Consider the following 229,781-nt stretch of genomic DNA (forward strand, 5'->3'; position numbering starts at 1 on the left):
TTCGTCCCCGGCGTTAACCGGATCTTCCGTGAGGCAACTGTTCCAGCCTAAGTGGCTTCTCCCGCAGAGTCAAGTCCGCGTGATCACCCTAGACATCTTACTTGTTTGGCCAGGCGCTCCCCGTACTACCTCGTTTCCCGGTCCTTCTAGTCAGCGTTTCCGCTGGCCTCTCGGCTCCGGGTCGGTGTCCGTGTCGCTCTGACCTGGAATAAGTTACGCGGCGGATAACGCTACGTCAAATCCGCTGCTCACGCTCGCGTTTCCGCAGGTCAGAGCGTCGCGGTCGGGCCGCCGGACGGCTTGAATCACACGGATGTGACTCAAGCCACGGCGATCTTCATGCGCCTGCCCGCAGAACGCCGGCGAGGTTCTTCTTGCCGCGGCGCAGCACCAGCCAGCGTCCGTGCAGGTAGTCGCTGTCCGCGGGGGTCCATTCGAGGTCCGAGATCCGCTCGTTGTTCACCGACGCGCCACCTTCGTTCACCGCGCGACGGGCCGCGCCCCGGCTTTCGCTCAGTCCGGTGGCGACGAGCAGGTCCACGATCGTGTCCGGCTCCCCCGCCTGCAATTCGGCGACGGCGGCTTCGCGCAGCGCCGCACCGAGGGTCGGCTCGTCCAAGTCCCGGAGTTCGCCGCGACCGAACAGCGCCTGGCTGGCCAGTTGCACAGCTCGGGTGTTCGCCTCGCCGTGCACCAGCGTGGTCATCTCGGCGGCCAGCCTGCGCTGCGCCTCCCGCGCGTGCGGACGTTCCGCCGTGGCCTGCTCCAGTTCGGCAAGTTCCTCCCGGGAGAGGAAGGTGAACCAGCGCAGGTTCCGGATGACATCGGCGTCGGCCGTGTTCACGAAGTACTGGTACCAGGCGTACGGGCTGGTCATTTCCGGGTCCAGCCACAGGCTGCCGCCACCGGTCGACTTGCCGAACTTCTTGCCGTCGGCCGAAGTGACCAGCGGAACGGTGAGCGCGTGCACCGAGGCGCCGTCCACCCGCCGGTTCAGCTCGACGCCCGCGATGATGTTGCCCCACTGGTCGGAGCCGCCGACCTGCAACGTGCAGTCGTAGTTGCGACGCAGTTGCAGGTAGTCGTTGGCCTGCAAGAGCATGTAGCTGAACTCGGTGTAGGAGATGCCCTCACCGTCGAGACGGCGCTTGATGGTGTCGCGCGCCAGCATGACGTTCACCGAGAAGTGCTTGCCGACATCCCGCAGGAAGTCGACCGCGGACAGCTGCCCGGTCCAGTCCATGTTGTTGACGACCACCGCGCCGGTCGACGAATCGTCCAGGTCGACGAACCGTTCCAGTTGCGAACGGATCCGATCGGACCAGTCCCGCACGGTGTCGTTGGAGTTCATGGTGCGCTCACCGACATCGCGCGGGTCACCGATGAGGCCGGTGGCGCCGCCGGCCAGCACGATCGGACGATTGCCCGCGCGTTGGAAGCGCTTCAGCGCCAGCAACGGAACGAGGTGCCCAGCGTGCAGGCTGGGCCCGGTGGGATCGAAGCCGGCATAGACGGTCAACCGGCCAGCGTCCAGGGAGGCGCGCAGCGCGTCGAGGTCGGTGGATTGCGCGATCAGTCCGCGCCAGGTCAGTTCGTCGATGATGTCGCCGCTCACGCTTGCCCATCTTTCCGCACGGGTTGTCGTGCCTCGAGTGGGCCTCAGTGTCTCGACATCGTCACCCGCAGGTCGAGCGAATTTCCGGGTATCGACAGGGCGCTGAAGAGCGTCCGGCGATCAGGACGCTGCGGCGCGCGGCGCGCGCGGACTGCGCCGATACGCGGACACCGCGGCAGACCCCGGCAGCCAGAACCGCCACGGCAGGTCCGCCGCGACGCTGACACCGACGCGCGGACCACTCGCGATGTCCTTCGCGGCCACCGGGTCGGCGAGCTCGAGCCGGATCGCCGAGGACGGCTCGAGCAGCGGAGTTCCATAGTCGCTCAGCGTGATGCCCAGCGCACTACCGAGATTGCCCGGCCCCCTTGCCAAGCCGGCATCGGTGCGCGCGGCCGGACGGCGTGCGCGGGCCTCATCGAAACCCGCGATCACCTCGCCCGACCGGATCAGCGCCGCGCTGGCGGTGCCGTCCGGCCCGCTGGTCACGTTGATGCACATGTGCATGCCGTAGCTGAGGTAGACGTACAGCACCCCCGCCGGGCCGAACATCACCGCGTTGCGCTTGGTGCGCCCGCGCCCGGAATGCGACGCCGGATCGTGCCACGGTCCGGCCGGATCACCGCCGTACGCCTCGACCTCGACGATCCGCACGCCGACCGGCCCGGACCACAGTGTCGAGCCCAACAGACGACGAGCGGCGGTGGGCGGTTCGACGGCAAGCTCATCGGCACACACACCCACCATTGTCCAAGACGCCTACTTGGGCAGATTCACCAGCCACTCGGCGACACCCTTGTGCCCCGAGCAAGTGCCGCTGCGGTGCTGGCTGAAGCTGTAGGTGCCGTCCTTGCACCGCGCGGTCGCGCCGTCCGGCGGGGTTGCCGCCTGCTGTGGCCGCGGCACGCAGCGGTTGTCCACGTTCTCGTATTGACCCGACGGGCACGCCGCGGACAGTAGCGGCGTAGCCGAGGCGGGCGCGGAGATCAGGGCGGCAAGACCGACGACGGCAGCGAACAAACCGAGCAGCGGTTTCGAAGGCATAGCGAAATTCCTTGCAACAGAGCGATATTCGGCGAAATGTCCAGCAAACTCGCTGGATCGCCACAACATATCGCGCGTCACCTGCGCCGCGGTATCGGTCGTGTGATCTACACGTACGAGCTGTGCTGCCCCGAGCGCAGGGTGATCAGGTCGTCCGCGATCACCGCCAGATAGCCGACGGCGACCAGCACCGCCAGCTGCGCCCAGGCCACCCACACCACACCGATCGGGATGGTCGCGGTGACCGCCGCCGCGGCGATCAAGCGCATCCACGGCCGGGGCAGCCGCAACGCCGTCCGGAAGAAGAACTGGGCGAGGAAATACAGCGCGACGCCGCCGGACAGTGCGGCCGCGGTGGCCACGCCGACGGATTCGTTCCCGTGCCCGATGCTCATCTGGATACCGGCCGCGGTGAGGATCACGCCGATGAGCAGTGGATACAGCGCGTAGCCGTAGGCGACCAACGCCGGACGGGAACGTTCCCGTTCGGGCACCGCGGCCAGCGCGTGTTCGCCGCGTTCGTCGTCGAAGCCGAAGAACGCCCACCACAGGACGTAGGCGAGACACAGCGCGAGCGAGACCGTGACAATCAGCTGCGGCGTGATCTTCTCCCCGGCCAGTCCGGCGCCGATCGCCACGATGGACTCGCCGATCGCCACGATGATGACGAGACCGTGCCGTTCGCAGAAGTGCGTCGCGCGGACCACGAAGTCACCGGTATCGATCAGGTAGGGACTGACGATCTGCACGGCGAACGCGAGACCCCAGCAGAGGTACTGCGCCCAGCCGTGGACGAAGCCGCCAGCCAGCACCAGGGCGGCGGCGAGCGCATTGAACGGTCCGATGTGTTTGATGGCGAGAGCAGCCGACGCCCCGCCCCCGGACGCGAACAGCGCGGTGTGCACGGCGGTCACCAGGACGTAGCCGACACCGAAGGCGATCCCGGTGCCGTGGAACGCGTCCGGGATGGCCAGCGAGAGCACGAAGAACGAGAACATGCCGATCAGCAGCCAGGTGCGCCGCGCCGAACTGTTCGGCGCCACCTCGTTGGTGAGCCAGACGTATCCGCTGTACATCCACCAGATCAACCCGAAGACCAGGGCCACCTGGCCCAGCGCCGGCCAGCCCGGGTGATGGGTGAAGACGTGCGTCAACTGCGTGATGGTGAAGACGAAGACGAGATCGAAGAACAGCTCCAGGGTCGAAGCCCGCACCTGTCCCCCGTCCGCGGACAGTTCTGTGCTCTGGTTGGTCACGGCAGGAGCCTAGAACGTCGGCCGCCCGCACCCCGTCATCCCAGTGGGTCGGGGTCCAGGTAGAGACCTTTCAACTTGGTCGGGTTCACCTGGAAACGCAGGTTCTGGATACGGCCGTCGACGATGTCGTAGGTGAACGCGCCGCCCGGATTTCCGTCCAGGCAGGCCAGCGCGCCGAGCTCGCCGTTGACGTAGGCGGATTCCAGTTCGATGCCCGCGGACACCGGTTTCGCCAGTACTCCCAGAATCCACCGGGCCACGTGATCCGGGCCGTGCAACGGACGGCGCGCCGCCGTCACGATGCCGCCGCCGTCGGACCACAGGGTCACGTCCGGCGCGAGCAGATCCATCAGCGCGTTGAGATCGCCGCCGGCACAGGCGGCCATGAATTGGGCGGTGATGTGGTCACGTTCGGCTCTGTCGGTGTCGACGCGCGGCCGCCGCGATTGCACGTGCCCGCGGGCGCGATGCGCGATCTGGCGGATGGTCGCCTCGGGACGGTCCAGGGTGTCCGCGATTTCGGCGTGCGTGTAACCGAACACCTCCCGCAGCACGAACACGGCGCGTTCCACCGGTGTCAGGGTTTCCAGGATCACGAGCATCGCGGTGGAGACGGTGTCGGCCAATTCGGTCTCCTCGGCGACATTCGGTGCGGTGAGCAGTGGTTCGGGCAGCCAGGGGCCCACGTAGTTCTCGCGGGTGGCCCGGGCGGAAGTGAGCCGGTTGAGCGACAGATTGGTGACGGTGCGCACCAGGTAGGCCTTCGGGTGGCGCACCGTCGCCTGATCCGTCTCGTGCCATTTGAGCCAGGTGTCCTGCAGGACGTCTTCCGCATCCGTGACGGTGCCCAGCATCCGGTACGCGGTGGCGAACAGCAGCCGCCGGTGTTCCAGGAAGGGATCTTGCTGAGGCACTACGTCGATCATGCGGTCATGCTCCCAAACGCACCTGACACATCTGGACGCCGCGTCACGCGGCCGGTGCGTCGGCGCGCCGGCCGGCCCGCAACTTGACCGGAACGTTCATCCGGCGGCTGAACCGGACGATCGGGACCGGGCTGGCGCTGACCGACTCCTTGTAGGCCACCGCGGCCCGGCCGGTCAGGTAGAACCGGCCCGGTGTGTCGTCCGACTTGGTGAACTGGATGATCGCGTCCCGGCGGCCCAGGCTGACCGGCTGGTGGAAGTAGCCGAACCGGAACGGCTTCGGCGCTTTCCCACGCAGCTCACGCGCGATGGCGTCGGCGGTGTACGCCGCCGTCGGTATGCCGCTCTGGCAGGTGCCGTGGATCTGCCCCCAGGGCATCCGGATCGCGGCCGCGTCACCCACGGCGTGAATGTTCGGATGCGACACCGAGCGCAGGGTCTCGTCGACCACGATCAACCCGCGCTCGTCGGTCGCGATGCCCGCCGCGGCGGCCAACGGCGCGACCCGCACACCGGTGGTCCACAGCGTGAGGTCAGCGGGAACCACAGTGCCCCCGGCCAATTCGACCGCATCCGGTAGCACCTTGGTGACCGCCCGGCCGATTTCGCGGACAACGCCGAGGCGATCGAACGCGCGGTTCAGGTAGGCACGCGCTTTGTCGCTCATCATGGCGCCGGGCTCACCGCTGCTGATCAGCGTGACCCGCAATCCCGGGTGGTTCTCGGCGATTTCGGCCGCCGCCTCGATGCCGGTCAGGCCGCCACCGCAGACCGCGACGGTACCGCCCTGCGCCGCAACCACATTCAAACGTTCCGCGAAGCGATGGGCGGCCCGGGGATCGTTGAGCGTCCACGCGTGGTCGGCCGCGCCGGGCACGATATCGGTGTCGGTGCTGCTGCCCAGCGCGTAGATCAGCTCGTCGTAGGGCAGCGTCCGGGTGCCATCGATCAGGACGTGCCCCGAGGCCGGGTCGAGGGAAGTGGCCCAGCCCTGGACGAATTCGACGCCGGTGCCGGCCAGGATGTCGGCGATGCGATGGTCGGCCAGCTCCTGGCCCGCGGCGATCTGATGCATCCGGAGCCGCTCGGTGAAGCGCGCCGACGGGTTCACGAGCGTGATCCGCACGTCCTGCTTGCGGGTGCGCCGAGCCAATCGCGCGGCCGCCACCATTCCGGTGTAGCCGCCGCCGAGGATGACGATGCGGTGTGCGGTGTCCATGGGGTTCTCCGATGCTCGGGTGCTTGCTGACGACCATGGGACAAACGACCCCGCGGTTACGTGACACCTCGACACTGTGACCTGCACCACATGCTGTAGCCGCAGTTCAGACGCTTTTCGGGCGTGCACCCCCGAGAAAACGGCACCTGGAATCAGGGCCGTCTCGGGGGCGCTCCCGGATGTGCGGCGGCCCCGTCGATTCCTACCGTCGGACAATGTCTTCGGTTTCCCGGCCGCGCAGGTGGCGGCGGTTCGTTCTGATTCTCGGCGCGCTGGTCGTGCTGTGCGCGCTCACCGTCGGCGGTGCGGTCACGTGGGTGTTCGTGCACGCCACCGTATCCACGGTGGGCCGCACGGAATTCCGCAACGAACTCGCCGTTCCGCCCCTGGCAACGGGCCACGTGCGCGCGGACGGCACCCGGGAGTTCCAGCTCGACATGCGTTCGGGGCGAACCGAATTCCGAGCCGGTCAGGCTACCGAGACATGGGGATTCAACGGCGCCCACCTGGGGCCGACGCTGCGGGCTCGGCGCGGCGAGCACGTCGCGGTGACCGTGCGCAATCACCTGCCCGAGGCGTCGACCGTGCACTGGCACGGCATGCACCTCCCGGCGGCCATGGACGGCGGGCCCCATCAGATGGTGCAAGCCGGCGCCACCTGGCAACCGCAGTGGCGGATCGACCAGCCCGCCGCGACGCTCTGGTACCACCCGCATCCGCACGGCGCGACCGAGGACCACGTGCGGCGCGGGCTGGCAGGCCTGTTCCTGCTCGACGACGAGATCTCCGAAAAACTGCCGCTACCAAAGAATTACGGCGTCGACGATCTGCCGGTCATCGTCCAGGACGTGAAGTTCCGTGGGAACGAACTGGATTCGTCCCATGCGATCTTCCGCGATGTCGGCTTCCTCGGCGATCAGGTCATGGTGAACGGCACCCTGGCGCCCCATCGCACCGTCGGCGACGAACTGGTCCGGCTGCGGCTGCTCAACGCATCGACCGCCCGCACCTACACCTTCGGCTTCACCGGCGAACGCGCCTTCGCCCTCGTCGCGACCGATGGCGGGCTGCTCGAACGGCCGCTCATGCTGGACCGCTTGCCGCTTTCGCCGGGCGAGCGAGCCGAGATCGTCGTGCGGATGCACGCGGGTGAACGAACCCTCTTGCGCAGCAACGAACTCGACGCCGGACTCGACTTCTGGACCCAGCGCTTCGCCGGCGGCGACGACACCTTCGACGTCCTGGAACTCCGCGCCGCCGACACATTGCGCCCGTCGCCCGAACTACCCGCGACACTGGCGCAACCGTCGACGCCGGATGGTTCCGATTCGGTCGGCGAACGTCGCTTCGAGTTGAATCTGTCCGGTATCAACGGGAAACCGATGGCGATGGACCGCATCGACTTCACCGTCACCCGCGGGACCGCCGAAACCTGGACCGTGCGCAACAACGACGGCATGCCGCACAACTTCCACATCCACGACGTGCAGTTCCGCGTGCTCCGCAGGAACGACGGACCACCACCCGCTCACCTCACCGGTCCGAAAGACACCGTCTTCCTACCGCCGAACACCACTGTGCAACTGGCCCTGCGGTTCGACGGCCCGGCCGACCCGACGACGCCGTACATGTATCACTGCCACCTGCTCTGGCACGAAGACCGCGGCATGATGGGCCAATTCGCGGTGGTCGATCCGGGTGGTTCCGCCGTGCCCCCGCCCCCGCACCACGGCCACTGACGCGCCGATTCGCCCTGGACGGTTGATCACCAGGTAATGGTGGCGGTGGGCTGTCGACCGATGCCGCCACCGTTACCTGGTGATCAGCTGTCCAGTCCCACACGAGCGCAACACGCCGACCGGGTCTTGCCTGGGCAGACACGTCGCGCTAAATTCATCACACAGTGAATTCAACACATGATGAATTGAGGCGGCCATGTCGCAAACCCTCCCTTCCGCGGCCGTGGATGTTCGGAACCTCTGCGTGCGGCGCGGCGGACGGCAAGTCCTGCACGATGTCTCGCTGACCATTCCGCGCGGCTCGATCACCGGGCTGCTCGGGCCGTCGGGGTGCGGGAAGACCACGTTGATGCGCAGCATCGTCGGTACCCAGATCGTCGAATCCGGCGAGATCTCGGCGCTCGGCCTGCCCGCGGGATCTGCGGCACTACGGCACCGCATCGGTTACGTCACGCAGGCGCCCAGCATCTACTCCGATATCAGCGTGCACGAGAACGTCGCCTACTTCGCGGCGCTGTACGGGCGCGAACGGGCGGCCGTCGACGCGGCGATCCAGGCGGTCGGCCTCGGCGAACACGCCAAGCAGCGTGGCGACGAACTCTCCGGCGGGCAGAAGACCCGCGCGTCACTGGCCTGCGCCCTGGTCGCCCAGCCGGAATTGCTCGTGCTGGACGAGCCGACCGTCGGCCTCGATCCGGTGCTGCGCGTAGATCTGTGGAAACAGTTCAAGGAGCTGGCCGCGGCCGGCACCACGCTGGTCGTGTCCAGCCATGTGATGGACGAGGCCGAACACTGCGACCGGCTGCTGCTCATGCGCGAAGGCCGGCTGCTCGCCCAGCTGAGCCCGGACGAATTGCGCACCGAAACCGGCGAACAGAACCTCGAACGTGCCTTCCTCGCACTGATCACGATGGGTCGGGCGGCATGAGCACCGACCATCCCCGCACCGGCACCGCCCCTTCGATTCGAGGCCGCATCATGACCCGCAATACCGCGTCCGCGACGCGACGGACTCCCACCCTCCGCCCCTATCTCGCGACGATCACCCGCATCCTGCGCCAGCTACGCAACGACCATCGCACCGTGGCCATGATCGTGGTGGTGCCCGCATTGCTGATGACGCTGCTCTACTTCATCTACAAAGACACCCCGCCCAGCCCGTTCAACCCGGTGTCGCTGTTCGATCGGGTCGGCATCAGCATGCTCGGCATCCTGCCGTTCATCGTGATGTTCCTGATCACGGCCATCGCCATGCAGCGCGAACGCACCTCGGGCACGTTGGAGCGGCTGCTCACCACGCCGCTGGCCAAGCTCGACCTGCTCGGCGGCTACGGCACCGCGTTCTCGTTGGCCGCGGCGGCCCAGGCCGGGGTGGCCTGCCTGGTGTCGTTCGGGCTGCTCGGGCTCGACTCCGCGGGCAACCCCGGCTGGGTGGTGCTGATCGCGGTGGTCGACGCCGTGTGCGGTGTCGCGCTCGGCCTGCTGGCAAGTGCGTTCGCGCGCACCGAATTTCAAGCGGTGCAGTTCATGCCGGTGGTAGTCGCGCCGCAGATCTTCCTGTGCGGCTTGCTCGTTCCGCGCGGGGAGCTGCCCGGCTGGCTGGAGGCGATCAGTAACGTATTGCCGATGAGCTATGCGGTCGATGCGCTGCAAGAGGTTTCGACACATCCGAACGCGACCGGCACGATGTGGCGTGATCTCGCGGTGGTCGCCGGGTTCTCGGTGGTCGCGTTGTGCCTCGGCGCCGCGACACTTCGGCGGCGCACTCAGTGAGCGGTTCCAGAGGTCGCCCCGCGCGCTCCGGACGCCGGCCAGGACAGTCCGGTGCGCGCGAGGCGATCCTGGACGCGGCCCGCGCCCGGTTCGCGGAGGCGGGTTTCGACAAGACCTCGATCCGTGCCGTCGCGTCCGACGCGGGCGTCGATCCGGCATTGGTGCACCACTACTTCGGCACCAAACAGGAACTGTTCGGCGCCGTCGTGCAACTGCCGGTGAATCCCGAACACACATTGACCGCCGTCGACGCGGCCCCGATCGATCGACTCGGCGAAACCATCCTGCGCGCGGTGCTCGCCGTCTGGGATTCACCGGCCGGCGCCGGTGTCGTCGCGATGGTGCGCAGCATCATCGCGGGCGGCGACACCTCGCTGGCCCGTTCCTTCATCCTCGAGGTCGTCCTGGAACGGGTCCGCCTGCGCATCGCCACGCCGGACGACGACGGACGCCTACGAGTCGCACTGGTAGGTTCCCAAATGATCGGCCTCCTGATGGCCCGCAAGATAGTCGGCATCGAACCCATGGCCTCCGCCCCCGCCGAAGACCTGATCACCGCCATCGCCCCCACCCTCCAGCGCTACCTGACCGGCGAAGTAACTACACCGTCCACGTGAACCCCGGCTGGCCGTAACCGAACACGTCCGGTGTCAGAGTTCTGGACGAAGCCGCTCGAAACACCTTCGAGCGCTGCTCGATACCGCGGGCCTCGACGAATCGACCCTAACGCTCGACTTCCAGTGTTGGTGCCAGCCAGCGTCGCAGACTATCGATCAAGTCTTCATGGCTGCCCGCACCCGATCCGGTTACCAGCTCTCGACCCGCCTCGATCGACGCCCGCCGCCACCGATACGCGGCCTGCAAATGCTCTGTACATATCGTCGTTGCTTCCGCTGGAAAGACAAGCGACGCTTCAAGGTTGCGCTCGAATGCGGTCGCCCACAGCTCTTCCCGAGAATCATCGATCGCTCGCGCTTCCTCTGGCGTCGCACCCTCGCGGACGGCCATCCGGGTCGAGTCGATGGCTCGATTGAGCGCAACCACGAACGCAGCGAGCCGCTCCCGTCGCGCGGCCCACAGCACGCGACCGAGCTCGGCCTCTTGTCTCCAGCGGTCTTGTCTCGCCGCCAAGCGCTGACCGAGGAAGACGCCGATCAATGCCGTGGCGGGCGGAACCGTCACAGAGAGAAGTGTCAACAAATTCATGCTGTGGAACCCCGCTTCTACCAACACTTCTCGATGCAACGATGACTAGTAACGATTGTGCCCATAAAACTCGAGCGCGCGAACTACTTCATGACGCTTGGCCCGCAGAGGTCCGAGAGGGCAGATCGCCACCGCGTCGAACGATGGGACGTAGTGCGCTCCTATCCCGGTCTCGCCGGCCGTCGGAAAGTTCTTCGCGTACCGACTCCATGCGACAATCGCAAGACTGCCGTCCACCCGTGCCACGTCGACGCGATCAATTCGATCCCACGGCATCCACGCGTTGTCCTTCGGGAAGAACGCCTGGATACCCGACGAGCCGACTTCCAGCCGGACCGGACGCATGGCGAGACGCCAGAACCCTACGATAAGAACAACTTCGACGACGACAACGCCCGCCCAGACGATTCGCCAGGCGCTGTGATCGCTGATCACAGCCACCGTCATGACGATCGCAGCGCAAAGCAGCAGCGCGACGCAGCCCCAATACATCCGTTGATGTCCTTCGAACGCAACGTATTGTCCCGCCGGATTGCCACGCCATGGCTGACGCGGATCCCAGGGCACTCTATGTCCGTCGCCGGACGCACCCAGTCTCGGCTCAGTTGAGAGCTTCCCTTCAGATTTTGCCCGCACGCCTTCATCAGCACCACTGTGCACGGCGGACATCGGCGTGTAGGGCCGTCCGGCGAATGAGGCTTCGTCTCGTAATTTGGAAAGGAGCTCCTGTGGACCGATGGCGCCAGAGAGCATCGCTTCGACGTGCTCGCGGTCGAGAAGAATCAACTCCAGTCGATCACCTTGGATAAGATCACCGAGCGCCTCGTCCGTGTAACCCGCCATCGCGACGAAAACACCATAGGTTCCACTGAGGCGTTGGCGAACTCGCTTCTGTAGCTTCGCGAGTTGTCCGGTATCGGATTTTGTCTTCGACCACTTGGCTTCAAGGATGTATCGCGTCTCGCCGATACTGAATACGACATCTATCTCACCGGCGGAACGCTGATTCTCCTTGGCGTTGATTCCATATGCGCGTAAAAGAGCAGCCAGCCAACTGTTGAACTGTTGGCCTCTAAGTTGCGGCGTGAGATTGGTGAGATGTCGCATGGCCACGTAGTCCGCCCGCAGTTTCTCCTGCGTCTCGGCCCGCAACATACGGGTGATGGTACCGATTGGACGTGGGCATCGTGGGCGACCTAGCCAACACAGAACCGAGTCGAACCCTCGGACTCGACCCGGCCTGTGGGTCGGCGAAAGGCTACTGAACGCCCTCGGTCCACGTGACCGGGAGTTCGTGGACGCCGTAGATGTTCATGTCGGTGCGCAGTTTCACGTCGGCGGCGGGGACGGCCAGTTCCAGGGTCGGGAAGCGGCGGAGGAGTCGTTCGAATCCGGCGCGCATCTCGATGCGGGCCAGCTGCTGGCCGAGGCACTGGTGGACGCCGTGGCCGAAGGACAGGTGGCCGCGGGCGGTGCGGTGCAGGTCGAGTTCGTCGGGGCGCTCGAAGCGCAGCGGGTCGCGGTTGGCGGCCAGCAGCGAGACGACCACCGTCGATCCCGCGCGGATGGTTTCACCGCCGAGTTCGATGTCCTCGGTCGCGTAGCGGTAGAAGATGTCGGCGACGGACAGATAGCGCATGAGTTCCTCGACGGCATCGGGCACCAGCTCGAGGTTCGCGCGCAATTCGGCCCATTGCTCGGGGTGTTCCAGGAGCGCGAAAGTGCCGAGGGCCAGCATGTTCGCGGTGGTCTCGTGCCCCGCGAGCAGCAGCAGGAACGCGATACCGGTCAGCTCCTCGATGGTCAGGTCCTCTTGCCGGGCCAGGTCGGACAGAATGTCTTCACCAGGTGCGGCCCGCTTCTGCGTGACCAGTCCGGTCAGGTAGCCCAGCATCGCGCCGAACGCGGCCATCTTCTCGTCGAGCGTCTGGTCCTTGACCAGGAACTTGGCGGAATTGACCTGGAACGTCTCTCGATCCGCGTAGGGCACGCCGAGCAGTTCGCAGATCACCAGCGAAGGCACCGGCAGCGCGAACGCCTTGACCAGGTCGACCGGTGGCGTGAGCCGCGCCATCTCGTCCAGCTGCCGCTCGGTGATCTCGATGATGTGTTCCTCGAGCATCTTCATCCGCCGGACGGTGAAGGCGCCGATCAGCTTGCGCCGGAACCGAGTGTGCTCCGGCGGGTCCATCGCGATGAACAGACCCGGCATCGGCGGGGACGGCTCGGTCGCGGCGGGCATACCGGGGGTCTCGTACGGGACGTGCACGATGCCGATGTCCTGCCGCGAGCTGAACCGGGTGTCTGCCATGAGCTGCCGGACGGCGTCATAGCCGGTGACGAGCCAGCCTTCGTGCCCGTCCGGGAAGATCAGGGGGCTGACCGGGCGAGCGGCGCGGAGCTGGGTGATCTCCTTGGGCGGGTCGAAGGGGCCGGCGTTGCGCTCCATGGGGAGGCCGTGCGGGACTGGAACGGTCGTATTCATCAGGTTTCCTTTTTCGTTCGGTTCAGTCGGCGACGAGGGCGATCGCGCCGGAGGGGCACATCTCGACCGCCTCGCGGACGGCCTGCTCCTGGTCGGGCGTCGGGGTGCGGCGCAGCGGCAGCACCCGTCCGTCCGCCTCGGCTTGGTCGAACATTTCCGGAGCGGTCAGCACGCACATGCCCGCGCCGATGCAGCGTTCCCGGTCCACCCTGAGTTCCATCAGTGACCCCGCTCGCCGGTGACCTGCACTGCGGGGAAGATCATGTCCCCGTACGCCTTTCGCGGCCCGGGAACTGCAATCGCTGAACTGTTCACGAGGAGAACTGTGGCCGGGCTCGCTGACACCGGCCTGATACCGGCCTGACACGGTGTCAGCCCGTCACATCCGCCATGGTCAGACGTTCCAAGGCCGACCGGTCGCCCGGGAACCATGCACGGCAGAATGGTCCGGTGCGGATCGGGATGCTTGGACCTTTGGAAATCCGATCAGACGACGGCGGATTGATCGAGGTACCAGGTGCTCGGTTGCGGGCGTTGCTGGTCGCGCTCGCGCTCGAACCCGGTCGCGTGGTGCCGAAAGCGACCCTGGTCGACTGGATTTGGGGCGAACAACCGCCCGCCGACGCGGCCAACTCGCTGCAGGCGCTCGTCTCCCGGCTGCGGCGGGTGCTGCCGAACGGATCGCTCGACGGGCAGCCGGGTGGATATCGGCTGACGGTGCAGCCCGACGCCGTCGACGCCGTGCGCTTCGAGCAGCTCCTCGATCAGGCGCGAGGCGGGGCCGACGTCGAGCGCGCCGCCCTGCTGCGCGAGGCCCTCGAGCTGTGGCGTGGAGCGGTGTTCCAGAACGTCGAGATCCAGGACAGCGAAGCCTTCGAGGCGATGATCACCCGGCTCGACGGGCTGCGTCTGGCCGCCATGGAGGACCGCTACGAGACAGAGGTCCGGCTCGGCCGGGGCCCAGACCTGGTGGCCGAACTGACCGATGTCGTGGCGCGAAACCCGGTGCGGGAAAGGCTCGTCGGCGCATTGATGCGGGCGCTGGCGGCCGCGGGGCGCAGCAGCGAGGCGCTGGTCGTTTTCCAGCGGGCCCGCGACGCGCTCGCCGACACCTTGGGTGTGGATCCCGCACCCGAACTGTCGGACCTGCACGTCGCACTGCTGCGGGGCGAAGTGGGCGCGCAGCAGGACGACCGGCGCACCAACCTGCGCGCCGAATTGACCGGCTTCGTCGGCAAATACGCCGATGTCGCCGTCGTGCGTGAACTCATCGCGCAACATCGGCTCACCACGTTGACCGGGCCCGGCGGCTCGGGCAAGACCCGGCTGGCGGTGGAGACCGCGCGAACATTGCTCGAGGACCTGCCCGACGGCGCCTGGCTGGTGGAGCTGGCGCCCCTCGGCGGGGGCGCCGACGTGGCCCAGTCGGCGCTCGCCGCACTCGGGCTCCGCGACGCATTGCTCGGCGGGCCGCCGGATGCCGAACCGATGGATCGGCTCATCGCGGCCCTACGCGAGCGCGAAACACTGCTGATCCTGGACAACTGCGAGCATGTGATCGAGTCCGCGGCGGCGTTCGCGCACCGCGTGCTCGGCGAATGCCGCAAGCTGCGGATCCTCGCGACGAGCCGCGAACCGCTCGGTATCACGGGCGAAGCGCTGTGGCAGGTGCTGCCACTCGCCCTGCCGGCCGACGACGCCGGGACCGACGACATCGAGGCTTCCCCCGCCGTTCAGTTGCTGCGGGACCGGGCCGGTGCCGTGCGCAAGGACCTCCCGGACGACGCCGCAGCCTTGGCGACCATGGCCCGCGTCTGCCGCGCGCTCGACGGGATACCGCTGGCCATCGAATTGGCCGCGGCCCGGTTGCGCACCATGTCCCTCGATCAGCTGGCCAACCGGCTCGACGATCGGTTCCGGCTGCTGACCGGCGGCAGCCGGACCGCGCGGCCGCAGCACCGGACCTTGCGATCGGTGGTCGACTGGAGCTGGGAATTGCTCAGCGATGCCGAACGGGTGCTGCTGCGCAGGCTCGCGGTCTTCGCCGACGGCGCGAGTTTGGCTGCGGCCGAACAGGTTTGCGCCGGCGGGGCGGTCGAGCAGTGGGAGGTGCTCGAACTGCTGACCGCACTGACCGAGAAGTCGCTGTTGCTCACGGCGAGCGACAGCGAGCCGCGCTACCGCATGCTCGAAACGATCAAGCAATACGCCGAAGATCGTCTCGTCGAAGCGGGAGAAGCAGATTCGACGCGGCGCGCACATCTCACGTACTTCACCGAACTCGCCGCCACCGCCGAACCCCGCCTGCGCCGCGCCGACCAACTGGAATGGCTCGCAACACTCGAGACCGAGCACGACAACATCGCCATCGCGATGCGTGGCGCGCTCGCCGCAGGCGATACGCCCGGCGCAATGCGGCTCGCGGCCGCCGCCGGTTGGTATTGGTGGCTCGGCGGGCACAAGGCCGAGGGTCTCGACCTGGTGACCGCGGCCGCCGAACTGCCCGGCGACGTGGACGACCCGACCCGGGCGACCGTATACGGGCTGGTGGTGCATTTTCTGAGCTCCGGGCGCAATGACGAACGCCAAGTGGCGGAATGGATCCGCAAGTCGTATCAGTTCAGCCGCAACGCCCGATCCGACCATCCGACACTGGCGTTCGCCACCGCCCTGGAACGCATCCTGCGCGGACCCGACGAATATTTGCCCGCCTTCGAGGCGTTGCTCACCGACGACGACCCGTGGGTGCGCGCCCTGGCCCGGCTGCAACTGGGCAAGATGCGCATCGTGCTCGGCCACGACGGGTCGGACGCACTGCTCGAACAGGCGCTCACCGAATTCCGCGCACTCGGCGAGCGCTGGGGAATCTCGTTCGCGCTGACCGAGCTGGCCGGCCGGCTCGCCACGCGCGGCGAATTCGCCGAGGCGTGTGCGCTTTTCGAGCAGGCGATCGCGGTGATCGTCGAAGTCGGCGCGATCGAAGACGTGGTCCGCATCCGTGCGCGCCAAGCCCAGCTGTACTGGCTGCTCGGCGACTCGGCGGCGAGTTCGAGGGCCCTTCGCGAAGCCGAGCGGTTCGCCGACCGGGCCGCCTGGCCGAACGCCGTTGCCGAACTGGCCTTGGCGAAAGCGGAACTGGCTCGCTGGCAAGGCGACGGCGAGCAGGCGTACCGCCAAATCGACATCGCGACAAGCGCATTGGGTAACGATGCGAACCAGTGGCATGTCGGCGCGGTGATCCACGACCTGCGCGGCTACCTCGCCGACGATCTCGACACCGCCCGAACCGAGCATGCCGCCGCGTTCCGGGCAGCCGCCGAAGCGGGCTACGCACCGCTCGTCGCCCAAATGCTGGTCGGGGTCGCGGATCTCGCGCTGCGCCGCGACCACGACGAGCTGGCCGCGCAGCTACTCGCCGCCCGCACCAGCGTGTGCGGACTCGCCGATCGCTCCCTGCCCGACGCGGGGCGAATCGAGGAGACGGTCCGTGCTCGCCTCGGCGAAGCGCGGTTCGCCGAGGCGACAAACGAAGGGACGCAAGCGAACTATGAGGAACTGGTCGCCGCCGCACTCGCCGGGTGAGCGCTGGAGGTTCCGAGACGCGGCGTACCTGCATACCTGCCGGGCAGCGGGCGCAGGCGCGCGTGCTCACCCGGCCGAATCCTCCTGGACGGCTGATCACCAGGTAATGGTGGCGGACCCCACTCGGCCGATGCCGCCACCATTACCTGGTGATCACTCGTCCAACTGTGGGCACAGGCGCACTTCCGGCGGCGAAGGAGAACTCCGCGCACACTAGGCGGCGACGGCGTGCCGAATGATCACGTTGCCGAAGGTATTCCGCGCATACACCTGCACGGTGTCCTCGTCCGCCGCCGGCCGATGCACCGCCCCCAGGTGGTTCTGCACAGTGCCCGACTTGGCGTCCACTTCCAGCCGCGCCGCACTACCCGGCCGGATACCGACCTCCAACTCCCCCATCGACGTCTCCAACCGCAGCACACCCCGCGCCGCATCACCAACGCGAACATCGCCTTTGGCGACCTTCGCCGTCACCGCACCTCCCGGCCGCTCGACGGTGATATCGCCCGCCGAAATCTCCAGATCGGACTGCCGCAGTTCCCCCACCACCAGCAACCGCCCTACTGCCGCACTGGCTTTCAGCAGCGAGCCAGTGGGCACCTCGACACGCACCACGATCGACGGATTCCCGCCGAACGGCGTATACGTCCGCCACTGCTTCGGCGTCCGCACCGTCAAAACCCCTTCGGCGAAAGCAACTTTGGTCTGCTCGGCAGCCAGCACATCCCCCTTCTTCGTCGCATCCGCAGGCCGAACCTCGACCACCGAATCCACCCGATCCGAGGCGATCACCGTCACATCTCCACTGAGCACCTCAACAGTGAGCGCAACCGGCTTCGGCGTAGTGAAAGTAGGCATAGCAGTACTCCTCCATCTGTGATTTCAGCTCCGGGTCCTGTCCCCGTCCTCGCTGACATGAACCACCCTCCCCACCCCACCTGACACGACCCTGACGCCGCCCTGACACGTCCTCTGAGACGGATCACTGATGCGAAATGTCGCTGCCATGCTCGATACGGTTGCTTGGCTCTGCGTGTGGACATGCAAGTTGATCAGCGACTAACCTGCGCCAAGCTCGTACTGCTCGACTCTTACCTGGCGGCATAAAACGAGCGCCAAGGGCTTTGGACAGCCGCTGCGACATGCATCGTCACCTGAGCGAGCTACAACTCACTGATCACTTCGGTTTCAATGGGCCGGTCGCTCAGTACCGAATCGGTTGTGAGTCGCTGATCGGAGACAACCGGTATCCACCTTCGTGCGATCGCACATAGCCGGCTGTCGGGTCCGGGAAATGTGTTCCGAGGAGCAAGGTTTCGGTATCGGCCAGCTCGCTGAGCAGGGCGCGACGGGTGGCCTCGGCTTGGCCGGGATCGATGTCGACACAGCTGGAGATTTCGGGATGGGACAGCTGGACGGGATGGTGCATGCAATCGCCGGTGATGACGGCTTCAGCTGAGCCGCTCCGCAATTCGACCGCGAGGTGCCCCGGCGTGTGTCCGGGCGTCGGGATCAGCCGGAGCGACGGCGTAATCGCGGAACCACTCGCCGGGACGTCGATGAGGTCGAGCAGCCCGGCGTCCTCGATCGGATGGACCGAGTCACGGAACATCTGGCTGCGCGCTTCGTCCATGTCATAGCTCGCCCAGAACTCACGTTCGGCACGCGCCGTGACGTAGCGCGCATTGGGGAAGGTGGGCACCCAATTTCCTTGTTCCGCAACGGTGTTCCAGCCGACATGATCGGCATGCAGGTGGGTCAGCAGCACCAGATCCACCGCTTCCGGCGCGAACCCGATGTCGGCGAGGCGGGCCAGGTAATCGGTGTTCAGGTCGTGCCAGGCGGGATTCGCCCGGGTCTTTCCGTTGCCGATCCCGGTGTCGATCAGCACGCGCAGTCCGTCGACGAGCACCGCGAAACTGTGGCTGGCGAAACGCAGGATTCCTTGGTCGTCCGCGAAAGCCGGTTGCAGCCAGGGCTGCCCGGCGATCAGGTCCGGCGTGGCCGATGGCAGCAGCCACGCACCCGTTTCCGCCGCCAGGGCGAGTTCGTCCACCCGGTGGATCGTGAGGTCGCCCACCGGCCAAGCGGTCGACACGCCGGCTGTCCCTGTCGTCTGCATACCGTCCTCCACAAAAGCAAAGTGTTTGCTTTAACGAACCGTATGCCCTAACGTCCATTAACGCAAACCCTTAGCTTTTGTAGCTGTGACCCGCTGGAAGGTGATCGATGACCGCCGAGCTCAGCAGAGCCCCCGGAACCGCTGAATGGGCGGCGCGAGTGGACTTTTCGTTGCCGGTCGACCGCCGCGCGGAGGTATCCGCGACGCTCGACCACATCCTGTCCGTGGTCGGACTGTTGCGAGAACTGGATTTCACGGACACCGTCCCCGCGACCGTCTTCCACGCAGGTGGCCGCGATGCAACCGTATGAGCTGACGCTTGCCGACGCGTCCGCCGCGATGCAGGCCGGCCAACTTTCACCGGTCGAACTCGTGGATTCGATACTGGACCGCATCGAGCACGTCGAGCCCTTGCTCGGTGCGTATGTGACGGTGACAACCGACCGTGCGCGCACGGCGGCACGGCAGGCCGAGCGGGAAATTGCGCAACGACGGACGCGTGGGGCATTGCACGGCATCCCGGTCGCGCTGAAAGACCTGATCGACGTCGCCGGGCTACCGACCACGGCGAGTTCGCGCGTCCGGGCAGGCCACCGAGCCGAGACCGACAGTGCCGTCACGACCCGCTTGGCCGCAGCGGGCACCGCCTTGCTCGGCAAAACCCACACGCACGAGTTCGCGTACGGCCTGACCACACCCCAGACGCGCAACGCTTGGAACCTCGAGCGGGTTGCCGGCGGATCGAGCGGCGGTTCCGCGGTCGCGGTCGCGGCGAGCGCGGCGACCTTCGCCCTCGGCACCGATACCGGCGGCTCCATCCGGGTGCCCGCCGCCCTCAACGGCGTGGTCGGGTTGAAGCCGACCTACGGCCTGGTCTCCCGACACGGCGTCACCGCGCTGTCCTGGTCACTGGATCACGTCGGACCGATCACCCGCACCGTCGCCGACGCGACGCTGGCCCTCACCGCCCTAGCCGGCCCAGACCCCCGCGACCCGGCCAGTCTGTCCCACACCGCCGACTATCGACTCGACACCGATATCGACCTGCGCGGTCTGCGCATCGGCGTGCCCGTGAACTACTACTTCGACCGCGTCGAGCCCGGCATCGAGACCGCCGTGCGGGCCGCTATCGACCACCTGTCCGGACTGGGTGCCGAGCTCGTCGAGATCGAGATCCCGATGACCCGCTACATCAAAGCGATCCAATGGGGACTGATGGTGCCGGAAGCCAGTGCCGTGCACGAAAATTCGTTGCGCAGCACACCTGACCGCTATGGTCCGGACGTCCGGAACCTGTTGGAGGCAGGCACATTTCTCCCGGCAGCCGACTACCTGCGCGCTCAGCGCGCCCGAACCCTCTTGCGAGAAGCCGTCATCCGCCTCTTCGACGACGTCGACTTGATCGCCGCACCGACCGTCCCCGCAACTGCCGCCCGCGCCGGACAGGACGAATTCCATTGGCCCGACGGCACAGTCGAGACCGTCGCCGACGGCTACGTGCGGCTCTCGGCACCGGCGAACATCACCGGAATCCCCGCCATGACCATCCCAGTCGGACACGACCCGGCCGGTCTGCCGATCGGCATGCAGCTCATGACCCGGCCCCTCGGTGAGCCGTTGCTGCTGCGAGCCGGGCACGCCTACGAGCGCACCACCGTTCGTCAGCCGCTACCGGTGCTGTGAACGTCCCGCACGAGCCCATTTAAGGTGGAGCAGTGAGCCGCAGATCGATAGTTCGACCCGGCGGGCGCAGCGCCAGGGTCCAGCAGTCGGTCCACACCGCCGTCCGTGAACTCGAGGCCGAGGTGGGCCGGGCCGCCCTCACCGTGCCGCGGATCGCCGCCCGCGCCGGCGTCACCCCCTCCACCATCTACCGCCGCTGGGGCGACCTGCAGGAACTCCTCTCCGACGTCGCCGTCGAACGCCTCCGCCCCGACAGCCCACCCGAAGACCACGGCGACCTCCGAGCCGACCTGCGCGCCTGGACCGAACAATTCATCGAAGAAATGGACTCCCCACCCGGCCGCGCCTACCTCCGTGACGCCCTCCTCGCCGACCCCGAAGGCGCCAACGCCGGCCAATGCTCCCAGTTCGCCGCCGACCAAATCGCCACCATCCTCGACCGAGCCACCCGCCGCGGCGAATGCCCACCCGCCCTGGAACCCGTCCTCGACCAACTGGTCGCCCCCATCATGTACCGAATCCTTTTGCGCCCCAGCGCTATCGATGCGGAATACGCGCGGGGGCTAGTGAGCAGGGTTGTCGATCAGTGCTGAGCGGCCCGGTCTAAACGTTCTCGGCAGCAACGATTCCGGGTAGCTCGGTGAGGTCGCGGATCCGCCAATCCGACAACCGCGCAACCTCTGGCTTGTCTCGATGGATCCATCCCCACGGGCCACGCTGGATATAGGCGGTGCGCATGCCCGCCGCCTTCGCGGGAGCGACATCGTTGTCGATACGGTCTCCGACGTAAACGATCTCCTCGCCAGTACACGGCGCGGCCTCCACGACTTCGGCGAAGAACTCCGGCGCAGGCTTCGCCACACCCCAATCATCCGAAGTCGCAATGAAATCGGCCGGCAGGCCCAAGCTGCGCAGGATGCGGCCTGATCGAACAGTTTGATTCCCGACGACCCCAACCCACACACCCAATTCGCGTAACTTCGACAAGGCCGGTCGGACGTCTGGATACAGGTCCGCCTCGCCGTAGGTCTCCGGCTTGCCCGCCTGAGCACGCGCCTCGCGCTCGCGTGCAAGGTCGAACCCCGGCTGGAACACCTGGAACGTCTCACGGTAATCGCGGCCCAGAGCTATCGTCGCGCCCAACACCGCCACGAACGTATGTCGCGGCACGCCAAGCCAATCCGCCCAAGTCCCGTACTCACGTGTCTCGTCGACGAGAGTTTCACCGACATCGAACACCACCGCCCCGATCATGGGATCACGGTACCTGGGGCGATTCCGGGCATGAGGTCAACGGCCCGGCCAGCGCGGTCTCACAGCGCCGCAGCGGCGTCCATCATCAATTCGCGGGAACGGTCCGGAGTTTCCGCCTGAACCGAGAGGCGGTCCATGACCCCGCGGTAGAGCCGAACATCCTCCTTACGATCCAGGTACAGCGCGGTGGTCAGCTGTTCCAAGTAGATGATGTCGGGCAGATCCTGTTCGGCGAAGCGCAGCATGGTGAACGAACTGCCCGCGGCCGCGCTGCCACCGGAGCGGTAGGACAGCACCTGGATCGTCACGTTGGGCTTGGCCGACATAGTGACGAGATGCTCGATCTGTTCCCGCTGGACCGCCGCACCGCCGACCGGCCGGTGCAGCACCGCCTCGTCGAGCACCGCCCACAAGAGCGGACCGCCAGGGGCATCCAGGATCCGTTGCCGGTCACTGCGCAACGCCACGCGCCGCGCGGCCTCGTCGGTCTTCTCCCCCATCCCGACAACGGCGGCAGCATAGTTCTCGGTCTGCAACAGACCCGGAACCAGTTGGCCCTCATAGGTTCTGATCACCCGTGCCGCGCCCTCGAGACCGACGTAGGTCTCGAACCATTGCGGCAACAGGTCGTTGTACCGATGCCACCAACCCGGCTCGTTCGCCTTGCGCGCCAGATCGACGAACATCTCCCGCTGTTCGGAATCCGGCACTCCGTACAGGTCCAGCAGATCCACGATGTCACGTTCTTTGAACCCGGTGCGGCCGAGCTCGAGCCTGCTGATCTTGGCGTAGGAACCGCGAATGTGGTCACCCGCCTCTTGCGGTGTGATGCCACGGTATTCACGCAGTTTGCGGAGTTGACCACCGACCGCGATCCGCAGCGCCGTCGGGCCTCGCTCTGCGACGCCAGGATCGACAACGATCTGGGCAGGTTCTGCGGTCACGAGTTCTCCGATGTTGGAAGTCCACCAGCAGCAGCGCCGCCGCACCCGCACCCTCACACGAGTCACACTGCGCCAGCGCAAATGATATCGCTTGGGTAACGCAACATCCAACGACCCGGCGGAAACCGGCGGAAGTTGGCCTACCCACGGGGCGTTTCATCGGTCATACGCTCGTGTGCCGGGGCGGTGACGATGCGTGCGCCCTTCAACGTGACCACTACGCCGCAGAACAGATCTGCAACATGCCGGCGTTCGTGTCGTCGCCTACTCTGCCCGTCACAGCACACCACCACCCGTCCCGCACGGTCCGTTCAGAGTTCCGCTGAAGCGAGGGAGGCGCGAGGCAACCGTGTGAGCTGTCCCTCGCCGACCGGTCCGCCACGACGGCGGCGGCCCCACATCGAAGTCGACCTTCAGCGAATGGTTTCGCGTATCTCGACGTAGGCGGTGGCAAAGTACCGCAGAACATCGGCAGCAGTGACGTGCGGGCGCCAGGAGCTGGTACGCAGGTACCCCCTGGCGTATAGAGCGTGATCAAGCGAGGTGAGGGAAACGGGACTTCCGGGTGCCGTGCGTACCGAATCCGACCATCCGCGCACCGAGGGCTCTCCGAGACCGGTTGTGCAATAAAAGATCTCATCACTGAAGAGGTCGGCGACGGCACACTCCGGACCCAGACGAGCTATCACATGCAACTCGAGTGTCCTACGTATCGTCGTTGCCCGGGCTTCTGCAGGAATCCCGGACAGATGGAACGCGCCCGTCACGTCGCACGCGCAGAGGTGAGATCGGCGCAAAGTACAACAGCCCGGTCCAAACCACCCGCCCGAAGCGCACGCCGGATATAGGGGGAAGGCACGATGCGAACCGGCCGAGGCGCCGCATTCCGGGTGGTGAGCACCAGTGCTGCGAGGCCGACGGCACCGCAGTGGTCCACGCGCGAAAGATCGACAATGACCAGCGGCCTTGGCATTTCGACAGCCCGGCGCAGGGCGGTCATCAGGCTCAGTGCGGAAGTCAGTCCGACGTCGCCTCGTCCGGTCACCACTACTGCATCGGTGTAGCAGTCGAGACTGATTTCAAAAGGCATACCTTCAATGTAGACACTGCCCACCATTGTGGTCAACGCCCACATTGTCGCGACCCCTCCGCAGCACGTAGCCAATGTGGACATTGACCATTATGTGGTCGTTGACTACATTGGAGACATGGCTGACCACAAGTGGACATCAACTGATCTCCCCTCGTTCGCGGGCCGCCGTGTCGTCGTGACCGGCGCGAACAGTGGACTCGGGCTGATCGTGACCCGAGAACTCGCCAGAGTGGGCGCCCACGTGGTGCTCGCGGTCCGCGATGTCGCGCGCGGCAACGAGGCGGCACGACAGATCGCGGGGTCGACCGAAGTGCGTGCGCTCGACCTGGCCGACCTGGCCTCGGTCCGGCGCTTCGCCAAGGAATGGACCGGTGACCTCGACGTTCTGGTGAACAATGCCGGCATCATGCTCGTGCCGGAGGGTCGCACGCACGACGGCTTCGAAAACCAGATCGGCACCAATCATCTGGGGCACTTCGCCTTGACGAACCTGCTGCTACCGCACGTGACCGACCGCGTGATTACCGTGTCCTCGCAAGCACACCGCCGCGGCACGGTCGATCTGAAAGACCTCAACTGGGAGACCCGGAAATACAGCGCATCCGGCGCGTACGCCCAATCCAAACTCGCGAACCTGCTGTTCACCCTCGAACTGCAGCGCCGACTGACCGCAGCCGGCTCTCGCCGTGCGTACAGCGCGCACCCTGGCATTGCGGCGACAAATCTGCAGCGACATTCGGGCAGTCTGCTCACCGGCGCTCTGATGCATCTGGGCAACCGGCTCCTGGCCCAGCCCGCGCACACCGGAGCACTCCCCATCCTTTACGCCATCAGCCAAGACCTGGCGCCCGGCAGTTATGTCGGACGCGACGGGCTGTTCGAGTACCGCGGCTCCCCGACTCTCGTCGGGCGCTCGGCGGAGGCTCGGGATGCCGAGAAGGCGCTCGAACTATGGGAGCTGTCCGAGCAGCTGACTCACGTGACATGCCCTCTTCCGCACTGAAATTCCCATCGTCTCGCATACCGAGGGCAATGCCCACATTCTGTTAGGCTCTGAGCACTATGTGCGCCGACCGTCCCTACCACCACGGCGACCTGCGGAATCGGCTGCTCGAACGCGCCGAGCTGGCGTTGCGCGAGCACGGCGTCGAGCAGCTTTCGCTACGTCAACTCGCGCGTGACGCGGGTGTCACACACAACGCTCCCAGCCGCCATTTCGCGGACAAGCAAGCACTCCTCGACGCGCTGGCCGTCACCGGATTTCAGCGACTCGGCGCCGCATTGGATGCCGTCGCCGGCGAAGCCGAGCCGCTTCCGTTCGAAGGGCGCTTCCGCGTGCTGGCACGTGCCTACCTCGACTTCGCCGTGGCGAATCCGGCACTGCTCAGTCTGATGTTCGCGCGAAAACACAGCCCGACGGGTGGCACCGAAATGGGCGCGGCCGTGATGACGGCGTTCACGTTGCCGGTGACCCTCACCGCCGACGCACAGTCCCGCGGCGAGATCGTCGATGGCGATCCACTGCGCATAGGCTGGACCGTCGCGATCACCTTGCAGGGGTTGGCCAGTTTCGTCACGGCTGGGCTGGTCGGGGACGACGGCGTCGATGCCCTACTGAACGAAACCGTGACGAACCTGATCCACGGCCTGCATCCCCGCCCGTAGCAGGGCTCCGGAGTCCGTGGCTTCGCCCGTCAGACAGGCAGGCCGAGGGCGGCGGCCAGGGTCTGGCCGAGAGCATCGACCGCAGTGGTGATCGCTCCGGGGTCGGCGAGTTGAGTGGGAACGTCGCGGTTGTGACAGCCTTCCGAAGGCGCTACCCCGTTGAGACGGTCGTCGAGCCAGAGCAGGGCGGCGGGGGCGCCGGAGAGTGCCGCGACGGCGTGTTCGCTCAACACGTTTCGGGTGTAGGACACGCGGGCGCCGGTTGCACAGTATGCGTCGTAGAGCCGATTCACCGAGTTCACGGGAATGATTTGATCCAGCGGTGATTCATAGATGTAGACCGGAGCGGTGGGTGTGCGCTTACCGAGCGCGAGGTCCTTGAGCACGGGTTGCAACTCCGGTGCGTCCAGCGGATCGCCGGGATAGTCGAACAGTCCCTTTATATTCACCAAGGGAAATGCCGCGACCTGCACACCGAAGCATTGGTTTTCGTGCACCACCCGCAAGCCCTTCCCCAACGGATTCATATACCTATCGATGAATTGATCGAGCACGGGATACTCGCGAGCCACACCGAAAAGCCCACCCAGCACGGCGCCGCCGAGCACCGATGTGCCGTTGTTGTAGTCGATGCCATCGCGAATATCGGTCATCAGGCCACCTGTCGCGGAACCGACCAGGTGCAACTCCGGGGCATAGTCGGGTTGCAGTTCCGCGGCGTGCCCCGTGGGGATGGCACCACCGGAGTAACCCCATACCGCAACTCTCGTGTCGGCACCGGGTAACTGGGCGGGATCGAATTGCTCGGCCGCGCGTATTCCGTCGAGGGTTATGCGGCCGCCGAGCGGACCGGCAGCGTAAGCGCCTCCGACACCTTGATGATCGGGTATGACGACAGCGTGCCCGAGTTGCAGCATGGCCTGCACCTCGACGAACTCGATCTGATGAATGGCATTGAGCGGATTGGGGAGCGCTCCCATCTGCAAGGCATAAGACGGTGCGCAGTTTATCGACAGCGAATCTTCGGCGATCTGAAACGACAGCAAGCTCCGCTGTCCACTCCGAGGTAGTCGATGCGGAACGACCACGGTCGCGACAGCCGGAATCGCTTCCCCACGCGTGTTGGCGCTTCGAAAGGACAGTTGCCAGGCGTCCGCATTGAGCGGCAGCAGCCAGGCATTCGCCAAGTGGACTTGCCGCGCGGCCAGAATCTCGCCCGGCCGTGCGGCGACGACCTTCGCCGGATCTGGTTGGTAGAACGCAGAATCCAGGTAGGGCGGCATGGGTGGTACGGGAAACGGCAGCGGCGGAGCAACGGGAATGGGGCTCGCTTCCGCATCAGGTGCCACACCCGGGCACACGGCGACGACAAGAGCAGCGGCGAGTGCTGCGACGGTGCATGCAAAGTACGAATGGAAGCCGTTTACGGCAGCCATGGCAACTCCTTGACTGATCCAGGGCATAACCCATGGAAAACGGAGAGCTTTCGCCCTTAACTGAACCTGCTCCGAGCATCCGGAGCCATTGCGAGCACCGGAAATCACGCGAGGCGAGAGCGCCTACACGATATGTGGACACTGCCCACTTTAGTGGTCAATGCCCACATTGACAAGGGGTGCGCAGCACTCGGGGGTGTGACCGTTCGAGCGGGCGAGACTGCGGGTGCCGCTCACCGCCCCCGCTACACCTCGCGCGGTCGCACACTCGAGCGGCGGCGTTCGAGCCAATAGCCGGCGGCGACCAAGACGAGCGCCAAGGGAACAAGGACGCGCAGATCGACCGGCACACCGTAGAGGTGCGGTACATCATCGGCGAACTGGGCGTCGCGATGAGACGCACCCGGAAACAGGAAGGCAACACCCGCGCCAACCCACCACACACCAGCGAAAAGAGCGCCGGCCAGAAGTCGTTCACGGTTATACCCGGGCCACCACAGATAAATCAACGCCAGTACACCCAGCGCGGTGGCCAAGGTTATCGTGATACCGTCATGAAATTTTGCGTGCGCAGTGAAATCGGGATTGAAGATATGCGTGCTGTTGTAGTCGTCGATCCACTGCAATGCCGCATTACCGATGGCGACAAATGACAGAATCCATCGTCCGATACCAAGGCGCATAATGGTCCTCTTCGCATCCGGCACTTGTCCCGAAAGGCTTCGGCAAACAGCTGATCATGCCTCGCACCACCAATGGCCGGGGGGGCGATCACACCGCCATCACCATAGTGGTCAATGCCCACATAGGCAAGGACCTCCCCGCGCACGGATCCGGGAAACTCGGAGTGACCGGATCCCGGCCGATGGCAGTGCCGAGCCACCAGCGGTCGCGCCGGCCGTCCGAGAGAGCAGATAGCTGGCCGGTACCCGTCAGCTTTGCGGCGCGTCGCGCTCGATCACGCCGTAGCGCACGCCTCGCCGTCGCGAACCCTTCAGGCGTTGAGCGTCTTTCCGATTGCGGCGGCCACCTCTTCGGGGTGTGCGACCGGGGACAGATGACTGGAGCGCAATTCGGTGAGGGTGGCGTTCGCGCGTTCGGCGAACCATCGTTGCAAGCCGGGGTCGAGGATCTGATCGTCCAGCGACAGCACGTAGGTGCACGGCAGGTCGCGCCACGCGCCTGGTCCCGAGGGTTGGGCGAAGCACGCGCCGTGCGTCGGCTGCTGTGTTGCGATCAATACCCGCCCCTTCGCGGCCGAGACATCGGCGGCGAGCACCTCGATGAACATGCCGGAATCGATGGTGGACCACCCATCCTCGGCGAACCGGATCGCCTCCCCGCCAGGCATTTTCACACCACGATCACTGAGCGACGCGACCGTCTCGCCTTGCTCCGGAGCGTAAGCCGCGACGAACACCAGCGCATCGACCTGCTCGTTGCGCTCGGCGGCCCCCGATATCACCATGCCACCATAGGAATGCCCGACCAGGGTCACCGGCCCGTCGAACGTCGAGATCTCCCGCCGAGTCCAGGCGATGTCATCGGTGAGCGAGGTCAGCGGCAACTGGACGGCCCGCCCCCGATGCCCTTGGTCGTCCAACGCCGCAATCACCTCCTGCCAGAGCGACCCGTCACTCCACGCTCCGTGCACCAGCAATACATTCGCCACGACCACCTCCACTGTTCCACTCGACGAACCAAGTCGTCGTCCTGATTTTCCTTGCAGCACAAGGCAACCAGGCGATCAGGAAGGCGCCGAACCAGCCGAGTCGTCCCGCAGCTTTCCGCCACCACCCCCGAACGTAACGACCGGAACCAACACCGGAGCCCATAGAACGCCCCGATTCCGCCGGTACAGGTAGCGCGTCCGGAGTCGGGTCCACGAAGATGCCGAACCTGCGCCAGCCCCAATCAACTGGGTCACATCCAAGACGGGCGCGAGCGATCCGCCCCCTCACAACTCGGTCACTGTGAGGACGACCACGCCCCGGAGGGGCGGGTTCCAACGTTGAGCGACTTTCGGGGTCTGGAGACGAACTCGGCCCCTGACCAGGTATACTAAAACGCTGGTCAGGGGCCGGATTCCGGCTCCCCCATCTGGACTCGAACCAGAAACCTGCCGTTGTTGGTTCGGGTGTTCGGGGGCTTCACACTGAATCACCTGCGGTCATATTCGACTACCCCACATGCGATTATATTCTGACGCCCCGCATGTGTGCTCACTGGAAATCACGCGCAATCACCCCGAAAATTTGGGGTAGATTTGGGATGGGTTGAATCGACGCACCTTCAGTATCTGATGGACTCCCATAGACCTGGACGCAAGCAGAGCCTCGCTGTCCGTACGGCTCGCCGGAAACGTCGCCACTAGCACGTTAGAGTTGGGTTCACGGTACAAAGGTGGGAACTATCGGCTGACGCGTGGATCGGCCTTCGCGAGGGGTGTAGCGTCCTAAGCGTTGGTGTCGACTCACGCCTTGCGATGACATTCCATTTAGCACCGTAATAAGCCGAGCGTGCTCCATTGCATCGCGGCCGGGAGCGATCGACACCATGGGAATCAACCTACCACGCTCGTCGTGTCTACGTCAGGTACTCCTATCTGGCTCGACAAGCCCAGCAACAACCCGTTGATCGGGTTACGTCCAGCCTTGATTGATTCGTCCGAAATAGGCGTCGTCGGCGGCTTGGATTTCTTCCTCGGTCATCGACTGTTTTGGCTCGTCGGCCGGGGTCTCCGCCGTGCCCAGCAGTTCCTGAACTTGCGTACGGAGGCGAGTATCGGCTGAACGAGTGACCTTTTCGGTTGCAACCTTGACCTCAGCTCGCGCCCGCTGGTGGCAATCGAGAAGAGCAGCCGTTAGTTGAGTGTTAGTCCAGCGCATGGCTGCTGGCGCGATTTGCAGGTTCGTGATGTCGCCTTGGGCATTGACCTCGATGGCGACACCGCGGACCTCCCCCCGCCCGACGAGCCTTGCGGCGGACTTCGCGAGCTTGTCTGCGCTGCGGCGAATCTCGGCGAGTTCTTGCCGCAGTTGCTGTTCCCATTTCTGCAGATCCGTCATGACCAACCCAGCTTCTTGCGTATCTGGTGCACGATCTCAGGTACCGGTCGACGTTGGTCGTTGCGAGGCTTCTCCTGCCCTGTATACACCCGGTAATAGCGCGCCAGCTTGGGCCCCAAAAGCTTGACGACGTCGGGATTGTCGTAGATGTTTTCGACGAACGACACCGCGATCAGGTCGGCAACCGGGTTCTGTCCGTCGCCCCACGCCTCCTCAAGGCGTGCGATAAACGGCGCCAAGCGTGATCGGGGATCCTCGCTGTCTCGCACGATCTGCTCCACCCATCGAGATACGTCGCCCATCAGCACGGTTGGGAGCATCTCGTCGTAGTAGCGGACGTGCTCAGCAATGAGGGGGCGAATTTCGGGTTCCAGGTCGGCTAGGCCTTCGATGAACCGTGCGGACTCGGGCACCAAACTCTTGGTCCATGTGTAGAGCATGTCCAGTATCTCGTTGTCGGTTCGCTCATCCATGGTCTGTCCTTCTTTCTACCGTCCGGCCAAGGCGTCCATGAGATTCCATAACTCGCGTATCGCCACTGTTCGCTCGGCAGGATCGGTGTTCGATTTGTCCATCAGCCATTTCGCCAGCGCCCGTTGTGATTCCATCGCCTTGGTCAGATGCCAACGCTCTTCGGTCGGAATCAACGTGCGGTACTCGTTGCGAACCGCGTCAGCGGTGGTGCCATCGCCGACTCTGGTGGGATTGTTCACGCCTTTGTAGAGGTCGTTGAGGATATTTTGCAGCTTGGTGTCGTTGACGGTCGGTTTGACTGCAGCCGGTTTGGGCGGCAGTTCGGGCAGCCCTCCACCGGAATCGGACCTCCACCACTTGGTTTTGGCCTTCTCCAGCCATTCCCCCAGCTTGGTCAATATCGGTTTCAGCTTGCCGGTGACCGCCGATCCGATACGGCTGGCGATGGCGGCGACCTTGGTCACGAGGCGATCGATGATCCGGCCGATACGGGCGGCATAGACGCCGATGCGAGCGATGACCGCGCCGTTGCCGAGTTCGGACAGTCCGCCGGTGAACGGAACCAGAACGGCCATGCCCGCTTCCACCGCAGCGGTCTCGATGAGCATCTTCTTCAGCTCATCGAGGATCTCGCTGTGCGCGTCATCGAGGTGCTGGGCATAGTCCGCGCACGAATCACCGATCTCGCGGTACGCCGCCTGCAGCTCCATGAAGTTGTAGGAAGTTTCGCTGCAGGCGGCGACCGCGGCGGGGATCTCGGCCGACTGCTGGTTCTCCAGCAAGCCGACCGTATTGGGGAACCGGCCGGTGGCGGTGTCCAAAGCCTCCGCCGCGGCGCACCAGACATCTTTGGCCGCGCGCAGTTGGTCTTGGCGGCCGTTCGGCCACACCAGACCCGAAACCGATTTGATCAATGACCAGCCGAACGGCTCCGGCCCGCCACCGCCACCCGCCGAAGGGACCCGGATCGCCAGGCATGGATCGAACCCGACAGCGGGTGTCGGGGGCGACTCGACACCGTTGGCCACCGCTTCGGCCACAGCGTGGTTGTGAGCACCGGCCGCGATCAGATCGCTGGTGCGGGCACAGGTCGACACCAGCTTCGACGAGGTCTGCAACGCGGCATCGACAGCCTCGTCATAAGACTTGGCCCACTGCTCGCCGGCAGTATCGCTGCCACCCATGCCGCCGTACCCGGCCAACGTGGTCAGCAGCGCACTGTGTACTTCGCTGGCGTCGTCGCGAATGAATCCCATGCCTTCGCTGGCCGAGCGGTAGTCCTCGCCGCGACAGACGATGATCGGAAAACTTGCCGGAGGGCTCATGGCCACATCTCGGCATTGGTTTGCACAGCGCCGGTGTAGTTGGTGTGCGCTTTGCGTGCGACGTCGCGCAGTTCGTCGAGGTTTTCTCGCATCTCCGCCGCACCCGCCAGCCACCGGTCGTGGGCAACGCGCTGCGCCTGAGCCGCCTGACTCGACCAGGACAGATGCAGTTCAGCGACGAGTTGATCGACTTCCCGCAGCCATCCTTCGACATCGGCACCGAATTTCGCCATTGCCGTGACCGCTTCGTCGAGCTGCGCCAGATTCACCCGGTAGCTGTAGTCGTCCACCATCGGCTACACCTGCTCGCCTGCACGAGTGATCGCATCACGGTTGTCCCGGTCACGCATTTCGTATCGGTGCGCGGCATCGACCAGATTCGCCGCCGCGTCTTCGAGAGCCGAGACGATGTCGTCGGCGCCTTGCTTCCACTCCACCCACGACTCGTCGTAAGCCGACGCAGCCCTGCCCTGCCAACCATCGGCCAGCAGTTCCTTACCGACCGTCGTGTCGAGCCCGACCACCCCGTCTCGGATCGTTTGCGCTTTCTCAGCGATGACCCGCGCAACATCGCGGAGCCGATCCGGTTCTACCTGAAGCTCGTCCGACATGCAGTCTCCCCTCACCGCCCAGTAAACCGGTGCATATTGCGTAACTATATGACGCCGTGAAGACCAGCACGGCTTCGCTAACCATCTCACTTCGCTGGCCTACCGCCCGTCCTACCAGACGAAGGCGATGGTCTCCGCCAGTATCGGCCTGGCCGTCCACTCGTCTGTGATGCAATCGCGCATTCATCCACTTGGGCGCGGGTCATCGCTCGGATTCCACCTGGCAAGAGGTACTGGAAAGCACGGTCCGCTACTTCAGGTTCACTCCGTCGTGGGCTCTCACCCGAGCCCCCTGCTCGTCGAGCGCATCGAGCACCCGGACGGCAAACGCTGGCACCATGGCGTCTTGCACTTCGCGGGCGGTCATCCATTTGACCTCGACCGCTTCCGCGGTGGGATGCGGGCTACCACCTTCCGGAGCGCAACGGAACACGAGGGCCACGATGCCGCCTTGTAAGTTCTTGTAGACACCGGTTAGACGTTCGACGTGGACGTTCAGTCCGGTTTCTTCAGCGACTTCTCGGCGTACGCCGTCTTCGAAGGATTCGTCGAGTTCGAGTACACCGCCCGGAGCTTCCCAGTGGCCGTTGTCGGCTCGGCGAATGACCAGGACGCGGTCGTCGGTGTCGACGACGATGCCTGAGACACTCACCGAATGCTTCGGCAGGTCCATCGGTCCTCCAGTGAATATCGCGGTTCTGACAGGCGTCTGCGGGCTAAGACTAAGCTAGTTGTCTAGGTATGTCGGTGCGGCCGAGAGGAGTGACTGGTGCTGCGACTTGGCACGGTGGATCGCTCCGATGGTCGTGCACCGTATCGCCAGATCGCTGACATGCTTCGGAAGGCGATTTCGGCCGGCGAGATCGCTCCTGGCGATTCGTTGCCGTCCGAGGCCGAGTTGACTGCACATTTCGGTGTTGCCCGCATGACCGCTCGCCAAGCGGTGCAGGAGCTTCGAAATGAGGGCTTGGTCTTCGCCGAGCAGGGCCGTGGCGTCTTCGTTCGCCGCGAGCCGCCTATCCGCCGCCTTGCCTCGGATCGATTCGCCCGCAAACACCGCGCGGGCGCCGACGGTAAAGCCGCCTTCTCGGTGGAGGCCGAGAAGGCCGGGTTCGCACCCGGCGTCGATCGCATCCAGATATCTCGTTGCCCCGCTGAACTTTCCATCGCTGAGCGTCTACGCGTGAAGCCGGGCATCGAGCTTGTCGTACGGGCGCGCCGATATCTGGCCAACGGACGTCCAGTCGAGACGGCAACGTCCTACATTCCAGCCGAGTTCGCTGCGGGGACCCTAATCGAGGAGCCCGATACCGGCCCGGGTGGGATCTACGCACGTCTTGAGGAGTCCGGCCATATCCTGGCTCGGTTCGTCGAGGAGGTGGGTGCGCGGATGCCGACGCCCGAGGAGCGCCGCGAGCTGGAGCTCGCCGACAGCGCGCCAGTGATCACCGTCGTCCGGACCGCCTACGACACCAACGATGTCGCGGTCGAAGTGTGCGACACCGTCAAGGTCGCCAGCGCCTACCTGCTCGAGTACGACTTCCCCGCCCACTGAATCCGGTCGCGCCCACTCAAATTTCTCCAATCCCCTGTACTTGTCTAGACAAGCTCGATACCATCGAGACCTACTTGTCTAGAGGAGTTCGGCACACGGCCGGACCAACCCCATGACCTCGAATGAAGAGGAGGGGACGGGGATGACGAACGAACAAGATCAGCCACAACAGCGGACTTGTGGTGATGATTCGGCGAGCCACCCGCGTCTGCTATCGAGCGGCACTAAAGTTCTTGTCACCGGCGGTGCGGGGTTCATCGGCAGCCAGGTGGTGGCGCGGCTGATGCGTATGGGAAGCCGAGTCCGGGTGATCGACGACTTGTCGACGGGTAAGGTCGGCCAGCTACGCGAGGCGCTGGCTCTCGGGTTGTCCGACAACGATATTCGCGTCGTCGATGTGCGGAGCCGGGAGTGCGCGGCGGTGATTGCGGAGTGGCGTCCGGATGTGGTGGTGCACCTGGCCGCGCAAGCGAGCTTGCCCGCTGCGTTGCGGTCACCGCTGGTGGATGCCGATATCAACATCAGGGGCAGCGTCAATGTGCTGGAGGCATGTAGTTGCACCGGGGTCGGACTTGTCGTATTCGCCGCCAGCGCAGCCATTTACGGCCAAGTCCCGCCCGATCGCCTGCCGGTCACAGAACAGACCCCGATCGCGCCTTGTTCCCCATACGGGCTGAGCAAAGCCACCGCGCTGCGCTATTTGGACCTGTTCGAGCGCCATCGCAAGCTTCCCTATGTCGCATTGGCAATCGGAAATGTGTACGGGCCCAGGCAGTTCGGTGTCAGTAGCGGCGTGATCCCTCGCATCGCAGCCGAGGTCGTCCGGGGCGTAGCGCCACAGATTTCGGGAGACGGTCGGCAAACTCGCGATTTCGTCTTTGTGACCGATGTCGCCGAGGCGGTGGTGGCAGCGTCTTCTGGCCGTGGCCGGGGACTAGTCAATATCAGCTCGGGCCAAGAGGCCAGTGTCACTGAGGTTTTCGACATGGTGTGCTCGCTGGCGGGTACGCAAGTGATGCCGAGATTTGTCCCAGTTGTACCGGGCGATGCTAGGCGGATGGTCATGGACATCAGCCGTGCGCGTGCTGTGCTCGGCTGGCAGCCGCGAGTCTCGCTGCTGGACGGAATCGCCGAGGTCGTGCGGGGCGCACAGACCCCGCACGCGGAGGTCGCGGTATGAGCCTGAAGGTCCGCACCTGTCATCTCGGACCAGTTTCGGTCGGCCTGATCACCAACAGCGACGCCGTACTCGATGTTATGGCTGAGTTCTATCAGATCAGCGAAGCTGATCCTGCTGCGTCGGAGTGGACAGTCGAGGCGACGGTCGGCCCGCTTAGTTCGGATCTGGCCATCAACTCCTGGGGTGTCGGACATGCCGTACTTCCTCGAGAGCGGCGAATTCGGTTGCACGCCAATGATCCTCGCCATCTGGCGATTACCGCGCGTAAAACCGTCCGAGAGACGCTCATTGACTACTGCGAACAGCGACGCTACATCATGCTGCACGCCTCGGTGGTGGTCGATGGCCACAGGGTGATCGTCATCGTGGGAGACAAGGGCAGTGGAAAGACCACGCTTGGCGTGAAATCGGTTCTTTCCCATGGCATGCGCTATCTGTCCAATGATCACTTGATCGTCTACTCCGACCTGAGCTCTCCACGGGAGAGGCTGACGTTGACGTCGCTGCCGACGCCGATTCCGCTGAAGATCGGCACGTACCTCGATCTGGAACAGAGTCTTCCGCGGCCGTGGGACGACGAGAGCTTGGACATCGACGCCTACCGCAGCGTGGATCGGGAGGAGCTCTACGGGATCGACCGGCGTGTGCTGTACACGTTCGCCGGTCTCGGGCAGCAGAACCCGATCGAAGTCGACCTCGGCGACAGCGGCTCTGGTCCGAGTGTCCTGGTTGTCTTGGCCAGCTATACGAACGGCAGCACCAGATGGGCGCTGGTCGACGATCCCGTGAGTGCGCTGATGCCGCACGTACGCACGGATTGGATGTTCGATCCGAATCTCAACCAGCGCTACCTGCCTCGTCATCAACGCGACGTGCACGAGTACGAGGCAGACGCGCACAGGCTCGTCCGCGGGCTTGCGGAGCGAGCGAGGGTCGTCGAGTGGCGTCACCGAGGCGACCCCTCCGAAATGTTGGAAGCTGCCGGGCTGGAGGTGAGTCGGTCGTGACACCGCTGGTCAGTGTGGTGATCCCGACCTACAACCGCCCGGAAATGCTGCGGTCAGCGCTGTCGAGCGTGGCCAATCAACGTGGGCTCGCCGGCGAGGTCGAGGTGATCGTCGTCAATGACGCAGGCACCGAGGTCAGCAGCACGGTCGAGGCGGTCCGCGACCGTGGCGTGCGTGCTCGACTGATCGACCTCCCGTCCAACCGGGGCCTGCCTATGGCCCGCAATATCGGAATCGACTCGGCCCGAGGACAATTCCTCGCACTCCTCGATGACGACGATGTCTTCCTGCCCGACCATCTGGCCACCATGATCGCCGCGATCGAGCGCGAGAACGTCGATGCCGCCTACGGAATCTGCCCCGTGAGTACAACGCGGGTCGACCCGGCGCTGCCGCAGCGGCTCGAGGGTTGGTCTCACCCGTTCGACGGCGAGCTACTGTCGGTGGCCAATTTCATCTCGGTCCATGCCGCCGTCATACGGATGCCACCGGCCGCTGCTCGCTATGACCCCGGATTGTCCGCGCTCGAGGACTGGGACATGTGGCTGCGACTGATCCGCGAGCAGGGCTACCGATTCCACCACGTACCTGAGCCGACGGTGATCTATCACCGGCTCCCCGAGCAGCACAGCATGTGCGGAGCGACTATGTCCGATGCTGCGGCGCTGTCGGTTTTCGGTCGACTCGCCCAGCGGATCTGGGCACGCTGGCCAGCGAGCACAGCGCGTTCACAACGGTTCCGTCTCTACATTGCGGTCGTGTACTGGGAGGCACTGACCGTGGTCGCCGAAGGCGGCACACTGGCCGGGGACTTCTTCCAGCGCTGTATGGGTGAGATCGCGGCCACCTGGCATGGCGATCAATCCGAATCCGACCTGCCCGACCGCATCATCGCCTCGATCCAGGAGCGCCGTGTCGACCTTGCCCGATGACCTCGCTGCCGCTACTCGCGCGGCCGAGATCCAGATCACCACGGTCTTGCAGCAGACCGATAAGACGGTACTGGCCAAAGGCACACGCCGCGGTCGACCGGTCGCCGTCAAGTTCCTCCGCAGCGCCGACCCCTTCTGGGCAGGAAAATGGCGTCACGAATTGTCGGTCTACCAACTCTTCGATCGAATGCCCGCCCCGGTGCGTGTTCCGCGGCTCGTCGACACCGACAACGCCCAGATCATGGTGTTGGAATGGATCGAGGGCACACCCGTTGCCACCGATCGTTACCCTGCACAACCGATCACCGACCACCGCACCGAGGTGATTCTGTCTTGTGTGACGGCCTTGAATCGCTGGCGGCCACCCTCTGGCGCGTTCGAGGTCATCTTCGACTACCCCGACCGATTCCGCCGTTATCACGCACTGAGCTATCTCACCGACGCCGATCACGTTGTCCTGCAACGGCTTCTCGCGAGGACCGGCCAGCCCGATCAGCCCAACCATGGTGACCCCCTGGCCAGCAACATTCTGCTAGACGATCGAGACCAGGCCATCCTGCTCGACTGGGAGTTCACCGGACTGTTCCTGCCCGGCTTCGATCTGGCGATGCTGCACACCCACCTCGGCGCGAACACACCACAGCTCAAAACCCGCATCGACGCCGCGGTCGCCGAGGCCGGCATCGAAACACCTTTCGTGCTCAACCTGGCGGCAGTGCTCACCCGCGAGCTCCGCATCCACCGCGAGTTGCCCGACGGTCCGCTCCGCCAGACCACGCTGCCTGTCATCGAAACCGCCTGGGAGCACGCCCGGCAACGGATTCACCGGCTCGGATAGGAAGTTCGAGATGCATATCGCGATGGTCCACCGAGATCTCCACCAACGAACTCGCGGAGGCATCTGCACGCTGTATCGCGCCCTCGCCTCCTCCATGGCGACCCGAGGACATCGGATCACCCTGATCACTCAAGAAGCCCCAGACCCCGTAGTCGTGGAGGGTGTGCGTGTCGTGACAATGCCTCGTACCGAAGACCTTGTGGCGCATCGCGCAGGAGTGGCGAAGCTGCTGTGGCAGATCGAACCGGATGTGATCGACTGCTCGACTTGGGAAGCCGAAACGCTGACCTACCTCACCGACTTGCGCCCCGGCCGTGCGCCGGTGCTGGTGCGGGGCGAGTTCAGCGCCCGCACGATCGGTGCGCCGCAACTGGCGCACGACGAGCGACAGCTTGTCCGACGTGCAGACCGAGTGATCGCCGTCAGCCACTACGCCGCCCGCGACCTGGCTGACGCCTACGACATCGCTGCTCCAGCGGTGATCTATAACGGCATCGACCGCAGACGTTTCTGCCCCGGCCCACACCGAGCGCCCACCAGTGGCTTGTGGGTGTCGCTCAACGACGAGGGCGAATTGATCGACCCGACGCCGATTAGGACGCTGCTCGAATCGGGTCGACCGGTGCCACCGTTCACACCTGATCCGCGCGGGCGAATCCGGTTGGTGTGGGTAGGAAAGATCACGCCGATGAAGGGCTGGGACCTCCTCGAACAGATCGCCACCCAACTACGCGACACCGCCGTCATCACCGCCGTGCTGGGGCACTCCGCCCGATACTGCCCAGTGACGCCCAAATCCGCTCCTATCACGGTGCTCCATGACCTCGACGACACCGACATGCCCACTGTCTATCGCAGCGCTGACTGGCTCCTGTCGACCAGCCGCTGGGAGGGATTCGGGCTGGCCATCGCCGAAGCAATCGCCTGCGGCACACCAGTACTCCTGCCCGAGCACCTCGGCGTCGCACCTGAACTACTGGCCTCCGGCGGCGGCTACACCTACCGCGACGTCGACGACCTCGCCCGTCTCCTCACCACCCGCACACCAAGGTCCGGAACACTGCCAAGTCATTTCGACTGGGGCCTCAACGCTGCCACCACCCTCGATCACTACCGGCAACTCGTCCACGGATAGCCCATGCAGATTCTGCTGATCGGCCCCACCGGCGGCGAAGGCAGCCTCCCGCCGTACCTGAACGTCCTCGCGACCGGCCTCCGTGAACACGGCGCCCAGGTCGACCGGCTGGGCTTCCCCGAAGTCCCCTACGAGCCTTCGCAATCAGCGTTCTGGCCAGCGGAGCGCATCATCGAAGCCGCGGAAAAGCTGCTCGCCGCCGTCGACCTCAACGCCTATGACGTGCTCAGCGTCCACTACGGAAACCTAGAAATCGAGCAACTCCTACCCAGCCTCTGGGCTCGCCAGACGTATCGACCGCCCGCGATCTATCACGTTCACAGCCTCGACTGGACGCTGTTCACCACTCACGTCCCGGACCCGCAGCTACGAGTGCTCGTGGACTGCGCCATCGATGCCATGGACGGCTTTGTCTTCTTCGGCGAGTACGCCCGGACACAACTCACGCGACAACATCGCATCCGGGTTCCCTCGGTCGTCAGCTGGCTGCCCACCACGATCCCACCCCACCCCGGAACCGACGCAACGGCAGCGTTGCGGTCGGCACTCGCTCGCGGCGACCATCGCCCTGTAGCCACTCTCTACGGGTACGCCGCCCCGTGGAAGGACCTCGCAGCGTTACTTCGCGCCTGCACTCTCACTCGCTGTCCCAGCATGATGGTGGTCGCTGGACCTTTCTGGGAGGACCCCGAGCAAGCAGGAACCGATCTGAGCCGAGAAGTCCAGACTGGGCGGAAGTACGGCGCTACCGAGGTCCTCGTCGTGCCGGCCTACCTCGGCCCCGGAGACCGCGAAGCTCTCCTCCAACGATCGAGCTTCGGAGTCTTTCCCTACCGCGCCCACCCCACCTTTCAAGGCAGCGGCGCCATCGCCGACTACCTCTCCCACGGAATCCCCGTTCTAGCAACAGATATCGCCAATATGACCGAACTCATCGGCGACGCCGGATACATCATCCGCCCCGGCGACGACATCGCCTTCGCCCGCGCGCTCGACCGGCTCACTTCCGACACCGAACACCGAAGCGAACTCGCGCGCAACGCCCGACGACGCTCGCACCTGTTCAGCGCATCCCACCACGCAGCGCAATGCCTACAGCTCTACAACAGGGTCATCGGCACCCGGACACGATCCTCATGAACCACACACCCGGCGAACTGCTGATCGCACGCCACGGCGAAGCGCACTGTAACCGCGACGGAACGATCGGCGGCCCCGCTGGCTGCCGCGGCCTCACCGACCACGGCCGACAACAAATCGAACTGCTCGCACAGAAACTCGGACGCCGCCAGTTCACGCAACCCGTCTGCGCCATCTATGCCTCTCCACTACGGCGCACGCAAGAAAGCGCAGCCCTCATCGGCATGCACCTGGGCATCACGCCCGAAACGGTCGCGGACCTGGCTGAGCAAGACCACGGCAGTGCGGACGGGCGGCCGTGGCACGACGTGGTCACCGAGTACGGCGGCATTCCCGCCCTCGACCCTGACCGACCACTGACGCCCGGCGGCGAAACCTGGCGCGACTACATTCATCGATCGAGCGACGCCATCGACCGAATCCTCGCCCAGCACAACGATGATCGTGTCCTGATCGTCGGGCACGGCGAAACCGTCGACGCGGCTTTCCACTACTTCCTCGACATGCCAGTCAGCATCCGGTCCACAGCGGCCGTAGCCACCTTCCACGCAAGCCTCACCACCTGGCAACAGCAACCCCTCGCCTGGACCAAGCCGACCATAGGACTCCGATGGACCCTCACCTCGCAGAACGACATCCACCATCTCGAATCCGCTGAGTGCCGATCCGCCCGCAGCGTCGACGGTGGCCCTGGTGAACGGTAAGAGTCTTGTCAGGTGGAGTGGAAGGAAGCCGCGAAACCGATACGCTTCGCCGGGCTTCCAAGCAATTGCACCGGTATCGGAACCTGCCCTTGTGACTTTCGGCGACCATGGCATGGACGACCTCGAAAGCCAGCGTCGGAGACGAGGAGCGCACGAGCGAGGCGACAGCCTCATAAGGAGCAGCAATGTTTGATCGCGACACCCTCGATGTGATCGTAACGAACACCTGCGCCGACACCTGCGCTCAGACCTTCGGGTTGAACGGACGCGACGAAGCACGGGCCTGGCTGGTCCAGTTGATCGTTGAACGGGGGTTCATCGCCGACCACTTGCCCGCACCAATGTCACGGCGGCGCAGCCCCTCCGGTTACTTCCTTCTCATCGACGGGCTCCTCGCCCTTCCGCTCGCTGAAGGCCACGACCGCGACGGCCGCTCACAGTGGATAGCGACCAATTGCGTTGGCTTCCCCGTGGATCGGTCGATCGATCCGCTCTCACTACACGGGCACGAACTACTCGCCCACGTGAACTTCACCGTGCACGCGATCCAACGATTTCAGCAGCGTGGCGGCGGAGACCTTGACCAGCAGCACGCCAGATTCCAGCTCACCGATCGACTTGCCCCAACAGCGCGCGCCAGCTCCGGCCCACCAGACTGGTGGCGATCAGCTCAACCCGCGTTGTTCTACCTGATCGCTGGCACCGCCGACGAGTACTGCCTACCCTGCCGCGCAGGTGATGCACGTCACGCCTTCGAAGCCACCACCTTCATGCACCGAGCCGCGCATCTATTCGAATGCGACTCCACCGACCTCACCGGCCACTGCCGGCTGGACCCACACCGCCTCCCGCCCGGAAGCCGAACCGAACGACACGCTCGACAACTGCTCCACCGCGGCGGCAAACTGTCATGGCATCGGCCATCATTCGTCGACCATCCCGACCCACGGACAAAATGGTGGCTTCACTTCAGCGACAAGATCGCTGCGCCGATCGCTTGGGCACCTAACGACGAACAACACCCCCTGATCATCCTCGACGTGTCAGACGGCAGGCACTGGTGGAGGCGAATTATCGACCGACACTAGTGTTCTGCGCCTGAAATGCGTTGGAGATATCGGCCAAGGGAGTTGAGGATTTCCTCGGCTGTCTTGCGCCAGACGAACGGGCGGGGGTTCTGGTTCCAGTGCTCGATCCAGCTTGTGACGTCTTTCTCCAGTGCCGCAACGCTTTTGTGGACACCGCGGCGGGTGAGTTGATCGGTGAGGTAGCCGAACCAGCGTTCGACTTGATTGAGCCAGGATGAGCCTGTCGGTGTGAAGTGCACGTGGAAACGGTGGTGGCGGGCGAGCCATTGGTTGACGATCGGGGTCTTGTGGGTCGCCAGGTTGTCGCAGATCAGGTGGACATCGAGCTCGGCGGGCACCGCTTTGTCGATCGAGACCAGGAACTTCTTGAACTCGGTGGCCCGATGGCGGCGGTGCAGTTCGCCGATCACGGTGCCGTCGGCGATGTTGAACGCGGCGAACAGGCTGGTGGTGCCGTGGCGGGCGTAGTCGTGGGTGCGGCGCTCAGGCATGCCCGGCATCATCGGCAGCACCGGCTGGGATCTGTCGAGAGCTTGCATCTGCGATTTCTCGTCCACACACAACACCACGGCTCGCTCGGGCGGATTGTGATACAGGCCAACAACATCGACCACTTTCTCCACGAACAGCGGATCAGTCGACATCTTGAACCCGTCGACCAGATGCGGCTTCAACTCGAACCGTCGCCAGATCCGCCCGATCGTCGATTTCGACAGCCCGGTCCGCTCGGCCATCGATGACCGCGACCAATGCGTGGCATTGCGCGGAGTCTGCTCCAACGTCAACGCCACCACCTGTTCCACCCGATCCAGCAGCACAGACGGCGGCCGGCCCGGCCGCGGCTCATCAGCCAGCCCGGGCAGACCATGCTCGATGAACCGCTTACGCCATTTCGCCACGGGCATCGCCGTCACACCCACCACCGCGGCAACATGCGCGTTCGCCGCCCCCGGCTCCGCACACGCCAGCACGATCCGGCACCGCAACGCATACGCCTGCGTCGAGGTCGCCGCCCGCGCACCCCGCACCAACTCCCGCCGCTGCTCCTCCGTCACGGTCAACACCGGACCCGACCTCGGCCTCCCAGTCCTCACCACCACCGAATCCTACAATTCACCAACGCATTTCAGGCGCAGAACACTAGGTTCCGGGATTGCTCCAGCAATCGAAAGGGCCCGCTTGTCAAGCAGCCAGAATCTCCGAGTCGAATTCCCCGCCGGTCGCTCCAGCGGTGAATGCTTCCCACTCCTGCGGGGTGAATCGAAGCGTCGGTCCGCCTGCCGCGCGCAGCTCGACATGGGCTGCAGGATCGATCTCGATGGCAGGTTCAGTGGGGCCCTTCGAGCGGTTGAGGGCAACCTTGACGAAGTTGTCCCACTGGTCCGGTGTCAGAGTGATGACAGGCTCGGCACTCGGATCATTCGACGGTTCCCGCCGGTACTTGCTGTCACGGATGAAGACATGGGCACCGTCGCTCGCCACTTCGACGCAGTTGCCCCCGGTGTTTCCGCTATAGCTAGATGTCCGCCACACGAGTGGAGGCGCGATCATAGTGTGCTCCATATTAGTTGTTGCCAATCAGTTCAATTCGCCTAGCAATCATATCGGCCGAGTCCGCCGGTGAAAGTGCTGCGGCACAAAGGCGGTCGGCCGCAAGCTTGTACCAGCGCAGTTGGTCTTCGTCTTGTACATAGAGGGCACCCGTGGAGTGCTCGATGTAGCCGATGCTTCGATCACCGGGCAGGTGAAGCAGCACGAAGTCGCCGTTGATTCCGTCATGCACCGGCACAGCGAACGGCATGACATGCAGCTCGACGTTGTCGCGTTCCATCAGATCCAGTAGATGTTGGAGTTGCTGGCGCATGACTTGCGGTCCGCCGACCAGCCGATGCAGGACGGCCTCGTCGATCACGGCACGAAAGTTCAGAGGTGCAGTCCTGGTCTTCAGCCTCTGCCGAGCCATACGCGCTTGGACGACCTGATCGATCTCAAGCGGTGCGATCCCGATACTGTCGGCGAACAGCGCCCGCGCGTATTCGGGTGTTTGAACCTGTCCAGGCAGCTTCATCGATTCGAAGGCGAACAGGCCCTCGCACATCCCTTCCAGCCCGACGAAGGTCTTGAACCAATCTGGCAGAACCTCACCGAACGGCGTCCACCAAGGGTTCTGATCGGCACGAGCGGCAAGCGAGACCACCCGGTGGGCGTGCTTTTCATCCACGCCGTAGAGCGCCAGCAGCTTGCGGATGTCCCCAGGCTTCTGCTGCGTGCGCCCGGTCTCGAGGTAGTTGATCTTTGCGGTACTGGAGCCGATTTCCTTCGATGCGTCGACCTGGGAGACACGGGCACGTTCTCGCGCGATGCGTAGCTCGTACCCGATCAAGAAGCTGACGGCCGTCGGGTCTGCACGACGCTCGGACATCGGACCATACCTCCTCCAATTGGCATCGAGAGAGTACCGGACGGCCCCTTATAACCACCGTACGGAATGTCCGCGTATCTATTGCTACATGTAGATCTACATTCTAATCTACATGTGATCCACGTAACATGTTCCGCAGATCTAGGCAAGTCAATACCCCGGACGGCAGCAACTTTTGATCGTGTTGAGCTGATCTGCGTGAATCCGAACGCCGCCGCGTGACTCGAATATTGAAGGGCCGCAACGATTATGGATGGTTCCATTGTTACGGGTAGGGCCGTGTCAGGCCGCCGTTTTGAGATGTGTGGGTACATGCAGCTGCCGCTGCTGGGATCGCAGCGCACGGAGGTCGAGGCCGAGATGGAGGCGCTCGCCGCTCGGTGTGGCGGCACCATCGAAGGCCGACTTTTCTGTGAGGCCGCTTCCCCGGTGGCCGTGTTGTGGTCGCTGGTGGTCGCCGTAGACGAGCGTTCGAACGGCTGGCTCATGGAGCAGCTGCGCGAAGCTGCCGACCGCACCGGCGTCGACTTGGCCCGATTGGTCGCATCCGCTGCGCCGGTACCGGCGTTCATGGCGATGTTGGATGCGCTGTCGCGCTGGGGTGGTGAGTATGTGATCGCTCCGAGCCCGGCGCATTTCGATGGCCTGGGTGCTGCGAGAAAGGTTGTGCTGGAGCGCATCTCGCAGGCCAGCCGGTCAGCTACGGTGGAGTATGTAGATCCCCTCCTGGTCCCGCGTGGGGCACAGCCCGATCGCAGTGAGGAGCGCCGCGCCGCGGAAAGTGAAGTCCTGGATGAGGATCGGCCGGTGGAGTTGGGGGTGGAGCAGATCGGCGCGTATGGGTTGGCGCTCGAGGTGATCGGGCTCAGCACCCACCGCCACCTCGCGAGGGCCGGACTCGGCGATCTGATCGACCAGGTGGATGCGTTATTGGGCGAAGTTGTCCGCGCAGCATTGCGTTTCACGGCGCGAGCGAATCTGGCGGCGGATACGAACCGGCTGACAGTGCGCTGGCTGCGCTACCCGGATCGACTGTTGGTGACGCTCAAGGAGACCCGCGATCACGCCGATCCGATCAGCGTCGCCTTGCGGGCCGTGTGCGATCGCCATCGTGGCACCAGCGTCGGCCGCGACCGATGCGAAGACGGCGGCACGCTGACCTGGTTCGAGCTACCGCTGCCGCACTATCGCCCACCCGGCCCATCGGTCACCCGCCAGGTAGCTGGAGGCGTGTCATGACCGGCGCGTATGCGATTGTGCGCCTGGATCTTTCGGGCCCTGCGGCCGACGCACATATCGCCGCGTTGAAGGCGTTGGCCGCCGATCGAGACATCGAGCTCGTGAGCGGCGGCGTTCTTCTGACGCAGTCGGAGTCGGGTTTCTGCCTGCTTTTGGCCGCGTTGGATTTCGATGCCGCCGAGATCGTGCTGGTGCCCTCTATCTCGCACGTCACCGGCTGGCTCGATCTCCTGAGACACAAGACCGAAGTGTGGGCGGCGATGCCAGAGCAGCGATGGTCACGACGATGTGTGCAGCCCGCCCGTCACTGCTCATCGGTTCCCGGGCCGATGTAGCGGGCAGGGGTGGTGGGTTATGTCGCTGTGTCATCTGATCGTCGATTTCTACGACGGGCCGGTCCTGCACTACTGCGGTGAGGAATGCGCCGCTACTGCGTTCGCTCTCGCCGCCCACGCCCAGCGTCTGGCTGAGGTCTCGATCGACCACAATCTCACCTCCGATCTCAAACCCTTTCCCTACCAACGCTTGTGGATGCCCTGACCCTCTTACGAGAAAGCGCGGTGGCTCATGATCTGCATCGAGAAGACCGATCTAGCAGCACCACCGGTGGAGTCTGTTCCGTGGTGCGAGCTGGCCACCACCGTCACGGTGCCAATAGACAGAAACCCGGCCATGCAGGCGGCCGAAGAGGCTGCTTGGTTTTGCCAGCACTGCAATATCCAGTATCACGCGGCACTGGTCGAGGAATCGACCAAGACGCTGGTCGCTGAGCTCATGCGTCGATGCTGGTTCGAGGACCAGCCCTGGTTGCGCGCTCATGCGATCACCGTCCGCATTCGTTGGACCGACCCGGCCACCGTGGCGATCGAGGCATGGGACATCCCCACCACCGAACCCGACCGAACCGCTGCGGCCTCGGGGTATCGGCTGTTCCGGATGACATTGCTGCGGGTCGGCAACCCACTGCTCCAGATGGGTAGCTTCCGGCAGGGCGGCCTCGATGTCTGAGCAATCCGACCCCGACTGGCAGCTACTCACCCGTGCTGCCCGACGCGACGGTATCGAGGAGCTCTCGGTCGCCGTTGTGGTTCGCCATGGCGGCAAGGTGCTGCTGCTACGTCACCCCGCCGTGGCCGATGCGACCGAAGGCGTATGGGAAATACCCACCAGCGCAATAAATCCCGATGACAACCTGCCTACAGCGGTCGCAGCGGTCGTTCGCGCTGCGACCTGTCTGCCGTCAGGGTCGGTCACGCAGTTCTTGTCCCAGATCGACTACACCACCAGCGATGACCGCCCGGCGCGGCTGCTGGTCTTCGTGGTCGATGTGGAGGTTTCCGAGCCGATCGAGTTGATCGACCACGACGCCTACACCTGGACCAGCCTGATCGCCGAGACGCCGCTGGTCACCGAAACGACCCACACCGTGCTGGGCATCTACGGCCGCCTACACGGCATCCACACCCGACAACGGCACGGGCCTACCGCCCGCCCAGCCGCAACCCAGGACACCCAGACAGGAGCAACTTGATATGCCCACAACGACACGCCCACACCCCGGCTCGCGATCGGACGGGAGCAGATGATGGGTGCCTATCCAGTGCAGCCGATCGAGGCCAGTGCGGGTCCGCTGCCGAAGGCGGGTCCGTTCCTGCGAGTCTTCGCCGGTGCCGAAAAGCCCTCCACACCGATGCTGCACACCGCGGTCGAGTCGCTCGCCACCTGGCGGCAGCACTACAAAGTCCGGCAACCGGGCACCTCGGGTATCGATCGCGATATCCAAGACTGCCTGAACCTGGCGGCGTGGATGCTCGACAAGCGGGCCAAGGTCATGGTCGCGGGAGGTCCGCCTCCTGCCCCTGACGCGCCGTTTTACCCACACACCTACGGAGAGCTCGTTGGGCGGCTGGCCGACCACTACGTGCTGGTCGAGCTACATCAGGACCGCGGCCCCGAGGCGATCGCGCACTACGCCCGCCAGCTCGAGCGGTCCAGCCGCACCCTCGACAACGTCGTCGCCGAGGTCGCCGCCGGCCGACTCCGCCTCCGTCTGCTCCCGGTCCAATGACTGCCCACCTCGCGGACCCGGCGCAGATCCCGGGTAGAGAGCTGTTGTTGATGGCGTGCCGGGGTATGCCGCTGATCACCGCGCACCCGATCCTCGACGCCGCCGCCGAACTCGCACAGATCCACGCCGAGCTGGAAACCACAGCGACGCCAGACGAGCGGTTGAGCTGGCATCGGATCCAGTTGGTCGCCTCGATCGACACCTGGGTCCGCGACACCGTGCCGCCCGCGTTTCCGGCGGCCCCACTGCACACCGAAACCCTTGGGCAAGTCGTGGATCGGCTTGCTCAGCTCACCCATCACACCTTTGTTGCGCTCGCCTACGCCTCCGACGCCCTCTACGGAGACGCCTGGGCACGGCTGCTCGATCTCGCCAGCGGCTACCAGAACCTCATCGACGAACTCCACAACGGCACCCGCCGACTCCCCGCCACCTTCCTCGGCCCTTGGTAACCGCACCCCGAGGGCCTGAACCTGTTGTTGCTCTATCGAATTCGAGAACCCGTAAGGAGCGTTAGTTATGGCGACATTGATGCTCGATCACCCCGGATGGTTACGCCCCGCCGACGGGCGCACATACCGAGTCGTGACCGACGACCACCAGGCGGTCTCGATCGTGACCGTCGAAAACCTCGACCAGAACCTATTCATCAACTGCGAACCTCTCGGCCCGGACCCGGTCCCGACCAGCGTCGGCTACTTCGACCCGACCACCCTCACCGGACCACTGACCCTCACCGCGCCACTGCGCGCACGCGGGTCGGTCTCCCGGCTGGCCAACCCCCACCTGTGGGACGCATTGGCCACCGCCATCCTCGCCCAACTCGTGACACCACAACTCGGCGAACAAGCCTACGCGCGGCTGTGCCGCGCCTACGGCCGCCGCGTGCGCACCCCCGGTGGCGACGACGGATGGTTGTTCCCCCGCCCCGACGCGGTCACCGGACTGACCCGCGACGACATCCCCGACGTGCTGCTAGGCGTAAAGCTCCCGGCACTCAGGTTAGCGGCCCACGCCTACCTCGACCACGGCTCGCACTGGAACGAACTGCTCCCCTCCGGCGCCACCGCAACCGAGCTGATGGAAGCGATATCGACGCGGCTGCCCCAGCTCCTGCCCGCGACGATCGCGCGGGCGGTCGCCGACCACAGCAACGACTTCACCATCTACCCGATCGACACCACCCTGCGCTCAAGGGTGTGCCGGTTATCGACCCGCCACTCCTGGCCCGTCGCCGACACCGACTTCAGCACCGAATGGCAAGCCATGACCGGCGACCAGCAATCAGCGTGGACCGTGCTGACCCTGGCAACCGGCACCGACTGCATGCCCACCACACCACCGCAGGACTTTCCGACCGCCTCGGTACTCGAATCCTGAAGAGCCACACAGGATTCTGCTACCTCCCTCCACCAAGGGGGCCGCCCCCATGACTGACACCGAGGTGCAACCTAGCTTCACCACGCAGGCAGCCCGCGCGGCGCGTCTTTCTGGGTCTCCCCAACCCCAGCGACTCGGCCCGCTTCTGTCCTCACGGCCCGTCCAGCACGACCATCCCGAAAGGAACGACCGCAACCCGATGAACGAATACACCCAACAGTCGCCCACGCAAGCAGCCCAGGCCCCCAATCCAGCGCACGACCCGGTGATCCTGGACACCGATCTCGTTCCAATTCCACCTTCCTGTTGCAGTTCTCGATCCACAGGGAGGAGCTGATGGGCGTTTACAGAGTGGGTCCACCCGAGGCCGAACCGGGACCGTTGCCGGGAGCTGGTCCGTATTTGCGTCTGTTCACCGGTGCCGACCAGCCCTCCACCGCGTGGGGGCGGGCGGCTGTTCAGATGCTTTTTGTGTGGCGTCGGCACTTCGACGCATGGCAACCAGGGCAGCAGATCGACCCAGAGGTCGAGGAAGGACTTTCCTATCTGGGCTGGGTAATCGACCGCGAGACCAAAGCCATGCTGGCCGAGGGACCGTTCCCGGCGGCCGAGGCTCCGCTGCACCGTGAAACCTACGGCGATCTGGTGGGGTTGCTGGCGTGGCGATATCTGCAGGTAGGGTTGCTACAGGACCGCAAGCCCGACGTCTCTCGGGAGATACACCAGCTGAATCAGCAGATCGAGGCCCTGGACACGTTGGTCGCCGACGTCGAGGCGGGCCGGGTTCGATTGCGGCTGCCCGAGAAATGACCTGGCACGTGCGCGGTTACAGGAGCACCACCGATCACTACGGTGTCGCCGCCAGCGATTGTCTGTCGCCTCAAGGGCTAGTTCCTTCACATATCGTCGCGCCCACTGCCGCCCGTAGCGTCGCGTGGGTCGACGGTCATGCCGGGCCTGTGGCGGTTGCTGCCTGCCGCGACGATGCGGGCGACGGTCGAGTGATGGAGACCGAACACTTCCCCGACTTCACGAGTCGAGCTGATCTGCGCATACGCGGCACGAATCTGCGCGTCCCGGTCGGTGTTGCTCAGGTTGTCGGCCATGGTTGCGGGGCTGTCGGTCCGCGTGGTTTCGGTGTCGTGTCCCTGCGTCGCGGCCACAGTGGTCGTCGTGGTCATAACAGGTGACTCCGACAGCAGCGCGAACCCAGAGATCACCATCAGTCCATCCAGGACGACCGGCCCGACGGCCGCACCGAGTTGCCCGTAGCCCCAGGCAGTCAGTACGTCGTATACGTGGCGGTAGGAGATGATCGCCGAGCCGACCGCGACACTGCCCGCGCCCAGGTAGCGGCCCAGGATCCAGGCGATACCGCGCCGCCATCGGGTGCGCGACAAAACCTCGACGCTGAGCAGCAGTCCGATCGGCCAGACCGCCGACCCGATTTGCGGTGCGACACCGGGGTGCCAGCCGTGCGGCATTGTCGCGGCGGGTAGCCAGGTGTGCAGCCAGTTCGCCGCGACCGACAGCACCGCCCCGAACGCGAATCCGGCCCAGGCGACACTGCGCCCTCCAGCGCCCCGACGCGAACGGTTCTGTACGACAACACAACCGCGACGTACGCGACGCTGTCGCGTCGACTGCTGGGGCAGCGCTGGAGATCGACGCCAGCGCCGACGCGGTCGACTCGATGCCGGGGAGGTCATGCGACATAACCGAATGGCGGGGGCGGTGTGCTGCTGGTGCCGGTGAGTCGCCGACGAAAGATCAGGACATCTTCGTGTGCGATGAGGTGGGTCGGTAGGCCGGTGCGGCGTTGCTTCACGACGAAGTCGCGTTGGAAAAAGCTGCTGCGGGCGATGAACTCTCCGTCGGCTAGGCGCCCTAGCAGGGCGACGCAGCGTTCGGTCGGTTCGAGGCCGGCCGCGGTGCCGCAGGCGATGATGTACGAAGGCAGGTCGACCAACTCGGCGTGCTGTCGCCACGGGCGGGCGGTGATCACGACGTGTCCGCCGGGCCGCACGAATGCGGCGCTGCCGGACAGGATTCGGGTGAACCCGGACAGCAGCCTGTTGAGGCCGACGTTGGCGAGTTGCCCCCGATTCAGGGTGGACCCGTATCGGTGGTTGTATTTGTGCACTTTCGTGCTGGGGCCGGTCTTGACGCGGCCATGTATGGAGTCTCCGTACGGTGGTGAGGTGATCACAAGATCCACGGTGTCCCGGTAGTGGTCGGGGAGGATGGCGTCGAGGCGGCGGGCGTCGCCGGTATAGACCGCCGCGTCGCTGGTGATCCCGGCGGCGCGGGCCTGGTCGAGGTTGGTGCGGGCGACAGTCGCCCAGCGGTTTTCGTATTCGACGCCGAGTGCGCAGCGGCCGAGGTGGACTGCTTCGACGAGGGTGGTGCCGGTCCCGCACATCGGGTCCAGTACGAGGTCGCCGGGGCAGGTGTAGTGGGTGATGGCGTGGGCGGCGACGGCGGGCAGCATTTTCGCGGGGTGGGCGGTGCCGTCGGGGTGATAGCGGCCCCGTCGTTGCGTAGCAGGGGCGTGTTGCGCGGTCGCCCATACCGACACCGCTAGCGCGGGTTTCGGGCCGGATGCAGGGGCGGGAAGTTCGTTCATGACAGGTCCTTCCGGGAAGCAGTGGCGGTGGCGGGCTCTGCTCAGGCGGCGTGGTCGACGGCGGCGGCGAGGTTCTGGTCGTCGGGGCGTATGAAGACGGTGAGGTCGATGTGGGCGACGTGGTGGCGGTTTTCGGGGTGGCTGTGATGTTCGGGGGCGGGGATGGTGTCGTCGCGGATGGGAGTGGCGACGATGTGGGACAGGTACAGCAGGTCTGCGGATTGCGCGGCGGTCACGATGGGGCCGGTGGGGTCGTCGAGGGTGTGGGCGGGGGTGAGGCCGGTGCGAGTCAGTACTGCCAGGACCGCGCCGCCGCGGAGTTGGTCGGCGGCGGTGAAGGCGAGGCGGGTGTAGCTGTCGGTGCTGTGCGGGTGTGTCGGTGCGGGCAGCAGGCTGGCAATGATGAGGTCGGCCTCGCCGCGGGTGGCCGGCGAGTCGGTGCTGATCTCGCGGCCGGTGTCGGCGAGCTGGGTGTGGGCGCGGCGGGCGGCGAGTTGGTGGGTCTTGGTGGCGGCCAGCAACCGCACACGGGCGGCGGGACGGCTGAATTCGGTGATCGCCCGGCGCAGCACCACCGCGGGCCAGAGGTCATTAGGGTCTAGCACGTCTGCTCCGCAGGCCCAGATCGTGGACGGTATGGCGGCGGGGTGGGGTTCGTTCATGGGTGACAGCCCTTCGTATAACGGAACTCGCGTACACCCAGGACTGCACCCACCTCCAGCAAAAATCGCCGATCAATTCTTTTCCGACACTCGAATGCCGATAGCGGATCCGTGCCGGAACCTCTGCGATTCGTGAATTCTTTCGGCACTTTCTCATTCTGCGAGCTCACGGCCGACCCCGCGCGTGGTCGGCGATGCCACCAGAACGCCACGAGACATACACAACGCCAGGCAGACGCAACTTTCTCACAGATGTCCGCTTTGGCGGCGGGCGCGAGCTACTCGTTGTCATGGTCGTGCACTGGTGGACTCTGAGTGGACTTCCCGAATGCTGTTCGTGGATTTGTTGCGTATTTCTCGTGGCGTCACCTTGCTGTCCTTTGCCTGGTCAGATTTCCCGATTTCGTTCTAGGCGAGGAGCTGATTCCCGTGAATTCACATGATCGCGATGTCACGAGCAGAGATCCGCGGTTGCCACTGACGGCGGTGATCAAGCATTTCGAACGTATTGCTGATGAGGCGGTTCCGTTGAGCCCAGCATGCGTGGCGGCATTGCCGGAGTCGCCGGTGACGTGGCGGCGGTTGGGTGAGCTGCTGGCCGATACCTCGGTGCCGTTCGAGGTAATGGATGTCGATCTTGTGTGGCGGTGGCTGCTCGAGCGTGCCCGGCGCGACGGCGAGGAGGCGGTGCTGGTGTGCGCGGGGCTGGCGGTGCCGATGCTGGCCGCGACCGCCGCGCGGCTGGCGCATCGGGTCGGCAGCGACCGCGCCGACGCCGAGGCAGCCGTGCTGGCCGCATTCGTGCATGCGGTCGGACACCTCAATCTGCGGAAAACCCGCGTGTGGTGTGCGCTGCGGTGGGCCGCGTTCCGGGGAGGGCGCAGGTGGGAGAAGCAGGAAGCCCTCAGCGGTATCCCGATCCCACCGGAGGATTTCGGACTGCGCGCACAGCGTTCCGGCGGTGACGTGGAGGCACTGCTGACGCTGGCGGTCGCCGAGGGCGTGATCGACGCCGAGGATGCCGAGCTGATCGCCGATACCCGATTGACCCGCCGCACGCTGATCGCACTGGCCACCGAGCGAGGTGAGCCCTACAAGCGGCTGCACAAACGTCGCAAACTCGCCGAGACCCGGCTACAGCGCTGGCTGCACGCCCGGATCGCCGACTCCGATTCCGACCGCACCAGCATCGTCGAAGCCTCCGCGCTCGATGCCGTTACCCGCTCCCAGCCCGGTCGACCGCTGATTTCCCCAGTGGCAGCGATTTCGGAGCGTTCCCGCGCCAGTACAGGGTGCGCGGAACCGTCTGCGGCCTCCGCGCATCCGACTCCTGCGGAGGTGAAGCGATGCGCATAACCCACTCCCCCACCACTCCACCCGACGAGCCACCCACCATCCGGTGCGGCCGTGGACAGCGCATCCTTGCGCGCAGCACCCTCGCGCTCGTCGTGAGCGCCGGGGTGCTCGCCGCGGCCGGTTCGGCCGGCGCCGAGCCTGCCTCGGTGCTCGCGGTAGCGGGGAGCTTCGATGAGGTACTGAACAACCTGCGTAACTGGCTGGTGGGGATCCTCGCGCTCATCGCCACGGTCTGCCTGACTATCGGAGGCGCCCGCTACCTGGTCTGCTCGGGAGACCCCGGCGAAGTCGAACGCGCCAAAATCGCACTCAAAGCCGCATGCATCGGGTACGCGCTGGCGATGCTGGCCCCGGTCGTCGTGGCCGTGCTCAAGTCGATCGTGGGCGGCTGATGATGGCCGCGCACCGCCGCAGCGTCTCGCCGCCGGTTCGTCGAGTGCTACTCGTCCTCGCCGCGGTAGCCGCGCTCCTCGCGTGCTGTGGCGGCCTCGCGGCGGCCGACCCGACGATCACACCGTCGCTGCCCCCGCCCGTGCCCACGGGCCCGGCACCGACCACTACTCCCCTGCCGCACGGCGCTCCCACCCCGGCTACTCCAGCCGTCCCCGGTCTCCCGACGCCCTCTCACGAGCCCGGGCCTCAACCCGCGAACCCCGCCGGTCCGACAGGCACGCCCAGTGACTGCGGGATTACCCATATCTCTGATTGCGTAGCCGAGGCAATCGACGGCTTCTTCCGCCGCCTGGTCGACTCGGCGCTGAACCCGCTGATGGACGTGCTGTCGGCGAACCTACTGACCACTCCGGATCCGAGTACCTGGCCGCAACTCGGCCAGCTGTGGTCCTCCTCGTGGCAGCTGATGCTGGCCATGTACGGGCTCGTGGTCATCGCCGTCGGCGTCCTGCTGATGTTCCAGGAAACGCTGCAGACCCAATGGGGGTGGCGAGAGTTGGTGCCCCGGCTGGTGGTCGGGTTCCTAGCGGGCGCACTGAGCATGGTGATCGCCACCGAGGCGATCCGCTTCGCCAATGCCCTCGCACAAGCGCTGGCCGGAGACGGCGTGTCCACCGACTCGGCGGTCACCGCGTTCAAGTCGATGATGCATGTCGGCGGCGGCACCGGGGCCACTCTGTTCGTCACTCTTATGCTCAGCGCACTCGTGGTGGTGCTGGCGACTCTGTCGATCTCGTATGTGATCCGCGTCGTCGTCACCGTCGTGCTCATCGTGTCCGCACCGCTGGTCATGATGTGCCACGCCCTCCCGGCCACCGAGGGCATCGCCCGGTGGTGGTGGCGCGCCTTCTGCGCGTGTTTGGCCATCCAGGTCGTGCAGTCGCTGGTGCTGATCACCGGGCTGAAAGTCTTTCTCTCGCCGGGAGGTTGGTCGTTCTTCGGCCCCGACACGACCGGCTTGGTGAACGTGATCGTCGCCCTCGCCATGGGCGTGATCTTGGTGAAGATCCCATTCTGGCTGCTGTCGGCATTGAAGACCAGTCCAGGACGAGGAATGGTGTCCTCGCTCGTGCGTGGGCTGATCGCCTACAAGACCTTTGGGCTGCTCGCCGGTATCGGCAAGTCCGTATCCGCCAGTAGGAAGCCTGCGCCGCACGGCAGCGGCGAAGCCGCCGATCCCTACACGAAGGTTTCTTCGACCCGCGACGGGCAGTTGATGCTGCCGCTCACCGGAGTCCGGCGTGTGCCCCGCCCACCCGCACCCGGCGAGCGCATCCCGCACGCGGCGACGGTTCCGGCCGCTGCACCGCAGGGCGAGCAGTTGACGTTGCCGCTGCCGCAGTTCCACGGCGGTGTCGACCTCGGCCCCAAACCCGCCCTCGGACGCAACGGCCAATACCAGCTACCGATCAGCGTGCAACGCGCCCCGAAACCCACATCACCACAGGCTCCGCCGACCCTGAAACATGCTGCTGGAACTCGGGGTTCGCGATCCAAGCAGCTGGCGTTCGACTTCACCGAACCAGACCCCTACGCCAGCATCCGGCCGCTGCGCAACGGCCAATACCCATTGCCGATCGAGGTCCGCCGCACCCCGCCGCCCCACAGCGCATCCCCGCCCGCCGCACCGCCGCGCACCCCGCCCCCGACATCTGGCAGCGCACCGCCACGACCGCCATACCCACCGGTGCTTCCACCAGCGCGTTCGTCCGGGCGGCAGTTACACCTGCCGCTTCCTGATCTACCTGTTCGCCGTCGTACCCGCCGAAACCCTGGGAGGGGATCGAAATGACTGTCACCGCGCGTATTCCTGCCGACGTCGAGCGCCGCGACAAGCTCGTCGGCCCGTTCACCGCCCGCCAGCTCGTCCTCCTCGCGGGCACTGCCCTCGCGTTGTATGTGGCGTGGCTGCTCACTCGCGCCGTGGTCTCGCCGCCGGTGTTCGTCGCGGGCGCGGTCCCGGTCGGTGCGCTGGTCACTGGCATGGTCCTGACCACGCGCGAGGGGTTGTCCGGGGACCAGCTGCTGCTGGCCGCGATCCGGCACCGATTGCGTCCGCAGCGCCTGGTCGCCGCGCCGCACGGGCTGCCCGCAGTCCCGCGTTGGCTCACCGTCCACGCCCGTCAGGATTCGAATTCGGCGGCGCAGCAGCCGATCACGGCTGCCACCGCGCATCTGCCGCAACACGTCCGTGCGAGCGGTGAGGTCGGTGTCGTCGACCTCGGTGCCGACGGCTTGGCCGTAGTGGCCCTCGCGGGCACCGTCAATCTCGCACTACGTACTGCCAGCGAGCAGGCGGCGTTGGTCGCTCAGCTCGGCGGCTGGCTACACACCCTGCGCCAGCCGGTGCAGATCCTTATCCGCTCCACCCGCCTCGATCTGACCGGCCGCATCACCGCCCTGCGCGGGGCCGCCGAACAGATGTCGCCCGAGCTCGGCGAGGCCGCCCGCGACCACGCCGCATTCCTGAGCGGCATGGCGGCTACCGAGGATCTGCTGCACCGGCAGGTCCTGCTGGTGTGGCGCGAATCCCTGCACGGAGCCAGCGCCGCCGCCCCCGGATTGGCCGGGCCGTCCGTCCGTACGCTCGCCACCGCGTTGCTGCCCAGCCGCCGCCGCGCTGCCCGGGAAGTATCGGCTTCCGCGCGTCGCTCAGCGGAGACCCGACTGCTGCGCCGCCTCGGTGAAGCCACCGACATGCTGGCTCCGCTCGGGGTTACTGTCACCGGCCTCGACGATGTCCAGGCCACCGCGATCCTGGCCTCGGCCACCAACCCGAGCAGCCTTGTTCCGCACTCGGCCGATATCGCCACTCCCGACGCCGTCATCACCACCGGCGACGCCGAACTCACCGACCCGACCGACACCGAACTCGACCTCCCTAGCCCAGGTGGCGGAGTTGTCATCGAGTCCACCGCACCCCAGGCTGGCCGCCGGAACCTGCTGCGACGCATCCGGTTCGGCACCACGTCGGTGTTCGCGCCGCAGTCGCTGACCGTGGGTGCCCGCCATGTGGAGGTCGGTTCGGACTGGGTGTCGACTCTCGCGGTCACCGGCTACCCCCGCGAGGTCGCCGGCGGCTGGCTCGCGCCCCTGCTCGCCCATCCCGGCCGCGTCGATCTCGCCCTGCACATCGACCCGATCGACCCGCAGACCGCCGCGAACCGGCTGCGCCGCCAGCAAGCTCGGCTGGAGTCCTCGCGCCGCCACAACGCCGCCTACGGTCTGCTCGCCGATGACGTGCTCGACGTCGCCGCCGAGGACGCCGCCGACCTTTCCTCGCGTGTGGCCCGCGGCGAGGGCAGGCTTTTCCGGGTCGGGCTCTATGTGAGCGTGCACGCCAGCTCGGAAACCGAACTGGCCGAAGAGGTCGCCGCGATGCGAGCGATGGCGGCGAGCCTGCTCATCGACACCACCCACCTCACCTACCGCTCCGTGGCGGCGTGGACCGCGACGCTGCCGTTGGGGCTGGACCCGGTCAAGGCATGGCGCACGTTCGACACCGATGCGCTGGCAGCCGCGTTTCCGTTCACTTCCCCGCAGCTGCCGGTCGCCGACCCGGTCTCGGCGCACCGCCCGGACGGGGTGCTCTACGGCCGTGATGCCGCATCGGGGTTGGTGTTCTGGGATCGCTTCGCCGAGAACGTCCACAACCACAACATGGTGGTGCTCGGCCGCTCGGGCGCGGGCAAGAGCTATCTGGTCAAGTCCGAACTGCTGCGGTCTCTGCTGCGCGGTATCGAGGTCATCGCCATCGATCCAGAGGACGAGTATCGGCGCCTGGCGCAAGCGGTCTGTGGCACCGTCCTGCAGCTCGGTGCGCCGGGCGTGAGTCTCAATCCGTTCGATCTGGAAGTCCACACTCGCCCCGACGGTCGCCGCAGCGCCCCGTCCGATGCATTGACGCGGCGCAAGCTGTTCCTGCATACCGTGATCCGGGTACTGCTCGGTGAGCAGACGCCCGCGCAGCGGGCGGTGCTCGATACCGCGCTGACCGCGACCTACGCCGCCGCCGGTATCACCGAGGACCCGACGACCTGGACTCGTCCGGCCCCGACGCTGGGCGTGCTGGCCGAGCAGCTGCATGTGTGCGGCAGCAGCGTCGGTGTCGCGTTGGCCGAGGCGCTCTCGCCGTTCGTCGACGGAGGCGCGTTCGCCGGGCTGATCGACGGCGCGACCACCACCGCGCCCGAGGGCGGTTTCGTGGTGTTCTCCCTGCGCGAGCTGCCGGATGAGTTGAAAACCCTTGGCACGCTGCTGGCTTTGGACCTGACGTGGCGGCGGGTGTCCAACCCGGGCACCCGGCGGCCCCGGCTCGTGGTCGTGGACGAGGCGTGGTGGATGCTGCGCCAGGAAGCGGGCGGGGAGTTCCTGTTCCGGGCCGCGAAGTCCTTCCGCAAGTACTGGGCTGGCCTCACCGTCGCCACCCAGGACTGCGCGGATGTGCTGGGTACCGAGCTGGGCAAAGCGATCGTCGCCAACGCCGCCACCCAGATCCTGCTGCGCCAGGCACCTCAAGCCATCGATGAGGTCGCTGCCGCGTTCGCTCTCTCCGACGGCGAGCGGCAGTTCCTGCTTGCCGCCGACCGCGGCCAGGGACTGCTCGCGGCTGGCTCGGACCGCACCGTATTCGCCTCGCTGGCTTCTGATTTCGAGGACTCGTTGATCACGACCGCACCGCAGTTCGGTGCCAGCGAGGACAGCGATCACGCCGACGTCGACCTGCCCACCGAGCAGACCGATCCCACCGCGGACCTCGATCTCGTTCCGGCCGAGCACGCCGGCGCCGCAGGCGAGGACAAGGACGACATTTTCCTCGACGTGCCCGGAGCGGTGTGATGCCGCCCTCGGGGCACGTCGACCACCACCGGCGCTGGCAGGTCTCGCCTGGCTATCTCGGGACCTGTCCGGCCTGCGGCAAAGCGGGGTTCCGTAGCCGCAAAACCGCCAAACAGTATGCGCGACGCCGCTATCCAGGCGCGGGCCTGCGTGCTTATGAGTGCCCGCGCCGGGCCGGGGCCTGGCATGTCGGTCATCCCGCGCCCGAAGTCGTCACCGGTGCCGTGCCCAAGCAGCTGTTCTACGGCCCCGGCGGGATCGGCGCACACCGCCACCGCTGCGGCACCCGCCGCATCCCGAAAGGCAGGCCGTGATGCCCGCCCCCACCCCGACACCGCCGCCCCAGGGCTGGCTCGAGCAGCTGCTGCTCACCCCGCACCATATTCTCGACCGGTTCACCGCCCAACTCGTCGCAGCGAACACGGCCACCGTCGCCGTCCTGACCTGCGTGATGGTCGCCACTGCACTTTCCGCGGCGATCATGCGACTGGTGCACCGCGCCCGCCTCGGACGCGGTGCCCGCCACGTCGTCATCTTGTCTCCACCCACGCTGGAAGCGCGTGCGGCGCAGGCACTCTGGTCACATCTGGTCGGACTGTTGCGCCCGGCGTGGAAGCGACTGTTGTGCGGGCAGCCGCACCTGAGCTTCGAATACAAGGTCACCGGCGACGCGGGCGTCACCCTCGCCTTGTGGGTACCGGCCAGCGTTCCGCCCGGACTGGTCGAACGTGCCGTCGCCTCGGCGTGGCCGGGAGCCCGCACGCGGACCCTCGACCTAGCCGAACCACCTCTGCCGACACCCTCGCCCGGGTGTCGGAGACTACTGGTTGCGGGCAAACTGCGACTGGGTCGAGTGGAAAGCCTCCCGATTCGCACCGACTACGACCGTGCCGACATCGCGCGCGAAGTGCTCACGGCCGCAGCCGATCTGGCCGCCGGGGAGAGCGTGTGTGTGCAGATCCTCGCCCGCCCGGTCACCGGCCACCGGGTCCGCCGCGTCCTGACCGGGCGGCGAGGCGGGCTTACCGGCATGCTCGCTCGTGTCGTGTCGAGCGCTGTGGCCGAGTTGCTCGATCTTCTCACCCCCGGCTCTTCGGCACGCTCGCCGCGGGTGAGGTCGATGCCTTCGATGGATCGGTTCTCCCGCGTAGAGGACACCACCCAGACTCGAGCAGCGGTCACCAAAACCCGTGGCGGGCACTGGGAAACACTCATCCGCTACGCCGCCGCTGTCGAACTTCCGGCCGACACCGACCCGCAGCGCCTCCGTCGAGCGCGTGCGGTCGCGCGGGGCCGCGCGCACGCGGCAGCCGCAGTGTTCGCCTCCTGCACCGACCTCAACTTCTACCGCCGCCGCCGTCTATGGCGGAAAGAATGGTCGTTGCAGCGGCGCTGGCTCGGGCGTGGGGATCTGCTGTCGGTTCCCGAATTGGCCGGGATCGCGCATCTGCCCGGCGATGCGGCGGTGGTCCCGGGGCTGGCACGTGCGGGCGCTCGAGCACTGCCTCCGACCACGGCCGTCCTGGTCGGGGGGCCATACGCGAAACCTCTCGGCTTAGCCGATTCCGGCAGTAGGCGGCCGGTGGCGCTGGCGGTGGCCGATGCCCGCCACCACACCCATGTCCTCGGTGCGACCGGTGTCGGTAAATCCACGCTGCTCGCGCGTTGGATCCTCGCCGACGCCGACGCCGGACGCGGTCAAGTCGTCATCGACCCCAAGGGCGACCTGGTCACCGATGTCCTCGCGCGTCTGCCGCGCCGCCTAGCCGACAAGGTCGTGTTGTTCGATGCCGACTCCAGTGCCCGGCCGCCGTGCGTGAATCCCCTCGACACCACCCCGGAGGGCTTGGATCTGGCGGTGGAGAACCTGGCCACGATCTTCTCCCGCATCTACGCGCGCTGGTGGGGGCCACGCACCGACGACCTGCTCCGTGCCGGACTGCGCACCCTGTGCGCGCGCCCCGGCACCGTCACGCTGGTCGATCTCGCACGGCTGCTGACCGGGGAAGCCAACCTCGACCGCATCACCCGCGATATAGACGACCCCGTCCTGCGCGGCTTCTGGAACGGCTACGCCGAACTTTCCGATGCCGCTCGCGCCCAGGTCGTCGGTCCTCTGCTCAACAAGCTGCGGACGTTCCTGCTACGACCTTTCGTGCGAGCCGCGATCGCGGCCGGCGAGTCCACCGTCGACCTCGCCGCGGTCCTCGACGAGGGCGGTATCTGCCTGGCGCGGCTGCCGAAAGGCTGCCTCGGCGAGGACACCACCCGCCTGATGGGCTCGCTGCTGGTCGCCCGCACCTGGCAAGCCGTCACCGCCCGCACCGCAACCCCGATCAGCGAACGCGCCGACGCGTCGCTGGTGCTCGACGAAGCTCAGAACTTCCTCAACCTCTCCACACCGGTGGAGGACATGCTCGCCGAAGCCCGCGGCCTGCGCCTGTCGCTGGTATTGGCGCACCAGAACCTCGGCCAGCTGTCGCGAGAGTTGCGTGACGGTATCTCGGCCAACGCCAGAAACAAGATCGTGTTCTCCGCCTCGCCCGAAGACAGCCGCGACCTCGCACGCCACACCAGCCCATGGCTGTCCGAGCACGATCTGACCCACCTCGACGTCCACCACGCCGCCGCACGGATTCTCGTCACCGGTCAGCAGGCCCCACCGTTCACCTTCACCACCCAACCCCTGCCCGACCCGACCCCGGGACGCGCCGCCGAAATCCGTGCTGCTGCCCGCACCCGATCCCGCCCCGCCCCGCCAGCACCCGCCGCCTCGATTCTCGACGCTCCCGACAGCGACCCCCGCCTGCGATGAGCGCTGACCTGTCACCGGATCGCTTGTGCCGCAGACAAATCAGCTCAAGGAAGGAGTCCGCGATGATTTCTCATCCCACCCGCCAGCATCAGCTGCGCGGCCCAGCACTCACCTCACCGGCACGCCCACGCCAGCACGCGCGACTGGCGGGCTGCCTGACCGAACGCGATCGCTGGATCCTGCGGATGTGTCACGAGCATCGAGTGCTCACCACCGGTCAGCTCACCGCGCTCGGGTTCGGCACCGGATCGGCCGCACGGCGACGGCTGGGGCGGCTACGCCACCAGGGTGTACTCGACTCATTCCGGCCCCTGCGCGCGACCGGCTCCGCACCAGCACACTGGGTCCTGGCACCCGCCGGGGCCGCGGTGCTCGCCGCAGAAGCCGGTCTCGAGGTACGTGATCTGGGTTACCGGCCCGATCGTGCGCTCGCCATCGCGCACAGCCTGCACCTGGCCCACACCTTGGGTGCCAACGACTGGTTCACTGCCTTAGCCACCGCCTCCGAACCCGAAACCCTGCTGGCGTGGTGGTCGCAATACCGTTGCAACGCGCTCTGGGGCGATCTCGCTCGCCCCGACGGCTACGGCCGGTTCGGCTCTGCGGCACCGACTCTGGACTTCTTTCTCGAGTTCGATCTGGGCACCATGACACTGTCCACAGTCGCAGCCAAACTCACCGGTTACGCCGAGCTGGCCCGCACCAGCGCCGTCATCACCCCGATCCTGCTGTGGACACCCACCCTCGCCCGCGAAGCCGCTGCACGAAAAGTCTTGCGCCAGAACTGGAGCGAACTCACCGACCCCGACACGGTGCCGATCGCGACTGCTGCCGCCGAGCTCGTCGGCGACTTCGCCGGGGCAAGCCCGGCGCGGCGAGTATGGCTGGCGTTGGAAGACACCGGTGGTCAACGAGTCTCCCTCGCGCAGTTGGCTTCTCGATGGCCGCGCCTGACACCAGCTCCGGCGACGGTGCCGATATCGCCGAAGAGCCGCCACGCAGTGCTGGCACCACCCTCACCGCGACCGCCCGATGCTGGGAGCCGGTGATGTTGGCGCGCGTGATTGCGATGGGCTGCGCGGCCGTGGTGTTCGTCTCGGTCGTCATCGCCTCGGTCGTCACCACTGTCGCGGTATTCGATCGACCGCACGCGATCGTGCCCGCGCCCGGTGCCGGTTCAGCGCCGAGCCCGGACGCGGTCGCCGACATCCCCGGACCGATGCTCGTGCTCTACCAGCGCGGCGCCGGAGTCTGCCCGGGCCTGGAGTGGTCGGTCCTCGCCGGCATCGGCAAGGTCGAGACCGACCATAGCCGCTCTCCCCTGCCCGGAGTCGGCTCCGGTGAGAATGCCTCGGGCGCAGCAGGTCCGATGCAATTTCTGGCACCCACCTTCGACAGCATCACCGCGCGTCATCCACTCCCGCCGGGCGGGTCCACACCGCCCTCGCGTTACAACCCTTCCGACGCGGTCTATGCCGCCGCGTGGTACCTGTGCGACTCCGGCGCGCCCAGCGATTTGCGGGCTGCGATCTTCGCCTACAACCACGCCGACTGGTACGTCGACCAGGTCCTCGACTGGGCCGCCCGCTACAGCCTCACGGCCCCACCCGGCGGCGGAGACTGCCTCGATATCCGCGCCGCGAGTTCGGCCGCGGCGACCGCAATCGCCTTTGCCTGCGCCCAATTGGGGCAACCGTACGTATGGGGCGGCAACGGCCCCGACATCAACGGCGGCTGGGACTGCTCGGGCCTGGTCCAGGCCGCCTACCGTCGCAGCGGAATCACCTTGCCCCGCACCACCGACGAGCAATACGCCGCCGGGCCCAGAATCCCGGACAACGACCTCGCGCCGGGAGACCTCGTCTTCTACGGGGTCGAGGGCAACATCCACCACGTCGGGATGTATTTGGGAGCCGAAAAAATGGTGCACGCACCGACCTTCGGCATCCCCGTCCAAGTGAGTGACTATCGACTCGCCGATTACTTCGGCGCGACACGCCCCTGGATACCGGACCAGAACGGCTCCGAAGCGAGTTCTCAAGTTCCCTAACACCTTCCAGCCATTCGCGAGATCGATCCGATCCCTTGTTCGCTGCGCGCCAGCACCCCGGTTCCTGGATAACCCATCGGTGGCTCCTTTACACGAAAGGGCAGGTACATGCCCGAAAAGAACCCTAAGACAGTGAGCGCGCTCGCGGACTGTAGTTACCTGCCACCGGGAGCCAAAACTCCCGAGCCTTGCATCGACGAAGTCGAAATCCGCCTCGCCACAAACGGTCGTTGCACGCACGAGGACACGCTGTGTCCCGATTGCGCCTGGCAATGGCAGTTCGACCACCTCTTCTGCGAGCGCCTTCCCTGGGATAAAAACAACTGAAATTAATCTCGGAAGGCCCCGAGCCGCACAGGTGGGAGATGTTGTCCAAGAAGCTATTCCCCATGCGGTGTGAACAGGACGGGCGGAGGTTCCGTACGCGAAAACCCCAGGAATTCAACGTACATCCATCTTGTTTTCCGATACCCCTTGACATCGATGCGGGTACGGAGCGTCGATATAGATGGAACCCCGCACACCCGGTAACGCAACCGGCGGGCGACCGTCCCGGCCGGGACATGACCCACATTCCATTTCATCGCTCAAATCCTGAAAGGGGACTGTCATGTCCACCACCAGCACGACCACCACCGACACCCGTACCGCCCAGGAAAACACCTTGTGGCAGACATTGACCGACAACCCCGGCAGCACCACCAGCGAACTCGCCAACTTCGCATCGGTACCGAAGACCACCGTCCGCAAGATCGTCGCCGCCTGGGCTGGCGAGGGGCTGGTCGTGCGCGCCAACGACGGCGACGATCGTTCCGGCTTCCGCTGGCGTATCGCAGCCGACGCCGAAACCAGTTCCGCTGCACCAGAACCCACACCGCAGGCGACGGCCGACGAACCTGCGTCTGCCGCCACCCAGGACGTTCCCGCTGCCGACGCGACGACGACGGCCGAACCCCACCCCACCCCGGACACCGACGCAGCCGAGACGCAACCCGCAGACGAGCCACTGCCCGAGGAATCCGACACCGAAACGGACACTACCGAGGCGATCTCGCCGACACCTGGTAGCGATGCGGATAGCACTGCGGGAGAGGAGGACTCGGTAGATCCCGCCGCCGATCCGGCAGTGAAGGGCACGTGCCCGACCTGCGGGCAGCGGATCAAGCGCCCCAGAGGGCCGCAGCCCGGCGCATTGCGAGGGCTGGTCGAGGACTTCCTGCGCGATCACCCGGGCGAAGAGTTCACGCCCGGACAGATCGCTAAAGCGTTGGGCGGCAAGTCTTCCGGCGCGGTTTACAACGCATGTTTTGCACTGGTCGGGAGATTCGTCGCCGAATACACCTGCGAACGCCCGAACAAGTTCAAGCTCCACCCCACCCAGGAACAGCAGCAGGCCCAGGAACAAGCAGCGCAGCAACAGCAGTAACTCGACACCACCTAACGGCCGGTGCGCCATACGCGTACCGGCCGAAGGGCGTTCCTGCTGGCTTTGGTCGTGAACATCGGGAGTCAGGCAAAGCCAGTACTTACCCGGACCGAAACGAACAGCCGGGTGGGCTGCTCTCCGCACGGTACCGCCTGGGTGGCCAACGCTGCCCCGACGCCGTTCGTTAATTCGAATCTCAAGCATATCTGCCAGAAACCGAAGTGCTCGGACGCATTCTAAGAATGCGAGGGGGCAAATCTTTCAAGCCGACTCGATGGCCCGTTATCAATTCTCTTGCGACATGACCCGCGCCATGGGATTCCTCGCCGCTCTCACAAGGCTGCGGAACTGCGTCGGTGTAAGGACCTTGGTGTGCTGCCGCAGTACGTGGCTGCGGTATGCCTCCACAAACGGCTTGTCCCGGGTCACGCAATACACCTGGGCTAGGGGGTCTTCGTTGGCCACGAATCGACATGTGCCGTAAACGAGGCCGTCCTCGTGATCCAGCGGCGGGTTACCGTCCGGACAAGGATTGGAAATGGTGTAGCCATTCGACCTTTCCACCAGGCCACCGATCATCTCGGTCAGCAGCGTGTCCGCGTCCTGGCGTTGCCAGCCGAGTATCTCAACTGCCTTCTTGTGGGTCATCACCTGTATGTGGTCGCTCACAACAACCTCGATTGGCTCACGTCGAGTCAGGTTGCCGGACTGGCACACCGCGACCGCCAGCAGCGAGTCAGGATACGACCGTGTGGCGGGGTCTGGCCGGGTAGAGGCCAGACGAGCTGCGGCAGAGTTGAATTTGGCCCAGGTGAACGGCGGACCCGTCAAGCTCGCTACGTCGAGGTAAATGTTGCAGTCGAAGATGACGACATGCCGCTGTACCTCGGTACCGGCAGGTTGCAAGGGCTATGCCTCCCGGTTGCGGATTCGTACCAGCGGGATGCCGTCGTAGTCGTCGGGACTCGCGATCGCGAGATTCGCTCCGCCCCAAGGATCGTCGTCGAGTTTGTCCTCGGGCAGGCTCGCCAGAAGCGTGTCGATGTCGACGCGCTCGGTATCAATGACCGGCGCATGTACGCCACCTGCGGCCAAATCTGCTGCGGTTCGGCCGCCGAGCAACCGTTCCTGACGGTAGAACCGGGCCATCGAATCGTTCTTGATCGGGCGACTACGCCGAAGGGCCTGCAATAGGGTGCGGGATTCCTTCCATGGCGTCTCGGTGTGAGTCAGTGCGCTGAGTTCCGAGCCGCTCATCGAGCCGTACTGCACCAAGACCAGATCTACGAGATTGGAGGCGAGGTCACAGAGTTCGATGCCGTCAAGCTTTTGGTTTTCCGGTTGACGAGTACGTACGTCAGCACGAGTGCGCCATAATTCGGGAATAACAGGCCCCATCGGCCAGCCATGAAACTTCTCGGGAAACAGTGGCCTGTCCGTGATGGCCAGGTGCCACGCCTGCACGTAGTACAGGAGCTTTTGCAGCGGCATCTTGTCCAGCCATCGACCACCGTGCCGGGCGATGATCACTGATGCCACTTGATCAGCCAACAGCATCGCGCCACCTCCTCAAAGCCAGTGTAGACATCCGAGATCTCATCAGGGCAGGTCAGTGTTGCACATCGCGGAACGGATCACGTGGCAACCCGGCGAGTCATCCCGGATTCTCCGGACATATAGTCGCGCCCGCGCGGCCGTACCGCTCGGTCTCGACCGCGAAGTCGTGGTGCAGGAGCGTGTCTAGGCAGTCTTGCGATGCCGGGCCAGCTGGCCTATTGCATATCTGGGAACACCTGAACGCTACGACGCCATGCGCGGGCCGCCAAGAGTGCTGCGAATTCGCGACCACAGGTATCGGACCGCTGCGAGGTGGTGTCGTGATTCGTGACCAAGCGCTGTCGAGGAGAGGAGGTGGAACTTTTCGCGGTTCCGGTGGGAAGAACGTCCTCGAGGCTGCCAGTCCATGGATGCACGCGGAACACACATCGGTGTGTGCGCCGACCATCCGTATCCGGAGGACGCTTCATGGCCAACCCCGCCCGCTTCCGTTTCCCGCGCCCCGCCACGACCGGTTCATCATGCCGACTGCCCACCCGCATAACCGCCACCGCCATCGCTGCCGCCGCCACGGCTGCCACCATCATGGGCACGGGCACCGCCGCCGCCGACCCCAAATGCGCGCCGTTCACCGCGATCCTGGTGCCCGGGACCACCGAAACCAGCCCCGCCGCGAACCCGACCCAACCGGCCGGGCTGCTAACGACCGTCGGCAACGGTCTGTCTGCCCGATACGGCGGCGATATCGACGTCCGTTACCTGCCCTACCCCGCTGCGCTCGCGCCCTACCGGCCCTCGCAGAACGGTGGTGTCGCCGCAATGTCGAGCATGCTCAGCGGATTGTGCGCGTCCACGCGAGTAGTGCTCGCCGGCTACTCCCAAGGCGCCGATGTCGTGGGTGATACCACCGCCGCGATCGGGCAGGGGCGAGGTCCCCTCGACCCTGCGCGCGTGCTCGGCGTCGGCCTGATCTCCGACCCGCGCCGCGACCCCGCCACCCCACAGCTGGGTGCACCGGCCACCGGCCAGGGCATCGCCGGTCCCCGCGACGATTTCGGCGCACTCGCGAACCGCGTCCGGACCGTGTGCGCCACGGGGGACCTGTACTGCTCGACCGACCCGAACGCCGCACCCGCGCTCTCCGCGATCGGGCGAGCGTTCACGAGCGGCAACGCCCTGCCTGACTCGGCTGGAAGCTTCACCCCGGCAGCAGGAGCTGATCTGGATCCGTCGTCGGTGACTCGGCAAGTCGTCATCGTGCTCGGTGGCCTGGCCGGGGTCGCCGCCAACCTCCCCGCCATCGTCGATGATCTCGGCCAACTCCCGGCCAGACTCGCCGCGGGCGACCTGCCCGGCCTGCACCAACTCACCGGCGACCTCAACACCCAACTCCAGCCACTGGTGGAGATGGCGTCGAAAGTCGACCTCCGTCTGGTCGCACGCGCGTTGACCCTCGCGGCACCGCTTGACCAGAGCGGCACGGTCGGAACCGCCGCCCAGATCGTGAACGTTCTCGCGGGCGTCGACGTGGCCCGCGCTGCCCGCGACATCGGCACCGCCCAGGAGATCGCCTGGCGTGCGCTCGACAAACTGACCGGCGGCGACCCGCTCAGTGGTGGACTGGAGCTGATCGGCCTCGCACCGATCGGAGCCGACCTCGCCGGCATCGCCGCGGCGGCCCTCACCGGCGAGGGCGGAGCACACCTGTCAGGTCTCGCGTCGAGCTTCACCGAGTTGACGAGCCCCGACACCAGCCAAGCATTCGCCGATTTGGCTCGCGAAGGCGGCGACGCCGCGCAGTTCTACCTCGGCGGGGTGCATCAGACCGGCTACGACGCGGCCGTTGTTCAGGTGCTGGAGTTCCTGACCAGCCAGATCGACACCGCCCGATAGCTTTTCTCACCCCCGCACCAGTGGGGCAGCACCAAGCGACAGGAGGCGATCGGCCACCGGGTTGAACCCGGTGGCCGATCGCCCTCGAACACCGCTGCCGTCGACATTTCCAGTCGTTGGCCCTTTAGCAACAGGTGCGGCTCTCGCTGCCGTTACTCGGTTGAACTGCCCGCATGGGTTGAGGGTTCGGCGCAGTCGTCGCAGATCCCGATCAGCCGATTCAGCACGAGGTTCTGGGTCGAGACCCGTACGCGTTTGCACCGTCGGCAACACTCGCAATATCCGATAACCCGCATGTTTTGGACTCCCTTCTCAGGTCCGGGGAACGACCTCGTTCTTTCTCGAGCTCGGGTGCCGACAACACCGGGCTCCGGTCAAGCAGCCAATGCAGGCACGCGCCCTGGATACGAGCCGCACCCTGGGCCACCGAACTCGAATCGGTGGCCCAGGGCGTACCTCGTACGAGACTGGTGCGGTGGCGAACCCGGTGGAGGCTCATCGGTAGGGCGGGCTGTGGACCTCTACGTTCCAACGTCCTGGTGTCGATGTGCGGGTAGCGGTGGCCGCCCAACCAACAAGGTCGTCTTCGAAGTCGTGGGCGAACCAGGTCAAGATTCGCCGCTCGGCCTCGACGGCGGTCGTGGCGTCGGCTGCACAGGCCAGCTTTGCTGTCGTATCCGAGAGCGGCCATATCCGGATCGGATACCGCTAGGTTGTCGCTACTGATAAGTGTGGCGGCCCAACGGTATTGGGGGACATCCGGATACAGGCAGCTCGGGTAGGTAGTGGTCATCGGTGGCGCTCCTCCCGGTTCGGCTGGCGGGAAGGGAGTCGCCAGCTCGTGCGATCGTCGCCGTCGAACTCGCCGTCGCTGCCGGTCGCGCACGCGATAACCGCTCGTGCCGCTTCGACCGGTGTGGGGTAGTGCGTGCCTGTCAGCCTGCCCGAGGTGATGTACACGGCGCTGGTGTGGGGGTCGAGTACGGCGTTGGTTCGTTTGTTGCCGTAGATCGCGAATATCGGTACCGCGCAGGGTTCTTGGGAAGTGGGTACGGTGATCAGCCGTGTCGCTTCGGCTGCGATGTCGAGCCACAGCTCGATACTGTCGGAGCCGTGCTCACTGGAGCAGAAGGTGTCGTGCAGCGCGGCGGCCAGGGCGGCTGGCAGTGGCACCGGAGCCTCGGCCCTGCCAAGGGCAATCGGACCATTGAATGCGTTGCTGTCCATTGCGATTCCTTCCGGTTGTAGGGTTGGTTCGGTCCTTGTTCGCGTCTGCTTGCCGATACCGCCGTAAACACATCCGCTCCCGGCGGGGCACGGACAAGGTGGTGTTACGCGGTACGGACGGCGGCGGTAGCGGCGCGTGCGATGGCGGCGGCGGTGTCGGCGAGTTCGTGCACGGTCGCACCCGTGAACGGGCGGGCGTCATCGAGATCGGGTGCCAGCCACAGCACGGCGCATCCGCTGGCCCGCAGCCGATCCAGCCGCTGTTGTCCAGCGGCGCGGGGTCGGGGTTGGAACCGGCCGTCGGAGATGATGACCAGAAGCCGCGTGTTGTCCGGCTGCGACAGTCCAAGTGCGCCGTCGAGAGCGTCTATGGCGATCTCGATGGCTTCCCAGCTGTCAGGTGCTTCGAATTCGGTCACCAATTTGGGGGCGGGGCCTGGGTAGGTGACCGGTACCACCGTGGCACCGAAGGTCACCGTGGCCGTGTCAGCGGGCATCATTGCAAGCTGCGCGGCGGTGGCGAGAATCCATGCCGCCGAGGCGACCTCGGCGGTGTAGTCATCCATCGACGCCGATATATCGCAGGCGATGCCGATCCGCAGCGGCGGCACCGGCACCGTTTTACGGACCGTGCGGGTGAATGGTTCGGCGTTCGGGACCGCGCCGGTGGCGCGCTGGGCTTCTCGTGCCAGTACCCCGCGCATCCGTAACCGGCCGGGCGGCACCGCCGAGGTGGTCTTCACGAGCGCACGTTCGCGGGCACTGGCGGTGTTCAGGGCGCGCGCCAGGACTCGCGCGGCGGTGCGTTCTTCGTCGCGCGGGACGCGCGTACGGTGTCTGGCCACCCGCCGGGAACGGGGCCGAAAAACCGCAGCGGCTGTTGTGCTGGCGCGGTCGGTGTGCGTCCGTTCTTGTTCGGCTTCGGCATCGGCGCGATCGGCCGGGTCGAGCGGGTGGCAGTCGGCAGCGACGCTCGTTGCGATATCGCCTAGCGTGGCGATGATGGCCGCGCCCAGCACCGAGTCTGGTTCCGGGTCGGTGTGCGGATCGGGACCGGTCAGCGCATACCAGCGCCGTCCGAGTTCGAGCATGCCTTTGGTGTTGGTGTCGGATAGCCGGTGCGCCACCCGCCACAGAAACCGCAACTGCCGCAACACGTCCCGGCCGAGCACCGACTCGATCGCAGCGGCGGCAGGCGCACATTCGGCAGCGGTCAGCACACCCGCATCGATGCGCGCCAACATCAACCCGGCGGCACGCGCGGCAGCGTAACGGGAGGGCGCGAGTTCGGCGGTCGCGGACGCACCCCCGGCATCGGCGAAAACCAGCTCCAGGGTGCCCGCGCGCAGCCAAAACCGGTCACCGGGTCGGTCGCGCAGATGGGCGGCCTCGATACGGGACTCCTCCAGCAACATTGCCGCATCGACGACCGGGGAGGCAGCCTTCGGCGACGTCCAGCGGGTGTGTGCGGCGTGCGCGCACTCATGGGTCAGCGCACCCCAAGTGGGGGCGTAGCGGCGGCGGTCGGCATACCGCCACGGTCGCGCTGTGGCGGGATCGATACCCAGGTTGTCGCCTTCGATGGCGATCACGGCCAGCTCGGGGACGAACATCGCCAATTCGCCACCCGCCGCGCCGGGCGCGATCACCACGGTCAGATCGTTACGGTTGGCAATTGCCGGGGTTTCAGCGGTCATGGCCTCGGACAGGGTCGCCCACGCAGTCCAAGCGGACGGGCGGCCCACGGCGGGGGCGGTAGAGCCGGTGACAACGTGTGTCGCGGTCATGGCGGTAAATCCCTTCGGGCAGCGGAGGTTTGGGTACCGAGAGCGGTTCAGCGGGTGAGGCGCGCACCCAGCGCGAGGGGTTTGTAGCTGGTGCCGAACTCGGTTCGGACGGCCTCGGCGACGATGGCGCGGTCCTCTTCGGGTGCGGTGCCGAGCAGATTCGCGGCAGCGGTCGCGGTATCGGTAGCGTCGGCGATCTTGGCGAACGCCAGCAGTTCACGAAGTTGCGGAGCCCACCCGATCTCCCCTCGTGCCACCCGCCCCGCCAGTGCGCGTGCCACACGTATCGCACGCTGATCAACGCCGAACCCGGTAGCGAGTTCGTAATCGGAAGACACTTCCACCTGAAACGCGAACCGGGACGCGAGCGCCTCGGACAAGATCGCGCCGTGCACGCCGGGATTGTGGCCCGCAACCACGAAGAACCCGGGCTCGGCAGTGACGATCTCCCCGCTGTGGGCTTTGACGACGACCTCGCGGCGGCCATCCATCGCCGGATACACCACGGCGAGCACGCTGGGCGGGATCAGGGTCGCGTCATCGATGAACAACACCGACCCTTCGCGCATCGCACGCACGAGCGGGCCATGGGCGAATTCGAAACGGCCGTCCGGGGTTTGGACATAGTCGCCGACGAAGTCAGCGACTGTGGTATCCGAATCACCTTGTACGGTCACAAGGTCCGGGTAGGCAGCCTCGATCAGGCTGGTTTTGCCCGTACCGGGCGGACCGTACAACAACACCGGTACCCCGTTGGCGCGCATGCGGGCCAGCACATCGACATCCGACAATCCCGCCAGTGCGCGCGGGTAGTAGGTTTGCCCGCTCGGGCGCACTACTGGGGCAGCGGTTACCGGGGCCGTTGTCGGCACGGCAGGGGCGGGCGTTGCGGGGCGCGATGGGGCCGCAGGGGGTGCGGTTGTGGTCCGGTGCGCAGAAGCGGCGGCAGCGGTCTCGGCATTGGCGCGGTAGCGGCGCGGCGCGTCCTGGGTGCGGTCAGCGTGTCCGTCACGAACCAGCACTTCCAGTGCGTTACCGATCGCACCCGATGACCGTCCGGTGATTCTTGCGATCTCACGGGGACCGAATTCGGTGCCAGGATCGTCGGCCAACGTCTGCGCCACCAGTCGGCGCAATTCGCCGTTGCCCAACCGCCTACCCGACGCGGGGGCGGCGGGGGCGGTGGTGGTGGGTACCGGGGATGTCATCGCGAACTCCTTCACGGGGTGAATCGAACGGGCGGTTGGGTGCGTCGTTGGCCTTACCAGGCCCGGCGCGACGCGTTCAGATGTGGCAGTCGGTGAAATCGAATGGGCCATCGTCTTGCCATGCGACCGAATCGGTCGCCGCGTCCCACGTGGCGCGGGCGATCATGTCATCGACCACGCCCCACGTGTCGGCCCGGAATTCTGCGCGGGTTACCCATGCGACATCGACTTGGAAGTCCCAACCCGACCCATGCTGGGCAACATCGGCCCGCAATTGTTCTTCCGCCCATTCCCGCGCGCTGGCCAGCGTTTCGAATGGCTCAAAATCATCCGCATCCCGCACACTGGCGGGCGCAACGAAACTCTTCAGCGCGACAATCAGTCGATCATCACTTGCATGGGTCATCCGACTCGCCTCCATTCGATGCTTGAACACCAGGCGCGGCACTAGCGAATTATTCACGCAGGAATAGCGCCGCCGCAAATCCGACATTACCGGGAATTCTGGATTTCTTTTATATGTCGAGCCTAGCTCGACTCGTCAGGCAATGCAACTCATTCAGCACAAATTTTCTAATCCATTTTCGCAGTTCAGGGCCATATTTGCACAATGAATTTGCGCATTCCATCGACAATTTCAAGTTATTCGAAAAGCGCAGCGAAGCTGCACATAGACAAGGAAGTACCTAGATGGCCGCCGGGGGACGACTACTTCACGAACAGAAACATGACTCCAGCAGCGTCGCCTCGACCCCCACCGCCATCGGCCCCATGTTGATATTGCCCTGGCGGGGTTAGGACCCTGGGCGGCATAGCACGGACAATAGTGGCCACGACCGGGCCCCCGCCCAGAGGGAAGTGTTGCGACTCAATCGCAACAGAGACTGACCTACCGAATGCAACACGGATTGGCACACAGAGTAATTACCGCGCACCCTCGTCCCACGAGTCCGCAGCCTCGGGCTATCCGGTCGCAAGTCGGCTTCCAACTCCATAGCTACGAGATTCCCTCGAATAACCTTCAGGTGTTAACTCAGTGCCACAACCATTCGAGCCTACCCCAAGGCCGCCCTTAAGGAAGAAATAACATCTACTACTTGCATCTAGCATATATCTTTTACATCAGCATGCACACCCATCATCGGCGTCATAGACATATTCAGTACCACAATTCAACCATCAAGTCGACATAGACATTCCCCATTTGACATTTACTAGAAAGAGACCTATCTCAGCCCAACCCCTAGCTAAGAGACCCCACCTGAGCGCTCAAGACTTACCTACTGGCACCACATTGTTCTTTTAGCTGGCGAGCGAGGGCTTGTGTTTCCCGGCTCGGCTTTTCCCCGATATCGGCGAGGTGCCGGGTAAGCAATGCCAGAGTGTCGTCGATAGCGTGGTGTTCTCCCAAGCGGGCGTGCAGGCGCAGGAGGTCGCGATAGACGAGCTCGTTGTACGGGTCGATGACCAAGCCGGTTTCTAGCCAGAGCGCAGCACCACTCGGGTCGGTGCCGAGCAGGGTCTGGGTGAGCGCGGCAAGGGCGGCGATCGCGTCTCGACGCGTAGCCTCTCGCATCGGGACGAGCCAGCCGGCGTCCAGATCCGCGGCGAGCACGCCCGAGGCGGCGAGCTCGACAATTCGCTCGCAAACCTCCCGACGCTCGACGGCGGCCGCGGTTCGGCGGCGAGCCACGGCAGCAAGGAACTCGGTGTAGTCGGCCCTCGTCACGCCCTGGTCCAGACGGAGGCGGCCGGACGCGGTGTCCACTATCCGAGTGACGGCGCCATCGGTGGCCTCCGCTACGGCGGTGCGAAGCCGGGCCAGGGTGGTGCAGACGGCGTTGCTGGGCCGCCGCGGACCCCGCTCGCCCCACAACGCATCCACCAGTTGTGTGCGGGTCAGGCCGTGCGAGTGTGTCGCCAACAATGCCAGCACCTCCCGGCTACGCCGCTGCAGCCGTCCCGTGATCTCTACCTCGGCGACCACGCAACCCTGTTCAGGCCGGGATGGCTGCCACATCACACGCACGGGCCCGAACAACTGCACCGTGAGCGCTGGTGGCAACTCGGCGGGCGCGGCGGCACGCTTCGCACGTGGCGCGGCGTGTACGACCGGCCCTCGCCCAGCGGGTGTGGCGACCGCGGCAGTGAGTGGCACATTGCGCCTTGAAGTACGGGCTGGAATGGACGGGGCGCAGGTCGGCGCTGGGAGGTGACCGGCCGCTGCGCGCGGCCGAGTCGTGTCCTGCCAGCCGGACGCGGATGGCGGCTGATCATCTGCCGCAACGCCAGGGGTTGGTGCGGACCTGTCCAGCGCCACCATATCCGTCTCAGTTCCGTCGACCGTGTCAGTTTCACGAAGAGTCGGCGGCGCGGATCCCACGCAACCCGCAGTTGGCGCGAGCACATTCGGTACTGGCAGCGGATATACCGACGGCTCGAGCGTGCCGCCAGATCGGCGGGCAAGGTCACGCCGCCACCCGTCTCCTCCTCCTCCGCGCTGCGTACGATCTGCCGTCGAGCACGGTCCTGGTGTCGCCATTGCGAGTTGAGCGCGGATCGCCCGGCCTACTTCGCGCGCTGCCACGACGAGGCGGTCCCCGCGCGGCCTTCTCAAGCCTGACGGCACCAGCCTTGCCGTCGGGTTCGTACTCCATGGCAACCATCCCAAGACTGGTATCTGTAGCCGATTCAGATAGTCGTCCTCGCGACCGGGAAGGCGGCCAACGAGCACGACGCCTCGGCGCCGGCTATCCGCGGTGAGCTCGCGGACACGCTGACCCGCGAGGAGAGGGTCGGTCAGGTCAACTCGAACAACAACGACGATCGCGTCGGCACCGGAGACAATGGACTTCATGGCCGAAACCGGCCATATCGCACCGCAATCGGCGAACACCACGGCCAACTGCCCCGCCACCTCTGTCGTTTCGGGCACCGATCTTCTCGCTGCCGCAAGCCTCGGTAGATGTAGCACTGGAACGGTCCCCACCGACGAGCCTGACCTCCCGGCGAGACAGAGCCCATCGACAGACTCGACCGGGGGACCATGAACGACCTCAGAGGCCACGCCCGACCTGAGGTCTGCATCGACCATCAGCGCCGGTTCCGGGCCCGGCCACGTCGTCGCGAGAACGGCCGTCGTCGTAGTCACTCCCATGCCGGGACCGAGCCCGGCGATTGCTATCAACATCTCACACCTCTTCTCGCACTCAACGTTTCGTCGTTGGTCTCGCGCTCGGCCCGAACCGGCGGGCCGAGCGGCCTGCGTAACTCATTCGGCGGTGATGGCAGTAATGACCGAGTAGCCGCCACTGGCGCTGGTGGTGATCCGTTGCCTCCACAGGGTTTCCGGCTCCCCCGGCCGATGCTCACGCACCTGCACGTCGTACAAACCTGGCAGCAGGCGTTGGATACGCACACAGAACGCCGCCACGGATTGGGAGTCGATTCCCGCCTGGATACCGGCAGCGTCCAAAATCGCCGCACCATCCGCCACCCACCGCCGAGCCGCGTACCCGTCGCGAGCCGAGTAGTAAGCAGTCTCGAACGCCACAATTGCGCTAGCGCCGGTGTCCGGCGGCAACAGCGGTGGTCCGGTCACCGGGACCGACACCGTGCCCGTACCGCCCGGGCAATCCCGCGCGGTGCCCGCCACGATCGGCAAACCCTCATCGAACGCCACCGTCGTGGGTTCCAAGGTCGCTGGCGCGGGCGGCCTCGGCCCCACCGCCACCGCCACCGCCAACGCCACAGCGGTCAAAATCGCCGCACCGAAAAACCCCCAGCGGGAACCCGGCCAGGAACTCCGACCGGAACTCGGCCACTGAGGCGTCTCTGACCACACCTGCGCCTGAGACGCAGACCCCGCGACGAGCCACTGAGCCCACCCGGTCGTGTTATCAGCGCACCCCGGCTCGTCCAAGTCGACCCAATCCTCCCCATCCTCTGGAGGGATCCGATGCGTGATCATGGCCACCACACTGGAAACTGGGCGGTTACCGACAACACCGCCTCAACGATCGAAGGCCCGACCTCCTCGACCCAATCAGCCACGGGATCGGGCAAGCCCGCGGCCTCGGTCGGGTCGGGCAGTATCGCGGCGACCGGCTCCAGCCCCTCCGGGACCGCCGGCGCCTCGCCCTCGTCCGCTCCCAAGGCCGAGCTGATCGCGGGATCGTGCAACCCCGCCGTGTTCAGCACAGACGCCACCCTCGTGGCGGCGAACGCATTCCATGCGCGCTCTTTGTCTGCGAGCTCCTCCGGAATCCACTGCGGCCGAGGAAAACCCAGTGAACCGACACACACTGCATCTGGCGGCGATTTCGCGTCCGCGTCGTCAGAGAACCCGACACTGCCGTCACTCATCAGTACGGTCGATGCCGTGCGCCCCGAGCTGCTGGTCGCGGATGTCAATGGTCCCGGCACTGGCTCGTCGTTGCCGCGGAAGTCGGTCGGTGAGGGAGTTGAGGGCGCAGCTGCGATGGTTTTAGCCGATGGTGGAGCAGTGACTCCGGCCTGGCCCGCGCCGGGCCGAGGTGGGGCGATACCCGGCTGTCCTGTGGGCACGGCGTGCCCGATCGGCAGCGCGAACACCAACGCGGCCAATGGAACCATCGTGGCGGTCGGCCACCGATGCCGTCCTCGCCCCAGAAACGGCAGCCGTCGGGGGTGGCGAACTGGCACGAGTTGCGCCGCTCTCGAGGGAACGATCCCATCGATCGCACTCCCCCGCAACGAGGACCACATTCCCCCAGGCACCAGAACGGGCAGGTAAATCGCCCGCACATCCAATCCATGAGCGCTTAGAAAGTCGTGCGCAAATTCGACCCGGGCGATCACCGCGTCCGAGACCCGGCACGGTGCAACCGCGATGAGCACGACTCCAGTCGACTCCGCGGGGACGAACGTCACGGGATCGATATCCAGCCGGGCCACGAACTGGCAGGCCACGACCTGCCGCCCCCACAAACACACAACCCAGATTCCCACGGCATGGGCGTGCTCACCATCGGCCTGAACAGCAGTAACCAAAGCCGTCTCGATCATCCGATCACTGCCACCTACTAGGAGGTTATTCATCACGCACTCCTTCGTTCATTGACAACACCGAGCAGGGATTCCATTGCGAGGCAATTTTTTTCGAGCCCGCAGAAGATCCCGCAAAGACCGCATCGGCACGATTCGCCACGCCCGCCCGGACACAGCGCTCTCCCGAACACAACCGAACGACCGCCCGCTCTCGGGTATCAGGGACAGCGGAAGGGAAGGTCAACGAGGGAGTTGCACGATGCGCCAACCTCGCATCGCCGACGAAGGGCGAAGTGATTGACCGACGAATAGCTGACATGGCGTCCTCCGTGAGGTGTTTCCACGCGCGCAGGCATACGGAACCAGCGCCTCGTGTGGAGTTGGACCTCACGGCCGGGGACTAGCCACCCAGCACGTGTGAAGTGAATCACATACTCCTGATAGTTTCAAGCGGAAGAACAAACTAACTGTCCTGATAGGCGGCCAACTCCACCCGATGACTGTGAGAGCCTATGAGTATGACCTTGACGTCCGGCACTCTGCCGATCGACCGGCTTCCTCATGCCCCCGGCCGCCTCCCACTGCTGGGCGACATATCGAGCGTGGACCGCGTTCGCCCGACACAGCACGAAGCCAAGCTGGCCACGGAACTCGGGCCAATCTTCCAGCGCAAAATTCTCGGTGCCCGACTGGTGGTAGTAGCCGGTGCTCGACTCGCTGTACAGTGTTGCGACGAAAATAATTGGGGCAGAGCGCTTGTCGGGCCGACCGCGAACCTCAGGATGCTCGCTCCCGACGGGCTCTTTTCCGCGCGCAGCAGCGATCCTCTGTGGGGGCAAGCTCACCGCATCCTCGCCCCCGGTTTCACCCAGCAGGCCATGCGCGCCTACCACGACGCGATGAGTTCGGTCGGCGACGACCTCGTCGCCGAATGGTCGACTGCGGGCGGCTCGGTGGATGCGCACTCGGCCATGACCCGAGCCACCGTGGAGGTCATCGGCCGGGCTGGATTCGGCCAAGACCTCGGCCTATTCCACCCCAACCCCGACAGCAGCGCCGCGCAGCGATTCGTACGCGAGCTCGACTTCGTCTTGCGCTGGGCGGGTGAGGCTACCAACGACCTGCCGATCGTCGGCAATCTGCGAGCGCTCTGGCGCACACCAGGGGTGAAGCGCAGGCACGCCGCGATGTGTGACTACGTGGACCGCATCATCGCCGAACGCCAAGCCCGCCCAAAGGACACCGGGGACCTGCTCAACCTGATGCTCACCACAGTCGACCCAGAGACCGGACGGACGCTGCCACTCGACAACGTACGCAACCAGGTCATCACGTTCCTCGTGGCCGGTCACCTCACCACGGCCGCGCTATTGCAGATCGCGTTGCACTACCTCGCTTCCGACTCAGACCTTCAGCACAAACTCGCCGACGAGATCCGCGCCCGGGGCCACGACTACGACGGCGTCTCGGGTATGAGGTTGACCCGGCAGATGCTCAACGAAGTCCTCCGCATGTGGCCCATCGCCCCCGGCTTCTTCCGCGTCGCCCGCTCAGACCAGAACGTCGGTGGATACGAAATCCCAGCCGGTCGTGCGGTTTTCGTGCTCAGCCTCGCCGCGCAGCGTGATACCGACGTCTGGGGACCCACCGCCAACAGTTTCGACCCCGACCGATTCGATCCGGCGGCGCTGCGCCGCCATCCTGATCGCTTCTTCAAGCCCTGGGGAGCCGGGCCGCGAGCTTGCATCGGCCGCGTCTTCGCTATCCACGAGGCAACCGTGCTGCTGGCCCGCATTCTCGACGCATTCGTTCTATCGACCTCCAACGAGCTGCGCATCCGCGAACGCGCCGCTCTCAGCCCCGAACCGGTCACTCTGCACCTGACACCCCGACCGTAAGCGACCCGAAAGAGGAGCCCCAATGACGTGGTACCTCGTCGAATGCCTAGGCCCTTCCTCGATGAGCATCGTTGCCAAAGACGGACTGCGAAAGGAGTGGGTCTCGATCTTCCGCGTCGAACGCGACGAAGGCATCGATGCGGTGGGCGCACTCAACTGGACACACAGCAGCGGCTCACACCTGGAGCAGCGAATGCCGGGCCGCTTCGGCGACCGCCGGGTAGAGATCGTGCCAGTCCTGGGGCCCGAAGATGACGTATATGCCATGCACCTATGGATCGGAGACACCAGCGCCGACGCTCCCCAGCCCAGACCCGCCGCCGGCCTCCGGTTCAACCTCGGCGAACTCCAAATCCAGCAACGGCTTGAATCCTGGCTGATGAGCACCAACGACGCATCAGCCTGGAAAGGCATCAGATCCCCCGGCGAGATATTCCGGAAAGTCTTGCGTTTCGATGACATACCTCGACTCATCGAGATAGCGAACGCTCCTACCCCCGACGCGCAGTTCGAGTCGAGCCTGTGCATCCTCCACGACGACGGCCACCTGATGAATTGGCAAATCATGGCACGCGGACGAAATGACGAACGCCACGTCGGAGTCCGCGCCCTCACCCACGACGTCACCGACATCGACCCACCAGTCGTCGGCCCGTTCGAAACGCTACGCCTAGCCGACGAAGATGCCACCGACGGACCCGCCGCGGCGCTCCTCGCCTTCCCCGCTCGCTCAGGACCACCGACCATCTCATCCTGGATCGGCAAGGTGCCCACTTGGATCGACTGGCAACGCGACGGGGATACGGCCCTCATCCATCCCGATTCCTGGACCGCACTCAGACGGACCCAAGCCATGCTCGAACCAGCCTGCCCCACAATCGAAATCACCACCCGTGCCCGCATCCGGGCCAACACTGACACCGGATGGCAACCAGTTGACATCACCTCCAGCCGATATCCCGGCGAAGTCGGCCGCATCCTGCACATCATCCGCATCACTAAAGCCGACGGCAACAGCAACCCACAACAGCCATAGGCGCATCAGACTCAATCGAACAAGTCTTCCCTTGAGCACGACATCGTTCGGGTGCCCGTTCATCGGCAATGTGATGCTTTCGCATAGACACGGGCCCCGGAGACAGGATCCTAATGGCGTTGCCTCCGATGCCTGGGAAATTTCCGCGGCAAATTCGCGAACTCAACATCTGAGAAAATCTCGGTTGAGCACTTCGGATCTGCCCAGCGACGTATCATTCCGTCCACAATCCGAGCACCACGTGCGCACACCTCCCCACGGCCGGGTGACCGTCCGCCTTGGCATGACACGGGCTTCGGCGCATCTCCGTCACGAGGGTACCGGGCGCGGGCACGGAGGTTAGCGGAATGGTCAGCCGTTGCAGGTCAAGATGTTGCAGGTGCTGTTGGGAAACAGGTCTGTTAGCAGGACCGAGGGGTCTGCGAACTTGAGCGGGTCGAAGTTGAGATTCATCGGTGGGGGTTGATACGGGCCGGGGTCTGGGATATGCGTGTCGGTGACGGCGCGCATGAGGATGCGGAAGAAGTTGTAGTAGAGGTCGGAGGTGCCGGGGTTGGCGCTAAGCACGGTGCCGATATCGGGAGCGACGTCGCCGAGGGCACCGATCCAGGTGACGGTCATGCGCAGGCTGGGGATGACGAAGTTGTTCTGGTGCAGGAACCCCACCATGGCGAATAAGTCGGCGGGCGCGCTCGGGATCATGCTGTGCGCCACCGTCATCGCGGAGGGGAAGTCGGCGCTGGTGCACGACTGGCCGCGGTTGGTCCAGAACAGGTAGCCGTAGCAGCCGTTGGTGAGGGTGGGTTCGGCTGCCTGGCGCAGATATTGCTGCGACAGCACGCGGTGCCCGTTCCAGACACCGCCGTTCTGGACCAGCAGGCCGAGTTTGGCGTACTGGTGCGCGGGCATCATGAGGTTCGAGGATCCATAGGTGTTACCAACACGGTCCCGCAACCAAACATAGTTGTCTGCGGGGATTCCGATGGGTCCGAACAGGTTCTCCTGCGCGAAAGCTTGCAGGTCTTGACCTACTGCCCGCTGCACAATGAAGGCGAGTAGGTCCACCTGGCGCTGGCCGTAAGCGAAATGAGTGCCTGGCGGGTAGTCGAGTGGCTGAGCGAGCGCTTCCTGCACAATATCGGGATCCGCCAGCAACGACGCGGCCTCGCTGATGATCGACTGCCGCAGTCCCGACGTCTGAGTCAGCAGATCACCGATAGTGATGTCGCGATGGGCATCGTCTCCCCACGCAGGTCCGGCGGGCAGGTACCCTCCGATCGGATCATCGAGGGCGAGCAAACCGCGCTCGGCGGCGATGCCGGTCAGCAAGGAGACGATCGACTTCACCGAGCTCCATATCGGTAATGGAATCGAGTCGATCGCCGGCTCAAGCGATCCGGCCCCGACCCGGCAGTTGTTGCGGAAGATCTGCACCGACACACGCATGTGGGAGGTTGCGTAGTCGATCGCTTGTTGGACCGCGCTGGGGTCCAAGAATTGCGCTTGTGGTGGTGCGGCCTGGAATTGACTGCCCGAGCGAGGTAGGGCACATCCCAGGTCGAGCGGTCCAGCTTGGGAAGTCGGGAACGTCACAAAGGCCAGACACCAGGTCAGCACCGCTACGACGGTCAGACCCCGGGCTGAATCAAACAGACGTATCACCTCGTCACCTCGTCGTGATCGCGGTCGGGTCGTTCTGAACGTGATGAGTGCGCAGGATGCGACCCGCGTCTGACTCTAGCTCCGATTGCAGCCAGGCTCCACGAACCACCCCTCCGTTCCAGAAGACCCGCCGAAATCCACGTGAGCAACGGCGGCCGATGCCCAAAAGGTCCTTATACCGCGTGCCGCCGTCCACGGCGAATCGGCTCGAATTTCACGTCATCTCGGTGTCGCCGCTGATCCAGCTGCGACATTAGGGGCATCGTTGGCGACTTCGCTGATCGTCAGTCCGACTTCGGATGCCGCGCGCCAGACGGCTGTGCCGAGAGTCGGAGAAAATCCATACCACTCCACTGCAATGACTCGCGCAGGCGATTCTCAAAAGTAGGCCCTACAAATCGCTGGTGGACCGGACTTGTGTACTGCCGCCACCGCGAAGGATGACGCGCACTCGGTCCCACGTGGATTGCCCCATCGTGACCAGAATCTGCGAGGCCATCTAGAGTTGAAATGATTAGTTCAGACCAGTGCCTCGCTTTCCATCCAGCGGGTCGGTGAGTACCCCATGCTGCCACGACCAGGGAGGCCATAGAGGCTTCAGACTTGATTCGAACAGCCAGTTGACTGAGATCAACAAGTCCCGAAAGATGACCCAATTCCTCCGACGACCGGGACGGCACCTCGATAAGATTACAGATGACGATCTCGTTTGCTCCCAGTACTCCTCTAAGTGTCTGCAAATTACGCCAGGAAGTGGTGAGAGACGTCTCCCTCAAAGGCGGATTGCAGAGCAAAGCAAGAATTCGAGCACCTCTACAACGGCGAAGTACGTCGTTCAACCTAAACCTCCGTTGCTATAATATTTCACCTGTCCGCTGCCCAGGACTCTTAGCGGAGCCATCCCACTTAGCGACAGGCTCGGCATATATATAAAAATTCGCCGCGCGGCAATTCGCGCACTAATCGTCGGCCAGCAAGGCCACTGTCGGCTGCTGGGTGAGAGCAGAACTCAGCGCACCTGCAAGTCGTTGCCACTGCGGAGGGAACGTCATCAAGGTTGCCTCTTGCGGCGCGGTAACACCGAGATCTACACCAAACGGACCAGCGCCGGGCATCGCTACGGGTACAGGAGTCCGGTCAACCTGAATGCTATTGATTGTGTAGCATGCTTTCTTTTCACCACCCTGATAGACCAGCGAGCCAGGCCGCACCTCTACAGAGACGTCCAGCAGATTGACGATGGATTTAACCTGCGTATCGGAATTCTTCCAAGCATTCCTAACCGTGCCCAGTTCAATTCCGAAACGATCCAGGAGAGCAAAGAGTCTGGAATGTGCAATTCTACGAAAAATCCAGAGATCATATCTATAAATAGCGGCGGCGACGGCCCGGAGCGTCTCCAAATCCATTATTTCTGGATCCGCGCCGTGAGCAATCACATTTCTACGCTGCGTAAGGTCATCCAGAACAGATTCAGGTGTCGTATAGATACCATTTAGTGCGCCAAAGGGAAACTCGCCATAGTCGGACGCAATCGCTTCACTTGGCAGTGCGAAGTCCAAACGGCGAAGGACGTCTCGTATAACACTGGGCTTGAAGTTCGCACTGCTGTGGGACATCGCCGCAGAATTTAACTGCACGGTGCCGTCGAGGCACGCCGCGAGGTCGTAGATTTCACCTAGCAGCGAAGAACCATCCGATGCACTTGGGCGGCGCGCTAGGTCCTGGAACCGACTGAGGGTCTGCTCAAGATGACTGGATCGTACGACATCAGGTAAATCCTCGTACCGAGAATACATTTCAGCCATGAGCTGTGTCATAACTTCCATGAGGTCTCTGACGAACCGCTCATGGATAGTATATATCAGAATAATTGAGAATCCGTAGGTCTGACTGCGCCACGTCGATCCGGCCAAGATTGGCGAAAGTTCTCGCATTGAATCAGCGAGCTTTCCGCTGGCTTGAGAAACATCGGATTTGCGGAGATTTTCCAGGCTATTAACCAGGCGGAAGAAATCAGCCATTTGCCCAACAGACGCATTCAGCCGGATCACCGGCGCAAACAGGTTGGTCGACATCTTACGAGGCGAACCCCTGCATGAAATCGAGCATCAGAGAGTCCCGATCGCGGATATCGGACGGATTCACCTTTCGCCCATCGAAGATGGCGGAATTCTCCTTATAGAAGTCAGTCAATTTCTCAGAAATTTCGCTCGATCTCGCTATCAGCGTTTCCCGGCTATCCAAAAGCTGACTAAGAGCATTCATCATCGGGTCATAAGCGGTGACGGTCGAGCCTCCAATCCACCACCATTCAGAGCGCCGCATACGATACAGCCAAAACGCATTCTGTCCGAGCAGATTCTGAGCGAGATCGGAGGTGTCTTTGAAAATCTCTCCGAGCATGCCGATAGTCGCGTGGTCAAACTGGTTGCCCACGGTCAGGTAATAGGAAAGATAGTCGTCCAAACTGCCTCCTCTCCACAGTCGATCGCGCTGCCTATGGGCGAAGAAGCGTAGGACCAGCTGAACGTCCTCCATAGTCCGGTATCGCCTGTTGCTGATCAGTTCTTCTGGGGGAGACCAATCAACATCTTCCGCTAGCTCGTCAGCGTCGGGCTCGGGGATGTCCCACAGATAGCAAAACGAGGGGTGACGCGATAGCCGCATACACAGGTCGTTTAGCGGTCCAGGATGAAGCGCGTTGCGGGTTTCCTGAGGCGTCAGGTCCTCGCCGCCTGTATTGATTCGCTCAAAGACCAGCTGTTTGAGGCGCTCAGCCTCAGCTTCAGTTTTAGCCGTTTCGTGCAGCAACACGATGGAAGAGAGATACCGTCGATCGATGCCGCGGCGAATCTGCTCGGGCAGGTCGCTGTACTTCCGGCCGTTCAACTCAGGCCACTCAGTAAGGCCAATCAAGGTGAACCGGTCGCTGTAGAACTCGGAGATGGCCGTCAGGCGCTGTCGCCCGTCCATCACCTCAAACCGAGAAAGCTCCGATTCGTACAGAAACACCGGCGGGACTGGAACGTTTACAATAAACGACTCAATAAGCCGCGACTGCTTCTCCCGTGACCATCGCGGCCGCCGTTGAAACGTTGGTTGCAGATTATAGTCAGCGCTTTGAACAAGTGCGGGTACTTGTTTCAGCTGATACCTGGCCTGCTCAACGACTATACGGATCTCGCCGCGGACATACCGCTCGTTAATCTCTTCGTCGTCCGTCGGGTCTGCTGGGTTCGCGGTTGGGGTAACCGACGAGTCGACCCGTTCACCTGGCACCAGCATCTCGTCTGAGACTGGCAAGTCAGCTCCTTGCTCTCGCTGGCAGGCAACCGTGCGGTCAGATGCTGCCGTCATTAACGATGAGTGTCTGGTACAGACCAAGAGACCAGCCTTAACAAGAGGTCCCCTCGCGCTGTTGTGATTGAGACTACAGTTCTGTCGGTGCTCAGCTGTACCTTGGGGCCGTCAGCGACCTAGCTGGCGCGCCAAACTACCTGCTGGAGGGGAACCTGTGACTATTCCTGTTGGGCCAGAAGCGAATCCACTGGATCTGGCGGCGGTATGCTTCGCCGCGCTGGTCGACGAGTTCTACTTCGAGGACGGCCGGCCGCGTCCGTTCTTCTTGCGACCCAAGCGAGGTACCCAGGACGACCCCTTCGATGAACTCATCAGCAACCGCCTGGATGCACGGTTGCCATCAAAAGTGAAGGTCCTTGCATCAGGCAAACCGTTGGTGAGTCCGGACATGGTGATCGCACGGCCGGAGGAGGCCTCACTCCTGATCAACGGTGGCCAAGAACTTGACGACCGACGCATGATTGCGATCGAGGTCAAGAAAGTGGACACAACCAAAGCGGGGAAGATTGGTCGCGCGACGGGCATGGACTTCAACTCGACGCCGCCGTGTTCTCACGTAAGAATCTACGCTAAGAACGGCGCGCCGCTACTCGTTCCGGCATTCTATCTGTTTGCAGCCCATACGCCTCATGAAGAGGACCGCGTGATCGTCGGTCTGGCTTTGGTCAGTGGAGCGGCATTGAACCAGGATAAAAAGCTCTATGACCTCATAACAGGCATTCGTGATAAGGCCATAGATCTTGGAACCTTCGGCGATGGTCTCGACCGGCAGCGCCCAATGATGGTTTTTTCGAATCCACTTGGATGGGATTGGATGAAGGCGCAGCCGACACTAATCCACCATCGCAAAGATCTGGCGGACGAGCAGGATCACCTCCACCGCATCCGTCGTGTCCTTCGCACCGCGCAAGATGGAGGCGAACATGAATTCTGGGCGTACCGCCGGACCGCGGAAAAGGACGAAGGGGTCGCAATTGACCCCTTCCCAACCCCAGACGCACGGTCGACGAAAACGACCCAACGTGGGAAATTTATTGTGGATCTTTGAGCCGTCCATCAGTAACGTCAAGTGCTAAGCAAGCGGCCTCCACGTCTGTTTCCGCCTGCGCCTTCAGGTCATCGAGCGTGCGCTCGCAACCTGGGTCGGTGTAGGCGGCAAGCACCGCGCCACGTACGACAGACTGCACATCAACCCAGCCGACTGATATACCCGCGTCTTTACACTCCTGCAACTCGGCGATTACGCGATCGAGGGTGGGGCGCGTGCCAGAAGAAGTCTTGCGGCAAACCACAATTGAGTCCAGGTTTGAAGGGTTGGCGGCGCTGCTTTTCGGGGCAGCGACGCTCATTTCACCTTTCACCGGCTGCACCGCCGTCACGATGAGGCCAGCCGCCTTGAGGGCCTTCACCACGGCCTCCCACCCCTCCTGTCGTGCTTGGTGGAAGGTGAACGCCAGTAAACCGGTGTCTTTCATAACTCGTGCGGCTTCGCGCCAGACTGCCTCGATGGCCGAACCAAACTCCGCTGCGTCCGCGGACTGAACCTCACTGCTGGCCCGTGTAGTAGACGCATCCGGATACCCTTCGAACGGCCTGAGTTGGCGAAGCCAAGCGTGAAAAAAGTCAGCCAATTCAGAATAGTGAACGTTGTCAAAGTACGGCGGGTCTGTGATAACCATGTCTACGCTGCCGTCCGGCATGACGGTCTTATCCGACGAGCCGCAGACGATAAGTGCAGAATCGAGCCGGTCCACGAAAGTCTCATATTCGTCGGTCACAGTGTGACCGAGTGGTTCTGAAATTCCGGCTGTGCGTTCACCATTGACGATATCGTGAGGTTCCTGCTTGTAGTCCAGCGCCCGCACCAGGCGGCTGTTGAAGAGTGTCGAGAAGGATCCGGAGGACGCCTTTGTTCCCCACGGATGTGCCTCAAGCGGCGTGCGTTCTGGCTTAAGAACGTGGTTAGAGAACATGTGGCGTACCGCACCAGTGCCTTCGCCTTTGTACGAGCAGAACACGTTGTTGAACTCAAGGACACCCGAGAATAATGCGATCAGCGCCTCCCGTTCCGGGCCTGGCGACAGATCCCGCACCGCAGCCCCAAGGAGACCGAGCGAGTACAGCTGCCGTGCATTAAAGAATTGCCGCCATTCTTTGTATCCCCATGAAATGGCCTGACGGGTATTATACCCAGCGTCGAGCGACCCGCTTGGGAGCACCAGCCAGTCAGCATCTCGTTCAAGCAGAGTTTCTGCTTCGGCATACAGCTGGCGATCAAAGTCGTCGATCGCTTCATACCGTTTGGTGCCGTCCAGGCCGAGCACAAGTTTGGCATACATCCTCCGCTGGGGAGGTTGGCCGCCAAGCGCGTTGATAACCTTAGTTGAGTGCCCTCTTGAGCACGTCATCGTCGCGCCCTTTACTGGGCCATCGAAGGAGCCCGACCAGTCGCAATTATGGCAGACGAAGCCTGAGTCTTTGGAAATATCGACAACATTAACCGCACTACACGCCGGGCAGGTCGCTTGAGATCGAGGATACTTCTTGGGATAGGCGTGTTTCGCGAAAACATACTGAGTAAAAAGATCGACCGGAGGATCGCCTGCCGGACAATTAGGGCATTGCGCAGTACCAACCCAGAAGTAATACAGTACGGTTTCACCAAGGCTGTTGAGATGCATTCGGTTAATCTCAGAGCACGCCCTGGCCTCAACCTTTAGATATTCTTCTTGCAACGCTTTTCGATCCCATTTAGCGAGAGACTGCCGTTGGACGAGCGTTGCCACTGGATTTATGTCATACCCGATTGTGCGACACCCCAGCTTCGCCGCCTCTACCAACGTTGTTCCAGACCCTGCAAACGGATCGAATATAACCAGATCAGGCCTCTTGACCGCAGACTCAAAAAGCTTCACCGCTTCGTCCTCGGATCTCGCAATCGCAGAGACAATTATTCCACGAAAGACCGACCCTAACCGCTGGGCCCACCATTTATGGGTATGCGTCGCTGGGCGATGCACTTCCTTTCGCCAGGACTCCTTCTCAGCAGCTGCTGATACTACGCCAGCTGGGAATCCGCTCTCGAGACTTGAAACGGTGACACTCCGATCATTTTCTGTCAGTGGCTTGCCAACTTCACTCGCCCACAAGTCCAATGTCAGGTGTTCGGTTGACGTGGGTGCCGCCACTGAATTTCCTTCCGCCGCTGAGAAATTTGTTTGGTGGGCCGTGTGGATCACACGATCCACGACTGCCCGCCATAGGACAAGCTAGGCGATCCTTTCAAACAGGGCCGCCCAACGCCAACCACTGTAGTGGTTGGTATCCAATCAGTTCCGATCCGATGCCTGTCGACCTGTACACATGAAGTGCCCTACCAAGGGGGTGCAACCGCCTTGAACCAAAACATTCTTCTGGTGCCTACGTTCGGCGACCATCCGAGTTGCGGCCCGAGATCCCTTTGAAGGCAGGCCAATCGATGTTTTGTCTGCGCCTCGCACCTGATCTGTGGCCGCCGCCCGTGCAGCCATCGTCGTCGATTCGGCGGTCCAGCCGAACGACCGCCGGATCGCGGTATGCACCGGGTCCACCCCGATCGACGTGCGGTTCAGATCGCGCAGGATCACCAAGCCGTCGCCAGCGACGACGACACTGCCCACTCTCATGTCACCGTGAGTCGCACACAAGTACTGGCTGCAATCCCAGAGCGCAGGGATCTGCTCGTTCGACGTTCTTTGGATGGTGTCCTGACGCGATTTTCAGGAGGCGGCCTGCCAGTACCTGGGCGTAGGCAAACTCTGTCGATCCGAGGGGTGTCTAGCCATGTGCACGGACTCGCGCGGGCTCTTTCACGCCGACCTCCACGTCGGCGGTTCCCTGCTGGCACCGAGCGAAATAGCGGGTTGGGTGTCGTCCTACACGCCGGATGGACCGGTGATCAGCACGCGGGCGGCACCGATCCCTACCGCCCCACTGGATGCCTGGTACAAGCTGCGCCGGGTCGTTACGGGGCTGCGCGAAGGCGGTTTGTCTATGAGGGACTTGACGATTCCGATCGTATCGAGGGTTGATCGTGCCGCGTCCGGATCGGCGTCGGTCGAACGAACAGGAACACGGCGGTGATGCCCGGAGCCAGCTCGTGCGGCACCGGTGACGAACTGCCAGGCAAGCGGTGGCTCACTCGTGTGGAAGCCGGCGAGTACCTCGGGGTTCATCCGCGCACCCTCGCGAACTGGGCCGCCAAGGGACAGGGCCCCTGCTACTCAAAGCCGTCCGGCAACTCCTGCATGTATCGGCTTGCCGACCTGGACGCCTACCTCGAGGCGCACATGGTGCACACCGAGGAACAGCCAGAAGCAGCCTGATCGCCACGGAGGGAAAACCGTAATGCCAAGACCAGCCACCGAACTCGGGAGTTACGGCGAGATCGGCACCAAGGAACAGAAAGACGGGACGTGGAGAGCTTGGGCCACGTTCCGTGACTACGACGGCAAGGGCCGTCTCGTTGACGGCCGCGGGCCGACCGAGAACAAGGCGAAGGCGGCATTGCGCAAGAAGCTGACCGCTCGTCAGAACCAGTACAGGGGCCGCACCCGCGGCAAGGTCACCCGTGATACCCGCCTGACGATCCTCATGGACATGTGGCTCACCGAGGTGAAACGTGACGAAGGTGTTGGTCAACAGTCCTACGACTTATACCGGCGTGAGATCGATGCGAGCGACGATAAGCGCGCCAAGAAGAGCACCGTCAAGTTGCGGTCCGCACTCGGCAATCTGCGTGTGTGGGAGGCAGATACGGGCCGACTGGACGAACACATCCAAGCACTGACCGCTGCCGGGCTGAAGTCGAAGGCACGACTACACAAGGTCATCCTGACCGGCATCATGGGCGTCGCCGTCCGCTACGGCGCCCTCTCGGAGAACCCGGTCCGCGACACCTCACGAATGCGCCGACGCAAGGCCAAGCCACAACCCATCGAACAAGAACGCCTCAAGGGCCTGCGCGCCCAACTCCAGGAGTGGTTGGCAGGCAACGAGATTCCAGGAACGCCCGCATACACCCACGGCCCGAAGAGAGACCCGCTCGTCCTCGACGTCGCCGATCTGATCCTCGGCTCCGGCGTACGGCCAGGAGAAGCCCTGGCGGCGTGTTGGGAGCAGTTCGACCTCGAGGCCGAGCCAGCACTGTTCACGATCTCGGCGACCGTCATCAGGCTCGCCGGGAAAGGGCTGTACCGGCAGGAGTGGGCGAAGACCGATGCCGGGCATCGCGTCGTCACGCTCCCGGCGTTCACCACCCGCATGCTGAAGCGGCTACGGGCCGATCCGAAGTACGGGGGCATGTGTGAGGTAAAGGCCGTCCGGGAGGTGGGCGGCAACGTCGTGGAGGTAGAAGACAAAGTTTCGCTTGTCTTTCCCGGCCGGGGAGGAGCCCTTCGCGATCCGCACAACTTCAACCGGACATGGCGCGACGCACGCGGCACGCTGTACAAGGACGTCACCCAGTACACGTTCCGCAAGACCGTCGCCACGCTGATCGCCGAGGCATCGGATTCGAAGACCGCCGCGAAGCAGTTAGGCCATACCCGAGAGGGAATCACCGAGCGGCACTACATCGCCTCGCCCGAGCAGGCCCCTGATTCATCAGCCGTGCTGGAGAAGAGCTTCGGGGCGGGGACCTGACGATGTTTGGTGGCGAATTCTTGGTGTTTTCTTGGTGACAGCCCCGTACACCCGGCCAAATGAACGTAGCCCCTGACCAGATTGCCTGGTCAGGGGCTTATTCTTGCTCCCCCATCTGGACTCGAACCAGAAACCTGCCGATTAACAGTCGGCTGCTCTGCCAATTGAGCTATAGGGGACTATCCTTGGCTCGCCTTGCTGGGCGGGCCGAGGAGAAACTTTAGCGTATGGGCGGGCGGGGGCCCAAATCGCGTCGCTACCTGCTGTGTTGTGGGGGTTGGGTGGGGGTGAGGGTGGCGGTGGTGGCTCGGTGGTCGCCGGCGGTGGGTGGGAGGACGGTGGCGGCGCGGGTGGTGAAGCCTCGGGTGAGGATGTGGTCGGGGCGGGTGAGGGGGTAGGGGGACGGCCAGGTGAAGCCGAAGCCGCTGCGGGCGTCGTGCAGGGTGTCGGTGAGGGTGCTCAGGTGGGGGTCGGTGGAGGCGGTGTTGAGGTCGCCGAGGATCAGGAGGCGGTCGGCGGGGTCGTGGTGGACGAGGTCGCCGAGGGTGCGCAGGGTGCGGTTGCGGGAGTCGGTGTCGCCGAAGCGGACGCTGCCGAGGTGCACGGCGTAGACGGTGACATCGCCTGTGGGCGTGTGCATTCGGGTACGAAGCGCGCGGGCCCAGCCTTGGCCGAGGTCGAGGCGCTGGATGTCGGTGAGCGGGTAGCGGCTCCACAGGCCGACGGTGCCCACGGTGGCGGCGTAGGGGTGGGCGGGGTCCAAAGTTGTTGTGACGGCGGGCCGGTTGCGGTCGGTGAGTTCCTGGACCGCGACGACGGGTACGTCGGCGAGCGCGGGGGCCGGGCCGCCGGTGCCGAGATTCTGTGTGGCGACGCGGAATTCGCCGGTGCCGGTTTCGCTGCCGGGGCCGGCGACCAGCTGGGGTACGAAAAGCACGGCCCACGTCGCGATGGGCAGCACAACGGTCAGCAGGCCTACCCGGGATCCGGTTGCGAGCGCTACGGCCGCCACGAGGAGCGCGGGAGCCAGTAGCCACGGCAGGAAACTCTGCACCGGCTGGGCGATGAGTTCGGGTAGCCAGCGGCGGGCGAGGAGCAGCGCGGCCAGGGTCAGCGAGGACGAGGCGAGCGCGACGTCACGCGCGAGGTGCCCCTGCGAAGCGGTCTCATGCAGCATGCGGGCCACGGTGCCCGCGGCCGATGAGAGATTGATGAAATCCGCCGAATGCCACATCTACCGGTAACAAGCGGTAACAGTATGGCCACCATCAGGGGAGACTATGGGAACAGAGGGCTGAGCGCGGCACTGAGCGGGAACTCCTCAGCGACCCGCTGAGCAACGGAACGAGGAGGCCGACATGAGCGAATTCGCCTGCGGCGATTGCTGGCGCCGCGAGAACCTCACCTTCGCGCAACGACTGGATCCGGCGCACATCCGCCGCAGCAGCCGTTACTACCTGTGCGACGAGCATCGGGCCAAGCGAGAAGAGCTCGCCGCCTGACACTGGTTCGCCTCGAACCGGGTCATCGCCCGACGATGACCGATAGCGGATCCGCCGTGTGCCCGAATCCAGTCGCCGGTCCCCGCGCTGTGGACGGTGCGGTTCCACCACGAAACCTGTTGTGGTTCTTTCCCATTCGACGGCGAGCAGGTGGAACCACGGGACACCGGCGGTCTTGCCGCGCTCCGGTTCGCCGACGACGTTCCGCCAGGCTCCGCACAGCCGCGCCTATCCGGATCGACAGGTCTGTCGGGCGTCGGGCAGGATAGAGCGGCGAACAGGCAACTGGGAGGAGCACATCGAGATGCTGCGGTTGATCATCGGCGTGGCAGCCGGGTATGTACTCGGCAGCAAGGCCGGGCGGGCTCGCTACGAGCAGATCAGCGCGGCGACCCGGGCGCTGACCGAGAGCCCGGTGACCCGCAAGCTCGTGCTGGTGGGCAGGCAGCGCCTGTCGGACAAGCTGAGCACCCGCCCGAAGCTGGAACCGATGGAGCCGCTGGACGAACGCACCACCGTGCTCGTCCCGCAGGATCAGCTGCGCCGCTGACCGCGCGGCACAGGGTCACCGCGCGGCACAGGGTCTAGGCGGGGGCGAAATCGTCGTGGTTACCCATCGCCTGGGTGAGCAGGCTCTTGCGGTACTGCTCCAAGGCCACGAGGTCACCGAACAGGGCCATGTACGCGTCGGGCTGCTCGGTGGACGACACCCGCTGCAACTTCGACTTCAGCTCGGCGATCTGGCGCCCGACCCACGCCTCCTGGGTACGCGCCAGCACGCCCGCGACGAAACGCGGGATACCGGCCGCGTTCTTCACCGGTAGCGGCTCGCTGGCCAGTTCGGAGAGCAATGCGCGCATGGTGAGGTCGTCGGTGCGGTCCGCGACCGCGTTGAGCCATTCCGCGCCGCCGAGCCCGGCCGCGGTGCCGCCCGCCTCGGCGATCAATTGGCGGATCGCCGCATAGGCGGGGTGGGTGAACGCGTCGGTTTCCAGCGCGTCGAACGACGATCCGGCCATGGCCGGGTATTGCAGCGCCGCCGCCAGCACCTGACGCTGCGGCAGCAGGGTCGGATCGTTCGGCTTCGGCCGTGCCGCAGGATGTTCGGCGACCGCCTCGGGCTGCTGGGCGGGCGCGGCGGGCTGTCGGGCGCCGTTGGCGGGGCGGGCGCCGCCCATTCGATTCCGTTTGGCTTCGTCGCCGACCCGGCGGACCACGGTCTGGATATCGTCCCAGCCGACCCAGCCGGCCAGCTTCGTCGCGTAGGCCTTGCGCAGCGCGTTGTCCTTGATCTGCGCGACCACCGGGACGGCCCGGCGCAGCGCCTCGACCTGTCCCTCGGCGGTGTCCAGATTGTGGTCGGCGAGCAGGCCGCGAACGACGAACTCGTACAACGGGGTTCGGCGGGCCACCAGGTCGCGCACCGCGCCGTCGCCGGAGTGCTGGCGCAGCTCGCACGGGTCCTGGCCGTCGGGCGCGACCGCGATGTAGGTCTGGCCGGCCAGCTTCTGGTCGCCCGCAAAGGCTTTCAGCGCCGCCGCCTGGCCCGCCGCGTCACCGTCGAAGGTGTAGATGATCTCGCCGCGCCAGAAGTTGTCATCGAGCAGCAGCCTGCGCAGCAGTGCGAGATGCTCGTCACCGAAGGCGGTGCCACAGGACGCGACGGCGGTCTTCACCCCGGCCAGGTGCATGGCCATCACATCGGTGTAGCCCTCGACGACCACGGCCTGATGTCCCTTGGCGATGTCGCGCTTGGCCAGGTCGAGGCCGAACAGCACCTGAGACTTCTTGTACAGCATGGTTTCCGGGGTGTTTATGTACTTGCCGGGCATCGTGTCGTCGTCGAACAGCTTGCGCGCGCCGAATCCGATGACGTCGCCGCCGAGATTGCGGATCGGCCAGAGCAGCCTGCGATGGAATCGGTCGATCGGGCCCCGCTGACCCTGCCGGGACAGCCCGGCCGCCTCCAGCTCCTTGAACTCGAAACCCTTGCGCAGCAGATGCTTTGTCAGCGTGTCCCAGCCCGCGGGGGCGTAACCACAGCCGAACTGCTGCGCGGCGGCAGCATCGAAATTGCGGTCGGTGAGGAATTTGCGCGCCGTCTCGGCCTCCGGCTCGCGCAGCTGCGCCATGTAGTACTCGTGCGCGGCGGCGTTGGCCGCGACCAGCCGGGAGCGGGTGCCGCGGTCGCGCTGCACCGAGGTGCCGCCGCCCTCGTAGTTGATCTGGTAGCCGATCCGATCGGCGAGCTGTTCGACCGCCTCGACGAAGCCGACGTGTTCCATCTTCTGCAGGAACGCGAAGACGTCGCCACCCTCGCCGCAGCCGAAGCAGTGGTACAGCCCGTGGTTCGGCCGGACATGGAACGACGGCGACTTCTCGTCGTGGAACGGGCACAACCCCTTCATGGAGTCGGCGCCGGCGCGTTTCAACGCGACGTACTCGCCCACGATGTCTTCGATCCGGACACGGTCACGTATCGCCGCGATATCGCGATCTGGGAGTCGTCCGGCCACGGCAGTGAGCGTACCCGGCGCGGCCCGCGTTCTTCACCTGTGGCTGTTCACACGCTCAGACGCCGAGCAGCGCGGCCACCCGTTCGAGCCTGCTCTCGGTGTAGGACGCGATCTGGTCGACGATGACGCGCACCCGCGCGGTGTCGTCGGCGGCGGCGTGCCACCACGGCAGCAGCAGTGGGTCGAGTCCGTTCGGCGCGGTCGCGAGCAGCCGGGTGGCGACCGCCTGGATCTGGTCGCGCTGCCCGGCCTGGCGCAGTTTGTGATCCCGGTCGGACATGACGTAATGCAGCGCGACGGTCTTGAGCACCGCGACTTCGGCGGCCGCGATGATCGGCACCTCGAGATCCGCGCCGTACCGCAGCAGTGGTCCGGTGCCCGCGGTCTCGCGGGTCGCGGTGATCGCGGCGGTGGCGAACCGGCCGACGAGTTCGCTGGTGAGTCGTTTCAGCGCGACCGAGCTGGCGAGGGTGCCGTCGTAGGCGGCAACCGCGGCGACGACCGGCAGCTCGGAGAGGCGTTGCGCCGCGGCGACGAGTTCTTCGGCGGACAGCGAGTAGTGCTTGTGCCTGCCCAGGCTGGCCAGCGCCTCCTGCTCCCACGGGTCGGCCAGCGCCCGCAGATCGATACGTCCGGCGATGACACCGTCCTCGACGTCGTGCACCGAGTACGCGACATCGTCGGCCCAGTCCATGATCTGGCATTCGAGGCTGCGGCGACGCTCGGGTGCGCCCTTGCGAATCCAGGCGAGCCGTTCGGCGTCGATGTCGTAGGCGCCGAACTTGGTGCCGGGACCGGTTCTGCCCCAGGGATACTTGAGTGCCGCGTCGAGCGAGGCCCGGGTGAGATTCAGGCCCGCGCTCACCCCGGCCGGGTCGAGCACCTTGGGCTCGAGGCGGGTGAGAATCCGCAGGTTCTGCGCGTTGCCTTCGAAACCGCCGTGTGCGTCGGCGAAATGGTCGAGCGCCTTCTCGCCGTTGTGCCCGTACGGCGGGTGGCCGATGTCGTGTGCCAAGCCGGCCAGGTCCACCAGATCGGGGTCACAGCCGAGGCCTTCGCCGATGCTGCGACCGATCTGGGCCACCTCGAGCGAATGGGTGAGCCGGGTGCGCGGGGTGTCCCCGTCGCGGGGACCCATCACCTGTGTTTTGTCGGCGAGCCTGCGCAGCGCCGCCGAATGCAGCACCCGGGCCCGGTCGCGGGCGAATTCGGTGCGGTGCCCGACCTCGAATTCGCTGCCCGGCGCGCCGAGGCCCGCGGTCTTCGGCCGCTCGACGACCAAGCGTTCGTAGTCCGGCTCGCTGTAGTTCTGCACTACTCCACCTCGCTCACGCACGGTGCTTTCGGGCCGAAAGCCCTACCGCACCTTCGGTTCTCGCTCACTGTCCGGCCGTATATCGGAAGTCTGCCGCGAAATGGGTGAGCTGATACCAGAGCAGAGCGCCTGTCTCCCTGGCGATTCCGTGGGCCTGCGACTCGCGGGTGTAGACGGCGGGCCCGGTTCGGGTCGGCGCGGTCCACGCGTCGAGGCCCTCGTCGCGGGCCATGGTGCGGGTGCGCAGCGAATGCCACGGATCGCTGACCAGCACCGCGGCGGACATGTCGCGGGCCTGCATGGCGGTGGCGACCGCCTCGACGCTGCGCAGCGTGTCCGAGCCGGTTTCCACCGCGAGGATCCGGTCGCTCGGGATGCCGCGCGATTGCAGATAGTTCTTGCCGGACGCCGCCTCGGTGTAGAGGTCACCCTCCTGCTTGCCGCCGACGGTGATCACCCGGGGCGCCACGCCGAGCCGGAACAGCTTGTAGGCCTGGTCGAGTCGCGCCTCGAACACCGAGGACGGCGTGCCGGAGTACTGCGCGGCGCCGAGCACCACGATGGCGTCGGCCTGGGTGTAGTCGTCGATCCGCGCGACCTGCCAGACCCGGAACGCGGTGCCACCGACCAGCACCAGCCCCATCAGCACCGAGCCGACGACCAGCCGGCGCGTCCAGCGCAGCAGCCCGGCGGCGAAACCGCGCGCGGGCGCCGTGGCCTGGGCAGGGTCGGGCGCCGCACCGGCTCGAGCGCGCATCGATGGCAAATCCACTCCCCAAGTCTGCCAGTAGGTGTCTCGCGCGCGGGTGGTTCGGCCCAGCGCGACGGGGGTGAGGCTACCGGCCCGCGCTACCAGCCGCGTTCGCGCCATTCACCGAGATGGGGACGCTCGGTGCCGAGTGTGGTGTCGTCGCCGTGGCCGGGATAGACGACGGTGTCGTCGGGATAGCGGGCGAAGATCTTGGTCGTCACGTCCTGGTAGAGCGAGTCGAAGTCGGCCGGGTCGGTGGTGCGGCCGACGCCGCCGGGGAACAGCGAGTCGCCGGTGAACAGGTGCACCAGTCCGTCACCGTCGGTGCACGCGAGGGCGACCGAGCCGGGCGTGTGGCCGCTGAGATGGATGACCTCGAACGAGAGGTTGCCGACGCCGATGTGCTCGCCGTCGGCCAGCAGCCGATCGGGACGCACCGGCAACGGATCGGCGTCGAGCGGGTGGGCCGCGGTCGGCGCGCCGGTCGCGGCGGTCGTCTCCTTCAGCGCGAACCAGTGGTCCGGATGCTGATGGGTGGTGACGATCAAGGCGATCTGACCGGGCGCCACATGATCGACCAGGGCTTCGATGCGCGCCGGTTCGTTCGCGGCGTCGATGAGCAGCGTGGCGCCGGTACCCGTGCATTGCACCAGGTAGCAGTTGTTGTCCATGCCGCCGACGGACATCTTGACTATGCGCGCGCCCGCGACATCGCGCTGCTGCGGATTCGAATCCGCCGAAACATGGCCGGTATACGGGCGATCGATGGTGATCACGTTTCCGATGCTAGCCACCGGCGCCCACCACGACCACTCGCGGCGGCACCCACCGGCCCGACCTGCCGCGCGCTAGATTCGTCGCATGTCGCTACCGAGTCGTGTCGTCCGCTGGACCGCCGCGGCGGCGGCCTGTTTCGCCGTCACCATGGTGGGCGCGCCTCCAACGCACGCAGAGCCGCCCGTCCGCTTGGACACCTACGTGGTCGATCCGGCGGAAGTCCTCGATCAGGGACAGCTCGATCAGGTGCGTTCGGCGGTGAACCAGCTGTACGCGGACCACCAGGTGCGGTTGTGGGTGGTCTATGTGCGCGATTTCGGTGGTCTCGGGTCACAGCAGTGGGCCGATCAGACCGCGGCGAAATCCGATCTCGGCACGCGCGATCTGTTGCTCGCCATCGCGACCCAGGATCGCGCCTACCGCCTGGCAGGCGACGTACCGAGCGGTGTCAGCGATGCCGAGTTGGACAGCCTGCTCACCCGGGAGGTGGAACCCGCGCTGCGCGACAGCCGATGGGCCGACGCCGGCATCGCCACCGCCGACGGCCTGAACTCGGCGATGCGCGGCGGCACCGACATTCGGGTGCTGCTGCTTCTGGGCGGCGTGCTCGTGCTCGTCATCGTGGGGCTGGTGCTCTACTCCCGCAAGCGAAGTCGTACGCGCGCGCGAGCCGAACTCGCGGCGGCCCGGCAGATCGATCCGGACAACACCACCGCGCTGGCGGCCTTGCCGGTCGAGGCGTTGGACGCGCGCTCGCGCGAGGCCCTCGTCGAGATCGACAATGCGATCCGGACCAGCGCCGAGGAGCTGGAACTGGCCACCGGCGAGTTCGGCGCGACCGCCACCCTCCCCTTCACCACCGCGCTCGACCACGCGAAAACCGCCGCCGCCAAGGCTTTTTCGATCCGGCAGCGACTGGACGACGATATTCCGGAGACCCCGGACGAGCAGCGCACACTGCTGGTCGACCTGATCGGCACGGTGGGCCGCGCCGACCGCGAACTCGACGCCCAGGTGGCCGAATTCGACGCGATGCGCAACCTGCTGATCAACGCCGCCGACCGATTGGCCGGGCTCACCAGGGATCTGGTCGAGCTGAAGAGCCGCGTCCCCGCCGCCGAGGCGGAGATGTCCCGGCTCACCGCGGCACATCCGGCGAGTGTGCTCGCCCCGATCCACGACAACGTGACCATGGCGGGCGAACGAATCACGTTCGCGGAGCAGAACATCGACGCGGGCCGCAGCGCGCTCACCCAGCCGGTGGGCAAGCAGGGCGGCGCGGTGGCCGCGATCCGCTCGGCCGAAGCGGCGGTCGGGCAGGCCCGCACGCTGCTCGACGCCGTCGAGAACGCCGCCACCGATATCCAGCAGGCCCGCGACGGACTTCCCGCGGTGCTGGACGAACTGCGCCGCGATATCGCCTCCGCCACCGAGCTTTCCGAGTACGGCGGCCCGGAACTGGCCGCCGCGACCGCTGCGGCACAAACCGCGCTGACCAAGGCAGCGGCGGCGGCGGAGGCCGACCCGCTGGACGCCTTCCACGACGCCGTGGCCGCCGACACCGACCTGGATCGTGCCATCGCCGCGGCCACCGACCGCAAACTCGCCGCCGAGGATCTGCGGCGCCGGCTCGACCGCGCGCTCACCGACGCGGGCGCCCGGGTGCGCGCGGCGGCCGACTACATCACCACCCGGCGTGGCGGGATCGACGCCGAGGCGCGCACCCGACTGTCGGAGGCGCAGCGCAATCTCGCGGCGGCACAACAGCTGAGTCCCACCGATCCGGCACAGGCGCTGTCCAACGCTCAAGCCGCCGCCGAACTCGGCGGACGCGCACTGCAGGCGGCGCAGGCCAGCGTGCGGGCGTGGGAGGCGAGCCAACCGCCGTCGGGCACCGCGCAGGCGGGCGCGGTACTCGGCGGCATCCTGATCGACGGGCTGCTGCGCGGCGCCGCGAGTGGCGGCCGCCGTTCCGGATCGGGCGGCTGGGGCGCAGGCTCCTACGGCGGCTCCTCCGGGTCGCGGCGCATCAGCCGCGGTGGCCGCTTCTGATCGGAGGCCGGTCGCTGCTTGACCCTGACACCGTGTGAGGCCATAGACCGGGAGTCGTTATGTTCACCATCGGAGACTTCGCCAGACACGGCCGGGTGTCGGTGCGCATGCTGCGCCACTACGACGCCATCGGACTGTTGCGCCCGGATCGGGTCGACGCGTCCAGCGGCTACCGCTACTACTCGGGCGGCCAGCTGGCCCGGCTGAACCGCCTTGTCGCGCTCAAGGAACTCGGCTTCACGCTGGACCAGGTCGGCCGGATCCTGGACGACAAGGTCACGGCCGCGGAATTGCGCGGCATGCTCACGCTGCGCCGCGGCGAGCTGGAGCAGCGCATCGCGAGCGACAGCGCCCGGCTCGCCCAGGTCGAAGCGAGGCTCCGCATCATCGAGAAGGAGGGCGCCATGCCCGTCCATGATGTGATCGTCAAACCCCTGCCCGCCGTTCGGGTGGCCGTACTGTCCGATACCGCAGGCGATTTCGAGCCCAGCTCGATCGGCCCGGTGATCGGGCCGCTGTTCGAGGACATCTGCCGCAGGCTGGCGGTGGCGGGCGTGCCGATCGTCGGGTGCGGCATCGCGTATTACGAACAGCGCGAAGACGGTTCGGTGCTCGCGCACGCCGCCATGCCGGTCGATGTCGAAGCCAGCGCGGCCTACGACTTCGAGATCGTCGATCTACCGGCCATCGAGCAGGCGGCCACGGTGGTCCACAAGGGCAGCATGAACGAGGTGCTGGAACCGTGGCAGGCGCTCGGCCGCTGGATCGACGAAAACGGCTATCGCACCACCGGTCCCAGCCGCGAGGTCACCCTCGTCTACACCGAGGACCCGAGCGGCTGGGTGACCGAACTCCAGGAGCCCATCGTCGCGAAGTGACCGCGCTCAGGGGGAACTGGTGGCGGCATCGCCCGAGAGCCGCCCGCCACCAGTTCCCCCTGATCTTGGTCAGACCTGGACGGTGACCGTGTGGAAGCCCGACGGGCCCGTCGGGAACGGCGCGCGATGCTTGCCCTCCTGGACGTCACCGGCACGGCCGAGGGCGCGGGCCTGCACGAGGTGTTCGCCCGGCGGCAGGTCGACGGTGGTGCGCCAGCGCCGCCACGCGGCCGGTGCGAGTTCGGTGCCGAGTTCGGCGGGGAACCAATCACCTTGACCGACACGAACTTCCACGCCGGACACCCCCTGCGGTGGCGCCCAGGCGACACCCGCGACGGTGGTGGTACCGGCGGCCGTCCGGCCCGGCGCGGTGACGTCGATGCGGGCCTGCGGAGGAACCCACAGCGGTCCGGCGGGCCAGCCTCGCTTCCACCAGTAGTCGACCTGGCTGTCGTCGGCGAGCTCCAGCTCCCCCAGCCATTTCGCGCCGGTGTACTGGCCGTACAGGCCCGGCACGAAGACGCGGGCGGGGAAACCGTGTGCGGGCGTGAGCGGTTCGCCGTTCATGCCGATCACCACATAGCCCGGCCATTCGCCGGAGCGCAGCGGCTCGACCGGCAGCGAGATCGTGTAGCCGTCCACGGCTCTGGTGACCAGTCTGGTCGCGCCGGTCTCCGGGATCGCGTGCTTCAGCAGATCGGCCAGCGGAACGCCGAACCAGCGCCCATTGGCCGCCCGGCCCTCGCCGGGACGGTTGTGCACGCACACCATGACGGCGTCGAATTCCACCGCGTCCTCGGCCAATTCGGCCAGCGACAGGCGCAGCGGATGCGCGACCTTGCCGGTGACCGACAGCCGCCAGTGGATCGGATCGATCCGGGGCGGACGCAGATTCACGTCGGCGACGTACATCCGCCGGGCCGCGGTGACCAGGGGCGATAGGCCGGGCTCGCCCTCCAGGCCGTCCTCGGGTACGACGCCGAGCGCGCCCATGGGTCCGACCCGGCGAATATCGTTGTCCTGCTTGCGGTCCAGATCGTGGTGCAGCGTGTGCGCGGCCGCGAACATCCCGCCGCCGGCCGCCGCCCAGGCGAGCGTGCGCAGCAGACCGCGCGGCCGCCGCGGCAGCCCGGTGGCCAGCACGCCGGCCGCGGCGACCGCGCCCGCGACGGTGGAGGTGGAGCGGGTGGACAGCCGGGTCGCCAGCGCCGCGGCACCGGCCCCGAACGCGACCGCGGCGGGGGTGCGCCATCGCTGCGGCAGCGCACCGAGTCCGACGGTCGCCGCCACCGCGCCCACACCGACGCCCAGCCGGGTGGCCGCCTTGTCGTGCCGGCCCGACAACGCGACCGTGGCCTCCACCACCGGCACCGGCGAGACGTCGATCATGGCCCGCCCGAGCGTGTCGATCAGCGAGCCGCCCCTGGTCGCGGCGATCGCCTCACCGACGCCTAGGGCTGCTAACCCGACCGCGGCCGCGCCCAGCCTTCCGTCTCCGTTCGTCAGCATCGCTGGCACCCGCTTCCAACCCGATCGTCCGCTGTCACCCAGCATTCTGCCCGACCGGTCCCACCGGCCCACTCGTTTCACCCCGCCGTCCCGAGTACCGCACAGCCGCCCGGGCCGGTCGCCGACCAGCCGAGCACCATCCCCCCGAAGCCCCACACCAGCCACACCAGCCACGCCGACCAGCGGCGTCAGCCACACCGACCGGCGGCGTCGCGGCGCGCACACGATCGGGTCCGCCGCGCCGCGCGCATATTCGCGTCCCGCGCGCATATTCGCGTCCCGCGCGCATATCGCGTCCCGCGCGCATATCGCGTCCCGCGCGCATATTCGCGTCCCGCGTACGGATTCGCCGACGATTTCGTGCGCGGCGCAACGAAACGTGCGCGGCGTACTCGCGGCCGCGTGCCCACGTGCCCGCGCCTATCTGAAAGGCGGCGCAGGTGTCGCGTCGTTCGGGTGCTGCGGCCGCACTGCGTCAGCTACCGGTCATCGCTGACGATCGTCTCGCCGGACAGGGCGAGCAGTTCGTTGCGTACCGCGTCCAGTAGCCCGTTCGCCTGAGGACCGCCGCCCAGCAGGCCGATCGTCAGTGCGCCGTGGAAGGTGTAGACGAGGAAGGTCACGGCTGCCGAGGCTCCGGTGGACGGGCGCGGATGGGCCGAGAGGTAGACGATCTCGTAATCGGTGAGTTCCAGGCCGGCCGGTGTCCGGAACGAGGGCACCGCCCCGGTGTTCGTCACCGCGACGTGACCGGCCAGCGAGTGGATCCGCTTGTCCCCGAAGAAGTCCGGGAAATGCAGCACCGACTGTTGCACGATGCCCGCGGCCAGATCGGCACGCAGCTGCTGCGCGATCCGCCCGCCCAGCTCGAGAACGCTCCCCGACAGGTCCACCTCGGCGGCGAACGACGCGAGTCCTGCCATGTTGGTGCCGTCCCCGGGAGCCACCTTCGGCACCAGCCGGGAACGCATGTCCACCGGATACAGACAGCCGAGTGGCACCGGACCGGTTGCGGCATCGGTGATTCCGGACGCGAACGCGCGCAACAGCGCCGCGGTGACCAACCCGTTCACGCTCACCCCGCGATGCCGCCCGAGTGCGACGATCCGCGCCGTGACCGCCGCGTCGAGGCGGGTCCGCAAAGGGCGGGCAAGGGAGCTGGGCACCGCGACCGCGGATCCGGACGACCGGATGTTCACCGATTCGGCACCGCGGCCGTCCGCGCGAGCCGCGGCCACGATGGGGGCGGGCACCGGCAGCGGCCGCGCCACCGCCTCGAAGCCGGACACCGCCCCCGCCACGATGCCCCGTTGTGCCACATGCCATTCCAACGGCCGCGGATAGTCATGCGGTGCACCGGCCACCGGTGTTCCTTCGACGAGGCCGGTGTAGTGGTCCCAGAAGCGGGCGAGCAGTTCGACGCAGTGCCCGGCGTCCGCGACGCTGTGATGCGCGAACAGCGTGAGCCGCCAACGGTCTTCGCCGGACACCACCACCTCGAGGTAGGCGAGCTGGGTTCCAGGGTCGAGCGGCGTCGCGGGCAGACCGATCGTCTCGACGTCCCCCTCGGTCACCGTCGCCCCCACCGGCGAATCCCCCGGTCGCAGTAGATATCCGGTCCCCTCTTCGTCTTCGCCGATCCGGCAGGTGATCACCGGGTACGTCGTCTGCAACGCGGCGAACGCCCCCTGCACCGCCGCGATATCCACCGCTCCCGTCACCGACACCGAGCGACCCGTGTACGTGCCGTGCCGTACGAACCGCTGTTCCGACGGCGCCAGCACCCGCACCACCGCATCCTCATCCCGCAACACCTCGCAAGCGTGCGGCAACACCCGCGCGGGTGCAAACCGCGGGGTACGCAAGACTGGTCGGCATGAGTCTTGCCGCACATCTGGAAGAACTCGGCCGTCCGCTGGTCGAGCATCAGCTCACGCATCCCACGGTGGCCGGGATCGCCAAGGGTGATCTGCCCGAGCCGATTTTCCGATCCTGGCTCGAGCAGGACTACCTTTTCCTGCTCGATTACGTCCGGGTGTTCAGCCGCCTGGCCTGGCAGGCGCCGTCGGCCCACCTCGCCGACCTGGTGGATCTGGCACACGCCACCTACCACGACGAACTGGCGCTGCACCGCTCGCTGGCCGCCGAATTCGGCGCCGACCTCGACGGCGCCACCAAAGGCGTTGCCTGCACGGCATATACGGCATTCCTGCTGGAGTCGGCGGCCGACTACGCCGAGGGTCTGGCCGCCCTCTACCCGTGCATGTGGGGCTATTCGAACCTGGGCGCACGGCTCGCCGAGAACCCGCCCGCCGAACCGCGCTATCGCCGCTGGGTCGACACCTACGCCGACCCCGGCTTCGCCGACCTCACCCGCCGCATCGCCCAGATGATCGACGAGGCGGGTGCGGACCCGGCCCGGGCCGAGGCCCTGTTCCTGGAGGGCATGCGGCACGAGCTCGCGTTCTGGGACGTCCCCCGCTGACCACACCAGAACAAGTGGTGCACAGGCGGCGCGCCACGCCCTACGCTGACTGTCGTGGGAGTGGAGCACGTGCGGGCCTCTGACGCGGACCGCGAGAAGATCGTCGAACAACTGCGTCTGGCGATGAACGAGGGCAGGTTGAGCCTGCACGAATTCGACGACCGGTTGCAGCAGGTGTACGCCGCCAAGACCTACGGCGAGCTGACGCCGCTGCTGGCCGACCTGCCGACGCAACGCAATACCCGCGAGGCCGTGTCGAAACGGGTGCCGCAATGGGTGGTCATCATGTGGACCCCGTGGGTCTTCGTGAACATGCTCTGCCTGTTGATCTGGGCGGCTACCGGTTTGGGGTACTTCTGGCCGTTCTGGGTGGCGGTGCCGTGGGGTTGCGCCCTGCTCATCCCGACCGCGATCGGCATCACCGTGCGCGGCAACGAGTCCGATTCGCCCCGGCCACCGCTGCCGCCGACGCCGCCGACCCCACCGCTGCCGCCGAGTCACTGAACGACGAACGACCCGCGCCGACTGATCGGCACGGGTCGTTCGTCGTGTCGCGAAAAGCTCAGGAGCCCAGCAGATGCTGGGCCAGGTAGCCCTCGACCTTGTCCAGCGCGATCCGCTCCTGGGTCATCGAATCCCGTTCCCGGATGGTCACCGCCTGATCCTCGAGCGTGTCGAAATCGACGGTGATGCAGAACGGGGTGCCGATCTCGTCTTGACGACGGTAGCGCCGGCCGATCGCGCCCGCGTCGTCGAACTCCACGTTCCAGTTCCGCCGCAGCTGTGCCGCAAGGTCTTTCGCCTTCGGCGTCAGGTCCGCGTTACGCGACAGCGGCAGCACGGCCGCCTTCACCGGCGACAACCTGCGGTCCAGCCGCAGCACGGTGCGGGTGTCCACGCCGCCCTTGGCATTGGGCGCCTCGTCCTCGGCGTAGGCGTCGACCAGGAAGGCCATCAGCGAGCGGGTCAGACCGGCCGCGGGCTCGATCACGTACGGGATGTAGCGCTCGTTGGTGGTCTGGTCGAAGAAGCTGAGCTCGGTGCCCGAGTGCTCGGAGTGCGTCTTCAGGTCGTAGTCGGTGCGGTTGGCGACGCCCTCCAGCTCACCCCACTCGTTGCCCTGGAAGCCGAAGCGGTACTCGATGTCGGTGGTGCCCGCCGAGTAGTGCGACAGCTTTTCCTTCGGGTGCTCGTAGAGCCGCAGGTTGTCCGGGTTGATGCCCAGATCGGTGTACCAGGAGAAGCGGGTCTCGATCCAGTACTTGTGCCATTCGGCGTCTTCGCCGGGCTTGACGAAGAACTCCATCTCCATCTGCTCGAACTCGCGGGTGCGGAAGATGAAGTTGCCGGGGGTGATCTCGTTGCGGAAGCTCTTGCCGATCTGCGCGATACCGAACGGCGGCTTCTTGCGCGCGGTGGTCATCACGTTCGCGAAGTTGACGAAGATGCCCTGCGCGGTTTCCGGGCGCAGGTAGTGCAGGCCTTCCTCGGACTCGATCGGGCCGAGGTAGGTCTTCAGCATCATGTTGAAGTCGCGCGGCTCGGTCCACTTGCCGACGGTGCCGCAGTTCGGGCACGCGAGCAGCTCCATCGAGACCGTGTCCGGATCGTCGATCTTGTTCTTGAGCGCGTAGGCCTCCTGCAGGTGGTCCTGCCGGAAGCGGTGGTGGCAGTTGAGGCATTCGACCAGCGGGTCGTTGAACACACCGACGTGGCCGGAGGCCACCCACACCTGGCGCGGCAGGATCACCGACGAGTCGAGGCCGACGATGTCCTCGCGACTGGTGACCATCGAACGCCACCATTGGCGTTTGATGTTCTCCTTGAGCTCGACACCCAGGGGACCGTAGTCCCATGCCGATTTGGTGCCTCCGTAGATCTCACCGCTCGGGTACACCAGACCCCGGCGCTTGGCGAGGTTGGCAACGGTGTCCACCTTCGACTTGGGTGCCACTCGAGAATTCTCCATCCACTACGAGTCGGATTCAGTCGGGTCCGATCAGACCTCGCCCACAGCCTATCGGCCCTGCCCAACCGAGTTTCCACCGCACGGGCATCGCCGCGGCACCAGCACTGTTCGGCGCGTCCGTTTGACATGCGCAACTGTGCATATCAAAATGGGATCGCTTTCCAATAAGGAGTTGGTGACATGACCACCGAGACTGCCACGGCGCATCCGCACAACCCGTACCGCTCGCCCGCGCCGGCACCGGTACCGGCGCGCACTGTGCTCGAGGACGCGGGCGAACTGCTGCGCGCCCTCGCCGCACCGGTCCGCATCGCCATTGTGCTGCAACTACGCGAGTCGCCGCGCTGTGTGCACGAACTGGTCGATGCGCTCGGCGTCACCCAACCGCTGGTGAGCCAGCATCTGCGCATCCTCAAGTCCGCGGGCGTCGTCCACGGCGAGCGGTCCGGTCGCGAGGTGCTCTACGAACTCGTCGACGACCATCTCGCGCATATCGTCGTCGACGCCGTCGCGCACGCCGAGGAAGGGTGATTCGTGCCAGACAACACGGTCGTACCGCAGAAGCCGGTCGGCATCCGCAGTACCCGGCAGCGCAGCGCGATCGCGGCGCTGCTGGGTGATATCGAGGAGTTCCGTTCCGCCCAGGAATTGCACGACGAGTTGCGCAAGCGCGGCGAGGGCATCGGCCTGACCACGGTGTATCGCACCCTGCAATCGCTGGCCGACGCGGGCATGGTCGACGTGTTGCGTACCGACACCGGCGAATCCGTCTACCGGCAGTGTTCCACCGGCCACCACCATCATCTGGTGTGCCGGCACTGCGGACGCACCGTCGAGGTCAAGGGCCCGACCGTGGAATCGTGGGCCGACGCGATCGCGAGCGAACACGGATTCACCGAGGTCAGCCACACCATGGAGGTGTTCGGCACCTGCCGCTCCTGCAAAACGGCCGACAACGGCGACGGCCGCGGCACGCTCTAGTCCGGCCGCGGTCCGCTCAGCGGACCGGACTCTGGTTAACACCACGCTTCCCCCGGCAGATTTCAACGCGAACCCCGCGACGCCCGGCCGAACCGGGCATCGCTCTGGGGTTTCGCCCATCTTCTGGAGGCAGCGTGCGCTCGACCCTGATCTCATCCGCAGTCCCCGCGCGGCCCCGGCGGCTGCGCACCACCGCGGCGGCGGCCGCGGTGCTCGGCGCCGCCGCGCTCGCGCTGACGGCGTGCAACGACAAAGACGGCACGGCGACACCGGCTTCCGGCACGCCGGCCACCAGCGTGGCCGCGACCGGCTCGCCGGGTAGCGCGACCCAGGCGACGGTGCGCACGGTCGGCAAGACCGGCTGGTTCGAGGGCTTCGACATCACGGTCGACAAGGCCACGGTCGTGCCGGACGAATTCGGCGGCGCGAAGGTGCTGATCGACATCACCTACAAGAACACCACGCTCGACAACAAGACGATGAGCAACAACACCTCGCTGCTGGTCGGCACCGAGGTCGACGGCGGCGCGAGCTGGAACAACCCGACGGTGCCGGGCAACGGGTCGGCCAAGGGCTCGGTGACCACGCCGGTCAAGTCCGCCAAGGACGCCGAGCATCTGCTCGACACGATGACCGTGGTCTACGGCCAGGCCTCGGACAACCAGACCAAGATTCCGCTCAGTGCCGCGGGCAAGGTCGAGAGCGTGCAGCCGAAGACGCTGCCCGTCACCGGCACGCTGGTGCAGGACCAGACCACGATCGAGGTGACCGCGGGCAAGCTCGCCCCCAGCTACGCCGAGAACGAGCGCGGTAAGGACGAACTCGCGCTGCGCATCAAGATCAGCGGCGGGCCGGGGATCGCCGCGGGCGGCACCAACATCTTCACCGAGTACTTCTCGCTGCAGACCCCCGACGGCAAGTCCGTGGTCGCCGACGACCGCGGCCAGATCAACGAGCTGCTCGATGCGGGCAAGACCATCGACAACCCGAAGAACTACGTCGTCTTCGTCGTTCCCGCCCCCGGGACCGGCAATTACGTCCTCACCTACAACAACCAGAAAGCCGAGGGCGCGGCCACCGCACCGACCCTGGCGTTCACTGTCGACTGAATACCGTCGCCGACAACGAGCAGCAGGCCGAGACACTCGACAAACGGGAAAGCGGGACATGCGGCCGCTGTGGCCGCATGTCCCGCTCGGTGGTGGTCAGCCAGTGGTGGCGGGGACCGGAACCGGGGTCGCGTGCGCCGTTTCGGTCCGGGGACGGAAAGCGGCGACGGCGAGCAGTGCCAGTCCGGCAACGGCCCAGATCAGCAGGACCACAAGGGGTCCCGTAGCGCGGGCACCGTCGAAGAAGGCGACCGAGCGGAACAGGGAAGCGGCGGCACCGGGCGGGAGGAGCTGGCCGATCGCACCCCACGGCTGCGGTAGGAGTTCCGGTGCGGAAGTGGCCGCGGAGAACGGGTTGCCGATGAGCAGCAGAGTGAGGGCGGCGATCCCGATGCCTGCCCGGCCGATGACGGCGGAGAGCCCGACGACAGCGCCCGCCACCGCGAACGACGCGAGCCCGGCGACCGCGGACAGCACCAGGTAGGAACCGGGGATCACCGACATCCACCCGTGCACGATCGCCATGCTGAGCAGGCCACCGACCACACCGAAGGTGCACAGTCCCAGCGCTTTTGCGCCGAAGGCCGGGATCAGCAGACTGATCAGGACGCCCGCCGCGAGGCCGGACATCACCAGCGGCAGCACCATCGCGCCGAACGCGGCGCCGCGCGGATCGTCGGCGTCCGCGGCCACCACATCCTCCACCGGCGCCGCCGCACCGGCGGACAGCTGCTGGCCGATCTGCGTGAGCTGTTGCGCCACAGCGGGACTCGCCGCGGAGGCGACCAGCATCCGGGGCGGCCCGTCGCCGGTGACGATCGCGCCGTACACCGCACGGCGCTCGATCGCGGCACGAGCCGCGGCCGCGTCGCCCGGCCGGGAGATCTCGAACGCGTCCGGACTGTGCGCGGTGAGCTTGCCGATCACCATGTCGGCCTGCGGGCCGGTGACAGCGATCGGTACGTCGCGCGGTGCGATATTGGCCGCGGGCCAGGCGAAGGCGACCAGCATCAGCGCTTGGAGCAGAGCGGCGCCGACACCGATGGCGAGCGCTCGCTGGTTGATGTTCATGACGTACTCCCATAAATCGAATGACCGTTCTTTTTCGATGGATCGAGCGTCGCACGCCCCCTCGGACTTGTCAAGAACGGATATTCGTTTTACTTTGGACTCATGCCCAAGGTCAGCGAAGAACACCTGGAACGCCGCAGGCAGCAGATCCTGGACGCCGCGCGGCTGTGTTTCGCGCGCAAAGGTTTCCACGAGACCTCCATGCAGGACGTCTTCACGGAGTCGGGGCTGTCGGCCGGTGCCGTCTACCGCTATTTCAAGAGCAAGGACGAGATCATCGCGGCACTGGCCGGCCAGACCTCGGTCGGCCTGCGCGCGGTGATGGGCGAGCTGATCCACGCCGACCCCCTGCCGACGCCGGACCGCCTGGTCGGCGCGATCGCCGAGAACATGATCGCGCAGAGCGGCCCCGACGGACCCCTACGTCTGGCCCCGCAGGCATGGGCGCTGGCACTCGTGCACCCCGAGGCCGCGGTGTATGTCAAGGAGGCGATCATGGGCATCCGTGACCGCATGTACGAGTACACCGAGCTGATGCGCGACGCCGGCTGGCTCCCCGACGATGCCGACCTGCACGCGGTGGCCGTCGCCGTCATGGGGATCCTGCCCGGATTCATGTTGCAGCACTTGATCATCGGCGATGTCGATCCGGAGACGCTGGCGCGCGGCGTCCGCACCCTGCTCCCCTACGGCAGCACCGCGAGCCCGGCGCAGGCCTGATCACGCTGAGCCGCGCCAGTATTCGAGCTCGGCGACGGTCTTTCTGGTGTGCGGATGCCGCTCGCCCAGCACCCGGACCCGATCGGCGAGCACTCGCTCCAGTTCGGCGATCGCGCCTGCCACGTCTCCGGCGTAGCCACGACACCGCGCCAAGTCGTACCGGGTCCGCAGGGTATCGCTGTGGTACGGCCCCAGAATGCGCTGCCGGTCCACCAGGACCTGTTCGAAACCGACTATGCCCCTGGCTGTCTCACCGTTTCGCACCCGCCACCACGCCAGCCGGTTGCGGGTGGCGAGGGTGGCGATGTTCGACCGGCCGAGGACACGGGTCTGCTCGGCCAGCAACACTGTGAGTTCGGCCACCGCGCGGTCGGTGGCACCACCGTGCCCGAGCCACTTGGCCAAATGACACCAGGCACCGAAGGTGTGCAGATCGTCGGGGCCGAATATCCGGCGCTCGTCTGCCAGCAACAGTTCGGAATCCGCGATGGCGCCGGCGATGTCACCGTTCTTGCCGCGCCATTGCGCTAGATCGAATCGGGTCGCCAAGGTGCTCGGATGCTCGGGGCCCTGCACCCGTTGCCGGTCGTCGAGCAACTCGCGCAGCTCGCGCACAGCCCGGTCGGGTTCGCCGTTGCGGCCGTGCAGCCACGCGAGATTGTTGCGGGTGGCGAGGGTGTCCGGATCGTCGTGGCCGAGCACCCGGCGGCGGTCGTGCAGCAGAGCCTCGGTATCGGTGATCGCGCCCGCGAAGTCGCCGCCGCGGCCACGCCAGTAGGACAGGTTGCCCCGCGCGCGCAAGGTGGCCACATCGTCGCGGCCGAGCACGCGCAGCCGATCGCGGAGCAACACCCGATACTCCGCGACGGCCTGGGCGACATCGCCGTTCTTGCCATGCCACCAGGCCAGATTGTCGCGGGTGTCGAGGGTCTCCGGATGGTCGTCGCCGAGCGCCACGCGCCGATCGGCGAGCAATCGCTCGTAGTCCTCGACGGCGGCCTGCTTGTCGCCGCTTTCCCCACGCCACCAGGCCAGGTTGTAGCGGGCGCGCAGGACGTCGAGCGGATCGGCCGACTCGTGGAACGCGGGCAACCACGCCGCCCACCGGTCGCGGTTGTCCGAAGCCCTTCCGGTATCGAGACTTTCGAGGTACCGCAACGCCGCCGCGGAATCGCCGTAGGCGAGATAGTGCCGCACCGCCGACCCGCCGGCGTACTCGGTCGCCTGCGCCGACGTGGTGACCGCCAGCGCCGCCGCGATGGCTCGGTGCCCGTCGCGCAGGTCGAAACCGTTCTCGCGCAACACCTCCCTCAGCGGGGCCACGAAGGCGCTGTGCGCGATGCCCAGGCTCTCCTCCGCCACGCCGGGACTCCCCCGCGCGATCAGCGCGCCCAACGCCACCACGCGATCCCGAATCCTGGCCTCGCTCAACCCGATATGCCGCTCCGCCAGCGCCGCGCGTAACAGCTCGAGCGGCAGCACGGTGCCCGCGCCCGCCGCGGTGAGCACGCCGAGCACCGTCACGGTCGCCGAATCCTCTTCGGCCCCTTGCCACACCGCCGCGACACGGCGCTGGATCAGACCCGTCAAACCGATCGCCTCGAGCACGTCGGTGTCGCCGCTGCCGTGGTAGGCGATTTCGGTGAGCAGCCGGGCGAGCAGCCAACCACCGGCCGGAGCCTGCGCCACCAGCCGGTGCAACGCGTCACCGATCCACTCGGCCCACGACGCTTGCGTGAATTCGGCTCGTCCCCTGCCGATCACCCCGGCGATGTCCCGGGCGGTGGGCGGCTGGAGATCGATCCGGCACATATGTCCGAGCGCCGCAGCGTGTTCGATCCCCGCACCTGCCCGGATCCCGGTGATCACATGGACATTGCGTAAATCCGCCCGGGTGGTCAGCTCGGCGACGGCAGCGACGACGAGTTCGCGCGTACCCGGACGCGGCTGGTCGAGTCCGTCGATAACGATCGTGATGCGGTGTTTTTCGCGCAGTCCGCTCAGCGGCTGGGTCACCGTCAAGGCGAACTGGTCGATATCAGGCCCGGAACGACCCCGGTAGGCGCGCTCGACCTCCGCGCGCGCCGCGGCGAAACCCGCGACCCGATCGGTCAATTGGGTGGCCAGCTCGTCCACGAACGACTCGAGCGAACTCGACACGTCCAGGAAGACCGCGGCCGTGATGCTGCGCGGGGACTGGTCGTCCAGGTCGCCCACCAGGTCGGGCCGGACGAGCAAGGACATCAAGGTCGACTTCCCGGATCCCGCCGAGCCGACCACCGCCCGCAACCGCCGGCCCCGCGCGTTCACCACGTCCTCCAGCCGCCGGCGCAGCGTGGCGGTCAGCACGACGCCGCGGGTCAGCTGGTCCACCAGGCCCGCCGCGCGCCGCCCCGCCACCGCGTCGCGATGCCGCGCGACATTGGGCACGAGCCACAGCCCGGCATCGCCGCCGAAAGCCGCGCCGAGATGACTGGGATGCTGACCCGTACACGTGGTGGCGATCGGTGAGCGCAGGTCTGACGGCAGCAGGTTCGCCCCGCCCAGGTCCAGGCCGTTCGCGAAGGTCTCCACCATCGTCCGGGTGAAGCAGCCGCCGTACGCGCTGCCGTCGTCGGCCGCGACCAGCAGCTCCATCCGGCCGGTCGCCTGGTCGATCCGGTCGAACCACCGGGTGGCCGCGCCGGTGAACGCCTGCCCGGTTTCGCACGCGTCCACGAGCACGATCAAACCGTCGAGCGACGCTCTGTTCAAGCGGTCCCGGATTTCCTGCGGCAGGTGGAAAGCGTTGTGCAGGTTGACATCTTCGGGTGTATCGACGGCGAGCAGATAGAAATCCGAAGCGCCCGTCGTCTTGCCGTGACCGACGAAACTGATCAGCAAGGTCGCCTGCCGGGTCGAGGCCGCGCGAAAAGCCTCGTCCATCGCCGACAGCAGCTCGGTGGCGGTCGGATCGACAATAGGCCCGTCATAGGAGGTCGCCGGTTGCCATGCGCCCCGTTCGCTCAAACTCGAATACAGGTCCCAAGCCAATTGTTTCGGAAACGAAAGACGCGGCAGCGCAGCGCATTCCGATCCGATCACCAGCGCGAGTCGTCCTCCCACACCGAAAAATATAGGGCTACCGATGTCGGGGTACTGCCGCTTTTGCCGTCCTGTATACCGAACGAATGAATTCGGAAACAGGCTCGGCGGCAACCCCGATCAGAGGCTGAACGCGACCGCGCGCAGAATCAGCGCGACGATGAACACCACGGTGAAGGCCAGGTCGATCGACAAACCGCCCGCACGAATCGGCGGCAACACTTTGCGCACCGGAGCGATCACCGGCTCGGTCGCAGCGTGCGTCACGTCGCGCGCCTTGCTCGCCCACGCCGGGCTGTTGCCGAGCACGCCGATCCAGTCCAGCACGAGCCGGGCCAGCATCAGCAGAATGAACACCGTCAAGACGATTCCGAGCAGCGTCCCGATGAGACTCATACCGAACTCCTTCATGGTGGCCAGGTCGGCCCTCTACCCGTGTCAACTCCGCGAGCCCGGAAAAAGTGTCCGCTTTGCCGGATTCTCAGAGGACTATCAGGCGAGCATAGTTCCGAAGTTCGCTGGTCACCGGTAGCGGCGACGCGTCGCGCCGAGATATCAGCCGCTCGGCCCATTGATCTCGGCCAGCGCCTGTGCAAGTGTCGGGCGTGCCCCAGCCAGGGGAATTCGTTGTCGGAAGGAAGAATTTGTCGTGATCTTCTCGACCAAAACCGCCGCCGCTGTCACGGCGTTCGGTGCGGTGACCGCCGCGCTCGCGCTCGCCGCACCCAGCGCGGGCGCCTCGGTGTCCCGGATCGAGGTCTCGCCCGGGCTGAGCTTCGGTAGCTCGGGCGCGTCGCTAGGCGCCGGCTGCTCCTACACGGTCACGGCCACCGCGAAGCCGGGCGCCACGGTCGTGTTCCTCGATGAGGTCGACGGTGCGCGCACCGACACCACGTTCAAGCCGGTCGGTCCGGTCGCGGACGCGTCGGGCAAGGCCAGCACGGTGTGGACGCCGGCCAAGAAGGGCGAGCACAAGATCTGGGCCGCCGAGTACGTGCAGGGCGAGGCCTACACCCTCACCACGGTGACCGTCGCGGGCTCCGGCATCGGCGCGGGCCCCGCCTGCGTCGTGCTGGGATAGTCGCCTGCACCCGCGGCGAAGCCGTCCGGACGCGGCGACAGCCGCTCAGAGCCAGCCGAGTCGCTCGGCGGCCCGGACGGCTTCGGCGCGGGTGGTGCTGCCGGTCTTGCCGATGGCGGCCGAAAGATGGTTGCGGACGGTGCCTTCGGACAGATGCAGCTTCTTCGCGATAGCCCCCGCGGTGGCCCCGTCGGCCGCGGCCGCGAGGACTTCGCGCTCCCGTTCGGTGAGCGGCGACGTACCCGCGGTGAGTGTTTCGGCCGCCAACGCCGGATCCACCACCCGCAGACCCAGCTGCACCCGGCGCACGGCATCGGCGAGTTCCCTTGCCGGAGTGTCCTTCACGACGAAGCCATCGGCGCCGGCATCGATCGCGCGACGCAGGTAGCCCGGCCTGCCGAAAGTCGTCACCATGAGAATGCGCACGCCGGGATGCGCGGCGTGGATCTGCGCGGCGACGGCGATCCCGTCCATGCCCGGCATCTCCACATCCAGCAGCACCACATCGGGATTCGTGCGATCGACGGCCTCGAGTACCTCGTCGCCGCGCCCCACTTCGCCGACCACCTCCAGGTCGGACTCCAGTCCGAGCAGCGCGGCGAGTGCGCCGCGAACCAGCGCCTGGTCGTCGGCCAGTAGCAGCCGGATCATCGTTCCCACTTCCTGTTTCGCGCGGGTGCGCGCCGAACCACACTCGACTCTTTCGCCGGCCGGGGCAAAGCCTCAGCCCGGCACGCTGGCACAGACACGCAAACCCCCTCCCTCCGGGGTGGCGAGGGTCAACGTGCCGCCCGCCGCGCGCACCCGCTCACGCAGGCCGGTCAACCCCGACCCGGAACCCGCGACAGCGGCGAGGCCACGGCCGTCGTCGACCACCTCGATGCTGGTGGCGCTCACCCGCACCGTGCAGTGCCGGGCGGCGCTGTGCCGGATCACGTTGGTCACCGCCTCGCGCAGCACCCAGCCGAACAGCTCGCCGTGCGCCGGATCGGGCACCTCGTCGGGGAGATCCGCGGCGATATCGGCTGCAGCCAATGCCGTTCTCGCATTGGCCAGTTCGCCACGCAAGGACACCTCCCGTAAACCGCCGACGGTCTCACGCACGCCGGCCAGCGCCTCCCGTGCCAGCCGCTCGATATCGGCCAGCTCGGTCCGTGCCCGTGCCAGATCGACATCGAGAAGACGCTGTGCCAGTTCGGTTTTCACCGTGATCACGGTCAGCGAATGGCCCAGGATGTCGTGCACGTCGCGGGCCACCCGGTTACGCTCCTCCACCAGGTCCAGTTCCGCACGCTGCCTGCGGTTCAGCTCGGCCAACCGCTCGCCGCGCAGGCCCAGCTGCCGGGCCAGCCAGATCCCCACCGGGATGAAGGCCAGGTAGAACGGCACGTCGGCGAGTTGCGAGCGGGGCGCGACGACCGGAACGAGCAGCAGCGCGACCATCACCGCGAGCACCACGTAACCGGATTCGCGCAGCGGCAGATGGAAGATCGCGACCACCGCGACGTACAGCGCGGTCGGCAAGGCGGCCCCGCCGAGGGTCGCCACCAGGGCGACGTGCAAGCCGACCAGCAGGGCGAGCACCGCCCAGATTCGCTGATCGACCGGCTGATCCACCATGAGGTCGCGGGGACCGGTACGCCGGAACATCAGGAACGAGCCGACGACGAGCGCGGCGAAGCCGAGCAGGAACAGCGCCGCGAGCACTGCGTCGCCTTCCTCTCCGCGTGACCAGTGCTGCATGATCGGCGGCACCAGCCAGACCAGCCAGACCACGGCGATGAACACCCCGAACCACCCGCGGCGCCTGCCGTTCACCGTGTACGACTGGTCCTCCAGGGCGCGATCGATGAGCCCGGACAGGCCCACCGCCCGCACGGCGCGCAGCCGGGCGTTCAGTCCCATGCCACACCTCCGGCCCGCGCCGGGGAGCGGCGAACGCTGCGGAAATGGTGGGCGATCACGAGGACTGACGGTACCGAACCCGCACCCGCCCACCGCACGCACCGAATGTCACGTGGTGTCATGTCGACCTTTCCTTGCGACCCGACCGCGACGCGGTCGCCCACCCCTCGACGGGCGACCGCGGGCAGCTCAACGCGCGGTGTCGCGGCGGAACAGGTACGCCGACCCGCCGATGAACAGCGCCGCCCACACCACCACGTTCAGCACACCCAACGCGATCGACCCGGCACTGCTGTCGCCGAAGGGAATTCGGGACAGCGTCGCGACGCCGTTGGTCGGGAACACCCGGGAGACGGTGTCGAACCACCCGTGCAGCGGAATGAACAGCCCGCCCGCGAACGACAGCACGGCGAGCACCGGGCCGAGCAACTGCATCACGTTCTCCGAAGGCAGCAGGTAGCCGACGAACAGCCCGAACGCCGCGAAGACCAGCGAGGTGAGCCAGGCGAGCAGGAAACAGCTCACCCAGGCGACCGGGGTGAGGTGCGCGCCGAGCGCGGCGCCGACCACGAAGACCGCGGTCACCGACACCAGCCCGAGCACCATCGCGACCGCGACCTTGGTGGCGATATAGGCGACGGGACGCAGTGGTGTGAGCCGCAATTGGCGACTCCACCCCTGGGCACGTTCGATCGCCACCATCGCGCCGCCGCTGGTGGTGGCGAGCATCGCGCCGTACACGGCCATCGACACCATCACGTAACCGGTCACGTTGCCGGAGCCGTAGGACTGCGTCCGGAAATCGGATTGCAGGCCGAAGATGACGAAGAACAGCGGCGGGATGAGCAGGGTGAAGATCATCGTGCGCCGGTTGCGCAGCATGCGGCGCAGCTCCACCCGCAGGAAGCCGAGGCTGAACCCGCCCAGCGGGGTCGGGCGGCGGGCGGAAACCGGCTCGGCGGCAAGGGTTGTCATCTCAGTTCTCTCCGGTGGTCAGCGCGAGGAAGGCGGATTCGAGGTTGTGCGAGGTGATTTCGAGATCGACGGCCGCGGTCTCGGTGAGCAGGTAGCGGGCCACCGCATCGGAATCGCTGGTGCGCACGATGATTCGGTCACCCCGCTGCTCCACGTCGTCGACACCGGGCAGCGCGAGCAGATCCGGCGGCACGGCACCGGCGAGGGTGGCGCGCACCGCGCGACCCGACGCCAGATTCTTGATCTCGGCCGCGCTGCCGTCGGCGACCACCTTGCCCGCCCGGACGAGCACGATCCGATCGGCGTACGCGTCGGCCTCGTCCAGGTAGTGGGTGGCGAACACGACGGTGCGGCCGCGCTCGGAGTCCTCCCGCATCGCGTTCCAGAAGTCCCGGCGCCCTTCGACATCCATGCCGGTGGTGGGTTCGTCGAGCACGATCAGATCCGGGTTCGGCAGTAGTGCCAGCGCGAACCGCAGCCGCTGTCGTTGCCCGCCCGAGCATTTGCCGACCAGCCGGCCCGCGATCTCGGTGATGCCTGCCCGCCCGAGTACCTCGTCGACCGGCCGGGCGGCCGCGTACAGGGTCGCGACCAGCCGCACCGTCTCGGCGACGGTGAGATCGGGCAGCAACCCGCCGGATTGCAGCACCGCCGAAATCCGGCCCACCGCAAGCGCTTCCGCCGGCGTACCGCCGAACACCGCCACGCTGCCCGCGTCCGGGGACGCCAGGCCGAGCACCATGTCGAGGGTGGTGGTCTTGCCCGCCCCGTTCGGCCCGAGGAAGGCGACGATCTCGCCGGGTTCGATCACGAGATCCAGCCCGTCCACGGCCTGCACCGCGCCGCCGCCGGGTAGCGCGAAGCTCTTACGCAGATCGCGCAGTTCGATCGCGGCCGCGGCCGAGCGTTTCGCGGACCCGTCGGCCGTTGCGCGGACGGCCCCGGTCGTCAGTGCTGATGTCATGCCTCAACACTCGCGCACCGCGGCGCGCACGACCCCACATGACTGTCACGTGTCGCGCATGACAGTTGTCATGGGTGCGCGGATAACTCACATACCGGACGGACCGGGCGCCGACTCAGGGCACCAGACCCTGACGGGCCTTGCCCGCGCCGGAGAGCACGAGTACCAGCATGGTGGCGAGGGCCTGATCTTCCAGACCCGCGGCGGGGAAGGTGTAGCGCAGGATGATGTCGGCGAGCTTGTCGTGGCCGATCACGGTGAGCGAACCGAACTGCAGCGCGTTGTTCCGCTCGGCGACCCGCTTGTGCAGCTGCGCGTTCAGCGGCCGATCCCAGGCCAGCACGCAGGTCAAGGTCAGCACATCGAGGCCGGGGGCCAGGTTGACCGCCCGCAACGAGCACAGCGCGCCCTCGTATTCGAAGCCGATCGAGCCCTCGGGATCGACGCGCACGTCGATGTCGTAGTACGACAGGGAGGCGCCCGCGCGCGCCTGCAGTTCCTGTTCCGGAGTCACCGATGATTCCATGCCTGTGCCGCCGTTCACTTGGTGCCGCCGAAGCGCCGATCACGCGAAGCGTACTCGAGGCAGGCGGCCCACAGGTTGCGCCGGTCGAAATCGGGGAAAAGGGTGTCCTGATAGACGAATTCGGCGTAGGCGGACTGCCAGATGAGGAAGTTCGAACTGCGGAATTCCCCGGAGGGGCGCAGGAACAGGTCGACGTCGGGCATGTCCGGTTCATCCAGGAACCGCGCCACCGTCGCCTCGGTGACCTTCTCCGGATCGATCTCCCCCGCGGCCACCCGGCGTGCGATTTCCCTTGCCGCGTCGGCGATTTCGGCGCGACCGCCGTAGTTGACGCACATCGTCAGGGTCATCACCGTGTTGTGCTTGGTCATCTCTTCGGCGATCTCGAGCTCGTTGATCACGCTGCGCCACAGCCGGGGCCGCCGACCCGCCCAGCGCACCCGCACACCCATCTCGTTCATCTCGTCGCGCCGGCGCCGGATCACGTCCCGGTTGAAGCCCATCAGAAAGCGCACCTCGTCGGGGCTGCGCCGCCAGTTCTCGGTGGAGAAGGCATAGGCCGAGAGCCACTTCACGCCCATTTCGATACAACCCTCGACGGTGTCCATCAGCACCGCCTCACCGCGCTCGTGCCCCGCGGTGCGCGGCAGCCCGCGCTCCTGGGCCCAGCGGCCGTTGCCGTCCATCACCAGCGCGACATGGTTCGGCACCAGCTCAGCCGGGATGGCAGGCGGACGCGCCCCCGACGGATGCTGCGAGGGCGGGCGAACGGTGCTGGTCGCGACCGACCCCGCGGGGTTCGGCCGGGTCGCGGTGGAGGAGTCTCGGCGCAGGATCACGGCCCCTATCCTGCCTGATGGTTGTGGAGACCCTGTGACGGTCTCCGTCCAGGCCCCTGATCAGGCGGGCGAACCCACCGCCCGGGACCGCTCGATCAGCGGCAACGTGCGCAACTGCCGCTCCAGATGCCATTGCAGATGCGCGGCGACCAAGCCACTGGCCTGCCTGCGCACCCCCTCGGGCACCGCCTCGACGTACTCCCATTCGCCACGCAACAACGCCACCAGCAGGTCGAGCACGCCCTGTGCCGGGGTCGCCGCACCGGGCGGACGGCAGTGCACGCACACCGCGCCCCCCGCCGCGACGTGGAAGGCCCGATGCGGACCGGGGGTCGCGCATTTGGCGCATTCGTCCAGCGCGGGCGCCCAGCCCGCGAAACCCATGGCGCGCAACAGGTACGCGTCCAGGATCAGCTCGTGCGGTCGCTGTTTGGCCGCGATGGCGCGCAGCGCGCTCGCGGTGAGCGCGTGCAGCCGCGGCGCGGGCGCGCGCTCCTCACCGGCCAGCCGTTCCGCGGTTTCCAGCACCGCGCAGGCCGTGGTGTAGCGCCCGTAGTCGTCGATGATGTCGGCGGCGAACGCCTCCACCGTGTGTACCTGGGTCACCACGTCCAGCGTGCGGCCGGGATGCAACTGCACGTCGATGTAGGCGAACGGTTCCAGCCTGGCCCCGAACTTCGATTTCGTCCGGCGCACTCCCTTGGCCACGGCACGCACCAAACCGTGCTGGCGCGTCAGCAACGTGACGATGCGGTCCGCCTCGCCCAGCTTGTGCTGGCGTACCACCACCGCCACATCCCGATACAAACGCACGCCTCATCCTCCCATGAACACCCGACAGCCCTCGGCAGGCGCGCACCCCTATACCGGTCCGGCGCCAGTAGGGGTTGATCGACCAGTCCCGGCGAATCCGCCATTGCCGCTCGGTGCGCTGACCTATTCTTTTCCTCTACCGCACTGTTGGGGAGGGGTTTTCACAGTTGGACGACCTACTTGGCACCGGAACCGCCGCGGGTTTCCGGGCCACTCGAGAATTACTCGGCCTGCCGGTGCCATGGTGCGCCCGGCTCTTCGCCGTGGCCGAGCGCACCGTGGAGCGCTGGGAGAAGGGCGCGTTCCAGATCCCGGACACGGTCGCGCGTGAGCTCGCCGAAATCGCCGACGAGACCGAGCAGGTCGTCGATGCGATGGTCGACGCCATCGGGGCGGGTGAGATCTCGCCGCGCCTGCACACCTACCGGACCAACGACGACTACTGCAGGCACGAGCCGGGCACCCGCTACCCCGCCACCTGGCATCGCGCCGTCTGCGCCCGGGTGATGGCGGAGTTGCCGCAGGTCGAGCTGCAGTTCGTGGAGTAGCTCGGCGTCACCGCGTCGGCATCCATCGGATGTCAGTTCCGCAGCAGGCCGGAGATCAGCAGCAGCACCGACTGCTGCGCGTCGGCGCGGGCGGTGTCGGGGTCGTCCGCGTGCGCGACGATCAACGCCGCCTCGCTCAATGCGCTGAGCACGAGTTGACTCAGCACCCGCACCGGCGCGTCCGCGATCAGCCCGGCGGCGCGGGCGCGCTCCAACTGCGTGGTGATCAGGCCGAGGCCGTGCCTGCTCTCGAATTCGCGCCAGGCCTGCCAGCCCAGCACCGCGGGTGCGTCGGTGAGCGCGATCCGCAGCATCGGCGGGCGCTGACAGATCTCCAGGAAAAGCCCGAGGCCGATCGCCATCGCGGCCATCACATCGTCGGAATCGACTGCGCCGATGGCGGATTCGATCTCCGCGGTGCTCTCGATCTCGATCTGCTCCAGCACCGCGAGGAACAGACCGCGTTTGTCGCCGTAGTGGTGATGCAGCGCACCGCGGGTGACCCCGGCCTCGGTGACGAGCTCTTCCGCCGAGGTCGCCGCGAAGCCGCGCTCGGTGAACAGGCGACGTCCGGCCTGTTCGAGCGCGGCCCTGGTGGTGCGGGAGCGATCCTCCTGGCTACGGCGTGGCATGCAGCCGAGTGAACTCCAGGATCGCTGCGGTGAGCAACTCGGGCTGGTCCTCCGGCAGGAGTGTGTAGGAGTCGTCGACGACCTGCAGCGTCGCGTGCGGCAGGTCGCGGGCCAGGCGTTCGGCGAACGCGAGCGGGAAGACCCGGTCCTCGCGCGCCCACACCAGCAGCACCGGAACCTCGACCCCCGCGAAATGTTTCGCGGCTTCCAGCGTGTACTTCTTGCGCGCGGTCTTCAGGAATCGCCGCAGGTCGCGCCGCACTCCGCCGGACCGGCGGCTCGGCAGCACGTACGAATCGACGACCTCCCGCGGTGGCAGCCGCTTGACCACCAGGCCGAAGGCCAGCGGCGTGCGGTGCAGTGCGCGGATCCGCAGGGCCTCCAGCAGCGGCCGCAGCGAACCCGGGACCCACCCCAGCCAGCCCAGCGCGGTGAACGGCGCGGGCAGGAACCCCTCGTAGCTATCGACCGCGGCCAGTACCACCCGCCCGATCCGAGCCGGCTGCCGGGTCATCAGCACCTGGGTGATCGCGCCGCCGGTGTCGTTGGCGACGATCGTGACGTCGGTCAGGTCGAGCCGTTCCAGGAAGGCGGCGATGAGGTCGGCCACCCCGGTCGGCGTCAGATCCGCGTCGGGCACCGGAATCGAGTGCGCGCCGAGCGGCCAATCAGGGGCCAGGCAGCGGTAGCCGGCCGCGGCGATGCCCGGCACCACGTTGCGCCACAGATCCGCGTTGACGAGCAGGCCGTGCACGAAGACGACGGGCGGCCCCTCCCCCGTCTCGTGGTAGCGGATGCGGCCGCCGGGCAGATCGATCTCGTGCGTCCGGCCGAGTGCGGTGCTGGTTGCCATCGTCTTCCTCCATCGAGTCGCGGTGCCAACACCTTTACATACATACTGTATGTATGTCCAGAGTCGAGCCGATTGCAGCACCAGTGTCTCGGGCGGATTGCACGCAGTTCCGAAGCGCTCCAAGGGAACTCATTTCACCCTCGTTCACCGGCCAGAACTACGCCGCCAGGGACGTCCACGAGCGAGCCTCGGCGTGGGGCGAGTTCGAAGAGTGCCGCGTCGACAAGGCGCCGAAGGCGGACTAGTCACTTGTCCAGGTTCGCGTTACGGTTCTTCCACTGCTGACGAGACGGAGCTCACATGACCGCCACCGATCCCACCCGGCCGCCCGACGGACCGCTGACGGGTGAATTGGGGCTGACCGAGCTCGCGGCCGCGATCGCCGACGGCACGGTCAGCTCGGTCGCCGCCGTCGGCGCCGCGCTCGATCGGATCGACGCCGCGCAGTCGACGCTCAACGCGTTCCGGATCGTGCGCCGTGCACGCGCGCTGGCCGAGGCCGCCGACGCCGACGCCCGGCTCGCGGCAGGCGAGCGACTGCCGCTGCTCGGCGTGCCGGTCGCGGTGAAGGACGACACCGATATCGCAGGCGAGCCCACCGCGTTCGGTTGCGGCGGCGCCTTCCCGCCGAAAACCGAAGACGCCGAATCGGTTCGGCGGCTGCGCGCGGCGGGTGCGGTGATCGTCGGCAAGACCAACACCTGCGAACTCGGCCAGCTGCCGTTCACCAGCGCCGCGGCCTTCGGCCACACCCGCAACCCGTGGGCCGCCGACCGCACGCCCGGCGGGTCCTCCGGCGGTTCGGCCGCGGCTGTCGCGGCCGGATTGGTGCCCGCCGCACTGGGTTCCGACGGCGCGGGCTCCATCCGCATCCCCGCCGCGTGGACCAATCTCGTCGGGATCAAACCGCAACGCGGCCGCATCTCCACCTGGCCGCACGCCGAAGCCTTCTACGGCCTCACCGTGAACGGGCCGCTGGCCCGGACCGTCGCCGACGCCGCACTGCTGCTCGACCTGGCCGCCGGACCGCATCCCGGCGACCGGCACACGCCCGCACCGATCTCGGCCACCGACGCCGTGGGACGCGATCCCGGGCGGCTACGCATCGCGCTTTCGCTGCGAATTCCGTTCACCGCCACCAGAACTACGCTCGACCCGCAGATCGCGGCGGCGGTCCGCCGCGTCGGCGACACGTTGCGCACGCTCGGCCACACCGTCACCGTCGCCGATCTGCACTACGGACTGTTGATCGGCGCGTCCTTCCTACCCCGTTCCATGGCCGGCATCCGCGCGGTGCACCAGAACATGCCCGGTGCCGAAGTGGACCCGCGCACGATCGCCAATACCCGCTTCGGCAGACTGCTCGACGGTCCGGCCCTGTTCGCGGCCCGCCAAGCAGAACCCTTGCTGCACAAGCGGATCGGCAGCTTCTTCCAGAACTACGACCTGGTTCTCGCCCCTACCACCGCAACCCCGCCACCGCACGCGCAAGACATCGACGGCATCGGCGTACACGCCACCAACAACCTGATCACCGCCGCCTGTCCCTACACCTGGCCGTGGAACGTCCTCGGCTGGCCGAGCGTGAACGTCCCCGCCGGCTTCACCGACGCCGGCCTCCCGGTCGGCGCTCAACTGATGGGCACCGCCGACACCGAACCCCTCCTGATCTCCGTTGCCGCACAACTGGAATCGGAGCTGCACTGGGAACGTGCGCGACCTGAGCCCTGGTGGACCGCCGCCTGAGCCTGAGGTAGCGCAGCCGGCCGAGATTCCGAGGCGTGTCGCACCGGTCGCATACTCGACTCCCGATATCGTGGAGCGTCTGTTACCGCGTTCAATCACCACACCGTGTTTCTCCGGGCATCGAGATGCCCGTCCTGCAAACAATCGTTGGATCAGGAGGAGCGGTATATGAAAGCGATATTCTCGGCCCGGGTGAGCGTCCTACCGCTGGCCCTCATAGCGTGTGTGGGCCTGCTCGCTATGGCGCCGGATGACGGGCAGACCGGCACCGGCAGCCGGCCGAATATCGCGCTGGTCGGCGACGACGATATGGAAAGCGACGACGACTCGCCCGGCGCGAAAATCACCGACCAGCAGTTGCAAGCGCTCGGACTGTGCACCGCCGCCGAGGAAGCGGCCGAGCAGGGCCACGGCGCCACATGCGCGAGCAAGCGCGACATGAGTGCGCTCGCCCGATACAAAGCCATTCCGTTGCCGCTCGCCAGCGAGGCACGGCTCAGCCTCGCGACACCGTTCGAAATGAAGAGCGCGATGGGGGTCGATGAAGCAACTCGCGCAGCCATGTTCTCCGGACTCGCACCCGAGGACGCTGCCGAAGCCGCCGCGTTGGATGCGTGTGGCTTCTTCGCCGCCAAGGGCGGCGGCGTCTGCGACAAGTACCTCGACACAGATTGTGCGGCGCAGGAGAGCAATCGCGGCTTCTGCTTGATACGCGCGGGCTACGGCATACCCGGACCACACGACGACGAGAACCTCTCGGCAGCCGATATGGCCGTGAAGGACGCGGCGGTGCACGCCTTGCGTGCCGCACGCAGTGCACGGGTCTCCGATTCGGTGCCGCTCGCCGTCGCCGCGGATAAAGCGGAGGCCGCCGCGGTGTTGCAGTGGCAGGCCGCCGGCTGGGCGATGTAGTCGAGCGTCGCTCAATCCAGATGGGTGACGGTTACTGCAGCCCAGTAGATTTCGGCGGTGGCCTTGCAGGTTTGCAGGGCGGTGCCGGAGGTGCCGTAGGCGTAGATGCAGTTGGTGATCATGTCGGTGCGCAGGGCGGAGTTGCAGGCGGTGTAGTTGGTGCCTGCGGCGTCGGCGCGGTCGTAGCACATGTCGTGACGGGCGCAGGGGCCGCGGAAGTCGGCGGCGAAGTAGCTGTCGGGCGCGGAGGTGCAGTAATCGTGCCGGGCGACGGGTTTGAGTTTCGTGTTGTACACATAGTCGCTGGGCACGCCGACGAAGGCCGACGCCATCGAACGCGACTGCGGGACAGGTTCGCCCGGGTACACCTTGGAGGCCGCTTCGGCGGCAGGGTCGATCGGGTATTCCGGGGTCGGGGTCGCGGCCGCGTAGCCGGAGGTCAGGAGCAGCGCGGCGGGAAAGGTCAGACAGACGAGAGCCACATCACGGATCCTCATGCCGAATACCTGACACCGCGCGCGTTGCCGGAGCCGACCGATTCGACCAATGGCGCGTTAACCGCACCTTAAATACCTTTCGCGCGACGGTAATTTCGCGGCCCCTTATCCGAAACCAGGCCAAGCGCACGACAATTCACCGATTACGGGCAATTCGGAGAAATTCCGTGCCGCCCCCAGATTCGTTCCAGTCGCCCTCTATCGGCCCGGCTTAGCGTCACGACCGCCTCCACGATTGCGGGCCACCGCAAACGTATTCGGGCGAGGCCCGCGCCACCTCCATGTCGAATCGGTGAACTACAGAGGGGATATCGGTGAATCTCAACAGAAGACGCACACTGTCAGCCGCCTTGTTCGTGGGCCTGGCCACCCTGCTCGTGATCGCCCCGGCCACCGCGGACCCGGCGCCGACCGAACAGGGCGACGACCACACGCTGGGCTCGCAGATCGTGGTGCACGAAGGCGCCGGCGCCGGGGATCCCAGCCAGGAGCGTTCCCTGTCCGCCGGATCGGTGGAAGGCATCGACGTTTCCCGCTACCAAGGCGACGTCGACTGGAAAAGCTATTGGGACAACGGGGTTCGCTTCGCCTATATCAAGGCGAGCGAAAGCACCAACGTCACCAACCCCTACTTCGCCGCCCAGTACAACGGATCGTACAAGCAGGGTTTGATCCGCGGCGCATATCATTTCGCCATTCCGAGCAGCTTGAGCGGAGCGAGCCAGGCGGACTACTTCATCGCGCACGGCGGCGGCTGGTCGCGTGACGGCAAGACGCTGCCGGGCGCGCTCGACCTCGAATACAACCCGTACGACAAGAACAACCAGTGCTACAGCAAGTCGCAGAGCGCGATGGCGTCCTGGATCCACGACTTCAGCAATCGGTATCACGGCACCACCGGACGCTGGCCGGTGATCTACACCTCCACCAGCTGGTGGAGCCTTTGCGTCGGCACCGCAGGCGATTTCAGCGCGGACAGCCCGCTGTGGGTGGCCCGCTACAACTCGACCGTGGGCGCGCTGCCGTTCAATTGGCGGGTGTACAGCTTCTGGCAGTACACCTCGACCCCGCTGGACAAGAATCGCTTCAACGGCGATCTGTCCCAGTTGCAGGCGATCGCCAACGGCTGATCGAACCTAGAACCCCAAGCGGCCCAGCTGTTTCGGGTCGCGCTGCCAATCCTTGGCGACCTTCACATGCAGGTTGAGATAGATCCGGGTGCCGAGGATGTGCTCGATCTGCTTGCGCGCGTTGGTGCCGACTTCCTTGAGCCGAGCCCCGCCCTTGCCGATGATGATCGACTTCTGGCTGGGGCGTTCGACATAGAGGATCGCGTGCACGTCGAGCATGTCCTCGCGCTCCTCGTACGGCAGGACCTCCTCGATCACCACGGCGAGCGAGTGCGGTAGCTCGTCGCGGACGCCCTCGAGCGCCGCCTCGCGGATGAGCTCGGCCATGAGGGTTTCCTCCGGCTCGTCGGTGAGCTCGCCGTCGGGGTAGAACGCCGGTCCCTCCGGCATTTTCGCGGCGATGACGTCGACGAGCACCTCTACCTGCTCGTTCTTCACCGCCGACACGGGCACCACATCGGCGTCCGGGCCGAGCAGTTGCGAGAGCGCGAGCAGTTGCTCGGCGATCTGGTCCCGGCCCACCTTGTCGATCTTGGTGACGACGCCGAGCACGGTCGTCTTCGGCGCCATCTGCTTGATCTGCTGCACGATCCAGCGGTCGCCCGGGCCGATCTTCTCGTCCGCGGGCACGCAGAGCGCGATCACGTCGACTTCCGAATACGTATCGCGCACAAGGTCGTTCAACCGCTGACCGAGCAGGGTGCGGGGCCGGTGCAAGCCCGGCGTGTCGACCAGGATCAGTTGCGCGTGGTCGCGGTGCACGATGCCGCGGATGGTGTGCCGGGTGGTCTGCGGCCGCGACGAGGTGATCGCGATCTTCTGCCCGACCAGCGCATTGGTCAGGGTCGACTTGCCGGTGTTCGGCCTGCCGACGAAACAGACGAAGCCGGAACGGAATTCGCCCTTGGCGTCAGCCACCGCGCACCTCGCCGGCGGGCTGGGCATCGACCGCGAGTTCGGCGTCGTCGACGATCTCGAAGACGGCGCCGTCCCGATCGGTGAAGATGATCTTGGCGTCCGGCGACACCTCACGGACCGCGGTGACGCCATAGTCGGACAACCGACCGCTGACCACCACGGCGGCCTCGAAACCCTCTGCGCCGCTGGAGATCGCGGCCGCGACCGCGGCCTGGAGCGCGGTCAGGCGCAACGCCGTCAGGCCCACCTCGCCCGCCGCGTAGGTGCGGCCGTCGGTGTCCCGGATCGCCGCACCGCTGGCGCCGCCGGTGCGCCCCATGGCACCGCGCGCCAGGACGAGCAGCTTGTTGTCCTCGGGATCCAGTTCGGTCATTCGGAATCTCCGTCCTCATGTCGACCGGCCGGGGTGTCCCGATCCGATCCGTTGCCCTTGCGTTTGCCGTTCGACTTCTCGTCGCCGTCCGCGTTCTGCGATGTGTCCGTCGCCTTGCGCACCACCACGGTGTGCACCCGCACCCGTCCGCGGGTATCGGCGCCGCCCTCGCCGCGCAGCACCAACCCGTGCACCACGACCTTGGACCCGGGCAACGGCACGCGGCCGAGCTCGTGCGCCAGCAAACCGCCGACGGTGTCGACGTCCTCGTCCTCGATATCCAGTCCGTACAACTCGCCGAGGTCCTCGACCGGCAGCCGCGCGGACACGCGATAGCGGCCGTCCCCCAGGTCTTCGATGGGCGGCGTCTCGTCGGTGTCGTATTCGTCGGCGATCTCGCCCACGATCTCCTCGAGCACGTCCTCGATCGTCACCAGACCGGCGATGCCGCCGTATTCGTCGACCAGCAGCGCCATATGGTTACGCCTGCGCTGCATTTCGTCGAGCAGGCTGTCCAGCGGCTTGGAGTCCGGCATGAACACCGCGGGCCGCATCACCTCGCGCACCAGCACCTTGCGACCCCGTTCCGCATACGGCACAAGGTCTTTCAGGTAGACGACGCCGAGAATGTCGTCGACGTTCTCACCGATCACCGGAATCCGGGAGTGCCCCGAACGGACCGCGAGCGACATCGCTTGCGCCGCAGTCTTGTCCGCCTCGATCCACACCATCTCGGTGCGCGGCACCATCACCGCACGAGCTGCCGTGTCGCCGAGTTCGAAGACCGACTGGATCATCCGGCGTTCGTCGTCGGCCACCACGCCGCGCTCGCTGGCCATCTCGACCACCTCGCGCAGTTCGATCTCGGACGCGAAGGGGCCGTTGCGAAATCCCTTACCGGGGGTGATCGCGTTACCGAGCAGGATGAGCAGCCGGCTGAGCGGGCCGAGCAGCGCGCCGATGAACTGCAGCGGCAGCGCCGACGCCAACGCGATCGAGTAGGCGTGCTGGCGGCCGAGGGTACGCGGCCCCACCCCGATCACCACATACGACACCAGCACCATGACGATCGCGGTGACCAGCAGCGCCCAGTCGTCGGCCCAGTCCGCTAGCAGCCCGGCGGCGAGCAGCACGGTGGCGCCGATCTCGCACAGAATGCGCAGCAGCACCATGAGATTCACGTAGCGGGCGCGATCGGCGACGATGCGGCTGAGCCGCACCGCGCCGGGCCGATCGGCCCGCACCATGTCGTCGACCCGCGCCGGGGAGATGGTGTTCAGCGCCGAATCGACGCCCGCGAACACGCCGCCCACCGGGACGAGCAGGACGGCGAGCAGGATCAGGGTCAGCGAATTCACGCGGGTCCCAGTGCGTCACCCGGTGTGGTGAAGCCCGCCTTCCCCAGCAGCCTGGCGTCCCGGGCGGCGAGTTCGGCGCGCCGCTGCGCTTCGCGCAGGCTCTCGTACCACTCCTCGAGCAGCCGGGCCTGCAGCGCGAACATTTCCTTCTCCTCTTCCGGCTCGGCGTGGTCGTAGCCGAGCAGGTGGAGTACGCCGTGCACCGTGAGCAGCGCGAGTTCGTTGTCCAGCGAGTGTCCGGCCTTGCGGGCCTGGCCCGCCGCGAACTCGGGGCACAGCACGATGTCGCCGAGCATGGACGGACCGGGCTCGGGGCTGTCCGGGCGCCCGCCCGGCTCGAGCTCGTCCATCGGGAAGGACATCACGTCGGTGGGCCCGGGCAGGTCCATCCAGCGCATGTGCAGGTCGGCCATGGTGTCGAGATCGACGAGCACCATGGACAGTTCCGCGGCCGGGTGCACGTCCATCCGGGTGATCACGAAGCGCGCGACACTGACCAGATCTTCTTCGGGTACGTCGATACCCGACTCGTTGGCGATCTCGATGCTCACCCGGTCAGCCTAATGCCGCAGGTCGACACCCGATGCCGTTGGGTGTCGACCGAACGACCGACATGCGGCGCATCTCAGCGCCGATCGCCTCGACTCGCCGCTCTGCGCTGTGCTCGGTTACCCGGATAGTGCGGGCCGACCTGCGGCCTGGCCTCCGCCTCGGCCCGGTCGTAGGCATCGACGATGTCCGCGACCAGCCGGTGCCGCACCACGTCGCTGCTGGTGAGTTGCGCGAAGTGGATGTCCTCGATATCGGTGAGGATCTCGCTGGCCGCCCGCAGCCCGGAGCGGGCGCCGGTGGGCAGGTCGACCTGGCTGACGTCACCGGTCACCACGATCTTCGAGCCGAACCCGAGCCGGGTGAGGAACATCTTCATCTGCTCGGCCGTGGTGTTCTGCGCCTCGTCGAGCACGATGAACGAATCGTTCAGCGTGCGACCACGCATGTACGCCAGCGGCGCGACCTCGATCACGCCGGCCGCCATCAGCTTCGGAATGGCCTCGGGATCCATCATGTCGTGCAGCGCGTCGTAGAGCGGGCGCAGGTACGGATCGATCTTCTCGTTCAGCGTGCCCGGCAGGAAGCCGAGCCGCTCCCCCGCTTCCACCGCGGGACGGGTGAGGATGATCCTGGTGACCTGCTTGGTCTGCAGCGCCTGCACGGCCTTCGCCATCGCCAGATACGTCTTACCGGTACCGGCCGGACCGATGCCGAACACGATGGTGTTGGCGTCGATCGCGTCGACATAGCGCTTCTGGTTCAGGGTCTTGGGCCGGACGGTCTTGCCGCGCCGGGACAGGATGTCCAGACTGAGCACCTCGGCCGGGGACTCCGAAGAGCCTTCCGTGAGCATCGAAACGGTGTGTCGCACCGCCTCCGGGGTCACCACTCGGTTCCGGCCCGTGAGCGCGACGAGCTGTTCGATCACTCGCTCGGCGAGCGCGACGTCGGCCGCTTTGCCGGTCAGGGTGACGGAATTGCCACGGACATGGATGTCCGCGTCGAGCAACTCTTCGAGTTCACGCAGATTCTGGTCGGCCGAACCGAGGAACGGGAACACGGATTCGGGAGCGAGTTCGATACTGGAACGCACGGTACGTGCTGCGGGCCCCGAGCCGCTGTCTTCGGCACCGATTCCGGCTGCGGAGGTTGTCGGGTCGCCGATCTCGCCTTGTGTTCTCAAAAGTGGCTATAGCCTGCTTTCCGGTCTCGACGTGCTGCTGTGTTGAGGAAAGTTTAACGCGCCCCACCGACACCGCCCAGTGAATAAGCCGCTAACGGAAGGACCAGGTGATCACGGGATTCCCCGTCGCCGCTGCGCCCAATCCTCGGTGAAATCACGAAACCGTCGCGCCGCGCCCGAGGCCGGTGTCGCGGCCGACCACACCAACCCCACCTCCCGGGTCGCGCCGGCGTCCGCGAGCGGGATCAGCACCGGGCCGGCCAGACGCGCCTCCGCCTTCGCCCCGGCCACCCGCGGCGCGTTCGCCGGGCCCGGATCCTCCTCGGGCAGCACCCCGACCCCGAGACCCGCGGCGACCAGGCCCGCGACCGTCACCAGGTCGCTGGCCTCGAACGAGATCCGCGGGCGCAGGTCGGCGGCGGCGCTCAACTGGTCGACGATGCGGCGCATACCGTAACCGGGATGCATGGTGATGAAGTCTTCGTCCGAGACCTCGTCCAGGCGCACCTGCCTGCGGCCCACGAGCCGGTGGTCGGCGGGCACGGCCAGCGCGAGCCGCTGCCGCAGCAGCCCGCGCCAGCCGATGCCGGACATGGTCGGGCGGGGCGAGACGATGCCGAGATCCGAAGTCCCGCTGAGGACATCGTCGTTCACCATTTCCGCCGCCCCCTGTCGCAGCGCGAAAGTTATTCGGGCCGAACCACGCCGAAATTCGCCGACCAGTTGCGGCACCAGCCAGCCGCCGAAGGAATGCAGAAAAGACAGGCGCACAACACCATTGGCAGGACTGTTCAAATCGGCGATGGACTTGGCCGCGGTGTCGAGTTCGGCTTGCGCGCGCCGGGCCTGCTCGTAATAGATCCGGCCGAACTCGTTGAGCACGATGCGTTTGCCCCGGCGATCGAAGAGTTCGACGCCGAGCCGGCGTTCCAGCCGGCCGAGCATGCGCGACAGGGTCGGCTGCGTGAGGTGCAGGCGTTCGGCCGCCGCGCCGACCCGTTCCAGTTCGGCGAGCGTGATGAACCATTCCAGATCCTCGCCCAGCATCTGCCACACCTTCCCGGGTGATGAGTGTCACATCCTGTCGCAGGACCGCTACCTGCACAAAGCGCCCTCGCTATATGCACTGGACGCATGAACTCCACCATTATTATTCATTTCCCTTCGGAAAGGTCGAGGGGCGATCCTGAAACCCATGACCCTGACGAAGACCCGGCCTGCCGCCGGGGGCCGCACCACGCATGAACGCCGGATCGCCGCCGCGCTGTTCGCGGCAGGGCTGGCCACCTTCGCGACCATGTACAGCGCGCAGGCCCTGCTACCCAGCCTGTCCGAAGCGTTCGATGCGACGCCCGCCCATGCGGCGCTTGCGGTTTCGCTCACCACCGGGATGCTCGCGCTGGCCATCATCCCGGTGAGCGCGCTGTCCTCCCGGATCGGGCGCACCAGGGTGATGACCGTCTCTGCGGTGACCTCGGCGGTGATCGGGTTGCTGCTGCCGTTCAGTCCGTCGCTGGAGGTGCTGCTGACCGGGCGGGCGCTGCAAGGCTTGACCCTGGCCGGCGTGCCTGCCGTGGCGATGGCCTACCTGGCCGAGGAGATCGGCGCCGCGGGACTCGGTGCGGCGATGGGCGTCTATATCGCGGGCACCAGCATGGGCGGGCTGGCCGGCCGGGTGATTCCGGCGTTCACGCTCGGCCTGGGTTCGTGGCGCTGGGCCGAGGCCACCATCTCGGTCGCGGCGGCGGTGTGCACCGTGTGGTTCGTCCGCAGTCTGCCGCCCTCCCGCGGTTTCGTCGCCCGACCGGCCGGAATCCGCACGGTGCTGGGCGATCTCGCCGTCCAGCTGCGCCACCGCGGACTCCTCGCGCTGTTCGGGCTGGCCCTGGTACTCGTCGGCACGTTCGTCTCGCTCTACAACTTTCTCGGCTATCGGCTGACCCAGCCGCCCTTCGAATTGCCCGATGCGGTCGCGGGTTTGGTGTTCCTGCTCTATCTGGCGGGCACCGCGGTCGCGACCGTCGCCGGGCGGCTCGCCGATCGCGTCGGCCGGCACCGTGTGCTCGCGGGCACGGTGGTGCTCATGGGACTCGGATTGGCCCTGACCATTCCGGACAATCTGGTGGTGCTCATTCTCGGGATGTCCCTGTGCACCGCAGGGTTTTTCGGGGCGCACACGGTCGCCAGTGCCTGGGTCGGCGCCATGGCGTCGGGTAATCGCGGCGCGGCTTCGTCGCTGTACCTGTTCTCGTTCTACGTGGGCAGCGCCGTCGTCGGTGGCGCGGGCGGGGTCGCCTACACGCACTACGGCTGGGCCGGTCTCACCGTGGGCGTCGCCGTCCTGCTGCTCATCGCGTTGATCCTGGTGTGTGCCTTGGCGATCCGCAGTTCGGCGCGGACGCCCGCAGCCGAACCGACCCCATAACGCCGCTGCCTAGCGCGCACCCCAGCGCGGGGTCAACGCACCCAGCGCACCGAGGGCGACCGCGGCGGCGGTCGACGTGCGCAGCACCGTAGGGCCGAGCAGCACGATATCCGCGCCCGCCTCGGTGCACGCCGCGAGTTCGGCCTCGTCGAGACCGCCTTCGGGCCCGACGATCAGCACCACTTCGGGGACGCCGGCGAACGGCAGCGCCGTGAAACGGGCTGCGCCCGATTCGTGCAGCGCCGCGACGATCGCGCCGTCCGCCTTGGCTTTCCGGATCAGCTCGAGCACATCGCGGGTGCGATACAGCTCTGCCACCTCGGGGATGTAGGCGCGCCGGGATTGTCGCGCGGCCGAGCGCGCGGCGGCCCGCCATTTCTCGACGGCCTTGCCCGCCTTGCCTTCCCAGTTCGCGATGCAGCGCGCGGCCTGCCACGGCACGATCGCGTCGGCACCGGCTTCGGTCATCAATTCGACCGCCAGCTCCGACCGGTCGGACTTCGGCAGCGCCTGCACCACCGTCACCCGCGGCGTCACCGGCGCCGCCACCGCACGGTTCAGTACCCGCAGCTCCAGCCGGTCACGTTGGGCCGCAACCACTTCCGATTCGGCGAGGACACCGCGACCGTCCGACAGGGTGATCGGCTCACCGACCCGGATGCGGCGCACCGTCGCGGCATGCCTGCCCTCCGGGCCGTCGAGCACGGCGAGGGCGCCCGGCTCGGGCACCTCGTCGAGGTAGAAGACCGTCGCAGCCAATCAGCGCCCGCTGAACGAGGCCCGCAGCCGGGCGAACAGCCCGCTGTTGTGCTCGGACTGCGTCGACATGACCTCGGCGCGCTCGTTCGGGCGGGTGCCCTTGTACTTGCGCAGCAGGTCGGTCTGCTTGCTGTCCAGCTTGCTCGGGATGACGATGTCCAGGTGCGCGAGCAGGTCACCGCGCGCGCCGGAACGCAGCCGCGGCATACCGTGGCCGCGCAGCACCGAGACCTCGCCGGGCTGAGTGCCGGGCGCGATGGTCAGTTCGGTCGGGCCGTCGAGGATGGTGTCGATCACCACGGTGGTGCCCAGCGTGGCGTCGACCATCGGCACGCGGATCGTGCAGTGCAGGTCGTCGCCGTCGCGCACGAACACGTCGTGCGGCTGTTCGACGATCTCGACGTACAGGTCACCCGCGTGCCCGCCGCCGGGACCGACCTCGCCCTGCGCGGCCAGACGCACCCGCATACCGTTCGCCACGCCCGCCGGGATCGGCGCCGCGATCTCCCGCCGCGCGCGCACCCGGCCGTCGCCACCACACTTGTGGCACGGATCAGGAATGGTCTCGCCGGCGCCACGGCAGGTCGGGCACGGGCGCGAGGTGAGCACCTGCCCCAGGAACGAGCGCTGCACGGACTGCACTTCGCCTGCGCCACCGCAGGTTTCGCAACGCACCGGCTTCGACTTGCCGTTGGTGCCCGCGCCGGTACACACGTCGCAGAGGATCGCGGTGTCGACGGTCAGGTGCTTGGTCACGCCGACCGCGCACTCGGCCAGGCTCAACCGGGTCCGCAGCAGCGAATCCGCGCCCGGCTGTACCCGTCCGCGCGGCTTGCGGGTGCCACCCGAGGCACCGCTCATGCCGCCGAAGAACGCCTCGAACACGTCGCCGAGCCCGCCGAAACCGGCGCCCGAGAAGCCCGCGCCGCCACCGCCGGATTCCAGCGGATCGCCGCCCATGTCGACGACGCGCCGCTTCTCCGGATCCGACAGCACCTCGTAGGCGGCCGACACTTCCTTGAACCTGGCCTGCGCCACCTCGTCGGGGTTGACGTCGGGGTGGAGCTCGCGAGCCAGCTTGCGATAGGCGCGCTTGATCTCCTGGTCGGTCGCGTTCTTCGCGACGCCGAGCAGTCCGTAGTAGTCCCGTGCCACTTGAGTTCTCTAGTCCTTGGTCGTTCTCGACAGTGCCCGACGGTGCCTTCACCGTTCCAACCGCATGCCCAGCATTAGTCGGATGCACTCAACTTTATCCGGCCGGAGGTTCGAGGGTAGCAGCGGCATCGGAGCCGTCAGCGTTCGGCGAGGACCTCACCGATATAGCGGGCGACCGCCGCGACCGAAGCGATCGTGCCCGGGTAGTCCATCCGCGTGGGACCGAGCACACCCATACCGCCCAGGATGGTGCTCGCCGTGCCGTAGCCGGTCGACACCACCGAGGTGCCGCGCATCTGCTCGACCTGCGTCTCCTCGCCGATCCGCACGGTCACGGTGCCGGGCTGCTGCGCGGCCGCGAGCAGTTTGAGCACGATGACCTGTTCCTCCAGCGCCTCGAGCACGTCACGCAGCGAACCCGGGAACCCGAAGTCCGCCGCGTTGCGGGTCAGGTTCGCCGTACCGCCGAGCACCAGACGTTCTTCGGGATGCTCCACCAGCGTCTCCACCAGCACCGTCGACACCCGGATCAGCACGTCCCGCAAACGCAGCGGCGCCCGCTCGGGCAGCTCCGCCACCGCGGCCGACGCCGCCGCCAGCCGCTTGCCGTCCATCGCCCCGCCGAGCATGCCGCGCAGCGCCGCCAAATCCTCGTCATCGATCAGCGCACCCAACTCCACCAGACGCTGATCGACCCGCCCCGTGTCGGTGATCACCACGAGCAACAGCCGCGCCGGATTCAACGCGACCACCTCGATGTGCCGCACCGTCGACACCGACACCGACGGATACTGCACCACCGCGACCTGCCTGGTCAGCTGCGCCAGCAACCGCACCCCGCGGCGCAGCACATCGTCCAGATCGACGCCCGACTCCAAGAACTCCATGATCGCCCGGCGCTCCGCGCCCGAGAGCGGCTTCACCTCCGCGATCCGGTCCACGAACTGCCGATAGCCCTTGTCCGTCGGGATCCGGCCCGAGCTGGTGTGCGGCTGCGTGATGTAGCCCTCCGCCTCCAGCACCGCCATATCGTTGCGCACCGTCGCACTGGAAACACCCAGATTGTGCCGCTCCACCAGGCTCTTCGACCCGATCGGCTCCTTCGTCGCCACATAGTCCGCGACGATCGCGCGTAGGACCTCGAAGCGCCTGTCCTCGGTGCTCGACATGGCCCCACCTCCTCGCTTCGTCCTCGGGCACGCCACCGACAACCCGATCCCATCGCACAACACCCTGTGCATCCCGGTCCGTCTGGTTAACCAGTCTAATTGCCTATACCCGATTCGCCCCGCTCGCACACCGGGGGCGGGGCGGGGCGACGCGCCTGCCGAGACACGGGAACGGCTTGCCTGTACCGAGTCGCGGTGATGAAATCTGAAACTCGGTGGAACCGATCGTCGGTCCGGCGCGTCTGTGTTGAGTAACGGATCGAATCTCGAATCAGGGGGGTAGACCGGTGGACGACGGACGCCGCGACGACGCGCGCACACGCAATGACGAACTACGTGACCAGATCGATTCCCTACTGGGCACTTTCGAGCAGCAGCAACGAGATCTGGCCGAAGCGCAGTCCACGCTGGCGGCCACCACGGTGACGGCGTGGTCCTCGGACAATCTGGTTCGTGTGGTGAGCAACGCCGCGGGAGTTCCCACCGAGGTCCATGTCGAACCCACCGCGTTCAAGCGATCCACCCCGGCGAAATTGGGCCGGTCCATCACGGAGGCGGTGCAGGCCGCCGCACGACAAGCGCTGGCAGCGACGCAGCAGGCGATAGCTCCGATGCAGCAGGCCACCGCCGGCCTTCCCGATCTGTCCGATCTCGTTCCGGGCGCACCGAGTATTCGTCACCTGGTCGACACGATGTTTCCAGAGCCCGCCATCGTCCCGCAGGAGCCGCCCGCGCCGCCGGAAGACGAGGACGAGTACTACCGCAACCGGTCCTACCTGCAGGACCGCCCGTGACGAACTTCCGTGTCGACCCGGACGCCCTCCGCGCGACTCGCACCGAATTCGTCAGTGTCGCCGACCAGATCGCCAGTGCCGCACAGAAACTGCGCCAAGTGATCGAGGCCGAGGGTGAGTGCTGGGGGTCCGACAAAATCGGCCAGAGTTTCGCCAAGAACTACACCCCCGGTGTGCCGAAGGCCCTCGCGGGCGTCGACGGCCTCGGCAAGGCGATGAGCACGCTCGGCGACAAGATGGTCGCGACCGCGAACGAACTGCAGAACCGCGATCAGATCAACGCGGCCCAGCTGAACCAGAACAACCCCTGATGGGCATCGAGATCCCGGAATCCCTGCAATGGGTCGCCAAATGGATTGTCGGTGCGGGCGATTGGCCCGAAGGCGATGAGACCGCGATGTGGCGCGTGTCCGACGCGTGGTCGGCGATGTCGTCGGCACTCAACGAAATCGACGACGAGGCCGCACATGCGGTCGGGCAGGCGTTGGCAGCCATCGATGGCCGAACCCACGAGGCCATCGCGGCGTACTGGGACCAGCTGACCGGGCAGCAGGGCGCTTGGACGAGCCTGGTCAAATATCTCGACTCGCTCGCCGATCAAATCGGCGACGGCGCAGCCGATATCGAGCAGACCAAACTCGTCATCATCGGCACGATGGTCATCTTCGCGATCGAGATGGCCCCGCTGCTGGCCACCGCCTGGACCGGGATCAGCGCTGCGGGCGCGGTCGCTCTGCGGGTGGCCACCCAGATCACCATCCGCATGGCGATCAAACAGCTGATCGCTCGAATGCTCACCCGTGCCGCCGCCAAGGCCGCCGCTCGCGCCGCGCTGCACGGCGCCATCTTCGAAGCCATCGAAGAGGGTGGGCTGGAGATCGGCACCAAGATTCTGCAGGTCGGCATCGGCCACCGCGACGAGATCACCATGCAGGATGTGAAGGACGCCGGTGTGGCGGCGGCCGCGGGCGCCGCGGGCGGTGCGGTGGGCGCCGGCCTCGGCAACGGAGGGTTGCTCTCCGGTGCGGCCGATGTCGCGTCCAGTCGGCTCGGCCGCGCCACCGTAGCCGCCACAACCGAGGCGACCACGGGCATCGCGGGCGAAATAGCGGGCGCCGCCACCGCAGCCGCGCTCACCGACCAACCGTTCAATCTCACCCTCGACAGCATCACTTCCTCTGCGGCCCAAGGCGTTCCGGCCGGTGTCCACGCGGCAGGCAACCACCACTCCGAGACCGAGGCGCCCGCGCCCGATCCGAGTATCGAAGAGCTGGGCAACACTCCGCCAGCCCCGAGCACGCAGCAATCCGAAGGCACTCAGCCCGCAGCACAAGCTGAACCGAGCGAAACGCAGAGCGCTCCCTCGCCGGAAAGCACGACGCCTGCGGTCACCAGCCCCGCCGCGGACACCACGTCTCCGGCGAACTCCACTGATACGAACCAGGCACCCGCGCCTGAACACAACGAATCCACGAGCGCGGCGGCGAGCACAGCGCCGTCCGAAAATGCTGATACCCGAACTGATCCGACCGCACCAGCCACCTCGGAGATAGAGGCGCCCACTGAGTCGGCGACGAATCCGCTGTCGCAAAACCCGTCCGCCACCGATGGGCTCGCACCCGCCGAATCCGGCATCGCCACGGATAACCCGGCCAGTCACCAGGATTCGAGTCCATCCACGCCGAGTACTTGCGCTGGTCCCGATACTGCCGCCTCCGCGGGGATTTCGAGTACCGCAGACTCGCCGCAAGCAGCGGCGCCGACGTCCGAGCAGGTCTCCTCAACCCAGCACCCCGGCACGACGCCTGATTCGCCTGCTGGACAACAGGTCTCAGCTCAAAGTCCTGAGCCGGCGACAGCCGATTCGCCTGTGGGTCAACGGACGCAGGCGACCACTTCGCCGACGGACAATGTTCCGGCGCCGGCAACACCCGGACCATCTCCGGATCGGTTCGAATCGTCGACAACGGCCCTGCCGCTGTCGGACACGGCCGCTTCGGCACCGAACCAGGCCGAAAGTTCGACCAACGCCACTGCTCCCGTCTCCACTACCACCGCGTCCGCTCCGACCATCAGCCCACCGTCGACCTACGCGCCCGCTGCCGACTCCGGACATCGCGCGACAGTGCCCACGACCGATACAGCGGCTCCCACGCAGTCCGCGAATCCGGCACAGGCAGCCAATCCGGCACAAACACCGGCGACTTCGGCACCGGTGGCGGCTGGTCCAGTGGCAGGACCTCGTGTTGTCGCGCCTCCCCTCGCTCCTCTCGGCCCCACCGGCGCCGGGCCGGCGAACCTGCTTTCCGACCCCGCACGCGGCCCCGGCACCACGCAGGCCCCGCTGTCCTCCGAGCCGGCTCGTCCATCGGATCCCGCTCGTCCGTCGGATCCCGCTCGTCCTCAGCCGAACCCTGCGCCGGACTCAGCACGCACCACACCGACGAGCCCGACCACCGCGGATCCGACCCGTCCGGTACCGAGCAGTCCCACCGCTACGCCGAGCACACCACGTCCGCCTGCGGTCGAGCAGGCTCGAACAGATGCTGCCGAAGCACCAGCCCGTCCGGACGAGTTGGACCGTGGCGATCCTGATCCGTCCGACCGCACCCCGGCCACGGACACCGCTCCAGACGATCCGGCAGCCGGCGAGCGACACGACACCCTCTGGGGAGCAGAAGATGGCACTGCTGATCTACTTCAACCAGATCAGGGACGACCCGACCGAGGTGGAGTACCGATTCGGGGAGACGAGGGACAACCTCGATCGGAGCCTGATCATCGACAAGACGGACAACACCGTCCGGACGGCCCAACCGGAGGACGGGATTTTCCGCTCCGCAGCGGGACAGATCCTGATCAGAGCCGAACGCGAGAAGACCTGGCCGCCGAACGGCATGATCGCCTCGTAGATCCGTCCGCGACCACCCTCGCGACGCCGACCGACACCGAATCGACTTCCGCTCCGCGCCCAGCGCATTCGACGGCGCCGGTTGACGCCACCCAGAGTGCGCCGAGTACCGCTCTCACGCAACCACATTCGACGTCGAATCGAAGCGTGCCGTACCACACCGAACCCAGTGTCTCGGCATTGCCGCCCGGCTATAGCCATCTCGACCCCGACTTCCACCAACGACAGGCGCGGCTGCCCGACTGGTGGCCCCGCGAGGGCGCACCGACCACTACCCAACAGCCGAGTGAAACTCGGGCACAGCGTGATTCCGAGCCCGGAACCCATCCCGACCAACCTCACCGCAATCCCAGCCCCGTCATCGACAACTTCATCGCCCGAGCCCCGGAGTCCCTGCCACCGTCCCGCCGACCTGGTCGCGAAACCGCACCGAACCAGCCGCCGGCACAGGCTCACCGCCCACCGAATCCTGCCCGGACTCACCAGGATCAGGTCCGCGCAGCCCGCGAGTTCTTCCGCAACCAACGGCCCGACTCCGACCGAGTCACCGAGGTAAATCCCGCACGCCATCCCTTCTCCCCCACCGCGCCGTCATTCGATGTGCGGCGCTACGCCGACCGCGGCATCAGCGTGATCAGCGTCCGGGTGCATCTCACCCCCGGCCCCTACGCCTCGCCGTTGGAGATCCAGAACCTGATGGAGTCGGCGCAACGCGCGACCGACCAAGCCTTCAACACCGCACCGCGCCTGCTCAACGGCGACCGCCTACTCATCGACCTCGTCTTCACCACCGACCCTTCGACCGCCCACCTCCAAGCGAACGTCACGCAGGCCCCCGGCGACCTCAGCAACTGGTCGGTCCACGCCCGCCCAGAAACCTTGGCCAACAACATCCGTCAGCAGTTGGGCCTGCTCTCGAACGAGCCCGGCACCCACCCCGGACTCACCGCGACAGACCTGCGCCAGATCAGCAACGACATCGCCGCGGCCCATACCCCGAGCAGCTTCACCGACCTCCCCGGCACCCGAGTGATCGACCATCATCGACTACGAGACCTGGAAAATGATGCCTACCAGGCAGCGGTCGAAGACGCGCTACGCGACGGTGACCGCTTCATACGAGGGGCAGACCCTCGAACACATCCATACGGTCAGCTGATCAACGATGGTGGGCCAACCCGCCCGGGCCGCAGCAACAATTGCCTCGATAACGCACTGGCGGCGTTGTCCTCATTTTTCGGTCGCCCACAGGTCGCATTGCCACGCTGGTTGGATCGGCTTCCCAATGGCGCCGTGGACGTTCGTAGCGGCGAACACGGCGGCTTGGAGCGTGCCGCGAACTGGCTGGGCAGCGGCCTCACTGGATACAACAACCGAGGGCTGACAGTCTCCGAACAGTTCGACTCGGTACACAACTGGATCGCACATCTCGGTCCAGGTTCAGCAGCTCTCGTCGTCAACGAATGGGCTGCTCGTGATCGGAATGGGGAACTCCGATACGACCAAAACGGAGACCCGGTCACTGCCGGGTCTCATGCCACAGTCATTGTTTACCCGCCAGGCGCAGCCGGACCGCTGTGGTGGTGCCCGCAATCCGGCGCTATCTCCGACCACCCGCCAGCATGGATGGTCGACGATTCGTCCGGAGTTTGGTTTACCCCGATCCCACCCGACCGAGGAGCGCACAATGCCGGAGCTGTTTCCAACCAGCGACCAAGTGGAGCAATACCTGGCACAGATCTTCGGCCCAGATCGGGAACACCAGCTGTTCCAGTTCGAGAACGGCTGGGTGGCGCTTCCGATCCTGACCGACGAGGAGATAGCGGCGGGACAAGGACTCGGGCTGACGAAACTAGTGATCGATTCCGAGACCGGAGTAGTAATCGAGTACCCGAGCTGGTCGGTCAGGATGGTGATGGACAACTACATCGAGGCGAAGCGGACCGGTCGACCGCCGATGGGCGGGCAAGTCTATCCACCCCAGTGGGAAGTGACCTTCGAACGAACTCGGGAAGACCAGACCGAACTGGAGTACCTGGTCCAAGCATCATCTACGACAGAACCACCCACCCATCACCAACTGATCATCGACAAGCAGACACTCCGTTCACGAACGAACACCCCAGCGATCCATCCCGCGTGCGCACAGACGACAGCCTGGGCACACGCGAACCGGAATCCGGACGGTACGTGGCCCCAACGAGGGACGTTCACCTTCTAGATTCAGCGCACAACACTGATCAACCGATAGCCCCGAGCCTCGCCTCCGACGCGCCTCCGGACGACCCTGGAAGCAGGCGGGATCGCTCAGGTCGATCTATAGACACCGGCGGCCGCCAGTACCCGCCATACATCGACCCCACTGCACACAACCGACCGGACACACCTCACGTCGAACGGGCTGACGACCCGAACGCGGCGAGCCGCTTCGCCGAAGAACATCGGATCGCCCACCCGACACCGGACGACCGGCCTGCACCGCGTGAAACTCCCACCGTCTCGGATCCTGGGTCCTTGAGACGGGGCGAGGAAGCATTCCGGCACGCCAACCCACACATCCGGAATGATCGTCCGCTGGAATACCCGATTGCCCAGGCGACTGATCCTGAGTCACTCAGGCGAGGCGAGGAGGCTTTTCGGCACGCCGACCCACACACCCGGAATGAGCGCCCAGCAGAGCATCCCATCCCCGGCCGGGAGGATTCTCACACAGCAGGGAGCTCCGACTTCACCCAACCGCAGAGCCAATCGGAACAGCCTCGTCTCGGGCCGTGGGTCGACCAGGACGGACGGGAACATTGGCCGCGGGACGCACCGGGCACATGGCGCGACGCGAACGGTCAGGTTCGTGACCTCCGTGGTCAGTTCACCAGCGACCCATATCGACGCACTGAAGTCGATCTGCGCGCCGTGCTGGGCGAGTCCAGGTCACACGAATTATCCGCAATTGCGCTCGACAGGCACCGAGAAATGGCGGTAGAGCGCGAGCGCGCAAGAGACCTGCGCGACAGACTGCTCGAAGCGCGTGATGCACTCGCCGCCGAACTCGGAGTCACAGCGAAAGACCTCAACAGACAGAACCGAGATGCAACTGTCGAGAGACTGCGGTTGCTCGCTCTTACGATGGGCGATAACGAGCAGGCCGCACGAATCGATACGCTCAATCGACTAGCACTCGAAACCTCCCGCGCGATCTGGGCAGTTGTAGACCGCGCGGAACAAGCGGGAATGAATGGTGCCCGCGATATCCTCCCGGAGCATGCACTGATCTTGACTGGCCTCGCCGAGAGTGGGCCAGGCAAGGCGAATACCCTCGATCTCGTCGTTCTGATTCCCGCAGGGCCGGAACAAGATCCGTATCTGCTTGTTCTGGAAGCCAAGGGATTCGGCTCGCCCCTCGGTTCCAGGATGGTCGATGAGCTACGCGTCGAACAGGGAACGCGTGAATACCTTGATTGGATGTTGAAAAACGATCAGGCTCTATTGCAAGCCCGGCAAGAGCTAGAGCGTACTGATCCAGAGCTGGCGCGTGTGGTGGAGCATGCGATCGCCTCCGGCCATGTCAACTACCAACTCGTTCACGTCGAACTCGACCGAGTCACCGTGACCGAGTTCAACATCGACGTTCGAACCCGGATCCTGGAACCGGATCGAGCACTCGCGCAAGCCCGAGAACGACTACGTGACCAGGCACGAGTGTTCCTTCGTCAGGCTGAGACCAGATTCGTCGAAGCACTAGAACGCCAGATCGAGCAGATAGAACGACAACCCATTCGAGTCGATGAACATGCACCTCAGTCGACACACCGGACTGAGGATCGCCGGAGGGAACGTGAGGAGGAACTAGCGCGGCGGCGAGAAGCGGCGGAACAATTGCGGGAACGAGCCGAGCTGTACCGAGAGACATTGCGGAACCTGGCCGCAGGCGATGTCGAAAGGGTCGCAGCCGTCGCCCAATACTACGGCGGAAGTGCGAATGCGAGGCTGGTTGGGGAGTCGCCTGGCCAAGTACCGCAGATAGGCGGACCTTCCGCACCACCCGTGATATGCATAGAGGTCAGCCGGGGCCCCGGTTTGGAGCCTCTTCGTGTACCTTTCGATTCGCAAATACGCCGCGATACTCGCATCGCCATCGGAATGTGGCAAGGGCTTGACCCGGCAACCTTGGACCTCGTCAGGGTCACGGAGGCGAGCAACGCGACCCCGGGTAATGCACTCAGCTTGCCCGAACTCCGGGCACAGGAGGCCGCCGAACGGGTACGAGCACGCGAAAGAGAAGAGCGGGACCGAGGGTTGGAACGTGAACGCTGACTCTTCCCGTGGCCAGCTGGGTCCATGTTCGAACCGAGTACAGAGGTGGATGCGATGACTGAGGACTATCACGTCGATCACAAAGCCATCATCGGCGTTATCAGAGCGGCTTCCCAGTTCGACTGGACCTGGCAGACTACCGACGTCGATCGGTTCAGCGAACTTGCGGGCTGGACGCCGGAATCCAGCGCAGATTCTGCAAGGGTCTGGGCGACTACCGGGCCTCGCACAGTCGACCACGACGCTTCTTTTGAACTCGTCGGCAACGAAATCAGACGAGTGGTTTTCTCGATCACTGGGATTGTGGAGGAGCCAGAACCGACGTCCCTGATCAAAGTTTTCACCGAAGCCGGCGAGAGAATAGCCGAGCTCCTCGGCAGGCAGATTGCAGATGAGGGTGGCCCGATAAGGATGTCCTGGTGGCGAACACCAAAGTTCATCGTCGAGGTCGCCGCACTCGACCACAGCGTTGTTATGTCATTGATCCCGCCGAGCCATCCAGTAGTCGACGAAATCGACGCACGAAGAACAATGGCAGAGTATTCGTCGGAGATGTGGGGTACGTTTACGGAGGTTATGACGGATATTCTTTCGAACCTCCCCAGCGAAGCGAAGCTCATCATCGAGTCGGCCGGAAACAAATACATACAATTCGCCATGTTCGACACCGAAATATTAGCCGAAGTGGTGAGCAATGCTTTTCTGGACGAGAAGATTACTGCCGAATCAGAACAAATCCTCGCCGATGCCGGCTGGCACGTCCCAGTCAGGCATGCAGGGCAGTTCGGAAACTGGACGCGCTCGATACCGCGGTATAGTCAGATCGGCGAGTACATCGCACTCGCCCACTCCGCGACGGTCGCCTTTCGGGAGGCACTACAAGTCCGCACAACCTGGGATCTGACGGCCCGCGGGTGGGTAGACGGGCCAGGCAACCTCGACCTGACACCCCTCCAGTCGGTAGTGGGCACCGTCCGAGGTGGGTATTGACCTGCGCCCGGACATTCAACGATCTAAATTTCGACACCCCGTGCACGAAGTTCGTCGACAACTCCCCAGCTGTCCCGCCGGTGCACAGACGCAATGAGGCCGATGTCCAGCAGCAGTAGCTCTCCGATGAATTTTGGCGTATTCCAGAATATCTTCGAATCGGTTCCAGTGACGCGAAGAATAGGGTCCCCCAGTAATCCGTCGAGAGACTCGACGGTTTCGTCGAATCCACCCTCGAGAAATTTTCGCGATGACGGCGGCACCACATCAGTGAGGTGCAACGCAACCTGGTCTATCCGCCCGTCCATGACCTGGAAGCGAGCGAACGGCTTCTCCAATCGAGCTTTTGTCAACATGACGATCGTGCTCGCGGTTCCTAACTCCGCCGGCACCCACTCCATGCGAGCGCTGAGCCGCTGCACGTCATCCATCCCCCATGTCCAATCGAACTCCACGGCCCGTCGAAAAAAATCGACCGCAGCATCGACGTCCACCTTCACGCTGTCGCTCATGAAATGCGCTCCCCTCCAGATCGTGGTCGGTCATCACCTTACCGCAACACCCGAGACTTGTAGGAGGGCGAAACCCGGGGAGTCACCGAGTTCCGGCGTCGACCCCGAACTCTCGACTCATTCAGTCAGCCGGGTAATTGCAGCGATAGACAGCCGAGCCGACACCACTCGCGGGTGCTTCACACGCAGTTTGCGAAAACTGTTACGCACCAGGGGCAGATGGTCGAAGACCTGAGAAACGCACGAGAAGCGGTCGCGCGTTGCGCGCCTAGCCACCAGTATCTAATTCGAGAAGGGAGATCGAATAGTGAGCAATCCTTTTGGGGGACAACAGCAATGGGCCAACGGCCCCGGAGGATGTCCGCCGAGCCAGGGTGGACAACCCTAGCATGGACGTCCACCGCACCCGCCCGGCTACGTGCCGTCGCCGATGCCCGACCCGGCGTCGTTCGTACCGGAACCGGGATCCACCGGCATCATTGTGCACACCTCATGCAAGCCGAGGTTTCTGGTCCAGGCGCTGACGCGTCCGGTGATTCATCTGAACGGGCATCCGGTGCCGGAGAATGGTTGGGGGACAATCCATATACCGGTCACTCCGGGCCAACATCACCTTCAGATCGCGACCGGCTCTTTCCCGAAATGGTGGCCCTTCGGCGGATTCCGCGACAGCGGCACACCGACGGCGGGAGCCGCTGAAGCCGTCATCCCAGTCGTAGAGGGTTGCAGCACTCCCGTCTTCTACCGCACCCCGATGATCAACAGGTTCATCGGCAGCATCGGCCCCGTCCCGCAGAAGTCCCGCGGCATGCTCTGGGCCTACTTCATCTGGGCTCTATGCGCCGTATTCGTCTTCTTCATGCTGTACGCCCTTATCGCCCCGAAGTGACCGTCGAACACGACCCATCGTCTCAATAGCGTTGCGCTACAATCAGGTTCGCAAGTTTCCGATCGAGGTCGACGGCGCCCTCGAACACTCTGAGTTCAGCGATCTACAGTTCGATGCCTCGCGCACGAAGTTCGTCCACCACTCCCCAGCTGTCCCGCCTGCACACCGAGGCATTGAGCTCGAGGTCGAGTAGCAGTAGCTCCCCGATGAATTTTGGCGTATTCCAGAAGATTTCGAATAAGGACCAGGAACGCGAATAATGGGTGCTCCCAGGATGCCGTCAAGGGATGCGGCAACGTCAGCAAATCGTCCGCCAGCAGCCTCCGCGACGACGGCCCGGCAAGGTCAGTGAGATGCAGCGTAACCTGATCTATCTTTTCATCCATGACCTGGAAGCGAGCGAACGGCTTCTGGAGTCGGGCTTTCGTCAGCATAACGATAGTGCTTGCCGTTCCCCCGATCGTGATCGAACCCGACCCGACCGCACGGCATGAGGCTAATAGTCGCTGGAAAGCACCCGGCACGGAGTCGATTCGACGCCGACTTCGCACACGGTACGACCGCCGGCGTCCAGGCCGACGAATACATGGCGTCCACGATGAGACCGTGGCACTTCAGGAGCAGGGGTTGATATGACCGGGTGGGCGGAGTTCACCGAGGGTCTCGTTGAGCACTTGGCCACGCTGCCGGTCGGCGTCGTTGTCATCATCAGTGAGGACGAGGCGCACCAGGAACGGTGCCGGTCCGCTCAGTTCCGCCAGCTCGATGACATGATTTGGGCGGAGTTGGTGGGTGATAGTTGGTTGGAACCCGAGTTTCGTGCTGGTACGAGGGGACGTCTTATCGGCGAGGCCGGTTGGCGGCAGCCGGATGCCGATCATTGTGACAACTGGTGGTTCGAACTGCCTTGGCCGGCCGGGTCGAGCGACTACGAACGTCTCGCGGCCAGGATCACGACCGGGCTGCGCGATGGGTTCGGGATACCGGAGCCGGGAAAGCTGATCTACCGGACGTGGAACGAGCGTGCCGGCAATCGCAAAGTCGAATTGCCGCTTCTCGGCGTAGCTTACGGTGAACCGAGCGTGGCCGACGCGGATGCGAGTACCGATACTGGCCCCTACGAGCAGCGCGTGATGGGTGATGACGACATCGTCGATCTGGCGAACAAGCTGTATTCGTTGCAATGGCCGTGGCGGATGGACTACCTCGTCATACTGCTGGACGTGTTCAGATGGCAGGAGCCGATGATCAGATCGCCGGACTGGGTTCGGTTCGATGCCGGACTGGGTTCCGGTACCTGTGACGTGATCGGCCGGGCTGGGGACGCAGAGCGCATCGAGGTTGCGGTGACCACGCTCTTCCCCGACGACGCGGAGGGCTGGGCGGGTATCGATGACGCGTTCGCCCGGATGAGTTCCACGCTGATTGCGGCTATCGGTGAGCCCACCGCCCGGATAGACGGCGAATTTCCGGAAATCCGTTGGGGTGGTGTGGAAAACACGTTGCGGCTGACCAACCTGGCGGTGATGGTCCACCTGGACCTGGTGACCAATGAATGGCTGGCGGAATTCGACGTGGCACACTGAAGGCGGGCGGTTGCGGGCTCGCAGTCGAAATCACTTGGGGGAATGATGGCTTTGTATGCGGAGATCCGGAAGGTCAACGAAGACAACCAGTTTGTTCGTTACGCCTATGTCGATGCGGGCGGCACGGAGCAGACGGTGTTGCTGAACAAGACAGCGGAGACGATTTCGCTGGAGAGTGGTGTCGAGAACATGCTCTCTCGCGCAGTGGCGCGGAAGATCGCCTCGGCTTGGTTGAGCGGATCGGTGCCGGAGCGCATGATCGTCCAGTCCTGACCCTTACGCCCGCGTCACCTAGGGCACCGAGCGGAGGACCGCGGGGACTACTTGGGCGGTTTGGGCGCAGGCGTCGAACGGGAAGGGTGGGCTGGCGGGGGCGATGTTCATCGATACGTGGATGAGGTGGGCATTGTTGGCGGTGGGTGGGTCGGCGCGACGGTAGTTGAGGGTGATTGCGCAGCTGGTGTTTTGGCGGGTGGGGTCGGTGGATTGGACGGTGCGCAGTTCGGTGCCGGTGAGACCGTCGAGGGTGAGGTGGCGGCCGTACTGGATGGATTGGCCGCCGTCGACGCCGGACGGAAGCCGCAGGACCTCGCCGGTTTTCACCATTTGCTCGTTGTTTTGTTCGAACGAGACCTCGACGGTCACGCGGTGCGAACCACCCGGCTGGACGATGGTGATCGCGCACTTGTAGGCCTTGCTCCAGCCGACCGAGGTCATTTTCCAGCCGAGGAACTGCGCGCTGATCTGGGGTTCGGCGGCGCACGGATCACGTTGCGCCAGTGACCTTCCGGTCGGTTCGGGGATGGGGTGGGGTGGCAGAGCGAGGAGACCATCGAGGGTGGCGGCGAGATAGCCCTTGGTGAACTGGCAGGGTTGCGACCAGGGGACGGGCGTCTTTTTCGAGCCGGTGACCTTGGCGACGGTGACCGTGTGCGCGAAACCCGTGTCGTCGGCCGGGATGCGGTAGTCACAGCGGTACGCGTCGGGCCTGCTGTCGTCGCTGACCGCGCTGCGGTAGACGGTGCGGCCGTTGATCAACTCGGGCTTGTCCAGCGCCTGTTTGTCGGCGGTGTAGAGCTTGTCGAGGTCTACGTTGAAGTAGTAGATCGCGTCCGGATCGTCGGCCGCGGTGATCGACATGCCGCAGCCGGTCCAACTGCCGCTGCGCTCCCAGCCGGGGGCGCGGTCGAAATTCTGGAATGTGCCGAGGCGTTGGGCGATATCGCGATTCAACAGCGTGCACGCGTCGGTGGCTCGTATTCGCGCCATGAGATCGCCGGTACCTGGTGCGATAGCGGCTAATTCGGCCGAGCCGGGAATACCCGACGAGGCCTTCGCGGCTTTCGGAGCGCTGACTTCCACGCTGGTTTGTACGGCGTCTCCCGTGGTGATGGTGCCGCAGCTGCACAGCGCGGTGACAACCATGCCTATCACCGCCACGGTCGACCATTGCCGTCTGCCGCCCACGATCACCGGCAACTCCCTCGGCTTATCGAACGATCTCCGGCAGGTTAACCGACCGGAAGACGCCGCTCTATCGGTTCACGAATACCCGACACTGCCAACCCGAATCGTTACCGTGCGAATACAATTCATGATCAGGATCCGCTCGGCAGGCGACGCCGCCCGGTCGCGAGTTCGGCCACGAGATCTTCGTAGCCGACCGCCAACTCGGCCAGCCGCTCCCACGCGAACCAGATGTCCCAGTCGGATTCGGCGGCCAGCGCGGCTTCGGCGCAGGCGGTGAGCCGGGCCAGCCGGTCGAGTACCGCGCCGAACGTCTCGGTGTGCAGGAAGGCGCCGCCGTGCGCGATCGGTAGCCGCGGCGCGACCCACCGGTCGATAGTGCGGACCTGCTGAGCACGGTATTCATCGATCTCCCCGGTGATTCGGCGTGCCAAGATCAATCTACGCCGATGCAGCGCGGTCAACTCGCCGGCGGCGCGCAACAATGGATGACCGCTGCTCGCGGAATCCCGACAAGCTTGCAGCACTTCACTTCTCGTGGGCAGCGGGCAATTCCCCAGTTGGCTCCCCAGTTGCGCGCCCGAGCCGTCGGTCGCCACGGCCGCGTTTCTCACCTCGCTCATCGCAGTGTCCTCGCCGCTACGCAGGCACAACGGAGGCCGGCTCGCGCCGGGTCGTACACGGTCAACGTCAACTCCCCCGATCGGTCGCTTGGTGCGCCCGGTCGGTGTGGACCTGGACCCGTTGTCGCCGATAAGGTTTCAGGACTTCGATGACACGGACCGGGGCGCGCGTTCAGTAGAGCACCGGGGATTGATCGGCGGGAACGTCTCGACAGCGAGGCGCGGAGAAAATTCACAGGGTTCCAGGATTCCCGTCCTAGAGGTTCCAGTTGCACACCTGGCCAATAGTGAGCCTTACGAAGGGAACTGTCGTGACCCCCATCGGATCCACCCTGTCCCGCCGCATTCTGGCACGTCAATTGCGCGAGCTCCGCGAAAAGGCAGGCGTCACCGCCGAATACGCCCGAAAGTCGATCGGTGTCGCAAAACAAACGCTCTGGCGGATGGAGACCGGGCAGCCGGTGCGGTTGAATCCATTGTTCGTCGAGCGACTGTGCCACGTGTACGGAGCCGACGATGACCTCACCGGGATGCTGCTGGAGCTCACCGGAGAAACCCGGCGCAGCGAATGGTGGCATGCCTACGGCGACGACGTCCCGAAGCATTTCGCCACGTTCCTCGGCCTGGAAGAGGCAGCGACGCGGACGATTTCCTACCACGCGACATTGATCCCCGGACTGCTGCGAACCGCGGACTACCATCGCGCGCTGCTCTGGGCCGGCTCGCCCGGGTTGGCCGAAGAAGCGGTCGAACGGCAGATCGAACTGCTCGGCCGCCGGAAGTTCCGGCTGACCAACCCCGCCGACCCGTTGCGCGTCGAGGTGATCGTGGACGAGTGCAGTCTGCGGCGCCCGATCGGCGGCCGGACCGTGATGTCGGCTCAGCTGCGGCACCTCGCCCGGGTCGGACACCTACGCAACGTGTCGATCCGGGTGATTCCGCTCGACACCGTCTACGGCGGACTGGCCGTCGGCCCCTTCGTGATCCTCGAATTCCCCAACCACCCAACAGCGCATCTCACCGAACCGCCGGTCGTCTACCTGCAAGGGCACCTCGACGCGCAGTACCTCGAAGCCGACGATGTGCGGCGATACCAGCAGACCTACGACGGCCTGCGGCGGGCCGCGCTCGACGAAAGGCGCAGCCGGACACTCATCAAATCGATCGTGCAATCGAGCGTGGCGGAGTATGCGACCTGAAAGTTGCCCCGGGCCGAGCAGGAGTACCGGAGCCGCACGACCGCGGCAATCCGGACTCCTGCTGCTCAACGCCCCGGAAGCGGGTGCCAAAAGGCTGCCGACCTGCGCTGGGACGCTTGCACGCAGGGAGACGCAGTGGGTAGCGTCAGGGAGAGCTGACAGGGGGCGGAGAAGCCGGTCCGACCCCGCGCGATCCGAATCGGCACCGGCGGGCGAAGGATCTGATGACGCGCAGGTCGAAGTCTTGGAGGGTGGGGGTCCTCGTGCTGGGTGCGGTGGTTGTGGTGGGGGGATGTGGGCCTTCGGAGGATGGGGCGGAGAAGACGACGGGGCCGTCGACGGGTGGAACGTCTCTCGCCCCGGATGTTCCGTCTGGATTCGATCCATGCAAAGACATCCCGCAAAGCGTGCTGGATTCCGAGAAGCTGCGCCAACAGGGTGAAGCAAACTCGAATGCTTCAGGGGGCATCAAATGGCGCGGTTGCCGTTACGGACGCACTGACGGATACTTTGTTAGCATCAGGACAACAAATATAACTGTGGAAATGACGCGAGAGAAGAAATTTCCGGAGGCCACTGAATTCACTGTGAGCGGACGAGAAGCGATATCGACGCGGCAGTTCGATGGCCCATATATCAAAGAAGCGTGCACCGTGAATGTCGAGATGAAGCGCGGCAGTCTCGATTTCAACCTCAGCAATCCGCCATCGAATCGCGACACTGGAAGTACCGATGCGTGCCAGCTCGCCCGGACCCTGGCCGAGAAGGTCGCGGCGGCCATCCCGGCGGGCGCGTAGACACTGACCGGATCGGCTCGTTGGGAGGGAAGCAGGTATGAGCGATGACAGCGAACAGCCTCGACCGATGGCGAACATCCTTACCGAGGCCAATGAGGGACGGCTCGCCATCGAGCTGAAGGTGGAGGACTTCGTATACATCGATCGTGACTGCGACTATTTCAAGAATGCGATCCGAATGATCCAGTCGATCATGCTCGATGTCGCAAACCAGGATTTCTGGGGCCTCGGCGAAGAGAACGACAAGATGGTGTCAGCACGAACGCTGGTCCAGCGTTTTCAGAAGAAGGCAGACGGGGCAGCAGACGGCAACAGCGTCTACGCGATCATGGAGCAGCACTACAAAATCGTTGACGACATCCAGGAAGTCCACCGAGTCGTCCGAGAGCGAATGATGCAGGCGGACAGCGCATTCGCACAGGAGTTCACTCACCTGAACGAAACTCTGCCGCAACGTCCACCAGCGCAACTCCCCGCTGGCCCATACCTCCTTCCTGATGGGACCGGTCGATGAGCGGATACGAGCCGACACAGATTCCCGGTGGCGGCGAGCATACGGACAGTTGGGACCATCCGGAGATCAAGGACGCTTTCGAGCCGTTGGACACCACGAGCGCGATAGAGCAGGCGGAGAAGTACTGGCAGGTGCACCAACTGTGGGAGCAGGGTGTCGAGACCTTCGCACGCTCGATTCAAACCTCGATCGCACAAGCTTGGTCCGGCCCCGCCGCGGAGAAGTCGAAGGAATCGATCGCGAACTACACCAGTGATGCGCAGACGCTGACGCCTGCCCTAGCCGAACTGCATACCCGGGTTCGCGACGCTGCGACGGCGATCGTGAACACCAAGAAGGCGATTCCGGATCCGGTGATCATCACCTGGACCTCGTGGGGTTGGCCTCCGCGCCGCTGGGATCTGCAGCGGGAGCAGTCCGAGGAGACGCAAAAGGCCCGGGAGGCAATGGATCAGCACTATGTGAAGCCGTTCAGTCAAATGGACGGCAAGATCCCTGTGCTGCCCACCCCCACCAGCCCCACTAAGGCGGTCGACATCCCGGCCCCTCCCCCCGGCGGCTACAACGCCGAGAACACGAGCAGCGGGCAACCGTCTCAATCCAAAACTCCTGGTACTGATCCTGGTTCGACGAACTCCGCGGTTCCTGGCGATACGAACGGTGACGGGAAACCCGACGAGCCGGGAACTACCGAGCAGCAGACCGATCCGGCGAAGACCGGGGAGCAGACGAACCCGGCTTCGACCACTAACCCGAGCAGCACGCAGGCACCGTCGAGCACCGCCCCGACGACGCAGAGTCCGAGCACCACCACGGACCCGGCGAAGACCGTCCCGACAAGCACCGGCACGCCGTACACCCCGGGCACACCCGGCTCCCCCGGCAGCCCACGCACTTCGGTCAGCCCCGGCAGCCCCGGCTCCCCGAGCACCGCACCCCAACCAGGCCGCAGCATCCCCGGCACCGGCGTCCCCACCATCCCCGGCACCTCGCCCACCCCGGCCGCCGCGGCAGCGACCGCGGCGCGCGGAGCGGCAGGCGCGTCCGGCATGGGTGTGCCGGGTGCGGGCGCTCGCGGCAAATCCGAGGACGACGCGGAGCACAAGATCCCCGACTATCTGATCACGCAGGAGAACACCGACGAACTACTCGGCGAGTTGCCGAAGACGGTGCCCGGTGGCGTGATCGGTGGCGATATCCCCACCTGACGGACGTCGCACGAGGGTGGTTGCGGCCCGCGCGGGCTTTCCCGCGGGCGAGATCGAGCTAGGCGAAGGAGACCGGAGCAAGCATGGCTGAGTGGAGTTGGGAGCCGGACGATTTCGCGTCGCTCTGGTACTCCGAGGCACATGACCGGTTGCCCAGCCCGCTGCGCTACACCAGCCGGTTCGCCCTGCGGGACGATTTCGCGGCGCACCGGCGCGCGGTCCGCGAACGCTACTCGGCCGACGAGCTGGAGGAGATCCAGCTGGCATTGCACACGTTGAGCAGCTCGGAGCTGCGGATCGAAATCCTCGGTGGCACAAGCCGACACAAGAACAGCACCGGGCCGGGGGATTTCCGGGAGTATCGGATCATCGGCGCGCGCAATTCGTATCGCGCGGTCACGTTGATGCAGGCGGGGACGGAAACCGAGCACGGTCCGATCCGCGTGCGCATGTTCCGTCCGGAGACCTTGCCCGCCCGTGTGGTTCAGTCGATCCCGTCGTGCGCGCCGGGCAGCGCCCCACCGGCCACGTTCCATCCGGACGATATCGGCCGGCGCCGCAACGGCTACTTCGAGGATGTCGCCCGCCAAACGCCGCGGGAGCAGTACCAGCGTCTGCTCGGGCGTCCCGCCGACGGTGGCGGAACCGCGGTCCTCGTCGCCGCGCCCTGGCACACCAGTGCCGAGCCGTGGCAGGTCGTGCAGTGGCACGACATCACCGACGACGGCCGCTACACCGAAACCCGCGGCTCGCACATCGCGGTCCGACCGGCGACCCCGGCGGACCTCACCGCACAGTTCACCACCTGGATCGAGCGGTCCCTCCAGCGTTTGGCGGAGGCGAACGACGCCTGGTAGCAACCTCAGCGCTGTTCCGAATCCGCGCCGGATCCCGGCAACACGGGTCCGACGACACCGGCATACTGCGGCAACTCGTCGTCGCGCAGCGGTTCCGGACGGTTCGGCAAAGGAATCCACTGCACCGGATCCGGCGGTTCGAGCTCCCGCTGTTCCACTTGGACCGACTCGCTGCGTTGCGCGTCGGCGGGTGCGCGCCCGTCGGCGATATTGAGCCCCACCGCGCACAGGACGATCAGCACCCCGCCCGCGATCCCGGCCCAGGTCGGCACCTGGCCGAAGAAGATCAACCCGAACAGCAGGCCCCACACGCATTCCAGGGTCAGCAGGTTGCCGCCCTGCACCGGATCCACCCGCTCGAAGGCGTAGTTCATCAGGAAGACGTTCAGCACGCTGAGCCCGCCCGCGATCCCGATCGCGGTCCACAGCATCGCCGGGGAAACATCCGACGGCAGCCGCGGCAGACCTTCCCATTGGCACAATGAGGTCAATGCGACACCCAGCGCACCGACACCGACGGTCAACGCGGTGATCTCGTAGTTGTTCAGGGTTCCGCTGTGCCAATCCCGGCCCAGATAGCTCAGCGAAATCGCGACCATCGCGACCAGGGCGATCACGTCGCCTTGTTTGCCGGAGCCCCAGCTCATGCCGAAGCCGGACAGGATCGCGACCCCGATCGCGGACCCGCTGACGAAGAACACCCGGACCGCGGTCACGGGCACTCGGCGCAACACCAATCCGAGTGCCGCGACCAGCGGTAGCGCGGCGATGAACGAGATGTTGCCGACGGTCGTCATCGTCGCCGCCTTCGCGAACAACGTCGTCCCGAAGACATAGAGCAGGACGGTGCGCACCACGATCACCGACCATTCCCGGGCACCTGCGTGGAGTATCACCCGCCATCGGATCCAGCGGCCGAAAACGACCGCCGCGATCCCGAATGCGACACCGGCGCGTAGGTAAACTTGTTGGGCGACAGTGAAACCGGTGTCGAGATACCGCGAGAACACGGTGAGCATGGCGAACGACGCGGTCAGCAAGATCAACGCACCGATACCACGCAGGTCGATAAGTGTTCTGCGTTGTGCGAGCGCGGTGCCGTTGATGCGCTGAGCCTACCCAGCGCGACGCACCGCCAGTTCCGTACTGACGGGTATTTTTCAGGTGTCGCTCACGTGTGAGCAGGCACCTCAGGTTGTCAGGGGACTAGACGGATCCCTCCATGACATGGTGGCTGCGGACATGCTTTCGGTCGGCGGCACAGTGGCATCGACGACCCCGCGCCAGCCAGCCTGCCACCACCCACGCCGCGGCCAATACCGTGACGCTCAATGTATTGAGTGCCGCCGCACAGGCGACAAAGGCCGCCAACGCGGTCACAACGGTCCCAACAGCGGTCAGCACGTGCGCGATCTGCGTGACGAATGACGAGTGCTCATCCTCACCGGCTTGGCACGGGCTCGCCGGGACCCCACCGACGATTCTGATTCTTTTCATGCGCAACAGCGTGCCGCCGCCGCCCCGACCAGGCCAGAGACACCGCCCCGCTTGCACGTATCGCGCGCAGAACTGCCAGAAAGTGGACGTTGGACCAGCTCAGGGATACCGTCGAAAGCGCGGATGTTGCCGAGGCCAGCGCACGTCCGCTCAGTGCATAGCCAGTCATCTGGAGCAGGGGTGAGCAGTCAGCACAGCATTGCGTGCGGGCGCCGTGTCGTACGCGAATTCGAAGCCGCTGGGTCTTCGACCTGGGAGACGGTCCATGCCGTGCGCGCGCATTGCGGGGTGTCGTTGCTGCGCGCGCATCGCATCGCCTATGGATTCACGCTTGTCGACGTCGCGCAGCAATTGCAAGAACTCGTCAAAACCGAATCACCGTGTCGCGGGTTGTCCCATCAGAGTGTGTCCCGCTGGGAGACTGGGCTGGACATGCCGTCGTATCAGTTCCTCGACGCGCTCTGCCGGCTGTACCGCACTCGGCCGGACCGGCTCGGTTTCGGCCACGACTACACCGACGACGAACCCGAGCGGCGAATCGTGTTGCCCGCGATGGTGCGGGGCGGGCCGACGGCGTGGGAGATCCTGCGCGCCTTGGAATCCAGCCTCGAGCTCTGCGGGTATCTGGTCTATGTACTGCCACCCTCGGAGTACATTCCGGCGCGCATGCGGGATCTGGCGCAGGTCCAGCAGTTGCAGCTGACCGACCACTCGGCCGACATGCACCGGCGGCTGCATCGGATCGAGGCAATTCTGGCCGGGCTCATCGCCTTTCGGATGAACGACGTCGCCGACCTGCACGACACGTTCATGTGGTTCTACAAGGCGCGCCGCGCCGCCCGCCTGGCCGGTGACCGGGAAGTGGAGGCATGGCTGCACGGACATATGGCGCACACACACGAGTGTTACCGCCACGCACTCGATCAGGGCTTGGCCATGGCGCGCGCCGCGCAGGCCGCCGGCGGCGCGAACCCGGATTCGGCCATGGTCTTCGGGTTGCTCGCCGAGGCGGGAATCCAGGCCCGGATCGGCCGTCGCCGCGAGGCGATCGAAGGGGTGCAGGCCGCCGACCGGATGTTCGCGAGCCTGCCGTCCGACGTGAAATCCGATGACAACCTGGGTATTTCGGAATACATCCTGCGCTGGCACCAGTCGCACGCGTTGAGTTCGATCGGCGATTGGCGCGCGGCGGAGGAACTGCGGCAGCGGATGCTCAGCCTGCCGATGGCCGACAAGGACCAAGTCGGTCGCTCGCTGCTGGACCTGGACATGGCGGCGATGCGCACCCGGCAGGGCGACCCGGAACACGCCCGCGCGCTGATCCGGCAGGTCTGGCAGACGCTGCCCGCGGAACTGCGGGTCGGCCAGGTGCGCCGTCACATCTCGCAGCAGATCGTCGCGCTACCCGCGCCGATGCGAAACAATTTGCTGGAGCCATGATTTCGGCGTATCCGCGCAATTCACGCCGACGGTAGGTGCCCACGCTCATCGTAGGATTCCAGACGATAACCGTCCGATATCCGGCGCCAGGTCGTGAGTGACCCATTGCCTGCGAGCCCCTCGGCGGTTATTGCCAAAATTGCTGTGTCGTCGAGGTTTTCGAGTATTTGACGCAGGTACAGCACAACCGCGTCGTGCGCCACGATCAACACCCGGCGGTGCTGCCGATCGGCTTCGAGATCAGCCACCACGCCGCGTAGCCGCGCCGCGACATCGCGGAACGATTCCCCGTCCGGGGGCCGATACCCGAGCGGATCGCGCGCTTCTTTCGCGGCCTCTTCCGGGAAGCGTTCCCGCACAGCGGCAGACGGTAGCGGTGTGAGCTGACCGCGATGCCTGTCATACAGGCTCGGATGAACCTGATAACACGGCAAAGGTATTGCCGCAGAACGCAATTCCGCCTCAGCCAGCTGCCAGGTCCGGACCGCGCGCAGGTATGGGGAACACAACACCAGCTCGGGTCGCTCGTCGGGCGCCATGGCCACCAGTCGCCGTCCGACGGCCGTGGCCTGCCGCTGCCCGAGCGCGGTCAGGCCGATCGCCATATCGTCGGTCTCGCGGTACGCCCCGGCTACCGCAGCGACATTCGCCGTGCTCTGCCCGTGTCGTACCGCGTACAGCAAATCGACCCGCCCACCGTCTTTTCGGTGCCCACAGTCCACCGCACTCCCCCATTCCGTAGGTGTCCCACGCTACTGCGCGGCCGCCGCACGCACACCGGCCTCCCCTCCGGTCGCGACACAGCGAGACGTGCGAGGCATCGATGTCGCTGGCCCGTGCTGCGCCGTGAAGCGTTGCGACGCAGGCGAAATGACGTGATCGGCGGCCGAGACGAGCTACCACCCGGGCGTGCCCGACCACGACGGTACGCCGGACGACGCGAGGTCGGCCGCGGTCGGGAGGGAGTGCTGGTGCGCAATCATGTCGGCCGCACTGACGGGGCCGACATCAATGAACAGCCGGGCGCGATGACGGGCCCCGAGATCGAGTCGATGATGCGCTGCACGCACCGGCTTGGCCGACCCGACCGGGCCCGAACTTTTAGTCGCAGACCCTGGCTTGTTTGCCCGCTAGGGCGTCCAAGCCGAGCATCGCCAATAGGGATTGGCAATCATCGGCATTCTGTGAATAACTGGCGACCGTGCGGGCGGCCACTGCGCTCTGTCGCGCATTTTCGGCCTTTTCCGCTGCCCGCGCCTCGGCGAATTCGCCCGGTTCATGGATGAGGGTGATGTGTCGTGCCGGGGACATGAATCTCCTTGGGGTTGATCCGAAGCCTACAAGGGTCGTCGGCTCCGCGATAGCCGAACCAACCCAGGAGTCCGCGGAAATCCCTAACGGCGCGATAGGGGCGGCGTGGTCAGGGGACGAGCAGGCGGCGGACCACGCCGTCGGCGAGGAGTCGGCCGCGATCGGTGAGCACCAGGTGGTCCTCGTGTCGAGCCGCCAGGCCGTCGGCGACGATCTGGCCGGCGGCGGCCGCGCCGAACTCGTCGAGTTCGGCCAGCGGCAGACCGGTGCGGAGCCGGACGGCGAGCATGAGGCGCTCGGTGTAGCGCTCGTCCGCGGTGAGAGCCTCCCAGCCCGCGGCGGGCAGGCCGCCTGCGGCCACCCGGTCCGCGTAGCGCGCGGGATGCTTCACGTTCCACCAGCGGACGCCGCCGACATGGCTGTGCGCGCCAGGTCCGGCGCCGAGCCAGTCGCCGCCGTCCCAGTAGCCGAGGTTGTGCCGGCAGGCCGCGGCCGGACCGGCGGCCCAGTTGGAGACCTCGTACCAGGTGAGACCGGCGGCGGTGAGCCGGGCGTCGATGCGTTCGTAGCGGGCGGCGAGAACGTCGTCGTCCGGGGCGGGCAGTTCGCCGCGGCGCACGCGACGGGCCAGCGCGGTGCCGTCCTCGACGATCAGCGAGTAGGCGGAGACGTGGTCGACGCCCGCGCTGAGCACGGCGTCGAGACTGGCGTCCAGGTCGCTGTCACTTTCGCCGGGCGTTCCGTAGATGAGATCGAGATTGACGTGCGCGAATCCGGCGGCGCGGGCTTCCTTCGCGGCCGCGACCGCCCGGCCCGGGGTATGCGTGCGGTCGAGGACCTTCAGCACGTGCGCGGCGGCGGACTGCATGCCGAGCGAGATCCGGGTGAACCCCGCGGCGCGCAGCCGCTCGAAGAACGCCGGATCGGTGGATTCCGGATTGGATTCGGTGGTCACCTCGGCGCCGGCGGCGAGGGTGAAGTTCGCGCGGACGGCGTCGAGCACGTCGGCCAGCCCGTCGCCGCCGAGCAGCGAGGGGGTGCCGCCGCCGACGAAGATCGTCGCCACCTCGGGGGTGGCACTCGGCAGTGCCGCGAAACGTTCTGCCGCCGTGGACAACTCACCACGCAACGCGTCGAGCCAGGATTGCGGCGACGCCGACGTGCCGAGTTCGCCCGCCGTGTAGGTGTTGAAATCGCAGTATCCGCAGCGGGTGGCGCAGAACGGCACATGGACGTAGATCCCGAACGCACCGCCGCCGAAGTCGCCGAGTACAGGCTCGGACGTTTCGGTTTCGACAGGGACCGCCGCAGGGGAACTCACCCCTCTAGTCTGCCGGTCCCCCGCTGCCCGGCCACACGCGGGCAACGGGGGCGGCGCATCAGTCGGTGACGGGCGTGTTCTGGTTGGCGGTGAGCAACCAGCGGCCGTCTTCCTTCGCCATCACATACATCGGGGAGCCCTGACCCGTGAGTTCGCCGGCGTGGTTCAGATAGCGCTGGACAACTTTCACCGCGGCGACATCGGGCCGGATGAACAGAACGTGCTCGACCTCGTAGGTAGCTGTGCCGTCGCGCATGGCGCCGGGCAGGGCGGCGGCGGTGAACTCGGCGATCGCGGCCCGGCCGAACAGCCGTTGACCGTGACCGGTGGTCCAGATGGCGTCTGCGCGGAAGAGACCGACGAACTCGTCGACGAGTTCGTTCTGCTGGGCGTGCTGGACGGTGGCGACGACTGCGCGGATGGCGTCGAGTTCGGCGGTAGTGGTGCTCATGCCGACAACGGTCACACCTCAACATTAGTTGTGGTCAAGTGCCGGATCCGGCTACGTGACCCCTTGTGAGACAGCTCACTTCAATAAAGTTTCCGCATCACGAGCCGCGATCGCCGGTTGATCTATGACAGCCGTCACATCTCAGGGGAACGGTCCAGGGGATTTCCCGGCAAAGTGCGGAAAATATGGGCGAGGGGTCGGAACGCCGTCGCTGACATGGCACAATAACCCGTATGCGCGCATCGGGAGTACGACTTGTGGCACGTCGCCACGTCGACTACAAGCGCGTCTGTAGCGCCTGCTGTCTGACCCACTCTTCTCGGTAGTTCAGCGCGCCCAATTCCCGGGCTCAACCGGCGACCCCAAAAGTTCCGCATCGCCTCCGCTGCACACCGCAGGTGCGAGATCAGCCCCTCGCGCCCTCTGCACGGCAATCACCAACCCGCAGGAGCGACCCCATGACGTCGAGCACCGACGCCGGTCCGATCGATCAGTCCGGCCCCGAGTCCCGGCCCGGCCCGCAAGCGCGACCCGACCGCCCCGCCGCCGAACGCCGCGTCCGACCCGACCGCCCGCGCCCGGAAGCCTCGGCGGCGCCGCGCGCCCGTACGGGTAAGCCGGTGCGGCGCAGGGCCGAAGGCCAGTGGGCGCTCGGCTACCGCGAGCCGCTGAACCCGAACGAGCAGTCCAAGAAGGACGACAACCCGCTCAACGTGCGCGCCCGGATCGAGAACATCTACTCGAAGGCCGGCTTCGACAGCATCGACAAGGGCGACCTGCGCGGACGCTTCCGCTGGTGGGGCCTCTACACCCAGCGCGAGCAGGGCTACGACGGCACCTGGACCGGCGACGAGAACATCGACCTGCTCGAGGCCAAGTACTTCATGATGCGCATCCGCTGCGACGCGGGCGCGTTGAACGTCGAGCAGCTGCGCACGCTCGGCCAGATCTCCACCGAGTTCGGCCGCGACACCGCGGATCTGTCCGACCGCGAAAACGTCCAGTACCACTGGATCGAGGTGGAGAACGTCCCGGAGATCTGGAAACGGATCGAAGCGGTCGGGCTGAAGACCACCGAGGCGTGCGGCGACTGCCCGCGCGTGGTGCTCGGCTCCCCGCTGGCGGGCGAGTCGCTGCAGGAGATCATCGACCCGACGCCGGCCATCGACGAGATCGTGCGCCGCTACATCGGCAAGAAGGAGTACTCCAACCTGCCGCGCAAGTTCAAGACCGCGATCTCGGGCCAGCAGGACGTGGTGCACGAGATCAACGACGTCGCGTTCGTCGGCGTGGAACACCCCGAGCACGGCCCCGGTCTCGATCTGTGGGTCGGCGGCGGCCTGTCCACCAATCCGATGCTGGCGCAGCGCGTCGGCGCGTGGGTGCCGCTGGACGAGGTGCCCGACGTGTGGGAGGCCGTGGTGTCGCTGTACCGCGACTACGGCTACCGGCGGTTGCGCACCAAGGCGCGGCTGAAGTTCCTGGTCAAGGACTGGGGCATCGAGAAGTTCCGCCAGGTACTCGAGGACGAATACCTGAAGCGCAAGCTGATCGACGGTCCCGCGCCGGAGCAGCCGACCAAGCCGATCGACCACGTCGGGGTGCAGAAGCTGAAGAACGGACTCAACGCGGTGGGCTTCTCCCCCATCGCGGGCCGCGTCTCGGGCACCATCCTGACCAAGGTCGCCGACGCGGTGGAGCGGATCGGGGCCGACCGCATCCGGTTCACGCCGTACCAGAAGCTGATCGTGCTCGACGTCGCCGACGACAAGGTCGACGCGCTGATCGACGAGCTGGCGCTCCTCGGGCTGCAAGCGCGTCCGTCGCTGTGGCGGCGAAACCTGATGGCCTGCTCGGGCATCGAGTTCTGCAAACTCTCCTTCGCCGAAACCCGCAAGCGGTCCCAGGCCCTGGTGCCCGAACTCGAGGACCGGCTCGCGGATCTCAATGCGCTGCTGGATGTTCCGGTGACCATCAACATCAACGGCTGCCCGAACTCCTGCGCGCGCTCCCAGATCGCCGATATCGGATTCAAGGGTCAGCTGGTCGACGACGGCGACGGGAACCAGGTCGAGGGCTTCCAGGTACACCTGGGCGGCAGCCTCGGCTTCGACAGCGCCTTCGGGCGCAAGCTGCGTCAGCACAAGGTGACCAGCAGCGATCTCGGTGACTACATCGAGCGGGTGGTGCGCAACTTCATCAAGCACCGCGAGGACGGCGAACGGTTCGCCCAGTGGGCCGTTCGTGCCGACGAGGCGGATCTCAAATGAGCCTCGATTGCGCCGGGCACGTGATGGGAGATCAACTGTGACAACGGAACTGGTGGCGAAGCTGGCCGAGGACGAGCTCCGCGCGCTCGCCGCGCAGGGCGCCGCCGACCTCGGGCCGGACGCGTCCGCGGTCGACCTGCTGCAATGGACCGAAGACACGTTCGGTTCGGGCTATATCGTCGCGTCGAACATGCAGGACGGCGTGTTGGTCCACTTGGCCGCACAGGTGCACGCCGGCGTGGACGTGCTGTTCCTGGACACCGGCTACCACTTCGCCGAAACCATCGGCACCCGCGACGCCGTCGAGGCGGTGTACGGGGTGAACGTGGTCAACGTCCGGCCGGAACACACTGTGGACGAACAGGATCGGCTGCTCGGCAAGGACCTCTTCGCACGCGACGCCGGGGAATGCTGCCGGCTGCGCAAGGTCGTCCCGCTGCGCAAGTCGCTGTCCGGCTACAACGCGTGGGTCACCGGTATCCGCCGGGTGGAAGCGCCGACCCGGGCCAACGCCCCGCTCATCTCGTTCGACGAGGCGTTCGGGCTGGTGAAGATCAATCCGATCGCCGCGTGGTCCGACGACGAGATGCAGGCCTACATCGAGCAGCACGGCATTCTCGTCAATCCCCTTGTCGAAGAGGGATATCCGTCCATCGGCTGCGCTCCGTGCACGCGGAAGCCGGAGCCGGGATCCGATCCGCGAAGCGGCCGCTGGGCCGGCCTCGCCAAGACCGAATGCGGGTTGCACACCACATGACCGAGTCAGGGCCCGGAGGCGGCAGCCCGCGTAACCACGTAGGGCCCCTCGGGCATGTGAAAGGGGATACAGCGTGACGGAGATGATGATGAACGAAGCCTCGAACGTTACCCAGCGTGCCCTAGGGATCAGTGATTTCGACACCCTCGCGGCGCTGGAATCCGAGTCGATTCACGTATTCCGGGAAGTAGCAGGCGAATTCGAGCGGCCGGTGATCCTGTTCTCCGGCGGCAAGGACTCCACCGTGCTGCTGCACCTGGCGCTCAAGGCCTTCTGGCCCGCGCCGCTGCCGTTCGCACTGCTGCACGTGGACACCGGGCACAACCTGCCCGAGGTGCTGGAGTTCCGGGATCGGATCGTCGAGCGGTACGGGCTGCGGCTGCATGTCGCCAAGGTGGAGGACTACCTGGCCGACGGCAGGCTCAGCGAACGCCCCGACGGCATCCGCAACCCGCTGCAGACCGTCCCGCTGCTGGACGCGATCAGCGAGCACCGCTTCGACGCGGTGTTCGGCGGCGGCCGCCGCGACGAGGAACGTTCACGCGCCAAGGAGCGAATCTTCTCGCTGCGCAACGCCTTCGGGCAGTGGGATCCGAAGCGCCAGCGCCCCGAGCTGTGGAACCTGTACAACGGGCGGCACGCACCGGGCGAGCACGTCCGGGTGTTCCCGCTCAGCAACTGGACCGAACTCGATATCTGGCGCTACATCGCCCGCGAGGACATCGACCTGGCCAGCATCTACTACGCGCACCAGCGTCCGGTGTACCAGCGCGACGGCATGTGGATGACCCCCGGCGTCTGGGGCGGGCCGCGCGAAGGTGAAGCGCTGCAGACACTGTCGGTGCGTTACCGCACCGTCGGCGACGGATCGTCCACCGGCGCCGTGCTTTCCGACGCGGCCGACAACGAGGCGATCCTCGCCGAGGTGGCCGCGTCCCGACTGACCGAACGCGGTGCGACCCGCGGCGACGACCGGGTGTCGGAGGCCGCGATGGAAGACCGCAAGCGAGAGGGTTATTTCTGACATGTCCGACCTACTGAGGCTGGCCACCGCCGGTTCTGTCGACGACGGCAAGTCCACTCTGGTCGGACGGTTGCTCTACGACACGAAATCCGTGCTCGCCGACCAGATCGACGCCGTCACTCGCGCGTCGGTGGACAAAGGCCTGGCGACGCCGGACCTTTCGCTGCTCGTCGACGGCCTGCGCGCGGAACGGGAGCAGGGCATCACCATCGATGTCGCCTACCGCTACTTCGCCACGCCCCGACGCTCTTTCGTGCTCGCGGACACCCCGGGGCACGTGCAGTACACCCGGAACACGGTGTCCGGCGCGTCCACCGCGCAGCTGGTGATCCTGCTGGTGGACGCGCGCAAGGGCGTCATCGAGCAGACCCGTAGGCACGCCGCGGTATTGGCGCTGCTCGGCGTGCCGAAGCTGGTGCTCGCGGTGAACAAGATCGACCTGGTGGACGACGCGGCGAGCGTCTTCGCCGACATCTCCGCCGAATTCAACCGGCTCACCAGCACGCTCGGCTGGTCCGACGAGGACGTGCTGGAGATCCCGGTCTCCGCGCTGCACGGCGACAACATCGCGACCCGCTCGTCGAACACCCCGTACTACACCGGCCCGTCGCTGATCGAGCACCTCGAGTCGGTGCCGGTCGACGCCGACAGCACCGGCGATCACACACTGGGACTTCGCTTTCCGGTGCAGTACGTGATCCGGCCGCGCACCGCCGAATACCCGGACTACCGCGGCTACGCGGGCCAGATCGCGGCGGGCTCGGTCGCGCCGGGCGACGAGGTGGTGGTGCTGCCCTCCGGCATCCGCAGCACCGTGGAACGGATCGATACGCCCGACGGCGAGCTCGCGGTGGCCCAGACCGGGCGCAGCGTCACCCTGATCCTGGCCGACGACGTCGATATCTCCCGCGGTGACATCATCGCCTCGGTGGCCGACGCGCCGGAGCCGATCGACACCTTCGACGCCACCGTCTGCTGGCTGGGCGACAAGCCGTTGCACCCGGGCGCACGTCTGCTGCTCAAGCACGGCACCCGCACGACCCAGGTGATCGTCGGCGGACTGCTGGAGCGCTTCGACGAGCAGCGGCTCGCGGCCGAGCCGAACCCGGAGTCGTTGGCGCTCAACGACATCGGTCGCGTGTCGCTGCGGGTGGCCGAGCCGCTCGCGGTCGACGACTACCGGGTGAACCGGCACACCGGCAGCTTCCTGCTCATCGATCCCGCGGGCGGCAACACCCTGGCCGCGGGCCTCGTCGGCGACGTCCTGTCGACCGTCGAGGTCGGCACCGGAGCCTGAGATGCGCGGGCTCGCCGCCCACCGGGGCAGGCCCGCGCTGATCGCGGTGGCGCACGGCAGCCGGGATCCACGCTCGGCCGCGACAATGGCGGCGGTGGTCGCCGATCTCGCCGCGGTGCGGCCGGAATACGATGTGCGACTGGCGTTTCTGGATCTCAACGCGCCGTCGGTCGAGCATGTGGTGGCCGCCGTCGCGGCGGCGGGGCACACCCACGCGGTGGTCACGCCGCTGCTGCTCGGCAGCGCGTTCCACGCCAGGGTGGATCTGCCCGGGCTGCTGGCCGCGGCCCGCACCAGGCATCCGCAGTTGCGGCTGACGCAGGCGGATGTGCTCGGGCGTGACGCCCGACTGATCGGGGCGCTGCGGGATCGGGTACTCGAGCGCCGCACCGCCTCGTCGCGCCTCGGCATCGCGGTCGCCGCCGTCGGCTCCTCGTCGGCAGCGGCGAACGCACTGACCGCCGAGGTGGCACGGCGACTGGCGGCGCGCACCGGCCAGCTCACCGAGATCTGCTTCGCCACGACGGAACCCACTGTGGGGCAAGCTATTTCACGGTTGCGTGCGCGCGGTGCCGAAGAGATCATGGTTGCGCCCTGGTTCCTGGCCCCCGGTCTGTTGACCGATCGGCTCGTGGCGGCCGCACCGGACGTGGTGCACGCCGACGTCATCGGGGCGCATCCGGCGCTGTCCGCGATCGGGTGGGAGCGCTACGACGCGGCGCTCGCGAACACGCTCACCCTGTCCGCCTGAACCGATTCGCCGGGGTCAGTCACCGAGCAGGTTGTCGACGATCGAACGGGCGGTCGCGACGCCCCACTCGTCACCGATCTGCTGGGCGCTGTGCGCCGCTCCGATCACCGCACCCAATTCGAACGCGATCACGTCGGCGTTGCGTCCGGTGAGATGGCCCTGCTCCTGTGCGAGGCGAATCTCGTTGGACAGGAAGGTGGCGAAGTCACGGCTGTCCGCCACGATGGCGTCGCGCAGCGGCCCCGGACGGCTGTCGAACTCCGCGATGGTGGCCACCCGGAAGCACCCGCCGGGAAACGCGGGCGCGGCGACCTGGCCGAACCACCGCTCGACCACGGCCCGCACCCGCGGCATCCCGGCCGGCTCGCTCATGCTCGGAGTGACGACCGCGTCGATGAAGACCTCGCGGGCGACCTTGATCGCCGCGAGCTGCAGGCTTTCCTTGCTGCCGAACAAGGTCGCGATGCCGCTCTTGCTGACGCCGAGATCGGTCGCGAGCCTGCCGATGCTCACGCCCGTCAACCCCTCGACCGACGCCACGTCGGCGGCATGCCGGGCGATCGAAGCCCGGGACCTGGCCCCTTTCGCCAGGCGCTGGTCGGCGCCGGGTTGCTGGTCACCGGCGGTTTTCGGCTCGGTCATACTGCCATTGTTCCACGAAATTCCACGAACACGAACGGTCGGTCGTACGCGGAGGTACGAGTTGTCGGCGCTGCCGGGGCACCGGCGAGCCGGCCGGGCAAGGCGGCCAGGGCCGGCCTACCCGTCGGCGTAGCGGTCGAGAAGTTCGGTGCCGATGCGGGCCAGTTCGGCGCGCACGTCCGGCGGGTCGAGGACCTCGATGGACGCGCCCCACCCGGCGAGCTGCTGGGCGAGCATCCACGACGTGGGGGCGGTGACCTGGACGCGAATGCGGCCATCGGGGACCGGGCCGTCGACAACGCAGTTCCTGCCCTGCTGATTGCGCAGGATGGGCAACAGACGGTCCGAGATGAGGACCGTGGCCGCCGTGCTCGCGCGACGCTGTTCCATCTCGTCCACGACCTCGTGCCAAGCCGCGGACAGGTCGAAATCGGCTGGGCGATACGCCGTTTCCGCGGTGACGACGGCCTCGGCGATCCGGTCGACGCGAAAGGTGCGCTGACCGCGGTCCGTCCCGGCGATGAGATACCAGACGGCGTCCTTGTCGACCAGGCCCCAGGGATCAACCAGGCGCTCGGTGCGTTCCCGGTCCCGGCCGGTGTAGTGCAGGCGAACCTTGTTGCGCTGCACCACCGCTCGCTGCAGCAGCGAGACCACCTGCGGGAGTGCGCGGTCCGTCTGTCCCCACCGGGACGGATCGATCACCACCGCGTCGGCCGCTGCTGCCGCGTCTGAACGGAAGGTCTGCGGCAGGGCCCGAACCAGTTTGCGCAGTGCCGATTTCGCCTCGGGCACCGATCCCGCCGAGGGCCCCGCCAGCAGGAACAGCGCTCGCGCCTCCCCTGCCGTCAAGCCGGTGAGATCGGTGCGCGCGCCGCCGACCAGTGACCATCCGCCGCCCCGGCCGGGTTGCGGATACACCGGGACTCCCGCCATCGACAGCGCCTCGAGGTCACGGCGCGCGGTGGCGACCGAGGTCTCCAACTCCGCGGCGACCTCGGCCGCGGTCACCCGCCCGCGCGTCTGCATCATCAGCAGGATCGCCACCAATCTGTCCGCTCGCATGTGCACAATTCTGCCGGAAAAAGTGCTCATTCCGTGCGCACTTTATCCCGGATCATTGATTTCACCAGCAAGAACGAACCGACGAAGGAGATCAGAGATGCTGCGCGGAATGGCGACGAGCACCTTTTACGCCGACGACCTGGCGGCCGCGAAGGACTGGTACACGGAGTTCTTCGGCATCGAGCCGTACTTCCACGTCCCCAACGGGTATTACGAATTCCGGATCGGCGACTATCTGCACGAATTCGGCCTCGTCAATCGTGCCTACGCCCCGGCGGGCGCCCGGAACACTCCCGGCGGGGCGATCGTCAACTGGCATGTCGACGACCTCGCGGCCACCTTCGCCCGCCTGCTCGAACTCGGCGCGACGGAATACGAGCCGATCACCGAGCGCGGCACGGGAAGCGGCTTCGTCACCGCGGCCGTCGTCGACCCGTTCGGCAACGTCCTCGGCCTCATGTCCAACCCGCATTACCTCGAGGTCCTCGCGAAGACAGGCCCGGCGTAAGCAGCCGGTTCGGGGTAGCCGGGGTGGCGCGGCAGAGGCGGCAACATATGATCTGGGCCACATTCGCCGTGATCACCGTGCACGGCTTCCGGCTCGGTCAGGCTTGGAAGGACACCACATGGTCATCTCCGCCCGAGCGGTACCCGGCGCCGCCACCCCGGAACTGCTGATCCGGCAGGCCGGACGCGGCGACGAGCAGGCCTTCACCGAGTTCTGCGACCTCGTCGCGGCACCGGTCCTCGGCCTCGTCACACGAGTGATCCGCGATCACGCCGAGTCCGAGTTGGTCACGCGGGACGTGCTGCTGGAACTCTGGGAGCAGGCCCCGCTGTTCGACGAGCAGCACCAGCCGGTCCTGGCGTGGGCGATGACGATCGCGCATCGTCGCGCCGTGGACCGGGTGCGGACGGCGTGCGCCGACCGGGACGGACAGACCGAACTGCGCTGGTGTTTCGACGAAGTCGTACAGACCACGGTAGACCGGATCGAGGACGACATGGTCCGCCGGTCGCTGACAGAACTCACCGATTCGCAGCGCCGGTCGCTGATCCTCGCCTACTACGGCGGCTACTCCACTCGGGAAGTCTCCGAGATACTCGACAAGCCGGTCGGCACGATCGAGACCAGGCTGCGCGACGGACTGCTCCGGCTGTGCGAGAGCATCGGCGATCAGTCGTGACGGCCGAATTACACCACCGCACCGGCGCATACGTGCTGGATGCGCTGGCCGGCGACGCACGGGCAGACTTCGAACGCCATCTCCTCGAGTGTCCGACCTGCCACGTCGAGGTCGACGCGTTACGGCCGTTCGCGGTGCGGCTCGCGACCGCCGTCGCCCCCGTATCGGCGACGGCGGTGCAGGAACAGGTACTCGCCGAGATCGGCACGCGCCCACAGGTTTCCGGCTCCGCGAGCGCGCTCGACCGGACGCAGATCATCCCGACTGCCGGCGAACTGGAACGCACCGTGATCTTGCCGCCGTTGGAAGAGTTGTCGGACAACGACTCTCCCGCCGACATCGATCGGCGCGGATGGCTGGTCCGGGTCTGGATCGGTGTCGCGATGGCAGCGGCCGTTGTCGCGGTGGGGTTGGTCCTCGTCGATCGGACCGCGGGGCCGGACGCGACGGTGGCGGAGCAGGTGCGCAATGCCCGCGACGCCGTCACCCACACCGGTGTGGTCTTCACCGGGGATGGTTCGGCGACGGCGGTGCTGTCCCGCAGTGTCGGCAAGGTGGTGGTGACCGCGACCGGGCTCCCCGCGCCCGGTTCCGATCACGGCTACCAACTCTGGCTGATCCATGCCGACGGCACGCCACGCTCCGCGGGCATGATGCACACCGCGGACACGACCACCGAACTCACCGCCGATCTGCTCCGCACCACCACGGCACTCGGCATCACCGCCGAACCGGATACCGGCTCGGCAACACCGACCAGCCCGCCCGTCGTTCGCATCGAAATACACTGAGCTGCAACGCTTTATGTCGAGGACCGGACCCCGCTCTTCAGGCCGGGTATCGAGCCACGCCCTTCACACCGGGCACCGAGCCACGCCCTCCACGCCGAGCACTGAGCACTGAGCACTGAGCACCGAGCACCGAGCACCGAGCACCGCTCCACGCCGACCACTGAGCCCTGCCTTCCACGCCGACCACTGAGCCGCAACCGTCCACGCCGACCACCGAGCCGCGCCCTTCACACCGAGCACTGGGCACCGCCCTCCACGCCGAGCACCGAGCCACGCCCTTCACACCGAGCACCGAGCACCGAGCCACGCCGAGCACCGAGCCGCAACCCTCCACACCGACCACCGAGCCACGCCCTTCACACCGAGCACCGAGCCGGAACCCTCCACACCGACCACCGAGCCACGCCTTCCACACCGACCACCGAGCCGCGCCCTTCACACCGAGCACCGCCCTTCACGCCGAGGGTCTTTCGCAACCTTGCATGGTCCATCCGCCGGGGTGTGCCCGGCGCCGGTCCCGAAAACCGCACGCCCGCCGGAGAGGTAGGTCGGGCGTGCCGACCTCGCCGGCGCGGAGGAGTTATGGCCGGAACCAGCGTTCGAGGACGGGGGCGACGCCGTCTTCGTGGACTGTGCCGGTCACCTCGGTCGCCAGGGTCTTGACCTCGTCCGGCGCGTTGTCCATAGCCACGGAATGTGCGGCCCAGCGCAGCATTTCGCGGTCGTTATAGCCGTCGCCGATCGCCAGGGTCGCGGTGTGCGGGACGCCGAGGGCGCAGCGGAGACGTTCCAGCGCCCAGCCTTTCGAGACGCCTTGGCGGGAAACGGTGAGCCAAGGGCCGAATTCGCCGTGCACCCAACTCGCACCGGGCACTTCCAGCTCGTGCAGCAGGGCTCGCATCTGCGCCAGCGTGCCCTGCGGCCACCAGCCGTTCAGGCGCGGCGTCGGCTCGCTGCTCAGAGCGCCGTGATCGACCAAAAGGTATTCGCCGATGGAGAATTCGCCGGGACTGGCACCGGTCGCCCAGTGGCCGACGCCCACCTTCTCCACCGCGAAGATCATCTCCGGGATCAGCGCGCGCAGCGCCAGCACGGCGGGCGCCGGATCGAACGCCTCGATGGCGACCGGCTGACCATTCGCGACGTCGACCTGCACCGCCCCGTTGGAGCACAGCGCGTGCCCCTCGATAAGGCCCAGCTCCGCGAGCACGGGCCGGGTGGTCAGCACAGTCCGGCCCGTGGTCACCACCACATGCGCGCCCGCCCCGATGGCCGCGCGCACCGCCGCCGCCACCCGCTCGCTCACCGGGCTACCGGTATCGAGCAACGTGCCGTCCACGTCCAGCGCGATAAGCCGCGGACCCCCTACTGTCATCAACTCATTGTGCCAAGGGGGTACGACACCCGTCAGCCGTTCACAACGCCGCCAGCGCCCCCGCGCATTTCCCATCACCCCGCGCGCGTGTCATTCGAACGACACGCGCGCGGGACGCGAAACCGCGCGCGGCAGGCTCCGCGATCCGACGTGGCCGACGCCCAGTCGGCACAACGGGCAGCGCCGAAGCGGCCGCGCACCCCTTCCGAGCAGACGCACCAGTTCTGCGTTCCCGCACCGCCTCTGGCATGGCAAAGCGGGTGCGCGAACGCAGAAGGGATGCGGGAAGTTGCTTTGGACGAAGCGACCGAGTCGGAGGTAGCCGCGATCGCATCCGCGAAGTCCGCAAACGCGGACGCGGACGCGACGCGGCAGGAATTCCGCGAGCCGACACAGCCGACGCACAGTCGACACAACGGGCAGCGCCGAAGCGGCCGCGCACCCCTTCCGAGCAGACGCACCAGTTCTGCCTTCCCGCACCGCCTATGGCATGGCAAAGCGGGTGCGCGAACGTAGAAGGGGTGCGGGAATTGCTCGGATCGCATCCGCGGAGTGCCCGAACTGGGGCGCGGCGAGACCGGACCCGTCGGCTTTCAGGCCGCCCAGAGACGCACTGAGTACCCGACCACCCCCGACGAGGTGATTCGCGCTCTGCACTAACCCGGGCAACTCCGGGATCGCCCCCAGCGAGTGCCGATTTGCCTGGCAAGCCTGTGCGTGGCGGTCTCTTCGAAACCGCGCGCGGGACGCGAACGCGCACACGGCAGATACGCCGCGGGACGACACGGCCGACGCACAGTCGGCACAACGGGCAGCGGCGGAGCGGTCACGCACCCCTTCTGAGCTGACGCACCAGTTCCGTGTTCTCGCACCACCTCTGGCATGGCAAAGCGCGTGCGCGGACGCAGAAGGGGTGCAGGAAGGGTACAGAACGCGGCGACCGAGTCGCGGGTAGCCGCGCTCGCATCTGCGAAGTCCGCGGACTGGGGCGCGGCGAGATCGGACCACTGACCATCAGCTCGCCTAGAGACGCACTGAGTACCCGACTGCCGCCCGGGGGTGATCCGTGCTGTGCACTCGCCCGGGCAACTCCGGGATCGCCCCCATCGAGTGCCGATCTGTCTGGCAAGACCGTGCGCGGCGGTCTCTTCGAAACGCACGCCGCCTGCCTAGCCGGCGCCGCACCTGCCGACAGGACCTAGATCTTGCTGCCATCCGAAACAGAACCGCGCTCGAACACGACTTGCCGCTACCGCCAGCGCAGAAATCTCCGCACGCCCGCTCAACAGGGTGCCGCCCAAACGCAACGACGCCTCGGCGTCGCCCCGAGCAGCGACCGCCGCGACCGCCGCGACTGCTGCGCGCAACGACGGCTAGCTCATTCGGCCACCTTAAGGCGAAACCACCAGTGCAGAAGCCACCTCACCACCCCTGCCCACAAGGCGACGCACAAACGCAACGACACCTCTGACATCGCCCGAGTGGGGGGCGAACGCGTCGATGCCTGCGCCGCGACCAGGGCTAGTTCTTGCTGCCGCCTGACGAGGAACCGCCTGATGAGGAACCGCCGGAGGAGGAGCTGTCGGAGGAGGAGCCACCTGACGTCGAGTTGCTCGACGTGGAACCGCTCGACGTGGAACCACCCGAGGTCGAACCACTCGAGTTGGAGCCACCGGACGTGGAACCACCTGACGTCGAACCACCGGACGTGGAACCTCCGGAAGTCGAACCGCCGGAAGTAGATCCACCAGAAGTGGAACCGCCGGAATCGGATCCTCCCGAGGTGGAACCGCCGGAATCGGAACCTCCCGACGTGGAACCACCCGAGGTCGAACCACCGGACGTGGCACCCCCCGACGTGGAACCGCTGGTCGACTCTCCCGACGTGCTTCCGCCGGACGTGCTTCCGCCCGTCGTGGCACCACCGGTGTCGGTGGAACCTCCGGCGGCGGGTGTGGAGGTACCGCCGGAGGTTGTTCCACCGGCACTGGTGCCGGGGGTGGAAGGGGTTGTGCCGGTAGTGGTTCCGGAGGTGGGCAGGTCGGTGATCGGGCCGGTGGCCGGTACGCCGGGGATCGTGCCGGGGTCCGGCACCGCGGGGGTGGCCCCTGGTTGCGTTGCGGGCGGGATGGCACCGGGGGCGGGTGGTGTCGCAGGGGTGCCTGCGATCGGCGCGGCGGGTTGGCCGGGGGTTCCGGGTGTCGCGACGGGCGGCTGGCCGAAGGGCAGGGGGTTGATGAAGTAGGCCGGGTTCGCGTAGGGCGAGCCGTGGTATCGGTCTGTGGTGTCGTAGGTTCGGGGCTCGTTGTGATCACCGCGACGGGATTCGGCGAGGGTCGGGCCGAGGGGCGTCGAGTGCGCGACGGGCGTGATGAACTTGCTGTACGCGGAGGGGCGCGCGAGGCCGGTGGAGGCGGCGAGCGAACGCGGCGGCGTCCAGCCCGCCGGGGAGGCGATCCAGGCTTCGTGATTGCCCGCGATCCGGTCGAAGCCGGTGTCGTACAGCGCGCTGTCGTTGGCAGGCATGTCGCCGCCAGGGAAGTGCTCGAGGATCGGTGACGCAGCGGGCCCCGCGGGGCTGCCGAACACCGTCACCGCCGACATCGCCACCGCGGAAACGACAGCGGCACTGGAGAATACCGCGACGCGCGGGGCGTTCTGCTTACCACCGGACGCGGCGAGCGCCATCGTCCGCGCGGCCCGCAGGGCGGCCCCGGCGGCCACGGTGTGTCCGGGATCGGCCGAAACCACCAGGGGGCGGCCGAGTTCGGCGAGGGTGCGGGCGACCTCGGCGGGGCGGGACGCACCGCCGATCACGAGGATGCGGCTGATATCGGACAGGGTGAGATCGGCCGAGCGCACGACATCACGCACGATCTCGAGCGTGTCGTACACATGTGCGGCGCGCAGACCGTCGATGTCCACCATGGACAGCATCGAGGTCGCGGTGGCGCCGGGCCCGGCCTCGTGGGCGTAGCGCGCGATCATCGCACCGAGTGGCCGCCCGCCGAAGTCGAAGGAACGCACCGGCTTTCCGACCATCGGGTGGTCGTCCCAGTCGGGTCCGACACGCACGATGGTGACATCCAAACTTGTTCCGCCCAGGTCGTAGACCAGCACGAAACCGGGCTCCAGCGGACCGTGCTCGGCCTCCAGCCATTCCGCCGCGGCGACCGGCTCGGGCACCAGCTCGACATCACCCGCCCCGGACAGATCCAGCGCCTGCCGCAGCAAGGACACGTCCTTGCCGGAATACGTTGCGGGATAGGTGGCTACCGCGCCGGACTCGGCCGCGGTCGGCTCGGCCGCGCGCAGCCCGTTCACCACCGCGGCGACCAGGTTGGCGGGCGACCAGATGCGCCCGCCGACGATCATCGGCTCGGGGTCTCGGCTCAGGTCGGCGAAATCCGTTACGGCCATGGTGAATTGCGGGATGCCGCCGACGCGCAGTCCGCCCGCGCTGTCGAAGGTCACCGCGGTGCGCCTGCTGCGCACGACGGGCCGGGTTCGCGCACCGGTAACCGAAGCCGTCATAGAGTTCACTGCGCCGATGCTGAAACCCAGACCTGTGGTCATATGCTATCCCGTCAACGTACCGAGACCACGTCCATCACACAGAGAACCATGTGGCCGCGGTCGTCTTCCAAACAGCCAGCACAGATTAGCTGCTCGGCTCGCTGGAAGGATGCGGAATTGATATGAACGGCGACGAAATGGCGTGAAACGTTTAGCTGCACAGCGCAATGATCCGGATCACCTGCGAAGATGCAGAGCGGCAGCAATGTTCAGCCCTCTGGACAGTCGAAGGTTGAACAACACATCACCCGATCCCGTTATCACGTAGCGATCCGGACAATGTGCACATGCACGAATATCGGACAGCCTCCCCCACCGAATCATAAGTTACTCCAACACACTGACCGGTCGGTAACTAAACCATTGCCAGCTCAGCTTAATTCGATCATCTGTACCACTTCACCTGAATTAGCTCCGACTACACGCACAAACATATGACACGTCAACGCGACGACTGTTTCCCGCCAGCGCAGGCGCCTGCCGCGGACTTGACTGGTTCTTGCGATCGCACCACAGGACGGTGAGATCGCAAGAACCAGAAGGGAAATGGACAACATGACATCACGGTTCGCGGATCAGGTCGTGCTGATCACCGGCGCCAGCTCCGGCGTAGGCAAGGCCGTCGCGTTGCGGGTGGCGGCCGAGGGCGCGGCGGTCGTGCTCGGCGCCCGCGGCAAGGACGCGGGTGAGCAAGTGGCCGCCGAGATCCGCGCCGCGGGCGGACGGGCGCTGTTCGTGCCGACCGACGTCACCGTGGAACAGGACGTGGCCCGGCTCACCGAGGCCGCGGTCACCGAGTTCGGCACGTTGGACGCGGCGTTCAACAACGCGGGCGCGGTCAACGCGTTCGGGTCCGTGGCCGAGATCGACGAGGCGGGCTGGCGCGCCGACCTGGAACTCAATCTGACGAGCGTGTTCTACGGCCTGCGACACCAGGTGCCCGCGCTGGTCGCCGGCGGGGGTGGCGCGATCCTGAACAACGCGTCGAACCTGGGCGTGGTCGGAATGGGTTCGGTCGCACCGTATGTCGCGGCCAAGCACGGCGTGGTCGGCCTGACCCGGGCGGTAGCGCTCGAAGCCGCCGAGCAGGGCGTCCGGGTGAACGCGCTGGTCTCCGGCGCGGTCGATACGCCGGCGTTCCGCAATTCGATGGGCGCGACGCCGGAAGGCGAGGCCGCCATCGCCGCCCTGCATCCGCTCGGCCGGATCAGCACGCCGGCGGAGATCGCGGGGTTCTGCGCGTTCCTGCTCAGCGCGGAGGCCGGTTTCGTCACCGGCGCGGCCCTGGCGATCGATGGCGGTTTCACCGCGCGCTGACGCACGTCGGCGGGCGGAATACTCGAACGGGCCGCCGTGCGCGGCCCGCCCGAGCCATCAGCGAGGACGACCCGACGCACCTCGCTGGAACAGGCAGGTGATGACACTGCGGACTTCGTAACCGCGTCACCGGTGAGTCCCCGCCCACTTCTATCGTGGACGGGCACGACCCTAGCGGCAAGGCCCAGAAAATGGGGCTACACAACCAGCAGACCCCTCGCGGATCTCGTGATCCACGAGGGGTTTCGGGTCAGGAGCGAGCCAGCAACCTGCGCACCGGACCGACGCGCTTGGCCGCACCCGCGACCCGCACCGCAGGCTGCCGATGCCGGATCAGCCGGTCGAATTCCGCTGCGCTGCCACCTGGTTCGGGCAGCCGCCCCGCGTTGTAGTCGTCGGCGAGCTGCTGCACGGTTTCCTGCGCGCAGGACTTGTTGGTGCCGATGAAGCCGGTGGGGCCGCGCTTGATCCAGCCGGTGACGTACGTGCCGGGCAGTACCGCGCCGTCGACCCGTTCCAGCACACGACCGTTCAGGTTCGGGATGACGCTCGCGGCGTCGTCGAAGGGCAAGCCGGGCAACGCGACACCCCGATAACCGACCGAGGTGAGCACCAGACCCGCGTCGAGCCGTTCTGTCGCACCGGTGGCCACCGCCCTGGTGCGCCCGTCCCCGTCGGTGACGAGCTCATTGCGGCTCACCTCGATGCCCGCGACCCGGTCGGTGCCGATGATCTCGGTGGGCGAAGCCAAGTAGCGGAACACGATTCGCTTGCGCTCGCCGACCGGCCGGTTGCGCACGGTGTGCAGCAACCGCAGCTTCTGCTCGACCTGGTACGGCAGCCCCTCGGTCAGCTCGGGCAGGTCGCCCTCGATCACGCTGTCCACGTCGGAGCCGAGCAGGCCGACGAATTCCGGCACGGTGAAAGCGGATTCGAGCGGGCCGCGGCGGCCGAGGATCACCACTTCCTCGATCTTGCTCTCGCGCAACGCACGCAGCGCGTAGGGCGCGATATCGGTGCCGGACAACGTTTCCGGATCGCTGGTCAGGATGCGGGCGACATCGAGTGCGACGTTGCCGTTGCCGACGATCACCGCGCGCTGCTGCGACAGATCGAAGAGCCGATCCGCGTGATCGGGATGCCCGTTGTACCAGGCGACGAAGTCGGTGGCGGAGACATTGCCCGCCAGCCCCTCACCGGGTACACCCAGTTTGCGATCGGCCGAGGCGCCGACCGCGTAGATCACCGCGTGGAAGTGGTCGAGCAGTTCACTGTGCGAAACATGCGCGCCCACTTCGACATTCAGATACGACGCGAAGCCGGGCTGCGCCGAGATGACGTCGAACAGCTCGCTGACCTTCCGGGTCTTCGCGTGATCCGGCGCGACACCGTGCCGGGCCAGCCCGTAGGGCACCGGCAACCGGTCGAACACGGTCACCGCCACGTCGGGCTGGGTCAGCAGCTCGTCCGCCGCGTACATCGCCGACGGACCGGACCCGACGATCGCCACCCGCAGCGGCTGGCGCTCGGTCCGGATCTCGGCCGCGGGCACCGGCTTGGCCAGCAGCGGGCGCGGCCGGGCCTGCCGGTAGAAGTCGGCGTTGATCTCGATGAACGGCTTCTGCTCTGCGGTCAGCTTCTTCGATGACACGATCGCGTCCACCGGGCAGGCGGTCGCGCAGGCGCCACAGTCCACGCACGCCTTCGGGTCCACGTACAGCATGTCCGCGGTCAGGAAGTCGGGCTCGTCCGGCGTCGGGTGGATGCAGTTCACCGGGCAGGCGTACACGCACGAGGCGTCACTACAGCACGACTGCGTGACGATGTAGGGCACGTCAGCCGGCCTTGACCGCGCGCAGCGGCTCGGAACGGTAGCGGGTGGTGTGGCCGTCGATCTTGAGCAGCTTCCAGACCGCCTTGGAGATCGGGTTCATCAGGCCGATGTCCTTGGCCAGCGTGCGCACGTCACCGAAGAAGTCGCTGAACTCCTGCTTGGATTCCTTCGACCCGTAGAACAGTTCCTTGCGGACGTAGTCCGGGATGTCGAATTCCTTCCAGAAGGAACGCGGCGGGGTGAAGATCGAGCGGCCGAGGATCCACATCACGATCGGCATCGCGATCGAGAGCACGAACCGGTTGAACGCGTTCGACTCGGGCACGTGGATCTTCAGGAACTCGTGCGCGAAGGAGATGTGCCGCGCTTCCTCGGCCACGTGAATGGCCATCACGCCGCGCATGATCGGGTGCACGTCCTCGTCGGAGCGCAGGATCGCCTTCTGGATGTGGTCGATCGGCTCCTCGCCGGCCAGCACCGCCATGAAGAACAGGTTGGGGAACCACGCGGCCACCGGCGCACCGAGGTACTTGAACTTGCGCACCAGCGGACCCATGCCGGGCACGTCGTCGCCGATCCGGTTCACCATCTCCTGGAACATCAGGGTGTGGTTGTGCTCCTCGATCATCTCGTGGGAGCAGTACCGGAATTCGGGCGAGCCGTTGGGCAGGCCGAAGTTGTGCGTGACCATGCCGCTGATCAGGATCGACTCGAACTGCAGGCCGACCTTGGCGACGTTGGCCTGGCGGTACTTGCCGATCGCGATCTTGCGCTCGTCGGACTGCGCGAGGTACCAGGGGTGCCGGCCCAGCGGGTCGGCCGACATCGGCAGGATCCACCGGTGCGCGCCCGTGTTCGGGTCGAAGTCCGGGTTGTCCCAGTCGATATCGTCGAAGGGGTCGAAATGTTTGTTGACCGAGCCCTCGGAGAGCAGTAGAAGCGTCGCGGCGTACTCCTGCGCCTTCTCCAGATCGGGGTCGATCGGGGGCGTCACGGCTGCAGACATCGTCGTCACTGCCTCTCTCTTCGAAACGTTTACCTGTACCCCATGGTTACACCTACAGGCTGTCACGTCAACCCACGAAGTGAGTACCCCGAAAAGAGCTGGTCGAACGATCAGGAGGAAGTGGTGGCGGCGTATCGCGAGAGGCCGCCGCCGCCAGTTCCCCCTCGCCGGAAAAAGCGACGTACCCGGTGGCGATCGCCCTCGTCACGAGCACCACCGGGTACGACCGCCCGCGGTCAGCGCAGGGTCGCGAGCTGCGCCATCCCCACGATCACCCCGTCGGCGGGCAAGGCGAGCGCCATTCCGACGCCCGCGACCGACAGCCCCGCTGCCAGCGCCACCCGGCTCAGCCTGCGCTTCGTCCGCTGCGACAACACCATCGCCCTGGTGGCCGCCCGTCGATGCGCGCCCCCGCCGCGCCGCTTCCCGTGCTGCTTGCCCGCCGACTCCTCCACGACGACCGCCGCCCGGCGGCCGATGATCGCCGCGCCGTCCGCGATGGTCCGCTCCGGATCCGGGGCGGCGATGACCGGCCGGGCCAGCTCGCCGGCCAGGACCTGCGCCACCTCGACCGGCCGCGCCGCGCCGCCGACGACGAGCACACAGTCGACATCGGCCATCGTGACGTCGGCGATGCGCAGACATTTGTAGACCAGTTCCAAAGAGGCCCGCACGTGCCTGGTCCGTAACTCGTCGGCCGTGGTGCCGGTGACCGAGCCGGAAATGGAGTCCGACGGCAGGCCGTGCCCGGCGCGCGAGGCGACCAGGGCGCCGAACGCGCGGCCGCCGAACTCCGACGAGCGCAGCGGCTCGCCGACGATCGGATTACGTGGACAACCCGCCCCGACCCGGACCAGTGTGACATCGAGGCTGGCCCCGCCCAGGTCATAGACCAGCGCCAGGCCGGGCATGAGCGGGCCGCGGTCGGCCTCCAGCCAGGTCGCCGCGGCGACCGGCTCGGCGACCAGGGCGACGTGGTCGAGGCCGATCGCGTCCAGCGCCGCGCGCAGATCGCCGACGTGCGCGTCGGTGTAGCGCGCGGGATGGGTCAGCGCGATGCCGACCCCGTGACCGGCGTCGTGGGGATGATCGAACAGCGCCTCGCTGATCAGGCATTCGGCCACCACCGCGACCAGGTCCGCGGGCGAGAGTGCCCGATGTCCGACGCGGGCCGAGACCACGGAGCGCTGGGAGAGATCGGCGAATTCGGTGATCGCGCGGCCGTGCCGCGGAATCATGCCGACCCGGGCAAGACCGGTGCTGTCGAAGGTGAGTGTGGTGCGGCGGGTGATGGACTGGGCACGCGGCGGCCACCGGCGGCCCGGCGGACCCTGTGGCGAGGGCAGCTGACGCAACCAGCGGGCGGGGTGGGCGCCACTCGAACCTTCCTCCGCGAGAGCGGAAACCGTGTTCACCGTGCCGATGCTCAAACCCAGACCAACCGCCATCGCAATCCACCTGATCGCCGAGCCGATTTGCTTCGAACTCCGTCCACGCAACCACTCCGCGACTCGCCTGCCAACCACCGGACACCCTATTGTCCGCCGCCCGCCTGTTCTGAAACAGGTTGCATAGCACAACGATCGGTCCTGGTCACCTGCCCTGGAGTGCGCGAATCGCGCCGACACCCGGATTTCACTGCGACACGCCGACATTCGACCGTGTCCCATACCGGGTTGCCGCCCGACGCCGCACCGGACACCGATCCGGCATCACCTCCGGATACACGTTCTCACATGCGGTGATAGCCCCTAACAATCCCTATTCGCCGGACATGCGGGCCGCGGCGCGCGATACTGCGCAGACTCGCCGGAACAACACGCTGAAGCCGGGTCGGTCGACCGAGCCGGGCGGGTCACCGCCGCAACTCTGTACCGGACAATGCGGCAACACTCCGGTGGCCGCACTCAGCGGATAGCCTTGCGCCAGCACAAGATCAGCAACGTCGCAGCAGCCGATCGGCGCGGCGCCTCACTGCGCGGGCAACTCCGGGATCCGGGTGGCTCGGGCGTAGACCGTCTCCCCGTCCGCGAGCCGCAGCGCCTCCGCGTCACCGCGGGTCACCTGAGCGGCGAACAGATCACCGGTGGCGGCATTGCGCAGTTCCACCCGGACCTCGAAACCGAGATGCACCACGCGCTCGACCGTGGCCCGGGTGACGCCCGCGGACTCGGCGGTGCCCTCGTGCTCGGCCAGCGCCATGCTCGGCTCGCGACCGACGCGAATGTCGTGCGGGCGCACCAGATGTCCGTTCAGCCGGGCCACCGCGCCGAGGAACGACATCACGAACTCATTGGCCGGGCGGTCGTAAACGTCCTCCGGAGAACCGATTTGCTCGATCCGCCCCTTGTTCATCACCGCGATGCGGTCGGCCACATCGAGGGCCTCCTCCTGGTCGTGGGTGACCAGCACGGTGGTGACGTGCACCTCCTCGTGCAGCCTGCGCAGCCAAGTACGCAGGTCCGCACGGACTTTGGCGTCCAGCGCGCCGAACGGCTCGTCGAGCAGCAGCACCTGCGGGTCGACCGCGAGCGCGCGCGCCAGCGCCATGCGCTGGCGCTGACCGCCGGACAGCTGCGCCGGGTAGCGATGCTGGAAGCCGTCGAGGCCGACGATGCCGAGCAATTCGTCCACCCGCTTGGCGATTTCGGCCTTGGGCCGCTTGCGGATCTTCAGGCCGAACGCCACGTTGTCGCGCACGGTCATGTGCTTGAACGCGGCGTAATGCTGGAAGACGAAACCGATGTCGCGTTTCTGCGGCGGTACCCGGGTGACGTCGTTGCCCGCGATCACCACGATGCCGGAGTCGAGCGATTCGAGCCCCGCGATCGATCGCAGCAGCGTGGACTTGCCCGAACCCGAGGGCCCGAGCAGGGCAGTCAGCTCGCCGGACGGAATATCGATGGTGACGTCGTCGAGCGCGGCGAACGAACCGTAGTTCTTCTTCGCATTGGTCACGGTGATCATTTGGCGCCCCGCTTGCGTTCGAGGAGAGTCATCAACAGGAGTGTCACGAGCGCGAGGCCCATCAACAGGGTCGCGGCCGAGTAGGCGCCGAAGGTGTTGTGGTCGTTGATGTATCGACCGTGCACCAGCAACGTCAGGGTCTGCGACTTACCGGGCAGTGCCGAGGAGACCATGATCACCGCGCCGAACTCGCCGAGCGCGCGGGCCACGGTGAGCACCACGCCGTAGGTGAGGCCCCACCGGATGGCGGGCAAGGTGATCCGCCAGAACGTCTGCCAGCGGGTGGCGCCCAGGGTGGCGGCCGCCTGCTCTTGTTCGTCGCCGATCTCGTGCAGCACCGGCTCGACCTCGCGCACCACGAACGGGAGCGTGACGAAGATGGTGGCGATCACCATGCCGGGCAGATTGAAGATCACCTTGAAGCCGATGTCCTCCAGGCCGCCGAACCAGCCGCCGGCGCCCCACAGCAGGATCAGCGCGACACCGACCACCACCGGCGACACCGCGAACGGCAGATCGACGATGCCCTGAACCAGGGTGCGCCCCGGGAACTTTCCGCGCACCAGCGCGATCGCGGTGACGATGCCGAAGATCACGTTCACCGGCACCACGATCGCCACGATGATCATCGACAGCTGGAACGCGGAGATGGCGGCGGGCGTGGAGATCGAATCGATGAACGCGCCGATCCCCTTCTCGAAGGTGCGATACAGGATGATCACCAGCGGCAGCACCAGCAAAACGACCAGGTACCCCAGCGCCACCACCCGCAGCGGAATACGGGACCATGCAGAGAGTTTCAACGCGTCTCCTGTTCCTTGCGCACGCTGCGTTCGGCGAGCAGGCGGAGCACGAGCAGGGTCGCGAACGAAATGACCAGCAGGGCAACCGAAACCGCGGCGGCGTTGATCGGCCGGTCGATCTCGATCTGCTTCTGGATGTACTGCGAAGCCATTTCGGTCTTGCGCGGGATGGCGCCGCCGATCAGCACCACCGAGCCGTATTCGCCGATGGCGCGGGCGAAGGCGAGGCCGCCGCCGGAAATGATCGCCGGGGCCAGCGTCGGTAAGACGATGCGGCGGAACGTGGTCCAGTTGTTCGCGCCCAGCGAGAGCGCGGCCTGTTCCACCTCGCGGTCCGCCTCGATCAGCACCGGCTGTACCGAGCGCACCACGAACGGCAGCGTGACGAACGCCAGCGCCACGATGAGGCCGGGCTGGGTCGCGTTGAGGTGGATGTCGATCGGGCTCTGCGGTCCGTAGAGCGAGAGCAGCACGATGCTGGCAACGATGGTCGGCAGCGCGAACGGCAGGTCGATCAGCGCGTTGACGATGCTCTTGCCGGGGAATTCGTCGCGCACCAGCACCCAGGCGATGAGCGTGCCCATCACCACGTTGATCACCGCGACCACCACCGAGACGAACACGGTGATCCGCAACGAGTCCAGCGCCGCGGGCGCGGTGACCGCGCTCCAGAAGCCGGACCACCCCTCGTCGAACGAGGTGACGGTAAGTGCGGCCAGCGGCAGCAGCACGATGATGCTGAGCCACAGCACGGCGGTGGCGATGCCGAGCGGCCCCACCGAGCCGGTCACGCGCAGCCACGACCAGTTCACCCGCCCGGCCGGGCTCACCTTCTGGGAACCGCCGGAAACGGGTGCTGCCCCGTCCCCGGCGGTGCTGCTGTCAGTCACAGTCGTCCAGTATTCCGTCCGTGTAGCCCGGTTACTTGGTCGCTTTGTCGTAGATCACGGCGACGGAACCGGTGTTCGGGGTGAACAGCTCCTTGTCCACGGTCTTCCAGCCGCCCAGGTCAGCGATGGTCCACAGCCGCTGCGGGGTCGGGAAGTCCTTGCCGAACTCGGCGGCCACCTTCGGGTCGACCGGCCGGAAACCGGCTGCGGCCCACGCTCGCTGACCCTCCGGGGTGTACAGGAAGTCGCGGAACGCCACGGCCTTCTCCTGGTTCTTGCTCGACTTCAACACCGCGACCGGGTTCTCGATCTTGAAGGTGACCGGCGGCACGAAGTGCTCGATCTGGTCGCCGTTGCGCTCGGAGAACAGCGCCTCGTTCTCGTAGCTGAGCAGCACGTCACCGGTGCCCTGCAGGAACGTCTCGGTGGCCTCGCGGCCCGACTTCGGCTGCACCTTCACATGTTCCTTGGATACCAGCTGGCTCAGGTAGTCCAGACCGGCCTGCGGGTTCTGGCCGCCCTCGGACTTGGCCGCGTAGGGCGCGAGCAGGTTCCACTTGGCCGAGCCCGAGCTGAACGGATTCGGGGTGACCACCTCGATACCCGGCTTCAACAGGTCGTCCCAGTCCTTGATGCCCTTCGGGTTGCCCTTGCGGACCACGATCGCGACGACCGAGCCGAACGGAATTCCCTTGGTGGCGTCGGCATTCCAGTTCGAATCGACCAGTCCGGCATCGACCAGCCGGGTGATGTCGGGTTCCACGGAGAAGTTCACGACATCGGCCTCGGCGCCGTCCTTGACCTTGCGGGACTGATCACCCGAGGCGCCGTAGGAGCCGTTGACGACGACGTTCTTGCCCTGCTCGGTCTTGTTGAACTCCGGCACGACCTTGTCGAAACCGGGCTTGGGCACCGCGTAGGCGTAGAGGTTGAGCGTGCCACCGCTGCCGTCGGCACCGCTGCCCCCGACCGTGTCACTGGCTCCGCCGCCGCAGGCGGTGAGCACGACCGCCGCGGCTGAGGTGACGGCGATGGCAACGGCGCTGCGGCGCGAGAAGAGCCAAGTTTTGCGAGACATTTCGGGTGGACCTTTCCTACTGGCTGCCGACTCGGAGCGTCGAGTGGCACAGACATGCTGGTGGATCGGTAGACCTGTCGCCGGAATTATGCGGCAATGGCGTGACTGTCGGCCGGAAGGCCGCCGGGGGTTCGGGGACGTCTGCGAAAAAGTTGCACGCCAGTCTACGAAGTAGGGACGCGCAGCCGTGCCCGGTCGCCGATCAGCGACAGAGAATGTCCGCGACCGCGAGGTTGCCGACCGCGATCAACGCCAATTCATGGCGGACCAGCGGGACGACACTCGAAGACACGGGCAGACTGTAGCAGAGCACGTTGTGTTAGTTCGAATTACAGAGTTCCAGGAAGAGGGGGGTTTCATCCCATGACTACCAGCCCGGATCGGGTCCGCGCGCGATTTCCCGGCATCAGCACCCGCGCGTGGGAGCATCCCGCCGATCGCACCGCCTTGGTCACACTGCGCACGCTGTCCGGTTTCGACGCCATCCTGCGCACCCTGTCGGGTTTGCTGCAGGAACGCCAGCACCGGTTGATGTACCTCGCGACGGCGGTGCGGGTGGACGAGCGGCAGTTCCGTTCGTTGCATCAGTTGCGCGAGGACTGCGTCCAGGTGCTCGACGCGCGCACCACGCCGGAGATGTTCGTGCTGCAGAGCCCGCAGGTGAACGCCTTCACGATCGGCATGGACCAGCCGTTCATCGTGCTGACCACGGGTTTGATCGAGCTGATGGATACCGAGGAGTTGCGTTTCACCATCGGCCACGAGCTGGGTCACGCGCTGTCGGGGCACGCGGTGTACCGCACCATGCTCATGCATTTGCTGCGGATTTCGGCCAGCTTCGGCTGGATGCCGGTGGGCGGCTGGGCATTACGCGCCATCGTCGCCGCGCTGATGGAATGGAGCCGCAAATCCGAGCTCTCCGGCGACCGGGCCGGGCTGCTGTGCGTGCAGGATGTCGACACCTCGGTGCGGGTGCACATGAAGACGGCCGGCGGCACCTGGATCAAGGAGATGAATCACGGCGCGTTCCTGGCCCAGGCCGACGACTACGAACGCTCCGGCGACCTGCGCGACGGCGTGTTGAAGCTGCTCAACCTGGAATTGCAGAGCCATCCGTTCTCGGTGCTGCGCGCTTCGGAGCTGCGCCGCTGGATCCAGAGCGGCGAATACGACCGCATCCTCGCCGGCGACTACCCGCGGCGCGAACACGACAAGAACGCCAGCATCGGCGCGGAGATCAAGGAGGCCGCCCGGACCTACCGCAACAACTTCGACCAGTCCGAGGATCCACTGATCCGCACCGTGCGCAATATCGGCAAGGATGTGGGCTCGGCCGTGAGCACGGTCGGTCAGGAGGTCGGCGACACGGTGTCCAAGATCGGCAAGCGGTTCAACGACTGGCGCTCGGGCGAGCAGAACAACTAGCTCTCGCCCGCGCTCGTCAGCGCGTGAAAAGCCACGCGACGACCACCAGCACCAGCAGGGCGATCAAGGCCAGCTGGACGCGCGAACGTGGCATCAGCGGGCACCGCTCTGCACGGGCCGGCGCGGGTCGCCGGGCAGCAGCACCGCGTCCGGGTCGGCGGTGAGGGTGGCGGCATCGGCCGGCACCCGCACCACGGGCTCGGCGGGGTGTTTGCGGTCGAGCACCCGCAGCGCGGCGCGCAGGACCCGGTCCAGCGCGAAGGCGATGGCGAAGCAGATCGGGACCATGCCGACGAGCACGACCAGGAACTGCGGGATGAACGGGAGTCCCGCAACCCACAGTTCGAAGCTGTCCCACCAGCCTGCGATGTGATGTACCACGAACCCAGCCTAGTGCGTCCACCTGAGAGAGAAGCAAGCCCGATTCGGCACGGGCCGCGACGGCCGCCGACACCCTAGGGGCATAGATACTGTGAGGTATGCCGTCCTCCGATGATCTCACCGTCGACGAACCGTACGACCTGCCGGTGCCGAGCCAGCTGACCGAGCCGCGGCACGGCGCCTTCCCGCCGATCGACGACTACGCGTTCCTGTCCGACTGTGAGACCAGCTGCCTGATCGGCAACAACGGCGGCGTCGAGTGGATGTGTGTCCCCCGCCCGGACTCGCCGAGCATCTTCGGCGCGATGCTCGACCGCAGCGCGGGCCACTTCCGAATCGGCCCGTACGGGGTGAACGTGCCCGCCGCGCGACGCTATCTGCCGGGCGGGATGATCCTGGAGACCACCTGGCAGACCGAGACCGGCTGGCTGATCGTGCGCGACGCGCTGGTGCTCGGGCCGTGGCACAACAACGATCAGCGCTCCAAGACCCACCGCCGCACCCCGGTGGACTGGGATGCCGAGCACATGCTGCTGCGCACGGTGAAGTGCGTGAACGGCACCGTCGAACTGGAGATGAGCTGCGAGCCCTCCTTCGACTACCACCGCGCGACGGCCCGCTGGGAGTACACCGGCAAGGTCTACGAGGAGGCCACCGCGGTTCGCGCGGACGATCCGGCCGCAGGCCCGACGCTGGTGCTCACCACCGACCTACGGCTCGGCCTGGAGGGCAGGGAGGCCCGGGCGCGCACCCGGATGCGGGAGGGCGACGACGTGTTCGTCGCGTTGACCTGGTCGGAGCTGCCCGCGCCGAAGACGTATCAGGATGCGGCACAGAAGATGTGGCAGACCACCGAGTCGTGGCGACAGTGGATCACCCTCGGCAACTTCCCGGATCACCCGTGGCGCAGCTACTTACAGCGCAGTGCACTGACACTCAAGGGACTCACCTACGCGCCGACCGGAGCGCTGCTCGCCGCATCCACCACCTCTCTACCGGAAACGCCTGGCGGCGAACGTAATTGGGACTATCGCTACACCTGGGTGCGCGATTCCAGCTTCGCCCTGTGGGGCCTGTACACCCTCGGGCTCGATCGCGAGGCCGACGACTTCTTCGCGTTCCTGCGTGACGCGACCACCGGCGACAACGGCGATGCTGTTCCGCTGCAAGTGCTTTACGGCATCGGCGGGGAACGCCTGATCACCGAAGAGACCCTCGACCATCTCAGCGGCTACGACCGGGCGCGTCCGGTGCGCATCGGCAACGCCGCCTACAACCAGGATCAGCACGATATCTGGGGCACCATGCTCGACGCCGTGTACCTGCACGTGAAGTCGCGGCAGCAGGTCCCGGAAACGTTGTGGCCGTTGCTGGAACGACAGGTGCGCGCGGCCATCGCGCGCTGGCGCGAGCCCGACCGCGGCATCTGGGAGGTGCGCGGCGAGCCACAGCATTTCACCTCGTCCAAGGTGATGTGCTGGGTCGCGCTCGACCGTGGCGCGAAACTGGCCGAACTGCACGGCCAGATCGAGCACGCGACCGAGTGGTACACCATCGCCGACGAGATCAAGGACGACATCCTGACCCACGGGGTGAACAGCAACGGCGTCTTCACCCAAACCTATGGCGGCGACACCCTGGACGCCTCACTGCTGCTGGCCGTGCTGACCCGGTTCCTGCCGCCGGACGATCACCGGATCCGCGCCACCGTGCTGTCCATCGCCGACCGGCTCACCGAGAACGGGCTGGTGCTGCGCTACCGCACCGAGACCACCGACGACGGATTGTCCGGCGCCGAAGGCACTTTCACCATCTGCTCGTTCTGGCTGGTGTCCGCGCTGGTCGAAATCGGTGAGGTGCAGCGCGCCCGGCACCTGTGCGAGCGCCTGCTCGGCTTCGCCAGCCCCCTGCAGCTCTACGCCGAGGAGATCGACCCGCGCAGCGGACGCCACCTCGGCAACTTCCCCCAGGCGTTCACCCACCTCGCCCTGATCAACGCGGTCACCCACGTCATCCGAGCCGAAGAGAACCGCCCCGCCAGCGGCTTCCAACCCGCCCACGTACCGGCGAACCGCCCCGCCTGAGCGCGGGGTCAGCCGGTAGCGCGGGGTCAGCCGGTGACGAGGCCGTCGGCCTGTTCCCGCAGTTCGCGCAGTTTGACGATCTGCTTGTCCAGGTCGGCGATGCGCTCGCCGCTGCGGTCGCCGTACTTCTGGTAGGCGGCCTCGGCGAGGCGCAGGGCCTCGTCGGCCTGCTTGGCGACGTCGGTGGCGATTTCGGTGAAGTGATCGCGGAGCACACGTTGCATGGCGCGCAAACGATTTCGTGATTCCTTGCTGACCTGGAAGATCACGTCGTCCATCAGCCTGGCCACCGCCACCTTCGCCTCAGCGCGCCGACGGGCCTTGCGATTCTTACGGTCGTCCCACAGCGCGTTGACGCCGAGCAGCACGCCCGCACCGGCCGAGTACCAGTTCACCAGCGACATGCCGAGCAGGCTGGTGGCGAGACCGACCATCAGGACACCGCCGTAGGAACCGCGCAGACCCGACAGAAACGGCTCGGTCACACCGACTTTCGCGCTTTCGAGCGGCTCCAGCGGTTGCACGGCCTCCAGCACCTCACCGGGATTTTCCAAGCGCATATCCGGCAGCGGGGCGGTTCGGTTGTCCGCCAAGAACTTCGAGGCCACCTGCTCCGACAACTCGACCGAACGATAGTGCGCCATCACGAAGTTCTCTTCGACCGCCTCGCAGATCCGGGCGTCCAAATCGGTGCCGAATTCCTTCCAGCGGCGCGCGGGATCGTGCTGCATGATCTCGGCTTCCGCGTCGCGCACCAGATTGCGCAACCGATGCCGCAGATCGTGTTCGATATCGGCCATCAGCTCGGTGCTGCCATCGACCAGCGTGACCTGCCAGTTCGACGTGCGCTGCCGCAGCTGGTCCGCATCGTCGCGGGCACGGACGAGTTTGTCGGTGATCTCGGCGCGCCGGCGCGGATCGCGCAGCGACTCGACCTCGTTGCGCAGGGTCAGCGCGAGATGGTCGGTCACCAAGCGGATGTCCTGCACGGCGGCGTCCAGCGCCACGCTGTCCGCGCGCGACACCACGTAGTCGCGCAGATGGTCGATCAGTTGCGGCACACCGGATTCGATATCGCGCTGGTAGTTGCCGGACAGTCCCGCCTGCCGGTGCAGTTCCGCCGAGACCGGCGCCACCGCGAAGCCGAGCCCGGCGGCGTCGAGCAGTTCCCGATTGCGCTGCTGGGTGTGCGACCAGTGGGAGAACTGGTCGATCTTGTTGAGCACGCAGATGACCGTCGGGCAGATCTGCTGGATCCGCTGCAGGTAGGCGATCTGATCGACGGTGAGTTCGGTGGCCGCGTTGCCGACGTAGAGTACGGCGTCGGCGGCGGCGATCATCGACCAGGTGGTGTTGTCGGCGGCGCCGCGCGTGCCGGGCGCGTCCATCACCACCACCCCGTCGGCCAGCAGCGGGCTGGGCTGGGTGAATTCGGCGCGGATCACGCCGAACGCGGAGATGGCGGGGCCGGGGTCGAGCGGATCCACCGACTGCCGTTCGGTCCGTCCGTCGACCGAACGCACCAGTGTCGCAGTCGGTTCCGGCCCGTACTCGACGATGACGGGCACGCTCAGGTCACTGTCGGTGGCGCTGACCGACGCGCCGACCAGGCTGTTGACCAGCGTGCTCATCCCGTTCTTGGGCTCGCCGACCACGACCAGCCGCACCCGTGGGTCACTGACCCGGGCGCGCACCATGCTCAAACGACTGCCGAGGTCGTCCCGCCCCGCAAATCCGGCGATCTCCCGCAGCTCGTCGAGTATCCGGATCAGCGGCGCCATCGCGTCCGGGTGTTTCACCGTCGCGGCCTTCAGCCCGGCTGCGGCAGACAACCGTCCTCCTTACAGTGGTTTGCTTTCGATCTGCACGGGACGCCCCCTGCGTTCCGGTTTACAGCAACGCTATGTCCACGCCGCCAGGGACGATGTGGTGGGTCTCCGCCAGGGTCGATTCCGGCATCAACCCGCCGGACAGCCCACCGCTCGCGGCGACCGTGAGCGGCGCGTGATCGGTGTAGGTCACGTGATCCACGACCTGCATCGAGTCCCCTGCCGGATAGTACGGCCCGACATTGATCGGGTCGGAGATACCGTGCGGCTTCGGGTCGACGATCGGCGGCTTGTAGGTGGGCACGGGCGCCTGGGTCGGCGTCGGCGCGTGGTAGGTCGGTGGCAGATCGGCCGTCGGGGGCGGCGCGTTGTGCGTCGGCACGTCCCGGGTCGGGATGTCGTGCGTCGGCACCGTCGCGGTCGGTTCCGGCTGGGTGGCCGTCGGCACGTCGCGGGTGGGCGCGGTCGGCTGCGTCGGCGCGGTCGGCTGGGTGGTGATGTCGTCGCCCGCACCGCTCGTGGGGCCGGTGGGTGCCGTGCCCGGAGTGGTCACATCGTCGTCCGGGGACGTGGTCGGGACGTGGGTCGACGGCTGGGATCCGGTCGTTCCCGGCACCTTCGTGGTGGGGTCGGTCTGGCCGGTGCTCGGCTGGGTGTGCGGCGTCGTCGGGGTCGACACGCCGGGCACCTTGGTGACGTCGGGGGTCGACGTCTTCGGCACGGACGGCGTGGTGACGTCGGACGGCACCACCGGGGTCGTCGGCACCGTCTTGGTGATGGTGGTCGGCGAGTTCGTCGTCGACGGGGTCGAGACGTCGGTGGGACGCGAATGGTCCACCACCGGAGTCGGTTTCACCACCGGAGTCGGGCGCGCCTGATCGAACAACGCGGGGGTCGCGGCGGCCGGCGCGGTGAGCACCGAGGGACCGGCCGGCGGTGCGCCGATCACGTTCGCGATCGGCGTGCTGGCCGCGTCGGGCTGGATCGTGGTCTGCAACGGGGTGGCCACCACCGGCTGCGCGGCGCTCGCCACCGGAGCGACGACCGCCGGAGCCACGACCGCGGGCGCGACGGCGACCGGCGCGACGGCAGCGGGCGCGACCGCGGCCACGACCGGTGCGGGCGGTTGCGCGACTGGCTGGGTAGCGGCCGGAGGCGCCGCGGTCTGGGTAGCGGCTGGTGCCGGCGACTGAGCGGACATGGCCGACTGTGTCGTGGAGGGACCGCCGAGCGGTGTGGTGAGTCCCCCGACGACGCCGGGGTTCCCGTGATGGTTCGAGTCGGTCGGGTCGGTCGCCGACCGCGTGCCGCCGGACTGCGCGGGCAGTGCGCTGCCGAGCCAGTCGGTGAAGTTGTCGAGCTGGTCGCCCACCTGGCCGACGCCGACGTCCACCTTCATCTCGGAGTTGAAGTAGATGCCGTTCGGGCCGACACCGAAGTCGACCTGCCACGAGGTGCCGACGAAGACGCCGAGGTTGTCACCGCCGACGCCGTCGAACGGGCCGTCGCCCGTCGGCGTTCCGGCCGAGGGCGTGCCCGCGATCGGGTGCGTACCGGGCAGATCGAACGAGCCGGGCGCGACGAAGCCGTTGGTGCCGGGCAGGCCGAAGCCGTGGCCCGCCTGACCGAGCCCGTGGCCGGGCAGGCCGAAGCCTTGGCCGCCGGGCAGATCGAGATCGTGGTTCGGGGCGTTGCCGGGCGTGCCCGGAAGTTGCAGTCCGCCGGACTGGGCCGTGTCCGTGCCGGGGATGCCGCCGAGACCGGGCACACCGTCGGCGGAGGCCGCGTTGCCGGGCAGGCTCGGCAGGCCGAAGCCGTGGCCGGAATCGGTCCCGGGCAGGCCGGGCAGGCCGGCGTCGGTGCCGTTGTAGTCACCGTGCAGCGTCGGCAGCGGGAAGTTCGCGCCGCCCGCGGTGCCGGGCAGGTCGAAACCGGAATTGCCGTGCGAGACCGGCAGATTCGGCGAATGCTGCGGGTTCAGCGGCGCGGGCTCGATGACCGGGTCCGGAAAGGTGATGACCGGCGAGGGCGCACCGGAGTCCGGGTCGCTGTTGTGCGCCCAGCCGGTGTTCATGCTGTCCAACCGGGAACCGGGCGCGGCGGGCACGCCGCCGCCGTTCGCCGCGATCAATGCGCCACCGGTGACGTAGGCACCCGCGCGCGCGACGCGCGCAACGCCGGTGGCTACTCGATAGGCGGTGTCACCCGTGCGCTCGGCTCCCTCGGTGGCATCGTCATCGAAGGGCAGGTCACGCGTCATGAAAGCTCCATCTCGGGTTCCAACAGCCATCCTCACGCGTCCGGCCGGACCGAGTGAAGATCACCTAACACTATTTCGGGAAAACCCGACTGTCACTTTACCCAGGACTGTAGAGAGTCCAGCGGTGGCGAGCAACACAACCTTGCCATCCCCAAAAGCAGAACGAAAGCCCTATTTCTGGTGGGTCGAGCAAACCGTAAGCCGCTTTCAAAACCGGCGATGACCAGGACTGATTCTGCCCGTTCGAACTCGTCGCACCAGCGATTCCGGCAGACCTAAGAGTTCTCTAACAGTTACTCAACGACTCGTGAAGATCCCGTACCTAACGTCGAACTCGTCGAGCCACCCGGTCGACAGGATCGAGCTGAAGGAGACCCCCTCATGACCTCACTCATCGGACGCCGCGTCGCCGCCGTGCTGGGCGGAACAGCGCTCACCGCCGCCGTGGTCGCGGGCATGGCGGGTGCCGCCTCGGCGCAGCCCGTGCGGCCCGCCGTCCCCGCGCCCGCTCCCGGCGTCCCGAGCGAGCCGGTCGGCCCCGGTCAGGTCGTGGTGTGCCCGTCGATCGACGACCCGGACGGCCAGGTCGTGATCACCACGCACGAGGGCGAGGACGGCCCCTGGGTGACCATCGAACGTCAGGGGCCGGTCGACATGGTGCCCGCGACCCCGATCGAGCCGGCGACTCCGCTCGTGCCGGGGACTCCGCCGCTGGCCACCGCTCCGCTCGCGCCCGGGACGCCCCCGTCGGCCACCGCACCGCTCGAGGAAGGCTGCGTCGCCGCCAGCGTGCGCTGACCTGCGGGACTACTGTTGATCCATGACCGGACACCGGATCTTGGTCGTGGACGACGAGGTTCGTGTCCTCGCGTCGCTGCGACGCGGGCTGGAACTTTCCGACTTCGAGGTGCTCACCGCGAGCGACGGCGCCGAGGCGCTGACCATGTGTCGCACCCGAACACCCGACGCCATGGTGTTGGACGTGAACATGCCGACGCTCGACGGTGAAGGCGTGGTCACGGCGTTGCGCGCGATGGGCAACGACATCCCGATCTGCGTGCTCAGCGCGCGCAGCGCCGTGACCGATCGGATCGCCTGTCTGGAACGCGGCGCCGACGACTACCTCACCAAACCCTTCGACCTCGGCGAACTCGTCGCCCGGCTGCGCGCGCTGCTGCGCCGCCGGGTCGCCGCCGCCGAGCCCGCCGGCGCGCCGGTGCGGGTCGGCCAGGTGCAGATCGACCTGGCCGGGCATCGCGTGCTGGCCGCGGGCAAGCCCGTCGACCTGACCAAACGAGAATTCGAGGTACTCGCGTTGCTCGCCGACCATCCGGGGATCGTGCTCGGCCGCGAGCAGATCCTTTCCGCGGTATGGGGTTACGACTTCCCGACCGACACCAATGTGGTCGACGTCTTCGTCTCGTATCTGCGCCGCAAACTCGAGGCGCCCGGCGCGGCACGGGTGGTGCACACCGTGCGCGGGGTGGGATTCGTCCTGCGGGAGCAGCCGTGAAACGTTCGCCGTCACTGCGTACCCGGGTGGCGGTGGTGTCCGGCGTGGTCGCCGCGCTCGTCGCGCTCACCCTCACCATCACCTTCGCCGCGCTGCTCAACGCGTCCGGCGAGCGGCAGTTGGACGAGACCGTCTCCTCGATGGCGGTCCGGGTCGCGCCCCCGTTGAAAGGTGTTCCAGCGGAAACACTCCCGGCTCCGGGGCCGCCCGGGCCTGCCGTACCGCCGCCGCCTGCCGCGCCGGAACGCGCGGGCCCGTCGACCTACGCGACCGAAGCGCCGAACGCGGCCGACATCCCGGATGAGGCCACCACCGTCCGGCGCGACGACCTGCCCTCCGACGTGGCGATCACCCGCGTCGACGGACTGCCCGGCGTGCTCGTCTCGCTGGACCCGAACCGCGACGTCGTCGCCTCCGCCATTCACCGCAGCCAGTTGATCGGCCTCGGCATCGGCGTGGCGGGAGCGCTCATCGCGGCCGTACTCGGTTGGCTCCTGGCCGGTTACGCCGCGCGCCCGCTGCGCAGCCTGGCCACCGCCACCCACGGCATCGACACGCTCGAAGAGTTGCCGCCGCTGTCCGGCCGCGGCGCGCGGGAATCCGAAGAACTTTCCGACGCCATCACCCGCATGCTGACCAGGCTGGAAGCCGCACACCACGCCACCAACCGCGCGCTGACCAGTGCGCGCGACTTCGCCGCCGTCTGCGCGCACGAGCTGCGCACCCCACTGACCGCGCTGCGTACCGACCTACAGGTGTTGGCCACCAAGGAGATTCCCGCCGAACAACGCGGCGCGATCCTGTCCGAGGTGCTCTTCGCCGAGCAGCAGATCGAGAACACGCTCACCGACCTGGAGCGGCTCGCGGTCGGCGAACTCACCGAACCCGACGTGTTCGAATCCTTCGACCTGTGCGAAACCCTGGACCGCGCAGCCCAGGACGCGCAACGCCGCTACCCCGACGTCACCATCACGCTCACCGAATGCGAACCCGTCACGGTGACCGGCCTGCCCGGCGGCGTCCTGCTCATCGTCACCAACGCCGTCGCGAACGCCGTGCAGCACGGCCACGCCGACACCATCGCCATCTCCGCCGCCCCCCACACCGACGAAGTGGACATCCTGATCGATGACAACGGTTCCGGCATCCCGGAAACCGTCTGCCCCAACGCCTTCGACCGCTTCGTCAAGGGCCCCGGCTCCCCCGGCTCCGGCCTAGGCCTGGCCCTCGTCCGCCAACAAGCCGAACTCCACTCCGGCACAGCCGAACTCACCAAGAGCCCGCTAGGCGGCACCCGCCTGCGGGTGACGATCGCGACTCGGTGAGGGCACCTCAGTCGGCGAAGTCTTTGAGTTTCTCCGTGTCGATCGTGACGTTCACCGGGGCGGGAAGCTCTACCCCGTGCCCGAAGGCATAGCTGTGCACGACCTCGTACCCGTCGTCCTTTGGTTGGCTGTGCACGATTACTTTGCCTGCTTCTCGATCGACGAGAAGATAGATCGGAATCCCGGTCTGGGCGTACGCGAGAGGCTTATCCACTCGATCGCGCTGAGTGGTATCCGAATCGCGAGAGGTGACCTCGACTGCCATCACCACGGAATCAGCCGAGGCCCATTCACCAGCACCGACGAAGGCATCGAGGGGTGCGAGAATGCCGTCTGGGCGAGCCCGTCCTTTGCGGTAGGGCCCAACAACCAAACCTTGCCCGATGACGTGCAGAAACAACCCCGGGTTCAACGGCAACAGCAACAGCAACAACCAGTTGAGAATCCGGCCGTGGTCACCGTCGGGCATGCCTTTGACCCCCAGTCGTCCATTGATCAGCTCGAGCCGAACCCCTTCGGTCTGTTGTGCGACCGAGCGTTCGATCACTTCGAAATCCTCGGTGAGGATCGCGTCCTCGTGCACCGCAGTCATCGCCGTCCTCCCTGGTTCAGCACCGCTCGCAGCCGAATTCTGCCTCATGTATCACCACCTACACGGCATTATCCTGCTGTTTTTCGAAGCCTGTCGAGCAAGGTTCCCAAACGGGCCGAGCGGCACCTTCCTACTTCTGGCCCTTCGGTTTGTCGGAGGCGGCGTCGGAGGAGAGGGCGGCCACGAAGGCTTCCTGCGGGACGTCGACGCGGCCGATCGTCTTCATCCGCTTCTTGCCTTCCTTCTGCTTCTCCAGCAGTTTGCGCTTGCGGCTGATGTCGCCGCCGTAGCACTTGGCGAGCACGTCCTTGCGGATGGCGCGGATGTTCTCGCGGGCAATGATCTTCGAGCCGATGGCCGCCTGGATGGGCACCTCGAACTGCTGGCGCGGGATGAGCTCGCGCAACTTGGTGGTCATCTTGTTGCCGTAGGCCTGCGCCGCGTCCTTGTGCACGATCGCGCTGAACGCGTCGACGGCCTCGCCCTGCAGCAGGATGTCCACCTTCACCAGCGACGACTCCTGGACGCCCGACTCCTCGTAGTCGAGGCTGGCGTAGCCGCGGGTGCGCGACTTCAGCGAGTCGAAGAAGTCGAAGATGATCTCCGCCATCGGCATGGTGTAGCGCAGCTCGACCCGGGTCTCGGACAGGTAGTCCATGCCGCCGAGTTCACCGCGCCGCCCCTGGCACAGCTCCATGATCGAGCCGATGAACTCGCTGGGCGAGATGACCGTGCACTTCACCACCGGCTCGTACACGTGCCGGACCTTGCCCTCCGGCCAGTACGACGGGTTGGTGACGACGTGCTCGCTGCCGTCCTCCATCTCCACCGTGTAGACCACGTTGGGCGCGGTGGAGATCAGGTCCAGGTCGAATTCGCGTTGCAGGCGTTCGCGGGTGATCTCCATGTGCAGCAGGCCGAGGAAGCCGCAGCGGAACCCGAACCCGAGCGCCACCGAAGTTTCCGGCTCATAGGTCAGCGCGGCATCGTTGAGCTGGAGCTTGTCCAGCGCGTCGCGCAGGTCGGGGTAGTCCGAACCGTCGACCGGGTACAGGCCGGAGTACACCATCGGGCGCGGCTCGCGGTAGCCGGTGAGCGGTTCGGTGGCGCCGTTACGCGCGGCCGTCACCGTGTCGCCGACCTTCGACTGGCGCACATCCTTCACGCCGGTGATCAGGTAACCGACCTCGCCGACGCCGAGCCCCTGGGTCGCCTTGGGTTCCGGCGAGACGATGCCGACCTCGAGCAGTTCGTGCTGCGCGCCGGTGGACATCATCTTGATCTTCTCGCGCGGGATGATCTTGCCGTCCACCACGCGGACGTAGGTGACCACGCCGCGGTAGGTGTCGTAGACCGAGTCGAAGATCATCGCGCGGGCCGGCGCGTCCGGGTCGCCGACCGGCGCGGGCACCTGCTTGATGACCTCGTTCAACAGCTCGGGCACGCCGACACCGGTCTTGCCGGAGACGCGCAGCACGTCGTCGGGGTCGCAGCCGATGATGTGCGCGATCTCGCTCGCGTAGCGGTCCGGGTCGGCGGCGGGCAGGTCGATCTTGTTGAGCACCGGGATGATCGTCAGATCCTTGTCCAGTGCCAGATAGAGATTGGCCAGCGTCTGCGCCTCGATGCCCTGCGCCGCGTCGACGAGCAGCACCGCGCCCTCACACGCCTCCAGCGCACGCGACACCTCGTAGGTGAAGTCGACGTGACCGGGCGTGTCGATCAGGTGCAGCACGTAGTCGGTGCCGTCGACCTGCCACGGCAGCCGCACGTTCTGCGCCTTGATGGTGATGCCGCGCTCGCGCTCGATATCCATCCGGTCCAGGTATTGGGCACGCATCGCCCGCTCCTCGACCACTCCGGTCAGTTGCAGCATCCGATCGGCCAGCGTCGACTTGCCGTGATCGATGTGCGCGATGATGCAGAAGTTCCGGATCCGAGTCGGATCGGTGAACGTCGTATCGGCGAAGCTGGCGGGCACTCCACTCCTCATGGGTATCGGCAAACTGTCCTCTATCGTCCCATGAGCAGTACCGAGCCACCGCCATCGGTCTGCCGAACCACGTGGGGCCGAATCCGGTCAGCGCCGATTTCGAGTCGGCGCACGAGCAATCCGGGGAACGTCAGTGGCTCATCGTAGAGTTAGCCCCATGCCGGGCCAACCGCTGAAGACAATCCAGATCGAGGGATTCACCTCGATCAGATCGGCGACGGTCGAGCTTCGCCAATTGAACATTCTGGTGGGTGCGAATGGAGCGGGGAAGAGCAACTTCGTCCAAGCGCTCGCCCTGCTCGGACGAATCGTCGACTGTGAACTCGGACTGTTCGTCGGCCTCAACGGCGGCGCCTCGGCACTGCTGACCGACGGTGACGGCAGCTCTCGGATTCGCTTGGAACTCGATGCGGAACCCAACTCGTACGAGGCGGTCCTCGTCCCGGCGGCGAACGACGAACTGATCTTCGAGACCGAGGTCGTGTATTACCACGAGCCGGAGTACGACCGCCCATACCAGAAGTCGCTCGGGCACGGGCATCGCGAAACACGTCTGGCCACTGACGTCGGCGACCCACGCGGTGGCATCGCCAAGTACGTCTTCGCACTGCTCGAAGGCTGCAAGGTCTTCCACTTCCACGATACGAGCGCGAACGCCCCGGTGAAACGGATGGTCTCCACCGCAGACAACCTGAATCTGCGCTCGGACGCCGGCAACCTGGCCCCTTGTCTTTATCGCTTGCAGACCAGCAACGAGCCCTCCGACCAAGCCGCCTACCGCCGGATCGTCGGCGCAATCCAGTTGGTGGCACCCTTCTTTCGGGACTTCGTGCTGCAGCCCGAGAACAACGATCGAATCCGCCTTCGGTGGCAGCAGCAAGGCTCCGACGCGGTCTTCTCAGCCAATCAGATGTCTGACGGCACGCTTCGATTCGTTTGTCTGGCGACGCTGTTGCTGCAACCAGAGTTGCCCGCCCTCGTCGTCTTGGACGAACCCGAACTAGGCCTGCATCCCTTCGCCATCGTGCAGCTCGCGAACTTGCTCCGACAAGCCTCGGCCCCCTCGCGTAGTCAAGTTCTGATCGCCACCCAATCGGTCACCCTGATGAACCAGTTCGAGGTCGATGATCTGATCGTCGTCGAGCGCAGAGCCGGAGGTTCGGTCTTCTCTCGTCCGGACGCCGCCGAACTCGAAGCCTGGCTGGCGGAATACTCGCTCGGCGAGCTGTGGGAAAAGAACCTGCTCGGCGGTCGTCCTGCCAGGGAAGACCTCGATCAGACATGACGACCAGCTATCACCGCCTTCACTTCTTGGTAGAAGGGCAGAGCGAGGAGATCGTCGTCAACAATGTGCTCGAGCCCTATCTTGCTGGTCGTGGCTGGACAGTGACCCAGTCCATCGTCACGACACGACGGCCCGCCGGTGGTCCCAACCACCGAGGCGGTATGAGCAGCTGGTCCAAGGTCGAGCGCGAGATCAAACTCCTACTGCGGAACTCGAGCCTCGACGTTCTGACGACACTGTTCGACTTCTACGCGTTTCCCCTGGACGCTCCGGGAATGGCCGACGTTCCGCCCGGCCTGGCTCCCCATGACCGGGTGGCTCATGTCGAAGCTTCGCTCGCGGCCGCCGCAGCTGATCACCGGTTTGTGCCGCATCTGATCCTGCACGAGCTGGAGACCTGGGTTTTCGCTGCCGCCGAGCAGGTCGGCGCCGTCGAAGCGAATCCTCAACTATTGCCCGCAATATTTCGAAAACCAACGATGGCCCACTGGCCATCGCCGACCTCGGTGTCGCCGAACTCCGCGCCCAATGCCCGCACTTCGACGCTTGGCTCGAAGAGTTGGAGGGTCGCCTGTCGTGAGCGCTCGCACACTCGATGCCGTAGCGCTATAAATGGCCGGATAGCCTCGGTTCTGCTGCGACCCTGCTTACGAGGGCCTTCACTCGGCTGCGCGTATTCGGACCGGCATCGCAAGCCCAGATCAGCGAATTCAGGCTCTTGTGACCACAGCGCGGCACGGATGAGAAGCGCGGCGTACGCCGTTATATTGCGAAGATGGCCCGAAGTTGGAACTCCCTCGGCAAGCAGCTCGGCATCATCGCGAAGGAGCAGGGTCCCAGGATTGTCCGGCAGCAGGGACCGAAGCTGGTGGAGCGGTTGGTCGGTTCGCTGACCCAGCGTGGGACACGTCCGGTGCGGGTGCGGCCGACCGCGTCCACGCCGGTGCCGACCGCCGAACGGGCGCGGCAGATCGTGTACTCGCCGCAGCTGGACGGGCGCGCCGATCCCGGTGAGATCGTGTGGACCTGGGTGCCCTACGAGGAGGATCCGGCCAACGGCAAGGATCGCCCGGTGCTGGTGGTCGGCCGGGACCGCAGGACGCTGCTCGGACTGATGCTGTCGTCGAAGGCGGACCGCGCCTTCGACCGGAACTGGGTCGGTATCGGCAGCGGCAGCTGGGATGCCGAAGGCCGGCCGAGCTGGGTCCGGCTGGACCGCGTGCTCGACGTCCCCGAGGACGGCATCCGCCGCGAAGGAGCCATCCTGCCGCGCAAGACCTTCGACCTGGTGGCGCACCGTCTGTGCGCCGAATACGCCTGGCACTGAACCGAAGTCGCCGGGCCCGGCCGGGCCCGGCGATCAGCGGTCAGGACAGCAGGTTGCGCGAGCGGCCGAACAGCAGCCCGTAGAGCAGCGCGCCGAGCGCGCCACCGACGAGCGGGAAGACCACGAACGCCCAGACCTGGCCCATGGCACCGTCCTGGTAGGGCGCGACGGCGAGGCTGCGGGCCGGGTTCACCGAGGTGTTGTCCACCGGAATCGAGATCAGGTGGATGACGGCCAGGGTGACGCCGATCGACAGGCCGGCCAGTGGCACGTCGGAGAGCTGGTCGGTCGAGGCGAGCACCACGAAGACCAGCAGCGCGGTGAGCATCACTTCGATGATGATCATCGCGGCCATGCCGTAACCGTTCTGTAGGACCACCTCACCGAGCGGCCCGGTCTGCGCCGACGGGCTGTGCCGTCCCCACCCGTTGGCGCCGAGCCCGGCCACGGCCCGATCGTAGGACGGCAGGTTCTTCGCCAGCGCGAACAGCACGAGCCCGGCGAGGAATCCACCGATCAACTGCGCGATCCAGTAACCGACCGCGGTGACCGCGCCGATCCGGCCGAGCAGCAGATGACCGAGGGTCACCGCGGGATTGACGTGGCAGCCGGAGATCGGCCCGATGGCATAGACCAGGAACAGCAGCGTGAGTCCGAAGGCGAGCGCCACGCCGAGCGCGCCGACCCGGTCCCCCGCCAGCACCGCCGTTCCGACACCGCCGATCACCAGGACGAAGGTGCCCAGCGCCTCCGCCCCGAATTTCTTGGATTCGGGAATCGGCCCTAGTTCGGCGACTTCCTCGACAACTTCTTGAGCCGTTGGAGACATCTGTTCCACCTTCCGCGTTCAACGAGTAGCCAGTGCCAACCGTGGTGCCGCTTCGAAAACAGAGCCGTTCAAGATCAACGGTGTTACCCGGACGCTACGCGAGACGAGTGATCTCTACAACGACCTCGAGATCCGTGGAGCCACCGCCGGAGAAGATGCCTTTCAGCGGGGGCACATCCGCGTAATCGCGACCGACGCCGACCGAGATGTGCTGCTCGCTGATCGCGATGTTGTTGGTCGGGTCGTAACCCCACCACATCCCGGTCCACGCTTCGATCCAGGCGTGCGACTGTCCCTCCACCGTCACGCCGATCTCGGCGGCCGGGTCGGGGTGCAGATAGCCGGAGACGTAGCGACTGGGAATGCCCATGCTGCGCAACAGAACCAGGGTCAGGTGCGCGTAATCCTGGCAGACCCCTTGCCGTTCGGTGAAGGCCTGTACCGCCGACGTGTGCACGGATGTGGTGCCCGCGAGATAGGTCATTTCTCGATGCGCCCATTCTGCCGCGCGCACAACGGCTTTCGCAGGCGGCAGCCCTTTGGCCAGCTGGCGGGCGATGCCTGCCAGCTTACGGTCGGCCGGCACGAATACGGTGGGCGCGAGCATTTCGTCGAAGCGGTCGGCGATGTGCCCGGCGCGCAACTCGTCCCAGTCCAGTTCCTCGGCCGGTCCGGCGAACGGCTCGGTCTCCACCACCGAGGAGCCGGTGACCTCCAATTCGGTGTGCGGAGCGTGCAGGTCGAATGCGGTGACCGCGGTGCCCCAGTAGTCGGTGTAGCGATAGGAGCGGGTGGAGGGCACGGTTTCCACCCGGTTGAGGATCACGTTCTGCCTGCTGTCGGCGCGCGGCGTCAGCCTGGCTTCGTTGAACGAGCGCGTCACGGGCGCGTCGTAGACGTAGCCGGTGGTGTGCACCACCCGAATTCGCCAGCTCATAGCTCCCCCTCGACCTGCACATTGTCGTCTCGACTGCTACGCAGATCGGTCCACGCCACCCACGGGGCCGCATGGAAGTACTGCAATGCGATCGCTTCACTCACTTCCCGGCAGGTCTTCTGCAGCGACAGCAGCCGGTTCTGCAAATCCTCCAAAAGCACACCGGGCGGCAGGAATTCGAGCTCGCTGCGCGCCCGGCCGAGTAGTCGTTGCGCCTCGTGCCGGGCGCCGACGCGACTGCTCGGCCGCTGGTCCAGTTCCGTGAGGCAGGCTTCGGCCACCCGCACCGAGTGGAACACCGAACGCGGGAAAAGCCGGTCCAGCAGGATGAATTCGGCCACCAGGTTGGCATCCAGCGCCCCGCGGTGCGTGCGCAGGTAGGTGTCGTGCGCGCCCGCCGAACGCAGGACGGTCACCCAGGCGGGCGAGGAGGTGCGGTCGCCCGCGCGGGAAAGCAGCAGCCGCACAGTCATGTCCACCCGTTCGATGGAGCGGCCGAGCAGCAGGAACCGGTAGCCGTCGTCGCGGCTGAGGGTGGAGTCGGACAGTCCGGCGAACATGGCGGCGCGGTCCTGCACGTAGTGGAAGAACTCGTGCGGCCCGAGACTGCGCGCCGCCTTCTCCGCGACCGCCAGCCCGATGTAGGTGGCGTTCAGACACTCCCACATCTCGCTGGAGGTGACTTCCCTTGCACCCCTGGCATTCTCGCGAGCGTTGGCGATCGAATCGATGATCGAGCCGCCGTCGTGGCTGAACGCGACCAGGTCGGTGACCGACCAGACGTCCAGGATGCCGTCCGGTGGCTCGATGCCGAGCACCCGCAGCAGCACCCGCGATGTGCGGTCCGGGTCGACGGTCGCGTCTTCGAGCAGCTGGTGTACCGCGACGTCGAGGATGCGCGCGGTGTCGTCGGCGCGCTCGACGTATCGTCCGATCCAGTACAGGGATTCCGCGTTGCGTGCCAGCATCAGGGCCTCACCGACCCTTGCCGCTGCCCCAGCCGCGATTGCCGCTGTTCCTGTTGTTGTTGCTGCTGTTGCTGATTCGCCTGTGCGGCGGTCAGGTCGCGGCCCACTTCACGCGAATCCGATTGCGGCGGATCGCTGACCAGTTCCGCGCCCGCGAGTTCCCGATCGGCCGGCGAGTCCCGCCCGGACAGCACCCAGGTGTCCTTGCTGCCGCCGCCCTGGCTCGAATTGACCACCAGCGAGCCCTCGGGCAGCGCCACCCGGGTGAGCCCGCCGGGCAATACCCACACCTCGTCACCGTCGTTGACCGCGAAGGGCCGCAGGTCCACATGCCGCGGCACCAACTCGTTGCCGATCTTGGTCGGCACGGTGGACAACTGCACCACCGGCTGCGCCACCCAGCCGCGCGGGTCCGCCTTGATCCGTCGGCGCGAGGCCTCCAATTCCCGCGGGGTGGCGTCGGGCCCGATCACGATGCCGTAGCCGCCCGAGCCCTCGACCGGTTTGACCACCAGCTCCGCGATCCGGTCGAGCACCTCGTCGCGCTCGTCGTCGAGCCAGCAGCGATAGGTGTCCACGTTGGGCAGCACCGGTTTCTCGTTGAGGTAGTACTCGATGATCGTCGGCACGTAGGCGTAGATCAGCTTGTCGTCGCCCACCCCGTTGCCCACCGCGCTGGAGATGACGACGTTGCCCGCCCGCGCGGCGTTGAGCAGTCCCGCGACGCCGAGCACCGAATCCGGCCGGAAATGCATGGGATCGAGGAAGGTGTCGTCGATCCGCCGGTAGATCACGTCGACCTGCCGCTCGCCGGCCGTGGTGCGCATGTAGACGACGTTGTCGCGACAGAACAGGTCGCGGCCCTCGACCAGTTCCACGCCCATCTGCCGGGCCAGCAGCGAGTGCTCGAAGTACGCCGAGTTGTACACCCCGGGCGTCAGCACGACCACCGTCGGATCGGCCTCGTTCGGCGCGGCGGAGGCACGCAGCGCCGCCAGCAGATGCCCGGGATAGTCGCCGACCGCGCGCACCCGATGCGAGGAGAACAGATCCGGGAAGACCCGCGCCATGGTGCGCCGGTTCTCCATGACGTACGAAACCCCGGACGGCGACCGCAGATTGTCTTCCAGCACCCGGAAATCGCCGCGCTCGTCGCGGATGAGGTCGATGCCCGCCACGTGGATGCGCACCCCGTTCGGCGGGATCAGGCCGGCCGCTTCGCGATGGAAGTGCTGGCACGAGGTGACGAGTCGTTTCGGGATCACCTCGTCGCGCAGGATGTTCTGTTCGCCGTAGACGTCGGCGAGAAACAGTTCGAGGGCGACGACCCGCTGTTTGATGCCGCGCTCGAGCTTCGCCCACTCGGCCGCCGCGATCACGCGCGGCACCAGATCCAGCGGGAACGGCCGTTCCTGTCCGGACAGCGAGAAGGTGATGCCCTGGTCGATGAAGGCCCGGTCCAGGGCGGCCGAGCGCGCCGCCAGATCGGCCACATCGATCGGATCGAGGGCGGCGAACAGGCCCCGATAGGGTTGGCGGACGCGGCCGGAGCCGTCGAACATCTCGTCGAACGCGGCGGCGAAGCGGCCGGGGCGATAACCCTCGAATAACCCGGCGGAGGCGACCTTGCCGTTTCCGGCAGCCCGCCCGTTCGTACCGACCGGTTCGGACGCGGCGGGTCGCGCCGAACGTGGCGGAGAGGCGGGAGTCATGCAAAAATCGTGCTACACGCAGCAGCAATGCTGTGTGAGACACAGGTAAATTTCTCGCATCACTCGTGACCTTCCGGTCAAGCGACACATTTCCACATGCGACCGGTCGGTACGTTTCGCCGGGGCGACCGGTGCCGATTTCGTGCGCCGGACGGCGGCTGGTACCCTCGACCTTCGGCGTTGCGTTACCCGTTTACCCAGGGTGTGACGCACGCATAGGAACTTTCCCAGCACATCACTCAGCGACAGGAACACGAGGAAACAGGCGTGGCCAACATCAAGTCCCAGTTGAAGCGGATCCGTACCAACGAGGAAGCGCGCAAGCGTAACCAGTCGGTCAAGTCGGCGCTGCGCACCGCGATCCGCAGCTTCCGGGAGGCCGCTGCGGCCGGCGACAAAGAGAAGGCCGCCGCGCAGCTCCAGTTCGCGAGCCGCAAGCTCGACAAGGCCGCCTCGAAGGGCGTCATCCACGCCAACCAGGCCGCCAACAAGAAGTCGGCGCTCGCGCTCGCGCTGAACAAGCTCTGATCCACCGGTACCGCTTCCGGTACCGCACATACTGACGCAGCCGCCGTGGCCTGGACGACCACGGCGGTTTTTGTCGTGCCCACGGCCGGACCGGTCGGCGCGAACTGTTCATCTGCGGGGATTTCGGATCGGCCCACAGCTTGTCAGTGGTTCCAGCTACCATTCGGCGCATGGTTACCGTGTACGCCAATCAGACCGTGGTCCGTGCCGAGGATCTGCCGGATGTGATCCGGGCAGCCGAGGTGCTCGGCTTCGGGGTGAAGATCGAGAACGTGATGGTGCCCATCGACGATGAGGGCAACTACTCGCTGGAGTGGGTCGTCACCAGGGACGAGGAAGTACCGGCCTACGAGGAATGGGACGGCCGCTACGACGACGAGGTGGACGAGGGCGAGGAGCTAGTGCTCAGCTCGGTCGAATGACCCCGGTGCCGGTGCGGGATCGGCGGCCAGCCGATCCAGCGCCGCCTGCGAATCCTCGTCCGCCGCGCGATAGATGACGATGCGCTGGTCCGGATCCTGTACCGGCATCAACACCTCGAAATTGACCACCAACCGACCGACGATCGGGTGCCGCAGCGGTTTGGCGCCGCGGCCCTGCACCCGGACGTCGTGCCTGGCCCACGCGGCCTCGAACTCACTGCTGTGCGCGATGAACTCCCCGATCAGGTCGCCGAGCGCCTGGTCGTCGGGGTGGGCCGCCCAGGCCGCCCGCAGATCCGCGATCCCCTCCCGGATGATCCGCTCCCGCTCCACGTAGAAGTCCCGCATGCTCGGCTCCATCAGGCACAGCCACATGGTGTTGCGATGCTGAGCGGGCAGCGTGTCGAAGTCGATGATCAGCCGCGCCATCTCCGGATTCCAGGCCAGGATGTCGTAGCGATGGTTGATCAGCATCGCGGGCAGCGGCGAAAGATCCGCCACCAGCATGGCCAGCGCCGGTGCGGGCACTGTGCTCGGCTTGCCCGCGTTCGGCTGCCGCTGCTGCGCCAGATCGAACAGGTAGGCGCGTTCGTCGGCGTTCAGCCGCAGCGCCTGCGCGAGGGCGTCCAGCACATCCGGCGAGGGACGCAGGCCGCGGGCCTGCTCCAGCCGGACGATGTAGTCGGTGCTCACCCCGGCCAGCTCGGCGACCTCCTCACGGCGCAGCCCGGGCGTGCGCCGGGCCTGCTTGCGCTGCGGCAGGCCGAGGTCGCCCGGGGCGAGTCGCTCGCGCCGATCCCGCAGGAAGGCGGCCAGCTCATGGGTTCGATCCGCGTTCACCGTTCCAGTCATCGTCTTTGATAGTACGGCTGAGTAGGACTGGCCTTCCCAGGAAAAACCTTCCCTTACCGTTGCCGTTGCACCGTTCCAGACTGGCTTTCATCAGTACGGAAGCACCGACAAAAGGAGCTGGCCATGTCCGGAGCACTCACCCTCGATACCTACCGGCTGCTCGGCCGTTCGGGCCTTCGGGTGTCTCCGCTGTCGCTGGGCACAATGACCTTCGGCGCCGATTGGGGTTGGGGCGCCGACCAGGACGAGGCACGCAAGATCTTCGACACCTATGTCGACCGCGGGGGAAACTTCATCGATACCGCGAGCATGTACACCAACGGCACCGCCGAGCAACTTCTCGGCGAATTCACTGCGAACAACCGTGAAAGCCTGGTGCTGGCAACGAAATACACCATGCTGCGGCGGCCGGGCGACCCCAATTCCGGTGGGAACCATCGCAAGAGCATGTTCGCCTCGGTCGAAGCGAGCCTGCGCAAGCTGAACACCGACTACATCGATCTGCTTTACTTGCACGCCTGGGATTTCCACACGCCGGTCGACGAAATCCTGCGCGGCATGGACGATCTCGTACGTGCGGGCAAGGTGCTCTACGTCGGCATCTCGGATGCGCCCGCCTGGCAGGTGGCACGCATGCAGACGATCGCCGACCTGCGCGGCTGGTCGCCGCTCATCGCCCTGCAGATCGAATACAACCTGGCCGAGCGGACCGTCGAACGCGATCTGATCCCGATGGCAGAAGAGCTGGGGCTCGGCGTGATCCCCTGGTCGCCGCTCGCCAGCGGCGTGCTCACCGGCAAGTACAGCCGGGACGACCTCGCGCACAACGCCGAAAGCTCGCCGGAGGGCAGCCGCAAAAACGTTGCGGCCGCGCAGGGTTCACTCACCGAACGGACACTCGACATCGCCGACGTGGTCAAGGACGTGGCCGGTGAGCTCGGCAGGTCGCCCGCGCAGGTCGCGTTGGCGTGGACGCTGCGCAACCCCGGGGTGACCGCGCCGATCATCGGCGCGCGGACCGCCACCCAACTGGAGGACAACCTCGGCGCGCTCGACGTCGAATTCGATGCCGGACAGCTGACCCGCCTGGAACAGGTCAGTGCGATCGAACTCGGCTTCCCGCACGACATGCTGGCCCGGCCGATGACCCGGAATGTGGTGTCCGGCGATCTGAAAATCCAGGCCCGCAGCTGAGCAGAGCTGTTGGGGCGCGGCTCAGTTCACGCAGGGGATGGTGTCACCGGCGATCGCGGCCTGCACCGGCTTGCCGACATCCGGTGCGGGATCGGCGGTTTCGGCGACGCTCGCGCTCCCGAGCGGGGGTGCCGATTTGAACAGCGCCGTAGCGGGGTCCGGTTCGCCGAAGGCGATCCGGACCTCGCGGCGGATGGCGGCCGGGTCGACGATGTTGACGTCCTGGCCATTGATGGAGTCATAGCGCAGGACTGGGAGAGTGCGGAACTCGACGGCCGGGCTGCCCGCGGTGCCGAGGGTGCGCAGGAAATCGGTGACGTTCCAGCCGTCGGACAGGACGATATCGCGATGCGCGACGTCCATCAGCGCGTTCAGTTTGCGCACGTCGGTGAACGTGCCCGAGCGGCGCAGATCGAGCGCCACCGAGGTGAGGAACGCCTGCTGGCGATGGGTGCGGTCGAGATCGCCGTTCTCCAGACCGTGCCGCTGACGCACGAAGGCGAGCGACTGCGCCGGATCGAGCCGCTGGCGCCCGGCCGGGAAATCCGCTCCCGAATACTCGAGGTCCCGCACCGGTTGATTCAGGCACACCTCGACGCCGTCGAGGGTTTCGGCGAGATCGTAGAAGCCCGCGAGGGTCACCTCGGCGAACCGATCGATCGGCACGCCGGTCAGGTCGCGCACCGCCCGCACGATCGACGCCCGGCCCGCTTCCCGGCCCGCCCGCTCCAAAGCCTTCTTGTCGGTCATCCCCTGGTCGATCAATTCGTCCTGTACCGCGGCCTTCTTCAAGCCGTACGCTTCCTTGATCTTGGCCTTGGTATAGCCCGGAATGCCGGACACCGAGACGTAGTCGTCGCGCGGAATCGAAACCGCCACAATCTTTTTCAGGTCCGCCGGGATATGCACCAGGATCAGCGTGTTGGCGTTGTAGCCGCCTTCTTCGCCGTCGCCCGCGTGCAGTCGATCGAGGATCTCCTTCGGCAAGTCGTTGCCATCTTGGTCTTTCCGGGTATCCAAGCCGATCAGCAGAACGTTCATATCCCCGGCGAGCGAATGGGGCGCGTCCACGCCCAGCGCCGCCGAGCGGGTGAATCCGCGATCGAACCTGGCCTCCGTCGCCCACCCGACCGCGGTCCCCGCGAGCATCGCCGTCGACAACCCACCGATGACGATCTTCACCACGATCCGCCCGACCCGGCGAGCCGGTCGCTCATGCGCATTCCGAATCGACCGTCGAGGGTGCCGTGCACGAGCCCGCCGGGATTCGTCGACCGGAAGGACCGGTGCCGAGTGTTCATCCATAACCCAGTCAAGTCTGACACGAAATGAGTAACCAGCAATTTGCCATAGTTGGCGAACGTGCTGGTCGAGGGCGTGCGAGCGAACCTCCGGCAGAGCATGTTCAGCACTTCCAGCCGCGTCGTGCAGCCGGGACAAAACGCCTTTTACGGCTCAGTTCGCCGTCCAGGGCGACTACGGATCGAAGCGGGTGGCGTGGCGCGAACCCGGAGTTGAACACGGCGTTCCGACATCCGCCTGCTGTGGTGCAGCACACATCTGGCATCCATATTTGGTATGCGGCCAAGCGGTGCGGCAACTCCAGTGTCCGCAGCCGATCGTCTGTCTTCCGGTGATCGTCCACGTTGCCCGATCGACTACGCTCCGGCGATCCGCCGCAGTGCCCGATCGCGTTCGGGGAAATATCCGACCAGGCAGCGAGCGACACAGCAACGGCCTCGCCCTTGACCTACGACGGGTTCACCTGCGCCAGCGCGGTCGACGGCATCCGATGCAGTTTGGGGAACAAGTCGTTCCGGGTCTCGCAGTTCTCCTACGAGTTCAGCTGAGCGGCAGGGTATTACGGCCGCTCCGGCTCAGTTTGCGGCGTGTAGGTCGAGGATGCGGGTGAGGGCGTGTTCGAGGGCGTAGCTCGCGTCGGCGGCGCCACCTTTGACGTCGGCGTTCAGTGTCGCGACGACCTGGAGGGCGGAGCCGATGGTGGCGGGGGTCCAGTTGCGGGCTTGCGCCTGTGCCTTTTTGACCTTCCACGGCGGCATGCCCAGCTGCTGCGCCAGTTTGAACGGGTCGCCGCGGCCCGCGGAGCCGACGCGGGCGATGGTGTGCACCGAATCGGCGAGGGCGTCGGCGAGCAGCACGTGCGGGACGCCGCGATCGTTCGCCCAGCGCAACGCCTCCATCGCGCCGGAACGGTCACCGGCGACGGCGAGTTCTGCCACGTCGAACCCGGATACCTCGGCCTTGCCCGAGTAGTACTGGCGGACGGCGGCGACATCGATCTTGCCGCCGGTGTCGGCGACCAGCTGCGAACAAGCCGCGGCGAGTTCGCGCAGATCGGAGCCGATGGACTCCAACATCGCCTGCACCACGTCACCGGCGACGCGCACGCCCGCGTTGCGGAACTCGCCGCGGACGAACTCCACTCGTTCGGCGGACTTGGTCAGTTTGGCGCAATCGTGCTGGACGGCACCGGCTTTCTGGAGCGCGGGGACCAACGCTTTCGCGCGGCCACCCCCCGAGTGCAACACCACGAGCACCACACCGGGCGGCGGATCGCTCGCGGCTTCGGTGATCACGGAGACGGCTTCCTTGCCCGCCTCGGCCGCCGACTCCAAAATGATGACCCGGTCCTCGGCGAACAGCGAGGGACTCAGCAGCTCGGCCAGTTCCGCGGTGCTCGCGTCACCCGCCCGCATGCGGTCGACCGGCACGGCGTCGGCGTCCGGCGCGGTCTCCCGCACCTGCGCGGTGACCGCGCCGATCGCTCGTTCGACCAACAGTTCTTCATCGCCGAGCACCAGGTGCAACGGTGCGGGCGCGCTCATGACTTCGCCCCGCCGGCCCGCACCTTCGCCGCACCCGACGAAGCACCGTGCCTACGGTTCACTCGCTGACGCTCGTTGTGGTCGGTCACGGCAGCGATCCTACGGTGACCCACCGACAGCCTCCCCGCAGGTTCGCCGTTCACCGCGCACCGCGCAAGACCCGGCAACTCGCATCGACCACCCGATGGGTCAGCGTCGTATCGAGTCGATCGACTCTTTCGCCGACATGACCGCGCGGCAGCCACAACAATCGATCGGCCAGCGCCACACCGAACGGTGTTTCCACCGCGGTACCGAAAGGAGCTGCGCGGTAACGGGTTCCGGTTTCCAGTTCGACCACCACCACGGTCGGGCCTGCGGCGTCGTTGTATTCGTCGCTCGAAACGACCAGGTAGAGTTCGCGTTCACCGGTCAATGGGGAGGGGTCGGAGAGGTAGATGTCCCCTTGCCTCATGCCGGCTCGCCCGAGCGCCGTTCCGCCTTCCAACCACTCAAGCCATCGCGCATCGCGCGAGATTTCCGAGCCAGGCGTTCGGGGTCCCCGGCCTCCGCCACCGCGACCATACGAGCGTGCTCCTCGAATTCGCGACGCAGCAGCTTCTCCTCGATCGCCTTGGCGGCGAACGCGGTGAGGGTGACGCCGTCGGTCTCAGCGGCTTGCTTGGCAGCCTCGACCAGCTCTTTCTGTAGCCGCATGTTCACGGGCCTGGTCATCCCTTCACTTTACCGTTGTATAGCCACGCTGTATTGCAATCTGCTTTACAGGCCGCAATGCGCTACCGGGAGGTCATGGTTCTGGGTGGGTTGCCGCCGAGGACCAGGAGGTCGCCGTGGTGGTCGGTGCGGAGCACGGAGGTGCCGAGGGTGGTGAGTTCGGCGAGGATGCCGTGGTGCGGGTGACCGAAGGTGTTCTCGGCGCCGACGCTGATCAGGGTCAGGCGTGGGTGCACCGCGTCGAGGAACTCTTTTGTGGTCGTCCGGGATCCGTGGTGCGGAAGCTTCAAGATGTCGGCGTGTAGTGCGGTCCCTTGCCGTAGTAGTGCTTGCTGGGCTGGAGCCTCGATATCACCGGTCAGCAGGATCCGACCGGCCGCGGTGTCGGCGGCGAGGACGATCGACCGGTCGTTGGCGTCCTCGGCTTCGGCACCCGGGGTCGGCCGTGCGCCCGTCAGCTCGGGTGCGAGCACCGTCAGCCGGACCCCACCGATCTCCAGCACTTGCCCGGCCACCAGCGCCAACACCGGAATACGTTCGCGCCGTGCAATTTCCACCACCTGTGCAATGTTCTCGACTCGCCCGCCCTTGGCGCGTGCCGCCGGTGCTGCACCAGTTCGCCGACACCGTTCACCACCGGTCGCACACCAATCGGTGGACGCGCACGACGGCGTACGTCCGTCCCCTGAATGCGCGCATTCGGCCTCCGCGGACAAGCACCGCTCCGCTTCGAGTTCACCGCCGTTCGGATCCGTCCCGGCCGCAGGTCTGGCCGGTTCACCTTGTGCCCCGGGTACTTCGCAAGTGTCGGCACCCGACTGGCGCGAGACCGCCCCCGCGCCTCCGTTCGGTGCCGGCTCCGGCGGCGAGCGACGGACCGGCACACCATCGCCTTCCCGCGCGCCATCGCCTTCCCGCACACCGACTGCGATCGCGGCGACCGCGCGGTCTTCCAGCGCACCGGTGAGACCTCCGATGTGGTCGGCGTGGGGGTGGGTCAGTACGAGGAGGTCGATGCGGGATATGCCCATGCGGTTCAAGCACATTCGGATACGCCGGGGTTCGGGGCCGACGTCGATCACCACTGCGGAACCGTCGCCGGTGGACAGTGCGAGCCCGTCACCCTGGCCCACGTCGCAGACGGCGAGTACCCAACCGGACGGAGGCCAGCCGGGGTGCCAGATGCGGACCGGAATCAGCACCGCGGCAACGCAGAAGGCGACCGTCAGCACCAGTCTGCGGCTGGCCGCGAAACGCAACGCGAGGATGCCGACGACGATGATCGCTGCGGCCGCCAGCCCACCGGACAAGCCGCCGGGCACCACTACGGACGCGCCCGGCACCGCGGCCGCGTGTTCGGCGACGAACAGCAACCACCACAGCGGCGGTGCCGCGCAGTGCACGACCAATTCGGCCAGGGGCGACCAGATCGACGCCAGCACCGCGGCGACCGCCCCGATCACGGTGATCGGTGCGACGACCGGTTCGACGAGCATGTTCGCCAGAATCGCGACGAGGCTGAGCTTTCCGGTCACCGCGATGACGAGCGGAGCCGTAACGACGAACGCGGCCGCCGCCACCGCGCAGAGTTCCGCGGGCAGGCGCCACCAGCCGCGGGCGCGCAACCAGTCCGCCCAACTCGGTGCCAGCAGGATCAGTCCGCCGGTGGCGGCAGCCGATAACGCGAAGCCCATCGATACCGCGAGCGGGGGCCAAACGGCGAGCAGGCCGATGATCGCCGCACACAACGCTGGAAGTGCTTGTTTCCGCCGACCAGTCACCAAGGCCAGCAGGGTGATCGACCCCATCGCTCCCGCCCGCAACACGCTCGGGTCGGGCCGTGCGACGATCACGAACAGCACCAGCACGAGCCCGGCGACCAACGCGGCAGCACGCGGACCGAGGGTGAGCGCGCGTATCGCGCCCAGTACCACCGCCAGCAGGATCGTGAAGTTCGTCCCGCTCACGGCGCAGAGATGTTCCAGCCCAGCGATTTCGAAGTCTTCGCGAACTTGGTCCGACAGTGCCGAGGTATCCCCGACGACGAGCGCCGGGAGCAAACCCGCTGGTTCGGCGGGCAATGCGCGGGTGACCGCCGCCGCGAAGTCGGTACGCACAGCACGAGCGAGCCGTTGCCACCAGGGCAATGCACCCATCGGCTGCGGTTCTCCCACCGCCCGCAGTGTCGCGACGGTGAGGTCGCGCTGCCTAGGACGGTCGGCTTTCGCCGGGAACTGCACCGTCTGTCCCGGCGAAAGATTCGCCCAGCCCGCACCGGCGGCCAGAATCACCACCGCACCACCGGCCCGCACGGTCCGCTCGCCGTAACGGTACTCCCGCAGATTCGCCCTGAACACCCAGCGGTCAGCACCGAACGCATTGCCGCGCACCGGCTTCGGATCATCACTCGCCGTCACCAGCACCCGCACCGAATGCCCGGCCAACGCCCGCAACGGATGCGTCGCCACCTGATGTTCCCGCCATGCCGCCGCGACCGCGAACCCGCCCGCCAACAGCACAGCCGCCAGCACCACCACCGCCACAGCCCGCTGCCGCACCCGCCGATGCGCCATCGCCCACAACAGCAACACCCACAATTCGATCGCCAGCACAACCAGCGCGATCGCCACCCAAACCCCCACCACCCACCCGGCAGTCAATGCCACAATCGTTGCCCCCCAACAACACAACGCCGCAGGCACCAACCGCGCATCAAGCACCTCCATCCCCCGGTCCCCCGCCTCCTCCCCGCGCACCTCGACCACACCACCCCTCATCCCCGACCCCATCCACCACACCGCGCAGGCCACGCCGGACCGACACTCTCCACCACACCGAACTCCGCGATTGCGACGCGGCAGCGCCGCACGCACCGAGCCACCAGCACTACGCCCCAGCGACCCAACACCATTGACAACGTCGACGGATCGAACCCCTCGGGCCGCTGCTCGCCCGTCGCACCAGCGGTGCGCCGCACCACGCCGACCGTCCTCATACCCGCACCAGCTCGCGGAGGCGGGCGAGGCGGGCTGGGCCGATGCCGTCCACTTCGCCGAGTTGGGTTATGTCGGTGAAGCGACCGTGGGTGGTGCGCCAGGTGATGATCGCTTTGGCGGTGACGGGACCTACGCCGGGGAGGGCGTCGAGTTGGGTTTCGGTGGCGGTGTTCAGGTCGAGGCGGCCCGAAGACGGTGGAGGCTGGGCGGAGCCGGAGCCGGAGGCGGAGGGGGCTGTGGGTCGACCGCCCGCGCTGATTGTCGCGCTGCCGAGTTTCGGTGCTGCGGGGTCGGCGCCGGACGGGCCGACCAGCACCTGGTCGCCGTCGGACAGTCGCTGCGCCAGGTTGAGGCCGGTGGTGTCGGCGCCGTCACGCGGGCCACCTGCCGCAGTGAGGGCATCGGCCACCCGCGCTCCCGTCGGCAGTCGCACCAATCCGGTCCGATGCACCAGCCCGACGACACTGACCACCAGTTCGCCCGCGGGCGAGCCAGGCTCAACAGGTTTCGGCCCGGTCCCGCTCTGCGCTGCTGTACCCGGCGGTGAGGCGGGTGCCGCGACGTCAGCGGTCGAGTGCACCGCGGGCAGCGGCGGCACCGGCCGCGCGATCGGCCGCTCACGAAAGATCACGACTCCGGCGACCACCATCGCCACCACGCCGACCGCCAGCAAAGTGCATACCCCGCGCCGCCCAGGGTCGACTCGGATTCCCCGAAACCGCTCCGGCACCAACCGATCCCGCCACCCACGTCGAGCCGCCGGCTCCGTCAACCATCCCGGCGACCGCACCACCCCGACGTCATCACCTGCAGCCCCACAATCCGCCGCAGGAGCCAACACCTCATGGTCCCAATTACCTTGGCGCCCTGCGTTTCCCCTGCGCGCGCCCGATGAAGCCGCCGGCTCCGTCCGGTCCTTGCTCGACCGAATTCCCTCGACGTCGTCACCCACAGCCGCTCGGTCCGCCGCGAAGGCCGGCTCCTCCCGACCCCAACTGCCTTCGCGCCCTGCCTCTCCTCGGTGCACGCCACACAGAACCTCCGGCTGCGTCCGGTCAGTGCGCGACCGCACCACCCCGACGTCAGCACCCGCAGTCCCGCGATCCACCGCGGCGGCCGACACCTCCTCGTCCCCATAGCCTTCGGGCCCTGAATCTCCTCGACGCACGCCCGGCTGAACCACCGGCTCCCTCCGATTCGTGCGCGACCCTCCGACCCCGACGTCGTCGCCCACACTGGGCACCTCGTCGTCCGCCGCGGGAGCCAAACCTCCTAGAGCCCAGTTCACCTGGGGGATGTCAGGTGCCATGTCCCCGCCGAGGCCCGCATCCGACACATCCGCCCGCCGCCGCGTCGCGCCGTCTGCCGGCACACCTGATCTGGCGTCGGCACCCTCCACCGCGACCGGCGACAACCCCGCACCCGGATCGGCACTGTTCGCGTCCCCCGGCGCTCCGGCGCTGGCCGGAACCTCGGTCCGCACATGCACATCCGAGGCTCCGTTCGCGTCGCCCGCCACGGGATCGCAGCGGTCCGCACCGCTCGACCGTGCGGCCGGTGCCGCGTCCGTACGCGAGGACTCGGCAATCGGGGGCGCGCTGGTGCTCGGTGCCGAGTGCGATCCCGTCAGTGCCCGCAATCCCTCGGCCTCCCACCGCTTCACCGCCAGCGCCCGTGATACGTGGGGTCGCCGGGTGCGCAAGGGTCTCGGGCTGGTGCCGCGGCCGGCGCGCACGCGGGCGGTCAGGGTGCCGAGTCGCTGGTGGGTCCGGTCGCGCTCTTGCTGTCGTGACATGTGACCGAACGTAGTTTCGGGGGCGGGGCAAAGGTCTTGGCCGAACAGGTATTTCGCCTGTCTTGTGGACCGTCGCGCGATGGGGACAACTCGCCGACGACACGCAGACCGATCGCCGGATCACCGGTGCGCGCGCACCCGGATTCCGCGGGCTGATGCCAGACTTGCCCCGTGATCCGTTTCCGTTTCGGCTTGGCGCCGGTGGACCGAGTCGCCCCGTGGGGAGAGCAACGCCGGACGTTGCACTGGTTCGCGCTGACCGAAGGTTGGTACGGCATCGACCTCGGCGGGCAGTCCCTGCTGCGTTATTCCGCGCGTACCACCGAACTCCTGCGCACGCAGTCCGGCGGCGTGGAGACGCCTTATGACTGCTACGTCGCCTATTACGTTGCCCGCCTGTGGGAGGACCTGCTGGCCTTGCTACCCAGCGTGCTGGAACCGGTCCCCGGGGACCTCGCCGATTTCATCGGTGCCGACGCCGCGGACTGGCGGTGGTCCGAATCCGACGCGGCCGAGGCCGCCGCCACCTGGTACGGCGAGCACACCCTGGACACCGGCTACCTCTGGTTCGGCCCGCATCTGCGCTGGTGGCGCACGATCGACGGCGCCGCCGACACCGTCACCCTGGCCTGGCACCACCCGCCGGACCCGGAGCACGAGATCGAGTTCACCGCACCGTCGTCCGGCCGGATCAGCGTACCGACCGACGAATTCCGCAGCGCCGTCAGAGAACTCGACCGCGCACTGCTGTCCGCGATGGCTACTCGGCTGCGCGAGTTCGAATCATCCGGTCCCCCACCGGGTATCGATCTCGACCTCGACCACCTCGCGTACGAACAGGACGATCGGGCACGCTGGCTCGCCCGCGCGATGAACCAGCAGCCCGACACGGATTGGTCGGCGGTGCGGTCCGGCGTCGACGCGCTGCGCCGATCGTCGTCCGCCCTGCCCTGACCGGCTACGCGCAGCCGCCCGGCAGCACGAGCACGCCGACGGCCCCGAGTCCGAGGTGCACGCCGAGCGCGGGCCCGAATTCGGCCACGATCAGTTCCCGGATACCGGGCACCAGCTCGCGAAGCTGCGTGGCGACGGTCTGGGCGGCCTCTTCGGCCCCGAGGTGCTGGACGGCAACCGCGGCACCGTCCTCCCCTGCCGCATCCACCGCTGCCGCAACGAGTTTCGCGAATGCCTTGGATCGGGTACGCACCTTCTCGCGCAGCTCCAGGCGCCCTGCGACGATCTGCAGCAGCGGTTTGGTGACCAGCTCGCTGCCGAAGAACGCGGCGGCCGAACTCAGCCTGCCGCCGCGACGCAGCTGTTCGGTCCGATTGACCAGGATGAACGTGCGGGCGCGGCTCGATGCGGCGACCGCGGTGTCGTAGACGATGTCCAGCGCGGCGCCCGTGCGGGCCCGCCGGGCCGCCGCGAGCACGGGCAGCCCGGTGGCGAGTCCCGCGCCGAGCGAGTCGACGAGCCGCACGCGATCGGCGGCGTCCATGTCCCGCACCGCCTGCCTGCCCGCCTCCCAGGTACCGGAGAGCTGGCGTGAAATATGCACCGCGACAACACCGTCGCCACCGCTGCGCGCCCAGGCCTGCTCGTACACGGCGCGCAATTCACCGGGTGAGGCGGCCGAGGTGGTCACCGTGTCGGCGGTGTAGTCGATCTCGATCGGGTCGATACCTTCGCGGATCGCACGGTCACCGATCAGGACATGCAGTGGGACGACGTCGATCTCGAGCTCATCGACGAATTCGGCAGGAAGGCTGGCCGACGAATCTGTCACGACCACGACGGCCACGGACTACCGAACCTCCTGCAAAGCCTTCACCATCGCGTTGGCCACGGCCTCGTGCCCGGCCCAGCCCCAGTGGATACCGTCCGGGTTCGCGTCACCGGAGAAGATGTTCGCGCGCACGGCTTCGGCGAGGTCGACCAGCGGCACGCCGGTGCGCTCCGACCATGCCCGCAGCGCCCGCACGGCGGGTTCGCGCCCGGCGTGTACGCGTCCGTAGGCCGCGCAGTCGTGCACCGACGGCAGCACCGCGACGAACGGCAGGTCGGGTCGCAGCTGCGCCAGCGCTTCGCGCGACTGCTCCAGGTAGTCGACGCTCACCTTCGGCGGAAGTGCCACGGGGCGACCGAGTTTCGAGAGTTTGGGCTGCAGCCAGTTGTAGGTCGCGCGGACCCCGCGGCGCACGCCGGGCGGGCGCACGTACCGGATCAGTTCGCGCAGCGCGGTCGGCAGCGGTGAGGGCAGCGAGTCCATCCCGCCGACCGCGAAGACCACCGCATGCGCGCGCGGCACGGCCGCCCACACGCGCGGGTCACCGATCAACGCCCAGTAGGCATCTCGGCAGGTCCAGCCGATCCGGCCGACCAGCTCGACGTCCCAGCCGAGTTCGGCGCCGACGAGATTGGGCCAGATCTGCGGATGATCCGCGGGCAGGCCGCCTTTGGGCCCGAAATACGAGAGCGAATCGGCGATCACCAGCAGCACCGGTCGCTCGTCGGACGCGTCGGCCACGGCCTGCGGTTGACCGGACACTTCCAGGGCGTCGGCCGCGGATTCGGCGATCAACTGGGCCGCGTCGACCACCTCGGCGACCGGAGCGTCGAGTTCCTCGGATTCCGGTGTGCCGGTGTCGGGCTCGGCCAGCACGACCGAACCGGCAGCGCTGCCGCGCACTTCAGGAGGCGGGTCCACGGAACTGGCGGGCCGGGCGGAGTCGTCCGCTTCGGCGGCTCCCTGCGCGTCTTCCGTACCCGAATCCGTTCCGTCGGAGTCTGTTTCGGTCGCCGCGGCCGGGGCTCCCGGCGGCGGGCCGAACAGCGCATCCGGGATCGAACGTTCCGGTTTCGCCGAAGCTTTCCGGAACAGTTCGTCCGGCACCTGCCGAATCGGATCTTCAGAGGACATCCGGGGCCACCTTCGCAGCTGCGTTCCACACGTCGAGACGCCAGCCGGGCTGGTCGATGCTCGGGCCGTGGCTGCTGAGCTGCACCCAGCTGGTATTGGCCAGTCCACCGAGGACCGGCCAGTTGGCTGGCGGCAGGTCGAGCAGCGCGGCCGTGAGGCCTGCGATCAGCCCGCCGTGCGCCACCAGGATGATAGTCCGGCCCGGCCAGTCCTGCCGCTCGACGAGTAATTCCCGCACGACCGGCAGCGCCCGCGCGCCGACCTCCAGTTTGGTCTCCCCGTTGGGCGGCCGAAAGCCGGGGTTACGACGCCATTCCAGGCGCGCGCCGGGGTAGTCGGCGTCCACCTCCAGATGCGTCAGGCCTTCCCAGTCACCGAGATCGGTTTCGCGTAGCCGCTGATCGGGCACCACGTCCAGGGCGGTGTGCTCGGCGAGTGCGGACGCGGTGTCGAAGGCGCGACGCAGATCCGACGAGACGATGGCGATGGCATTGCGGGAAACTAGTTCGCGCGCAGCCTCTTTCGCCTGCCTGCGACCGAGTTCGGTGAGATCGGTGTCGATCTGCCCCTGCATCCGGTCGGCGGCGTTCCATTCGGTCTGCCCGTGGCGCAACAGGATCAACGTGCGCACGCTGGCATATTTGTTCACGACTGCCACCCGGCTACTCCCCCTCGTTCACTCGGCGTCGCTGTCCGCGTCACCGTTCACCGCCGCGGGCCGGTTCTCCGGCGCGCCGATGCCGTCCACCGGCACCACCGGGCAGTCTTTCCACAACCGTTCCAGCGCATAGAAATTGCGCTCGTCGTTGTGCTGGATGTGCACGACGACGTCGACGTAGTCGAGCAGCGCCCAGCGCCCCTCCCTGGTGCCTTCGCGCCGCACCGGCTTGTGCCCGGCTTCGCGCAGCTTCTCCTCGACGTTGTCGACGATGGCGTTCACCTGGCGCTCGTTCGGCGCGGAGGCGATGACGAAGCAGTCGGTGATCACCAGCTGCTCCGACACGTCGAGCACCACGACGTCGGTGGCCAGCTTCTCGTCCGCCGCCAGCGCAGCAACCTGCGCGATCTCGACCGACTCGACCGATGCCGTCATGCCCGCCCCTCGCTACGCATTTTCACTCAGCTACCTTCCGCTTCTGCGGCCTCGTACAGGTGCCGCTTCGATATGTACTGCACCACGCCATCGGGGACGAGGTACCACACCGGCCGGTTCTCGGCGGCGCGGCGACGGCATTCGCTCGACGAGATCGCCAGCGCGGGGATTTCGATCATGGTCACCGCGTCGGCCGGCAGGTCGCGCAGATGCTCTTCGAGATGATCGGTATTCAGCTCATACCCCGGACGGCTCACCCCGACAAACCTCGCCAGTTCGAACAGTTCCGCCCAATCCTGCCATGTCAGGATGTTGGCCAGCGCATCCGCTCCGGTGATGAAGAACAGCTCGGCGTCGGGATGCTTGCTGCGCATCTCGCGCAGGGTGTCGACGGTGTAGGTGACTTTCTCCCGATCGATGTCCGCGCGACTGACCGAGAAGCTCGGGTTGGAGGCGGTCGCGATCACGGTCATCAGATAGCGGTCCTCGGCGGGACTGACCTGTTTGTCCGCCTTCTGCCACGGCTGACCGGTGGGAACGAAGATCACCTCGTCGAGGTCGAACCGGTCGGCGACCTCGCTGGCGGCGACCAGGTGACCGTGGTGGATGGGGTCGAAGGTGCCGCCCATCACACCCAGTTTGCGGCCGCGCCGGCCTGTCTCTTGCATGAGTGCCGAGCTTAACCGGTCGGCTGCCGGTCGACAGGGGCGGTAAGCCGCCGGACGGGCGGCTGCGGGCAACCGCCCGCAGCCGTGCTATCCGCCGGATGCTTCGCCGTCCAGCATTTCGTCCAGCTGCCTGCGCGTCTCCGCGAGTTCGTCGCTCACCTCCGCACTCGGGGCGGCCTGCTCGAGCTCCACGATCAGGGCGTGCATCGCCGGGAACCACGGCCGGTCCGATTCGGCGCCGTAGCCCCACAGCTGCAACCAGGCCGCGGAGCGCACGCATTTGGTCCGCGACACCACCTCGCCGAGTTCGCCGAACAGTTCGGCGGCGCGCAGGTACGCGGCCAGCGCCTCCTCGGGGCGTTCGCAGTAGTCCAGCGCCGTCGCGGCGGACCAGGCCAGGTCGGCGTGCAGCGCTCGGCGTTCCGGATCGCGCTCCACCAGCCGGGCGCCCTCGGCGAACTGACGTGCGGCCTCCTCGTGCCGGTGCAGCGCCTTCAGCGACGCCCCGAACTGCGCGCGCACGGTGGCCAGTTCGGCGGCCGGATACGGCACGTCGGCCGCCATGGCTTCCTCGAACAGCGCCACGGCCTCGCCGTGCCGGGCCGCCCGGTGGAAGGCCCGCGCCGCGATCACCGTGTGATGCAGCAGATCCGGTTCGGACAGCCCCTCCCAGCGCGCGCCCGCCCGCACCGCCGCGTCGGCCAGGTCCAGTTCGCGACCCCGTTGTCCGGCCAGCGCGATGACGAGCTGCGAACTGAGCCGGGCCAGATGCTCGGCGGGCAACACCGCGACACCGATCGCCAGCGCCTCGCGCAGATGCCCCTCGGCCGCGGCCGGCGCGGCGGCGAGTTCCGCGGTGCCGAGTTCGGCGAGCCGCAACGCCTCGGCCCGGCGGTCGTCGGCCGAGCTGCCCGCCCATTCCGCGGCGACCACTGTGCGTTCGACGCAGTCCGCGGCGGCGATCTCGTCCACCGCGGCGCGCACGCTGACCACCTCGAGCTGCTTGCTGCGCAGTCCGAGAGGTAGCCGCTCCACCAGTGGCTGCGCGGCCAACCGCGCGGCGATCCGGGTGCTCACCGCGGTATTGCCGTTGCGCAGGTCGTACCGGGTGCACAGACCGGCGATCTCCGTATCGAGTTCGGCCAGTAGCGAATACGCCGTCCCGCCGCCGATGGGCAGATAGCCCAGGCCGAGAGTTTGCAACCGGCGCAGCAGGACGCTCACGCCGGTGATGAACGCGAGCCGCGCGCCGACGTCCGCGCCCGGCTCGGTGAGCCAGCGGGCGTGCTGGGCGAGAATCTCCAGCCCACGGCCCTCGTTCCCGGTGAGCGCGCAGAATTCGATGTGCTGGGCCACCGAGGGCCGCAGGCTGTCGCTGTGGCGCACCAGCGGATACCCCGTGAGGTGCGCACCCCGTGCCTCGGCAATGCGCCCGGTGCGCAGTAGTGGCAGCAGCGCCTGCGCCAGCACCCGGTGCGGCTCTTCGCTACAGCTGTGCGCGCCGTCGAGCACCGACTGCCAGTGTGCGAGTGCGGCCTCGTCGTCGCCGAGAGCCGCACTGCCGGTACCCCATTCGTTGCGTTCGCAGGCTTCGCAGTCGGACATGCCATCCCGGGGCGCGGCCATGGCCTGCTCGTGCAGCCGGGCGCCCTGCTCGGCATCGCCGAGCTTGCGGGCCAGCTCGCCCCGCAGCGCGAGCACCGGTCGCAGACTGTAACCACGCTGCCGGTACCGACTTTCGAGCTCTTCGAACCAGCGGTGCACGGTCGACAGCGGGATCGCCGGATTGTCGATCAGCCCCCAGGTCATCCATTTCAGGTACCAGTGCACCGAATACGTCAGCGGGCCCAGCTCGGCCGGGTACTGGTCGTAGATCTGCAACAGCCGGCCGTAGGCGACCGGCGCGAGGTCGCGCTCGCTCGCGTAGGCGTACGACTCGGCCAGCTCCAGCAGCACCCGTCCTTCGAGGTGCCGGTCGGCGGCCGACTTGGCCGCTGCCGCAAGCGTTTCCAGCCGTTCGACGCGGAGCCGTCCGTGCGGCAACGAATAGACTTGCGCCAGCGCGTCGTTGATCTCGGCGGTGTCCACGTTCACTCCGTCTCGTCGCCGGTGCCGGTGGCACGACGCGTTGCCCAGCTGAGGAATTCACCGAAGGCGCGGTTGAGCAGCGCGGTGTCGGCGGGCCGCAGCGGGCGGTGGGTCATCAGCAGGGCTTGGCCGTACAGCGATTCCACCGCGGTCTTCAGGAACGCGGGATCGCTGATCCGGGACAGCCTGCGCACGATCGGGCTGTGGTGGTTCAGCACGAGCTGCGCGCGGGGCGCGGCGGCATCGAGCGCGCCGAGGATCTCCGACCACAGCTCGTCCGCGCCGAGCGCGGTCTCGGCCCTGGTGCGTTCGTTGCGCGCGGCCCGGCCGTCCAGGTACAGCGCGGGCACCGAAAGCGGATGGAAGGCACGCAGAATCACGTCGCAGGACAGCGGATCGAGCACCGCGCGGGCTGTGGTCAGCACCGGGGTCAAGGCCAGTTCCTCGGCCGGGTCGACGGGATCGAGCGCTGCCGTAAGGGTATTCACGTCGAGGTCGACCACCTCGACATCGGGGAGTAGTCGCGGTAGCAGTGCGACCAGTTCCCGATCGTAGGCGTAGCCGCCGTTGACGATGCCGATGCCCTGCGCGGCCGCGGTCGAGGCCACCTGACGGAACTCCTCCACCGTCGAGGTGATCCGGATGACCGGGTGGTTGCGCGCGAAGTCGGCGAGCGGCACCCGGCCGTCGGTGGTCTCGAAGTGCAAGTGCGGCAGCATGATCCGGAAGAGTTCGGGCGAATGCCGGGCCATCGCCTTGACCCCGAGCGCGTGCACCGCGAGGAACGCGGTCAGGCGTTGCGGTTGCTCGGCGGCGATCTCGGTGAGCCAGTCGCGCACCCGATCGCCGAGCACCTCGCGGATGATGGCGAGCCGCTCGTCCTCGTAGAGCCCTTCACGGGAGGCGGTCGGCCGCAACGAGTCGGTGTCGATCACGCAGCGCACGAAGAACGCCCAGTCCGGCAGCAGGCCGCGGATGGCGTCACCGAGCAGCATCCCCTTCAGGTAGACCCGATGCGCGCTGCTCTCGGCCGGATTACCCGGCTGGGCAAGGACATACGCGACGCCGGTGACCCCTGCGAGTTCCGCGTCCAGGTCGATCACGTCCAGCGGTGCGAAACCGAGTGTGCGCTCACCGAATTCGAGCAGCGCCGCCCGGCGCTCGGCCGGGGACGGATACTCGCGATGCCACACGGCGGGCCCGTCGGTGATCGGCACGATGATGCCCTCGGATTCGACTGTCACCGCATATGGCAGCAGCGAGCCGAATTCGCGGGCGAGTTCGATCACCCGGCGCGGCGCGAACCACGACTCGGCGCCCGCCCGCGGGGTGAGCCGCACCGTCGTGCCCGGCTCGGGACAGACCTTCGGTTCCAGCACGCGCACCGAGTAGGTGCCGTCGGCGGCGGCGAGCCATTCGACCGGCGCAGCGGCGGGGTCGGTGGCGGAACGGGTGACCACCTGGATCGTCTCGGCCACCGTGAAGCAGGCCAGCAGGCCGATCCCGAACTGCCCGAGGAACTCGCGGCGCGCGCCCTCGATCTCGTCTCGTTTCGAGGAGCGGCCGATGGTGGCCAGGAAGCGGTGCACGTCCGCCTCGGTCAGACCCACCCCGGGATCGGCGATCCGCAGGCCGCGCTCGTCGACACTGATCCGAATCGCGCTGGGGGCCAGCCGGTCTCGCGTGGCCCGCGCGGTGACGGCATCCACCGCGTTCTGCAACAGCTCCCGCAGGTAGACGCGCGGGCTCGAGTACAAGTGGTGCGACAGTAAATCGACGATCCCCCGTAGATCCACCTGGAACGCATAACTGTCCGCCACCGCCGCCGCCCCGTTCGGCGTTCTTTCCACCATGGTGGGCAAGCCTGCCCGAACGGCCCAATGGTTCTCTTAACGACCGCTGATGGCGGCCGATCGTTACACCGGGAGCAGGCGCGATACCACCGCGGTCAGCTGCCGGGCCGAGCGGCATTCGTGCATCTCGATGACGTCCTGGTACTTGTCGGCGGCCGAATCGCCCGATCCCCAGTTGGTGCGCATCTCCGGATTGAGCCAGTGCGCGTGTTTGGCCGTGCGCACGAGCGACCGCAGCGTCTCCAGGTCGGGATCGCGGTAGTTGGTGCGTGCGTCGCCGAGGATCAGCAGCGAGCTGCGCGCGGTGACCGCATCCGGGTAGTTCCGGGCGAAGCCGGCGAGCGCGTTGCCGTAATCGGAATGCCCGTCCATGCCGACGACGCCGGCCTCGGTGAAGATCCGTGCCATCGCCTTGTCCAGCTGGGTGCGCGGATCGAAGAACCGGGTCACCTCGTCGGTCTGATCGACGAACGCGAAAATCCTTACCCGCGAGAACTGTTCACGCAACGCGCTGACCAGCAGCAGGGTGAAATTACTGAAGCCGGCCACCGAGCCGGACACATCGCACAGCAGTACCAGCTCCGGTCGACCGGGCCGCGGCTTGCGATTCACCAGATCGATCGGCACGCCACCGGTGGACATCGACTTGCGCAGCGTCTTGCGCAGATCGATCTCGCCGCGCCGGGAATGCCTGCGCCGCACCGCGAGTCGCGAGGCGAGAATGCGGGCCAGGCGCTGCGTGCTGCGCCGCATCTCGGCGAGCTCGGATTCGGAGGCGCGCAGGAAGTCGACATCCTCGGATTGCCGTGCGACGCCGTAGCCGGCGACGCGCTCGCGTCCGATCCGCTCGGCCACCCGCCGCCGGGTCTCGGCCTCCACCGACGCACGGAACCCGTCGATCCGACCGCGGGCGGTGCGCCGGGCGATCTCGGTGTCGAACGCGCTGACATCCGGCCCGGCCGCGAGCCCGGCCAGGATCTTGGCCAGCAAGGTCTGCGGCTGAACATCTTTCAAGGCCTGATAGGCCGAGAACGAGGAACCGCTGGCGGACTGGTACTGACCGAGCTGGTCGACGAGCTGGGCGGCGAGCGCTTCGAGTCGCGCCTCGGCAGACTCCTCGGTCAGCAACTCCGCGAGCAACTCGCGCAGCGCCGCGATATCCACCTCGCCCGCCGCGTTGCGCGGGATCTCGACCTCGTCCCGCGCGGCGGTGCGCTCCCCCAGCGCAACCGGGAACCACAGATCGAACAGCCCGTCGAATGTCGCGCGATGCGTGGTCCGGCGCAGCAGGGCGCAGGCGAGACCTTCGCGCAGCACGTCACGGTCGAGCAGGTCGAGCACGGTGACCACGCGGCCCGCGTCCACCGTCTCCGACGGTCCCACCGGGATGCCGCGCTCGCGCAGTGCCTCGACGAACCCGACCAGGTGGCCGGGCAATCCGTGCGGCGCGTGCAATTCGGGTTCCGGCGCGGGCAGCGATCGCGCGGGCATCGGTCAGGCCAGCTTCAGTTCGGCCAGCGCACGCTGGTGATCGCTCTGGTGTTTGAGCACCACACCGAGCGTGGCGCGCACCGTGGTGTCGTCCAGATCGTGCAGGCCGAGCGCGAGCAGTGTGCGGCCCCAGTCGATCGATTCGGCCACCGAGGGCAGCTTCTTCAGCTGCATACCGCGCAGCACGTGCACGATCCGCACCAACTGAGCGGCGACGGCGGCGGACAGCTCCGGCACCCGGCTGGCCAGGATGCGGCGTTCCAGTTCCTCGTCCGGGAAATCCAGGTGCAGGTAGAGGCAGCGCCGCTTGAGCGCCTCGGACAGTTCGCGGGTGGCGTTGGAGGTGAGCACCACGAACGGCTTGCGGCTCGCGGTGATGGTGCCCAGTTCCGGCACGGTCACCGCGAAATCGCTGAGCACCTCGAGCAGCAGACCCTCGATCTCGACATCGGCCTTGTCGGTCTCATCGATCAGCAGCACCGTGGGCTCGCTGCGGCGGATCGCGGTGAGCAGCGGCCGCGACAGCAGGAACTCCTCGGTGAAGACGTCGGCTTTCGTTTCTTCCCAGTCGTTTTCGCTGGACGCCTGGATACGCAGGATCTGCTTGGCGTGATTCCACTCGTAGAGCGCGCGGGCCTCGTCGACCCCTTCGTAGCACTGGAGGCGGACCAGCTCCGCGGCGGAGGTCTGTGCGACCGCGCGCGCCAGCTCGGTCTTGCCGACGCCCGCCGGACCCTCGATGAGC

General features: G+C 66.5%; 216 protein-coding genes, 1 tRNA gene and 2 pseudogenes (1 of these 219 running past the window's edge). 100 read left to right on the forward strand and 119 right to left on the reverse strand.

Annotated elements, in window-relative coordinates:
• Positions 1–337 precede the first annotated feature (337 nt).
• The 6 genes from tyrS to NVU01S_RS04470 form a co-directional block, all read right to left on the reverse strand.
• Positions 338–1,615 carry a tyrosine--tRNA ligase gene (gene tyrS, locus NVU01S_RS04445; RefSeq protein WP_043682115.1) on the reverse strand — a complete coding sequence of 426 codons (1,278 nt, stop codon included), beginning with the start codon at positions 1,613–1,615 and terminating at the stop codon, positions 338–340.
• A 120-nt stretch (positions 1,616–1,735) separates the two neighbouring features.
• Entirely contained in the window at positions 1,736–2,362 is a 627-nt protein-coding gene (locus tag NVU01S_RS04450; RefSeq protein WP_043682112.1) for a DNA-3-methyladenine glycosylase, read from the reverse strand.
• A gap of 12 nt (positions 2,363–2,374) precedes the next feature.
• Positions 2,375–2,659, reverse strand: coding sequence for a DUF3761 domain-containing protein (locus NVU01S_RS04455; protein ID WP_014982816.1), 285 nt, complete (start codon positions 2,657–2,659; stop codon positions 2,375–2,377).
• 107 nt (positions 2,660–2,766) lie between these two features.
• A complete protein-coding gene (locus NVU01S_RS04460; RefSeq protein ID WP_043682109.1) occupies positions 2,767–3,915 on the reverse strand; it encodes a low temperature requirement protein A in 1,149 nt (382 codons plus the stop codon).
• Positions 3,916–3,950: 35 nt separating this feature from the next.
• Positions 3,951–4,841 carry an RNA polymerase sigma-70 factor gene (locus NVU01S_RS04465; protein WP_043682106.1) on the reverse strand — a complete coding sequence of 297 codons (891 nt, stop codon included), beginning with the start codon at positions 4,839–4,841 and terminating at the stop codon, positions 3,951–3,953.
• Positions 4,842–4,884: 43 nt separating this feature from the next.
• Positions 4,885–6,060 carry an NAD(P)/FAD-dependent oxidoreductase gene (locus NVU01S_RS04470; RefSeq protein ID WP_043682103.1) on the reverse strand — a complete coding sequence of 392 codons (1,176 nt, stop codon included), beginning with the start codon at positions 6,058–6,060 and terminating at the stop codon, positions 4,885–4,887.
• 215 nt (positions 6,061–6,275) lie between these two features.
• Here NVU01S_RS04470 and NVU01S_RS04475 point away from each other — a divergent pair, with 215 nt between their 5' ends.
• From NVU01S_RS04475 to NVU01S_RS04490, 4 genes are all read left to right on the forward strand, one after another.
• Positions 6,276–7,799, forward strand: coding sequence for a multicopper oxidase family protein (locus NVU01S_RS04475; RefSeq protein ID WP_175068865.1), 1,524 nt, complete (start codon positions 6,276–6,278; stop codon positions 7,797–7,799).
• Between the two features lie 196 nt (positions 7,800–7,995).
• The gene (locus NVU01S_RS04480) at positions 7,996–8,727 is read left to right on the forward strand and encodes an ABC transporter ATP-binding protein (protein WP_043682101.1); all 732 of its coding nucleotides are present in this window, start codon (positions 7,996–7,998) and stop codon (positions 8,725–8,727) included.
• Positions 8,728–8,777: 50 nt separating this feature from the next.
• On the forward strand, positions 8,778–9,572 hold the full coding sequence (locus NVU01S_RS04485) for an ABC transporter permease (RefSeq protein ID WP_052281401.1): 795 nt from the start codon (positions 8,778–8,780) through the stop codon (positions 9,570–9,572).
• Complete coding sequence (locus tag NVU01S_RS04490; protein ID WP_043682097.1) at positions 9,569–10,189, forward strand: TetR/AcrR family transcriptional regulator; 621 nt, start codon at positions 9,569–9,571, stop codon at positions 10,187–10,189. The genes NVU01S_RS04485 and NVU01S_RS04490 overlap by 4 nt, the downstream gene beginning before the upstream one ends.
• Positions 10,190–10,295: 106 nt before the next feature.
• Here the strand turns inward: NVU01S_RS04490 and NVU01S_RS04495 are convergent, their stop codons facing one another.
• The 4 genes from NVU01S_RS04495 to NVU01S_RS04510 all read right to left on the reverse strand — a co-directional run bounded on the left by NVU01S_RS04495 (position 10,296) and on the right by NVU01S_RS04510 (position 13,483).
• Complete coding sequence (locus NVU01S_RS04495; protein ID WP_156161990.1) at positions 10,296–10,778, reverse strand: hypothetical protein; 483 nt, start codon at positions 10,776–10,778, stop codon at positions 10,296–10,298.
• Between the two features lie 45 nt (positions 10,779–10,823).
• A complete protein-coding gene (locus tag NVU01S_RS42270; RefSeq protein WP_082032463.1) occupies positions 10,824–11,933 on the reverse strand; it encodes a restriction endonuclease in 1,110 nt (369 codons plus the stop codon).
• 103 nt (positions 11,934–12,036) lie between these two features.
• Entirely contained in the window at positions 12,037–13,263 is a 1,227-nt protein-coding gene (locus NVU01S_RS04505; RefSeq protein ID WP_043682088.1) for a cytochrome P450, read from the reverse strand.
• A gap of 22 nt (positions 13,264–13,285) precedes the next feature.
• Positions 13,286–13,483 (reverse strand): ferredoxin, encoded by a 198-nt coding sequence (locus NVU01S_RS04510; protein ID WP_043682085.1) that lies wholly within the window; start codon positions 13,481–13,483, stop codon positions 13,286–13,288.
• Positions 13,484–13,737: 254 nt separating this feature from the next.
• Here NVU01S_RS04510 and NVU01S_RS04515 point away from each other — a divergent pair, with 254 nt between their 5' ends.
• Positions 13,738–16,845 carry an AfsR/SARP family transcriptional regulator gene (locus NVU01S_RS04515; protein ID WP_244467552.1) on the forward strand — a complete coding sequence of 1,036 codons (3,108 nt, stop codon included), beginning with the start codon at positions 13,738–13,740 and terminating at the stop codon, positions 16,843–16,845.
• Positions 16,846–17,058: 213 nt separating this feature from the next.
• Here NVU01S_RS04515 and NVU01S_RS04520 read toward each other — a convergent pair whose 3' ends face one another.
• Together NVU01S_RS04520 and NVU01S_RS04525 are read right to left on the reverse strand one after the other, a co-directional pair.
• On the reverse strand, positions 17,059–17,703 hold the full coding sequence (locus NVU01S_RS04520) for a DUF4097 family beta strand repeat-containing protein (protein WP_043682082.1): 645 nt from the start codon (positions 17,701–17,703) through the stop codon (positions 17,059–17,061).
• A 346-nt stretch (positions 17,704–18,049) separates the two neighbouring features.
• Entirely contained in the window at positions 18,050–18,943 is an 894-nt protein-coding gene (locus NVU01S_RS04525; RefSeq protein WP_209444904.1) for an MBL fold metallo-hydrolase, read from the reverse strand.
• A gap of 131 nt (positions 18,944–19,074) precedes the next feature.
• Between NVU01S_RS04525 and NVU01S_RS04530 the strand changes: the two genes are divergently transcribed.
• The 3 genes from NVU01S_RS04530 to NVU01S_RS04540 are packed head-to-tail and all read left to right on the forward strand — an operon-like array spanning position 19,075 to position 21,243.
• The gene (locus NVU01S_RS04530; RefSeq protein WP_014982803.1) at positions 19,075–19,278 is read left to right on the forward strand and encodes a hypothetical protein; all 204 of its coding nucleotides are present in this window, start codon (positions 19,075–19,077) and stop codon (positions 19,276–19,278) included.
• A complete protein-coding gene (locus tag NVU01S_RS04535; protein ID WP_043682121.1) occupies positions 19,265–20,650 on the forward strand; it encodes an Asp-tRNA(Asn)/Glu-tRNA(Gln) amidotransferase GatCAB subunit A in 1,386 nt (461 codons plus the stop codon). Before NVU01S_RS04530 ends, NVU01S_RS04535 begins: the two co-directional genes overlap by 14 nt.
• Positions 20,651–20,682: 32 nt before the next feature.
• Positions 20,683–21,243 (forward strand): TetR/AcrR family transcriptional regulator, encoded by a 561-nt coding sequence (locus tag NVU01S_RS04540; protein ID WP_014982801.1) that lies wholly within the window; start codon positions 20,683–20,685, stop codon positions 21,241–21,243.
• A gap of 10 nt (positions 21,244–21,253) precedes the next feature.
• Here the strand turns inward: NVU01S_RS04540 and NVU01S_RS04545 are convergent, their stop codons facing one another.
• From NVU01S_RS04545 to NVU01S_RS43130, 3 genes are all read right to left on the reverse strand, one after another.
• Positions 21,254–21,904: an HAD family hydrolase gene (locus NVU01S_RS04545; protein ID WP_043682079.1), complete on the reverse strand. Its 651-nt coding sequence runs from the start codon at positions 21,902–21,904 to the stop codon at positions 21,254–21,256.
• A 59-nt stretch (positions 21,905–21,963) separates the two neighbouring features.
• Positions 21,964–22,848 carry a Sco1979 family transcriptional regulator gene (locus tag NVU01S_RS04550; RefSeq protein WP_043682076.1) on the reverse strand — a complete coding sequence of 295 codons (885 nt, stop codon included), beginning with the start codon at positions 22,846–22,848 and terminating at the stop codon, positions 21,964–21,966.
• A gap of 763 nt (positions 22,849–23,611) precedes the next feature.
• Entirely contained in the window at positions 23,612–23,965 is a 354-nt protein-coding gene (locus NVU01S_RS43130; protein WP_507762147.1) for an STAS domain-containing protein, read from the reverse strand.
• Positions 23,966–24,056: 91 nt separating this feature from the next.
• Here NVU01S_RS43130 and NVU01S_RS04555 point away from each other — a divergent pair, with 91 nt between their 5' ends.
• Positions 24,057–24,944 (forward strand): oxidoreductase, encoded by an 888-nt coding sequence (locus NVU01S_RS04555; RefSeq protein WP_043682073.1) that lies wholly within the window; start codon positions 24,057–24,059, stop codon positions 24,942–24,944.
• Positions 24,945–25,003: 59 nt separating this feature from the next.
• Entirely contained in the window at positions 25,004–25,606 is a 603-nt protein-coding gene (locus NVU01S_RS04560; protein ID WP_082032461.1) for a TetR/AcrR family transcriptional regulator, read from the forward strand.
• 29 nt (positions 25,607–25,635) lie between these two features.
• On the opposite strand, the gene NVU01S_RS04565 is transcribed toward NVU01S_RS04560, so the two are convergent.
• The 9 genes from NVU01S_RS04565 to NVU01S_RS04605 form a co-directional block, all read right to left on the reverse strand.
• Positions 25,636–27,042: a lipase family protein gene (locus NVU01S_RS04565; protein ID WP_244467551.1), complete on the reverse strand. Its 1,407-nt coding sequence runs from the start codon at positions 27,040–27,042 to the stop codon at positions 25,636–25,638.
• A gap of 245 nt (positions 27,043–27,287) precedes the next feature.
• Complete coding sequence (locus NVU01S_RS04570) at positions 27,288–27,725, reverse strand: DUF6640 family protein (protein ID WP_156161988.1); 438 nt, start codon at positions 27,723–27,725, stop codon at positions 27,288–27,290.
• Positions 27,726–28,036: 311 nt separating this feature from the next.
• Positions 28,037–28,714 (reverse strand): alpha/beta fold hydrolase, encoded by a 678-nt coding sequence (locus NVU01S_RS04575; protein WP_209444903.1) that lies wholly within the window; start codon positions 28,712–28,714, stop codon positions 28,037–28,039.
• Between the two features lie 970 nt (positions 28,715–29,684).
• Positions 29,685–30,110: a YbaB/EbfC family nucleoid-associated protein gene (locus NVU01S_RS04580; protein ID WP_063048058.1), complete on the reverse strand. Its 426-nt coding sequence runs from the start codon at positions 30,108–30,110 to the stop codon at positions 29,685–29,687.
• Complete coding sequence (locus NVU01S_RS04585; protein ID WP_043678254.1) at positions 30,107–30,583, reverse strand: DUF7674 family protein; 477 nt, start codon at positions 30,581–30,583, stop codon at positions 30,107–30,109. Before NVU01S_RS04585 ends, NVU01S_RS04580 begins: the two co-directional genes overlap by 4 nt.
• A 15-nt stretch (positions 30,584–30,598) precedes the next feature.
• Positions 30,599–32,023, reverse strand: coding sequence for a WXG100-like domain-containing protein (locus NVU01S_RS04590; protein WP_167829435.1), 1,425 nt, complete (start codon positions 32,021–32,023; stop codon positions 30,599–30,601).
• Entirely contained in the window at positions 31,906–32,202 is a 297-nt protein-coding gene (locus tag NVU01S_RS04595) for a WXG100 family type VII secretion target (RefSeq protein ID WP_042257901.1), read from the reverse strand. Before NVU01S_RS04595 ends, NVU01S_RS04590 begins: the two co-directional genes overlap by 118 nt.
• A 3-nt stretch (positions 32,203–32,205) precedes the next feature.
• The gene (locus NVU01S_RS04600; RefSeq protein ID WP_043678256.1) at positions 32,206–32,520 is read right to left on the reverse strand and encodes a WXG100 family type VII secretion target; all 315 of its coding nucleotides are present in this window, start codon (positions 32,518–32,520) and stop codon (positions 32,206–32,208) included.
• Between the two features lie 250 nt (positions 32,521–32,770).
• Positions 32,771–33,193, reverse strand: a complete 423-nt coding sequence (locus NVU01S_RS04605) for an NUDIX hydrolase (RefSeq protein ID WP_043678258.1) — start codon at positions 33,191–33,193, stop codon at positions 32,771–32,773.
• A gap of 96 nt (positions 33,194–33,289) precedes the next feature.
• Between NVU01S_RS04605 and NVU01S_RS04610 the strand changes: the two genes are divergently transcribed.
• The 9 genes from NVU01S_RS04610 to NVU01S_RS43135 all read left to right on the forward strand — a co-directional run bounded on the left by NVU01S_RS04610 (position 33,290) and on the right by NVU01S_RS43135 (position 42,099).
• Positions 33,290–34,075: a GntR family transcriptional regulator gene (locus NVU01S_RS04610; protein ID WP_043678261.1), complete on the forward strand. Its 786-nt coding sequence runs from the start codon at positions 33,290–33,292 to the stop codon at positions 34,073–34,075.
• 142 nt (positions 34,076–34,217) lie between these two features.
• Positions 34,218–35,255 carry an NAD-dependent epimerase/dehydratase family protein gene (locus NVU01S_RS04615; protein ID WP_167829436.1) on the forward strand — a complete coding sequence of 346 codons (1,038 nt, stop codon included), beginning with the start codon at positions 34,218–34,220 and terminating at the stop codon, positions 35,253–35,255.
• Positions 35,252–36,262, forward strand: coding sequence for a hypothetical protein (locus tag NVU01S_RS44085; RefSeq protein WP_043678263.1), 1,011 nt, complete (start codon positions 35,252–35,254; stop codon positions 36,260–36,262). The genes NVU01S_RS04615 and NVU01S_RS44085 overlap by 4 nt, the downstream gene beginning before the upstream one ends.
• A gap of 14 nt (positions 36,263–36,276) precedes the next feature.
• On the forward strand, positions 36,277–37,194 hold the full coding sequence (locus NVU01S_RS04625) for a glycosyltransferase family 2 protein (protein WP_167829437.1): 918 nt from the start codon (positions 36,277–36,279) through the stop codon (positions 37,192–37,194).
• Positions 37,175–38,032, forward strand: coding sequence for a phosphotransferase (locus NVU01S_RS04630; RefSeq protein WP_063048060.1), 858 nt, complete (start codon positions 37,175–37,177; stop codon positions 38,030–38,032). The genes NVU01S_RS04625 and NVU01S_RS04630 overlap by 20 nt, the downstream gene beginning before the upstream one ends.
• Before the next feature lie 22 nt (positions 38,033–38,054).
• A complete protein-coding gene (locus tag NVU01S_RS04635; RefSeq protein WP_280140877.1) occupies positions 38,055–39,167 on the forward strand; it encodes a glycosyltransferase family 4 protein in 1,113 nt (370 codons plus the stop codon).
• 3 nt (positions 39,168–39,170) lie between these two features.
• The gene (locus NVU01S_RS04640; RefSeq protein ID WP_043678266.1) at positions 39,171–40,307 is read left to right on the forward strand and encodes a glycosyltransferase family 4 protein; all 1,137 of its coding nucleotides are present in this window, start codon (positions 39,171–39,173) and stop codon (positions 40,305–40,307) included.
• On the forward strand, positions 40,304–41,011 hold the full coding sequence (locus NVU01S_RS04645) for a histidine phosphatase family protein (RefSeq protein ID WP_052281131.1): 708 nt from the start codon (positions 40,304–40,306) through the stop codon (positions 41,009–41,011). Before NVU01S_RS04640 ends, NVU01S_RS04645 begins: the two co-directional genes overlap by 4 nt.
• A 185-nt stretch (positions 41,012–41,196) precedes the next feature.
• On the forward strand, positions 41,197–42,099 hold the full coding sequence (locus NVU01S_RS43135) for a hypothetical protein (RefSeq protein ID WP_156161839.1): 903 nt from the start codon (positions 41,197–41,199) through the stop codon (positions 42,097–42,099).
• Here NVU01S_RS43135 and NVU01S_RS04650 read toward each other — a convergent pair.
• The 3 genes from NVU01S_RS04650 to NVU01S_RS04660 form a co-directional block, all read right to left on the reverse strand.
• On the reverse strand, positions 42,096–43,196 hold the full coding sequence (locus tag NVU01S_RS04650) for an IS630 family transposase (RefSeq protein ID WP_052281132.1): 1,101 nt from the start codon (positions 43,194–43,196) through the stop codon (positions 42,096–42,098). The two genes, NVU01S_RS43135 and NVU01S_RS04650, sit on opposite strands and share 4 nt — an antisense overlap.
• A gap of 85 nt (positions 43,197–43,281) precedes the next feature.
• Complete coding sequence (locus NVU01S_RS04655) at positions 43,282–43,650, reverse strand: DUF397 domain-containing protein (protein WP_043678347.1); 369 nt, start codon at positions 43,648–43,650, stop codon at positions 43,282–43,284.
• Positions 43,651–43,663: 13 nt separating this feature from the next.
• Positions 43,664–44,521, reverse strand: coding sequence for a helix-turn-helix domain-containing protein (locus tag NVU01S_RS04660; protein WP_043678267.1), 858 nt, complete (start codon positions 44,519–44,521; stop codon positions 43,664–43,666).
• A gap of 312 nt (positions 44,522–44,833) precedes the next feature.
• Here NVU01S_RS04660 and NVU01S_RS04665 point away from each other — a divergent pair, with 312 nt between their 5' ends.
• The 9 genes from NVU01S_RS04665 (at position 44,834) to NVU01S_RS04705 (ending at position 50,018) form a co-directional block, all read left to right on the forward strand.
• Positions 44,834–45,760, forward strand: a complete 927-nt coding sequence (locus tag NVU01S_RS04665; RefSeq protein ID WP_043678269.1) for a hypothetical protein — start codon at positions 44,834–44,836, stop codon at positions 45,758–45,760.
• Positions 45,757–46,095 carry a hypothetical protein gene (locus NVU01S_RS04670; protein ID WP_043678271.1) on the forward strand — a complete coding sequence of 113 codons (339 nt, stop codon included), beginning with the start codon at positions 45,757–45,759 and terminating at the stop codon, positions 46,093–46,095. The genes NVU01S_RS04665 and NVU01S_RS04670 overlap by 4 nt, the downstream gene beginning before the upstream one ends.
• A 19-nt stretch (positions 46,096–46,114) precedes the next feature.
• On the forward strand, positions 46,115–46,300 hold the full coding sequence (locus NVU01S_RS04675; RefSeq protein WP_043678275.1) for a hypothetical protein: 186 nt from the start codon (positions 46,115–46,117) through the stop codon (positions 46,298–46,300).
• 27 nt (positions 46,301–46,327) lie between these two features.
• Entirely contained in the window at positions 46,328–46,768 is a 441-nt protein-coding gene (locus NVU01S_RS04680; protein ID WP_043678278.1) for a hypothetical protein, read from the forward strand.
• Positions 46,761–47,291: an NUDIX hydrolase gene (locus NVU01S_RS43140; RefSeq protein ID WP_052281134.1), complete on the forward strand. Its 531-nt coding sequence runs from the start codon at positions 46,761–46,763 to the stop codon at positions 47,289–47,291. The genes NVU01S_RS04680 and NVU01S_RS43140 overlap by 8 nt, the downstream gene beginning before the upstream one ends.
• Before the next feature lie 54 nt (positions 47,292–47,345).
• Positions 47,346–47,828 (forward strand): hypothetical protein, encoded by a 483-nt coding sequence (locus NVU01S_RS04690; protein ID WP_156161840.1) that lies wholly within the window; start codon positions 47,346–47,348, stop codon positions 47,826–47,828.
• Positions 47,825–48,280, forward strand: coding sequence for a DUF4254 domain-containing protein (locus NVU01S_RS04695; protein WP_043678283.1), 456 nt, complete (start codon positions 47,825–47,827; stop codon positions 48,278–48,280). Before NVU01S_RS04690 ends, NVU01S_RS04695 begins: the two co-directional genes overlap by 4 nt.
• A gap of 67 nt (positions 48,281–48,347) precedes the next feature.
• A complete protein-coding gene (locus NVU01S_RS04700; protein WP_043678285.1) occupies positions 48,348–49,208 on the forward strand; it encodes a DNA glycosylase family protein in 861 nt (286 codons plus the stop codon).
• A gap of 306 nt (positions 49,209–49,514) precedes the next feature.
• The gene (locus tag NVU01S_RS04705; protein WP_043678288.1) at positions 49,515–50,018 is read left to right on the forward strand and encodes a hypothetical protein; all 504 of its coding nucleotides are present in this window, start codon (positions 49,515–49,517) and stop codon (positions 50,016–50,018) included.
• 86 nt (positions 50,019–50,104) lie between these two features.
• Here the strand turns inward: NVU01S_RS04705 and NVU01S_RS04710 are convergent, their stop codons facing one another.
• From NVU01S_RS04710 to NVU01S_RS04720, 3 genes are all read right to left on the reverse strand, one after another.
• Positions 50,105–50,743, reverse strand: a complete 639-nt coding sequence (locus tag NVU01S_RS04710; RefSeq protein WP_043678295.1) for a hypothetical protein — start codon at positions 50,741–50,743, stop codon at positions 50,105–50,107.
• A 170-nt stretch (positions 50,744–50,913) separates the two neighbouring features.
• Complete coding sequence (locus NVU01S_RS04715) at positions 50,914–51,834, reverse strand: TRM11 family SAM-dependent methyltransferase (RefSeq protein WP_082032329.1); 921 nt, start codon at positions 51,832–51,834, stop codon at positions 50,914–50,916.
• A gap of 41 nt (positions 51,835–51,875) precedes the next feature.
• Entirely contained in the window at positions 51,876–52,439 is a 564-nt protein-coding gene (locus NVU01S_RS04720; RefSeq protein ID WP_156161841.1) for a hypothetical protein, read from the reverse strand.
• Positions 52,440–52,925: 486 nt separating this feature from the next.
• Between NVU01S_RS04720 and NVU01S_RS04725 the strand changes: the two genes are divergently transcribed.
• The 9 genes from NVU01S_RS04725 (at position 52,926) to NVU01S_RS04765 (ending at position 65,435) form a co-directional block, all read left to right on the forward strand.
• Positions 52,926–53,852, forward strand: a complete 927-nt coding sequence (locus NVU01S_RS04725) for a hypothetical protein (protein ID WP_156161842.1) — start codon at positions 52,926–52,928, stop codon at positions 53,850–53,852.
• Complete coding sequence (locus NVU01S_RS04730) at positions 53,843–54,244, forward strand: pilin (RefSeq protein ID WP_082032330.1); 402 nt, start codon at positions 53,843–53,845, stop codon at positions 54,242–54,244. Before NVU01S_RS04725 ends, NVU01S_RS04730 begins: the two co-directional genes overlap by 10 nt.
• Positions 54,245–54,246: 2 nt before the next feature.
• Complete coding sequence (locus NVU01S_RS04735) at positions 54,247–56,097, forward strand: TrbL/VirB6 family protein (RefSeq protein ID WP_483143704.1); 1,851 nt, start codon at positions 54,247–54,249, stop codon at positions 56,095–56,097.
• Positions 56,094–59,144, forward strand: a complete 3,051-nt coding sequence (locus NVU01S_RS42060; RefSeq protein ID WP_063776041.1) for a PrgI family protein — start codon at positions 56,094–56,096, stop codon at positions 59,142–59,144. Before NVU01S_RS04735 ends, NVU01S_RS42060 begins: the two co-directional genes overlap by 4 nt.
• The gene (locus tag NVU01S_RS04745) at positions 59,144–59,458 is read left to right on the forward strand and encodes a hypothetical protein (RefSeq protein ID WP_043678298.1); all 315 of its coding nucleotides are present in this window, start codon (positions 59,144–59,146) and stop codon (positions 59,456–59,458) included. Before NVU01S_RS42060 ends, NVU01S_RS04745 begins: the two co-directional genes overlap by 1 nt.
• Positions 59,458–61,959: a type IV secretory system conjugative DNA transfer family protein gene (locus NVU01S_RS04750; RefSeq protein WP_052281138.1), complete on the forward strand. Its 2,502-nt coding sequence runs from the start codon at positions 59,458–59,460 to the stop codon at positions 61,957–61,959. Before NVU01S_RS04745 ends, NVU01S_RS04750 begins: the two co-directional genes overlap by 1 nt.
• A 62-nt stretch (positions 61,960–62,021) precedes the next feature.
• Positions 62,022–63,008: a replication-relaxation family protein gene (locus tag NVU01S_RS04755; protein ID WP_043678300.1), complete on the forward strand. Its 987-nt coding sequence runs from the start codon at positions 62,022–62,024 to the stop codon at positions 63,006–63,008.
• Positions 62,900–64,009 (forward strand): C40 family peptidase, encoded by a 1,110-nt coding sequence (locus NVU01S_RS04760; protein ID WP_244467446.1) that lies wholly within the window; start codon positions 62,900–62,902, stop codon positions 64,007–64,009. The genes NVU01S_RS04755 and NVU01S_RS04760 overlap by 109 nt, the downstream gene beginning before the upstream one ends.
• Before the next feature lie 610 nt (positions 64,010–64,619).
• Positions 64,620–65,435, forward strand: a complete 816-nt coding sequence (locus tag NVU01S_RS04765; protein ID WP_043678302.1) for a MarR family transcriptional regulator — start codon at positions 64,620–64,622, stop codon at positions 65,433–65,435.
• 285 nt (positions 65,436–65,720) lie between these two features.
• Here NVU01S_RS04765 and NVU01S_RS04770 read toward each other — a convergent pair whose 3' ends face one another.
• Positions 65,721–66,341: a hypothetical protein gene (locus NVU01S_RS04770; protein WP_063048063.1), complete on the reverse strand. Its 621-nt coding sequence runs from the start codon at positions 66,339–66,341 to the stop codon at positions 65,721–65,723.
• Between the two features lie 3 nt (positions 66,342–66,344).
• Positions 66,345–66,992 (reverse strand): Panacea domain-containing protein, encoded by a 648-nt coding sequence (locus NVU01S_RS04775; protein WP_082032332.1) that lies wholly within the window; start codon positions 66,990–66,992, stop codon positions 66,345–66,347.
• Positions 66,993–67,460: 468 nt separating this feature from the next.
• Between NVU01S_RS04775 and NVU01S_RS04780 the strand changes: the two genes are divergently transcribed.
• Positions 67,461–68,885 carry a cutinase family protein gene (locus tag NVU01S_RS04780; protein WP_156161843.1) on the forward strand — a complete coding sequence of 475 codons (1,425 nt, stop codon included), beginning with the start codon at positions 67,461–67,463 and terminating at the stop codon, positions 68,883–68,885.
• A 789-nt stretch (positions 68,886–69,674) separates the two neighbouring features.
• Here the strand turns inward: NVU01S_RS04780 and NVU01S_RS04785 are convergent.
• The 6 genes from NVU01S_RS04785 to NVU01S_RS04810 form a co-directional block, all read right to left on the reverse strand.
• Positions 69,675–70,112: a hypothetical protein gene (locus NVU01S_RS04785; RefSeq protein WP_043678307.1), complete on the reverse strand. Its 438-nt coding sequence runs from the start codon at positions 70,110–70,112 to the stop codon at positions 69,675–69,677.
• 104 nt (positions 70,113–70,216) lie between these two features.
• Positions 70,217–71,899 (reverse strand): VWA domain-containing protein, encoded by a 1,683-nt coding sequence (locus NVU01S_RS04790; protein WP_043678309.1) that lies wholly within the window; start codon positions 71,897–71,899, stop codon positions 70,217–70,219.
• A gap of 47 nt (positions 71,900–71,946) precedes the next feature.
• Positions 71,947–73,107 (reverse strand): AAA family ATPase, encoded by a 1,161-nt coding sequence (locus tag NVU01S_RS04795; RefSeq protein WP_043678365.1) that lies wholly within the window; start codon positions 73,105–73,107, stop codon positions 71,947–71,949.
• A 76-nt stretch (positions 73,108–73,183) separates the two neighbouring features.
• Complete coding sequence (locus NVU01S_RS04800) at positions 73,184–73,600, reverse strand: hypothetical protein (RefSeq protein WP_156161844.1); 417 nt, start codon at positions 73,598–73,600, stop codon at positions 73,184–73,186.
• A 783-nt stretch (positions 73,601–74,383) separates the two neighbouring features.
• On the reverse strand, positions 74,384–75,094 hold the full coding sequence (locus NVU01S_RS44090) for an AfsR/SARP family transcriptional regulator (protein ID WP_167829438.1): 711 nt from the start codon (positions 75,092–75,094) through the stop codon (positions 74,384–74,386).
• Between the two features lie 1,284 nt (positions 75,095–76,378).
• Positions 76,379–76,789, reverse strand: coding sequence for a DUF8176 domain-containing protein (locus NVU01S_RS04810; protein WP_156161846.1), 411 nt, complete (start codon positions 76,787–76,789; stop codon positions 76,379–76,381).
• Between the two features lie 4 nt (positions 76,790–76,793).
• Between NVU01S_RS04810 and NVU01S_RS43150 the strand changes: the two genes are divergently transcribed.
• The gene (locus tag NVU01S_RS43150; protein WP_156161847.1) at positions 76,794–76,934 is read left to right on the forward strand and encodes a hypothetical protein; all 141 of its coding nucleotides are present in this window, start codon (positions 76,794–76,796) and stop codon (positions 76,932–76,934) included.
• Between the two features lie 139 nt (positions 76,935–77,073).
• On the opposite strand, the gene NVU01S_RS43155 is transcribed toward NVU01S_RS43150, so the two are convergent.
• Positions 77,074–78,153 carry a hypothetical protein gene (locus tag NVU01S_RS43155; protein WP_156161848.1) on the reverse strand — a complete coding sequence of 360 codons (1,080 nt, stop codon included), beginning with the start codon at positions 78,151–78,153 and terminating at the stop codon, positions 77,074–77,076.
• Positions 78,154–78,647: 494 nt separating this feature from the next.
• Here NVU01S_RS43155 and NVU01S_RS04830 point away from each other — a divergent pair, with 494 nt between their 5' ends.
• Entirely contained in the window at positions 78,648–80,033 is a 1,386-nt protein-coding gene (locus NVU01S_RS04830) for a cytochrome P450 (protein ID WP_244896303.1), read from the forward strand.
• A gap of 22 nt (positions 80,034–80,055) precedes the next feature.
• Positions 80,056–81,069: a GAF domain-containing protein gene (locus NVU01S_RS04835; protein WP_156161849.1), complete on the forward strand. Its 1,014-nt coding sequence runs from the start codon at positions 80,056–80,058 to the stop codon at positions 81,067–81,069.
• A gap of 351 nt (positions 81,070–81,420) precedes the next feature.
• On the opposite strand, the gene NVU01S_RS04840 is transcribed toward NVU01S_RS04835, so the two are convergent.
• From NVU01S_RS04840 to NVU01S_RS04845, 3 genes are all read right to left on the reverse strand, one after another.
• Positions 81,421–82,731, reverse strand: coding sequence for a serine hydrolase domain-containing protein (locus tag NVU01S_RS04840; protein WP_209444864.1), 1,311 nt, complete (start codon positions 82,729–82,731; stop codon positions 81,421–81,423).
• Positions 82,732–83,690: 959 nt separating this feature from the next.
• Positions 83,691–84,809 carry an MAE_28990/MAE_18760 family HEPN-like nuclease gene (locus tag NVU01S_RS43160; protein WP_156161850.1) on the reverse strand — a complete coding sequence of 373 codons (1,119 nt, stop codon included), beginning with the start codon at positions 84,807–84,809 and terminating at the stop codon, positions 83,691–83,693.
• 1 nt (position 84,810) lies between these two features.
• Entirely contained in the window at positions 84,811–86,091 is a 1,281-nt protein-coding gene (locus tag NVU01S_RS04845; RefSeq protein ID WP_052281144.1) for a DUF262 domain-containing protein, read from the reverse strand.
• A 157-nt stretch (positions 86,092–86,248) separates the two neighbouring features.
• Between NVU01S_RS04845 and NVU01S_RS43165 the strand changes: the two genes are divergently transcribed.
• On the forward strand, positions 86,249–87,142 hold the full coding sequence (locus NVU01S_RS43165) for a hypothetical protein (RefSeq protein ID WP_156161851.1): 894 nt from the start codon (positions 86,249–86,251) through the stop codon (positions 87,140–87,142).
• Here NVU01S_RS43165 and NVU01S_RS04850 read toward each other — a convergent pair.
• Positions 87,126–89,009, reverse strand: coding sequence for a DNA methyltransferase (locus NVU01S_RS04850; RefSeq protein WP_209444865.1), 1,884 nt, complete (start codon positions 89,007–89,009; stop codon positions 87,126–87,128). The genes NVU01S_RS43165 and NVU01S_RS04850 overlap by 17 nt on opposite strands.
• Positions 89,010–90,215: 1,206 nt before the next feature.
• Here NVU01S_RS04850 and NVU01S_RS04855 point away from each other — a divergent pair.
• Together NVU01S_RS04855 and NVU01S_RS04860 are read left to right on the forward strand one after the other, a co-directional pair.
• Positions 90,216–90,458, forward strand: coding sequence for a helix-turn-helix transcriptional regulator (locus NVU01S_RS04855; protein ID WP_043678330.1), 243 nt, complete (start codon positions 90,216–90,218; stop codon positions 90,456–90,458).
• Between the two features lie 22 nt (positions 90,459–90,480).
• Entirely contained in the window at positions 90,481–91,776 is a 1,296-nt protein-coding gene (locus NVU01S_RS04860; RefSeq protein WP_043678333.1) for a tyrosine-type recombinase/integrase, read from the forward strand.
• A gap of 106 nt (positions 91,777–91,882) precedes the next feature.
• Here NVU01S_RS04860 and NVU01S_RS04865 read toward each other — a convergent pair.
• Positions 91,883–91,955 (reverse strand) — tRNA-Asn (locus tag NVU01S_RS04865).
• Between the two features lie 77 nt (positions 91,956–92,032).
• Complete coding sequence (locus NVU01S_RS04870; protein ID WP_169815261.1) at positions 92,033–92,953, reverse strand: endonuclease/exonuclease/phosphatase family protein; 921 nt, start codon at positions 92,951–92,953, stop codon at positions 92,033–92,035.
• A gap of 181 nt (positions 92,954–93,134) precedes the next feature.
• Here NVU01S_RS04870 and NVU01S_RS43170 point away from each other — a divergent pair, with 181 nt between their 5' ends.
• Positions 93,135–93,278 (forward strand): hypothetical protein, encoded by a 144-nt coding sequence (locus tag NVU01S_RS43170; protein ID WP_156055026.1) that lies wholly within the window; start codon positions 93,135–93,137, stop codon positions 93,276–93,278.
• Positions 93,279–93,582: 304 nt separating this feature from the next.
• On the forward strand, positions 93,583–93,828 hold the full coding sequence (locus NVU01S_RS04875; RefSeq protein WP_014982787.1) for a hypothetical protein: 246 nt from the start codon (positions 93,583–93,585) through the stop codon (positions 93,826–93,828).
• A gap of 34 nt (positions 93,829–93,862) precedes the next feature.
• Here the strand turns inward: NVU01S_RS04875 and dnaG are convergent, their stop codons facing one another.
• The 4 genes from dnaG to NVU01S_RS04895 form a co-directional block, all read right to left on the reverse strand.
• The gene (gene dnaG / locus NVU01S_RS04880) at positions 93,863–95,794 is read right to left on the reverse strand and encodes a DNA primase (RefSeq protein WP_043677354.1); all 1,932 of its coding nucleotides are present in this window, start codon (positions 95,792–95,794) and stop codon (positions 93,863–93,865) included.
• Positions 95,795–95,849: 55 nt separating this feature from the next.
• Complete coding sequence (locus tag NVU01S_RS04885; RefSeq protein ID WP_052281055.1) at positions 95,850–97,109, reverse strand: deoxyguanosinetriphosphate triphosphohydrolase; 1,260 nt, start codon at positions 97,107–97,109, stop codon at positions 95,850–95,852.
• 64 nt (positions 97,110–97,173) lie between these two features.
• Positions 97,174–97,866, reverse strand: coding sequence for a YdcF family protein (locus NVU01S_RS04890; RefSeq protein ID WP_052281066.1), 693 nt, complete (start codon positions 97,864–97,866; stop codon positions 97,174–97,176).
• A 92-nt stretch (positions 97,867–97,958) separates the two neighbouring features.
• Positions 97,959–98,654, reverse strand: coding sequence for an MBL fold metallo-hydrolase (locus NVU01S_RS04895; protein WP_082032273.1), 696 nt, complete (start codon positions 98,652–98,654; stop codon positions 97,959–97,961).
• Between the two features lie 67 nt (positions 98,655–98,721).
• On the opposite strand from NVU01S_RS04895, the gene NVU01S_RS04900 reads away from it, so the two are divergent.
• A complete protein-coding gene (locus NVU01S_RS04900; protein ID WP_052281056.1) occupies positions 98,722–100,689 on the forward strand; it encodes a TPM domain-containing protein in 1,968 nt (655 codons plus the stop codon).
• Between the two features lie 59 nt (positions 100,690–100,748).
• Complete coding sequence (locus tag NVU01S_RS04905) at positions 100,749–101,567, forward strand: MerR family transcriptional regulator (protein ID WP_043677362.1); 819 nt, start codon at positions 100,749–100,751, stop codon at positions 101,565–101,567.
• A 69-nt stretch (positions 101,568–101,636) separates the two neighbouring features.
• On the opposite strand, the gene NVU01S_RS04910 is transcribed toward NVU01S_RS04905, so the two are convergent.
• Both NVU01S_RS04910 and NVU01S_RS04915 read right to left on the reverse strand, forming a co-directional pair.
• Positions 101,637–103,076, reverse strand: coding sequence for a molybdopterin-dependent oxidoreductase (locus NVU01S_RS04910; protein WP_052281057.1), 1,440 nt, complete (start codon positions 103,074–103,076; stop codon positions 101,637–101,639).
• Between the two features lie 479 nt (positions 103,077–103,555).
• Positions 103,556–104,890, reverse strand: a complete 1,335-nt coding sequence (locus NVU01S_RS04915; protein ID WP_244467415.1) for a phthiocerol/phthiodiolone dimycocerosyl transferase family protein — start codon at positions 104,888–104,890, stop codon at positions 103,556–103,558.
• A 62-nt stretch (positions 104,891–104,952) separates the two neighbouring features.
• On the opposite strand from NVU01S_RS04915, the gene NVU01S_RS04920 reads away from it, so the two are divergent.
• Complete coding sequence (locus NVU01S_RS04920) at positions 104,953–105,561, forward strand: TenA family protein (RefSeq protein WP_043677366.1); 609 nt, start codon at positions 104,953–104,955, stop codon at positions 105,559–105,561.
• 54 nt (positions 105,562–105,615) lie between these two features.
• Complete coding sequence (locus NVU01S_RS04925) at positions 105,616–106,065, forward strand: DUF1707 SHOCT-like domain-containing protein (protein ID WP_244467416.1); 450 nt, start codon at positions 105,616–105,618, stop codon at positions 106,063–106,065.
• Positions 106,066–106,123: 58 nt separating this feature from the next.
• Here NVU01S_RS04925 and NVU01S_RS04930 read toward each other — a convergent pair whose 3' ends face one another.
• Complete coding sequence (locus tag NVU01S_RS04930; RefSeq protein ID WP_042263382.1) at positions 106,124–107,515, reverse strand: glycine--tRNA ligase; 1,392 nt, start codon at positions 107,513–107,515, stop codon at positions 106,124–106,126.
• A 195-nt stretch (positions 107,516–107,710) separates the two neighbouring features.
• On the opposite strand from NVU01S_RS04930, the gene NVU01S_RS04935 reads away from it, so the two are divergent.
• The 3 genes from NVU01S_RS04935 to NVU01S_RS04945 all read left to right on the forward strand — a co-directional run bounded on the left by NVU01S_RS04935 (position 107,711) and on the right by NVU01S_RS04945 (position 109,620).
• Positions 107,711–108,061, forward strand: coding sequence for an ArsR/SmtB family transcription factor (locus NVU01S_RS04935; RefSeq protein ID WP_043677368.1), 351 nt, complete (start codon positions 107,711–107,713; stop codon positions 108,059–108,061).
• Positions 108,062–108,064: 3 nt separating this feature from the next.
• On the forward strand, positions 108,065–108,511 hold the full coding sequence (locus NVU01S_RS04940) for a Fur family transcriptional regulator (RefSeq protein ID WP_043677370.1): 447 nt from the start codon (positions 108,065–108,067) through the stop codon (positions 108,509–108,511).
• Between the two features lie 134 nt (positions 108,512–108,645).
• Positions 108,646–109,620 carry a hypothetical protein gene (locus NVU01S_RS04945; protein ID WP_043677372.1) on the forward strand — a complete coding sequence of 325 codons (975 nt, stop codon included), beginning with the start codon at positions 108,646–108,648 and terminating at the stop codon, positions 109,618–109,620.
• A gap of 96 nt (positions 109,621–109,716) precedes the next feature.
• On the opposite strand, the gene NVU01S_RS04950 is transcribed toward NVU01S_RS04945, so the two are convergent.
• Positions 109,717–110,691 carry a hypothetical protein gene (locus NVU01S_RS04950; protein WP_043677374.1) on the reverse strand — a complete coding sequence of 325 codons (975 nt, stop codon included), beginning with the start codon at positions 110,689–110,691 and terminating at the stop codon, positions 109,717–109,719.
• A 102-nt stretch (positions 110,692–110,793) separates the two neighbouring features.
• On the opposite strand from NVU01S_RS04950, the gene NVU01S_RS04955 reads away from it, so the two are divergent.
• Positions 110,794–111,411, forward strand: coding sequence for a TetR/AcrR family transcriptional regulator (locus NVU01S_RS04955; protein ID WP_043677376.1), 618 nt, complete (start codon positions 110,794–110,796; stop codon positions 111,409–111,411).
• Here the strand turns inward: NVU01S_RS04955 and NVU01S_RS04960 are convergent, their stop codons facing one another.
• Complete coding sequence (locus NVU01S_RS04960) at positions 111,412–114,516, reverse strand: tetratricopeptide repeat protein (protein ID WP_052281059.1); 3,105 nt, start codon at positions 114,514–114,516, stop codon at positions 111,412–111,414.
• 99 nt (positions 114,517–114,615) lie between these two features.
• Positions 114,616–114,891 carry a YggT family protein gene (locus tag NVU01S_RS04965; protein ID WP_043677481.1) on the reverse strand — a complete coding sequence of 92 codons (276 nt, stop codon included), beginning with the start codon at positions 114,889–114,891 and terminating at the stop codon, positions 114,616–114,618.
• Between the two features lie 253 nt (positions 114,892–115,144).
• Between NVU01S_RS04965 and NVU01S_RS04970 the strand changes: the two genes are divergently transcribed.
• The gene (locus NVU01S_RS04970) at positions 115,145–115,576 is read left to right on the forward strand and encodes a hypothetical protein (protein WP_029892646.1); all 432 of its coding nucleotides are present in this window, start codon (positions 115,145–115,147) and stop codon (positions 115,574–115,576) included.
• Positions 115,577–115,621: 45 nt separating this feature from the next.
• Here the strand turns inward: NVU01S_RS04970 and NVU01S_RS04975 are convergent, their stop codons facing one another.
• The 7 genes from NVU01S_RS04975 to recO all read right to left on the reverse strand — a co-directional run bounded on the left by NVU01S_RS04975 (position 115,622) and on the right by recO (position 121,598).
• Entirely contained in the window at positions 115,622–116,227 is a 606-nt protein-coding gene (locus tag NVU01S_RS04975; RefSeq protein ID WP_043677378.1) for a response regulator transcription factor, read from the reverse strand.
• A gap of 72 nt (positions 116,228–116,299) precedes the next feature.
• Complete coding sequence (locus tag NVU01S_RS04980; protein ID WP_052281060.1) at positions 116,300–117,481, reverse strand: sensor histidine kinase; 1,182 nt, start codon at positions 117,479–117,481, stop codon at positions 116,300–116,302.
• A gap of 189 nt (positions 117,482–117,670) precedes the next feature.
• On the reverse strand, positions 117,671–118,456 hold the full coding sequence (locus NVU01S_RS04985) for an ABC transporter permease (RefSeq protein ID WP_043677380.1): 786 nt from the start codon (positions 118,454–118,456) through the stop codon (positions 117,671–117,673).
• Position 118,457: 1 nt separating this feature from the next.
• Positions 118,458–119,420 (reverse strand): ABC transporter ATP-binding protein, encoded by a 963-nt coding sequence (locus NVU01S_RS04990; RefSeq protein ID WP_244467417.1) that lies wholly within the window; start codon positions 119,418–119,420, stop codon positions 118,458–118,460.
• Positions 119,421–119,535: 115 nt separating this feature from the next.
• Positions 119,536–119,946, reverse strand: coding sequence for a hypothetical protein (locus tag NVU01S_RS04995; protein WP_042263390.1), 411 nt, complete (start codon positions 119,944–119,946; stop codon positions 119,536–119,538).
• 14 nt (positions 119,947–119,960) lie between these two features.
• On the reverse strand, positions 119,961–120,779 hold the full coding sequence (locus tag NVU01S_RS05000) for an isoprenyl transferase (RefSeq protein ID WP_370466237.1): 819 nt from the start codon (positions 120,777–120,779) through the stop codon (positions 119,961–119,963).
• A 66-nt stretch (positions 120,780–120,845) separates the two neighbouring features.
• Complete coding sequence (gene recO / locus NVU01S_RS05005) at positions 120,846–121,598, reverse strand: DNA repair protein RecO (protein WP_014982761.1); 753 nt, start codon at positions 121,596–121,598, stop codon at positions 120,846–120,848.
• A gap of 167 nt (positions 121,599–121,765) precedes the next feature.
• Here recO and NVU01S_RS05010 point away from each other — a divergent pair, with 167 nt between their 5' ends.
• Positions 121,766–122,146 (forward strand): Aca2/YdiL-like domain-containing protein, encoded by a 381-nt coding sequence (locus tag NVU01S_RS05010; RefSeq protein ID WP_014982760.1) that lies wholly within the window; start codon positions 121,766–121,768, stop codon positions 122,144–122,146.
• Between the two features lie 32 nt (positions 122,147–122,178).
• On the opposite strand, the gene NVU01S_RS05015 is transcribed toward NVU01S_RS05010, so the two are convergent.
• Complete coding sequence (locus NVU01S_RS05015; RefSeq protein WP_043677384.1) at positions 122,179–122,778, reverse strand: TetR/AcrR family transcriptional regulator; 600 nt, start codon at positions 122,776–122,778, stop codon at positions 122,179–122,181.
• Positions 122,765–123,631, reverse strand: a complete 867-nt coding sequence (locus tag NVU01S_RS05020) for an alpha/beta fold hydrolase (RefSeq protein WP_043677387.1) — start codon at positions 123,629–123,631, stop codon at positions 122,765–122,767. The genes NVU01S_RS05015 and NVU01S_RS05020 overlap by 14 nt, the downstream gene beginning before the upstream one ends.
• Before the next feature lie 300 nt (positions 123,632–123,931).
• Here NVU01S_RS05020 and NVU01S_RS05025 point away from each other — a divergent pair, with 300 nt between their 5' ends.
• Positions 123,932–125,377 (forward strand): amidase, encoded by a 1,446-nt coding sequence (locus NVU01S_RS05025; protein WP_043677390.1) that lies wholly within the window; start codon positions 123,932–123,934, stop codon positions 125,375–125,377.
• Positions 125,378–125,545: 168 nt separating this feature from the next.
• Entirely contained in the window at positions 125,546–126,289 is a 744-nt protein-coding gene (locus tag NVU01S_RS05030; protein ID WP_156161796.1) for a hypothetical protein, read from the forward strand.
• 11 nt (positions 126,290–126,300) lie between these two features.
• On the opposite strand, the gene NVU01S_RS05035 is transcribed toward NVU01S_RS05030, so the two are convergent.
• Positions 126,301–126,786: a phospholipase A2 gene (locus tag NVU01S_RS05035; RefSeq protein WP_082032274.1), complete on the reverse strand. Its 486-nt coding sequence runs from the start codon at positions 126,784–126,786 to the stop codon at positions 126,301–126,303.
• A 314-nt stretch (positions 126,787–127,100) separates the two neighbouring features.
• On the opposite strand from NVU01S_RS05035, the gene NVU01S_RS05040 reads away from it, so the two are divergent.
• A complete protein-coding gene (locus NVU01S_RS05040; RefSeq protein WP_244467418.1) occupies positions 127,101–127,916 on the forward strand; it encodes a lysozyme in 816 nt (271 codons plus the stop codon).
• Between the two features lie 6 nt (positions 127,917–127,922).
• On the opposite strand, the gene era is transcribed toward NVU01S_RS05040, so the two are convergent.
• The 6 genes from era to NVU01S_RS05070 all read right to left on the reverse strand — a co-directional run bounded on the left by era (position 127,923) and on the right by NVU01S_RS05070 (position 133,347).
• Positions 127,923–128,861 (reverse strand): GTPase Era, encoded by a 939-nt coding sequence (gene era, locus NVU01S_RS05045; protein ID WP_052281063.1) that lies wholly within the window; start codon positions 128,859–128,861, stop codon positions 127,923–127,925.
• Positions 128,827–129,207, reverse strand: a complete 381-nt coding sequence (locus NVU01S_RS05050) for a cytidine deaminase-like protein (RefSeq protein ID WP_014982752.1) — start codon at positions 129,205–129,207, stop codon at positions 128,827–128,829. Before NVU01S_RS05050 ends, era begins: the two co-directional genes overlap by 35 nt.
• Positions 129,204–130,565, reverse strand: coding sequence for a hemolysin family protein (locus tag NVU01S_RS05055; protein WP_043677398.1), 1,362 nt, complete (start codon positions 130,563–130,565; stop codon positions 129,204–129,206). The genes NVU01S_RS05050 and NVU01S_RS05055 overlap by 4 nt, the downstream gene beginning before the upstream one ends.
• A complete protein-coding gene (gene ybeY / locus NVU01S_RS05060) occupies positions 130,562–131,116 on the reverse strand; it encodes an rRNA maturation RNase YbeY (RefSeq protein ID WP_043677400.1) in 555 nt (184 codons plus the stop codon). Before ybeY ends, NVU01S_RS05055 begins: the two co-directional genes overlap by 4 nt.
• A gap of 74 nt (positions 131,117–131,190) precedes the next feature.
• Positions 131,191–132,252, reverse strand: a complete 1,062-nt coding sequence (locus NVU01S_RS05065; protein WP_029892630.1) for a PhoH family protein — start codon at positions 132,250–132,252, stop codon at positions 131,191–131,193.
• Between the two features lie 159 nt (positions 132,253–132,411).
• Positions 132,412–133,347 carry a LysR family transcriptional regulator gene (locus tag NVU01S_RS05070; protein WP_043677486.1) on the reverse strand — a complete coding sequence of 312 codons (936 nt, stop codon included), beginning with the start codon at positions 133,345–133,347 and terminating at the stop codon, positions 132,412–132,414.
• Positions 133,348–133,495: 148 nt separating this feature from the next.
• Between NVU01S_RS05070 and NVU01S_RS05075 the strand changes: the two genes are divergently transcribed.
• Positions 133,496–134,725 carry an MFS transporter gene (locus tag NVU01S_RS05075; protein ID WP_043677402.1) on the forward strand — a complete coding sequence of 410 codons (1,230 nt, stop codon included), beginning with the start codon at positions 133,496–133,498 and terminating at the stop codon, positions 134,723–134,725.
• Positions 134,726–134,734: 9 nt separating this feature from the next.
• Here the strand turns inward: NVU01S_RS05075 and NVU01S_RS05080 are convergent, their stop codons facing one another.
• The 3 genes from NVU01S_RS05080 to hrcA all read right to left on the reverse strand — a co-directional run bounded on the left by NVU01S_RS05080 (position 134,735) and on the right by hrcA (position 137,808).
• Complete coding sequence (locus NVU01S_RS05080; protein ID WP_043677403.1) at positions 134,735–135,484, reverse strand: 16S rRNA (uracil(1498)-N(3))-methyltransferase; 750 nt, start codon at positions 135,482–135,484, stop codon at positions 134,735–134,737.
• Entirely contained in the window at positions 135,485–136,639 is a 1,155-nt protein-coding gene (dnaJ, locus tag NVU01S_RS05085; RefSeq protein ID WP_042263346.1) for a molecular chaperone DnaJ, read from the reverse strand.
• 137 nt (positions 136,640–136,776) lie between these two features.
• On the reverse strand, positions 136,777–137,808 hold the full coding sequence (gene hrcA / locus NVU01S_RS05090) for a heat-inducible transcriptional repressor HrcA (RefSeq protein WP_014982744.1): 1,032 nt from the start codon (positions 137,806–137,808) through the stop codon (positions 136,777–136,779).
• 287 nt (positions 137,809–138,095) lie between these two features.
• Here hrcA and NVU01S_RS05095 point away from each other — a divergent pair, with 287 nt between their 5' ends.
• From NVU01S_RS05095 to NVU01S_RS05135, 8 genes and pseudogenes are all read left to right on the forward strand, one after another.
• Entirely contained in the window at positions 138,096–138,602 is a 507-nt protein-coding gene (locus tag NVU01S_RS05095; protein ID WP_043677406.1) for a YbaB/EbfC family nucleoid-associated protein, read from the forward strand.
• Positions 138,599–138,913, forward strand: a complete 315-nt coding sequence (locus NVU01S_RS05100; protein ID WP_043677408.1) for a WXG100 family type VII secretion target — start codon at positions 138,599–138,601, stop codon at positions 138,911–138,913. The genes NVU01S_RS05095 and NVU01S_RS05100 overlap by 4 nt, the downstream gene beginning before the upstream one ends.
• Positions 138,913–139,296: pseudogene (locus NVU01S_RS45575) on the forward strand (WXG100-like domain-containing protein); the annotation flags it as partial. The gene NVU01S_RS05100 and the pseudogene NVU01S_RS45575, both read left to right, overlap by 1 nt.
• Positions 139,297–141,283: 1,987 nt before the next feature.
• The gene (locus NVU01S_RS44100; protein ID WP_167829427.1) at positions 141,284–141,514 is read left to right on the forward strand and encodes a hypothetical protein; all 231 of its coding nucleotides are present in this window, start codon (positions 141,284–141,286) and stop codon (positions 141,512–141,514) included.
• Between the two features lie 695 nt (positions 141,515–142,209).
• Positions 142,210–143,052 (forward strand): annotated as a pseudogene (locus tag NVU01S_RS45405) (toxin glutamine deamidase domain-containing protein); the annotation flags it as partial.
• A gap of 148 nt (positions 143,053–143,200) precedes the next feature.
• Complete coding sequence (locus NVU01S_RS44105; RefSeq protein ID WP_043677419.1) at positions 143,201–143,734, forward strand: SUKH-4 family immunity protein; 534 nt, start codon at positions 143,201–143,203, stop codon at positions 143,732–143,734.
• A gap of 749 nt (positions 143,735–144,483) precedes the next feature.
• Complete coding sequence (locus tag NVU01S_RS44110) at positions 144,484–145,824, forward strand: hypothetical protein (protein WP_167829426.1); 1,341 nt, start codon at positions 144,484–144,486, stop codon at positions 145,822–145,824.
• Between the two features lie 54 nt (positions 145,825–145,878).
• Positions 145,879–146,814 carry a DUF6301 family protein gene (locus NVU01S_RS05135; RefSeq protein ID WP_156161798.1) on the forward strand — a complete coding sequence of 312 codons (936 nt, stop codon included), beginning with the start codon at positions 145,879–145,881 and terminating at the stop codon, positions 146,812–146,814.
• Between the two features lie 23 nt (positions 146,815–146,837).
• Here the strand turns inward: NVU01S_RS05135 and NVU01S_RS05140 are convergent, their stop codons facing one another.
• A complete protein-coding gene (locus NVU01S_RS05140) occupies positions 146,838–147,326 on the reverse strand; it encodes a DUF6301 family protein (protein WP_043677423.1) in 489 nt (162 codons plus the stop codon).
• 430 nt (positions 147,327–147,756) lie between these two features.
• Between NVU01S_RS05140 and NVU01S_RS43180 the strand changes: the two genes are divergently transcribed.
• The 3 genes from NVU01S_RS43180 to NVU01S_RS05150 all read left to right on the forward strand — a co-directional run bounded on the left by NVU01S_RS43180 (position 147,757) and on the right by NVU01S_RS05150 (position 150,074).
• Entirely contained in the window at positions 147,757–148,215 is a 459-nt protein-coding gene (locus NVU01S_RS43180) for a hypothetical protein (protein WP_156161799.1), read from the forward strand.
• Positions 148,216–148,847: 632 nt separating this feature from the next.
• The gene (locus NVU01S_RS44455; protein WP_052281064.1) at positions 148,848–149,801 is read left to right on the forward strand and encodes a DUF6301 family protein; all 954 of its coding nucleotides are present in this window, start codon (positions 148,848–148,850) and stop codon (positions 149,799–149,801) included.
• Positions 149,802–149,843: 42 nt separating this feature from the next.
• Positions 149,844–150,074: a hypothetical protein gene (locus tag NVU01S_RS05150; RefSeq protein WP_043677426.1), complete on the forward strand. Its 231-nt coding sequence runs from the start codon at positions 149,844–149,846 to the stop codon at positions 150,072–150,074.
• Between the two features lie 18 nt (positions 150,075–150,092).
• Here NVU01S_RS05150 and NVU01S_RS05155 read toward each other — a convergent pair whose 3' ends face one another.
• The gene (locus tag NVU01S_RS05155; RefSeq protein WP_156522219.1) at positions 150,093–151,226 is read right to left on the reverse strand and encodes a hypothetical protein; all 1,134 of its coding nucleotides are present in this window, start codon (positions 151,224–151,226) and stop codon (positions 150,093–150,095) included.
• Between the two features lie 173 nt (positions 151,227–151,399).
• Complete coding sequence (locus NVU01S_RS05160; protein WP_082032275.1) at positions 151,400–151,891, reverse strand: DUF4254 domain-containing protein; 492 nt, start codon at positions 151,889–151,891, stop codon at positions 151,400–151,402.
• A 311-nt stretch (positions 151,892–152,202) separates the two neighbouring features.
• Here NVU01S_RS05160 and NVU01S_RS05165 point away from each other — a divergent pair, with 311 nt between their 5' ends.
• The 5 genes from NVU01S_RS05165 to NVU01S_RS05185 all read left to right on the forward strand — a co-directional run bounded on the left by NVU01S_RS05165 (position 152,203) and on the right by NVU01S_RS05185 (position 156,466).
• The gene (locus tag NVU01S_RS05165) at positions 152,203–153,090 is read left to right on the forward strand and encodes a helix-turn-helix domain-containing protein (protein WP_043677431.1); all 888 of its coding nucleotides are present in this window, start codon (positions 152,203–152,205) and stop codon (positions 153,088–153,090) included.
• Positions 153,091–153,314: 224 nt separating this feature from the next.
• Positions 153,315–153,887: a DUF3558 domain-containing protein gene (locus tag NVU01S_RS05170; protein ID WP_043677433.1), complete on the forward strand. Its 573-nt coding sequence runs from the start codon at positions 153,315–153,317 to the stop codon at positions 153,885–153,887.
• 37 nt (positions 153,888–153,924) lie between these two features.
• Positions 153,925–154,401, forward strand: coding sequence for a hypothetical protein (locus tag NVU01S_RS05175; RefSeq protein WP_043677435.1), 477 nt, complete (start codon positions 153,925–153,927; stop codon positions 154,399–154,401).
• Complete coding sequence (locus NVU01S_RS05180; protein ID WP_043677438.1) at positions 154,398–155,609, forward strand: WXG100 family type VII secretion target; 1,212 nt, start codon at positions 154,398–154,400, stop codon at positions 155,607–155,609. The genes NVU01S_RS05175 and NVU01S_RS05180 overlap by 4 nt, the downstream gene beginning before the upstream one ends.
• A gap of 83 nt (positions 155,610–155,692) precedes the next feature.
• Positions 155,693–156,466 carry an ESX secretion-associated protein EspG gene (locus tag NVU01S_RS05185; RefSeq protein ID WP_043677441.1) on the forward strand — a complete coding sequence of 258 codons (774 nt, stop codon included), beginning with the start codon at positions 155,693–155,695 and terminating at the stop codon, positions 156,464–156,466.
• 5 nt (positions 156,467–156,471) lie between these two features.
• On the opposite strand, the gene NVU01S_RS05190 is transcribed toward NVU01S_RS05185, so the two are convergent.
• On the reverse strand, positions 156,472–157,512 hold the full coding sequence (locus tag NVU01S_RS05190) for a DMT family transporter (protein ID WP_043677444.1): 1,041 nt from the start codon (positions 157,510–157,512) through the stop codon (positions 156,472–156,474).
• 721 nt (positions 157,513–158,233) lie between these two features.
• Here NVU01S_RS05190 and NVU01S_RS05195 point away from each other — a divergent pair.
• Positions 158,234–159,403 carry a helix-turn-helix domain-containing protein gene (locus NVU01S_RS05195; RefSeq protein WP_043677446.1) on the forward strand — a complete coding sequence of 390 codons (1,170 nt, stop codon included), beginning with the start codon at positions 158,234–158,236 and terminating at the stop codon, positions 159,401–159,403.
• A gap of 20 nt (positions 159,404–159,423) precedes the next feature.
• Here the strand turns inward: NVU01S_RS05195 and NVU01S_RS05200 are convergent, their stop codons facing one another.
• From NVU01S_RS05200 to NVU01S_RS05210, 4 genes are all read right to left on the reverse strand, one after another.
• Positions 159,424–160,125 carry a histidine phosphatase family protein gene (locus NVU01S_RS05200; RefSeq protein WP_082032277.1) on the reverse strand — a complete coding sequence of 234 codons (702 nt, stop codon included), beginning with the start codon at positions 160,123–160,125 and terminating at the stop codon, positions 159,424–159,426.
• A gap of 379 nt (positions 160,126–160,504) precedes the next feature.
• Positions 160,505–160,714, reverse strand: coding sequence for a hypothetical protein (locus NVU01S_RS42285; RefSeq protein ID WP_081868749.1), 210 nt, complete (start codon positions 160,712–160,714; stop codon positions 160,505–160,507).
• 109 nt (positions 160,715–160,823) lie between these two features.
• Complete coding sequence (gene hemW, locus NVU01S_RS05205) at positions 160,824–162,035, reverse strand: radical SAM family heme chaperone HemW (protein ID WP_043677450.1); 1,212 nt, start codon at positions 162,033–162,035, stop codon at positions 160,824–160,826.
• Positions 162,036–162,093: 58 nt separating this feature from the next.
• Positions 162,094–162,486 carry an SgcJ/EcaC family oxidoreductase gene (locus NVU01S_RS05210; RefSeq protein ID WP_043677451.1) on the reverse strand — a complete coding sequence of 131 codons (393 nt, stop codon included), beginning with the start codon at positions 162,484–162,486 and terminating at the stop codon, positions 162,094–162,096.
• Between the two features lie 233 nt (positions 162,487–162,719).
• Between NVU01S_RS05210 and NVU01S_RS45410 the strand changes: the two genes are divergently transcribed.
• The 6 genes from NVU01S_RS45410 to NVU01S_RS05235 all read left to right on the forward strand — a co-directional run bounded on the left by NVU01S_RS45410 (position 162,720) and on the right by NVU01S_RS05235 (position 168,585).
• On the forward strand, positions 162,720–162,812 hold the full coding sequence (locus NVU01S_RS45410; RefSeq protein WP_373864182.1) for an Ms4527A family Cys-rich leader peptide: 93 nt from the start codon (positions 162,720–162,722) through the stop codon (positions 162,810–162,812).
• A 132-nt stretch (positions 162,813–162,944) separates the two neighbouring features.
• Positions 162,945–164,756 (forward strand): nitrite/sulfite reductase, encoded by a 1,812-nt coding sequence (locus tag NVU01S_RS05215; RefSeq protein ID WP_043677452.1) that lies wholly within the window; start codon positions 162,945–162,947, stop codon positions 164,754–164,756.
• 37 nt (positions 164,757–164,793) lie between these two features.
• The gene (locus tag NVU01S_RS05220) at positions 164,794–165,513 is read left to right on the forward strand and encodes a phosphoadenylyl-sulfate reductase (protein ID WP_043677454.1); all 720 of its coding nucleotides are present in this window, start codon (positions 164,794–164,796) and stop codon (positions 165,511–165,513) included.
• An 82-nt stretch (positions 165,514–165,595) separates the two neighbouring features.
• Positions 165,596–166,537 carry a sulfate adenylyltransferase subunit CysD gene (gene cysD, locus NVU01S_RS05225; RefSeq protein WP_043677456.1) on the forward strand — a complete coding sequence of 314 codons (942 nt, stop codon included), beginning with the start codon at positions 165,596–165,598 and terminating at the stop codon, positions 166,535–166,537.
• 1 nt (position 166,538) lies between these two features.
• Entirely contained in the window at positions 166,539–167,834 is a 1,296-nt protein-coding gene (locus NVU01S_RS05230) for a sulfate adenylyltransferase subunit 1 (RefSeq protein WP_043677458.1), read from the forward strand.
• A gap of 1 nt (position 167,835) precedes the next feature.
• Positions 167,836–168,585 carry a sirohydrochlorin chelatase gene (locus NVU01S_RS05235; RefSeq protein WP_052281065.1) on the forward strand — a complete coding sequence of 250 codons (750 nt, stop codon included), beginning with the start codon at positions 167,836–167,838 and terminating at the stop codon, positions 168,583–168,585.
• Between the two features lie 15 nt (positions 168,586–168,600).
• Here the strand turns inward: NVU01S_RS05235 and NVU01S_RS05240 are convergent, their stop codons facing one another.
• Positions 168,601–169,227: a TetR/AcrR family transcriptional regulator gene (locus NVU01S_RS05240; RefSeq protein ID WP_043677460.1), complete on the reverse strand. Its 627-nt coding sequence runs from the start codon at positions 169,225–169,227 to the stop codon at positions 168,601–168,603.
• A gap of 117 nt (positions 169,228–169,344) precedes the next feature.
• The gene (locus tag NVU01S_RS05245; RefSeq protein WP_043677463.1) at positions 169,345–170,292 is read right to left on the reverse strand and encodes a helix-turn-helix transcriptional regulator; all 948 of its coding nucleotides are present in this window, start codon (positions 170,290–170,292) and stop codon (positions 169,345–169,347) included.
• Between the two features lie 97 nt (positions 170,293–170,389).
• Here NVU01S_RS05245 and NVU01S_RS05250 point away from each other — a divergent pair, with 97 nt between their 5' ends.
• The 3 genes from NVU01S_RS05250 (at position 170,390) to NVU01S_RS05260 (ending at position 172,270) form a co-directional block, all read left to right on the forward strand.
• A complete protein-coding gene (locus tag NVU01S_RS05250; RefSeq protein WP_043677465.1) occupies positions 170,390–170,800 on the forward strand; it encodes a VOC family protein in 411 nt (136 codons plus the stop codon).
• A gap of 118 nt (positions 170,801–170,918) precedes the next feature.
• Positions 170,919–171,479, forward strand: a complete 561-nt coding sequence (locus tag NVU01S_RS05255) for a sigma-70 family RNA polymerase sigma factor (protein WP_043677468.1) — start codon at positions 170,919–170,921, stop codon at positions 171,477–171,479.
• Positions 171,476–172,270, forward strand: a complete 795-nt coding sequence (locus NVU01S_RS05260) for an anti-sigma factor (protein ID WP_043677471.1) — start codon at positions 171,476–171,478, stop codon at positions 172,268–172,270. The genes NVU01S_RS05255 and NVU01S_RS05260 overlap by 4 nt, the downstream gene beginning before the upstream one ends.
• A 580-nt stretch (positions 172,271–172,850) precedes the next feature.
• On the opposite strand, the gene NVU01S_RS05265 is transcribed toward NVU01S_RS05260, so the two are convergent.
• Complete coding sequence (locus NVU01S_RS05265) at positions 172,851–173,645, reverse strand: HAD family hydrolase (RefSeq protein ID WP_043677473.1); 795 nt, start codon at positions 173,643–173,645, stop codon at positions 172,851–172,853.
• A 1,521-nt stretch (positions 173,646–175,166) separates the two neighbouring features.
• On the reverse strand, positions 175,167–177,179 hold the full coding sequence (locus NVU01S_RS05270; RefSeq protein WP_167829402.1) for an Hsp70 family protein: 2,013 nt from the start codon (positions 177,177–177,179) through the stop codon (positions 175,167–175,169).
• A 597-nt stretch (positions 177,180–177,776) separates the two neighbouring features.
• Here NVU01S_RS05270 and NVU01S_RS05275 point away from each other — a divergent pair.
• On the forward strand, positions 177,777–178,538 hold the full coding sequence (locus NVU01S_RS05275) for an SDR family NAD(P)-dependent oxidoreductase (RefSeq protein ID WP_043673164.1): 762 nt from the start codon (positions 177,777–177,779) through the stop codon (positions 178,536–178,538).
• A 250-nt stretch (positions 178,539–178,788) separates the two neighbouring features.
• Here NVU01S_RS05275 and NVU01S_RS05280 read toward each other — a convergent pair whose 3' ends face one another.
• From NVU01S_RS05280 to NVU01S_RS45415, 8 genes are all read right to left on the reverse strand, one after another.
• Positions 178,789–180,372: an FAD-dependent oxidoreductase gene (locus tag NVU01S_RS05280; protein ID WP_052280763.1), complete on the reverse strand. Its 1,584-nt coding sequence runs from the start codon at positions 180,370–180,372 to the stop codon at positions 178,789–178,791.
• 1 nt (position 180,373) lies between these two features.
• Positions 180,374–181,378, reverse strand: a complete 1,005-nt coding sequence (locus tag NVU01S_RS05285; RefSeq protein WP_051066537.1) for an AurF N-oxygenase family protein — start codon at positions 181,376–181,378, stop codon at positions 180,374–180,376.
• 236 nt (positions 181,379–181,614) lie between these two features.
• Positions 181,615–182,826 carry an Hsp70 family protein gene (locus NVU01S_RS05290; protein WP_043673092.1) on the reverse strand — a complete coding sequence of 404 codons (1,212 nt, stop codon included), beginning with the start codon at positions 182,824–182,826 and terminating at the stop codon, positions 181,615–181,617.
• A gap of 523 nt (positions 182,827–183,349) precedes the next feature.
• On the reverse strand, positions 183,350–184,345 hold the full coding sequence (locus NVU01S_RS05295) for a sulfate/molybdate ABC transporter ATP-binding protein (protein WP_014982704.1): 996 nt from the start codon (positions 184,343–184,345) through the stop codon (positions 183,350–183,352).
• On the reverse strand, positions 184,342–185,148 hold the full coding sequence (gene cysW / locus NVU01S_RS05300; protein WP_043673088.1) for a sulfate ABC transporter permease subunit CysW: 807 nt from the start codon (positions 185,146–185,148) through the stop codon (positions 184,342–184,344). Before cysW ends, NVU01S_RS05295 begins: the two co-directional genes overlap by 4 nt.
• Positions 185,145–185,978, reverse strand: coding sequence for a sulfate ABC transporter permease subunit CysT (gene cysT / locus NVU01S_RS05305; protein WP_041563583.1), 834 nt, complete (start codon positions 185,976–185,978; stop codon positions 185,145–185,147). The genes cysW and cysT overlap by 4 nt, the downstream gene beginning before the upstream one ends.
• A 91-nt stretch (positions 185,979–186,069) precedes the next feature.
• Complete coding sequence (locus tag NVU01S_RS05310; RefSeq protein WP_043673085.1) at positions 186,070–187,116, reverse strand: sulfate ABC transporter substrate-binding protein; 1,047 nt, start codon at positions 187,114–187,116, stop codon at positions 186,070–186,072.
• 202 nt (positions 187,117–187,318) lie between these two features.
• Positions 187,319–187,408: an Ms4533A family Cys-rich leader peptide gene (locus NVU01S_RS45415; protein WP_324191976.1), complete on the reverse strand. Its 90-nt coding sequence runs from the start codon at positions 187,406–187,408 to the stop codon at positions 187,319–187,321.
• Positions 187,409–187,479: 71 nt separating this feature from the next.
• Here NVU01S_RS45415 and NVU01S_RS05315 point away from each other — a divergent pair, with 71 nt between their 5' ends.
• Entirely contained in the window at positions 187,480–188,541 is a 1,062-nt protein-coding gene (locus NVU01S_RS05315) for a M48 family metallopeptidase (protein ID WP_043673083.1), read from the forward strand.
• Positions 188,542–188,634: 93 nt separating this feature from the next.
• Here the strand turns inward: NVU01S_RS05315 and NVU01S_RS05320 are convergent, their stop codons facing one another.
• Positions 188,635–188,922 carry a hypothetical protein gene (locus NVU01S_RS05320; protein ID WP_063775984.1) on the reverse strand — a complete coding sequence of 96 codons (288 nt, stop codon included), beginning with the start codon at positions 188,920–188,922 and terminating at the stop codon, positions 188,635–188,637.
• A gap of 98 nt (positions 188,923–189,020) precedes the next feature.
• Between NVU01S_RS05320 and NVU01S_RS05325 the strand changes: the two genes are divergently transcribed.
• On the forward strand, positions 189,021–191,006 hold the full coding sequence (locus NVU01S_RS05325; protein ID WP_043673081.1) for a glycoside hydrolase family 15 protein: 1,986 nt from the start codon (positions 189,021–189,023) through the stop codon (positions 191,004–191,006).
• A gap of 26 nt (positions 191,007–191,032) precedes the next feature.
• On the opposite strand, the gene NVU01S_RS05330 is transcribed toward NVU01S_RS05325, so the two are convergent.
• Both NVU01S_RS05330 and NVU01S_RS43185 read right to left on the reverse strand, forming a co-directional pair.
• Positions 191,033–192,838, reverse strand: coding sequence for a dynamin family protein (locus NVU01S_RS05330; protein WP_043673079.1), 1,806 nt, complete (start codon positions 192,836–192,838; stop codon positions 191,033–191,035).
• A 58-nt stretch (positions 192,839–192,896) separates the two neighbouring features.
• Positions 192,897–195,095: a hypothetical protein gene (locus tag NVU01S_RS43185; RefSeq protein ID WP_043673078.1), complete on the reverse strand. Its 2,199-nt coding sequence runs from the start codon at positions 195,093–195,095 to the stop codon at positions 192,897–192,899.
• Positions 195,096–195,476: 381 nt separating this feature from the next.
• Here NVU01S_RS43185 and NVU01S_RS05340 point away from each other — a divergent pair, with 381 nt between their 5' ends.
• From NVU01S_RS05340 to NVU01S_RS05350, 3 genes are read left to right on the forward strand one after another with little or no spacing between them, the layout of a single operon-like run.
• Positions 195,477–195,893 (forward strand): SH3 domain-containing protein, encoded by a 417-nt coding sequence (locus NVU01S_RS05340; RefSeq protein ID WP_043673076.1) that lies wholly within the window; start codon positions 195,477–195,479, stop codon positions 195,891–195,893.
• A 22-nt stretch (positions 195,894–195,915) separates the two neighbouring features.
• Complete coding sequence (locus NVU01S_RS05345) at positions 195,916–196,608, forward strand: response regulator transcription factor (protein ID WP_043673074.1); 693 nt, start codon at positions 195,916–195,918, stop codon at positions 196,606–196,608.
• A complete protein-coding gene (locus NVU01S_RS05350; protein WP_043673073.1) occupies positions 196,605–197,933 on the forward strand; it encodes a sensor histidine kinase in 1,329 nt (442 codons plus the stop codon). Before NVU01S_RS05345 ends, NVU01S_RS05350 begins: the two co-directional genes overlap by 4 nt.
• A 7-nt stretch (positions 197,934–197,940) precedes the next feature.
• Here NVU01S_RS05350 and NVU01S_RS05355 read toward each other — a convergent pair whose 3' ends face one another.
• Both NVU01S_RS05355 and lepA read right to left on the reverse strand, forming a co-directional pair.
• Positions 197,941–198,525 (reverse strand): Uma2 family endonuclease, encoded by a 585-nt coding sequence (locus tag NVU01S_RS05355; protein WP_043673070.1) that lies wholly within the window; start codon positions 198,523–198,525, stop codon positions 197,941–197,943.
• A gap of 130 nt (positions 198,526–198,655) precedes the next feature.
• Positions 198,656–200,518, reverse strand: coding sequence for a translation elongation factor 4 (lepA, locus tag NVU01S_RS05360; protein WP_043673067.1), 1,863 nt, complete (start codon positions 200,516–200,518; stop codon positions 198,656–198,658).
• A 157-nt stretch (positions 200,519–200,675) separates the two neighbouring features.
• Here lepA and NVU01S_RS05365 point away from each other — a divergent pair, with 157 nt between their 5' ends.
• Genes NVU01S_RS05365 through NVU01S_RS05375 form a run of 3 tightly spaced genes read left to right on the forward strand, consistent with a single transcriptional unit; the run spans position 200,676 to position 203,130 of the window.
• On the forward strand, positions 200,676–201,803 hold the full coding sequence (locus NVU01S_RS05365) for an AAA family ATPase (RefSeq protein WP_043673065.1): 1,128 nt from the start codon (positions 200,676–200,678) through the stop codon (positions 201,801–201,803).
• Positions 201,800–202,696 carry a DUF4276 family protein gene (locus tag NVU01S_RS45420; protein WP_082032116.1) on the forward strand — a complete coding sequence of 299 codons (897 nt, stop codon included), beginning with the start codon at positions 201,800–201,802 and terminating at the stop codon, positions 202,694–202,696. The genes NVU01S_RS05365 and NVU01S_RS45420 overlap by 4 nt, the downstream gene beginning before the upstream one ends.
• Positions 202,579–203,130, forward strand: coding sequence for a type II toxin-antitoxin system PemK/MazF family toxin (locus NVU01S_RS05375; protein WP_014982689.1), 552 nt, complete (start codon positions 202,579–202,581; stop codon positions 203,128–203,130). The genes NVU01S_RS45420 and NVU01S_RS05375 overlap by 118 nt, the downstream gene beginning before the upstream one ends.
• Before the next feature lie 40 nt (positions 203,131–203,170).
• Here NVU01S_RS05375 and NVU01S_RS05380 read toward each other — a convergent pair whose 3' ends face one another.
• From NVU01S_RS05380 to NVU01S_RS05395, 4 genes are all read right to left on the reverse strand, one after another.
• Positions 203,171–203,959 carry an aquaporin gene (locus NVU01S_RS05380; RefSeq protein WP_043673156.1) on the reverse strand — a complete coding sequence of 263 codons (789 nt, stop codon included), beginning with the start codon at positions 203,957–203,959 and terminating at the stop codon, positions 203,171–203,173.
• 94 nt (positions 203,960–204,053) lie between these two features.
• A complete protein-coding gene (locus tag NVU01S_RS05385) occupies positions 204,054–204,896 on the reverse strand; it encodes a transglutaminase family protein (protein ID WP_043673057.1) in 843 nt (280 codons plus the stop codon).
• The gene (locus NVU01S_RS05390; protein WP_043673056.1) at positions 204,893–205,864 is read right to left on the reverse strand and encodes an alpha-E domain-containing protein; all 972 of its coding nucleotides are present in this window, start codon (positions 205,862–205,864) and stop codon (positions 204,893–204,895) included. Before NVU01S_RS05390 ends, NVU01S_RS05385 begins: the two co-directional genes overlap by 4 nt.
• Positions 205,864–207,426, reverse strand: coding sequence for a circularly permuted type 2 ATP-grasp protein (locus NVU01S_RS05395; RefSeq protein WP_052280766.1), 1,563 nt, complete (start codon positions 207,424–207,426; stop codon positions 205,864–205,866). Before NVU01S_RS05395 ends, NVU01S_RS05390 begins: the two co-directional genes overlap by 1 nt.
• A 417-nt stretch (positions 207,427–207,843) precedes the next feature.
• Between NVU01S_RS05395 and rpsT the strand changes: the two genes are divergently transcribed.
• Together rpsT and NVU01S_RS05405 are read left to right on the forward strand one after the other, a co-directional pair.
• On the forward strand, positions 207,844–208,104 hold the full coding sequence (gene rpsT, locus NVU01S_RS05400; protein ID WP_014982684.1) for a 30S ribosomal protein S20: 261 nt from the start codon (positions 207,844–207,846) through the stop codon (positions 208,102–208,104).
• A 170-nt stretch (positions 208,105–208,274) separates the two neighbouring features.
• Positions 208,275–208,526 (forward strand): hypothetical protein, encoded by a 252-nt coding sequence (locus tag NVU01S_RS05405; protein ID WP_029902415.1) that lies wholly within the window; start codon positions 208,275–208,277, stop codon positions 208,524–208,526.
• Here the strand turns inward: NVU01S_RS05405 and NVU01S_RS05410 are convergent.
• Positions 208,503–209,378: a helix-turn-helix transcriptional regulator gene (locus NVU01S_RS05410; RefSeq protein ID WP_052280762.1), complete on the reverse strand. Its 876-nt coding sequence runs from the start codon at positions 209,376–209,378 to the stop codon at positions 208,503–208,505. The genes NVU01S_RS05405 and NVU01S_RS05410 overlap by 24 nt on opposite strands.
• Before the next feature lie 123 nt (positions 209,379–209,501).
• Between NVU01S_RS05410 and NVU01S_RS05415 the strand changes: the two genes are divergently transcribed.
• Positions 209,502–210,572 carry an aldo/keto reductase gene (locus NVU01S_RS05415; protein ID WP_043673053.1) on the forward strand — a complete coding sequence of 357 codons (1,071 nt, stop codon included), beginning with the start codon at positions 209,502–209,504 and terminating at the stop codon, positions 210,570–210,572.
• A gap of 21 nt (positions 210,573–210,593) precedes the next feature.
• Here the strand turns inward: NVU01S_RS05415 and NVU01S_RS05420 are convergent, their stop codons facing one another.
• Entirely contained in the window at positions 210,594–211,754 is a 1,161-nt protein-coding gene (locus NVU01S_RS05420; protein ID WP_373864183.1) for an LCP family protein, read from the reverse strand.
• Between the two features lie 464 nt (positions 211,755–212,218).
• On the opposite strand from NVU01S_RS05420, the gene NVU01S_RS44540 reads away from it, so the two are divergent.
• Positions 212,219–212,422 carry a hypothetical protein gene (locus NVU01S_RS44540; RefSeq protein ID WP_156161645.1) on the forward strand — a complete coding sequence of 68 codons (204 nt, stop codon included), beginning with the start codon at positions 212,219–212,221 and terminating at the stop codon, positions 212,420–212,422.
• A gap of 27 nt (positions 212,423–212,449) precedes the next feature.
• Here the strand turns inward: NVU01S_RS44540 and holA are convergent, their stop codons facing one another.
• The 5 genes from holA to NVU01S_RS44755 form a co-directional block, all read right to left on the reverse strand.
• Positions 212,450–213,418, reverse strand: coding sequence for a DNA polymerase III subunit delta (holA, locus tag NVU01S_RS05425; RefSeq protein WP_043673051.1), 969 nt, complete (start codon positions 213,416–213,418; stop codon positions 212,450–212,452).
• Between the two features lie 139 nt (positions 213,419–213,557).
• Positions 213,558–213,872, reverse strand: a complete 315-nt coding sequence (locus tag NVU01S_RS05430) for a type II toxin-antitoxin system PemK/MazF family toxin (RefSeq protein WP_156161644.1) — start codon at positions 213,870–213,872, stop codon at positions 213,558–213,560.
• A complete protein-coding gene (locus NVU01S_RS05435; RefSeq protein WP_043673045.1) occupies positions 213,869–214,132 on the reverse strand; it encodes a hypothetical protein in 264 nt (87 codons plus the stop codon). The genes NVU01S_RS05430 and NVU01S_RS05435 overlap by 4 nt, the downstream gene beginning before the upstream one ends.
• 62 nt (positions 214,133–214,194) lie before the next feature.
• On the reverse strand, positions 214,195–216,792 hold the full coding sequence (locus NVU01S_RS05440; protein ID WP_244467314.1) for a ComEC/Rec2 family competence protein: 2,598 nt from the start codon (positions 216,790–216,792) through the stop codon (positions 214,195–214,197).
• A gap of 331 nt (positions 216,793–217,123) precedes the next feature.
• Positions 217,124–217,801: a ComEA family DNA-binding protein gene (locus tag NVU01S_RS44755; RefSeq protein ID WP_244467313.1), complete on the reverse strand. Its 678-nt coding sequence runs from the start codon at positions 217,799–217,801 to the stop codon at positions 217,124–217,126.
• Between the two features lie 1,293 nt (positions 217,802–219,094).
• Between NVU01S_RS44755 and NVU01S_RS05450 the strand changes: the two genes are divergently transcribed.
• Positions 219,095–219,877 (forward strand): DUF5984 family protein, encoded by a 783-nt coding sequence (locus NVU01S_RS05450; protein ID WP_043673039.1) that lies wholly within the window; start codon positions 219,095–219,097, stop codon positions 219,875–219,877.
• Positions 219,878–219,881: 4 nt separating this feature from the next.
• On the opposite strand, the gene NVU01S_RS05455 is transcribed toward NVU01S_RS05450, so the two are convergent.
• The 9 genes from NVU01S_RS05455 to NVU01S_RS05495 all read right to left on the reverse strand — a co-directional run.
• Positions 219,882–220,724, reverse strand: a complete 843-nt coding sequence (locus NVU01S_RS05455; RefSeq protein WP_043673036.1) for a DegV family protein — start codon at positions 220,722–220,724, stop codon at positions 219,882–219,884.
• A 3-nt stretch (positions 220,725–220,727) separates the two neighbouring features.
• A complete protein-coding gene (gene octT / locus NVU01S_RS45340; RefSeq protein WP_043673139.1) occupies positions 220,728–221,450 on the reverse strand; it encodes a diglucosylglycerate octanoyltransferase in 723 nt (240 codons plus the stop codon).
• A gap of 382 nt (positions 221,451–221,832) precedes the next feature.
• Positions 221,833–222,492 carry a histidine phosphatase family protein gene (locus NVU01S_RS05465; RefSeq protein WP_051066532.1) on the reverse strand — a complete coding sequence of 220 codons (660 nt, stop codon included), beginning with the start codon at positions 222,490–222,492 and terminating at the stop codon, positions 221,833–221,835.
• Positions 222,493–222,519: 27 nt separating this feature from the next.
• A complete protein-coding gene (rsfS, locus tag NVU01S_RS05470) occupies positions 222,520–222,936 on the reverse strand; it encodes a ribosome silencing factor (protein ID WP_029899772.1) in 417 nt (138 codons plus the stop codon).
• A 26-nt stretch (positions 222,937–222,962) separates the two neighbouring features.
• Entirely contained in the window at positions 222,963–223,604 is a 642-nt protein-coding gene (nadD, locus tag NVU01S_RS05475) for a nicotinate-nucleotide adenylyltransferase (RefSeq protein WP_014982670.1), read from the reverse strand.
• Positions 223,605–223,691: 87 nt separating this feature from the next.
• Entirely contained in the window at positions 223,692–225,698 is a 2,007-nt protein-coding gene (locus NVU01S_RS05480; protein ID WP_043673033.1) for a hypothetical protein, read from the reverse strand.
• Positions 225,695–227,545: an HSP90 family protein gene (locus NVU01S_RS05485; protein WP_043673030.1), complete on the reverse strand. Its 1,851-nt coding sequence runs from the start codon at positions 227,543–227,545 to the stop codon at positions 225,695–225,697. The genes NVU01S_RS05480 and NVU01S_RS05485 overlap by 4 nt, the downstream gene beginning before the upstream one ends.
• Before the next feature lie 63 nt (positions 227,546–227,608).
• The gene (locus NVU01S_RS05490) at positions 227,609–229,036 is read right to left on the reverse strand and encodes a vWA domain-containing protein (protein ID WP_043673023.1); all 1,428 of its coding nucleotides are present in this window, start codon (positions 229,034–229,036) and stop codon (positions 227,609–227,611) included.
• 3 nt (positions 229,037–229,039) lie between these two features.
• A protein-coding gene (locus NVU01S_RS05495) for an AAA family ATPase (protein ID WP_029899776.1) crosses the window boundary here: on the reverse strand, positions 229,040–229,781 show its 3' portion. 143 nt of this gene lie beyond the right edge of the window; only the last 742 of its 885 coding nucleotides appear in the window; the start codon falls outside the window, past its right edge; the stop codon is at positions 229,040–229,042.

The sequence above is a fragment of the Nocardia vulneris genome, from assembly GCF_001613425.1.
Lineage (GTDB): Bacteria > Actinomycetota > Actinomycetes > Mycobacteriales > Mycobacteriaceae > Nocardia > Nocardia vulneris.

What these genes read in the sequence shown, in the direction of transcription:
- NVU01S_RS04760 (WP_244467446.1), top strand. Translation starts at nt 62,900, where the DNA reads ATGGCCGCGCCTGACACCAGCTCCGGCGACGGTGCCGATATCGCCGAA.
- NVU01S_RS04875 (WP_014982787.1), top strand. Translation starts at nt 93,583, where the DNA reads ATGCTGCGGTTGATCATCGGCGTGGCAGCCGGGTATGTACTCGGCAGC.
- NVU01S_RS04735 (WP_483143704.1), top strand. Translation starts at nt 54,247, where the DNA reads ATGGCCGCGCACCGCCGCAGCGTCTCGCCGCCGGTTCGTCGAGTGCTA.
- hrcA (WP_014982744.1), bottom strand. Translation starts at nt 137,808, where the DNA reads ATGTCGAGCACCGAGGACAGGCGCTTCGAGGTCCTACGCGCGATCGTC.
- NVU01S_RS05390 (WP_043673056.1), bottom strand. Translation starts at nt 205,864, where the DNA reads ATGCTGGCACGCAACGCGGAATCCCTGTACTGGATCGGACGATACGTC.
- NVU01S_RS05345 (WP_043673074.1), top strand. Translation starts at nt 195,916, where the DNA reads ATGACCGGACACCGGATCTTGGTCGTGGACGACGAGGTTCGTGTCCTC.
- NVU01S_RS04535 (WP_043682121.1), top strand. Translation starts at nt 19,265, where the DNA reads ATGCAACCGTATGAGCTGACGCTTGCCGACGCGTCCGCCGCGATGCAG.
- NVU01S_RS05265 (WP_043677473.1), bottom strand. Translation starts at nt 173,645, where the DNA reads ATGACAGTAGGGGGTCCGCGGCTTATCGCGCTGGACGTGGACGGCACG.
- NVU01S_RS04905 (WP_043677362.1), top strand. Translation starts at nt 100,749, where the DNA reads ATGTTCACCATCGGAGACTTCGCCAGACACGGCCGGGTGTCGGTGCGC.
- NVU01S_RS04765 (WP_043678302.1), top strand. Translation starts at nt 64,620, where the DNA reads ATGTCCACCACCAGCACGACCACCACCGACACCCGTACCGCCCAGGAA.
- NVU01S_RS05310 (WP_043673085.1), bottom strand. Translation starts at nt 187,116, where the DNA reads ATGTCTCGCAAAACTTGGCTCTTCTCGCGCCGCAGCGCCGTTGCCATC.
- lepA (WP_043673067.1), bottom strand. Translation starts at nt 200,518, where the DNA reads ATGAGGAGTGGAGTGCCCGCCAGCTTCGCCGATACGACGTTCACCGAT.
- NVU01S_RS05395 (WP_052280766.1), bottom strand. Translation starts at nt 207,426, where the DNA reads ATGTTCGACGGCTCCGGCCGCGTCCGCCAACCCTATCGGGGCCTGTTC.
- NVU01S_RS43130 (WP_507762147.1), bottom strand. Translation starts at nt 23,965, where the DNA reads ATGGTGGGCAGTGTCTACATTGAAGGTATGCCTTTTGAAATCAGTCTC.
- NVU01S_RS05410 (WP_052280762.1), bottom strand. Translation starts at nt 209,378, where the DNA reads ATGACTGGAACGGTGAACGCGGATCGAACCCATGAGCTGGCCGCCTTC.
- NVU01S_RS04900 (WP_052281056.1), top strand. Translation starts at nt 98,722, where the DNA reads ATGTCGCTACCGAGTCGTGTCGTCCGCTGGACCGCCGCGGCGGCGGCC.
- NVU01S_RS04830 (WP_244896303.1), top strand. Translation starts at nt 78,648, where the DNA reads ATGAGTATGACCTTGACGTCCGGCACTCTGCCGATCGACCGGCTTCCT.
- NVU01S_RS04680 (WP_043678278.1), top strand. Translation starts at nt 46,328, where the DNA reads ATGATCTGCATCGAGAAGACCGATCTAGCAGCACCACCGGTGGAGTCT.
- NVU01S_RS05405 (WP_029902415.1), top strand. Translation starts at nt 208,275, where the DNA reads ATGGTTACCGTGTACGCCAATCAGACCGTGGTCCGTGCCGAGGATCTG.
- NVU01S_RS42285 (WP_081868749.1), bottom strand. Translation starts at nt 160,714, where the DNA reads ATGTCCCCGGCACGACACATCACCCTCATCCATGAACCGGGCGAATTC.
- NVU01S_RS05155 (WP_156522219.1), bottom strand. Translation starts at nt 151,226, where the DNA reads ATGGTTGTCACCGCGCTGTGCAGCTGCGGCACCATCACCACGGGAGAC.
- NVU01S_RS05295 (WP_014982704.1), bottom strand. Translation starts at nt 184,345, where the DNA reads ATGATCACCGTGACCAATGCGAAGAAGAACTACGGTTCGTTCGCCGCG.
- NVU01S_RS04860 (WP_043678333.1), top strand. Translation starts at nt 90,481, where the DNA reads ATGCCAAGACCAGCCACCGAACTCGGGAGTTACGGCGAGATCGGCACC.
- NVU01S_RS05050 (WP_014982752.1), bottom strand. Translation starts at nt 129,207, where the DNA reads ATGACCGAACTGGATCCCGAGGACAACAAGCTGCTCGTCCTGGCGCGC.
- NVU01S_RS44110 (WP_167829426.1), top strand. Translation starts at nt 144,484, where the DNA reads ATGGCGGTAGAGCGCGAGCGCGCAAGAGACCTGCGCGACAGACTGCTC.
- NVU01S_RS05380 (WP_043673156.1), bottom strand. Translation starts at nt 203,959, where the DNA reads ATGTCTCCAACGGCTCAAGAAGTTGTCGAGGAAGTCGCCGAACTAGGG.
- NVU01S_RS04775 (WP_082032332.1), bottom strand. Translation starts at nt 66,992, where the DNA reads ATGCTGTTGGCTGATCAAGTGGCATCAGTGATCATCGCCCGGCACGGT.
- NVU01S_RS04975 (WP_043677378.1), bottom strand. Translation starts at nt 116,227, where the DNA reads ATGATCCGGCTGCTACTGGCCGACGACCAGGCGCTGGTTCGCGGCGCA.
- NVU01S_RS44085 (WP_043678263.1), top strand. Translation starts at nt 35,252, where the DNA reads ATGAGCCTGAAGGTCCGCACCTGTCATCTCGGACCAGTTTCGGTCGGC.
- NVU01S_RS04495 (WP_156161990.1), bottom strand. Translation starts at nt 10,778, where the DNA reads ATGAATTTGTTGACACTTCTCTCTGTGACGGTTCCGCCCGCCACGGCA.
- NVU01S_RS04870 (WP_169815261.1), bottom strand. Translation starts at nt 92,953, where the DNA reads ATGCTGCATGAGACCGCTTCGCAGGGGCACCTCGCGCGTGACGTCGCG.
- NVU01S_RS04485 (WP_052281401.1), top strand. Translation starts at nt 8,778, where the DNA reads ATGACCCGCAATACCGCGTCCGCGACGCGACGGACTCCCACCCTCCGC.
- NVU01S_RS05245 (WP_043677463.1), bottom strand. Translation starts at nt 170,292, where the DNA reads ATGCGAGCGGACAGATTGGTGGCGATCCTGCTGATGATGCAGACGCGC.
- NVU01S_RS04635 (WP_280140877.1), top strand. Translation starts at nt 38,055, where the DNA reads ATGGTCCACCGAGATCTCCACCAACGAACTCGCGGAGGCATCTGCACG.
- NVU01S_RS05290 (WP_043673092.1), bottom strand. Translation starts at nt 182,826, where the DNA reads ATGGCGGTTGGTCTGGGTTTGAGCATCGGCACGGTGAACACGGTTTCC.
- NVU01S_RS04700 (WP_043678285.1), top strand. Translation starts at nt 48,348, where the DNA reads ATGGCGACATTGATGCTCGATCACCCCGGATGGTTACGCCCCGCCGAC.
- NVU01S_RS05140 (WP_043677423.1), bottom strand. Translation starts at nt 147,326, where the DNA reads ATGAGCGACAGCGTGAAGGTGGACGTCGATGCTGCGGTCGATTTTTTT.
- NVU01S_RS43185 (WP_043673078.1), bottom strand. Translation starts at nt 195,095, where the DNA reads ATGACGCGTGACCTGCCCTTCGATGACGATGCCACCGAGGGAGCCGAG.
- NVU01S_RS04890 (WP_052281066.1), bottom strand. Translation starts at nt 97,866, where the DNA reads ATGCGCGCTCGAGCCGGTGCGGCGCCCGACCCTGCCCAGGCCACGGCG.
- NVU01S_RS45420 (WP_082032116.1), top strand. Translation starts at nt 201,800, where the DNA reads ATGACGACCAGCTATCACCGCCTTCACTTCTTGGTAGAAGGGCAGAGC.
- NVU01S_RS04545 (WP_043682079.1), bottom strand. Translation starts at nt 21,904, where the DNA reads ATGATCGGGGCGGTGGTGTTCGATGTCGGTGAAACTCTCGTCGACGAG.
- NVU01S_RS05210 (WP_043677451.1), bottom strand. Translation starts at nt 162,486, where the DNA reads ATGAGCACCACTACCGCCGAACTCGACGCCATCCGCGCAGTCGTCGCC.
- NVU01S_RS04845 (WP_052281144.1), bottom strand. Translation starts at nt 86,091, where the DNA reads ATGACGGCAGCATCTGACCGCACGGTTGCCTGCCAGCGAGAGCAAGGA.
- NVU01S_RS04715 (WP_082032329.1), bottom strand. Translation starts at nt 51,834, where the DNA reads ATGAACGAACTTCCCGCCCCTGCATCCGGCCCGAAACCCGCGCTAGCG.
- NVU01S_RS43180 (WP_156161799.1), top strand. Translation starts at nt 147,757, where the DNA reads ATGCCCGACCCGGCGTCGTTCGTACCGGAACCGGGATCCACCGGCATC.
- NVU01S_RS04750 (WP_052281138.1), top strand. Translation starts at nt 59,458, where the DNA reads ATGCCCGCCCCCACCCCGACACCGCCGCCCCAGGGCTGGCTCGAGCAG.
- NVU01S_RS04695 (WP_043678283.1), top strand. Translation starts at nt 47,825, where the DNA reads ATGACTGCCCACCTCGCGGACCCGGCGCAGATCCCGGGTAGAGAGCTG.
- NVU01S_RS04505 (WP_043682088.1), bottom strand. Translation starts at nt 13,263, where the DNA reads ATGAATACGACCGTTCCAGTCCCGCACGGCCTCCCCATGGAGCGCAAC.
- NVU01S_RS05270 (WP_167829402.1), bottom strand. Translation starts at nt 177,179, where the DNA reads ATGACGGCTTCGGTTACCGGTGCGCGAACCCGGCCCGTCGTGCGCAGC.
- NVU01S_RS05035 (WP_082032274.1), bottom strand. Translation starts at nt 126,786, where the DNA reads ATGAGGATCCGTGATGTGGCTCTCGTCTGTCTGACCTTTCCCGCCGCG.
- NVU01S_RS04675 (WP_043678275.1), top strand. Translation starts at nt 46,115, where the DNA reads ATGTCGCTGTGTCATCTGATCGTCGATTTCTACGACGGGCCGGTCCTG.
- NVU01S_RS04980 (WP_052281060.1), bottom strand. Translation starts at nt 117,481, where the DNA reads ATGGGACTGAACGCCCGGCTGCGCGCCGTGCGGGCGGTGGGCCTGTCC.
- NVU01S_RS04595 (WP_042257901.1), bottom strand. Translation starts at nt 32,202, where the DNA reads ATGGTGGACGACTACAGCTACCGGGTGAATCTGGCGCAGCTCGACGAA.
- NVU01S_RS04855 (WP_043678330.1), top strand. Translation starts at nt 90,216, where the DNA reads ATGCCCGGAGCCAGCTCGTGCGGCACCGGTGACGAACTGCCAGGCAAG.
- holA (WP_043673051.1), bottom strand. Translation starts at nt 213,418, where the DNA reads ATGAGCGCGCCCGCACCGTTGCACCTGGTGCTCGGCGATGAAGAACTG.
- NVU01S_RS05250 (WP_043677465.1), top strand. Translation starts at nt 170,390, where the DNA reads ATGCTGCGCGGAATGGCGACGAGCACCTTTTACGCCGACGACCTGGCG.
- NVU01S_RS04655 (WP_043678347.1), bottom strand. Translation starts at nt 43,650, where the DNA reads ATGATCGCGCCTCCACTCGTGTGGCGGACATCTAGCTATAGCGGAAAC.
- NVU01S_RS05015 (WP_043677384.1), bottom strand. Translation starts at nt 122,778, where the DNA reads ATGCCACGCCGTAGCCAGGAGGATCGCTCCCGCACCACCAGGGCCGCG.
- NVU01S_RS05255 (WP_043677468.1), top strand. Translation starts at nt 170,919, where the DNA reads ATGGTCATCTCCGCCCGAGCGGTACCCGGCGCCGCCACCCCGGAACTG.
- NVU01S_RS05375 (WP_014982689.1), top strand. Translation starts at nt 202,579, where the DNA reads ATGGCCCGAAGTTGGAACTCCCTCGGCAAGCAGCTCGGCATCATCGCG.
- NVU01S_RS43160 (WP_156161850.1), bottom strand. Translation starts at nt 84,809, where the DNA reads ATGTCGACCAACCTGTTTGCGCCGGTGATCCGGCTGAATGCGTCTGTT.
- NVU01S_RS04530 (WP_014982803.1), top strand. Translation starts at nt 19,075, where the DNA reads ATGACCGCCGAGCTCAGCAGAGCCCCCGGAACCGCTGAATGGGCGGCG.
- NVU01S_RS04470 (WP_043682103.1), bottom strand. Translation starts at nt 6,060, where the DNA reads ATGGACACCGCACACCGCATCGTCATCCTCGGCGGCGGCTACACCGGA.
- NVU01S_RS04480 (WP_043682101.1), top strand. Translation starts at nt 7,996, where the DNA reads ATGTCGCAAACCCTCCCTTCCGCGGCCGTGGATGTTCGGAACCTCTGC.
- NVU01S_RS04835 (WP_156161849.1), top strand. Translation starts at nt 80,056, where the DNA reads ATGACGTGGTACCTCGTCGAATGCCTAGGCCCTTCCTCGATGAGCATC.
- NVU01S_RS05030 (WP_156161796.1), top strand. Translation starts at nt 125,546, where the DNA reads ATGAAAGCGATATTCTCGGCCCGGGTGAGCGTCCTACCGCTGGCCCTC.
- NVU01S_RS05170 (WP_043677433.1), top strand. Translation starts at nt 153,315, where the DNA reads ATGACGCGCAGGTCGAAGTCTTGGAGGGTGGGGGTCCTCGTGCTGGGT.
- NVU01S_RS05150 (WP_043677426.1), top strand. Translation starts at nt 149,844, where the DNA reads ATGATGGCTTTGTATGCGGAGATCCGGAAGGTCAACGAAGACAACCAG.
- NVU01S_RS04660 (WP_043678267.1), bottom strand. Translation starts at nt 44,521, where the DNA reads ATGTCCGAGCGTCGTGCAGACCCGACGGCCGTCAGCTTCTTGATCGGG.
- NVU01S_RS04615 (WP_167829436.1), top strand. Translation starts at nt 34,218, where the DNA reads ATGACGAACGAACAAGATCAGCCACAACAGCGGACTTGTGGTGATGAT.
- NVU01S_RS05355 (WP_043673070.1), bottom strand. Translation starts at nt 198,525, where the DNA reads ATGACTGCGGTGCACGAGGACGCGATCCTCACCGAGGATTTCGAAGTG.
- NVU01S_RS04730 (WP_082032330.1), top strand. Translation starts at nt 53,843, where the DNA reads ATGCGCATAACCCACTCCCCCACCACTCCACCCGACGAGCCACCCACC.
- NVU01S_RS42270 (WP_082032463.1), bottom strand. Translation starts at nt 11,933, where the DNA reads ATGTTGCGGGCCGAGACGCAGGAGAAACTGCGGGCGGACTACGTGGCC.
- NVU01S_RS05215 (WP_043677452.1), top strand. Translation starts at nt 162,945, where the DNA reads ATGACGTCGAGCACCGACGCCGGTCCGATCGATCAGTCCGGCCCCGAG.
- NVU01S_RS05340 (WP_043673076.1), top strand. Translation starts at nt 195,477, where the DNA reads ATGACCTCACTCATCGGACGCCGCGTCGCCGCCGTGCTGGGCGGAACA.
- NVU01S_RS04745 (WP_043678298.1), top strand. Translation starts at nt 59,144, where the DNA reads ATGCCGCCCTCGGGGCACGTCGACCACCACCGGCGCTGGCAGGTCTCG.
- NVU01S_RS04985 (WP_043677380.1), bottom strand. Translation starts at nt 118,456, where the DNA reads ATGACAACCCTTGCCGCCGAGCCGGTTTCCGCCCGCCGCCCGACCCCG.
- NVU01S_RS05415 (WP_043673053.1), top strand. Translation starts at nt 209,502, where the DNA reads ATGTCCGGAGCACTCACCCTCGATACCTACCGGCTGCTCGGCCGTTCG.
- NVU01S_RS05365 (WP_043673065.1), top strand. Translation starts at nt 200,676, where the DNA reads ATGCCGGGCCAACCGCTGAAGACAATCCAGATCGAGGGATTCACCTCG.
- NVU01S_RS44100 (WP_167829427.1), top strand. Translation starts at nt 141,284, where the DNA reads ATGGCACTGCTGATCTACTTCAACCAGATCAGGGACGACCCGACCGAG.
- NVU01S_RS05075 (WP_043677402.1), top strand. Translation starts at nt 133,496, where the DNA reads ATGACCCTGACGAAGACCCGGCCTGCCGCCGGGGGCCGCACCACGCAT.
- NVU01S_RS04565 (WP_244467551.1), bottom strand. Translation starts at nt 27,042, where the DNA reads ATGGCTGCCGTAAACGGCTTCCATTCGTACTTTGCATGCACCGTCGCA.
- NVU01S_RS05180 (WP_043677438.1), top strand. Translation starts at nt 154,398, where the DNA reads ATGAGCGGATACGAGCCGACACAGATTCCCGGTGGCGGCGAGCATACG.
- NVU01S_RS04560 (WP_082032461.1), top strand. Translation starts at nt 25,004, where the DNA reads ATGTGCGCCGACCGTCCCTACCACCACGGCGACCTGCGGAATCGGCTG.
- NVU01S_RS05025 (WP_043677390.1), top strand. Translation starts at nt 123,932, where the DNA reads ATGACCGCCACCGATCCCACCCGGCCGCCCGACGGACCGCTGACGGGT.
- NVU01S_RS04510 (WP_043682085.1), bottom strand. Translation starts at nt 13,483, where the DNA reads ATGGAACTCAGGGTGGACCGGGAACGCTGCATCGGCGCGGGCATGTGC.
- NVU01S_RS04585 (WP_043678254.1), bottom strand. Translation starts at nt 30,583, where the DNA reads ATGGATGAGCGAACCGACAACGAGATACTGGACATGCTCTACACATGG.
- cysD (WP_043677456.1), top strand. Translation starts at nt 165,596, where the DNA reads ATGATGATGAACGAAGCCTCGAACGTTACCCAGCGTGCCCTAGGGATC.
- NVU01S_RS43155 (WP_156161848.1), bottom strand. Translation starts at nt 78,153, where the DNA reads ATGATCGAGACGGCTTTGGTTACTGCTGTTCAGGCCGATGGTGAGCAC.
- NVU01S_RS04920 (WP_043677366.1), top strand. Translation starts at nt 104,953, where the DNA reads ATGAGTCTTGCCGCACATCTGGAAGAACTCGGCCGTCCGCTGGTCGAG.
- rsfS (WP_029899772.1), bottom strand. Translation starts at nt 222,936, where the DNA reads ATGACGGCATCGGTCGAGTCGGTCGAGATCGCGCAGGTTGCTGCGCTG.
- NVU01S_RS04465 (WP_043682106.1), bottom strand. Translation starts at nt 4,841, where the DNA reads ATGATCGACGTAGTGCCTCAGCAAGATCCCTTCCTGGAACACCGGCGG.
- NVU01S_RS04790 (WP_043678309.1), bottom strand. Translation starts at nt 71,899, where the DNA reads ATGACCGCGACACACGTTGTCACCGGCTCTACCGCCCCCGCCGTGGGC.
- NVU01S_RS04605 (WP_043678258.1), bottom strand. Translation starts at nt 33,193, where the DNA reads ATGGACCTGCCGAAGCATTCGGTGAGTGTCTCAGGCATCGTCGTCGAC.
- NVU01S_RS05430 (WP_156161644.1), bottom strand. Translation starts at nt 213,872, where the DNA reads ATGAGGCAAGGGGACATCTACCTCTCCGACCCCTCCCCATTGACCGGT.
- NVU01S_RS05275 (WP_043673164.1), top strand. Translation starts at nt 177,777, where the DNA reads ATGACATCACGGTTCGCGGATCAGGTCGTGCTGATCACCGGCGCCAGC.
- NVU01S_RS05020 (WP_043677387.1), bottom strand. Translation starts at nt 123,631, where the DNA reads ATGGCAACCAGCACCGCACTCGGCCGGACGCACGAGATCGATCTGCCC.
- NVU01S_RS04755 (WP_043678300.1), top strand. Translation starts at nt 62,022, where the DNA reads ATGATTTCTCATCCCACCCGCCAGCATCAGCTGCGCGGCCCAGCACTC.
- NVU01S_RS04580 (WP_063048058.1), bottom strand. Translation starts at nt 30,110, where the DNA reads ATGACGGATCTGCAGAAATGGGAACAGCAACTGCGGCAAGAACTCGCC.
- NVU01S_RS04935 (WP_043677368.1), top strand. Translation starts at nt 107,711, where the DNA reads ATGACCACCGAGACTGCCACGGCGCATCCGCACAACCCGTACCGCTCG.
- NVU01S_RS04780 (WP_156161843.1), top strand. Translation starts at nt 67,461, where the DNA reads ATGGCCAACCCCGCCCGCTTCCGTTTCCCGCGCCCCGCCACGACCGGT.
- NVU01S_RS44455 (WP_052281064.1), top strand. Translation starts at nt 148,848, where the DNA reads ATGACCGGGTGGGCGGAGTTCACCGAGGGTCTCGTTGAGCACTTGGCC.
- NVU01S_RS05135 (WP_156161798.1), top strand. Translation starts at nt 145,879, where the DNA reads ATGACTGAGGACTATCACGTCGATCACAAAGCCATCATCGGCGTTATC.
- NVU01S_RS05325 (WP_043673081.1), top strand. Translation starts at nt 189,021, where the DNA reads ATGCCGTCCTCCGATGATCTCACCGTCGACGAACCGTACGACCTGCCG.
- NVU01S_RS04990 (WP_244467417.1), bottom strand. Translation starts at nt 119,420, where the DNA reads ATGACATCAGCACTGACGACCGGGGCCGTCCGCGCAACGGCCGACGGG.
- NVU01S_RS04600 (WP_043678256.1), bottom strand. Translation starts at nt 32,520, where the DNA reads ATGTCGGACGAGCTTCAGGTAGAACCGGATCGGCTCCGCGATGTTGCG.
- NVU01S_RS04795 (WP_043678365.1), bottom strand. Translation starts at nt 73,107, where the DNA reads ATGACATCCCCGGTACCCACCACCACCGCCCCCGCCGCCCCCGCGTCG.
- NVU01S_RS05435 (WP_043673045.1), bottom strand. Translation starts at nt 214,132, where the DNA reads ATGACCAGGCCCGTGAACATGCGGCTACAGAAAGAGCTGGTCGAGGCT.
- NVU01S_RS04665 (WP_043678269.1), top strand. Translation starts at nt 44,834, where the DNA reads ATGCAGCTGCCGCTGCTGGGATCGCAGCGCACGGAGGTCGAGGCCGAG.
- NVU01S_RS04670 (WP_043678271.1), top strand. Translation starts at nt 45,757, where the DNA reads ATGACCGGCGCGTATGCGATTGTGCGCCTGGATCTTTCGGGCCCTGCG.
- NVU01S_RS05235 (WP_052281065.1), top strand. Translation starts at nt 167,836, where the DNA reads ATGCGCGGGCTCGCCGCCCACCGGGGCAGGCCCGCGCTGATCGCGGTG.
- NVU01S_RS04995 (WP_042263390.1), bottom strand. Translation starts at nt 119,946, where the DNA reads ATGGAATCATCGGTGACTCCGGAACAGGAACTGCAGGCGCGCGCGGGC.
- era (WP_052281063.1), bottom strand. Translation starts at nt 128,861, where the DNA reads ATGCCCAGCCCGCCGGCGAGGTGCGCGGTGGCTGACGCCAAGGGCGAA.
- NVU01S_RS05385 (WP_043673057.1), bottom strand. Translation starts at nt 204,896, where the DNA reads ATGAGCTGGCGAATTCGGGTGGTGCACACCACCGGCTACGTCTACGAC.
- NVU01S_RS45410 (WP_373864182.1), top strand. Translation starts at nt 162,720, where the DNA reads ATGCGCGCATCGGGAGTACGACTTGTGGCACGTCGCCACGTCGACTAC.
- NVU01S_RS04910 (WP_052281057.1), bottom strand. Translation starts at nt 103,076, where the DNA reads ATGCTGACGAACGGAGACGGAAGGCTGGGCGCGGCCGCGGTCGGGTTA.
- NVU01S_RS04640 (WP_043678266.1), top strand. Translation starts at nt 39,171, where the DNA reads ATGCAGATTCTGCTGATCGGCCCCACCGGCGGCGAAGGCAGCCTCCCG.
- NVU01S_RS04645 (WP_052281131.1), top strand. Translation starts at nt 40,304, where the DNA reads ATGAACCACACACCCGGCGAACTGCTGATCGCACGCCACGGCGAAGCG.
- NVU01S_RS42060 (WP_063776041.1), top strand. Translation starts at nt 56,094, where the DNA reads ATGACTGTCACCGCGCGTATTCCTGCCGACGTCGAGCGCCGCGACAAG.
- NVU01S_RS44105 (WP_043677419.1), top strand. Translation starts at nt 143,201, where the DNA reads ATGCCGGAGCTGTTTCCAACCAGCGACCAAGTGGAGCAATACCTGGCA.
- NVU01S_RS05490 (WP_043673023.1), bottom strand. Translation starts at nt 229,036, where the DNA reads ATGCCCGCGCGATCGCTGCCCGCGCCGGAACCCGAATTGCACGCGCCG.
- NVU01S_RS05240 (WP_043677460.1), bottom strand. Translation starts at nt 169,227, where the DNA reads ATGACCGAGCCGAAAACCGCCGGTGACCAGCAACCCGGCGCCGACCAG.
- NVU01S_RS43170 (WP_156055026.1), top strand. Translation starts at nt 93,135, where the DNA reads ATGAGCGAATTCGCCTGCGGCGATTGCTGGCGCCGCGAGAACCTCACC.
- NVU01S_RS04570 (WP_156161988.1), bottom strand. Translation starts at nt 27,725, where the DNA reads ATGCGCCTTGGTATCGGACGATGGATTCTGTCATTTGTCGCCATCGGT.
- nadD (WP_014982670.1), bottom strand. Translation starts at nt 223,604, where the DNA reads ATGCAAGAGACAGGCCGGCGCGGCCGCAAACTGGGTGTGATGGGCGGC.
- NVU01S_RS43140 (WP_052281134.1), top strand. Translation starts at nt 46,761, where the DNA reads ATGTCTGAGCAATCCGACCCCGACTGGCAGCTACTCACCCGTGCTGCC.
- NVU01S_RS04555 (WP_043682073.1), top strand. Translation starts at nt 24,057, where the DNA reads ATGGCTGACCACAAGTGGACATCAACTGATCTCCCCTCGTTCGCGGGC.
- NVU01S_RS05315 (WP_043673083.1), top strand. Translation starts at nt 187,480, where the DNA reads ATGACTACCAGCCCGGATCGGGTCCGCGCGCGATTTCCCGGCATCAGC.
- NVU01S_RS05160 (WP_082032275.1), bottom strand. Translation starts at nt 151,891, where the DNA reads ATGAGCGAGGTGAGAAACGCGGCCGTGGCGACCGACGGCTCGGGCGCG.
- NVU01S_RS05070 (WP_043677486.1), bottom strand. Translation starts at nt 133,347, where the DNA reads ATGCTGGGCGAGGATCTGGAATGGTTCATCACGCTCGCCGAACTGGAA.
- NVU01S_RS04785 (WP_043678307.1), bottom strand. Translation starts at nt 70,112, where the DNA reads ATGGACAGCAACGCATTCAATGGTCCGATTGCCCTTGGCAGGGCCGAG.
- NVU01S_RS05230 (WP_043677458.1), top strand. Translation starts at nt 166,539, where the DNA reads ATGTCCGACCTACTGAGGCTGGCCACCGCCGGTTCTGTCGACGACGGC.
- NVU01S_RS04800 (WP_156161844.1), bottom strand. Translation starts at nt 73,600, where the DNA reads ATGTCGGATTTGCGGCGGCGCTATTCCTGCGTGAATAATTCGCTAGTG.
- NVU01S_RS05185 (WP_043677441.1), top strand. Translation starts at nt 155,693, where the DNA reads ATGGCTGAGTGGAGTTGGGAGCCGGACGATTTCGCGTCGCTCTGGTAC.
- NVU01S_RS04955 (WP_043677376.1), top strand. Translation starts at nt 110,794, where the DNA reads ATGCCCAAGGTCAGCGAAGAACACCTGGAACGCCGCAGGCAGCAGATC.
- NVU01S_RS04965 (WP_043677481.1), bottom strand. Translation starts at nt 114,891, where the DNA reads ATGAGTCTCATCGGGACGCTGCTCGGAATCGTCTTGACGGTGTTCATT.
- NVU01S_RS05285 (WP_051066537.1), bottom strand. Translation starts at nt 181,378, where the DNA reads ATGTCTGCAGCCGTGACGCCCCCGATCGACCCCGATCTGGAGAAGGCG.
- NVU01S_RS04690 (WP_156161840.1), top strand. Translation starts at nt 47,346, where the DNA reads ATGGGTGCCTATCCAGTGCAGCCGATCGAGGCCAGTGCGGGTCCGCTG.
- NVU01S_RS04950 (WP_043677374.1), bottom strand. Translation starts at nt 110,691, where the DNA reads ATGAACATCAACCAGCGAGCGCTCGCCATCGGTGTCGGCGCCGCTCTG.
- NVU01S_RS04455 (WP_014982816.1), bottom strand. Translation starts at nt 2,659, where the DNA reads ATGCCTTCGAAACCGCTGCTCGGTTTGTTCGCTGCCGTCGTCGGTCTT.
- NVU01S_RS04475 (WP_175068865.1), top strand. Translation starts at nt 6,276, where the DNA reads ATGTCTTCGGTTTCCCGGCCGCGCAGGTGGCGGCGGTTCGTTCTGATT.
- NVU01S_RS05485 (WP_043673030.1), bottom strand. Translation starts at nt 227,545, where the DNA reads ATGGTGGAAAGAACGCCGAACGGGGCGGCGGCGGTGGCGGACAGTTAT.
- NVU01S_RS04450 (WP_043682112.1), bottom strand. Translation starts at nt 2,362, where the DNA reads ATGGTGGGTGTGTGTGCCGATGAGCTTGCCGTCGAACCGCCCACCGCC.
- NVU01S_RS04520 (WP_043682082.1), bottom strand. Translation starts at nt 17,703, where the DNA reads ATGCCTACTTTCACTACGCCGAAGCCGGTTGCGCTCACTGTTGAGGTG.
- NVU01S_RS05175 (WP_043677435.1), top strand. Translation starts at nt 153,925, where the DNA reads ATGAGCGATGACAGCGAACAGCCTCGACCGATGGCGAACATCCTTACC.
- NVU01S_RS43135 (WP_156161839.1), top strand. Translation starts at nt 41,197, where the DNA reads ATGTTTGATCGCGACACCCTCGATGTGATCGTAACGAACACCTGCGCC.